The organism is Burkholderia sp. RF2-non_BP3 (assembly GCF_001522185.1).
GTDB lineage: Bacteria > Pseudomonadota > Gammaproteobacteria > Burkholderiales > Burkholderiaceae > Burkholderia > Burkholderia diffusa.
Genome location: NZ_LOSU01000063.1, coordinates 1 through 190394 on the forward strand (window position 1 = coordinate 1; position 190394 = coordinate 190394).

Consider the following 190394-nt stretch of genomic DNA (forward strand, 5'->3'; position numbering starts at 1 on the left):
ACCTCGGGCACTTCCGGTACCTCGGGCACTTCCGGCACCTCGGGCACTTCCGGTACCTCGGGCACTTCCGGTACCTCGGGCACTTCCGGTACCTCGGGTACCTCCGGCACTTCCGGCACGTCGGGCACCTCCGGTACCTCGGGCACTTCCGGCACCTCGGGCACTTCCGGCACCTCCGGCACCTCGGGCACCTCCGGCACCAACGTCACCCCGCTCGGCAACGTCATCCAGCAAACCGGCACGCTCGTCACGGCACTCGGCACGACGGTCGCGAACGGCGGTTCGCAGATCGGCGGCGTGCAAGTTCCGGGCACGAACCCGACGACGGCCACCAGCATCGGCAACGCGGTCACCAGCCTCGGCAACGGCGTGCAGTCGCTCGGCAACGGCGTCGCGGCCGGCCTCGGCTCGATCGGCGTGTCGCCGAACCCGCTCGGCCCGACGCTCACGTCGACCACCGGCCTGCTGACCGGCGCCGGCAGCGCGGTCAACAACCTCGGCAACGCGGTGACGAGCCTCGGTACCGGTCCGCTGTCGCCGCTCGCGCCGGCGACGACCCTGGTCGGCAGTCTGGTCAACACGGTCGGCACCGCGGTCAACTCGACCGCATCGGCGCTGAACACCGCGCTGAACAGCGCGCCGGTCCAGCAACTCGAGACGCAGCTCGGCAGCGTGATCAACCCGATCACGAACACGCTGACCGGCGGCGTCACGACGCCTGGCGCCACGCAGATGCTCGGCGGCGCGACCCTGCTCGGCGCTCCGCTCAGCGGCCTGCTGAACACACTCGGCAGCGGCCTCGGCCTCGCCGGTACGCAGGTCGGCAACGCGACCGGCAACCCGGTCGGCACGAGCGCAGGCAGCAGCGTGTCCCAGCTCGGCAACACGGTGTCGTCGGCTGGCGGCCTGCTGTCCGGCGGCAGCTCCAGCAGCGGCACCAACCCGCTCGCGCCGATCACCGGCCTGCTCGGGACGCTGACGGGCGGGCTCGGCGGCGGCAGCAGCTCGAGCGGCTCCGGCGGCACCAGCGGGACGAGCGGCACCAGCGGCGGCCCGCTCGCGCCGATCACGGGCCTTCTCGGCACGGTGACGGGCGCGCTCGGCGGTCTCGGTTCGAGCGGTACGGGCGGCACCAGCGGCACGAGCGGTACCAGCGGCTCGGGCATCGGCGGCCTGCTTGCACCGGTCACCGGCCTCGTCAACTCGCTGACGCCGCTTGGCGCAAGCCTCACCGGCACGGTCACGACACCGGGCGGCAACCTGACCGGCAACCTCGGCGGTGCGCTGACGAGCGGCCCGGTCGGCACGCTGACGGGCTCGCTGACCTCGCCGGCCGGCGCGCTCGGTGCGCTCGGCACGGCCAGCCCGGGCGGCGCGGCCGGCACGGTGACGACGCCGTCCGGCAGCGGCGCCGTCACGGCCGGCCTCACCGGCAGTTCGAACGGCACCACCACGGCTGGCGCGACCAACCTGCTGGCACCGGTGACGAACCTGCTCGGCGGTCTGCTCGGCGCCGTCCCGAAGAAGTAACGCTTCACCTATCAGAACCACAGGCCAGTGGCCGGGCACATACCAATCCAAAGCCCGGCCGACGGCCGGCGCCACCCGCCAGGCGGGGGCGCCGGCCCTCATCCCGACGAGGATCCGATCATGAACTCCACGCTCGACGGCATCGCCGCGGTCCAGGACCGCCCGCCCCGTTCCGCCACGCCATTCCGCGCGGGCCTGCTCGGCATCGCGGCCGGCCTCTTCGCGCTGTGGATCACGCGCGACCAGCCGAACCTCGACGCGGCCACGCGCGCGGTCATCGCGAGCCTCGCGATCATCGGCACGATCGCGCTGCACGAAATCTTCATCTCGCGCGTCTACCTGCGCCCGAGCGCGGGACTGTCGCGGCAGGCCGTGCGCCCGCTCGGGCTCGCTCGCGTCGCGACGCGGCTCGGCGCGCTGACGTCGATCTACGCCGGCATCGGCATGATCTACTGGCTGCTGCCCGAATATCACGGCGCGTTCTACCTGCCGTTCTGGTCGCTGCTGCGCTCGCTCGCGCCGTACGTGATCGTCGCCGCGCCGTTCTACTTCGCGTGGATGGATCGCCACCAGCGCGAAACCGACGACGCGTACCTGCTGTGGGGCCGCTACCTGTTTCGCCGCGAGAAGCCCGCGAGCTGGCAGCCCGTGCGCGAGATGCTCGCCGGCTGGGGCGTGAAGGCGTTCTTCCTGCCGCTGATGACCGTCTACCTGTCGAAGGATGCCGATCACCTGAGTGCGTCGCTTGCGAACGCGCTGCACGCGCCGATGACGCTCGCGACGTTCGTATTCCTGTACGACCTGTCGTTCACGATGGACCTGATGTTCGGCACCGTCGGCTATCTGTGCACGTTCCGCATCCTCGACAGCCACGTGCGCACCGTCGAGCCGACCACGCTCGGCTGGGTCGCCGCGCTGATGTGCTACCAGCCGTTCTGGTCGCTGATCTCGAACAACTACATCCGCTACGAAGGCTCGCTGTTCTGGGACAACTGGCTGCTGTCCGCGCCGACGCTGCGCGTGATCTGGGGTGCGGCGATCATCCTGCTGCTGATGACCTACGCGCTGTCGACGATCTCGTTCGGGCTGCGTTTCTCGAACCTCACGAACCGCGGCATCATCACGTCGGGCCCGTATCGTTTCACGAAGCATCCGGCGTACATCACGAAGAACCTGTCGTACTGGATGGTGTCGGTGCCGTTCGTCGAACCGCTCGGCTGGCAGGTCGGGCTCATGCACTGCGCGGGGCTCGTCGCGGTCAATCTGATTTACTACACGCGGGCGAAGACGGAGGAGCGTCATTTGATGCGTGATCCTGACTATCGCGCGTATGCCGAGTGGATCGCGCAGCATGGGTTGTTCGCGCGAATCAGGCAGGCGTTCGGGGTGCGGCAGGCGGTGTGAGGCGGCGACGGGCAGCCGGGCAGTATGTGATTTCGAGACAACCGCCGGCAAACGGCATCGACACGCGCGCCCCCTTGCGACCAATTGTCGCGAAACACCCCGATTCGCCGCGTTTCGTCGCTTTTCTCCCGCAGTCCGATTGCCCGCCCCGTGCTCGTCGCGTATGGTGCTGACCGTCCGCGCGCCTGCCGCCCGGACCTCCGACCGTCGTCCCGCACGACGGCCGCGCGGGCCGTGCCCGCCATCACCGTCTCCGCGGCGCCGCATTCGGCGCCGCGCGTTCATGAGGAGAGAGGCGTGATCCACAAAGTCCTGATCCTGTTCGCACTCTGCATCGCAGGCCTCGCCGCGATCGCCGCCGGTTTCCAGCACATCCCCAGCTGATTCGCGGCCCCGGCTCGCTCGCCGAGCCCGGGGGCCGCTGCCATTTCCTTTTCCCGTTTGCGATGAACCCCTTTCTCGATGCGCCCGGGACGGGCGCCTTTTGCCATGCGTATCGACGTACAGCATTCCCAGCACGACATCGACGATGAACTCGACACGCTCTACGCGCGTCTGCACCAGCCGGGCCATCGCCTGCACGGCCTGCCGGCCGTCGCGCTCGGCGACTCGGGCCTGATCGTCCGCCACCGCGAGGCCGACGGCGAATACTTCCTTTACGTCGAGGATCCGTCGGCCCGGCAGCTCGCCGGCTACACGATCTTCAACCGGCTCCCCGAACTGCCGCGCCGCGCGGACCGCTACCTGCGCGCGCCGCACACGCGGCTGCGCGGGTCCGCGCAACGCAAGGGGCTCGCGACGACGCTGTATCGATGGGGCCTCGACGCGGGCCTGTGCCTGATCAGCGGCGCACGTCAGTCGATCGGCGCGGCGCAGCTCTGGACCGCGCTCGCGCACGACTACCGGCACGGCTTCGTCGACGTCGAAGGCCGCGCGCTGCGCTATCTCGGCGAGGCCGTCGCGGACGACGTGTACGGTGCGCTGCATACGCGCCGGCTGTTGCTCGGCAACGGATGGACACTCGGCGACCTGACGCGCGTAACCGGGATGATCGATACGCTCGCCGCGGAGCGTCAGGACGTGAAGTTTTCGCGGGAAGGACGCGACTGGCATCGCCTGCACCGCATCGCGAACGCGCGCCACGTCGCTCACGCACCGATGAGATAATCCGTCGGATTCGCGCGGCGTCGCCGCGCAAGCCACCCTCCCCGACGCTCCTTGATGGCTACCGAACTCCGAACCGATTCCGAACGCCGCATCGACATCGTCGCGCTGTGCGGCAGCCTTCGTGCGCAGTCGTACAACGCGGCGCTGCTGGACGCAGCCGCACGCGTCGCGCCGCGCGGGATGCGCATTACGCGTTTCGATCGTCTCGGCGAGTTTCCGCTGTTCAATCCCGATACCGAATATCCGTCGCCGGCCGCGGTGCGCGACCTGATCGAGCGGCTGAACGCGGCGGACGGCGTGCTGATCGCGAGCCCGGAATACGCGCACGGCGTGACGGGCGTGATGAAGAATGCGCTGGACTGGGTCGTGGGATGCGAGGCCGTGGTGTACAAGCCGGTCGCGGTATTGAACGCGTCGCCGCGCGCGACGCATGCGGACGCGGCGCTGCGCGAAACGCTGTCGGTGATGTCGGCGTGCATCGTCGAGCGCGCGTCGATCACGTTGCCGATCCTCGGCAGCCGGCTCGACGCGGCGGGCATCGCCGCGCATCCGCCGTTCGCGTCGGCGCTGACCGACGCGCTGCACGCGCTGCGCGCGGCGATCGACGCACAGGCGCCGGGTCGCTAGACGACAACCCGCGCGGCGGCCGGCCGAAGGCGTGCGTTATCGCGCCTTGGCGCGCGTGGTCTTCCTCGCGGGTTTCGTCGGCTTCGCGACCTTCGCGCGCGGCGCTTCCTTCTCGGGCTGAGCGCCGCCGCCGGCGAGATCCTCGAGCCACGCCAGCGCATCGATGTACGACATGAATTGCTGCAGGTATTCCGGCGACAATTCGCGCATCGTCGCGAGCGACCGATGCACGAGACTGTTCGAATTGAGCGGCCCCGCGTTGCGCGGCACCTGGTCGAGCGACTGGCGATACTGCTGTTCGGTGCGGACCTTCGACCACGTCGTGCGGAAGTAGTCGATCAGTTCGGGATCGATCCCGCTTCGATCGGCCTGCGCATCGCGCGCGAGCTGCTCGACGAGCCCGCCGAGCAGGCCGCGCGCGGGCGCCCGGGCGGCGGCTTGCGCCGTCTCGCTCGCGGCTGCCGTCTCACCGGCTCGCGAGACGATCTCCGCAAACCCTTCCAGCAGCGTCGCGAGCCGCGCATCGAGCAACGCGCGCGCGTCGCCGTCGAGCACGGCCGCGCGCTTTTCGAGCGCGTCGAGCCGATGGAAGCGCACCTGATCCAGCCGGTCGGCGCCCTGCTCGCGCCACGCGTCGAGCGTCGCGCGCACATGCGTCGCGTCGTCCGTCACTTCGCCTTCCCTCCGCTCGATGCGGTCTTGCGCGGCACCGGCGCGATCTCCACGCGGCGGTTCTTCGCGCGGCCTTCATCGTCCGCATTCGAGCTGACCGGCTGCTCGGAGCCGAACGCGGCCGCGAACACCGACGGCGCCGGCACGCCGGCGTCGATCAGCGCACGCGTGACCGTCAGCGCGCGCTTGGCCGACAGTTCCCAGTTGTCCGCGAACTGGCGGTTGCCGGCGCGCACCTGCTGGTCGTCGGCGAAGCCGCTGATCATCAGGATCTCGTCGCGCGTCTTCAGGTACGCGGCCAGCGGCGCGGCGAGCGTCTTCAGCAGATCGCGGCCCTCGGGCTGCAGCTGGTCGGAGTTCAGCGCGAACAGCACGTTGCCGCTGATGCCGATGCGTCCGTTTACGAGCGTCACGCGGCCGGCCGCGAGCGGCCCGGCGAGCGCCTCTTCGAGCGACTTGCGCTGCTGCGCCTCCTGCTGGCGCGCGCGCACGGCTTCCTCGAGCTTCGACGTGAGCTGCAGCTGCATGCCGATCACGCCGACGAGGATCAGCACGAATGCACCGAGCAACACCGACATCAGGTCGGCGAACGCGGGCCATACCGGCGCGGAAGGCGCGCCGTCGTCGATTTCGTCGTGCATGCGTTACGCTCCGACCGATGCCCGCCGACCGGCGATCTGCTGCAGGTCCTCGACGATCTGCTTCTGCGACATCATGCTCAGATCGATCACCTCGCGCGCCTGCGCGACGTAGTACTCGAGCTGCTCGTCGCTGCGCGCGAGCGATTTCTCGAGCGCGGCCTCGATACGCTGCAGGTGGTTCAGCAGCTTGTCGTTCGATTCGCCGAACACCTGCACGGCCGCACCGAATGCATCGCCGAGGCTCGCGACCTCGACCGCCCCCGCCGTGACCTGCGCGGCCACCGAATCGAGCTTGCGCGTTTCGGCGTCGACGGTGTCGTTGAAGCGCGCGCCGACGCGGTCGAGCAGGTCGGCCGACGTGCTGACGAGCGCGTCGATCGCGGTGCGCTGCTCGGTCGACGCGTGGTTGACCGCGCCGAGCAGCGTCTCGAGCGTCGCGAGCAGGCGGCTGCGCTCCTCGAGCATCGCGGTGTCGCGCACCATGCTGTCGGACAGACGCTGGCGCAGCTCGGCGACGACGTCGGCCGCGGCCTTCGGCGCTTCGGATGCGGCCTGCACGAGGCGCGAGATTTCGTTGATCGTGTCGCTCGCGTGCACCTGCGCCTGGGCCGTGATGTCGTTCGCGGTGCGGGTCAGCGTGTCGCAGATGTCCTGCTGGCGCGTCGCGGCCTGCGCGCTCGTCCGCGCCCATTCGTCGCGCAGCGCGGCGGCCATGGCAGCGAGCGAGTCGTTCCATGCGGACAGGCGTGCTTCGTCGCGTTCGGCCAATTGCGTTTGCAGGCTTGCGTGCGATTCGCGAATCGTCGACAGCAGGTCGTTCGAACGTTGTTCGAACGTGGACGCCTGTGCCGTGAGATCGCGTGTCGTTTGCGCGAGCGCGTCGCAGATTTCCTGCTGACGGCCCGCGCTATGCACGCCTGCGCGCTGCCATTCGTCGCCGAGCTTCGTCGCCATCGCGGCCAGCGACGCATTCCACGCCGCCAGACGTTCTTCGTCACGCGCGGCCAGTTGCGTTTGCAGGCCCGCGTGCGATTCGCGAATCGTCGACAACAGGTCGTTCGAACGTTGTTCGAACGTGGACGCCTGTACGGTGAGATCGCGCGTCGTTTGCGCCAGCGCATCGCAGATTTCCTGCTGTCGGCCCGCGCTGTGCACGCCCGCACGTTGCCACTCGTCGCTGAGCTTCGTCGCCATCGCGGCCAGCGACGCATTCCACGCCGCCAGACGTTCTTCGTCGCGCGCGGCCAGTTGCGTTTGCAGGCCCGTGTGCGATTCGCGAATCGTCGACAGCAGATCGTTCGAGCGTTGTTCGAACGTGGACGCTTGCGCGGTCAGATCGCGCGTCGTCTGCGCGAGCGCGTCGCAGATTTCCTGCTGACGGCCCGCGCTGTGCGCGCCCGCGCGCTGCCATTCGTCGCCGAGCTTCGTCGCCATCGCCGCCAGTGAAGCATTCCACGTCGCCAGACGTTCTTCGTCACGCGCGGCCAGTTGCGTTTGCAGGCCCGTGTGCGATTCGCGAATCGTCGACAACAGGTCGTTCGAACGTTGTTCGAACGTGGACGCTTGCGCGGTCAGATCGCGCGTCGTCTGCGCCAGCGCATCGCAGATTTCCTGCTGACGGCCCGCGCTGTGCGCGCCCGCGCGCTGCCATTCGTCGCCGAGCTTCGCGGCCATCGCGGTCAGCGACGCATTCCACGCCGTCAGGCGTTCCTCGTCGCGCGCGGCCAATTGCGTTTGCAGCGCCGCATGCGACTCGCGCATCGCGGCAAGCGCCGCGCCCGAATGCCGCTCGAACGTCGCGGCGGCTTCGCCGAGCGCCTGCGCATGCTGGCCGGCCAGCGTCTCGCCGACCTGCTCCTGGCGCGCGAGCGCATCGCGCCACGCATCGGACAACCGGCTTTCGGTCGATTCGAGGCGCGTCGCGACGCCGTCGAGCAGGTCCGTCGAACGCTGCGCGAAGGTGTCGGTGAACTGGCCGAGCGTCGTTTGCAGTTGCTGCGCGACGGCATCGCCCGCGCGGCGCTGCTCGTCGAGCGCGCGATTCCAGACGGCCGTCACGTTCCCGGTGGTCTTCTCGAAACCGTCGGTCAGCCCGTCGAGCTGACGCTGCACGGCGCCCGTCACGGTGTCGCGCAGCGCGGCCATCTCCTGCGCGAGCCCCGCCATCGTCGCCGCGACGACCGGCTGCAACGCGGCACCGGCCACGCGCGCGCTCTCGGCGGCGCTTTCCTTCAGCGCGTCGCCGACGTTCGATGCCAGGCCCGCATACGCGCGCTCGGTCCGATCGAAGAACGCCTGCTGGCTTTCGATCTGGCGATCGTGCAGCGCGACGCTGCGCGCCTCGAGCGTCGTCATCATCGTCTGGAGCCGGTCGACCAGCGCCGGCATCACGTCGGCCTGGCGCTGCAGCAGCCGGAACGATTCGTCGCGCTGGTGCGCGGACGAATGCACGCGCAGCGTCGTCGCGATCTTCGCGTCGAGCTGCTGGCCCGCGTCGAGCCGTTCGCGGCGCACGAGCGCGGACAGAAGGCCGAGCATCGCGGACGTCGCGACACCCGCGATCGACGTGCCGAACGCAAAACCGAGCCCCTTCACCGGCGCGATCAGCGACGCGCGGATCGCGTCGAGGTCGGTCGCGCTTTCGAGCGCGGCGCCCGTACCCTTCAGCGTCACGACCATCCCGAGCAGCGTGCCGAGCATGCCGAGCAGCACGAGCAGGCCGACCAGATACGGCGTGAGCGACGGCCCCGGCAGCGCGACGCGCGCGCCTTCGACGCGTGCCCGCACGGCCCCGCGCAGGCCCGGCGGCAGCGTATCGAGCCACGTGTCGAGCTTCGCCGGCGGTTCGGTCAGGCCGGCCACCGCGCGCGACAGCGCGGCGGTGGCCTGCCGGTAGCGCCGCAGTTCCCACGCACCGGCGACGTAGCACGCGCCGATCAGCAGCGTGACGGCCGTCGCGAGCGGGTTCGACGCGATATAGCCGACGCCGATCCAGCACACTGCGAGCAGACCGGCGATGAAGACAACGAGATCAAGACGAATTCTGGACATAGCGTAGGGATTAGCAGGTACGAAGGGCCGCGAGCAGCCCGTCTACCGTTTGAAACCGGACTTCGAGTTCGGCGAGCAGGATGCTTTGCATCTCGTTGCGGAACGTGTCGAGCCACGTGCCGGGCACGATCGCCGCGACGGACGGTGCGTCGCCGTCGGCATCGGCGTCGGCCGCCGCTTGCGCGTCGGCGAGCGCCTGCCGTTCCGCGTCGCGCAGCCGCTCGAAGCGCGTGCCGAGCAGCGCGGGCACGGCGGACAGCAGGCTGCGCTCGCGCGCGCCGAGCACGCGCTCCATGATCGCGTCGAGCGTCGCGAGCCGCGCCATCCCGGACGAGCGCGCGGCGACCGCGACCCGCAGGCGGCCGCGCAACTGGCCGATCGCGGTCTCCATTTCCTGCTGGAGCGACAGACAGCTCTGGCGGAAATCGGCGAAGTCGGCCGTCTCGGCGGGCGGCGGCGGCAACTCGCCGGGGCGCCGCCGCGTGCGCGGGCGGTGGGCGGCCGTGATCGCCTGCGCGAGGTCGTGGCGCACGCGCGCGCAGTCACGCTCCGCGTCGTAACCACGCACGCCGGCCGCGACGCCGGGCGGGCTCGCATTCAGCGCGGACGACAGCGTGATCGCGTCGGTCCAGCCGAGCCACTGGCTCAGGCGGTCCGACAGCGTCTGCCGGGATTCCGCGACGTCGGCATCGGTCAGGCGCGCGAGCAGCCGGACGAGCGTCGGGCCGCTCAGTGCCGGGCGCGGGGGTGCTTGCACCATGCTGCAAACCGTCAAAAAAGGCAGCAGTTTACACGTCGTCGGGAGGTCGACCGCCAGAATCGGGGAAGCGGCCCGCCCCGGCATGCCGCCCAACCGGCCCGAACGCCCGCAGCACAAGGCTCGCGGGCCGATCGCCTGGGATTCCCGGTGCGCCGGCGCGGCGCCGGCCACGCATCCGGACGGTCTCCGAAGCCGCCCCGGCGGGCGCCGGTTCACGCCGGACCATAATGTTCGCGCGCATGCGTTTCCGTCACTGACGTGCGGTACCATCGCGACACCCGCCGCGCGATTCGCGCCCGATGCGGGCCCGCGTCGATTTGCAGCCGGCGCGCGGGCCGCCGGACGCACATGGATATCCGGCCGATATCCGCGGGACGCAGGCGGCGCCCCGGGAGACGGGCGCCGCCGCCCATGACAACGACTGATAACAGACGGGCCTGCCCGACCGCTCACGATGCTTTCCGACTTCGTCGCGCGCCTGCGCGAGCGCTTCAGCAAACCGCCAACCCGGCAGGATTTCGCCGCCCGCCTGATCGCCGCGCTGCGCGCGACCGGCGACACGCGCGAGTGGCTTCACGAGGACGACAAGGGCCGTCTCGTGCAAGCGGATGTCCCGTCGAACATCATCAACCTGCACAACCTGTTCCGCGACTACGCGGACGCGAAGCCGGCCGAGCGCGAAGCGACGCTGCAGCGCCAGGCGAGCGCGATGATGCAGCACGAGATTCCGGCGAACTTCGCGGACGTCCGCGCGCGGCTGCGCCCCGTGATCCGCAGCGCGACCGAGCGCGGCACGGTCGCGCTGCAGCTCGCCGGGCAGCCCGCCGCGTCGGAAGTCGCGTTCCGGACGCTGTGCGAGAACCTCGAGATCGGCATCGCGTACGACGGCGAATTCAGCGTCGCGCGGCTGACGAGCGCACGGCTCGCCGAATGGGGCGTCAGCTTCGACGACGCATGCGACATCGCGATCGACAACCTGCGCGGTGCGTCGTCGACGCCGTGGGCCGCGTTGCGCGACGGCGTGTTCCTGTCGCAGTTCGGCGACTACTACGACGCGGCGCGGCTATTGCTGACCGACCTGCTGCACCGCCAGCCGATCTCCGGCGCGCCGGTGGTGATGGCGCCGAACCGGGCCGTGCTGCTGCTCACCGGCGACCGCAACGCGGCCGGGCTCGCGACGATGGTCGAACTCGCGGAACAGGCGCGCGCGCAGCCGCGTCCGCTGCCGCCGCTGATGCTGCGCTGGGACGGCGCCGCGTGGCGGAATTTCGTTCCGGCAGGGCTGGAAGCGAAGCTGCACGCTTTGCGCGTGGACGAGCTCGCGGGCGACTACCAGGATCAGCGGACGCTGCTTGACGACCTCCACAAGCGGGACGGCATCGACGTCTTCGTGGCGTCGTACACCGTGTACCGGCGGCAGAACGGCGAGCTGTTCAGCGTCGGCGTGTGGAGCGACGGCGTGCCGACGCTGCTGCCCGAGACGGACATCGTCGTGCTCTATCGGGAAGCGACGCGGCAGTCGGCCCACGTGCCGATGGCCGCGCTGCGGGACGCCTGCGGCGACCTGATGACGGCCACCGCGCACCGGCCGGTGCGGTATGAAGTGACGGCGTTTCCGGATGACGCGCGGTTCGCGGCCCTGCTCGAACGGTTTCCGGCGGCGTGACGCGCGCATGCGCGTCCGGGGTGGCGGTGATTCGAAGCCGTGGCTCCATCCGCGACGCCACGTGCCGGAATGACCGGCCGTGGCGGCATGCCGGTCGGGAATGCAACGGCGAGACCGCCTGACGTCAGATCCCCGCCTTCGGCGCGTTCAGGATCAGCCGCAGGCCGAGCAGCGTGATCGCGCCGGCCGCGACGCGATCGACCCACTTCTTCGCGCGCAGGTAGAGTTCGCGCGGCCGGCGGGTCGAAAAGCACAGCGCGACGAGCGTGTACCAGCCGAATTCGACGCCGAACACGAGCGGCGGCAGCGCCAGGTAGCACCAGAGCGGCGGATGCTGCGGCAACAGCGCCGCGAAGATGCTGCCGTACCAGATTGCCGTCTTCGGGTTGCTGAGCTGGGTCGTGAGGCCGGTCCAGAACGACTTGCGCGCGCTGCCGGCGACGACGGCCTGCGAATCGTCCATCGCGATCGGCCGGTCGGCGCCGCGCCAGATATTCGACGCCATGTAGATCAGGTATGCGCCGCCCGCGAGCTTGAGGCCCACGTACAGCCATTCGACCGCCTGCAGCAGCGTGTAGAGCCCGGCCAGCGCGACGCCGCCGAACGCGATCCCGCCGACGCCCATGCCGAGCGCGGTCGCGAGCCCGTCGCGGCGCGACAAGCCGATCGAATTGCGGGCGACCAGCACGAAACTCGGGCCCGGAATCATCGCGCCAAGCCACAGCGCGGCCAGAATGGCGAGTACGGCAGCCGATGCAGTCATCGAAGTCTCCTTGATCAGCGACGCCGAAGCGCCGGCGCCTGCGTGTCGATTCCCGACGGTGAAGTCGACGATTCTGGCACGCTTCGCGGGCCGCCGGAAGCACCCGCGCGCTGCTATGCTGGGTGCCGTTTCCGCCATCGCGCCACGCCCCCATGATCGAGATCCGCGCCGCCCGCTATCCCGACGATGCCGCCGTCGTCGAAGCGATTTTCCGCGAGTACATCGCGAGCCCCGCGGTCAGCCTCGCGTTCCAGGACTATGAGCCCGAGCTCGCCGCGCTGCCGGGAAAATACGCGGCGCCGCGCGGGCAATTGCTGCTCGCATGGCGCGGCGAGCGCGCGGTCGGCTGCGCGGCGTTTCGCGAAATCGACGCGACGACGTGCGAGATGAAGCGGGTGTACGTGCGCCCCGAAGCGCGCGGGCTGAACGTCGGCCGCCAGCTCGTCGAACGGCTGCTGCGCGACGCGCAGGCGGCCGGTTATGCGCGGATGTGTCTCGACGTGCTGCCCGAATTCGCCGCTGCAAGGCAACTGTATGATTCGCTCGGCTTCACGCCCGCGCCGCCGGTGGCGTTCAATCCGGTGCCCGGCACCGCGTTTCTCGGGCGGGATCTGTGATGGGCACGACCGCGCGCCGCGCGCTCCTCGCGCTCCTCGCCGCGCTGTCGCCCGGCGCATGGGCCGACGGCCTGCCGCAATCCATCGCGACGCAACTGCCGTCCGGCTTCCAGCCGCTCGTCGCGCAAGCGGGGCCGGACCTCGGCGAAGGACGGCGCAGCTTTCTCGTCGTCGTGCATCGCGCGGCCGATTCGCGCGGGCAGCCGTCGCCCCGTCCGCTGCTGATCTTCGAGGAGCGGCGCGATCACGCGTACCGGCTCGCCGCGCGCAACGACCACGTGGTCCTGCGCGCGAACGAAGGCGGCCAGTGCGATCCGTTCGATCCGGAAGACGCCGCCGACAGCGGCCTCTCGGTGAAAGGCCGCTATTTCACCGTGCAGAACTTCGTCGCGTGCGGCCAGCACTGGAGCGACTACGTGACGTTCCGCTACGACCCGCGCACGCACGGCTGGCTGTTCGCCAGCGAGATCTACACCGAGTCGTTTCCGCTCGACGACAAGCCCGACGAAGTCACCGTCACGCGCGCCGATGCGCACCGGCCGGTGACGTTCGACCAATGGCGGCGCAAGGACTGAGAAACCGTCGGCGGACCATGTTCCGCCGCTTGCATCGGCGTAACTCGCCTCCCCCCCGCCAACCGGTCTACCATAGGCGCTCGTCGCCGTTCGGACGCGCGCCGACGCGGCATGCGTCTTGCGCGCCCACCTTCCCACGTTGAACCAGCGCAGGAGGACGTCATGACGCAACACTTCGACGCGATCGTCATCGGCACGGGCCAGGCCGGTCCGCCGCTCGCCGCGCGGCTCGCGGGCGCCGGCATGAAAGTGGCGATCGTCGAGCGCGGCCGCTTCGGCGGCACCTGCGTGAACACCGGCTGCATTCCGACCAAGACGCTGATCGCGAGCGCGTACGCGGCGCAGCTTGCACGTCGCGCGGCCGAATACGGCGTGTCGGTCGGCCCCGTCAGCGTCGACATGAAGGCCGTGAAGGCGCGCAAGGACCGGATTTCCGGGCGCTCGAACCACGGCGTCGAACAATGGGTGCGCGGGCTCGAGAACACGACCGTGTTTCAGGGTCATGCCCGATTCGAGCGGGCGAATGCGGTACGCGTCGGCGACGACATGCTCGAAGCCGACCGCATCTTCATCAACGTCGGCGGCCGCGCGCAAATTCCGCCGATGCCGGGCCTCGACTCGGTCCCGTACCTGACCAACTCGACGATGATGGACGTCGACTTCCTGCCCGAGCATCTCGTGATCGTCGGCGGCAGCTACGTGGGGCTCGAATTCGGTCAGATGTACCGCCGCTTCGGCTCGCAGGTGACGATCGTCGAGAAAGGATCGCGTCTGATCCGGCGCGAGGACGAGGACGTCTCGCAGGCCGTGCACGAGATTCTCGCGAACGAAGGCATCGACGTGCAGCTCGATGCGAATTGCCTGACCGCGCGACGCGACGGCGACGGCGTCGCGGTCGGCCTGGACTGCACCGGCGGCCGCCGCGAGGTCGCGGGCTCGCACCTGCTGCTCGCGGTCGGCCGCGTGCCGAACACCGACGATCTCGGGCTCGAGCAGGCCGGCGTCGCGGTCGACGCGCGCGGCTACATCACCGTCGACGATCAACTGCGCACCAACGTCCCCGGCATCTGGGCGCTCGGCGACTGCAACGGACGCGGCGCATTCACGCACACCGCGTACAACGACTACGAGATCGTCGCGGCCAACCTGCTCGACGACGATCCGCGCAAGGTGACCGACCGCATCGCCGCGTACGCGATGTACATCGATCCGCCGCTCGGCCGCGTCGGCATGACGCTCGCGGAAGCGAGGCAGACCGGCCGCCGGTTGCTGGTCGGCACGCGGCCGATGACGCGGGTCGGCCGCGCGGTCGAAAAAGGCGAGAGCCAGGGTTTCATGAAGGTGATCGTCGACGCGGACAACCATGCGATCCTCGGCGCGTCGATCCTCGGCGTGACGGGCGACGAGGTCGTGCACGGGTTGCTCGACGTGATGGCCGCCGGCGCGCCGTACACGACGATCAGCCGCGCGATGCACATCCACCCGACCGTGTCGGAGCTCGTGCCGACGCTGCTGCAGGACCTGCATCCGGTCGAATGACGCGCGACGGGCGTGCCGGCCGAAAACGACGGCACGCCCCGCGCATTCGCGCATTCGCGCATCAGGTCTCGAAGTACCGCGGCCGGTCGATGTCGGCCAGCAGTCCCGGCTGCACCGGTGCCCAGTCGAGCAGCGCGCGCGTGCGCTCGCTCGTTGCGGGCGCATCCATTCCCGCGAACATCGCGAACCAGCCGAAGTGCTCGCCCGCTTGCGCGGCCGATTTCGACACGACCGGCACGTTCAGCCGGCGACCGATCACGTCCGCGATCGCGCGAAACGGCACGCCCGTATCGTCGACCGCGTGATAGCGTGCGCCGGACGCGCCGCGTTCGACCGCGAGCCGGTACACGCGCGCCGCATCGAGCCGGTGCACGGCCGGCCAGCGGTTGCCGCCGTCGCCGAGATACGCCGACGCGCCCTTCTCCCTCGCGAGCGCGATCAGGCGCGGCACGAAGGCGTGATCGCCGTCGCCGTGCACGGACGGCGGCAGGCGCACGACCGACGCGCACACGCCGCGCGCGGCCAGCGCGGCCGCCGTCGCTTCCGACGCGCGCGGATAGGTCGCCGACACCGGCACGTGCGGATCGTCCTCCGTCGCCGCGCGGCCGGGCGCGACGAGCGCGAGGCCCGACGTGACGATCAGTGGCCGCGCCGACCCCGCGAGCGCCGCACCGATCGTCTCGATCGCGCGGCGGTCGAGCTCGCAGTTTTCCGCGAAGCGCGAGAAGTCGTGATTGAACCCCGTGTGGATCACCGCGTCGACGGCCTCGGCGCCGCGCGTCAGGCTGTCGAGATCCTCCAGCGACCCGCGATGCACCTCGGCGCCCGCTGCCGCGACCGCCTCGGCGGCCGCGTCGGAACGCGCGAGACCGAGCACCGCATGCCCGGCGGCCACGAGTTCCGCAACGACCGTGGAGCCGACGAAACCCGACGCTCCCGTTACAAAGACACGCATTTCGACACCTCCGAATGAATGAGAGGCTTACTATCTGTCGACCGTCGCGCGCGGTGAAGACGTGACGGTTTACCGGTAAACGAACTAACAGGCTATGGCTGACGCATCCGACAACCTGCTCGGCGCGTACCTTCGGGACCGCCGCGAGAAACTCGATCCGGCCGCGCTCGGGCTGCCCGTCGTGCGCCGCCGCACGCCGGGCCTGCGGCGCGAGGAAGTGGCGCAGCGCGCGCACGTGAGCGCCGCGTGGTACACGTGGCTCGAACAGGGGCGCGGCGGCGCGCCGTCGGCCGACGTGCTCGACCGGCTCGCGCGCGCGCTGCTGCTCAACGACGCCGAACGCGAGCATCTGTTCCTGATCGGCCTCGGCCATCCGCCCGAGGTGCGCTATCACGCGAGCAGCGACGTCACGCCGCGCCTGCAGCACGTGCTCGATTCGCTCGACGCCAGCCCCGCGATCGTGCGCACGGCGACGTGGGACGTCGTCGCGTGGAACGACGCGGCCGCCGCGACGCTGACCGACTATGCAACGCTGCCGCCGCCCGCGCGCAACATCCTGCGGCTGATCTTCGTCGATGCCGGGGTGCGCTACGCGCAGCAGAACTGGGAACGCGTCGCGCGGTTCGCGGTGGGCGCGTTTCGCGCCGACATCGCGCGCGGCGGGGCGACGCAGGCCGTGCAGACGTTCATCGACGAGATGCGCGCGACGAGCGCCGAGTTCGATGCGATGTGGCGCGACCACGACATCCATTCGCATGACGAAGGAACGAAGGAGATTCGTCATCCGCAGGCCGGCAGGATCGCGCTCGAATACTCCGCGTTCTCGGTAACCGGCCGCCCGGACCTGAGCCTCGTGATCTTCACGCCGGCGACGCCGGCCGATCGTGCACGCATCCGGACGCTCGTCGCCGCGCGTGAAAAGGCCCGCGAACGGGCCGGCGAACCGCACCTGCCGGCTGCGTAGCGCGTCGAAGTTGCGCGCGGCGCCGCGCCATCGCAATCCGCACTGACACCCAGTCGAATATTTAATTTTCACCTGGGCAAGCGCGCCTTTACCCTTTCGGCATCGCATCACAGGGCCACCGGCCCGCCTGGAGCATTCCGATGACCGACCCCGGCACCGCGCAAGCCGTCCCCCGCCCGCACGCGGCTTCCGTATCCTGCGGCGCACTCGCGTTGCTGGTGCTCGCCGGCCTCAACCTGCGTCCGTTCCTGACCGCGTTCGGCCCCGTGCTCGACATCGTGCGTGCCGACACGGGCCTCGGCTTCCGCGCGGCCGCGCTGCTGACCACGCTGCCGTTCGTGCTGATGGGCGTCGTCGCCGGCGTCGGCGTCGGGCTCGCACGACGCGTCGGCGAGCAGCGCGCGCTCGCCACCGCGCTGGCGCTGATCGCCGCGGGCTGCGCCGCGCGGCTGTGGACCGGCAGCAGCATCGGGCTGGTCGTCACGGCGATCGTCGCGGGCGCGGGCGTCGCGGTGGTCCAGTCGCTCGCGCCGGGCCTCGCCAAGCGCTGGTTCGTCGATCGGCTGCCGCTCGCGATGGGCCTCTATTCGGCCGCGCTGGTCGGCGGCGGTGCATTCGGCGCGGTCGCGAGCCCGTGGCTCGCCGCGCACGGCGGCTGGCATCTGTCGCTCGCCGTCTGGGCCGTGCCCGCGCTCGTCACGCTCGCGCTGTGGCGCGCGAAGGCGCCGCGCGACGCGGTGCATGCCGCGACGGTTTCGGCGCCCGTCGCCGCGTTCGTCCGGATTCCGCGCGCATGGCAACTCGCGCTGTTCTTCGGCCTCAGCAACAGCGGCTACGCGAGCGTCGTCGCATGGCTGCCCGCGTTCTATCGCAGCGTCGGCCTGAGCGCGCAAGCGAGCGGCAACCTGCTTGCGTGGATGGCGCTGTTCCAGGCGGCCGGCGCGCTCGCGATGCCGCTGCTCGCGAAACGCTCGTATGATCGCCGCCCCGTGCTGTGGCTCACGCTCGCGTTGCAGACGATCGGCTTCGTCGGCTTCGCGACGATGCCCGCGCTCGCGCCGGGGCTGTGGGTCGCGAGCGTCGGCGTCGGGCTCGGCGGCTTCTTCTCGATGAGTCTGATCGTCACGCTCGACCACGTGCCCGATGCGCGGCTCGCGGGCGCGCTCGCCGCGTTCGTGCAGGGCATCGGCTTCCTCATCGTCGCCGCGAGCCCCTGGCTGATCGGCTGGCTGCGCGACGCGGGCGGCAGCTTCGCGATCGCGTGGTGGCTGCATGTCGGCGTGATCGCGTCGATGGCCGCGTTGAATGCCGCGTTCTCGCCCGCCGGCTACCGCCGCAACATGGCGCGCATCGCCGGCGCCGCGCGCTGACACCGAACCACCGGATTCCCTGATCCGGACGAACGCCGGCATCTTCCGGCGCTCGTCCAGCCGCCCGCGCATGGCCGGGCGCGGGCCATCACGCCCACCGGCCGCATTCGCTTCACCGCACACGACATCAATCGATCTTGGAGACAATCATGAAAAAACTCGTCATCGCCGTCGCGCTTGCGCTGACGGCAGGCGCCGCCGCCGCGAAAGACCCGGCCGTCCTGCGCCTCGGCGTCGATCCCAGCTACGCGCCGTTCGAATCGCTCGCGCCGGACGGCAAGCTCGTCGGCTTCGACATCGATCTCGGCAATGCGATCTGCGAACGCATGAAGGTGCGCTGCGTGTGGGTCGAGAACGCCTTCGACGGGATGATCCCCGCGCTGAAGGCGCGCAAGTTCGACGGCGTGCTGTCGTCGATGAGCGTGACCGAGAAGCGCCTCGCGCAGATCGCGTTCACCGACAAGATCAACAACGTGCCGCCGCGCCTCGTCGCGCGACGCGGCTCGAACCTGCAGCCGACGGCCGGGTCGCTCGCGGGCAAGAGCGTCGGCGTCGAGCAGGGGTCGACGCAGGAAACCTATGCGCGCACGTACTGGGAACCGAAGGGCGTGATCGTGCGCACGTACCAGACGCAGGATCTCGTCTATCAGGATTTGATTGCGGGGCGCCTCGACGCGTCGCTGCAATCGTCGGTGCAGGCCGATCTCGGCTTCCTGAAGACGGCGAAGGGCGCGAACTTCGAATTCGCGGGGCCGCCGCTGCACGATCCGAAGACGCTCGGCGTCGGCTCCGCGATCGGCGTGCGCAAGGATGACGACGCGCTGCGCACGCAGATCAACCAGGCGCTCGCGAGCCTGATTCAGGACGGCACGTATCAGCGGATCGCGAAGAAGTATTTCTCGTTCGATATCTACAACTGACGGATGCGAGCGGCTACGGCCGCCGGCCGATGCGAAGGGGCGTCGCGCGCGAGCGCGATGCCCCTTTCCTGCTTTCGGCATCCGGTTCGCCGAGTTCCTTTTGACCAACGGCCTGTGCAATTGCGCCGCGCAATCGTCTGACGACAGCCGCGGGATCGACAGGTGACCGAACGATGCGCCGCGATGAACATCTCGGTCGACGGCGAACGCGCGACGGCCGTGCGCAGCGCGTGGCGGCCGCGCGCGCACGAAGCGGGCGCCCCGACAGCGTGCACGACACGCCGAGCCTTCCGCAACGGGCATGAAGCTTGCGCCTTGCGCCCGCTCGCGATCTCCAACGGCGAGTGCGCGTCGCTTCGCGGCGGCGATGCGTGACCGGCCGGTCAACGCCGCATCCCATCACGAAGGAGACGTCGTCATGGACGAGACGAATGCATATCGGCGCTACAATCGCCGGCGCTTTCTCGCCGGTGTTGCAGCAATGGCCGGCAGCGTTGCGCTGCCGGGTTGCGGCGGAGACGGCAATGGACCCAGTTCGGACGGCAACGCGCCCGCGCCTTCGATCGGCGACACGCCGTCGCCGAACGGACGCGATCGCTACAACCTTCCACGGCCGGCGTTGCCCGATCCCGCGAGTTCCGGCATCGATCACATCGTGCTGGTCACGATGGAAAATCGTTCATTCGACCACTACCTGAGCTGGGTGCCCGGCGCCGAGGGCATGCCCGCCAATCAGCAATTCAAGGATGCGTTCGGCGGGATCGACGCGCCGTTCCCGCTGTCGGCCAATCCCGCTTACGGCTATCAGGCATGCGCATACCACGACCCGAATCACAGCTACGAGGGCGCGCGCACGCAACTGGCTTCGGGCGCGATGAACGGGTGGCTCCTGACGCCGGGAACGAGCCTGACGCGCGGCGACCTGCTGCCGATCGGCTTTTACACGTCGGCCGACCTGCCGTTCTTCAGCGCCGTGGCGAGCAGCTACACGATCGGCGACTTCTACTTCACCGGCATCCTGACCAACACGTTTCCGAATCGCCTCTACCTGCACAGCGGCGCCACCGACCGCCTCACCGACACCCCCGACAACTCGTCGCTGCGCACGATCTGGGATAACCTGAGCGATGCCAACGTGGGTTGCAGCTACTACTATCACGACGTGCCGTTCACCGCGCTGTACGGCACGCGCTATATCGGCATCTCGCATACGTTTTCGGATTTCCTGTCGAATGCGGCGGCGGGAACGCTGCCGCCGTTCTGCATGGTCGACCCGGCTTTCACGGGCGAGCAGCAAGGCGCTTCCGCGGATGATCATCCGCATGCGGATATTCGCGACGGGCAGGCGTTTCTCAACCAGGTTTACGACGCGTTGCGTACGAGCCCCAGCTGGAGCCGCACGCTGATGATCGTGGTGTACGACGAGTGGGGCGGTTTTCTCGAGCACGTGGTGCCGCCGATCCGGCCGATCAGCAACAGCGAGCACGCAATCGGCAACGACGGCAAGCTCGGCTTTCGCGTGCCGCTTGCGCTGCTCGGTCCGCGCGTTCGCGCGGGCACGGTGACGCGCTATCCGTTCGACCCGAGCTCGATTCATGCGCTGCTGCAATGGCGTTTCGGATTGAAGCCGCTCGGCGTACGCGGCAGCGATCCGGCGACGTTCAATCTCGCTTACGCGCTCGATTTCACCGACGCGCCGCGCACGGATGCACCGGCGTTCACGGTCGCGCAAGGGCCGTTCGGCGGAACGTGTCCCGGGGAAACCGCACCTGCGCCGTCCGGCTCGGTGTCCGGCATCGATCCGTCGCAAATGGCGGCCAGTCCGTCATCCAGTCCGGCGGTCGATCGTTTCGCCGAATTGCGCGCGAAGGCAGCGACGCTCGGGTTCCGGACGGGCGCCTGACGATGGCGCGGAGGCGGCGGCACCGATCGGAATCGGCGCCGCCGCCCCTTTGCGCGCACGCCGCGCCCGGAGGACAATGCGCGGTGAATCCCTCCCGAGGTTGCTCGACATGGCCCGATTCCAGCCCGACGGATGGCATACCGTCACGCCTCGCATCGTCGTTCCCGATCCCGAGCACCTGATCGCGTTCATCAAGGCAGTTTTTCACGCGCGGGGCGAATTCCGTTCAGGACTGCCAGCCGAAATCAGGATCGGCGATTCCGTCGTGATGGTGAGCGGCGGGGACGGCCTGCGCGATCCGACGCCGGCGTTTCTCTACGTCTACGTCGAGAACACCGACTCGACCTATCGCCGGGCGATGGCCGCAAACGCGACTTCGCTCGAAATGCCGGCCGACATGCCGTACGGCGACCGGCGCGCGATGGTCAGGGACCCGTGGGGAAACACCTGGCAGATCGCCACGCATCAGCGCGATCTGTCGGTCGACGAGATCCGGTCTCGGCTGGCGGACGGCGAATAATCGACAGCCGGGACCATCCGCGATCCGGGCGCATCGCACCCCGTGCATGCGAAGCGCGCCTCGGCCGTCGGCACGCCGTTCACCTCGGCAACGTATCCGCCTTCCACCACCGCCCTTCTGTCGCATTCGTTCAGATTCGCGTCGCGTGCGGATAAAACCGCCGCGCCACACCTGCCGTTAACCCGTTCGCAACCCCGGCGCCCCGCATTTCGACGCGGCGCCCCGTCGTCGTTCGTGATCCGGAATCCACATCCGCCGTTGGCCGCCCGTCGGGCCGCCGGCAAGGGAACGTCATGCGAAAACTCACCATCCGCGGCGGACTCGTCGCGACCATCGCCGGCTATACGGCGCTGCTCGTGCTGGTCGTCGGCGCGTGCATCGCCGCCCTCTACGCGGGCAACGGCTCGCTCGAAGCGATGTACCGCGACGACACCGCGTCGCTGCTGCACCTGAAAACCAGCTCGGAGCGCATGCTCGTGCTGCGCGAACGCGTGAGCGACGTCGCGCAGATCATCAGCGCCGGCCAGCCCGCGAAGGCGGAAATCGCGCAACTCCACATGCTCCTCAAGCAGAGCGACGACGAACTGGACGCATACACGCGCCTGCACACGCGCGACGCCGACGAGCAAACGCTGTTCGACACGCTGCGCAATCGCCGTCGCACGCTGCTCGACCAGGTGTTCCTGAAGGCGATGTCGCAACTCGATCACGACAACGCATTCGACTTCCTCGACACGCACCGCACCGCGCCGCCGGCACTCTTCACCGCCTACCAGGAAGCGATCGACGCGCTCGAATCGTTCCAGGTCGCCCGCCAGAAGGCGCGCTACGACGCGGCCGGCGAGCGCTTCCACCGGATCGTATGGGGCATGGTGGCGGTCGCGCTGTTCGCGCTGATCGTCGGCTTCCTGGCGCAGCGCGTGCTCGCGAAGGCGATCATCGCGCCGATCCACCTCGCCGTCGCGCATTTCGACAGGATTTCGAAAGGCGACCTGACCGGCACGGTCGTCATTCCCGGCGAAAACGAAATGGCGTATCTGCTGAATGCGTTGAAGCGGATGCAGGACGGCCTCGTCGAAACCGTGAACCAGGTGCGCTCGAGCACGGAGACAATCGTCGGCGACGTCCGCACGATCGCGAGCGGCAACGTCGACCTGTCCGCGCGCACGGAGCAGCAGGCCGTGTCGCTGCAGCAGGCGGCGGCGAGCGTGGAGCAGCTGACGGCGACCGTGCGCCAGAACGCGGACAACGCGCGCGATGCGCGCACTTACGCGGAAGGCGCGGCCGGGATCGCGTCGAAAGGCGGCGACGCGATGCAACGCGTCATCGAAACGATGTCGGCGATCTCGCACAGCTCCACGCGGATCTCCGGCATCGTCGGCGTGATCGAAAGCATCGCATTCCAGACGAACATCCTCGCGTTGAATGCCGCGGTCGAAGCGGCGCGCGCGGGCGAACAGGGGCGTGGCTTCGCCGTGGTGGCGACCGAGGTGCGCGGGCTCGCGCAGCGCTGCGCGTCGGCGGCGAAGGAGATTCGCGAACTCATCGGCCATTCGGCGCAGCGCGTCGAAGACGGCAGCGGCCTCGTCGCGCTCGCCGGCTCGGCGATGACCGAACTCGTCGCCGCGGTCGGGCGCGTGAACGCGATCATGGGCGAGACGAGCATCGCATTCGACGAGCAGTCGGCCGGCATCGAGCAGGTGAATGCCGCGGTCATCCAGATGGAGCAGACGATGCAGCGCAATGCGGCGCTGGTGGAAGAGGCGGCCGCCGCGGCGCTGTCGCTCGAGGATCAGAGCACGCGGCTGAGCGATGCCGTCGCGCAGTTCCGTCTTCGAGAGGCGGCGGCGGCGTGATGTGATCGGCCCGACCGGCGTCGGGCCGCCCGGCACGGTACGACACCCGAGCCGCGGCCCGGTGTCGTTGCCGGTAAAAATGTGGATCGTGTCGCGGGGCGCTCGCGCCTAGGCCGCCCGTGCCAGCAGGTCCATCGCGAAGGACCTCGCGTGCGCGACGGCCTCCTGCGCGTCAGGGAATACGCCGAGCTGCTCCCAGCGCTCTTCGGCCGCGTAGGTTCCTTTCACGGCGAGCGCCCGCTGCACGCGCAACTGCGCGGCGAACCCGCCGTCCTCCAATGCGCGCGCCGTCGCGACGACCTTGTGCGGGGGGCTGGCTCGCTCCGGCTGATTCAACTCGACCGGACCGCCCGGCACGCCGGCGCTCGTCAACTCGTTCCTGGCCTTGCAGTCCGGGCAGTAGAAACACCACCCCGCATCCTCGTGCTCGGGCTTGACCTGACCACGAGCCAGCACGGCGCGGCATTCAACGTTTTCGCAGATGAACGGCATAGCAGTCTCCGGAGTTGTTTGACGGAAATCCTAGCATGTCCGTCGGCGGCGAAACCAGAAAAAAACCCGGCCCGAACCGGCCCCGCCTCGCCGTCCTTGCACCGCGCAAACCGCTGCGGCAATTGCGTCGTTCAGTAGCGACTGCGCCCCCACAGCGTCGTCGGCTCGTCGAGCAGGTGCCGCAACCCGCTGCGCGCGATCATCGTCTCCGCGACCGTCGTCACGCGCTCGAGAATCTCGTGCTCGTCGACCGACAACACGCGACGATCCTCCATCAGCACGCGGCCGCCGACCATCGTCATGCACACGTCGGCCGCATTCGCGAAACACGTCACGCGATACACGGGCATGTTCATCGGCATCATGTGCGGGCGGAACAGGTCGACGAGGATGACATCGGCGAGCTTGCCGGCTTCGAGCGAACCGATCTCGCGATCGAGCGACAGCGCCTTCGCCGCGTCGATCGTCACCATCTCCAGCACCTTGCCGTGCGGCAGCACGTCCGGGTCGCGGAAGTGGCGGCGATGGTAGTGCATGCACTGCCACATGTGACGGAACATGTCGTAGCCGCGATCGGGCGCCGCGCCGTCCGACGCGATTGCGACGGTCACGCCCGCATCGATCAGCTCGGGCACCGGGCAGCGGCCGACGATCGACATGATCGCGCTCGGGTTGTGGACGATCGCGGTGCCGGTTTCCACGCACGCGGCGATGTCGTCGTCGGTCAGGTCGATGCTGTGCGACATGAACGACGTCGGGCCGAGCAGCCCGAGTTCGCGATGCGCGAACGCGAGCGTGCCGGCGCGATGCCCATCCTGCGTGAACGTCAGGCCGCGTTCGCGCGCCAATGCGCCGTAGCGCGCCGCCTGGTCGCGGAAGTCGCGCTCGTACCGCGCGAGTTCCGGGTCGTGCTCGGGACCGTACACCGGCAGCGTCAGCGCGATCCGGATCCGGCCGTCGGCATCGCCGTGGCATGCATCGACGATGCGCTCGCACACGTCGTACATCGTGTCGAAGTCGACGTCGCGCGTCTCGCTGCCGTCCGGTGTATGGCGCGTGTATGCGCGCGGCGCGGGCGGGCGCGACGGGCCGACGGCCACGATCGAGCGCGTGCCGGTGCGCACGACCGCATCGCAGTGGCGCCGCGCGTAGACGGGATCGTCGACGCGCATGATCGAGTTGCCGCCGCCGAGCAGCGACACGCCCGTCGTCACGCCGGCCTTCAGCCGCTCGAGCGCCGCGAGGTGCGATTCGGTTTCCCAGAACGCCTCGTCCGACGCGCGCGTGTAGATCGTCTCGGCCGCGGCCGACCACGCATCGCCGTCCGCGCCGCCGATCGTGCGCAGCATCGCGTGGCCGGCGTGCGCATGCGAATCGATCAGGCCCGGCAGCACGGCCTTGCGGCGCGCGTCGATCGTGCGCGCGGCACGGAACCGCGCCTGCAACTCGGCGGTGTCACCGACGGCGACGATGCGATCGCCCTTCACGGCAACCGCGCCGTTCTCGATCACGCGCCGCTGCGGGTCCATCGTGATCACGCAGCCGTTCGCGATCAGCGTATCGATTGCTTCGCGCCGGTCGTCGGCCTTGTCCTCGGTCTTCATCGCCTGGTGTCCTGTTGGAATGCGAAATAGTTAGGGGGCCGCCGAGCGGAACAACCGCCGGGCGGCTGCCCGGCGGCTCGACGGCGGCATGTCGGTCGTGACGTCACGCGGAGCGGACCGGCGCCGCCACGCGCGCCTTCAGCTTGCGCTGCGCCGCGCTGATCGCGATGAACACGACGGCGTTCACGGCGAGCGCGACCAGCCCGGGGTTGATCGACGTCAGCGTGCTCGATGCGCCGGGGAACAGCGACGCGAGCGTCACGCCGTAGTAATTCGTCATCGCGATCACGATCGCGCCGGCGACGATGCCCGCGAACGCGCCTTCCCGCGTGCCGAACGGCCGCTTCAGGAAGCTCGATGCAAGCATCGGCACGAGCTGGGTGAGCAGGCTCGACGAGAAGATCGCGAGCGTGACGAAAGTGGCGCCGCCGCGCAGCACGAAGTAGACGACGACCAGCGTGAAGATCGGCAATGCGATCCGCGCGACGCGCGTCACCTCGCGATCGGTCGCATTCGGCGCGAAGCCTTCGCGATAAATGTTGCGCGCGATCGTCGTCGATGCGTTCAGCATGATCAGCGAGCCCGGCACCAGCGCGGTCAGCAGGCCCGTGCCGCCGACGATGCCGACGAACCACGCGGGGAACGTCTGCTTCACGAGGCGCAGCAGCGCGAGGTCGGTCTGCGCGCCTTCGAGCCCGTGCACGGTCATCACGGCCGCGAAGCCGACGAGGAACAGGAACGCGATCAGCACCTGGTACAGCGGCATCAGGATCACGTTGCGGCGCAGCGCGCGTTCGTCCTTCGCGACGTAGATCGCGGTGAAGCCATGCGGATACAGGTAATAGCCGAGCGACGTGAGCAGGATCGTCGAGTTGTACCAGCTCAGGTTGAAGCCGTGCTCGGGCATGCGCAGCAGTTCGGGATGCGCGGCGTCGATCTTCGCGAACATCTCGCCGAGGCCGCCGTAATAGTGCATCGGCAGGTACAGGCCGAGGAAGATCGCGATCGCGAGGATCAGCACGTCCTTGAAGATCGCGATGCTCGCGGAGCCGTGAATGCCCGACACGACCATGTAGACCGCCATCAGCGACGCGGCGATCCAGATCGCGGCCGATTGCGGAATCAGTCCGTACGACATCTCCGACACGATCACGCCGAGGCCGCGCAGCTGGATCATCAGCAGCGACACCATCGCGAACACGGCCACCACCGACACCAGCACGCCGATCGCGCGGCTGTCGTACTTCGCCGCGAAGTAATCGGCGAACGACACGAGCCCGCGCTCCTTTGCGTAGCGCCACACCGCGGGCAGCATCCAGTAGCCGATCACGAACGCGAGGCAGCCGTACGACAGGATGTAGAACGCGGGCACGCCCTTGCTGTAGGTCCAGCCGCTCGCGCCGAGAAACGAGAAAGTCGAGAACGCCTCGCCCGCCATCAGCAGGAACGTGAGCAGCGAGCCGAAGCCGCGCCCGCCGACCGCCCACTGCTCGAGCGTGAGCTTGCGGCCGCGCCGTGCCATCACGCCGATCGCGAGCGCGAACACGGCGAACGCCGCGATGATGAGGATCGATGCGTTCATCGCGCGTCTCCCGTGCGGCCGTCGCGGGCCGAGTCGCGCTCGTCGAGGTGGAACAGGATCGCGAGGATCGCGGCGGTCGCGGCCATCCAGATCAGGTTCCATACGAGCAGGAACGGCAGGCCGAACAGCAGCGGCCGTACCTCGGCGATCGCGCCGCCGGTGTACATTCCGACGAACGGCAACGCCGCCAGCAACAGTTTGAATTTCATTGATGTCTCCTCCGGAAGACGCGCGAACGCGTCAGGACGTCAGAACTTCTGGCGAATGCCGACCACCGCCGCCACCTGCGACGTCGTCGACGACGGGCCGTCGGTGCCGTCGATCCACGCGTGTCCGACACCCGACGACGCCTTCTGGTAGAAGCCGTTCACGTATACGTCGGTGCGCTTCGACAGCAGGTACTGAACGCCGGCCGACACCTGCTGGTAGTGACCGCCGTCGCCGCCGCGCGCGACCTTCGTATACGTGTAGCCGGCGGCGGCCATCAACGCGGGCGTGATCAGGTAGCGCACGCTGCCTTCGTAATTGCTGAAACGCAGCGCGCCGCCCGTTGCCTGGCCGAAGTTCGAGCCCGTGTACAGCAGCCCGAGCGTCGCCTGCCCGATCGCATAGCTGCCGCCCGCGCCCCAGATCTGCTGGCGCACCGCGTTCCCGAGGCTCGCACCGAACACGGATGCCGACGACGAATAGTAGTTATCCGAAGCAACTGCGCCGCTCGTGCTGACCGCCGGATGGTTCACGCGCGCATACGCGGCGCCCGCGTTCAGCGGCCCGTTCGCATACGTGACGCCCGCGCTCCACGTGTTGTCGTTCGAGAAGCCGGTCGAGTTCGAGAAGCCGTACACGAGGTTCGCCTGCAGGCCCGCGATCGTCGGCGACACGTACTTGACCGCGTTGTTGGTGCGGAACGTGTTGTTGATGTCGTCGTTGTCGAACGGATGTGTCGAGTATTGCGCGAGGAAACTGCTCATCTGCAGCGAGCCGAGGATGTCCTGCGTCGAGTTGTACTGGCGGCCGAGCGTCACCGCACCCCAGCTCGCGCCGCTCAGGCCGACCCATGCCGAGCGGCCGAACATCCGGCCGCCCTGCCCGAGCGCGCCGTTCGCGACGTTGAAGCCGTTCTCGAGCCGGAAGTTCGCCTTCAGGCCACCGCCGAGATCCTCGGTGCCGATCAAGCCCCAGCGCGGGCCCGATTCGTTGCCGCCCGTGAACTGCCACAGCGCATGGCCCTTCGCGTTGTTCGTATAGGTCACGCCCGCGTCGACGATCCCGTACAGCGTCACCGTCGACTGCGCATGCGCGGCGCCGGCGAACATCATCGCAATGGCCGCGCTCATGCACGCGACGCCCCTGTTACTGCCCATCGTTCGCACCATCTCCGTCATCTCCTCTCCAAACCGTCTTGTCGATGTTGTGTTGTGTTTTCTCGATGCTGGCCATACGCGCCGGTCGGCTTGTATAGACAGTGGCTGGATGGTATCCAGCCGCAATCGCATCAAGAAATGAAATGTTCAACTGGCCGGCAGTTGAAAATCGAATGGAGACGAATGAAGCGGGGACGGGCAAGGAAAGCGGCCATCCGCAAGCAAACGGAAAGCCTCGAGGCCCGCGCGACGCGGCGCGTTTTGCTCAGACGTGAATGGCGCGCGTAAGCAAGCTGACGAAATGGCGACGCGCGATGCGGCTATGCGGTTTTCCCGGATAGCCCGTGCATCGGCCGCCGCAGTGCGGCATCGAACGGGTTCGTGCGCGGGCCGATGGCGTCGGCCTGGCGCCTGAGCAGTTCGACGACCATCGGCATCCGGTCGTCGCCGAGACGCGACGCCAGCGTGCCGACGCTCAGCGCGCCGACCGGATAACCGGTGCGGTCGAGGATCGGCACCGCGACGCCGGCCATCCCGTCGAGCACGCCGCTGTTGCGGCCCGCGTAGCCGAGCTGGCGCACGCGTTCGATCTCGGTGCGCAGATACACCTCGTCGAGCACGCCGTAGCCGCGAATGCGCGGCACGTTGAAGCGGATCACCTCTTCGCGCTCTGCTTCCGGCAGGAACGCGAGGATCGCGAGGCTGCCCTGCCCGACGCCGAGCGCGATGCGCCCGCCGATGTCGCCGGTAAACGAGCGGATCGGGAATGGCCCTTCGCACAGATCGAGGCACACCGCGTCGAAGCCGCTCTTCACGAGCAGGAAGATCGTCTCGCCGAGACTCGCGCACAGGCGCAGCAGCGCGGGCCGGCACAGCGTACGCATGCTGCTCGGGTTGCCGGCCAGCGCCGCGAGCGCGAAGAAGTCGACGCTCAGCCGGTACAGCTTCGACTGCTCGTCCTGCTCGACCATCCCTTCGACGATCAGCGATTGCAGGATCCGGTGCGCGGTGCCCTGCGTCAGGCCGACGGCCTTCGCGAGGTGCGTGACGCGCACGCCGTCCTGCTGCATGCCGGCCAGTGCGCGCAGGATCGCGAACGCGCGCTGCAGCATGCCGGTGCCCGGCGCGCCGGCCGCATCGGCGGCGGCGTCCTCGTCCGGGGCCGGCACGCTTGCGGCACGCGACGTTCCGCGCGAATGAGGTTCCTGCATGCGAGTTCTCCTCGATGATTTCAGTGAACGGAATACGCCAGCCGCCATTGTCGTGCCGCCGAAATGCGTCGGGCATCCGGGTGTGCACGGGATTGACGTGCGCTTTTCATCGCCTCGCCCGCCTTCACTCAACGGAACGATCTTCCGACGATGCCTCAAACCATTCCGATCAATGGAATTTTTCAGAAATTCATCCCGCTGAGCAGAATTCGAAATTGACGCTTCCAAATATGGCTGGCTAGAGTCCGCGTCAATGACGCACCGGCCATCCGGTGTGCGAACCCGGAGTTCCCCATGTCGTTTCTCACGCTTACGGATCTGACGAAATCGTTCGGCGAGCTCACGGCCGTCGCCGACGTCAACCTGTCGGTCGAACAAGGCGAATTCGTGTCGCTGCTCGGGCCGTCGGGCTGCGGCAAGACCACGACGCTGCAGATGATCGCCGGCTTCGTCGACGTCACGCGCGGCCGCATCGCGCTCGACGGCCAGGACATCACGCACATGAAGCCGAACCGCCGCGGGCTCGGCATCGTGTTCCAGAGCTATGCGCTGTTTCCGCACATGAGCGTCGCGGAGAACGTCGGCTTCGGCCTCGACATGCGCGGCGTCGACAAGGCGGAGCGCGCCGAACGGATCCGCGCGGCGCTCGCGCTCGTGCGTCTCGATGCGCTCGCGCACCGCTTTCCGCGCGAGCTGTCCGGCGGCCAGCGGCAGCGAGTCGCGATCGCGCGTGCGGTCGTGATCGAACCGCCGGTGCTGCTGCTCGACGAGCCGATGTCGAACCTCGACGCGAAGCTGCGCGAGGAGATGCAGTTCGAACTGCGCGCGATCCAGCGCAAGATCGGCACGACGACGATCATGGTCACGCACGATCAATCGGAAGCGCTGTCGATCAGCGATCGCGTGGTCGTGATGGAAGCCGGCCGCATCACGCAGACCGACACGCCGTACCGCGCGTACGAACGCCCGGAGAACCACTTCGTGTCGCAGTTCATCGGCAAGGCGAACCTGCTGCCCGGCACCATCGTCGCGCACGACGGCGACGCGATCCGCATCGACCTCGGCCACGATCTCGCGGAGACGGGCCGCACCGCGCACCTGCCGGCGCGCGAGCGCGACGTGCGCATCGGCGACGCCGTATCGGTGTGCATCCGTCCTGAAAAACTGCGCCTGTGCGCGCCGGGCGCGGGCCGCTTCGCCGCGACCGTCACGAGCCGCTTCTTCCTCGGCAGCCAGTGGCTGTACCGCGTCGACAGCGCGCTCGGCGAAGTGCTCGTCTGCTGTCAGAACGAAGGAGCGGAGCCGCTCGCGGAAGGTGCGCCGGTCGGCGTCGACTGGCACAGCGACGCGGTGCGCGTGATGCGGCGGGAGGCCTGAATGGGACAGCCTGCCCGACCGCTCCCGACCGACGGCGCGCCGGCCGCGCGCGCGCAATCGGCCGTGCCCGCATCCGCCGCCGATGCCATGGCGCCACGCGCCGCCGGCGGCCGCACGTTGCGCGCGTCGTGGCGCGCCCATGCGCCGCTGTGGCTGATGTGCACGCCCGCGTTCCTGCTCTTCGCCACGCTCGTGCTCGTGCCGCTCGCGATGACCTTCGCGCTCACGTTCTACCGCTACGATCCGGCCACGGGCCCGATCGCCGCGTTCCAGTTCGGCAACTACGCGGAAGTGCTCGGCTCGTCGTACTTCCACACGATCTTCGCGCGCACGTTCGGCATCGCCGCGCTGACCACCGCGATCTGCGTCGCGATCGGCACGCCGGAAGCGTACGTGCTGTCGAAAATGCGCGACCCGTGGCGCTCGCTGTTCCTGCTCGTCATCCTTGCGCCGCTGCTCGTGTCGGTCGTCGTGCGCGCGTTCGGCTGGAGCATGCTGCTCAACACGAGCGGGCTCGTGAACCAGGCGCTCGGGCTCGTCGGTCTCGGGCCGTACAAGCTCGAATACACGACGTTCGCGATCGTGATCGCGCTGGTGCACGTGATGCTGCCGTTCATGGTGATCCCCGTGTGGACCGCGCTGCAGCGGCTCGATCCGCAGACCGAGCACGCGGCGCTGTCGCTCGGCGCGTCGCCGTTCACGACGCTGCGCCGCATCGTGGTGCCGCAGCTGATGCCGGGCGTGCTGTCCGGCAGCCTGATGGTGTTCGGGCTGTCGGCGAGCGCGTTCGCGATTCCGGGCCTGCTCGGCGGACGCCGGTTGAAGGTCGCGGCGACCGCCGTCTACGACGAATTCCTCGGCTCGCTGAACTGGCCGCTCGGCGCGACGATCGCGGTGCTGCTGCTGGTCGCGAACCTCGTCGTGATGCTCACCTACTACCGCGTGCTCGAACGCCGCTATGCGCGCAGCCTCGGAGGCGCTTCCCGATGAGAAAGAACGGCCCCTTCGCCCTGGCGTTCCACACGCTCGTGATCCTGTTCGTGCTCGCACCGCTCGCGATCGTCGTGCTCGTCGCGTTCACGCCCGACGAAACGCTGACGCTGCCGACGCATGGCCTGTCGCTGCGCTGGTTCCGCGCGATCCTCGACTATCCGGACTTCGTCACCGCATTCGCCAACAGCGTGAAGCTCGCATTCGCGTCGGCGACGCTGTCGCTCGCGATCGCATTGCCCGCCGGGCTCGCGATCGGCCGTGCGGCGTTTCCCGGCCGCGCGTTCCTGAACGGCCTGCTGCTGTCGCCGCTCGTGATCCCCGGCCTCGTGCTCGGCATCGCGCTGCTGCGGTTCTTCGCGCTGATCGGCGCGACCGGCTCGTTCGCGTGGCTGGTGCTCGCGCACATGATCGTCATCACGCCATTCGTGATGCGGCTCGTGCTCGCATCCGTCGCCGGTCTCGACCGCAGCATCGAACAGGCCGCATGCTCGCTCGGCGCCGATCCGTGGACGACGTTCCGCCGCATCACCCTGCCGATGATCGTGCCCGGCATCACCGGCGGCTGGCTGCTCGCGTTCATCAACAGCTTCGACGAACTGACGATGTCGATCTTCGTCACGTCGCCGCAGACGGTCACGCTGCCGGTGCGCATGTACATGTACGCGACCGAATCGATCGATCCGATGATGGCGTCGGTATCGGCGCTCGTCATCTTCATCACCGCCGGCGCGATGCTGCTGCTCGATCGCGTATACGGCCTGAACCGCATCCTGATCGGCCAACACTGATGACGACTTCCGTTTCCCGTTCCACCGGCATCGCGGACGACGGCGCGCAGTTCGTGCGCGTCGCCGAACGCGAGCGCGCCGCCGTCGCGTTCACGCTCGACGGTCGCCCCGCGCACGCGCTCGCCGGCGACACCGTGCTCACCGCGATCCTCGTCGCGCAGCGCCGCGTGCGCGTGAGCGAATTCAGCGGCAAGCCGCGCGCGGGCTTCTGCCTGATCGGCGCGTGCCAGGACTGCTGGGTGCGCACCGAGGCCGGCGCACGCGTGCGCGCATGCTCGACGCCGATCGTCGACGGCATGCGGATTCTCACCGGCGCGCAGCCCGCCGCAGCCGGAGAGGCATCATGAACGACGCGTTGCGACCGGTGATCGTCGGCGCGGGGCCGGCCGGCGTACGCGCGGCCGAGGCGCTGGTCGACGCGGGGCTGCGCCCCGCCGTGATCGACGAGATCGCGCGCTGGGGCGGGCAGATCTATCGTCAGCCGCCGGCCGACGGCGCGTTCGCGCGCGGCAAGCGCGTGCTGTACGGCTTCGAGGCCGCGAAGGCCGATGCCGTGCACCGGACCATGGCCGCGCTGCTGCCGCACGTCGATTACCGGCCGAACACGCTCGCGTGGGCGTGCGGCGCGGGCCGCGTCGATACGCTGCAGGACGGCCGCGAGACGACCGTGCCGTTCTCGCACCTGATCGTCGCGAGCGGTGCGACCGATCGCATGCTGCCGGTGCCGGGGTGGACGCTCGCCGGCGTCTACACGCTCGGCGGCGCGCAGGTCGCGCTGAAGGCGCAGGGCTGCGCGATCGGCAGCCGCATCGTGTTCGCGGGCACGGGACCCTTGCTGTATCTCGTCGCCTATCAATACGCGAAGGCCGGCGCGCAGGTCGCGGCGGTGCTCGACACGAGTCCGCTGCGCCAGCAGGCCGCCGCGACACCGGCCCTGCTGCGCATGCCGTCCACCTTCGCGAAGGGGCTGTACTACATCGGCTGGCTGCGCGCGCACGGCGTCGCGATCGAAACGGGCGTCACGCTCGAGCGCGTGCTCGGCGAGCAACATGTGACGGGAATCGCATGGCGCGCGGCCGGCGGCGACGCGCCGCCGCGGCGGCTCGACTGCGATGCGCTCGGCCTCGGCTTCGGGCTGCGGTCGGAGACGCAGCTCGCGGATCTCGCCGGCTGCCGGTTCCGTTTCGATCCGCTCAACCGCGCATGGCTGCCCGAACGCGACGCGGCCGGCCGCACATCGGTGCGCGGCATCTACGTCGCGGGCGACGGTGCCGGCATCGCAGGCGCGGACGCGGCCGAGGCGTCCGGGCGACGCGCGGCGCTGGCGCTACTCGACGATGCGGGTATCGAAACGCCGTCGCGCGCGCGTTCCGGCAAACCCGATGCGGCGATGCTGGAGCGCAGGCTCGCCCGGCTCGGCGCGTTCCGCGCGGGCCTCGAAGCCGCATTCGCGCCGCCCGCCGCACTCGTCGCGCGCTGCCCGGACGACACGATCGTATGCCGCTGCGAGGAAGTCGACGCGGGTACGCTGCGACGCTGCATTCGCGGCGGCGAAGCGACCGAGATGAACCGGTTGAAGGCGCTGACACGCGCCGGGATGGGCCGCTGCCAGGGCCGTATGTGCGGCGACGCGACCGCGCTCGTGCTCGCCGCCGAAACCGGCCGCTCGCTCGCGGATGTCGGTCGGTTGCGCGCGCAACCACCTGTGAAGCCGTTTCCGATTTCCGCCGCGCTCGCGGGCGACGGAGTCGCGGCGATTCCCGACGAGGCGCGCGATGAGTGACCTTCGCCACTACGACGTCGCGATCGTCGGCGGCGGCCTCGTCGGGGCATCGGCCGCGCTGGCGCTGACGCGGCGCGGCTTGCGCGTCGCGCTGTTCGAACGCCGCGACTGCGGCGCGCAGGCGAGCGGCGTGAACTACGGCGGCGTGCGCTGCCAGGGCCGCCCGGCCGAACAGCTGCCGCTCGCGCTGCGCGCGCGGCGCGTCTGGGACCGCCTGCCCGAGCTGATCGGCATCGACGGCGAATTCGTCGTGTCGGGCCACTTGCGGCTCGCGCGCAGCGACGCCGATCTCGATGCACTCGATGCTTACGCGACGCTCGCCGACGAGCACGGCCTGCCGCTGCAGGTGATGCGCGGCGACGCGTTCCGTCGCCGCTATCCGTGGCTCGGCCGCGCGGCGGTCGGCGGCTCGCTGTGCGCGACCGACGGACATGCGAACCCGCGCGTCGTGTCGCCCGCGTTCGCGCGCGCAGCCCGCGCGGCAGGCGCCGACGTATTCGAGCACACGCCGGTCGACGCGGTCCGGCACGACGGCACGCGCTTTCACGTTCATGCCGGCGACCGCGCATGCGCCGCGACGTGGCTGATCAACTCGGCCGGCGCATGGGCGAACACGATCGCCGAACGCTTCGGCGAAGCCGTGCCGATGGAGCCGATCTACCCGAACATGTGGGTGACCGAACCGCTGCCGCCGTTCATCACGCACAACCTCGGCGTGTACGGCGGCGGCGTGTACGCGCGGCAGGTCGCGCGCGGCAACTGCGTGATCGGCGGCGGGCGCGGTCGCGGCGACGGCGAATTCGGCCAGCCGTCGGTCGATACGACACGCGCGGTGATGCGCGATGCGTGCGCGCTGCTGCCCGCATTGCGCGACGCGCTGCTGATCCGCACGTGGAGCGGCGTCGAAGGCTGCACGCCCGACCACAACCCGATCATCGGCGCGAGCCGCACCACGCCGAACCTGCTGCATGCGTTCGGTTTTTCCGGCGGCGGTTTCCTGCTCGCGCCGGGCGTCGGCGAGGTGCTCGCCGATCTCGTCACGACGGGCGAAACCGCCACGCCACTCGATGCATTCTCGATCGGCCGCTTCTTCCCCCAAGCCGCGCCGACCGCCCCTTTCCGTCAAGAGGAGACCCAACGATGAAACTGCTCGGAACGATCGCGGCGGCTGCCGCCCTCTGCATCGCCGGTGCCGGCGCGCCCGCGTTCGCGCAAACGAAGACGATCTACGTCGGCATGAACGGCGGCCCGATGGAAAAGGCCTATACGAGCCAGGTGCTGCCCGACTTCGAGAAAGCGAACAACGTGAAGGTCGTCGTCGTGCCGGGCACGTCGTCGGACGTGCTCGCGAAGCTGCTCGCGAACCGCAACAAGCCGCAGATCCACGTCGCGTTTCTCGACGACGGCGTGATGGCGCGCGCGGTGAGTCTCGGCGTATGCCAGAAGCTCGACGATTCGCCGGTGCTGAAGGAGCTGTATCCGTTCGCGCGGATGAAGGACGACGTCGGCGCGGGCGTGCAGCTCGGGATGACCGGCATCGCATACAACAAGAAACTGTTCGCGGAAAAAGGCTGGGCGCCGCCGACGTCGTGGATGGATTTCGCCGATCCGAAATACAAGGGCAAGGTCGTGTTCCAGTCCGCGTCGAGCAGCACGTTCGGGCTGCACGGATTTCTCGCGATCAACCGGCTGCTCGGCGGCAGCGAACAGAACGTCGAGCCCGGCTTCAGCAAGTGGGCGAGCACGGTCGGGCCGAACGTCGTCGAGTACATCCCGAACTCGGCGAAGATCTCCGAGATGGTGCAGACCGGCGAAGCCGGCCTGTTCCCGCTGACGCCGACCGGCGTCGGCGACCTGCAGGACAAGGGCATTCCGGTCGCGTATGCGAACCCGAAGGAAGGCCCGGTGCTGCTGCTCGTCGACCTGTGCGTGGTCGCGAACAACCCGGATCCGCAACTGGCCCAGAAGCTCGCGCAGTTCCTGCTGTCCGCGCCCGCGCAGACGAAGGCGGCCGAGGCCGGCAAGCAGATCCCGACCAACCGCCTCGCGAAGATGCCCGCCGCGATGCAGCAAAGCCTCGGCAGCGTCGACGACCTGGTGCGCAAGGTGACGGTGGTCGACTGGACGGCGATCAACGCGCGCCGCGCGCAGTGGGACACGCGCTGGAACCGGCAGATCGAGCGGTAACGGGCGCCGGCGTGCGGGCAAGACGGCGCGCGCCGCGACCATCATGTGCGGGAGTGACGACACTCCCCTTTCTCTGCGGATTCGACCGGGGCGGCGGTGCGCGTTACGTAGCCCCCCGCAACGCGCGCTGCCCGGCCGCGAGCGCCGCGCCCGCGAACAGCGTCAGCGCCGAATACACGAGCCCGCGCGCGAGCCCGGCGCTGTCGGATACCCAGCCGATCGCGACAGGCCCGGCGATCTGCCCGAACGCGAAGATCGTCGTGAACGCGCTGATGCCCTTCGCCCAGCCTTCCGGCGGCAGGTTGTGGCGCACGAACGCGGTCGTCGACGCGACCGCCGACAGGAACGTCGCGCCGAACAGCACGCCCGACGCGAACGCGGCCGCCGGATGCACGAACAGCGCCGGCATCAGCGTCGCGACACCGAGCAACGCATTGAGCGCGGCCAGCGCCTGGCCGCCGCGCATCCGGTCGAGCAGCCCCGACCACAACCGCGCCGACACGACGGTCGCGACGCCGAGCATCACGTAGAACGCGGACACGACCGCGCCGCTCATCCCCGCGCCGCGCAGCAGCGCGACGATGAACGTCATGTAGCCGATGTAGCCGACGCCGAACAGTCCGTAGCCCGCGAGCGCGAGCGCGAAGCGCGCGGGGCTCGCGGTAGCTGCCGGCGCGGCCCCGTCGCGTCGCACGGCCGGTGCCGCGTGCGCCTGCTCGATGCGACGCGCCGCCGCCACGGCGATCGCCGAGAACAGCACGCACGCGACCGCGAGCGCGAACCACGCCGGTTGCCAGCCGTGCGCGCGATGCGCGAGCGTCGCGGGCACGAGCAGCGACGACGCGACGATGCCCCACCCCGTGCCGCCGTAATAGAGCCCGAGCAGCAGCCCCGCATCGCGCGGCGACGCGGACGCGAGCCGCGCCGCCAGCACGCCGCCGCTGATGAAGATCAGCGCGCTGCCGACGCCCGTTGCGAGCCGCTCGACGAGCAGCGCGTTCATGCCGGACGTGAACCCGCATGCGGCCATCAGCACCGCGGTCAGCGCGCAGCCGGCCGCCAGCAGCGTACCGGCGCGCCAGCGCCGCGACAGCAACGGGAAGATGAGCGCGCCGATCAGGTAGCCGGCCGCGTTCGCCGTGTTCAACGCGCCGGCCTGCGCGAAGCTCCAGCCGAGATCGGATTTCATCGGCGGAAGCAGCAGTGCATACGAGAAGCGCGCGAGGCCGAGCGCGATCGCGCTGCCGAGCGACAGGCAGATCGCGAGCCGCCAGGCGGCCATCCGGTCGGGTTCGGTGGCGCCTGCATCCGGCCGTGCTCGGCCGGCGTGCTCCGGTTGCGGCGCTGCGCGCATCGCGGTGTCTCCATCGTGGTTCGAATCGTGCCGCCGGGATGGCGGTGCGCGCGCGGCGGCGGCCCGCGCGCGAAGTCGTCAGATGGTGCCAGAAAATCGGTGCAACCGCCGGAGCCGGCTCGTCGGCGGCTGGCGGACAGCTCGCATGGACGTTGGCCGTGCGCGCATCGTTCGTGAATGGCGAAAATCGAAACGATCGACGCGATTGCGCTTCAAATTTAAATAAAGCAAAAAAGTCAATTCGACATTAACGGACGCGATATTAAAAAAATAATGGATGGCCTTCACGATCCGATTCATTCGTCTTGATCGCAAGATATGCAGAAAACCCGCTTGTTTAGCACGCCACAGCTAAAAACATCGCAACGCATTGCATTCGCTAAATCGTCAGACTAATATCGACGCCACTCGTCCGGTATTCAAAAAATTCCGGATGAGTGGCGGTCATCCATTTACCGCGCTTTCATGTTGAATCGCTCATGTTCATCACAGGAGAATTGACATGCAGGAAACCCGGCAGATCGAATTGCTTGACTGGATGCAGGAAGACACGCACCCCGAGGCCGTCGACATGATGGTCGAGGATGCCGTGGTGCCGTTCGGCACCGCGCTCTGGCCGGTCTGAGCGGCCAGCCCGTTCCCGCGGAAGGGCCGCGGCCCTTCCGCCGCTTCCGGAGACACGCATGCTGAACCTGCACCGCGCGCTCGGCTGTCACCCGGCGCTGCGCGACAAGCTCGCACGCGGCGAAACGGGCAAACTGCTGGTCGGCTACGACACCCGCAATCGCGACATCGCGCTGCGCGCGTTTTCCGCCCTGCCCGACTCGCTCGACGCGACGACCCTCTGCCTCGAAACCACCCCGCCCGCCGACATCGCCAGCGCGCTCGCGCATGCGGATCTGTTCGTACTGCTGTACGACTCGTCATGCCTGCCGACACCGTCGCCGAGCGGTCCGCCGTTCCTGGCCGCGATCCGTCCCGCGATCGTCGAGCACTGGAGCAAGTCGGTACTGTTCAAGGATTACGGCCCGCATCTCGACGAAGCGTTCGCCGAATCGCTCGATGACATCGCCGCGCGCAACGGCCGGCTGATCGAAGCGGCCGCACGCGCATCGCGGATCCACTTCATCGACGAAGCCGGCAACACGCTGACCGGCTCGCTTTCACCGGACCAGAAATGGACGAGCGTGGACGGGATGGGCAATCTCGACGTCGTGCCCGGCGAGATCGCGACGCACGTCACCGACCTGCGCGGCTCGATCGTATTCAGCGGCACGTTCCTCGGCACCGTGCCGTTCGCGATCAAGTACCGCGTGACGGAGCGGCTCGCGACGCTGCACGTCGAAGACAGCCTGATCGTCGATTTCGACAGCGACGACGCGGGCTTCCGGCGCGACTTCGCGTCGTACCTCGACCGGCATGACAATCACCGGCGCATCGAGGAATTCGGCATCGGCACGAACCTGGGCATCCGCGCGCTGTACGGCCGCAACGCCGGGTTCGAGGAACGCCATCCGGGGCTGCATCTCGGCCTCGGCGGCGGCGCGAACGGCAGCCACCACCTCGACCTGATCTTCGCGCGCGGCACGCTCGCGTTCGACGAGCGGATCGTGTTCGACGGCGCGTTCGCCGTCTGACCGTCGAGAATCAGGCTTCGGCGGCGGCCGTGTCGCCGAGCCACTTGAACATCACCAGGCAGTCGACGAAGCCGAGCCGCGCGTGGTGATACGCGCGCGGCAAGCGGCCGACGATCTCGAAGCCGAGCTTCTGCCACAGCGCGACCGCCACCTCGTTCGTCGCGACCACCGAATTGAACTGCATCGCGAGAAAGCCGCGTTCGCGCGCCACCTGCTGCGAGTGCTCGCACATCAGGCGCGCGACGCCCTTGCCGCGCGCGGCCTCGCTGACCATATACCCGCAGTTGCACACGTGATTGCCGGGCCCGGCCGCGTTCGCCTTCAGGTAGTACGAGCCGAGCAGCACGCCATCCTCCTCGGCGACCCACGTGCAGAGCGGCGCGTCGAGCCATAGCGCGCGGGCGGCCTCCTGCGTCGCAGCCGGATCGAATGCATAGGTCTCCTGCGCGGCGACGATCGCGTGGTACGTGGGCCAGAAGCGGGGGAAATCGTCTTCGGTCATCGGGCGAAGCGTGATCATGCGGGTTCTCTCGTGAAGGGATTTTGGAGTGCGCACGTGCGAACCGGCGCGCGCGGCGCGACACGGCGTCAGTGCGGGCCGCCGTCGCGCAGCAGGCCGCTGCGACAAGTGCCCGACGGCACACCATACCATCGCTCGAACGCCTGCGAGAAACTCGACAGGTCGCTGAAGCCGAGCCGCTCGGCTTCTCCCCGCACGGCGCGTTTCCTGTACGCGCCGGTGAAATCGGCCGTTCGGCCGAATCGCCATCGCACGCCCCGAATGAAAGAATGATCCTCGTTCGGGCGACCGGTCTCACCGCCTGAAACCCGGGGCACGAAGGCACCGCAGGCAATCCCGCGCACCGCCTTCGCGTCGTGCTTCGTCTCGATTCGGCAATCGACCCGTGCGCGTTTCACTTCATCCGCCTCATCGGACAAACAGCGCAATCACCTCGATATCCATACCCATCATGTAGCTTATAAGTTACAATGCTCTCCAAGTTCGAACTGCTTCGCTATCAGCGCGACGACGGTCGCGAGCCTTTCACCGAATGGCTGAACGCCGTGCGCGACAAGGTCGTCCAGGCGCGGATTCGCGAGCGCCTGCGCCGCATACAGACCGGAAATTTCGGCGATTGCGAGCCCGTCGGCGAAGGTGTGATCGAACTGCGCATCCACGTCGGTGCCGGCTATCGCGTGTACTTCGGCCGGTACGGCGGCGCGCTGGTGCTGCTGTTGTGCGGCGGCGACAAGCACAGCCAACCCGACGACATCAGGCATGCGAAGGAACACTGGTTGAACTGGAAACGGAGGCAAGCATGAACAAGCTCAAAGGCTCGGTATCGCACCACGACGCGGAAGTCGCCGAACTCGGTGCCGATCGCGAGCTCGCGGTGGCCTATCTGCGCGTCGCGATGGAATCGCTCGACGATCCCGACAATCGCGCGGCCGCGCTGCTCGCGCTGCGCACCGTCGCGGAAGCCTACGGCGGGCTCGGCGCGGTCGCGGCCGAAGCCGGCATCAGCCGCGAATCGCTGTATCGCACGCTGTCGCCCAACGGCAACCCGACGCTGAAAACCCTGCTCGCGGTGCTCAAGACCGTCGGCCTGCGCCTGTCCGTCGTCCCCGCGCAACCGGCGCACGCCTGACGCGCCGCACGCATTTCAAGGCTGCACCATCCACACGAGCATCACCTCGGCCGGCGCCGTGCTCGTACCCGCCGGCGGCCGCTCGACCGTCGGCTCGACCTGCAACGCCTGCGCGATCGTCGCCGTATCGTCGACGGTCGTCGTGCGCACGATCGTCATCAGTCGCGCGGGCCGATGCAGCGTCTCGCGATACAGCGCGCCGTACCACAGCGGCCGCGTGCCGAGCGCATCCTGCAGCACATACGGATAACGCCACATCCGCAATACGAGGCGGCTGTCCGGACGGGCCGGATCGACACGCACGAACACCCGGCGCGTACTTTCGCCATGCGTGTAGCGCGGCAGCACGGGCAGCGCATCGGCCGGCGCCTGCGGCAGCAGCCAGCGCAGTGCCGTGGCGGGCGACCACGGCGTCGCGCGCTGCCAGCCGGCCAGCGAAAGATGGCGATCGAGCGTGTCCGACGTCGCGCACCATTGCAGCGGCAGATATTCCTCGCGATCGCCGCCGATCTCGGTGCGCCGCGTCGGCACGCGCTGCCACCCGCCGTGCATCCACTGATCGACGGTCATCGCGACGACGTCGCCCACGTGCGGACGCGCCGCGCGATCGAGCTGCCATTGCGCGGGCACGGTCCAGACGCCGGTCGTCGCGAGCACGACGAGCACCGCGACCAGCGCGCCCCGCGGCTGCACATGCTCGCGCACGCGCCAGTACGCATAGGCGCCCGCCAGCATCGCGAACCACGCGAGCCCGAGGCTCCAGCCGCCGAGCAGACCCGACAGCCACGTGTCGCCGACGTACAGCCGCGCGAAGCCACCGAGCACGATCCACAGCACGACCGCCGTCACGACCGGGATGCGCCACAGCGCGGGCCGGTCGCGCGTCAGCACCCAGCCGATGCCGCTGCTCGCGAGCATCGCGAACGCCGCATCGGCGTCGGGCAGCGGCACGTGCAACGCGCCGGGCGGCAGGCTCGCGGGCATCGTGCCGGGCGAGCCGGCGCCGAACGCCGGCACGAGCACGACCGCGATGCCGACCGTCGCGAGCCACCATGCGGACGTCACCCAGCAGCGATGGATCATCAGCCAGACGAGAAACGCGGCCGCGACGATCAGCCCGGTATCGTGTCCGTGCAGCACCGCGAGCGCGCGCATCGCGGCGTCCACGGGCGGCGTGCGCAGGTTCTGCAGGAACGCATACAGCGCGATGTCGGCGTGCATCAGCGGATCGTTCGCGACGACGTCCTGCACGATGCCGGCAAACAGCCACACGCAGCCGACGAACAACAGCGCGAACACGGGCACCGCGCCCGGCAGGCGGCGCACGCGCACGAACGTGTCGTGCACCCGCGCGCCGAACCGCGGCCAGCGGCGGATGCACGCGTACATGACCGCGACGAGCGCGCGGTGCAGCAGCGGCCAGCCGCGCCGCAGCGCGACGCGCACGCCGATCCACACGAGCGCGACCAGCGCGGCGATCACCAGCAGAATCGCGGCGACCCGCACGCTGATCGCGGCGGCCAGCACCGCCGACGCGCCGAACAGGATGCCCGGCGCGACGTGCACCGGCGCCCAAATCAGCGCCGACACGACGTTGACCGGATAGAACGACCGGCGCGGCAGCGTCGCGCACCCCACCACCACCGGCACGACCGCGCGCACCGGCGCGAGGAAGCGCGCGAGCACGATGCTCTTCATGCCGTGGCGCAGCACGAACTGCTCGCCGCGCGCATAGGCATCCGCGTAGCCCAGCCGGACCCATCCATTTCGGATCGCGCCGCGGTAGTGGCGCCCGAGTTCGTAGCTGATCCCGTCGCCGACGATCGCGCCGGCGGCCGCGACGCCGATGGCCGTCCAGCCGTCGAGCGCACCCGCGCCGATCAGCGTGCCGGCCGCGAACATCACGGCGCCGGCCGGCACGACCGTGCCGATCAACGCGATCGCCTCGGCACAGGCGGTGGCGAACACGATCGCCAGCACCAGCGCCGGGTGCGCGCCGATCGCACTGAGCCACGTGTGGATCGTGCCGCTCATCGCGAGCCGCGCGGCGTGGCGGCGCGACGGATCCGCACCGGGCCGGCGATGGCGTGAGGAAGGTTCATCGGAGTGTGTGCGCGTTCGCGTCGGCCGGCGGCGTCAGTCGAATTCGTGCTGCCGCGCGTCGGCCTCGAGCGGCGCGTCGTGGTAGCCGACGGTCGCGATCTCGTGCAGATAGCGCGCGAGAAACGCGCCGATCGACCCGGCTTCCTCATACTGATGCACATGGCGGAATTCGTGCGTGAGCAGGCGTCGCGTATCGTGGCCGCGCAGCACGAACACCGCATGGCCGAGCGTGAGGCCGATCGTCCCCGGCGCCAGCAGGCCGGTGTCGCGCGCGATGGCGCCCAGCGCCGGCGTGTCGGGGAACGGCAGCCGGTCGGCGACCACGACGCGGATCCGCTCCGGTTGCGCGACGCCCACGACACGCGCGTCGTCGGCCTGCGCGGGCGTCAGCGGCACGCCCCGCGCGAGCCCGTGGGCCGCCTGCGCGTCGGCCCACGCGACGGCGTCGGGCAACGCGGACGGCAGGATGTCGGCAAGATCGATCATCGCGGCGGCTCCTCGGGTCTGGACGGTGCAATCAGGCACCAGTTTATCTCTGAATCAGGGTGGTCCGCGAGACACGCCGTCCGCCGGACCGCGACGATTCCTCGGGAATACCCTCCCCGTCTGCCCCTACCGCCCGTCCCATTTCACGACGATTATTTCGCTTCAAGACACATTCGATACCCAGATGTCTCAAAAATGTTCCGGAGGTGCACCATTTCCCGTTTCGGCGGCATATATTGGTCAGAAGAACCGCCGCGGCGACAACCGGCAGAGCAGCCCGCGGCGTCATCCCGAAGAGGACCGCTAGATGATCAGGGTAATTCTGGCTGACGATCACGCAGTCATGCGAGACGGACTGCGTCACATCCTGGAAACGGCCGGCGGTTTCGAGATCGTCGGCGAGGCGAGCGACGGCGCGGCCACGCTCGCGCTGGCCGAGCGTCGCGCCGCCGACGTGCTGCTGCTCGACCTGTCGATGCCCGCGCCGACCGGTATCGAGTTGATCCGGCTGGTCAAGACACAGGCGCCATCGCTGCGCATGCTGGTGCTGACGATGCACGCGGAAACGCAGTACGCGGCGCGCACGTTCAAGGCCGGCGCGACCGGCTACCTGACGAAGGACAGCGCGACCGCCGAGCTCGTCCAGGCCGTCACCAAGGTCGCGGCCGGCGGCGTGTACGTGAGCGCGTCGGCGGCCGAAAGCCTCGCGCGCACGATGCGCGCGCCGTCCGAAATGCTGCCGCACGAGCGGTTGTCCGAGCGCGAACTCGACGTGATGCGCCGCATCGTCGCGGGCCAGACGGTCACGCGGATCGCGGCGGACCTCACGCTGAGCGCGAAAACGGTCAGCACCTACAAGACGCGCATCCTCGAGAAGATGGAGCTGCCGCACGAAGCCGCGCTGGTGCGCTACGCGATGCGCCACGATCTCGACCTCGGCGTCGACGACGCATGATGCCCGCATTCCGCTTCCGCCCGGCCGCGGCCGATGACGACGACGACGCGTCGGAGCCGTCGCGCCTGTTCATGTCGTCGCTGCCGCCCGAGCGGCGCGAGCGGCGGCTCGCGATCGCGACGGTCGTCGTGTCGGCCCTGATCTTCGTCGCCCTCGCGCCGTTCGCGGGCATGCCGCTTGCCCGCGTGTGGGGCTTCATCCCCGTGTACCAGTCGGCGATCGTCGTCAACGACATGGTGACGGCCGGCCTGCTGCTCGGCCAGTACGCGATCCTGCGCGAGAAATCGCTGCTCGCGCTCGCCGTCGGCTACCTGTTCACGGGCTTCATGGCCGGCACGCACATGCTGACCTTTCCGGGGCTGTTCACGCCGACGGGCCTGCTCGGCGCGGGCGAACAGACCACCGCATGGCTTTATCTGTTCTGGCACGGCGGCTTTCCGCTGGCGGTCGTCGCGTACGCGCTGCTGCGCGCGGCGCCGCGCGCGCATCCGCCGTCGCTCGAGCAGCGTCGCGCCACGATTCCGCTCCTGCTCTGCATCGTCCTGACGGCCGGCGCGACCGCCGCGCTCGCGCTGCTCGCGACCGCGGGCCACGACCTGCTGCCGCGCATCATGCACGGCAACCGGATGGCCTCGACGATGACGAACGCGATCGCGGTCGTCTGGGCGCTGAACCTTGCCGCGCTCGTGCTGATGTGGCGGCAGCGGCGCCGTCATTCCGTGCTGGACCTGTGGGTGATGATCGTGCTCGTCGCGTGGCTGTTCGACATCGCGCTGTCGTCGATGCTGAACCACGGACGCTTCGACCTCGGCTTCTACGCGGGGCGAACCTACGGCCTCGTCGCGTCGGGCGTCGTGTTGTTCGCGCTGCTGTTCGAGAACGGCCGGCTGCATGCGCAGACGGTGCGCGCGCTGGCCGGCGCGCGCTACCAGCACCTGCTCGTCGTGCAGAAGAGCGCGCAGCTCAACGAGGCGAACGAACGGCTCGAGCAGCGCGTCGCGGCGCGCACCGCGCAGTTGAGCGCGTCGAACCGCGACCTGCGGCGCGAAGTCGAGGAGCGCGTGCGTGCGGAGCGCGCGCTGCAGGCATCGCGCGAGGAACTGCGCGAGATCGCGGCGATCAGCGCGAGCGCACGCGAGGCCGAACAGCGCCGCATCGCGCGCGAACTGCACGACGAACTCGCGCAGACGCTCGCGACGCTGAAGAACGATCTCGAATGGCTGCTCGATCACGTGCCGCAGGACGATGCGCCGCTGGCGCGCAAGATCGCGGCAATGCATGCGCTCGCGCGCGGCGCGGTGACGGCCACGCGGCGCATCGCGTCGGACCTGCGCCCGCTGATGCTCGACGACCTCGGGTTCGCGGCCGCGATGCAATGGCTCGTGGAGGATTTCCGGCACCGTCACGGCATGGCGTGCGCGCTGCACGTCGAGCCGGGCGAATTGCAGCTCGACGAACCGTATGCGACGGCCGTGTTCCGCATCGCGCAGGAAGCGCTCGCGAACGTCGCGCGGCACGCGGCCGCGTCGAGCGCGACCGTCGCGCTCGTTTATCGTGACGAGACGATCGCGCTGACGATTCGCGACGACGGTGCGGGATTCGATCCCGGTGCGCCGCGCAAGTCGGGATCGTTCGGGCTGGTCGGTTTGCGCGAGCGTGCGTATCTCGTCGGCGGCACGCTGCGGATCGATACGACGCTCGGTGAAGGGACCACGGTGGAGGTCGACATTCCGGTCGCGGCTGCGCATGTGGCGATCGCGCATGACGAACGGGGGGCGTCGCCGACGGAGGGGTAAGGGTGAAGCAGCAACGGCGGAATACCGCTGCGGGGATCGGAACGGAAGCCGGGACCGCGCGGAACCGCGGCCCCGATGCTTCCCGCGCCGCTCACGCCCGCACCACCACCATCCCCCGCTCCGAACGCGTCCACGCGACCAGCGCGCCGATCCCGAGCAGCGCGAGGCATACGATCGGCACGATCATCGGACCGAACGCAGTGCCCGTCACCTTGCCCGCGAACGGCATCAGGTTCTGGCTGAAAAAGCCGCCGAGGTTGCCGATCGAATTGATCGCCGCGACGCTCGCCGCCGCACGCGCGCCGGTGAAGTAGCGCGGCGGCATCGACCAGAAGCACGGATACAGCAGCGGAATGCACGCGCCGCCGAGCACGAGCGCGACGAAGCGCAGCGGCGTCGACGGCAGCACGAGACTCAGCAGGAAGCCGAGCGCACCGAGCGCCGCGACGATCGCGATCGTGCGCAGGATGCTCTTCGCGCGGCGCAGCTTCGACGGCAGCCACAGCAGCAGCACGACCGCGAGCGCCCACGGCAGCATGCTCAGCAAACCGTTCGTACTGCTCGATACGCCGAACGATTTCACGAGCGTCGGCAGCCAGTACGTGACGCCGTACAACGACGTCGACATCAGCATGTAGGTCGCCGCGAACAGCATCACGCGCGGATCGAGCAGCGCCTTCCACGGCTGCGCATGCTCGGCCTTCGCCGGCTTCTCGCGCTCCAGCGCGGCCGCGACGATCTGCTTCTCGCGTTCGTCGAGGAACGGCGCATCGCGGAACGACGCCGGCAGCACGCGGAACACGACGATCGCGACGATCACGGCCGGGATGCCCGTCGCCACGAACACCCACTGCCAGCCCGCGAGGCCCCACACGCCGTTCAGGCTCAGCAGCACGCCGCCGACCAGCGAGCCGAGCATGTTCGCGAGCGCGCTGCCGAGCGTGAAGATGCCGAGCACCTTCGCGCGGTAGCTTTGCGGAAACCACAGCGTCAGGTAATAGATCACGCCCGGATAGAAGCCGGCCTCCGCGATCCCGAGCAGGAAGCGCAGCGAACAGAACGCGGGCATCGACGTCGTGAAGCCCATCAGCACGGTGATGAGGCCCCACGTCAGCATGATCCGCGCGAGCCACACGCGTGCGCCGTAGCGATGCAGCGCGAGCGTGCTCGGCACCTCGAACAGCAGGTAGCCGATGAAGAACAGCGACGACGCGAGACCGAACGCGGCCTCCGTCATCCCGAGGCTGTGCACCATCTGCAGTTTCGCGAAGCCGACGTTCTGCCGGTCGATGAACGCGATCAGGAACATCACGACGAGGATGGGCATCAGGCGCCGCGCCATCTTCGACATGACGCGCTGCTCTTCGGCGGACGCGGGGTCCAGGGGTTCGGTGGTATTCACTGCGGGCTCCTCCGTGAATCGGTTGCTTGTCGGTTGAATCGGCGCCGCGCGCGATGCACGCGCGGGCGCAGGGGTGTTCGATGAAATCGGGGTTCGGCGGTGGACGGCGACGGTCAGCCGGTCCGGAAGTCGTCGAGCATCGGCGCGAACATCTCGTGCCACGCACGCGGCTTCGCCTTGATCGTGCCGGCGAGATACAGGAATTCGACGTAGTCCATCAGCTGGTTCGGCCGCACCGAGAAACGCGTGTCCGGCGCGGCGAGCATCTGCATCACGTCGTCGTGCGACACGCCGACGCCCGATGAGGCCGCATACAGCGCGGCCGCCGCGCGCGGGTCCTGCGCGATCAGGCGGTTCGCTTCGTCGAGTGCACCGAGAAATGCCGAGGCCAGCGCGGGCTCCGTGTCGACGAGCCGCTTCGGCGCGAACACGACGTCGAGCGTCAGCGGGCCGAGCACGTCGACCGAATTCACGACGCGATGAATGCCCGGCTGGCGCAGCTCGAGCGTCGAGAACGGCGGTGACGTGAAGTGCGCGGTGACGCCGTTCTCGCGGCGGATCAGCGCCTGCATCGCCTGCGGATGCGGCAGGTTCACGGTGATCGAATCGAGCTGCGCGAAATGCCTCGCTCCGAGCTGCCGGCTCGCGACCATCTGCAGCACGACCGCCGACAGCGACGTGCGGATGCCCGGTACGGCGATCCGGTCCGACGGCGTGAAGTCGCGCAGCGACGCGAGGCCCGGCCGATTCGCATTGAGCGACAGCGACGTCGTGGACAAGCCGCTGATGCCGATCACCTCGACGTTCGGAATCCCCCGCGCCCGCGCCCATAGCTCGATGAAGCCCGGCGCGCCGGCGCCCGCGAAATCGAGCGTGCCGGCCATCATCGCGTCGTTGACGGAATTGCCGCCGTCGAGCAGCACCCAGTCGACCGCGACCTCGCGCAGGCCGTGCCGCGCCGCGTGACGCTCGAACAGGCGCTGCTTCTCCATCACGAGCAGCGGCAGGTACAGCACGCCATAGCCTTTCGAGATCCGCACCGTGCGCGGCTTCGCGCGCACCAGCGACGGTGCGGCAAGCATGCCGAGGCCGGCGGCGAGCAACGCGCGGCGGCGTGGCGACGCGATCATGCGCATGCCTGCGTACGGTGGGCGGCAAGCGACGACGCGGCAGCCCGCGTCAGGCTTCGCCGTGCATTCGGCCGCGCCTTCGTCGTGCCCGTGACATGCTGCATGTTGCCGTCTCCTCTGGTATTAATGCCGTCATCGCTCGTTCCGGCTGAACACAGGTTATCGAGCGAGTCTGAGAAAATGCTGACATCCCGGCCTCGGGAAAACCCCTAACCCATCTACCTGCAAACGGCACCATGCGCATTCTCGTCGTGGAGGACGATGCCGAAATCGGCGCGGCGATCCGCAGCCGCCTCACGCGGCTCGGCCATGCCGTCGATCTCGAAACCGACGGCTCGACCGCGAACGGCTTGCTGCGCGTCGAGCGCTTCGACCTCGTCGTGCTCGATGCGAACCTGCCCGGCCTCGACGGTTTCGCGGTGCTGCGCAACCTGCGCGCGTCGGGCAGCACGACGCCGGTGCTGCTCGTTACCGCGCGCTCCGCGATCGACGACCGCGTGAGCGGCCTCGGCCTCGGCGCCGACGACTATCTCGTGAAGCCGTTCGACTACCGCGAGCTCGATGCGCGCGTGCAGGCGCTGCTGCGTCGCAACAGCGGCCATGCGAACGACGTGCTGACGCTCGGCGGCCTCGTGATCGACCGCAGCAGCCGGCTTGCCGAACTCGACGGCCAGCCGCTGTCGCTGTCGCGCCAGGAGTTCGCGCTGCTCGAGATTCTCGCGAGCCGCCCGCAGCGGATCTTCTCCAAGGACGAACTGCTGAACCAGTTGTTCAGCTTCGGCAACGAGCCGACCGCGAACGCGGTCGAGCAGTACGTGACACGCGTGCGCAGGAAGCTGCAGGGCAGCTCGGTCGAAATTCGCACCGCGCGCGGGATGGGGTATCAGATTGCCGCGCATTGACTGGTTCCCGAAGACGCTGTTCGGGCGCACGCTGCTGTTCATCGCGCTCGTCGTCGCGACCGGCGCGCTCGCGCTTGCCGCGATCGCGCGCTACTACGCGGGCGTCGCGGCCGAACGCGCGTACGACCAGTTGCTCGCCGGCGCGTCGATCCAGGTCGCGGAGAACCTGTACGTGCAAGGCGGCGTGCTCGCGCTGAACCCGCCCGTCGCCGCGCTGTCGACGCTGTCGCGCTACGACCTCGTCTACTACAAGGTCGTCGATTCGCGCGGGGTCGTCGTGGCCGGCTACAACGACCTCGCGAGCCCCGCGACGCTCGCCGCCGCGAAGCAGGGCCCGGCGTTCGCGAACGCCGTCTACCAGGGGCACCGGATCCGCACCGCGACCATCGCACGCTACATGCCCGAGGAAAGCACGCCGGGCTGGGCGCTCGTCACCGTTGCGCAGACAACCAACGCGCGGCAGCAGCTGACGAACGACATGAGCATCAAGGTGTGGACGCTGATCCTGCTGATGAGCGTGCTCGCGATCGGCGCGAGCGGCCTCGCGATCCGGCGCGGGCTGCGCCCGCTCGCGCAGATCGGCACGATCATCGCCGCGCGCGACCCGGCCGATCTGCGGCCGGTGGCCGTCGATACGCCGAGCGAGATCGACGCGATCATCGGGTCGATCAACGGACTGATGCACCGCCTCGCCGAGCGGATCAACGCGATGCAGCGCTTCATCGCCGACGCGGCGCACCAGATGCGCACGCCGCTCGCGCGCCTCGACGCACAGATCGAATTGCTCGACGGGGAAGTCGATCCCGCGCGCCATGCGGCGCGGCTCGATGCGCTGCGCGCGACCTGCTCGGACGTCGGCCGCCTGACGGGGCAGTTGCTCAATCATGCGATGGTGATTCATCGCACCGAGGTCGTGCCGCTGCAACCCGTCGACCTCGTCGCGCTCGCGAAGGACGTGCTCGGCCGCACGATTCCGCTCGCGGACGCGCGCGACGTGGCCGTCGCGTTCGCGAGCGACACGCCGCATGCGTGGATCGACGGCGATGCGATCAGTCTGCAGGAAGCGTTGTCGAACGTGCTGCACAATGCGCTGCTGCATGGGCATGCGGACGACATCGTCGTGTCGGTCGCCAGCGAGGGCAATGCGGATCGAGCGGTGACGCTGACCGTCACCGACAACGGGCGGGGGATTCCGCGCGAGCATTGGGACGCGGCGTTGCAGCCGTTCGTCCGGATCGCGCCGGACGGCAGCGAGCGTCGAACCGGGTCGGGGCTCGGGCTCGCGATCGTGCAGGAAGTGATGAAGGCGCACGGCGGGCGTGTCGGGTTCGCGTTTCCCGATGCGGGCGGGTTCGCGGTGGTGCTGACGTTTCCGCGGGCGGTGACGGCGCACGCCGGCGAAACCTGACCCGGTCGAACGTGACCGACGGCGGACAAACGTCTACGCCGCCTCCCCGCCCAGATACGCATCGCGCACCCGCTCGTCATCGAGCAGCGTTTTCGCGGGCCCTTGAAGCACGACGCGCCCCGTCTGCAGCACGTAGCCGTAGTGCGCGATCTCCAGCGCAAGGCTCGCGTTCTGCTCGACCATGAACACCGTCACGCCCTGCCGGTTGATCACGTCGATCAGCTCGAGCACCTTGTCGACGTAAAGCGGCGACAATCCCATCGTCGGCTCGTCCATGCAGATCAGTTTCGGCCGCGCCATCAACGCGCGCGCCATCGCGAGCATCTGCTGCTCGCCGCCGGACAGCGTGCCCGCACGTTGCACGAGCCGCTCGCGTATGCGCGGAAACAATTCGAGCACGCGCTCGTAATCGTCGGCCACCGCCGTGCGATCGCCGCGCGTATAGGCTCCCATCAGCAGGTTCTCGCGCACGCTCATGTCGCCGAACAACCGCCGCCCCTCGGGCACGGCCGCGATCCCGCGCCGCACGCGCTGCGGTGTCGCGAGCGCGGTCACGTCGTCGCCATCGAAGTGCACGACGCCGCGACGCGGCCGCATCAGCCCGAGAATCAGCTTCATCGTCGTCGACTTGCCGCTGGCGTTGCCGCCGAGCAGGCTGACGATCTGCCCGCGGCCGACTTCGACATTCACGTCGAAATGCACCTGCACAGGCCCGTAAAAGGTGTCGAGGTGTTCCAGTTTCAGCAGCGCATCGGTCATGGTCGTGTCGAGTCCGGAAGAAGGTGCGCTCATGCAGCCGCCTGCACGGTGCGCCCGGCGGCCGCGCCACCCGCATGGCGACGTCCGAGATAGGCTTCGATCACGCGTGAATCGCGGCGTACGTCGCGCGGCGCGCCTTCGGCGATCTTCGCGCCGTTGTCGAGCACGATCACGCGGTCGGACACGCGCATTACGAGTTCGAGCTTGTGCTCGATCAGCAGGATCGTCAGGCCGCGCGCCTTCAGCGACTGGATCAGTTGCAGCATCTCGGCGGTCTCGGTCTCGTTCATCCCCGCGGTCGGCTCGTCGAGCAGCAGCAAGCGCGGATGCAGCGCGAGCGCGCGGGCGATTTCCACGCGTCGCCGGTTCGCATACGACAGGCTGTGCGCCGGATGATCGATGCGCGGCGTGAGGCGCTCGCCGAACCCGGCGATGATGTCACGCGCCTCGTCGCGCAGCGCCGCTTCCTCGCGCCGCACCGACGCGGGCCGCACGAGCGCGCGCCACACCTCGGCCGCCGCGCCGAGCCCCGGCCAGCCGGGCCGCGCCGCGCGCAACCGCCCGTGCGCGCCGATCAGCACGTTGTCGAGCACGCTCAGGTTGCCGAACACGCGGCCGTGCTGGAACGTGCGTGCGATTCCGAGCGCGGCGAGCCGTTCCGGCGCCGTGCCCGTGATGTCTCGGCCGTCGAACGTCACATGGCCGGCATCGGGCCGGTCGGCGCCCGCGATCAGGTTGAACAGCGTCGACTTGCCCGCGCCGTTCGGGCCGATCACGCTCAGCAACTCGCCGTCGGCGAGCGTCAGGCTCGCGGCGTCGAGCGCGGTCACGCCGTCGAAGCGGCGCGTCAGGCCCTGCACGTCGAGCAAGGGTCGGTTGGTGGTCATCGCATTGTTCCTCATACCGTGCCGAGCAGGCCTTGCGACCGAAACCGGACGAGCAGCAGCAGCACGAGGCCATAGATCAGCATCCGGTAGTCCGCCGCCCAGCGGAACAGTTCCGGCAGCCCGATCAGCGCGATCGCGCCGACGACAGCGCCGAGCACGTTGCCGAGCCCGCCGAGGATCACCATCGTCAGCGCGAGAATCGACACCTGCGAATCGAAGGTCTGGTGATTGATATAGCTGTACAGGTGCGCGGCGATGCCACCGCTCACGCCGGCCGCGACGCCGCCAACCGCGAACGCGATCGCCTTGTAGCGATTCGGCGCGATGCCGTGCGCGCGTGCGGCGACGTCGTCCTCGCGTACCGCGCGCAACGTGCGGCCGAGATGCGAGCGAAGCAGCCGCACCTGCACGAGCGCGAACACGACCAGCACCGCGAGGGTGAACCAGTACGCGGCGCGCGCGGTGCCCGCCCATGGCAGCGGCGCGATGCCGGTGATGCCGAGCGGGCCGCGCGTGAGGCCGTCCCAGTTCAGGATCACGAGGCTCACCACTTCGCCGATGCCCAGCGTCGCGATGGACACATAGTGCCCGCGCAGCCGGAATGCCGGGTAGACGAGCAGCGTACCGAGCACGGCGGTGATCGCGCCCGCGCACGGTATCGTCACAGCCGGCGACCAGCCGAGATCCGACGACAGCAGTGCCGACGCATACGCGCCGATCACGAGCAGCGCCGCATGCCCGAGCGAGATCTGCCCGACCGTGCCCGCGACGAGCGTGAGGCTCAGCGCGAGCAAGCCATACAGCCAGGCATTGGTCAACGTCTGCAGCACGTATGGCGACGCGCCGAGCCACGGCAGCACGGCCGCCAGCGCGATCAGCACGACGACGAGCGGACGCGGCACACGCGCAGCCTGCGCGGCCGCGAGGAAGGTGCCGGTCATCGGTTCCGGCGGCAGCGCGCGATTCCTGCTGAACAAGCCGTTCGGCCGCCATACGAGAAACAGGATCAGCAGCCCGAACGCGAACAGGTCGCGATAGCTCGTGCCGAACAGCGCGACGCCGTAACTTTCGACGAGACCGAGCAGCAGGCTGCCCGCGATCGCGCCCGGCACGTTGCCGAGCCCGCCGATCAGCAGCGCGACCACGCCCTTCAGCGTCGCCTGGAAGCCCATCGCCGGATCGATGCTGTTGTAGTACATGCCGACCAGCAGGCCGCTGACGCCGCCGAGCGCACACGCGATCGCGAACACCGCCTGGTTCACGCGGTCGACATCGACGCCCATCTGCAGCGCGGCGTCACGATCCTGCGCGGTCGCGCGCACGGCCCAGCCGAGGCGCGTGAAGCGCAGGAAGCCGTATAGCAGCGCAGCCGCCGCGATGCCGATGCCGGCGATCAGCAGGTCGAGCGAGCCGAGCGTCGCGCCGGCGATTCTCAGGTGCCAGTCGGGCAGCGGCGTCGGCACCGCGCGCGGGTCCGCGCCGAACGCGAGTTGCGCGAGCTGGTCGAGAATGAAGCTGATGCCGATCGTCGCGAGCAGCGGCGCGATGCGCGCCACGTGGCGCAACGGCCGCAACCCGATCCGCTCGATCCCGATGCCGAGCGCGCCGCAGCCCAGGACCACCGCCGCGAGCGCGACCGGCAGCGGCAATCCGAAGCGCGTCAGGCACAGCCAGCCGATGAAAGCGCCGACCATATAGACCGAGCCGTGCGCGAAGTTGATCAGATGCGACACGCCGAAGATCAGCGCGAGCCCGACCGCGAGCAGCGCGTAGATATTGCCGACGATGAGGCCGTTGAGCGTGTAGTCGAGCCAGGAAGCCATCACGATGCGTCCGTCATTAGCATGCGGTTCGGGGGCGGGCTCAGCGCGCCGCGAGCTGCGGCTTCGCGCCGTCCCACAGCGCCCACTGCCCCTGCTTCACGACGAGATACACGGTGCGTGCGCCCGCGACACGGCGCGTCTGCGAATCGAAGCGCACCTTGCCGAAGATCACGCTCGGCACGTCGCTCACTTTCGCGAAACCGTCGTGCGCGGCCTGCCGCGTCGCGCCGTAGCGGCGCAGCACCTCGGCCGACAGGATCAGCGCATCGTATGCGCGCGCAACGAACGAATCGGGATCGGCATGAAATTTCGCGCGATAGCGCTGCACGAACGCCTGCACCTCCGGGCGCGGCTCGGCCGGGAAGAAGTTCGATTCCGTATAGACGCCGTCGACGGCCGTGCCACCGAGTTCCAGGAACTTCGGCGAATACACGGAGCCAACCGCTGCGATCGGCAGCGTGACGCCCGACGTGCGGGCCTGCCGCACGATCTGCGCGCCGTCCGCGTAGTAGGAGATCAGCACGATCGAATCGGGCTTCGACGCGCCGATCCGTACGAGCGTCGAGCGGAAATCCTTTTCCGTCGGCTGGTAGCCTTCGGCCGCGACGACCTGTGCGCCGAGCCCCGTCACCGCCTTCGCGAAGATGTCCTTGCTGGTGCGGCCCCAGTCGGTGTTCAGGTACAGCACCGCGACCCGCTTGAAGCCGAGTTCCTTCACCGCGTAGCGCGCGAGCAGCGGCTGCTCCTCGGCCTGGCTCAGTGCGGTGCTCCACAGATAGTCGCCGCCCTTGGTGAAATCCGGATGCGAGTTCGTGAAGCCGAATTGAATCAGTTGTCCGCGCTGGTAGATCGGCGACGCGGCCATCGACGTCGCGCTGGAGAAGTCGCCGAGCTCGATCACGATGCGCGGATCCGCGACGAATTTCTGCGCGATCGCCACCGCCTGACGCGGGTCGCTGCGGCTGTCCTGGAAGTCGACCGCGAGCGGCCGGCCGTGGATACCGCCGCTGCCGTTGATCTCGTCGAGCGCGAGGTCGAAGCCGCGCTTCCACTGCTCGCCGTATTGCGCGTCCTGCCCGGTGAGCGGCCCACTCACGCCGATCACCACCGGCTCGCCCGATACGCCCGCCGCGAGCGCGCCGCCCGTCGACAAGCCCCATGCCGCAGCCAGTGCCGCCACCGTGCCCAGCACGCGCCGCCATGCGCCGCGTGCCTCGTTCCCCGAAACGTTCATGCGTCCCCCACCATCGGTCAGTCGAAAAGAGTGAGGGCATGTAACCATCCGGTTCAGGGCGCTCAAACGAAGTTTTGCGCATATCGATATCGCGTGCGGCGCGAAGCAACATGCACTTGCCGTGGTCTCCCGCATATCGCGTGTCGCGCGACGCATCGACGTGCACCGCAGCGCATTGATTCGATTGATGTTTGCCGCGCGGCGCCGCTTCCGGTCGATCCGCAGGCCCGCATGGCCTGTCGTCGACACGGGTGCGCGCTTCGCATTTTTCGCGCTGTCGATACGAAAAATCATTATATGAATCTCGCATGATGGCACTCCTACAATGCGCAAATCGCATCATCGGAACGTGTCATGGAGTTGCATCAACTCGAAGCCTTTTCCGCGGTCATGTCGACCGGCAGCGTGACCGGCGCGGGTGAACTGCTCGGCCGTTCGCAGCCGGCCGTCACGCGGCAGATCCAGGAACTCGAAGCCGATCTCGGCTATACGCTGTTCGACCGCCACGGCCCCCGCGTCACGCCGACTGGCCGCGCGTTCCTGCTGTACGAGGAAGTCGAACGCTCGCTTGTCGGCCTGCGTGCAATCGAAGCGCGTGCGCGCGCGCTCGGCGACGACACGGCCGAACCCGTTCGCCTCGCGGCGACGCCTTCGCTCGCGGCCACTCTCGTGCCGGCCGCGCTCGCCGCGTTGCCCGACGACGCGCACGCGCCGCACTACCAGCTGCGCAGCGAGTCGGCCGAGCACGTCGTGCACGAAGTGCTCGCCGGCACGGCCGATATCGGCGTCGTCACGCTGCCGATGGCGCATGCGGGGCTCGACGTGCACTGGATCGCTCAGACGCCCTGCGTCGCCGTGTTGCCGGCCGGCGATCCGCTCGCGGACAAGCCGCGCATCGCGCTGCGCGATCTCGCACGCCGCCGCATCGTGACGGTCGCGAACCGGCACCGGCTGCGCCAGCGGATCGATGCGGCATTCGCGGCCGCACGCGTCGATGCGCGCGTGTTCATCGAAACCAATGCGTCGCTGAATGCGGTGATGGCCGCGCGCGCGCGCGTCGGAATCGGCATCGTCGACCCGGCGATCGGCGTGGCGCTGCCGGTGGACGGCGTCGTCGCACGTCCGCTCGATGTGGACATCCCGTTCGCGTTCGGTGTCGCGACGCCGACCGGCAAGCCGCGCACGGCCGCCGTCGATGCGCTGCTCGACGCGCTGCACCGCACGACGCGCACGCTGCTCGACGACGTGATCTTTCACGACGCATCCGTACATGACGCGTTGTTGCGAGGCGACCGGTTGCGCACCGATCGCCCGCCTCGCGCGACACGCACGGCACGCGCCCCACGCGCACGCCGTACCCGCCCGGAGGCCGCATGACGGCGACGCCCGACACGCACGAGGCACTCGACAGACTCGAAGCCCGCCTCGCCCAGGACCTGCGCTGGCTCGATCTGCCGGCACCATCCTGGGTGCCGCCACGTGACGTCGACGGCACGCGCGTGCTCGACGTCGCGATCGTCGGCGGCGGGATGGCGGGGCTCGCGGCCTCCGCCGAACTGCGCCTGCTCGGCATCGACAACCAGTGCGTGATCGACCGCGCGCCGGCCGGCTACGAAGGCCCGTGGGTCACGTTCGCGCGGATGGAGACGCTGCGCTCGCCGAAACAGCTCACCGGCCCCGCGCTCGGCCTGCCCGCGCTGACGTTCCGCGCGTGGTTCGAAGCGCAATACGGCCGCGACGCGTGGGACGCGCTCTACAAGATTCCGCGCACGCAATGGATGGAATACCTGCGCTGGTATCGCCGCGTGCTCGACCTGCCGGTGCGCAACGACACCGCGCTCGTGGCGCTGCGTCCGCGCGACGACGGCCTGCTCGCGCTCGACCTGCGCGCGAACGGCCAGGCGCAGACCGTGCTCGCACGGCACGTCGTGCTGGCGACCGGCCGCGACGGGCTCGGCGGCCCGTACGTGCCGCCCGTCGCGCAACGCGCGCCGCGCACGCGCTGGGCTCATTCGTCCGAGCCGATCGATTTCAATTCGCTCGCCGGCAAGCGCGTCGGCGTGGTCGGCGCGGGCGCGTCGGCGTTCGACAATGCAGGCACCGCGCTCGAAGCGGGCGCCGCGCGCGTCGACCTGTTCTTCCGTCGCGCGGACATTCCGCGCATCAACAAGCTGACGGGTATCGGCAGCCCCGGCCTCGTGCACGGCTATGCCGATCTCGACGATGCAACGAAGTGGCGCTTCATGCACTACGCGCTGACATCGCAAACGCCCCCGCCGCGCGACAGCGTGCTGCGCGTGTCGCGGCACGCCGGCGCGCATTTCCACGCAGGCAGCCCGATCGACGCGCTGGTCGAACACGCGGACGGCCTCGACGTCGTCACGCCGCGCGTCCGCACCACGGTCGACTTCCTGATCTTCGCGACGGGCTTTCATTCCGACTGGACGACGCGCGCCGAATTCGCGTCGTTCGGGCCGCATGTGCGGCGCTGGAAGGACCGCTATCAACCGGAACCGGGCACGTGGCTCGACGAGCTCGCCGAGTCGCCCGATCTCGGTCCCGCGTTCGCGTTCCAGGAACGCGAGCGCGGTGCCTGCCCGGCCGTCACGCACATCCACTGCTTCAACCATGCGGCAAGCCTGAGCCACGGCAAGCTGTCCGGCGACATCCCCGCGATCAGCGCGGGCGCCGAGCGGCTCGCACGCGGCATCGCGAGCCGGCTGTTCGACGCCGATCGCGACCGCCACTATGACGCGCTCGTCACGTTCGCGACCGCGGAGCTGCAAGGCGACGAATGGCGCGACGCCGACGCATGAACGCCGCCGCGATCCACGACACTCACGACGACTGGAAACCACCACGATGACCGCCCCCCTCCCGCCGGCCGCCGCGCCGGATACGATCGACGCCATCGCCGGCCTGCGCGAAAGCGACGCAGTGGCCATGCTGCGTCGCGCACGCGACAAGGTTCTGCTCCATACGCGGCTCGCCGAAGCCGCGCTGTTCGACGCCGCGCTGCCCGATCTTTCGTTGATCGAACGATTGCATGCGGCACGGTATGTCGCGCAGCGATCGAATGCGCACGCGCTGGCCGCGACCTACCGCGCACGGCTGATCGACGCGGGCGGCACGCCGGACGACATCACCCGTTCGGATGCCGATGCGTTCGACGCGCTGCCTCGACGCCTCGGCGCGCTCCTCGCGCATGCGCGACGCCTGACGCTCTCGCCCGTCGACGCGCGTCCGTCCGATCTCGATGCGCTGAAGTCGGCCGGGTTCACGACGCCCGCGATCGTCGCGCTCTCGCAGCTCGTCGCGTTCGTCGCGTATCAGCTGCGTGTCGCGGCGGCCGCGCGAGCGTTGCAGGCGCGCGCCACCCGGGAGGCAGCATGACTACGGCGACTCACGGTTTCACGTCCGACACGCTCGGCTGGCGTGCATGGCTCGATACGGTGCCGCTCGAGAGCGCAACGGCAGAGCAGCTCGCGGTGCTCGAAACGAGCCATCCTCAAGCGAAGACATCCGACTATTACCTGCTGCTCGTGCACCTGCCCGAGATCCTGCGGCAGCGTTCGGGCGTATTCAACGCGATCATGTACGGCCCCGGCGGACTGTCGCGCGCGGAACGCGAGCTGGCGAGCACTGCCGTGTCACGCGTGAACGGCTGCGTATATTGCGCATCGGTGCATGCGCAGCGCTTCACGCAACTTGCGAAGCGCACCGATGCGATCGACCAGGTGTTCGACGATCCTTCGACAGCCGGCACGACCGCGCGCGAACGCGCGATCATCCGCTACGCGATCGCGCTGACAGAACGGCCCGACACGCTGGATGAAAACGACATCGCCGCGCTCGAGGCGGAAGGGCTTACGCACGAGGAAATTCTCGACCTGTCGCACGCGATCGCGATCTTCGCGTGGGCGAACCGGTTGATGCTGACGCTGGGCGAGCCGGTGTTTCCGGAGCCGGCAACCGGCAGTTGATACGCTGGCGCAGGCAAGCACACGGGCTGACGCGCCGCCGCGCGTCACGCCTTGTGCGTCGACAACAAAATGCTCGTCTCCGTATTCGCGATCCCGTCGATCAACCGGATCGCGCCGAGCACGCGATCGAAATGCTCGAGCGAATCCGCGTGCAGTTCGGCGACCAGATCCCAGCGCCCGTTGGTGCTGTGGATCGACGCGACGTTCGGATGCCCGCGCAGCACCTTCACCACTTCCGCGCCGCGATTGCCCTGCACCGCGATCGACATCAGCGCGCGGATCCGGTGCCGCTCGGCCGCCGGCTTGAGCCGCACCGTGTAGCCGACGATCACGCCATTCTTCTCCAGCCGCGTCAGCCGGTTCTGCACGGTCGCGCGCGCGACGCGCAACGCCTTCGCGAGGGCAACGACGGGCATCCGCGCGTTGTCGCGCAGCAGCGCGATGAGCTGCCGGTCGACGTCGTCGAGCGTGATCATGAACGGACCTTCCTGTTGAACATGAGACGGCCGCCAGCGTGCCGGACGGCGCGCATTTCGACCATCGCGGATTGCACAAACTGCCGGATATGGCCAGCAATCTGCCAAGTCTATCGATAAATCTGCCACTTTTGCCGTCTTTTTGTTGGCTCGACTCACGGAAATAATGACTCCATCGCCCGGCCGCACACGCCGCGACGCCGCTTTTGGTGAAGCCGGGGCCCGCAGGCCGACGCGCCCGCCCCGCTCGACCAGGACGCCTGGACACCCGTACCGGCAAAAATTGGAGACAGACCGATGACCCGCTTCCTCGACGTTCCCGCCACCGCCCGACTGATCGCCAGGACGGGCGTCACGCCGTTCCTGCGCGAACTCGTCGACACGCTGCGCGCCGATTACCTGCACTGGGCCGATTTCGACAAGTCGCCGCGCGTCGCGTGCCACTCGCGCGACGGCGTGATCGAGCTGATGCCCGTCGCGAACGCATCGCTGTTCGCGTTCAAGTACGTGAACGGCCACCCCGTCAACGCCGCGCGCGGCATGCACACGGTGATGGCGTTCGGCGCGCTGGCCGAAGTCGACACCGGCTATCCGCTGCTGCTCGCCGAACTCACGCTGACCACCGCGCTGCGCACGGCCGCGACGTCGGTGCTCGCCGCGCAGGCGCTCGCCCGCCCCGACTCGCGCACGATGGCGCTGATCGGCAACGGCGCGCAAAGCGAATTCCAGGCGATCGCGTTCCATACGCTGCTCGGCATCGAGGAAATCCGCGTGTTCGACGTCGACCCGCTCGCGACCGACAAGCTCGTGAAGAACCTCGCCGCCTACGCCGACTTGCGCGTCGTGCGCGCCGCGTCGACCGCCGACGCCGTGCGCGGCGCCGACATCGTGACAACCGTCACCGCCGACAAGGCGTACGCGACGATCATCACCGCCGACATGATCGAGCCCGGCATGCACCTGAACGCGGTCGGCGGCGATTGCCCGGGCAAGACCGAGCTCGAGGCGGGCGTGCTGACCGCGGGCCGCGTGTTCGTCGAATTCGAGCCGCAGTCGCGCATCGAGGGCGAAATCCAGCAGATGCCGGCCGACTTTCCGGTGACCGAGCTGTGGCGCGTGCTGCAGGGCGAGACGGCCGGCCGCGAACGCGCGGACGAAGTCACGGTGTTCGACTCGGTCGGCTTCGCGCTCGAGGACTACTCGGCGCTGCGCTACCTGTACGCGCTCGCGCAACAGCACAACGCGGGCGTCGAGATCGCGCTGATTCCGCCGGCCGTCGATCCGAAGAACCTGTTCGCGCTGATCGACGATCCGGCCGCGATCGCGCAGGGTCACGCGGCCTTCGTGACCGAAGCCGTCGCCGCATTCGCGCGCTGATCGTCATCCCGGGCGGTGTGCGCGCCGCCCGGCTTCCCGCTTCTCGCCCTCTCCGTTCATGAATCTCGTATCGATCCAGGCGCCGGCCGCCGTCGTGATGATCCGGCCGCACCGCTTCCTGCCGAACCCGCGGACCGCAGCCGACAACGCCTTCCAGCGCACGGCCGCCGCCGGGGCGAACGACGCGCCGTCGGTGTCGGCCGCCGCGCGCGACGAAGTCACGGCCGCGGCGCGGACGCTCGCGGACGCAGGCGTGCGCGTGCACGTGTTCGACGACCACGGCGAGCGCGACACGCCCGACTCCGTGTTCCCGAACAACTGGTTCTCGACGCATCCGGGCGGGCATGTCGCGCTGTTTCCGATGTATAGCCCGAACCGCCGCCGCGAGCGACGCGCGAACATCGTCGAGATGCTGAAGGCGCAATACCGCGTGCAGGACGTGATCGACTACTCGGGGCTCGAATACGACGACGTGTTCCTCGAAGGCACCGGCGCGATGGTGCTCGACCACGTCGCGCGGATCGCATACACCGCGCGTTCGCGCCGCGCCGATCCGGTCGCGCTCGAACGCTTCTGCACGCACTTCAACTTCGAGCCGATCTGCTTCGACACGGCCGACGCGAACGGGAACCCGATCTATCACACCAACGTGATGATGAGCGTCGCAACGGCGTTCGCGATGGTCGGCCTCGACCTGATCGCCGACCGCCGGCGCCGCGACGAAATCGCGCAACGCCTGACCGAAACGGGCCGCACGGTGATCGCGCTCGATCACGCGCAGATCGCGAATTTCGCGGGCAATACGCTGGAATTGTCGGGCAAGGACGGGCGCGTGCTCGCGCTGTCGCGGCGCGCGTTCGACTGCCTCACGCGCGACCAGCGCGCGATGATCGAGCGTTCCGCGCGGCTGCTGCCGCTCGACGTGCCGACGATCGAACTGGCCGGCGGCTCGGTGCGGTGCATGCTCGCGGGCATACACCTCGCGCGGCGGGTAACCGCGCCGGATGCGATCGCCGTGGAATCGGCCGCGTCGCCACGCGAGACGACGCCGCAAACCTGACCGGCAAACTCACGAAGCACGAACGGCTGCCGATGCGATGCAACGGCAGCCGTTTCTTGTTCAAAGCGTATCGAATCGGCGGGCGTCGGCCCGCATCGGCAACACCGCAGAATGCTCCGGTATCCGAACGATACCGGAGCCCGCCGCGCCGCTCACCCCGCCAGCAGCTTCAACCCGGCCGGCAGCGTTTCGCCGAACACGCGCGCCGTGTCGGCTTCGTCGAACGCGATCGCCTCGCGCACCATGTCGATCCACGCGGCCGACGCATTCGCGGCCGACAGACGCCGGATCACGGCCTCACGTGTCTCGTCCGGCAAATCGCGTTCGCGGTCGCCCGTCATCCGCGCGATTTGCGCGACCGCGAATGCCGCGGGTTCGACCTGCTTCCAGTCCAGCGCGAACAGCGCGTCGAGCCAGCGGTTCGCGACGTCGGCCGGCACGACACTGTGCGCGCTGCCGTAGAACGGCCGCCGCGCACCGATCCGCCCGAGCGCCCACGCGCACAGCGTGCGCTCGGCCGGCTTCTGCAATTGCACGATCAAACGCTCGGCCAGTTCCACCTTGCGCTCGACCGGCAATCGTTCGAGCGACGCGGACAAGCGCGTCATGTCGGCCGGGCCGACCTTGGCCGGGTCGAACGGCAGCTTGCGGCGCTTGTCGTCGGACGGTTCGAGAAACGCGATGGCGTCGCGCACCTGCGTCTGCGCGTCGTCGTCGAGGCCGCCGGCCACGCGCCGCCACAGCGTCCACCACTCGGACCACACCTGCGCGTCGTTCACGTACTGAATCCCGTCGTCGAACAGCGGCCACAGCTGTTCGATGCGCCAAGCATCGAGCGGATGGCCGAAGCCGGGCCGCAGGCAATAGCCTGCGAGGTTCAGCCACGCGCGTTCGTGATCGGCCGAGCGCCGGCGGCGACGCGCCCGCGCGAGCAACGCGTCGAACAGTTCGCGCGCGAGTGCGACGTCCCACTCGTCGCGCGGGCCGAGCACCTGTTCAAGTTGCGCACGCAACCGTCGCGTGTCCTTCGGCGTGACGTTCGCGGCCTTGCTGCCGAACGAGCGGTCGATCAGCTCGATCGCATGATCGAGACGCGGATGGCGTGCGAGCGCGGCGTCGTCGCCCTGCGCGGGCGCGTCGCCGCGCAACTGGAATTCGAGTCGCCAGCGCCGCGACGCGTCGTCGGTCGCGATGCAGTGCATTTCGAGCGTGCCGACTTCGGTCAGCGATGCCGTGAGTTTCACCGGCGTTTGGCGTGCGTCGCTGCCGGCTTGCCGGTCGACGACCGTCGCGATCGGCGGCAACCGCACGAAATCGCCGCCGTCCAGTTCGACGAGATCGCCGGGCCGGTATGCCGTCTCGGCCACCGTCGACACGAGGTGGAAACGCACCGGCTGCCCGAGCTGGAGCGCGAACGTGCGCTCCTCGAGCCGGATCTCGCGGCCCTCTTCCGAACCGCGCGGCAGCAGGCAGACGCCACGCGGGGCCGCGTCGCCGTCACCATCGTCGAGCACGAGGAAATAACTGCGCGCGGAGCCGCCGCCGATGCGCGGCGCATGCCCCGCCCGCGCAAGGCCGTAGGCCACCGCGCCGCGCGCGACCGCCACGTCCGGATGCGCGTTGTGCAGCACGTCGAGCGGCGCACCGCGCCACGCGCCGAGCGTTTGCGCGAGACGGCCGGCGAGCGCGCCCGCGCGAAACACGCCGCCGTTGAGCAGCAGCGTGTCGGGCAGCGGACCTTCCGCATGGCGATTCAGGAACGCGGCGACGTGGCGCGTGACGGCCGGGTCGCTCGCATACGGCAAGCCGAATTCGACGATCGCGGCCCGCGCGCGGCGCGGCAGCTCGCCGGCGTCGACCTGCGGAAAGAAGCCGTCGACGACGATCTGCTCGACTTCCTGCCGCGTCAACTCGGCCGAACGCGCGCCGCCGACGAGCTTGCTGCCCGCGCCGAGCAGCGTCACGGTGACGGACGCCGGCGCGTCGTCGCCGAGCAGCCGCTCCTTCGCCGCGCGGCAGCGTTCGACGAGCTGCGACAGGCTCGCGGCGGACAGCCGCGTGCCGGGCTCGGTCAGCCGCGTCTCGACCAGGCGCGCGAGCGCGAGGTCCATGTTGTCGCCGCCGAGCATCAGGTGATTGCCGACGCCGACGCGCGTGAAGGCCGGTTCGCCGTCGTCGCCCGGCGCGACGTCGACGAGCGTGAGATCGGTCGTGCCGCCGCCGACGTCGCAGATCAGCACGCGGCGCGCGGCGGCAAACGTGTCGCGCAACGTCTCGCGCTGGCCGTACAACCAGTCGTAGAACGCGGCCTGCGGCTCTTCCAGCAACCGCAACGCCGGCAGTTTCGCGCGTCTGGCGGCCTCGACCGTCAACGCGCGCGCGCCGTCGTCGAACGATGCCGGGACCGTCAGGATGACGTCCTGCTTCGCGAGCGGCGCGTCGGGAAAACGTGCATCCCACGCGGCACGCACGTGCGCGAGATAGCTCGCGCTCGCGTCGACCGGCGAGACCTTGTCGACGCCTTCGGCCGCGCCCCACGGCAGGATCGCCGCGAGCCGGTCGACCGATGCGTGCGACAGCCAGCTTTTCGCGCTGGTGACGAGCCGCCCCGGCACCTGCGCGCCGAGCGTGCGCGCATAGCGGCCGATCACGGCCGGCGGTGCACCGACCGCGGCCGCGCCGGCCGTCGCATCGGACGCCCAGGGCAAGCGCAGCGCGTCCGGCGGGAGTTCGCCCGCCGCCGGGTGATAGCGCACCGACGGCAGTAGCGGCTGCGCGGCCACCGCGCCGGGGCCGACCAGTTGCTCGACGTCGAACACACGGATCGCGTCGGAGCCGGCCTCGACGTATGCGACGACCGTGTTGCTCGTGCCGAGGTCGATGCCGACCGTATAGCGCTTCATCGCGCTCAGGCGGCGCCGCGCACGTCGAACTCGACCTTCCAGCGCTCGTTCGTGCCGCTCGGGATCGCCTCGAGTTCGAGCGTGCCGGCTTCGGTCACGCGCGCGTGCAGCTTCACCGGCACGACCTCGCCGACCGTGCGCCCTTCGGCAGGCAGCGTCGCCTGGATTTCCTCGAGCTCCTGGAGCTCTTCGGGCGACCAGTAGTCGAGCAACGTGCCGACCTGGTCCTGGCGGCGCACCGACGATCCGAAGAAGCGGAACTGCACCGGTTCGCCGACGACGAGGCCGAACTCCTGCGGCGGCAGCGCCGCATCCGAGCCTTCCTCCATCCCGAACGGCGCGACGCACAACGCTTGCACCGGCGGCTCCAGCCCCGGCACGGCAGGCATCGCCGATTCGATCGCGACGTAGTACGCACGCGCCGTGCCGCCGCGAATACGCACACCGCGGCCGCGCTTCACGTAACCGTAATAAGCCGCGCCGCGCGCGACCGCCAGATCGAGATCCGCGCCTTCGAGCAGGCGCGCGGACGGCGCGCCTTCGGCGGCCAGCCAGCCGTTGAGCGTGTCGAGCACGCGCTGCGTGAGCAGCGTCGACTTGAACACGCCGCCGTTGAACAGCACCGCGGTCGGATGCAGGAACGTCGCGCCTTGCGGCAGCGTGCGCTGCACGCCGTCGAGCGCGTCGAGCGCCGCGACCTGGCGGCCGAGGAACGCCGCGAGATGGCGCGTGATGCCCGCGTCCTGCGCATACGGCAGGCCGAGTTGCGTCAGGCCGACGCGCGCGCGGCTCACCGGACGCGCCGCCGCATCGACTTGCGGGAAGAAGCCTTCGAGGATCGTCTGCGTGAGTTCCGCGCGCGTCAGCTCCGTGCGGATCGAGCCGCCGATCAGCTTCGAGCCGCGGCTCGGCACGACGAGCGGCACCGCGTCGGTCGTCGGGTCGGACAGCAGCGTTTCCTTCGCGGCGCGGCACGCGTAGGTCAGCGCGCGCAGTTGCCACGGATCGGCCTGCGTGCCCTGCTGCGCGAGCTTGCGCGCGACCACGTGCGCGAGCGCGAGGTCCATGTTGTCGCCGCCGAGCAGGATGTGCTCGCCGACCGCCACGCGATGCAGTTCCAGGTTGCCTTCGCGCTCGACCACCGCGATCAGCGACAGGTCGGTGGTGCCGCCGCCGACGTCCACGCACAGGATCAGGTCGCCGACCCGCACCTGCTTGCGCCAGCCGCCTTCGCTCTTCTGGATCCAGCTGTAGAGCGCCGCCTGCGGCTCCTCGAGCAGCGTCATCCGCGAATAGCCGGCGGCACGCGCGGCTTCCGCCGTCAGTTCGCGCGCGGCCGGGTCGAACGACGCGGGGATCGTGACCGTCACGTCCTGGTCGGCGAACGGCGCGTCGGGATGCGCGTGGTCCCACGCTTCGCGCAGGTGGGTCAGGTAGCGAATCGAGCTTTCCAGCGGCGACACGCGCGACACTTCGGGCGGCGCATCGCTCGGCAGGATCGCCGCGCGGCGATCGACGCCCGGGTGGCACAGCCAGCTCTTCGCGCTCGACACGAGGCGGATCGGCGTGCCCGCGCCGCGGGTGCGCGCCATTTCGCCGACCGCGAAGGCGCGCGAGGCCGTCCACGGCAGCGTCAGGTCGCCCTGCGTCAGCTCGCTTTCATGCGGAAGATAGAGGAACGACGGCAGCAGGTCGCGCGACTCCAGCGCGCCCGGCGCGGTCAGCTGCGCGATCGGCAGCACCTGCTGCGTGATCTTTTCGCCGTCGCTCGCGGCGCTGTCGACGTACGACAGCGCGCAATGGGTCGTCCCGAGGTCGATACCGATCGAATAGCGCGGATCGCTCACAGTTCCACCTCCGCCGGTGCGACCACCGATGCGTCGTGGCTGCCCGTCAGCTTCGGCAGGCGCACGTCGGCCACGCGCCAGCCGCGATGGCTGACCGTACCCGTGAACGGCGCGGAGCCGACGACGTTGCCCGTCACGCGCACGGCCGTCGCGTCGAAGCCGGCCGGCAGCGTCACGCGGCTGCCTTCGGCTTCGTCGCGCACCGGCACGATCGTGAAATGCTCGCGCAGCGCGGCGCGGCAGCCGTCGTGCACGAGGCGTGCGGCGGCGCCGATGTCGGCGTCCGCATAGCCGGCGATGTCTTCCTCGACGAAATCGATGAAGCGCGCATCGCGCTGCAGCAGGCCCAACAGTTGCAGCGCGGCTTGCGGGCTCGCTTCGCGCAGCTCGGGGGCCGGGGCCTTCGCGGGCGCCGGAGCCGCGGCGGGGGCCGGCGCAACCGGCGCCGGGGCGACCGGTGCCGGCGCGCCGTCGCGCACGCGCAGCACGCCGGCCGCGAACTCGCGGTTGCCGATCACGGAAAAGAACGTGCCGACGGCCAGCGACAGCCGGCCGAAGAAGGACAGGTTGGATTCGGGCATGGGGTCTGGACTCCTGTGGGCTCGCGACACGGCGAGCATCTTGCCTGGGCGCCGGGCGGCGGCGTGCGATGGCGCACTGCCGCCGCCCGGCGCGTGATTCGGGCGCGCCCTCTCGGGTGCGGAAAACCCGTATTTTGCCCTGTGGCGGGCGAACCGGGCAGAAGTTGGGGGACAGAACACGGCGGCGCGCGGGTTTCGCGCGGCGCCGGATTGCATCGGACTGCCGGTTATCGGGTGATGGTTGCGATGTTGCGGCGCGTCAGCGCGGCTTGCGGGGGCGCGCCGCCTTCGCCTCGAAATCGCGCGACAGCATGCCGGGCGTGACCTCGCCGAAACGCGCAAGCAGCACCGCTTCGGCCTCCTTCAGCGTGGCCGACAGATTCAAGAGACACGCCCGATCCGCCGCGCGCTGAAATCGGCGACGTGCTTGCCGGCACCGTGTTCGTTGATCGATCGCCGGGCGAGATCGCCGTGTTCGACATGACGGGACTCGCGCTGCAGGACCTGACCGGACGTTCGATCCGGTGGCCGTGTTGAACGGCACCGGCGTGGTATCTTCCATCGTCATGCGTCTATCCAGAATCTCCGCCATCTCGTTCGATCTCGACGACACGCTGTGGCCGTTCGGCCCCGCCGTCGAACGGGCCGAGGCGTCGCTGCATGCGTGGCTGATCGCGCACGCGCCCGATACCGCGAGCGTCGTGCCCACGTCGCAGGCACTGGGCCAGTTGCGCAACGAATACGAACGCTCGCGGCCGGACCTCGTCAGCGACTTCCGTGCGCTGCGCATCGGCTCGATCCGGCTTGCGCTCGAACGCGCGAACGAAGACGTCACGCTGACCGACCGCGCATACGACGTGTTCTATTCCGCGCGAAACCGGGTCGAGTTCTTCGACGATGCGTTGCCGGCGCTCGCGTGGTTGAGCGCGCGATTTCCGCTGATCGCGGTAACGAACGGCAATGCGGACCTTCAACTGACCGGCGGCGGCGAGTTCTTCCGCGACACGCTCAGCGCGCGCGCGTTCGGATTCGCGAAACCCGAGCCGGAAATCTTCCATGCGGCCGCCGCGAAGCTCGGCGTGCCCGCGGCGGAGCTGCTCCACGTCGGCGACGACTTTCACCTCGATGTCGTCGGCGCGTTGAATGCGGGGCTTCAAGCGGCCTGGGTGGTGCGTCACGAAGGGCCGGAAGCGGAGCACGCCGCGCCGCGTGCCCCGTCCCCCCATCTGACCGTTCGCGACTTGTCGGCGCTGTGTCGTGCGCTCGGCGGCCCCGTCGAAGCGTCGTAACCGCGAGCCCGCAACGCCGCGCGATTGCGCGGTCGAGGTCGATCGCCGCCATCGGCACGACCGACCGCCGCTTCACGCCGCCTTGCGCGCGTCCGCGATCCGTTGCGGCGCCTTCGGTCGCGCATAAAGCCGCTCGAGATACGCGCGCAATTGCGGGAACGGTTCGATCAGGTGACATTCGCTCGCCCAGTCGATCAGGTAGACCGTCACGCAATCGGCCACCGTCAACGAGTCGCCGACGATGAATTCGCGCCCTTCGAGATGCTTTTCGAGGATCGCGGCCATCGTCGCGAAATCCTCGCGAGCCAGCTCGATATCGGCCGGCGAGCGCTTTTCCGGCGGATAGATGAACGAATGGCGCGTAATCCGCCACAGCGGCTGTTCAAGCTCCGTCACCGCGAACATCACCCACCGATACGCCTGCGCGCGCAGCGCCAGATCGACCGGCAACAGCGCCTTCTCCGGGTACTTGTCCGCGAGATACAGCACGATCGCTGCCGACTCGGGAATCACGAGGTCGCCGTCCACGAGCACGGGCACCTTGCCGGCCGGATTGAGGCGCAGGAATTCGGGCCGCTTGTGCTCGCCCTCGAGCAGGTTGACCGACACGAACTCGAAATCCGCGTCCAGTTCCTTGAGCCCCCAGAGCGCGCGTTGCGAGCGCGTGCCGGCGAATCCGTAAAGCTTCATCGCAATGTCTCCTTCGATAATGTCGGGGAAAAATCGCCGCGCGCAGGCGACGGCCCATCGGCCGCGACGACCGCGCGCGCAGCGCCTGTCGCCGCTCACATGCCCGGCACCGCGAGCACCGGCATCACGTCGATCGCTTCACCCGGAAACAGCGTGAAATGCGGATGACCTTCGAACAGCGCGGCGGCCGCGTCGTGCGATGCGGCGCGCACGACCGTGAAGCCGTTCATCGCATTGGCGGTGTCCGTCACGCCGCCCTTGCCGATGGTCTTGGTCTTGCCGAGCGGCCCGCCGAGCTCGACGATCGCGTCGCGATGCCGGTCGACCCACGCGTGCCATGCGGCGATCCCCTCGCGCTCCCGCGCACGCCGCTCGTCCTCGGGCAGCGCCATCCACGCCTTCATGGCCGGGCTCTCCTTGCTGCCGAGGAATACCGCGAGATACAACTGCTGTTGCGCACCCATGCTTCCTCCGTCCGATGGCGGGAACGACGGGCTGCCGCTCCTCGTCCTTGACACAATAGGTTGATATCAACACAATTGCAACATGGCACGCAAAGAAGAGCTCCCTTTCGAAACGACGCTGATGGTGCGCGATTGCTGTCTGTGCCTGCACATGCAGCGCGCGGCGCGCAATCTCGCGCGCATCTTCGACGATGTGCTGCGTCCGCTGGATCTCACCAACGGCCAGTTTTCACTGTTGATGTCGCTGAACCGGCCGCAGCCGGCCGCGATGAAATCGGTCGCGTCATTGCTCGCGATGGACCGCACCACGCTGACCGCCGCGCTCAAGCCGCTCGAGCGGCGCGGGCTGCTCACGATCACGCAGGATCCGGACGACAAGCGCAGCCGCCTGCTCCAACTCACGCCGGCCGGCCATCGGTTGCTGGCCGAAGCGTTCCCGCTGTGGCAGCAAACGCACGCCGACATCGAACGGCCGTTCGCGGCAGGCGAAGTCGATGTGTTGCGCGGGCAGTTGCGCGCGCTGTCGGAGGATCCGGCTACGCGCGACTGACGCGGCGCGCCATGCGCGTCACTTCCGCGCCTTCTTCGGCATCAGCAGTTGCGCGAACTCCTGCAGGAAGCGCACGGGCCCGTGCGCGTGCAGCGCCTGCCCGCTGCTGAGCGCGCCGTCGATGACGGTCGCGAGCCGCAGCGCGTAGGTTTCCGGTTCGTCGATCCGCATCGCGCTGGCCAGCTCCGTCAGCCGGCGCCGCAATTCCTGCTTGTGCGCGACGGCGACCTTGCGGGCCGGATGATTGCCGTCCGCGTACTCGGCGGCGATGTTGATCTGCGGACAGCCGCGATAACCGGGGCGCTCGATGCGCTCGCCGATCCACTGCAGCTGCGCATCCAGTTCCTCGCGCGGCGTGCGCCGGTACTGCGCGGCCACCGCGTCCCAGTGCGCCCAGAAGTCCGCATCCTCGCGCAGCAGGAACGCCTCGATCAGGTCGTCCTTCGTCGCGAAGTGCCGATACAGGCTCGTCTTCGCGACGCCCGCCCGCGCGACGATCAGGTCCACGCCGACCGCCCGCGTCCCTTCCTGGTAGAACAGCGCGCTCGCCGTTTGCAGAATGCGTTCGCGCGTATCGGGCGCGCTACCGTTCGTGTCCGTTCCCTTTTTCATCCAAGCCCGGCCGCCTAGGCCGCCTGTCCCGCGAAAGTGCGTCCGATGATAGCACCCGGAAGTTGACGACGCTACAGGTCTGTACTACAAAACAGACTGATCTGTATCGGAGCTGATCATGGACGATCGAATGATGGTTGCGGTGTATGGCGCCACGGGTCACACGGGGCGGTTCGTCGTGGCCGAGCTGGAACGGCGCGGCCTCGGCGCGATCCGCATCGGGCGCGATGCCGCGCGCCTCGCGCAAGGCGGCCCCGACGCGCCGCCGTGGCGCGTCGCCTCGGTCGATGATCCGGCCGCGCTCGACGCCGCATTGCGCGGCGCGCACGCGGTGATCAACTGCGCGGGCCCGTACCTCGATACCGCGCTGCCGCTCGCCGATGCGGCGTTGCGGGCAGGCGTCCCGTATCTCGACCTGACGGCCGAGCAACCGTCGGTCCAGGCGCTGACCGACCAGCGCGACGCCCGCGCACGCGCCGCCGGCGTGACGCTCGTGCCGGCCGCCGCGTTCTACGGCGGCCTGGCCGATCTGCTCGTCACGGCGATCGTCGAACCACGCGAGCCGATCGAGCGCGTCGACGTCGCGACCGGCCTCGACAGCTGGCATCCGACGCGCGGCACGCGCGTGACCGGCGAGCGCAATCATGCGATCCGGCTGATCCGGAAGGACGGCAAGCCGACCGCGGTGCCGTCGACGCCACGCGAACGCAGGTGGCCGTTCCCGTCGCCGCTCGGCGACGTCGACGTCACGCTGCTGCCGTTTTCGGAAGTGATGACACTCGCGCGTCATCTGCGCATCGATACGATCGAGTCCTGGCTCGCGACGCGCGCGCTGCGCGACGTGCGCGATGCCGGCACGCCGCCGCCGCGGCCGGTCGACACGCTTGGCCGCTCCGCGCAGCAATTCGCGATGGACGTGGTCGTCGTGCAGAACGGCAGCACGCATCGCGCGACCGCGTCGGGACGCGACATCTATGCGGTCAGCGCACCGATCATCGTCGAGGCGACGGTCCGCTTGCTGAGCGGCAACGCGTTGACGTCGGGCGGCGTGCGCAGCCTCGGCGAACTGTTCGATGCGCGCGATTTCCTCGCGGCGCTCGACACGGTCGCCGTATCGTTCGATAAGAACACCGATCGGAATTTCAACCGGAGGAACGAGCATGAGCCGCAATAACAAGGAGAAAGCCGCGTATTTCCGTTCGCTTCATCGCGCGGGCCAGCCGCTCGCGTTGTTCAACGTGTGGGACGCCGGCAGCGCACGCACGGTGGCCGACGCGGGCGGCGTCGCGCTGGCAACCGGCAGCTGGTCGGTCGCGGCGGCCAACGGTTTCGTCGACGGCGAGCAGATGCCGAAAGCGCTCGTGATGGAAGTGCTCGCGCGGATCGCGCAGGCGACCGACCTGCCCGTCACCGTCGATCTCGAAAGCGGGTATGGCGAGCGGCTGGAGGATGTCGCGGACACGATCGCGCGCAGCATCGAGGCCGGCGCGATCGGCTGCAATCTCGAGGACAGTTTTCCGGCGACGGGCGAGCTGCGCACCGTCGACGCTGCGGCGGCGCGTCTCGCGGCGGCGCGGCAGGCGGCCGACCGCGCGGAGATCGGCTACTTCATCAACGCGCGCACCGACGTGTTCTTCAAGGCCGCGGCCGACACGCACGACGAGCGTTTGCTCGACGACGTGCTGACGCGCGCGCGTGCGTACGCGGAGGCCGGCGCCGACGGCCTGTTCGTGCCGGGGCTGCAGTCGCCGGCGCTGATTCGCGCGCTGACGGCCGCGTCGCCGCTGCCCGTGAACATCATGCGCGTCGCGCAAACGCCGACGCTGGCCGAACTCGCGTCATACGGCGTCGCGCGCATCAGCCACGGGCCGTACCCTTACCTGCAGGCGATGAAGGCGCTTGCGGCGGTGGTCAGGCAGGGCGGCTGAACGCTGAACATCGCATGAAGCAAACAGCGGGCGCGCCGCAACAAGCAGCGTGCCCGCGCCGGTCACATCATCGGGACACGCCGGTTTCTCGACGGCCCGAACGGCAGGCCGATCCACGCTCGCGTCGATCGGCCCGCATGCACCTCACTCGGCCAGCGCCGGCGCCACGCCCACCCGCTTCGGCACGCCGGTCACGATCGTCGCGACCGCCACGGCCAGCACCGCGGCCGCGCCCAGGAACACGCCGCCCGCACCGTTCGCGTCGAACACGACGCCGCCTGCCGCCGCGCCCGTCGCGATCGCGAGCTGGATCGCCGCGACGATCAGCCCGCCCGCGCTTTCGGCCTCGTCGGGCACGGTGCGCGTGACCCACGTCGACCATGCGACCGGCACGCCGCCGAACGCCATCCCCCACAACGCGACGAGCACCGCGTCGATCATCGGCGCGCGGCCGAGCGCGACGAGCGCGACGCCGAGCACGACCATCAGCGCGGGCATCCCGATCAGCATCGGCCGCAGTCGATGCTCGAGCACACGGCCCGCGAGCGACGTGCCGACGAAGTTCGCGATCCCGTAGCCGAGCAGGATCGCCGACAGCCCGTTCACGCCGACGCCCGCGACCTGTTCGAGGAACGGCCGCAAATACGTGAAGAACGCGAAATGCCCGGTGAACACGAGGATCGTCGCGAACATCCCGAGGCCGACGGTCGGCCGGCGCAGCACGTCGACGAGCGTGCGCAGCCGCGTCGTGCCGCTCGGCGGCATCGACGGCAGCGTCATCACCTGCGACGCGAATGCGAGACCGCCGAGCCCGGCCGCGACCAGGAACACGTTGCGCCAGCCGATCAGGTGCCCGAAATAACTGCCCATCGGCGCGGACGCGATCGTCGCGACCGCGACGCCGCTGAAGATGATCGACAGCGCGCGCGGCACCATCGCGGTCGGCACGAGCCGCATCGCGGTGGCGGTCGCCATCGTCCAGAAGCCGCCGAGCGCGACGCCGAGCACGACGCGGCCGATCAGCAGCGTAGTCAGGTCGGGCGCGAACGCGACCGCGAGATTGGACGCGACGAGCAGCACCGAAAACGCGAGCAGCACGCGCCGGCGGTCGATCGTGCGCGTCAGCGCCGAGATCAGCAGGCTCGTGACGAGCGCCACCGTCGCGGTGGCCGTGACGGCCTGGCCGGCCACGCCTTCGGTCACGCCGAGGCTGTCGGCCATCGGCGTGAGCAGGCTCGCGGGCAGGAATTCGGCGGTGACGAGACCGAACACGCCCAGCGTCATCGCGAAGACGGCGCCCCAGGCCGGCTCGCGGGGGGCCGCCGTGGTGGCGGCAGAGGAGATTCCTGGATTCATGCGTCGTTCCGGGTCGTATAGGGAAAATACTGATGACGACGTATCGTAAGGAACGGCGGCAGGACGGTCTATGACATACAATCCGTTCTTGTTGATCGATCGTCCGAATTTCGCGATGTCCGAGCCCCTGCTTCCTCCCGTCCCCGACGTGCACGACCTCGTCAGCGAGCTGCTGCTGGGGATGCGCCTGAGCGGCGTGCAGTATCGCCGCATCCAGGTGCCGCGGCCGTTCGGGCTGAGTTTCGGCCATGCGCCGGGCCGCGCGCAGTTCCATTTCGTCGGGCGCGGGCCCGTGCTGCTGCGCGACGCGGACGGCACGACGATGCGCCTCGAGGCGGGCGACGCGATCCTGCTGCCGCACGGCCGCACGCACGCGCTGGTGTCCGATCCGGATGCGCCGTGCCGCGAGATCGGCGGGTTCGAGGTCGCGAAGATCTGCGACACGGTCGCGTCGGTGGGCGCGACGTCGTGCGCCGCGACGGAGCCGGCCGCCGGCGACGCGCTGATCTTCAGCGCGTGCATGGAACTCGATCTCGGCGGCATGCAGCCGCTCGTCGGGACGATGCCGGAATTCATGCACGTCGGCACGCTGCTCGCGCGCTACCCGGAAATCCGTCCGATGCTCGACGCGATGGAACGCGAATCGTGCTCCGAGCGCGCGGGCTTCGCGGGCATCCTCGCGCGGCTCGCGGACGTGGTCGCCGCGTTCATCGTGCGCGGCTGGGTCGAATGCGGATGCGGCGACGCGACGGGCTGGGTGCAGGCGCTGCGCGAGCCGAAGCTCGGTCGCGCGATCGTCGCGCTGCATCGCGATCCGGGGCGCAACTGGAGCGTCGCGGAACTCGCCGCCGAAGCGGGCGTCTCGCGGTCGGTATTCGCCGAACGCTTTCTCGCGGCCACCGGGATGACGCCGGTGCGTTACCTGACCGAGCTGCGGATGCGGCTCGCCGCGCAGTGGATCGCCCGCGAGGGCGAAACGATCGAAGCGGTGGCATACCGGCTCGGCTACGGGTCGCTCGCGGCGTTCAGCCGCGCGTTCAAGCGCGTGGTCGGCAGGCCGCCGGGTGCGGTGCGTGCCGAAGGCGACACGCACGCCGACGTGTGACGTGTAACGCTTCGCGTGCAGCGCGGGGCCAGGCGAACACCTGCCGAGTCATGCCGGCATCGCTCGATCCGCCGTCGCCCGTGACGCTTGCGCTCAATCGCTGTGCGCGTCGAGCTTGTCCACCAGCGCCGTCGCGCACTCCACGGCCAGTGCCGCGCACTGTTGCGCATCCACCGGCGCGCCGTTCGTCATCGCGCCCTGCACGATCCGGCCCAGCAATTCCTTCGCCAGGTCGGCGATCTCGTGTTCCCGTTCCGTCATGATGTTCCTCCCGTGCGTCGGCCGATGGCGGCGACGCGCTCAATCCCCCTCCCCGCTCAATGCCCTTTCGCCCGCACGACGATCTGCGCCTGCGTGTCGCGTTCGATGCGTTCGAGCGACGCGCGCAGCGCCGTGAACTCGTCGGGCGTGCAGACCTGGCGGCCGAATTCGGCCTCCATCCGCCGCGTGACCTGCACGACCCGCGTGGCCGCATCGAATACGTAATGCGACGCGAAGTCGACGAAGCGGTCGTGCACGGCCGCATCGGCCGGCAGGTCGGTCACCGCGACGTCGGCCGGCAGCGTGATCTGGCCGGTCTCCTCGAAACTGCCGCCGATGCACGTCCACGGCTGCGCGCGCGCGGGTTCGGCCAGCCAGCCTTCAACCTGTGTCGCGATGCCGCCCGTGACGCTCGACAGCACGGGCACGGCGGTCGTGCCGTCGGGCCACACGACGTGATCGAGCGTGCCGGCATACGTCACGTCGAACGGGCCGCCGGTCGCGCGGCGATCGCTCGTCGTGATCCGCGCGTGGCCGCGCAGTCCGCTTTGCCGCAGGCGTTCGTTCGCGAGCTGCCGGATGCGGTCGGGCGCCGCGCGGCGAAACAGCGTGCGTTCGAGCTCGGCGGTCCAGCCGTCGTCCTCGACGAGCGCGTGAAACCCGGCAGCGCCCGGTTGCGCGGCATCGATCGACACGCGCGCGGTGCGACGCTTCGGCTGCATGGCGGGCGTGCGCGACAGCACGGCGGTGTCGACGAGCAAAGCCGGCCGATCCATCACGATCGGCGGCAGGTAGCCGAACGCAATGCCGGCCGTCGTGGTGTCGGCGTAGAGGTCGAGATCGGGCAGCCACGTGATCGCGTGATTGATCGCGCCGCCGCCGTAACCGGGCACCGACGGCAGCGTGTACACGGAGCCGAGATTGATCAGCACCGGTTCGCTGCGGATGCCGACCGCCGCGAGCAACGCGCCGAACAGCGCGACGTGGTCCTTGCAGTCGCCGTAGCGGTTGCGCAGGATGTCGGTCACGCGATGCGGTGCGGCGGCCGTCTCGCCGAGAAAGAGCGCGACGTAGCGCACGTTCGCCTGCATCCAGTCGTACAGGATGCGCGCCTTGTCGCGCGGATCGGCGGCGTCGGCGGTGAGCGCGCGTGCGAGCTGCACGACGGCCGGGTCGTTCGCGCCCGGGTCGACGGCCGCGTTGCGGTAGCGCGCGGCGAACGCCGCATAGTCGGGCAGCGTGGACACCACGAGCCGGTCGCCGTAGGTCGGGTAACCGACCGCGCCGCTCTCGATGCGCTCGTACGGGCCGTGCCGGTAGTCGAATTCGTAGCGCGTGCGGCCGTTCGCGGTCACCGGCGGCAGCACGACGTAGCCGCGCGCGTCCGCGTGCAGCGTCATGTCGGCCGGCACGTCGAAGATCAGCCGCTGGTGCTCCACCGGCTCGCGCGACGGCTCGACGTAGTAGCCGAAGTAACCCGCGTTGACCGGCCTCGTGCGCGACTTGCGGAACGCGATGCGCGTGCCCGAGCCGGCCTCGACGCCCGGAAACACGACGGTGCGCAGCAACCCGTCCTGAAACGTCGGCGCACCGGCCGAGCGCGGCTCCTGGACGTCGCGGATGCCGTCGGGGCCGACCGGATGCGCGACGCCGTCGCGATCGATCGTCTCGGCCGCGAGCAGGTCGACCTTCTCCAGATTCTTGTCGAACCACACGTAGCGCTGCGCGATCTCGTCGATGCCGTTCGCGTTGTTCGCGCGCAATGTCGAATCGTCGTGCTCGTCGAGCGAACCGTCGTGCTGGATCACGAATTCGTGGACATCGCTGACGAGCGTGACGGGCGCTTCGTCGGCCACGTCGTTCGCTCCGTCCACGGTTGGCCCCGCGCCCGGCGTCGCACCGCCGGCGTTCGATGCGCCGAACGCGGCGGCACATGCCAGCATCCAGCCGGCCAGGCCGGCAGAAAAGCGCACCACATCGCACCTCGTCGCGGTTCACGGACAGCACGGTCGCGCAGCGCATACGCGCGACCGCGCCACGCTCGTGTCGGCCAGTGTGGGCGTCGCATCCGTACGCGTCAAGCCGGTGCGCGCCGACCTACAATGAGACATGGAAGCGTCATCGCGTGCGGCCGCCGGCACCCGCCCGATCGCCGAACGACGGCGATGGATCGCCCGCTCGCGACGAGGAGGCACCATGGAAACCGGGATCGTGGAAGTCGTCGTGCTGCTGGCGTTCGTCGCGCTCGCCGTGCTGTTCTTCATCAAGCGTCCGGGGCGCGACCGGCTGAGGGCCAAATTCCATCATCCGCCGCTGCGGCGGCCCAACCGCCCGCATCGGCATCATCAACCGTGACGGCTGCCGCCGGCGGCAACGCCATCCACGATCAGCCCGAAATACAGCACGACGAAGCATACGAGGATCGGTAGCAACACGACCCCGTCGAACGCCGCGCGCAGCGGCTTCATCCTCCAAAGCTAGCCGACGGCACAGCGTCGCTTTCAACACGTAAGCGACCGGCACGCCACGCCGCTCCGCGCGACTACGCGCCGACCGCCGCGTGGTTGCACGAACGGGCAACGCGTCGTCGCACTGACCGGCCTCATCAGTTCCTCCTTCCGCCTTCCCCATCGCCGTCCTCCCGCCGAGCGATCACCTCGATCGCGTCATTCGCATCGTTCGCATGGTCAGCCCGATCCGCACCGAACGCGCTGCCCGCTCGCGTCCCGTTCATGCGTTGTTCCGCGCAATTCGGCTTCTATGCGCGCGCAACAATGGCGGTGCCTCGCGGCCGGCGCCGTCCGGGGGCAGGTTTCCACGACGCCGGCCGCGGCGGTTCTTGAAAACCACATCTCACGAGGACATACCATGCAACTCCAATCCCATCCGGCGTGCCGTCCGTTTTACGAAGCAGGCGAACTCACGCAACTGACCGCGTTCTACGAAGAAGGCCGCAACGTCATGTGGATGATGCTGCGATCGGAGCCGCGGCCGTGCTTCAACCAGCAACTCGTCACCGACATCATCCATCTCGCGCGCGTCGCACGCGACTCGGGCCTGCCGTTCGACTTCTGGGTGACGGGCTCGCTCGTCCCCGAGCTGTTCAACGTCGGCGGCGACCTGAGCTTCTTCGTCGACGCGATCCGAAGCGGCCGCCGCGACCAGCTGATGGCCTACGCGCGCTCGTGCATCGACGGCGTGTTCGAGATCTACACCGGCTTCGGCACCGGGGCGATCTCGATCGCGATGGTCGAGGGCAGCGCGCTGGGCGGCGGCTTCGAGGCCGCCCTCGCGCACCACTACATGCTCGCGCAGAAGGGCGTGAAACTCGGCTTTCCCGAGATCGCGTTCAACCTGTTTCCGGGCATGGGCGGCTATTCGCTGGTCGCGCGCAAGGCGGACCGAGGGCTCGCGGAATCGCTGATCTCGTCCGGCGAGCCGCATGCGGCCGAGTGGTACGAGGATCGCGGGCTGGTCGACCAGACGTTCGACGCGGGCGACGCGTATCTCGCGACGCGCACCTTCATCGACGTGATGAAGCCGAAGCTGAACGGCATCCGCGCGATGCTGCGCGCACGCGAACGCGTGTTCCATCTCACGCGTTCCGAACTGATGGACATCACCGAGCAATGGGTTCACGCGGCGTTCACGATCGAGCCGAAGGATCTCGCGTACATGGAACGTCTGGTGATGCTGCAGAACCGGCGCGTGTCGAAGCTGCGCACGGTGTGATGTGAGCGAAGCGCCGCCGCGAAACCGGCGGCGCCCGTCATGCGGTGGGGCTCAGGCGATCAGCCTGAGCTTTCTCGTTTCCGCGAGCCAGGCCTCGAACGCCTGGGCCGGCATCGGCCGCGCGAAGTAGAACCCTTGCGCGTGATCGACGTTGATCTGCTTCAGGAATTCGGCTTCCGCGTGCGTCTCGACGCCTTCGGCGACCACCGAGAAACTCAGCGCCTTCGCGAGCGACACGACCGAGCGCACCAGCGCCTGCGAGCGCGGGTTGCGGTCGATGCCCGTGATGAACGTGCGATCGAGCTTGATCGAATCGAGCGGCAGCCGCGACAGTTGCGACAGCGACGAATAGCCGGTGCCGAAATCGTCGAGGTGAATCTCCGCGCCGAGCTGGCGGAACTGCTTCATCAGCTCGTGCGCCGATTCCTCGTCCTCGATGAAGCTGCTTTCGGTGAGCTCGATGTCGACGAGGCTCGGCTTCAGCCCCGCGCCGTCGAGAATCGTCGCGAACTGGTCGACGATGTTCATGTCCTGCAACTGCCGCGCCGACACGTTCACCGCGATCCGCACGCCGAGCCCCTTCGCCTTCCACGCGGCGGCCTGCGCGGCCGCGGTGCGCATCACCCAGCGACCGAGCGGCGCGATCAGCCCCGACTCCTCCGCGAAACGGATGAACTCGATCGGCGCGACGATTCCGCGATCCGGCGACTGCCAGCGGATCAGCGCCTCGACGCTGTGCACGTCGCCGGTCGCGATGTCGATGACCGGCTGGTAATGCAGCACGAACTGCTCGTCCTCGAGCGCCTTGCGCAGGTTCGTGTCGAGCCACATGTACTTCGCGACCTTCTGGTTCATCTCCAGCGAGAACACGCGGTACGTATGCTTGCCCTCTTCCTTCGCGACGTACATCGCGGTGTCGGCGCTGCGGATCAGCGTTTCGAGCGAATCGCCATGCTGCGGATACATCGCGATGCCGATCGAGCAACTCGTGTAGACCTCCACCAGCCCGAGGTGGATCGGCGTACGCAGCCGCTCGAGGATGATCTGCGCGGTCGCCTCGAGCAGCGGCCGCGTGCCGTGCTCGAACAGCACCAGGAATTCGTCGCCGCCGAGCCGCGCGAGCGTCGCGCCGGACGGCAGGCAGCCGCCGATGACCGCGGACACGTCCTGCAGCAGACGGTCGCCGGTGATGTGCCCGTAGTGGTCGTTGACGCGCTTGAAGTTGTCGAGATCGAGGAACAGGATGCCGACCTGGCCGCGCACGTCGGTGCGGTCCGCGGCCAGCGCGACACGGATGCGCTCGCTGATGGCGTGACGGTTCGGCAAGCCGGTCAGCACGTCGGTATTCGCGAGCTCGGTGAGCCGCTGCTGCGCGTTGCGCTCCTCGGTGACGTCGATGCCCGAGCAGATCAGGAACTGCTCGTCGACGCCGCTGCCGCTCTGCACGAACTTGTTGCGGAACTGGAACAGGCGCGGGCCGTTGACCGTGTTGATGTAGCGCTCGACCGCGAACGAACGGTTGCTCGCGAAAAAGCCGGTGATGTTGGTGCGCGACTGCGCGCCCTGCTCGGGGCTCATGAACAGCTCGAACGCGCTGCGGCCGATCACGTCGACCTCGCGCTTGCCCGTCACTTCCTCGCACAGACGGTTGAAGCGCTGCACCATGCCGTTGCGGTCGAGGATCACGACGAGCGAATTCACTTCGGACACGACCTGCTCGGCGAATGCGAGCCCGTGCGCGAGGTCGCTCGCGACGGAGGCGGTATCGGAATAGGCGGAGGCCGTGCCGGCCCAATTGGCGGTATCGACCTTCCTGCCGACCAGATGGAGGCTGACCGGATCGCCGAACAGCGCGAGTTCGAGCACGAGGTGCGACGTGACGCCGGTGAGCACGCGGATCCGCGCGGCCTGCTCGCTGGTCAGTGCCACCGCGACATTGGTCAGGCCGCGAACGGCGGCCAGTTCGAGTGCATTGCTGTCGCTGCCGAGACGCCAGCATGGGCTACGCGTACCGAGATGCGCTTCGAGCACGGCGCTATCGTTTTCGTCATCCATGGACACGCCCCGATCCAGAAAAAACGCACAGTGTAGACGGAGCCGAGCGGGCCGCCGCCGATCCCCGGGCGCGCTGCGCGCGTACCCGGCGGGGCAGTCGCGATGACTGTGCCAGCGGCCCTCGTTCCGTACTTGTTTCCAACCAATGCGAACCGGCGTTCGCGCATGTCGCGCGCAGGTTTCCAAGCGAATGATGGAAGCCATCTTATCAAATGACGAAGCGGATTGGCACTCACATTTAGAACGGAGTGTCAAGGAATCGCAACTCGATTGGCACGGAGGATTTTTCGTGATTGGCGGCGCGCACGCGGGCGCGCGCAGCGGCCCTGAGCGGAGCCGGCGGATTCGACGGTGCGCCTTGCCAGGCGGGCGTTTGCGGGAATCGACGGCACCCGGCAGCGATCTGCCCCCGTCGAATTTATGGCGGGGTCGGATCGTATTGGGCAACACACGGAATGGGGAATTTCCATTTCCATTCACGCCGGAATGCACGACTTTATTCCCATACTCGCCGCAATATCGGGCTAATTAGTGCACGCGAATATATCGCTGCGTCGCGCAGGCATTGCGGCGGCATCTGATGGAACCGGTGCGACGATCCGGCCGCGACGCGCGAAAACCGTCCGGCGGGCACGCCGCCGCACCGCTTCCGCGCATTGCATTGCGTAGCGTCGCGCCGCTCAGCCCGCCGCGCCGTAACCGCCGCCGCCCGGCGTTTCGACGACGAACACGTCGCCCGGCGCCATCTGCGCGCGGCCGACGTGCTCGAGCGTCTCGACCGTGCCGTCCGCCCGCTCGATCGTGTTGCGGCCGAGCGCGCCGGCCTCGCCGCCCGCCGCGCCGAACGGCGCATGGATCCGATTGTTCGACAGGATCGACGCGGTCATCGGCTCCAGGAAGCGGATCCGCCGCACCGCGCCGTCGCCGCCGCGCCAGCGCCCGCCGCCGCCTGAACCCGCGCGCAGCCGATGCGAGTCGAGCCGCACCGGGTAGCGCCATTCGAGCACCTCCGGATCGGTCAGCCGCGAGTTCGTCATGTGCGTCTGCACCGCGCCGACGCCCGCGAAACCGTCGCCCGCGCCGCTGCCGCCGGCGATGGTCTCGTAGTACTGGTAGCGATCGTTGCCGAACGTGAAGTTGTTCATCGTTCCCTGGCTCGATGCGACGCAGCCGAGCGCGCCGTACAGCGCGTTGGTGATCGCCGACGACGTCTCGACGTTGCCCGACACGACCGCCGCCGGATACTCGGGGTTCAGCATCGAGCGCGCCGGCACGATCACCGTCAGCGGCTTCAGGCAGCCGGCGTTCAACGGGATGTCGTCGCCGACCAGCGTACGGAACACGTACAGCACGGCAGCCATGCAGACGGCCTTCGGCGCATTGAAATTGTTGTCGAGCTGCGCGGACGTGCCGGTGAAGTCGATCTCCGCACGGCGCGCCGCGCGGTCGACACGGATCGCGACGCGAATCTGCGCGCCGTTGTCGAGCGGATAGCGGTACGCGCCGTCCTGCAGCGCGCCGATCACGCGCCGCACCGCCTCTTCCGCGTTGTCCTGCACGTGTCGCATGAACGCGAGCACGACGTCGCGGCCGAACTGCTCGACCATCCGCCGCAGTTCGTCGACGCCCTTCTGGTTCGCCGCGATCTGCGCGCGCAGGTCGGCCATGTTCTGCTCGACGTTGCGCGCCGGATAGCGGCCCGATGCGAGCAGCGCGCGCGTGTCGGCATCGCGCAGCACGCCCGCCGACACGAGCTGCCAGTTGTCGATCAGCACGCCCTCCTCGTCGATGTGCGTCGAATCGGGCGGCATCGAGCCCGGCGTGGTGCCGCCGATGTCCGCGTGGTGGCCGCGCGAGCCGACGTAGAACAGCGGTGTGTCCGAGCCGTCCGCGAACACCGGCGTGATGACGGTCACGTCCGGCAGGTGCGTGCCGCCGTGATACGGATCGTTCAGCATGAACACGTCGCCGTCGCGCATGCGGCCGCGGTTGCGCTCGATCACCGTGCGGATGCTCTCGCCCATCGAGCCCAGGTGCACGGGCATGTGCGGCGCGTTCGCGATCAGGTTGCCGTCGCCGTCGAAGATCGCGCACGAGAAGTCGAGCCGCTCCTTGATGTTGACCGAATACGCGGTGTTCTGCAGCCGCAGCCCCATCTGCTCGGCGATCGACATGAACAGGTTGTTGAAGATCTCGAGCCGTACCGGGTCGGCGTCGGTGCCGAGCGAGCGGCGCGTCGGCAGCGGCGTGGTGCGCGTCAGCACGAGGTTGCCCTGCGCGGTCATCCGCGCGCGCCAGCCGGGTTCGACGACGCTCGTGCCGTTCTTCTCCGCGACGATCGCGGGGCCGTCGATCGCGTCGCCGGCGAGCAGCGTGTCGCGCACGTACAGCGCCGCGTCGTGCCACTCGCCACCGGAATAGAAACGCACGGCGCTGTGCGCGTGCGGCGCCGCGCCCTCGTCGCGCGGCTCGAGCGGTGCGATCTCGACCGGTGCATCGGAGCGGCCGATCGCCTCGACCGATGCGAGTTCGGCGACCAGCGGCGTGCCGGGCATCAGGAACGCGTAGCGTTGCCGGTACGCGGTTTCGAACGCCTGCTGCATCGCCGCGACGCTGCCGGCCGGCACGTCGAGCGCGGAATCCGTGCCCTGGTAGCGCAGGTGCACGCGGCGCTCGGTCGCGATGCGCGCCGGCGGCACGCCCTGTTCGAGCAGCGCGCCGACCGCCTCGTCGGTCAGCCGGTCGAGCGCGGCATTCAGCGCCGGCAACGATTCATCGGACAACACGGCCTCCACCGCGCGCTCGCGCATCGCGGTCTGGTCGGCAAGCCCCATCCCGTAGGCGGACAGCACGCCCGCGAGCGGATGCGCGAACACCTGCGTCATCCCGAGCGCGTCGGCCACGCCGCACGCGTGCTGGCCGCCCGCGCCGCCGAACGTCGTCAGCACGTAGCGCGACACGTCGTGGCCGCGCTGCACCGAGATCTTCTTGATCGCGTTCGCCATGCTGCCGATCGCGATTTCCAGGAACCCTTCGGCCAGCGCCTCGGGCGTGTCGCGCCGCCCGGTCGCCGCGTGGATCTCGTCGGCGAGCGCCGCGAACTTCGCGGCCACGCCGTCGCGGTCGAGCGGTTCGTCCGCGTGCGGGCCGAACACGCGCGGGAAGTGATCGGGCTGGATCTTGCCGAGCATCACGTTGCAGTCGGTCACCGTCAGCGGGCCGCCGCGCCGATATGCGGCCGGCCCGGGGTTCGCGCCGGCCGATTCGGGCCCGACGCGCAGCCGCGCGCCGTCGAAGCCGAGCACCGAGCCGCCGCCGGCCGCGACCGTGTGGATGCTCATCATCGGCGCGCGCATCCGCACGCCGGCCACCTGCGTCTCGAACACGCGCTCGAATTCGCCGTTGTAGTGCGATACGTCGGTCGACGTGCCGCCCATGTCGAAGCCGATCACGCGCTCGAAGCCGGCCGCGCGCGCGGCGCGCACCATTCCGACGATGCCGCCGGCCGGGCCGGACAGGATCGCGTCCTTGCCCTGGAACGCATCGGCGCGCGTCAGGCCGCCGCTGCTCTGCATGAACTGCAGGTTCACGCCGGGCATCTCGTGCGCGACCTGCTCGACATAACGACGCAGGATCGGCGACAGGTACGCGTCGACCACGGTCGTGTCGCCGCGCGACACCATCTTCATCAGCGGCGACACCTCGTGCGACACCGACACCTGCGTGAAGCCGATCCGGCGTGCGAGGTCCGCCAGCGCGCGTTCGTGCGCGGTGTAGCGATAGCCGTGGATCAGCACGATGGCCAGCGCCTGCACACCCGAGTCGAATACGCGGCGCAACGCTGCTTCCGCGCGTTGCACGTCGAGCGGCACGACGACGTCGCCGTGCGCGCCGACCCGCTCGTCGATTTCGACGACGGTCTCGTACAGCGCATCGGGCAGCACGATGTCGAGATCGAACAAGCGTGGGCGGTTCTGGTATGCGATGCGCAGCACGTCGCGAAAGCCGCGCGTCGTCGCGAGCGCGGTGCGTTCGCCCTTGCGTTCGAGCAGCGCGTTGGTCGCGACCGTCGTGCCCATCTTCACCATGTCGACGCGTTCGGGCGTGATCGGCTCGCCGTCGGCGAGGCCGAGCAGGTGGCGGATGCCGGCCACGGCCGCATCGCGATACTGCTCTGGGTTCTCCGACAGCAGCTTGTGCGTGACGAGCGAGCCGTCGGGCCGGCGCGCGACGATGTCGGTGAAGGTGCCGCCGCGGTCGATCCAGAATTGCCAGCGCGCGGCGTCGGAGGAAACGGGGGAAGGTTGTCGGTCAGTCATGGCGATGAACTCGATGCGTCGTTGAAGCGAAGGACGAGCGCCGCCGCACGGCGCGCGTCGCGCGCCGCGTGAGGGCTTCGATGAAAGGGGAGCGGTAAAAAGGCGGCGGGCGGATGCCCGCTCAGGCGGCGTCGAGTTCGCGGCCGCGCGTTTCGGGCAGCGTCAGCGCGGCGACGATCACCACGCCGTACGCGGCGACCGCGAAGATGCCGATGCTCATGCCGAGCCCGTACTGCTTCGACAGCGCGCCGATCAGGAACGGAAACAGTGCGCCGATCGCGCGGCCGACGTTGTAGCAGAAGCCTTGGCCCGAGCCGCGCACGCGGGTCGGGAACAGTTCGGTGAGGAACGCGCCCATCCCGGAGAAGATGCCCGACGCGAAGAAACCGAGCGGGAAGCCGAGCCACAACATCGACGCGTTGGTCAGGTTCAGCGACGTGTACGAAAACGCGATCACCATCGAGCCGAGCGCGAACAGGATGAAGTTCGGCTTGCGGCCGAGGCGGTCGGTCAGGTATGCGCTGGTCAAATAGCCGACCCACGAGCCGAGGATGATCATCGCGAGATAGCCGCCGGTGCCCATCACGGTCAGGTGCCGCTCGGTCTTCAGGAACGTCGGCAGCCAGGTCGTGATCGCGTAGTAGCCGCCTTGCGCGCCGGTCGTCAGCAGCGCCGCGCGCAGCGTCGTCGACAGCAGCTTCGGCGCGAAGATTTCGGTGAGACGCGGCGCGTCGGCCACCTTCGCCTGCGAGGCCTTCTCCTTCTCGTAGACGTCGGGCTCCTTCACGTAGCGGCGGATCACGACCACCAGCAGCGCGGGCGCGAGGCCGACGAGGAACAGCGCGCGCCATGCCTGCTCGGCCGGCAGCAGCGAGAACAGCAGCGCATACAGCAGCGCCGACAGCCCCCAGCCGATCGCCCAGCCCGACTGCACGAGGCCGACCGCCTTGCCGCGATCGCGCGCGCGGATCACTTCGCCGATCAGCACCGCGCCGGCCGTCCATTCGCCGCCGAAGCCGAAGCCCATCAGCGCGCGCGCCGCGAGCAGCTGGTGATAGTTCTGCGCGAGCCCGCACAGCGCGGTGAACACCGCGAACCACAGCACCGTCAGCTGCAGCGTGCGCACGCGGCCGATCCGGTCGGACAGGATCCCGGCGATCCAGCCGCCGAGCGCCGACGCGAGCAGCGTCATCGTGCCGATGAAGCCGGCGTCCGCGAGCGAGATGCCCCAGGTCGCGACGAGCGTCGGGATCACGAACGACAACATCTGCGTGTCCATCCCGTCGAGCATGTAGCCGACCTTGCAGCTCCAGAACGCGCGGCGCTCGCGCGGTTGCGCGTCCGCATACCATCCGAACAGGCCGTTGCGCGCGGGGCCCGCGGGGTCGGCGGCGGGCGCCGCGAGGGTCTTGCTTTCCATGGTGAAGCTCCTGTCGAAATGTGCGGTCGAAACCGTGCGTGTGGTGTGTGGTGCTCGCGATCGTCGGGCCGCGGCTGCGCGCCGCCCTCCGGGCGGGCGGATCGTCTGCGGCGGCGGCGCGCCGCCGCGTCGGGGCCGGATCAGCGACCGCGCGGGCCGCCGCTCCGGCCGGGTCAGAACACGGCCAGCGACGCGTTCGTGATGTCGGTCATCAGCATGTAGCCGGGCGTATGCGCGATCGCGAGTGGCAGCTTCGCTTCCATCAGCGCGGTTTGCGGCGTCACGCCGCACGCCCAGAACACCGGCAGCTCGTCGTCGCGCACCGTCACGGCGTCGCCGAAATCGGGGGCGCCGAGATCGGCGATGCCGAGTTCACGCGGATGGCCGATATGGACCGGCGCGCCATGCACGCCCGGAAACCGGCTCGTGATCTGCACCGCGCGGATCGCGTCGGCGCCGCGCAGCGGCCGCATCGACACGACCAGTTGCCCGCCGAAGATCCCCGCGCGGCGATTCGGAATCGACGTGCGATACATCGGCACGTTGCGACCCTCCTCGATGTGGCGCAGCCCGATCCCTTCACGCGCCAGCATGTCCTCGAACGAGAACGAGCAGCCGATCGCGAATACGACGAAATCGTCGCGCCACAGCGCCTCGAGCGATTCGACCCGCTCGGTCAGGCGGCCGTCGCGGTATACGTTGTAGCTCGGCACGTCGGTGCGGATGTCGAGATCCTCGCCGAGCACGTCGAGCCGGAACGCGCCCGGTTCGCCGACGCCCAGCAGCGGGCACGCCTTCGGATTCGCCTGGCAGAAGCGCAGGAAATCGTGCGCGTACGCGTTCGGCAGGATCGCGAGGTTCGCTTGCGCGAACGGGCCGCACTGGCCGGCCGTCGGGCTGCGGAACGCGCCGTTGCGTACGGACTGGCGGAATTCGGAAGGTGTCATGATGGTCGTTGGCGGATCGGTCTGTCGTTGGATGACGGTTGCGTCAGCGGATACGGCGAAGAATAGAAAAGAAAAAATTTTGTCGCCAACGAGTTTTTTTGCGCCGCGTGTATAGAATTCCTTAACGGATCTCGGGGTTTTCCCCGGTCCCGTTCATTTTTTCAGCGGGGCAAGCTGCGCGCCCAACGACTTGCCGACCGCCATGAACACGCGTTTCCTCGAAACCTTCGTCACGCTCGCGAAGCTGCGCAACTTCCGCACGACGGCCGCCGCGCTGCACGCGACGCCGGCCGCGATCTCGCAGCGCCTGAAGGCGCTCGAGGATGAATTGCAGACCGTGCTCGTCGATCGCGACAGCCGCGAGTTCCGGCTCACGCCGAACGGCGAATATCTGCTCGGCTATGCGAAGGCCGTCGTCGAGGCCACGCACGAGCTGCAGGCCGCCGCGGCCGGCGAAAGCGCGCTGCGCGGCAAGCTGCGGCTCGGCGTGATCGAGACGGTCGTGCACAGCTGGCTGCCGCATTACCTGCGCCGCCTCGCCGCCGACTATCCGCAACTGGAGATCGACCTGACCGTCGACGTCAGCGTCGTGCTGCAGCGCCGGCTGATGGCCGGCGAGCTCGATCTGATCATTCGCGTGGAGGGGAGCGACGAGGCATCGGTCGTCTGCGACGCGCTCGCGAACTATCCGGTGCGCTGGATCGCGCGTGCCGGGCTGCTCCCGACCGCGCGCACGGGGCTGGCGCGGCAGGTGCTGCGCCAGCCGATCCTGACTTACGGGCGCGGCACCGCGCCCCACCGTGCGCTCGAGGACATCGTGCGCACGCTCGCGCACGCGCATGGCGTGCCGCTGTCGGAGACGCGCATCACCGGCTCGCCGTCGATCTCGGTGATCGTGCAGCTCGTGCGCGACGGCTTCGGCGTGGCGGCGATTCCGGTGCTGTTCGTCGATGCGTTGATCGCCAGCGGCGAGGTCGTCGAACTGCCGCTGCAGCCGTCGCCGCCGTCGATCGTCGTGTCGATGTCGCGGCGGGCGGATGCGCCGAAGTTCGTGCACGGCGCGTCGATCGCGGCGCGGGCTGCGTGTCACGAGTATTGCGAGAAGAGCAACCGGTTGCTGGTCGAGGCGCTTTGAGGTGGTGTGGGGATGCCGTGCGGATCACGCACGGCGCCTGAAGTGCCCGTTCGGCGATCGGCTTACGCCGGCTGCCCCGCACGCGGCTGCGCGAGCTTGCCGTCGCCATACTCGCGCAACACCTGCGAGATCACCACGCGATAGCCGTCCAGCCAGCGCGCCTGCTTCGCCTTCGCTTCCAGATGCGCGGGATGCCGAATCAACTGCTGCAGCGCCGCCTCCGATTCCCAGTAGTAAACGTTCTGGATCAGCCCCGCCTCGGTGTTCTCCCACGTCTCCTCGCCGAGGTAGCCGTGCGTCGCGCGCGCCATGTCGGCGATCTGGCGGTCGAGCCGGTGAAACTCGTCGTCGTATTGCCCTGCGCGGAAAATGAAGGTCGAGGCGTACATGCGCGCTCCATCGGAGACGGTTGAAAGAGCGGCAAGTGTAAGGCACGCGGCACGCGCCGTTGCAGCAGCGTCCGCACGCATTGCACGCGAGACGATAGTCGTCTACCACGGCCGTCGCACCGAGTCCTGGTAGCGCGTCAGGATGAAATGTGCGACGTCGTCCGAGTGATACGCGGCGACGAGTTGCGCGACCCACGGCTTCGCGCGGTCGGCGTCGCGCACGGTCAGCACGTTCGCATACGGCGAGCGTGCATCCTCGAGATTGATGCTGTCGCGCGCAGGCTGCAGCCCCGCGCGCGCCGCGTCCTCGCTGTCCATCGCGACGAACGCGGCCGAGTCGAGCGCCGCATGCAGCCGGTCACGGCGCAGGGCCACGAATTTCAGCGCAAGCCGGTTGCCCGTCACGTCGCGCAGCGTCGCATGCAGGCCGGCCTTTTCGCGCAGCGTCACGAGCGTGTCGTTCTGCAGCAGCACGAGCGCACGTGTCATTCCGCGCGGATCGGCCGGGATCGCAACCGTCGCACCTGGCTGCAAATCGTTCAGACTCCTTAGCTTGCGCGAATAGAGCGCCATCGGCAACGTGACGGTCGGCGCGACAGCGGTCAGTGCATAGCCTTTCGCCGTGCGCGTCGAGGCAAGGCGCTGCGCGTCCTCGAAGCTCGCCGCGTCGATCTCGCCGTCCGCGAGCGCGGCATCGATGCGCGACGGGTCGTCGAATTCGACGACGTCGACACCCAGCCCGCGCGTGGCCGCGACGCGTTTCACCTCGTCTAGGATGTCCGCGTGCACGCCGCGCGTCACGCCGACGCGGATCGTCGACGTGACGGTTTCGGCCGCAACGATCCAGCCCGAATGGGCGACACCGCATGCAACGATCAGCGACGCGGCAACGCGATACATCACTCGCTTCATGACGCATCCCTCAGAATCGTGCGGAACCCGATATGCGATGCACCGAGATCCGCTTCCTGCTGTTCACGCGACGACGCGCGATAGCGCACGCAGTAATCGCGCGAGCACAGGAACGAACCGCCCTTGATCACCATCGGCGTGTCGTGCCGGCGCGTCGGCGGTGCGACAGCCGCCGTGTCGCCGTTCGTATGCGACTGATGCGGACCCGTGTATGCGTCCTTGGTCCATTCCCATGCGTTGCCGATCATGTCGTACAGGCGGAAGCCGTTCGCCGCGTAGCAGCCGACTGGCGCCAGCCCCGCGTGGCCGTCCTCGGCCGTATCGAGCACCGGGAACGCGCCCTGCCAGTAGTTCGCGGCCGGCTTGCCCTGCGCGTCGCGCGGCGCCGCATCGAGCGATGCGTCGTCGCGACCGGCCTTGCCCGCGTATTCCCATTCGGCTTCGGTCGGCAGGTCGCGCCCGAGCCAGTGCGCATACGCGAGCGCGTCGCGCTGCGTGACGAGCGTGACGGGCAGGTTGCCGAGCCCGTCGACGTTGCTGCTGGGGCCGCGTGGCTGCCGCCACGATGCGCCCTTCACCCACGTCCACCACGCAAGGTCACGCGCGCTCAACTCGTCGCGCGTCGGCACATGAAACACCGCCGCGCCGCCTTGCTGCTCGGCCTCGGTCACGTAGCCGGTTGCCTGCACGAACGCTGCGAACTGCGCGATCGTCACGTCGGTCTGGTCGATCCAGAAGCCGCCGACACGCGTCTTGCCGTCGCCCGCCGGACGCTCGTCCGCATAGCCGCGTGTGCTGCCGAACACGAACGCGCCGCCGCTCAGGTGCACCATCCCGGCTTTCGGGTCGTCGCGCCACTTCGCCGGCAACCCCGAGTAGCGCTCGCACTGCCGTTCCGAGCCGAGCGGCGCGAGCGTGCGGCCGCGATTCGCGTCGTCGAAGGCGCCGCCGGGTAACGCCGACGGGCTCGCATAGCCGACGGCGAACGCAGCCGCGAACAGCGTGGCCGCGAACGCCGCGGCGAGTGTCCGGAAGCGGAACCGCATCGTGCCGTCCTCAGTAGTAGCCGCGCGGACGCAGCGGTTCCACCCCGCCGACGTTGCTCATGTAGGTCTTCCATTGGTCGACGAGCGTGCCGATCACCGACGGGTTTTGCGCGGACACGTCGGTCGTCTCGCCGCGGTCCGCCGCGAGGTCGTACAGCTGCCAGTGACCATCGAGCGGCCCGAGCGGCGGCTCGGTCCACAACGCCTTCCAGCGGCCGTCGGCGCTGCGCAGGTACGCTCGGCCGTACGCTTCGTCGCCGAACGGCGTCGTATGCACTTCGCCCGTCGCCGAGCCGGTGAGCACCGGCAGCAGCGACTGCCCCGTCACCGGATAGACGTAGCGGTTGTTGTAGACGACCTTGCCCTTGTTCTGATCGACGCCCGTCAACGTGTTCACGAGCGGCGGCGCCGGCTGCGACGGCGGCGTGACGCCCGCGACCGCGAGGAACGTCGCCGTGTTGTCGGTCACGTGCGTGAACGCACGCAGCGTCGGCAACTGCCGCGTCTGCCCCGGCAGCCGCACGATCGTCGGCGTCGACACGCCGCCTTCGGCCGAATAGCCCTTCGTGAGCCGGAACGGCGTCGCGCTCACTTCGGCCCAGCGCAGCCCGTATTGCAGCCGTTGCGCGTTCTGCTTGCCGTTGTCGGTGCCGAGCGTCGAATAGACCGGGTCCTGCCCGTTCGCGGTGTCGGTCGCCGTCGGGTCCGCGCCGGAGTCGATCGGCCAGCCTTCCGCGCCGTTGTCCGACTGGAACATGATGAACGTGTTGTCGTATTCGCCGATGTCCTTCAAATGCTGGATCAAGAGGCCGATGTTGTAGTCGAGGTTCTCGACCATTCCCGCATAGATCTCCATGTAGCGCGCCTGCGCGCGGCGCTCGGCCGGGCTCAGGCTCGACCAAAGCTTGTCGACCTTGCCGGTGCCGTAGTCGCTGTAGCCATCGGCTGCCGAATGCACGGCGCTGATGTACTTCGCGTTCGCGGTGCCGTTGTTCGCCGTGGCAGGCGATGCCGACGTCGTTTCCGGAAGGCCGTCAAATGGCTTGAAATCGGTGGGGATCAGGCCGAGTGCCTTCTGTCGCGCGATCCGCGCGTTGCGGATCGCGTCGTAGCCGGCGTCGTACACGCCCGCATATTTGTGCAGCCACGGGTCCGGCACCTGCAGCGGCCAGTGCGGCGACGTGTAGGCCGCGTACGCGAAGAACGGCTTCCCGTCCTGCTTGTTCGAATCGATGTACGAGATCAGCTTCTGCGTATAGAAGTCGGTCGAATAGAACACGGCCGGACTGCCGCCCGCGCCGCCCGGTTGTCCGGGCTGGCCCGGCTGCACGTAGCTGCCGTCCTCCGTGTAGTTCGACGAGCCGGCCGGTTCGTGCGCGAAGTGGTTCGTCGCCGCGCCGGCGAGCAGCACGTAGCTGCGCTCGAAGCCCCACTGGTCCGGCGTCTGTCCGCTGCCCGTCGCACTGCCGACGATCCCGGAACCGATGTGCCACTTGCCCGCGATATAAGTGTGATAGCCGGCGTCCTTCAGCAGTTGTGCGAACGATAGCGCGCGATCGTTCAGGTAGCCCTCGTATCCCGGCAACCCGCGCCGCTCGTCGGTCGGCACGCCCATCGTGCCTTCGCCGACGAGGTGGTGATCGGTTCCGGAAATCAGCATCGCGCGCGTGATCGCGCATACGGTGCCCGTGTGGTGGTTCGACAGGATGCGGCCCGACGCGACGAGCGCGTCGAGGTTCGGTGTACTGATCTCGCCGCCGAATGCGTGAATGTCGGAATAGCCGAGATCGTCGGCCATGATGTACAGGATGTTCGGGCGTTTCGCGGCCTGCGGTGGTGTCGCGGCGGACTGCGACGGCGCATCGCTGTCGACGCCCCCGCACGACGCGAGCGACAACGTGCCGGCAATGGCGGCGCAGACGACACGGAAACGGAAGGCATGCAACGGCGACGCGGACTTTTTCATTTTGTCGAACGCTCGATTACGGATCGGCGATCTTAGCGGCGCCCGCGCGGCGCCCAAAGTCGGATTCGTCACATGCTAACGGGAACGGGGAATATGCACGCCGGTCCTTGTTTTACGGCTCGCCGTCATGCACGCGTTGCGTCAGCCGCGTCCGCCGAGGCCGCCGCCGCCGTCCACCGCGAGCACCTGCCCCGTGACGATCGCCGCATCGTCGGACAGCAGGAACGCGATGGCGGCGGCCACGTCGTGCGGCGTGGCTACGTAGCGTGAACGCTGCGCGGCAGCACGCGCTCGCCGTCGGCGTCGTCCGACGCCAGCATGCGCGGAATCTCGTCGACAAACGCATCGATGACGACGCGCACCTTCATCGGCACATTGCGCGACGCCGGCCGCACCGCGAACACTTCGGCGCCCGACACGCTGTCGCTGTCCATCACGAGCGCGAGACGCCCGTCGCGCACGTACGGCGCCATCAGCCAGCACGGCAGCCACGCGAGGCCCGCGCCGGCTGCAGCCGCGTCCGCGATCGCCTGCAGGTCGTCGAATCGCAGGCGGCCGGCCGGGCGATGGTCGTGCACCGCGCCGTCCGCGCCGATGATCCGCCACGGCGTCGGCTGCCCGCCGCGCGAATACGCGATGCCGACGTGCGACGCGAGCTCGTCGGATCCCGTCGGCCGGCCATGACGTTCGAGATACGCCGGCGATGCGCAAATGCCCATCCTCTGTACGCCAAGCCGCCGCCCGACGAGCGTGCTCGTATCCGCAAGCTCGCCGATGCGCACCGCGATGTCGAAGCCGTCGTTGACCAGGTCGGCCAGGCGATCGCTGAACGACACGTCGATTTCAAGCCGCGGATGACGCTCGACGAGGCGCCGCACGACGGGCGCCACGCATTGCCGGCCGAACAGCACGGGCACGCTGATCCGCACGCGCCCGGTCGGCTCGCGCCGGCCCGCGTCGAGCGCGGCCTCCGTCTCGCCGAGTTCGGCCAGCAACCGCCGGCACTGCTCGTAATAGACGAGTCCTTCGTCGGTCAGGCCGAGCTGGCGCGTCGTGCGCTGCAAGAGCCGCGCACCGAGCCGCTGTTCGAGACGCGCGACGATCTTCGCCACGGCCGAGCGCGTCATGCCGAGGCGCAGCGCCGCCGCCGCGAAGCTGCCCGACTCCACGACGTCGACGAATTCGACGATGCCTCTCAATCGCTCGTCCATGCAGTTCCGCTCCGATGGAATGACTGGTCTGTGTCCGTGCCGGCGACAATCGTTGGCCGAATTCTCGCCAATGTGTCCCGTTGCGCAACACTATGATAGTCCGGTCCATCTCGAAAAAGGAGCCGACATGCACGCATGGCAAATCAAACCGGGGGACGGCATTGCCGGGCTCCGGCGCATCGACGCGACGCTTCGCCCGGTCGGGCCGACCGACGTCGTCGTGAAAATCCACTCGGCAGGACTGAACTACCGCGACCTGATGTTCGCGCGCGGCGACTATCTCGGCATCGGCACCGACGCGCTGATACCCGTCGCCGACGGCGCCGGCGAAGTCGTCGAAACCGGCCGCGACGTCACGCGGTTCAAGCCGGGCGATCGCGTGATCAACACGTATTTCCCGCACTGGATCGACGGGCCGCCCACGCCGCAGAAAGTCTCGGGTTCGCCCGGCGCGCAATTCGACGGCGTGCTGGCCGAGCACTTCGTGTCCGACGAAACCGCACTCGTCGGGATTCCTGCGCATCTCGACTACGACGAAGCGGCGACGCTGTCGTGCGCGGGCATTACCGCGTGGAATGCGCTGTTCGTCGACGGCGGGCTGAGACCGGGCGCGACGGTCGTGCTGCTCGGCACGGGCGGTGTATCGATCATTGCGCTGCAGCTTGCGCATGCGGCCGGACTGCGCACGATCGTGACCTCGTCGAGCGATGCCAAGCTCGAACGCGCCCGCGCACTCGGTGCGGACGCAACGATCAACTACCGCACGACGCCCGAATGGCAGCATGAAGTGCTGCGGCTCACCGACGGTGCGGGCGCGGACCTCGTCATCGAAGTCGGCGGACGCGATACGCTCGCGCGCTCGGTCGCCGCGACGAAGCTGGGCGGCATCGTATCGGTCATCGGCGGCCTCAGCAGCTTCGGCGGCCCCGAACTCGGGCTGCTGTCGCTGATCGGCGGCATTCGGAAACTGCATGGCCTCATGGTCGGCAGCCGCGCGATGCTCGACGACGTCGTGCGGCTCGTCGATGCGAAACGGATCAAGCCGGTGGTCGATCGCGTGTTCGGTTTCGACGAGGCGCCGCAAGCGTATGCGTACCTGCAGTCGGGCCAGCATTTCGGCAAGGTCGTGATTCGCGTCGCGTCGTAACGGATGAAGGCGGCGCACGCCGCCTTCTCCTCGCTGCCGTCTCTACATCGCACTCTCCCGTGCCGGTACCCGGCATCCGCGTACCGCGCTGCGCCGCGTCGTCGACGCTCCCATAGCGCATCCACGCAAATGCAATTCGGAATCCGTTATTGGATCGCGCCGTCCCGCGTTTTTATACTCGTCAGCACTCTCCATCAAAGAGTGCCAGCCAATTTCGACGCAACAGAACAGGACGGACAGATGAGCCTACGCCCCTTGCACGACCGGGTCATCGTGAAGCGACTCGACCAGGAAACCACCACCGCCTCGGGCATCGTGATCCCCGACAGCGCCGCGGAAAAGCCCGACCAGGGCGAAGTGATCGCCGTCGGCCCCGGCCGCAAGGACGCGGACGGCCAGCGCATCGTGCCCGACCTGCAGGTCGGCGAACGCGTGCTGTTCGGCAAGTACGCAGGCCAGGCCGTCAAGGTGGACGGCAACGAATTCCTCGTACTGCGCGAGGAAGACATCGTCGCGGTCGTCAGTCAATAACGGAGTGCAATCATGGCAGCGAAGGAAATCATTTTCAGCGACGTCGCCCGTGCGAAGCTGACCGAAGGCGTCAACATCCTCGCCAATGCGGTGAAGGTCACGCTCGGGCCGAAAGGCCGCAACGTCGTGCTCGAACGCAGCTTCGGCGCACCCGTCGTCACCAAGGACGGCGTGTCGGTCGCGAAGGAAATCGAACTCGCGGACAAGCTGCAGAACGCCGGCGCGCAGCTCGTGAAGGAAGTCGCGTCGCGCACCAGCGACGCGGCCGGCGACGGCACGACGACGGCCACCGTGCTCGCGCAGGCGATCGTGCGCGAAGGCCAGAAATACGTCGCGGCCGGGCTCAATCCGCTCGACCTGAAGCGTGGGATCGACAAGGCGGTGGCATCGGCCGTCGACGAGCTGAAGAAGATCAGCAAGCCGACCACCACCAGCAAGGAAATCGCGCAGGTCGCGACGATCTCCGCGAACGGCGAGGAATCGATCGGCCAGCGCATCGCCGAGGCGATCGACCGCGTCGGCAAGGAAGGCGTGATCACCGTGGAGGACGGCAAGTCGCTCGCCGACGAGCTCGACGTCGTCGAAGGGCTGCAGTTCGATCGCGGCTACCTGTCGCCGTATTTCATCAACAACGCCGACAAGCAGATCGCCGAAATCGAGAACCCGTACATCCTGCTGCACGACAAGAAGATCTCGAACATCCGCGACCTGCTGCCGGTGCTCGAACAGGTCGCGAAGTCGGGCCGGCCGCTGCTGATCATCGCGGAAGACGTCGAAGGCGAAGCGCTCGCGACGCTGGTCGTGAACAACATCCGCGGCATCCTGAAGACGGTCGCGGTCAAGGCGCCGGGCTTCGGCGATCGTCGCAAGGCGCTGCTGGAAGACATCGCGATCCTGACCGGCGGCCAGGTCGTCGCCGAGGAGACGGGCCTCACGCTCGAGAAGGCGACGCTCGCCGAGCTCGGCCAGGCGAAGCGCATCGAGGTCGGCAAGGAAAACACGACCGTGATCGACGGCGCGGGCGATGCGAAGAACATCGAGGCGCGCGTGAGGCAGATCCGCGTGCAGATCGAGGAAGCGACCTCCGACTACGACCGTGAAAAGCTGCAGGAACGCGTGGCCAAGCTCGCGGGCGGCGTCGCGGTGATCAAGGTCGGCGGCGCGACCGAGATCGAGGTGAAGGAGAAGAAGGATCGCGTCGACGATGCGCTGCACGCGACGCGTGCGGCCGTCGAGGAAGGCATCGTGCCGGGCGGCGGCGTCGCGCTGATTCGCGTGCGGCAGGCGATCCGCGCACTCAAGGGCGCGAACGCCGACCAGGACGCGGGCATCAAGATCGTGCTGCGCGCGCTCGAGGAACCGCTGCGCCAGATCGTCACGAACGCGGGCGAGGAAGCGAGCGTGGTCGTCGCGAAAGTCGCGGAGGGCTCGGGCAACTTCGGCTACAACGCGCAGACCGGTGAATACGGCGACCTCGTCGAATCGGGCGTGCTCGATCCGACCAAGGTCACGCGCACCGCGCTGCAGAACGCGGCGTCGGTCGCGGGGCTGCTGCTGACGACCGATGCGACGGTGTTCGAAGCGCCGAAGGATGCGGCGCCGGCTGCGGTGCCGGGCGGTCCGGGCGCAGGCGGTCCGGGGTTCGATTTCTGACGCCGGCAAGCGCGCACGCCCGAGCCGGGCGACCGCGCGCTTCGATCCACGACGCGTGGCGGCAGCGGTCGCCACGCGTTTTTTCGTACGCGCCCGCCCCGCGCGCCGTCGTCAGAACATCTGGCGCAGGCCGATCGCGGCCCCGACGTTGTTGGTCCTGCCGATCTGGTCGACCTTGCCGGTGAGCCGGTTGGTGGCGCCTGGGTAGTCGGCCGCGAACGCGCCGTTGCCGCGTGCGAAATCGACCGTGCCGTATACCTCCGTGTGCTTCGACAGCGCATACTCGGCCAGCATGGTCGCCGAGTAATTGATCCCGGAGCCGAGCGTGCCGTCGAGCCGCTCCGCGTTGCGCGCGTGGCCGTAATAGCCGGCCACCGTGATCAGCAGCGGCGCGGTGGCCTGCCAGTTCGCACCGACGTAGAACGTATCGTCGATACGATTCGGGCTGCCGCCGGCGAGCGTGGGCGCGCCGGCCTGCTGCATGTTGAAGTCCGTCGTGCCCGTCTTGTCCTGACCGTGCAGCCAGCCGGCCAGCAGGCGCACGGACGGCGTGACCTGATACGCGCCGCTCACGTGCAGGAAGTTCACCTTCGCGCCGTTGACCGCACTGCCGTTCACGGACGACACCGAGGTCTGCTGGTAGCCGGCGTTGATCGACGCGGGTCCTTGCGCATAGGTCAGCTCGACACCGTACGTGCTGTCGAGGCCCATCGCGCCGGCATGATTGCCGAGCCCGTAGATCGCATCGATGCTGAAGCCGTTGTACGAGAACTTGTACTTCACCGAGTTCGGCACGGTCAGGTAATTGCCGATGCCGTTGTACGCCCAGCTGTCCTGCCAGTAGTCGCCGACGGTCATCGGATCGAACACGTCGCCCATCGTGTCGTACAGCGGGGCGTACTGGTTGCCGAAGGTCAGCGAGCCGTACCGGTCGCTCGACAGGCCGACGTATGCCTGCCGGCTGAACAGCGTGTTCGCGACGTGCAGCTTGCCGTCGCCGAGCTCGAAGCCGTTCTCGAGACGAAAGATCGCCGACAGACCGCCGCCGAGATCCTCGCTGCCGCGCAAGCCCCAACGGCTGTGCGTTTCGGGGCCGACGGTCATTCCGATCAGGTCCTTGCCGTCGGGGCCGGCGTTCGTCTGATAACGGATCGCCGTATCGACGAGGCCATACAACGTGACGGAACTCTGCGCAAATGCGGACGACGCCGCTGTCAAGACGAATACCGCGCCGACACCACCGGATACGACGATGCGTTTCATGAAAGGCCTCCCTGAGCGATCGATTTTGTAAGCAGTCCGACAGCATTCGTGTCGGACTGCCGGTATAGCGCTCGGGAGAATAATCGGTCATATTCGCGGCACCTATTGCTGCTTCCGGATTGGACCTTTCCAATACGCTCAACAATCGTGGAAGCAGCCGTGCGGCGACCGGTGAGTCGCGCCCGGGGTAAGATGAACGCCCCTTCCGTCGCTTTGCCGCCCAAGCCATGTCGACCACCCTCGCCACCCTTTTGCCGCTCGCCGGCGTCCTGTTCCTGAGCGTGGCCAGCCCGGGCCCGAACTTCGTGATCGTCACGTCGACCGCCGTCGCGCAACGCCGCGCCGGCGTGATGACCGGGCTCGGCCTCGCCGCCGCATCGGGCACCTGGGCGGCGATCGCGATCGCCGGCCTCAGCCTGCTCGTGACCCACGTCGCCTGGGTGCACACCGCGCTGCGGCTCGCGGGCGCCACATACCTGATCTGGCTCGGCCTGAAAATGGTGCTGACCGCGCGCACGCCGCCCGCGGTTTCCGCGCCGGCCGCGTCCTCCGACTGGCATGCCGCGAAGAAGGGCTACGTGGTCAGCATGACGAACCCGAAATCCGTCGCGTTCTACGGCAGTATCTTCGCGTTGATGGTGCCGGCCCATGCGCCGGCGTGGCTCGATCTCGCGGTCGTCGTGTTGTCGATCGGAATTTCGGGCGCGTGGTACTGCACCATGGCGCTGCTCGCGTCGCACCCGTCGGTGCGCCGGCTGCTGATCCGGCGCAAGGCCGTGCTCGACACGACGGCCGGGCTGCTGCTGATGGGGCTCGGCGGGCGGATGCTGGCCGGGCGCTGAGCGCCGTCACGCGCCGGCCTCGCCACAAAAAAAGGCCGCTTGCGACACCCCGTTGCCGGGAGTCGCAAGCGGCCTTTTCGCGTGCCGCGTGTCTCAGCGTCGCGCCGCCAGCCTTCTCACGACGCTCACGAGCGCGTCGACTTCATCGCACGTGTTGTAGAACGCGAGCGACGGCCGCACCGTCGCCTCGAGCCCGAAGCGTCGCAGGATCGGCTGCGCGCAATGATGGCCGGAGCGCACCGCAATGCCCTCTTCGTTCAGCGCCTGCCCGACCTCCTCGGTCTCATAGCCCTTCAGCACGAACGACAGCACGCTCGCCTTGTCGCGCGCGGTGCCCACGAGCCGCACGCCCGGCACCGGCGCGAGCACGCTCGTCGCATACGCGAGCAGGTCGTGCTCGTAGCGCGCGATGTTCTCGATGCCCACGCGGCTCACGTAGTCGAGCGCGGCCCCCAGCCCCACCGCGTCCGCGATGTTGCCGGTGCCGGCTTCGAACCGGTTCGGCGGCGGCTGGAATACCGTGCGCTCGAACGTCACGTCCGCGATCATGTTGCCGCCGCCCTGCCACGGCGGCATGTCGTCGAGGATCGCGCGCTTGCCGTACACGACGCCGATGCCGGTCGGACCGTAGATCTTGTGCCCGGAGAACACGAAGAAATCCGCATCCAGCGCCTGCATGTCGACGCGCATGTGCGAGATCGACTGCGCGCCGTCGACGAGCGCCTTCGCGCCCGCGCGATGCGCGAGCTCGACGATCTCCTTCACCGGCACGACCGTGCCGAGCGCATTCGACACCTGCGTGACGGACACGATCTTCGTGCGGTCGTTGAGCAGCTTCCGGTATTCGTCGAGCAGCACCTGCCCCGAATCGTCGACCGGAATCACGCGCAGCTTCGCGCCCTTGAGCGCTGCGAGCTGCTGCCACGGCACGATGTTCGCGTGATGCTCGAGATGCGACACGACGATCTCGTCGCCTTCGCCGACGTTCTGCACGCCCCATGTCTTCGCGATCAGGTTGATCGCCTCGGTGGTGCCGCGCACGAACACGATCTCGTCCGGCGAAGCGGCGCCGATGAAGCGCCGCACGGTGTCCCGCGCATGCTCGTACGCATCCGTCGCGCGGCCGGCCAGTGCATGCGCGGCGCGGTGGATGTTCGAGTTTTCGTGCGCATAGAAATAGGCAAGACGATCGATCACGGCCTGCGGCTTGTGCGTCGTCGCGGCATTGTCGAACCAGACCAGCTGCTTGCCGTTCACGCGTTCCTGCAGGATCGGGAAATCGCGGCGGATCGCGTTCACGTCGAACGGCGGGTGCGCGCCGCGATGCAGGTTGCCCTGCGGCTCGGCGGCATGCGCATCGTCGATGAAGTAACGCGGCACGTCCGCGCCCGATGCACGCGACACCGGCACGTCGCGCTGCACGGCGAGCAGGTCGCGCAGCGCATCGTCGCCCGGCAGCCCGAACGCTTCCGGCGAGGCGAGGCCGTTCGACGGCACGACGATGTCCTGCGGCGTCGCCTGCCAGCCCTGCAGCGAGCCGTCGGTGAAGTAATACGGCGACGCGGCCGGCGCAGCCTTCACCGCGCCCTCCGATACCGCCGCATTCGCCTGCGGCACGCCGAGCGCCGCGCCGCCGACGCGCGGTTCGAACGCGGGCGCGATCGACACCGCGTTGTCGGGCAGCCCGTTCTGCGCGGCCGCATGCGGCGCGAGCGCGGGCACGCGATTGCCAAGCGACAGCACGTGCGTCGGCGCGGACGGCGCGAGGTTCGCGCCGGGCGCCTTGCCTTGCGGCAGCGCGAAGCCCGGCACGCCGGTGCCCGTGCCGCCCGGGCCCGCGAGCGGCGAGCCGCCCGGCGCGGGATTGCTCGCCGACGCGAGGATCGGCGCGGCCGCCGGCAACGCCGACGGCACGCCGCCGACCGCCCCGCTGCCCGCCGACAGCCCGGGCGCGGTGGCCTGCCCGGGCGGCGTCGCGAAGAACTCGGACGCGAGCCGCGCGAGCGCCGCCGGGTCGGGCAGGCCGGCCGGCAGCGGCGCGTGCGGCAACGCGAGCGCGTCGCTGCCGGCCGAGCCGGGATTAACGGTAGGTGTCGGGATAGTCATGGTACTTGGCGATTTCGACGTCATCGAGGACAGCCAGCGCATCCGGCGAATGGACCGCGAGCGAGCAGTACAGCGAGATCAGGTACGACGCGATCGCCTGGTTGTTGATCCCCATGAAGCGCACCGACAGGCCCGGCCCCTGCTCGCCTGCGACGCCCGGCTGATAGAGGCCGACGACACCCTGGCGCTTGTCGCCGACGCGCAGCAGCAGGATCTTGGTCTTGCCGTCCGCGACGGGCACCTTGTCCGACGGGATCAGCGGAATGCCGCGCCACGTGAGGAACTGCGAGCCGAACAGGCTGACCGTCGGCGGCGGCACGCCTCGCCGCGTGCATTCGCGGCCGAACGCGGCGATCGCGAGCGGGTGCGTGAGGAAGAACGCGGGTTCCTTCCACACCTTGGTCAGCAGTTCGTCGAGGTCGTCCGGCGTCGGTGCGCCCGTCAGCGGGAAAATCCGCTGTTCGTCGGTCACGTTCGCGAGCAGCCCGTAGTCCGGGTTGTTGATCAGCTGGCTTTCCTGCAGCTCCTTGATCGTCTCGATCGTCAGGCGCAGCTGTTCCTTGATCTGGTCATGAGGACTGCTGTAGAGATCGGAGATCCGCGTATGCACGTCGAGCACCGTGCTCACCGCGTTCAGGAAATACTCGCGCGGCTGTTCCTCGTATGGCACGAATGTCTGCGGCAGCACGCTTTCGTCCTCGAGCTGCGTGCACGCGGCGCGCACGGCTTCCGGATTCTTCACCTGGTTCAGGCGATAGATGCCGGCCTCGACCGGCACCCACTGCAGCAGATGGGTCAGCCAGCGCGGCGTAATCGTGGAAAGCTGCGGGACGGTCTTGGTAGCGTTCGCTAGTTGGCGGGCGGCGTGATCGCTCAGCGCGGCCGTGCCGCTTGCAACGGTCGACATGTGTGGCTCCGGGTTCTTAAGATGAAAAACGGGATTGCTTATGACGCTTGGTGATTATCGGAAGCACGCACCTGCCGGCTCAACATGCTATAGCCGTCACACGGCACAACCGAACGGGAAGGGAAGCGGGATGCGTCAGGTGACGTACACGCCGGGCAGCAGCGTCGAGATCGACACGTCGAACGCGCGCGCGATCTTGTCGGCGGTGACGATCGACGCAATGGCCTCGCCGCGCTCGATCTCGCCGACGTACGAACGGTTCAGCCCCGCGTGTTCGGCGAGCTGCTCCTGCGACCACGTACGCGCTTCGCGCAGCTTGCGCACGTTGGCCCCGAAGTGCTGGATCAGGTCGCTCATGTCGTCACCTGGGCGTCGGATACCGGCTCGGCCGGCTCGATTCGCGCGTGCGGCGCGGCATTCGCCTCGCTGCGCAGCACGGCCTGCGTGATGTTCGCGCCCGCCGGCACGTCCTGCGTGAGCCATACGTTGCCGCCTATGACCGCGCCGCGGCCGATCGTCACGCGGCCGAGGATCGTTGCGCCCGCATAGATCACGACGTCGTCCTCGACGATCGGGTGGCGCGCGAGCCCTTTCTCCAGATGGCCGGCCGCATCGCGCGGGAAGCGCTTCGCGCCGAGCGTGACGGCCTGATACACGCGCACGCGCTCGCCGATGATCGCGGTCTCGCCGATCACGACGCCCGTGCCGTGGTCGATGAAGAAGCCGGCGCCGATCCGGGCGCCCGGATGAATGTCGATGCCGGTTTCCGCATGCGCCTGCTCGGCGATGATGCGCGCGAGCAGCGGCAGCCCGAGCCGGTACAGCTCGTGCGCGAGCCGGTGGTGGATCATCGCGAGGATGCCGGGATAGCACAGCAGCACTTCGTCGACACTGCCCGCCGCCGGATCGCCATGAAATGCGGCCAGCACGTCGCTGTCGAGCAGCCGGCGGATGTCGGGCAGCCGTGCCGCGAAGGCCTGAACGGCCGTGGCGGCCGCCTCGTCGATCTGCGCGTCGGCGTTGCGTTGCCGCGCCGCGTAGCGCAGCTCGAGCGTCACCTGCGCGAGCAGCGCATTCAGCGCCGCGTCGAGCGCGTGGGCCACATGGAGGTTTTCGCTCTCCTGCCGCAGGTCGGGCGGCCCGAGCCGCATCGGGAACAGCACGCCTTTCAGCGCGCCGATGATCTGCGCAAGCGCCTCGCGCGCCGGCAGGTCGCGCCCGCCCGGTTCGAGCGAGCGCCGCTGCTTCTCGCGCCACGCGCGGCGCACGGTCTGGAGCGACTGGACGATGCCGTCGATATCGAATGCGGCCATGCTGACTTCTCCCCGTATCGGCCGTGACTCAGTCCTGCGCCCACGGCAGGCCGCGATGGCGCCAGCCGTTGCGGCCGCCGCGATGCTGCTGTTCGTCGAGGTCGCCCTCGAACCCCTCGAGCACGTTGAATACCTGCGTGAAGCCGCCCTTGGCCGCCGCTTCGGCCGCCTGCGCGGATCGGTTGCCGCTGCGGCAGAGCAACAGCACCACCGCATCCTTGCCGGTCTTCGCTTCGAGTTCGCGCACGAAGCGCGGGTTGCGCGTCAGGCTCGTGCCGGTCGCCCACGGCACGTGCAGCGACTCCGGCACGTGGCCGACGAATTTCCGTTCTTCCGCGGTGCGCACGTCGACCAGCAACGCGTCGCCGACGGAAAACAGCGCCCACGCGACTTCCGGCGCCACGCCACCGGCGTACGGCGTGCCCGCCGATGCGGCCGCCGCGCGGGCGTCTTCGAGCGCCTGCTGGGCGGCGGTTCGTTCTTCCAATGCAAACGTCATCACGCTTCCTTGTTCTCGCAGATTCGTATGATCAAAAACGCCGGGAATGCGGCCGGTGCAGCTTGCCTGCTGTCTATAGCCGTCAGCCCCACTATGCGAGCGCGGTCGGGGAAGCAGAACCAATAAAAATTCATTTCCTAATCAGCGGCGCGTGAAATGCAATAGCAGACGCGCGCTATCGGCGAGGGTTCGTGCGGCTTCGTGCGGAGGATGTGGAGCGATGGCCGTTCGATGTCGTGCATCGAAGGTTCTTGAAAGGATCGGCGACTGCGAGGTCGGGAACGATGCAGCACGCGACGCGCGCTGCGCGTTGTCGTTGTGACGGAATCCGAAATGGAATCGCGCGCCGGGTCGAATGGCGCGCTTCGATGGAACGATGGATCGATGAACGACAGCCGACGGGCGTGGCGCATCGTCGATGCACGCCACCCGTCGCCGCATCAACGTACCGGATCGACCGGCACGATCGGCGCGCCGCGCGCCTCGATGTCGCGCCCCGCGAGCAAGCACAGATCCTCGCGATGATGCGTGGCGACCACTTGCACGCCCACCGGCACGTCGTTGACGATCCCGGTCGTCACCGCGAGCCCCGGCAGCCCCATCGCCGGCAGCGCCCGCAGCGTGAGCTGCGCTTCCCAGACGCGCTCGAACCCTTCCGGCCCTTGCCGATCGAGATCGTCGGGAAACGGCAGCTCGGACGACACCGGCAACAACAACACCGCATATTCGTCGAGAAAGAGCCGCCATTGCCGCGTCAGCGTCGTACGCCGCACGAGCGCGCGGCTGATCACGTCGGCCGGCAGATCGCGCACCTTGGCGCGCACGGCGGCGATCACCGCGGCCGCGCCCGGATCGCCGTCGCTCGCCACCGCGTTCGCCAGCGCATCGAATCCGTCGCCGAGCCAGAGCTGCTCCTGCAACAGCGCGGCCTCGCGCATCGGCGGCGTATCGTCGATTTCGTCGACGGTCCAGCCCGCGTCGACGAGCCGTCGCGCGGCATCGCGCAGCGCGGCCTCGACCTCGGGCACGACCTCCAGACCGCGCGGACGCACGCATAGCGCCGCGCGCTTCGGCACCGCGCGGCCGTCGATCGGCACCGGCACGTACCACGGGTCGCGCGGGTCCGGCGCGGCGAATGCACGCAGCGCCAACGCGAGATCGTCGATCGTGCGTGCGATCGGCCCCGTCGTCGACATCAGTTGCGCGCCGATCGCACGCTCCGGCCCTGACGCATTGAATGCCGGCACGCGCCCGAGCGACGGCCGGATGCCATGCACGCCGCACGCATAGGCCGGATAGCGCACCGAGCCGCCGATGTCGGTGCCGAGCGCGATCGGGCCAATCCCGGCGGCCACGGCAGCCGCCGCGCCGCCGCTCGAACCACCTGGCGTCAGCGAACGGTTGCGCGGATTGTACGTATGGCCGTGCACGAGGTTCGACGTGAACCAGCGCAGCGCGAACGTCGGCGAATTGGTGCGGCCGAGCAGCACGGCGCCGGCCTTTCTCAGGTTCGACACCGACGGGCTGTCGGCGCTCGCGATCAGGTTTTCCTGCAACCGCGTGCCGTTGGTCGTCGCGAACGTCGCGACGTCGACGTTGATCTTCACCGTCACGGGCACGCCGGCGAGCGGGCCCGGATCGTCGCCGCGGGCGATCGCGCGATCGACGTCGTCGGCCTGCCGCCGCACCTCGTCGGGACGATGCTCGACCACCGCATTGATCGCCGGGTTCACCGCTTCGAGGCGCGCCAGTGTGGCATCCGCCACTTCCCGCGCGGACACTTCACGTTGCCGCACACGCTTCGCAATTTCAGTCGCCGACAGTTGCCAGAGTTGCTGCGTCATGACTTCTCCTCGTGAAAGGACATCACAATCACCGACGGCGCCACGTCATCCGCCACGCGGCGCCGCATTCACTCACTGCGCATCCTGCTTCGCACGTTCCGCGGCCGCGATGATCGCGTCGGCCACGGCCTTCGGCTGGCTCAGCATCGCGACATGGCTGCCGTTCACGCGCGTGACCGTCGCGCCGATCCGCTTCGCCATCGCCTCCTGCAGCTTCGGATCGATCATCCGGTCCTGCGTCGCGACGACGAACGACGACGGCTTCGCATGCCACGCGGCCTGCGCGACCTTCTCCGAAATGCAGCCACCGTACCACGGCCCTTGCGTCGCCGCGACGACGCGTTGCTGCGCGGGCGGCAGATCCGGCGCAAAATCCTGCGCGATCGCCTTGTCCGACAGCGTCGCGAAGCCGCCGCCGTCCTTGCGCAGCTCGCCGGCCCACGACGGTGCCGGCAACCCCTGCGTGACATCGGCGATCGACTGGCCGTTGTCCGGCGCGAATGCGGCGACGTAGACGAGCGACTTCACCTTGTCGTCGTTGCCGGCGTCGCTGATCACGACACCGGCCCACGAATGGCCGACCAGCACGACGGGGCCCTTCTGTTCGTCGATCGCGCGCTTCGTCGCGGCCGCGTCGTCGGCGAGCGAGCTCAGCGGGTTCTGCACCGACACCACGTGCAGGCCGCGCGCTTCGAGCAGCGGAATCACGCGGTTCCAGCTCGACCCGTCGGCGAATGCGCCGTGCACCAGCACGACGTTCGTGCCTTTCAGGTCTTCCTTCGGCGCGGCCTGCGCCGCGACCGCACCGAACAGCCCGCCGAGCACCGCCGCGGACACCAGAACCCGTTTCGTCAAACCGATCATCTTCATGCTCCTTTCCGTCGTGTCGTTCATCTGAAGTGTTGCCGATGCGGCCGCGCCCGCGTGCGGCAGGCGCGGCAATGCATCACGAATGTGCGTACAGGTCGTCGGCGTCCGTCCGCGCATTGCGCGCGGCGCGATGGTCGGCCGCGGCGTAGCGCGCGGCGGCAGGCGCGGACGCGGCAGCCACATTGTCGTCCTGCGACTTCGACGGGCCGTTCTGGTCGGAGCGCGCGACCCGCTGCGCGGCGGCGACGGCGTTCTGCGCGGCGGCGATATCGTCCGGGTAACGCGCGTCACTGCCGGCCGGGTTGTAGCCGGCCTTCTCGAGCCGGATGAGGTCGGCGCGCACGTCGGCACGCGTGAGGCCGTGGCCGGTATCGGCGAACGACAATGCGGGGATCGAAGCGAGCACGGCGACTGCGAGGATTCGAGCGGCTTTCATGAGATTTCTCCTTGGCGGAAGTTGGGGGTATCGATCACTCGGCGTCCGTTGCGACCGTCTCGCACCGAACGTTTGCTGCATGTCGACAGTAGAACCCGCTCACGTATCCGGCATGTTTCCGAAACAGGGGCATTCTGCAATCCGATGTTTCCGCAGCGGCTCCCGATACAGTGCGATACAAATCCGGTACCCCGCACACCGCGCGTCCGCGCCCGCATCCAAACATGAAAAAAGGCGTGCCTCGCGCGGCACGCCTTTCCGTCAAACCGGTCTGGTCAGCTCACATCAGGGCGCAAGCCGCGTGAACACGAAATCGTGATTCTTCACGCGCGCCTGATGACACGCGAAGCAAGTCTGGTGCTGACCGATATCGGCGGGCACGCCGTTGATGAAGCGCCCGAAACCCCAGCCGCCCGTCGACGCATAACGGCGCGAATCCTTGACCATCACCTGCACGGTCGTCGCCTGGCCGGGCACCGTCGCCGGCGCGAATTCGTCGGACTGCTTGCGTTTGTACGCGAGCTTCACGAGGATCGTGCCGTCCGGAAACGGCAGCGTCGACTGTTCGAGCGCGCGGATCGCGACGGGATTGCCGAGGACCACGCGCAATTCGTCGAGCGGCGCAGCCTCCTCGGCCGGCGCGACCATTTCCCACTTCCGGTAGCCGGGCGGGATCGTCACGCCGTAGATCGGCGACGCCGCCGGCTTCGGCTGCTCCGCGAACGCGGCCGGACCGCTCGCCGACCACGCGCCCGCCAGCAGCGCGCCCGCGACGAGCGCACGGCGCGCGCCGCGGCGCGATACGATCGTGCCGGCCCGCATCACAGGTGCTCCACTTGCAGGATCGCATCGGCGAATGCCTGCGGCGCTTCCTGCGGCAGGTTGTGGCCGATGCCGCCCGTGATGGTCCGGTGCTGATACTTGCCCGTGAACTTCTTCGCATACGCGGCAGGCTCCGGATGCGGCGCGCCGTTCGCGTCGCCCTCCATCGTGATCGTCGGCACGGTGATGGCCGGGCCGGCGGCGAGCCGCCGCTCGATGTCGTCGTATTGGGCTTCGCCCTGCGCGAGCCCGAGGCGCCAGCGATAGTTGTGGATCACGACGGCCACGTGGTCGGGGTTCTGGAACGATGCGGCGCTGCGCGCGTAGGTCTCTTCGGAGAACTGCCACTTCGGCGACGCGAGCCGCCAGATCAGCTTGTTGAACGCGTCGCGATTCGCCGCGTAGCCGAGCGCGCCGCGCTCGGTCGTGAAGTAGAACTGATACCACCACTGGAATTCCGCCTGCGGCGGCAGCGGCTTGCGGTTCGCCTCCTGGCTGCCGATCAGGTAGCCGCTCACCGACACCAGCGCCTTCACGCGCTGCGGCCACAGTGCCGCGATGATGTCGGCCGTGCGCGCGCCCCAGTCGTAGCCGCCGAACACCGCGCGATCGATCTTCAGCGCATCCATCAGCGCGACGATGTCGACGGCCGTCACCGCCTGCTGGCCGTTCCGCACGGTATCGGCCGAGCGGAACGTCGTCGACCCGTAGCCGCGCAGGTACGGCACGATCACGCGATAGCCGGCCGCCGTGAGCAGCGGCGCGACTTCCGCGTAGCTGTAGATGTCGTACGGCCAGCCGTGCAGCAGGAACACGACGGGGCCGTTCTTCGGTCCGAGATCCGCATACCCGACGTTCAGCACACCGGCGTCGATCTGGTGGATCTTGCCGAGCGAGGCCGCGCCGGCCGTGCGCTTCGGCGTCGACGCATCGGGCGCCGACTGCGCGCGTGCCAGCGAACCGAACCCGAGGTCGGCGAGGCTCAGGCTTGCGAGTGTCGTGCCCAGAATCAGGCGGCGGCGGGTGTTCACGGTATCAGGCATGACGCGTTCTCCATTGTCGATCGCTAACGAAGTGGCCCGCGGCACGTGCGGGCGCTCTGGAATCGCCGTTCACGGCGGCGGCGCCTGGCATCGCGTCGCCCGTGTGAATCGCTTCACCGGTTTTATATCCGAACCATCCGGATGCTTTGTATCCCAACGTATCCAGGTTCGGGCACGACATACAGCGATTCAAAATTGGCGGCGTAAACGGGCGTTCGCGGTCGGCCGTGCGCAACGCATCACGCGGGCCGGCATCGCGACCGGCCCGCGTTTTCCCGTCAAACCCCGCTTACGCGCGACGCAACGGCCGGAACCCGGCACGCACTTCGCGAGCGAACAGTTCCGGCTCCTCCCATGCCGCGAAATGCCCGCCCTTGTCGACTTCGTTGAAGTAGATCAGGTTGTGATAGCTGCGCTCGGCCCAGCTGCGCGGCGCCTGGTAGATCTCGCCGGGGAACACCGTGATCGCCGCCGGCAGCGAGATGTCCACCGCGTTGAAGTTGTTCGAGTGATCCTCCCAGTAGATCTGCGCGGCGGACGTCGCCGTGTCGGTCAGCCAGTACAACGAAATATCGTCGAGAATCTCGTCGCGCGGGATCGAGCGTTCGGGCACGCCGCCGCTGTAGGTCCACTGCGAGATCTTGTCGTACATCCACGCGGCCTGACCCGACGGCGAATCGGCGAGCGCATAGCCGACCGTCTGCGGGCGCGTGACCATCATCGCCGAGTAGCCGCAGTTGTCGCGATAGAACGTCGCGAGCTTCTCGTACGCGGCCTTCTCCTTCGGCGACAGCGACGCCGGTGCCGGCGCGTCGGTCTGGAGCAGCGTCGCGATGTCCGGCGGCACCGTCGCCGGCATGTTCACGTGAATCCCGGCCAGGCCCTGCACGCGCTGCATCGCCATCCGGTGCGAGATCACCGAGCCGCAGTCGCCGCCCTGCGACACGAAGCGCGTATAGCCGAGGCGCGCCATCAGCTCGCCCCATGCGCGCGCGATGTGGTCGGAGCCCCAGCCCGTCTTCGTCGGACGGCCCGAAAAACCGAAACCCGGCAGCGACGGCACGACGACGTGGAACGCATCGTCGGCACTCGCACCGTGTGCGGTCGGATCCGTCAGCGGGCCGATCGCCTTCAGCAGCTCGAAGATCGAACCCGGCCAGCCGTGCGTCATGATCATCGGCATCGCGTTCGCGTGCCGCGAGCGCACGTGGATGAAGTGAATGTCGAGCCCGTCGATTTCGGTGATGAACATCGGGAAACCGTTCAGGCGCGCCTCGCCCTTGCGCCAGTCGTAGTCGGTGCCCCAGTAGCGCAGCAGCGCCTGCATGCGCGCGAGCCGCACGCCCTGCGATTCGTCGGCGACGGTCTCGCGGCCCGGCCAGCGCGTCGCGGCAATGCGGCGGCGCAGATCGGCCAGTGCTTCATCGGGGATATGGGCGGTGAACGGACGTATACCGTCGCCGCCGGTTGCCGCATGCAGCGCGGTGGGCAGCATCGCGGATACGCCGGCGGCCACGGAAGTGGCCAGCAGGTGGCGACGCATCGGGGAAAACTGTGTGGAAGACATCGTTCGGCATCTCCTTTCGTGAAATGGAAAGTGAACATGCCGCGCGGCGGAGCGCGCCTTCGCTTTCATCCGGGCGTGCGCCGGTTGCGCGGCGTTGCCCATTTGAAAGGTCTGACGTATCCCGGATGTGTCTGGTTTGTACGCGTTTGTAGCGGGGGCGCGACCGACGCCGTCAGGGTGCGATCCAGCGTCCTTCGTAGCCGTCGTCGTTCACGTCGAACACCGCGCGACGATGGCCGTCGCGAGCGAGGTCGAGCCAGTCGATGCGCGTCACCGAGACGTGGAGCAGGCAGAAGTTCCGGTAACCGTCGTCGGTGGTCGCCGTGCCCGTGTCCGTATCCGGGCTTGCGGTGACATGCGCGTCTTTCGGCGATTCGATCGGCGTGCCGGGGCGCAGCGGTGCGCGATACAGCAGCAGCGTATGCGGACGGTTCGATTGCCAGACCGCGCGACGTTGCGCTTCGTCCTCGCAAATCGTCGCAACGCCTTCCGCGCGAATCTGCACGAGCGAATCGAGATCGCTCGCGACGATCGCGATACGCGGATCGCGGCGCAGTTCCACGACCTTCTCCGAGCGCGCATCGGTGTGGAACGACAGCCGACGATCTGCGCGGCTCGCCTGCCGCAGCACGATCGTGCGCACCTTGGGCGCGCCGTCGAGGCCGAGCGTCGCGGCCTGCACCATGGTGAACGGCGAGCGCTGTGCGCCGACGCCGGATTCGAGGCACGACCAGAGGCGGTCGTACGTTTGCGTGAGCGATGCGATGTCGGACATGATGACCCGGCGATCCTGCGTGGTTCGATCCCGCCAGCTTAACCGTTTCGGCGGCGGGATCCCGTTGCAGGCCCCCGCCGTGCGGTTCAGTTGTAGCCGAGGACGACCGCCGCGGCGTCGCGCGTGTCGGTCGAATCCGCGCCGAAGCGGCCGAGCACGTCGGCGACGTATTGCGGGCCCGCGCTGATCTGCGACGACTTGTGTTCGACGGGACGGATACCGGCCATGCGCGGCGCTTCGTCCATCCATGCGGTGTCGTTGACGACGATGCTCATGTATCTCTCCTCCTCACGCGGCCAGCGCCGCACCATACGCGCGCACGAGGCGCGCCACGCCTTCCCGGATCGCGTCGACGTCGGGCGCGGCGAACGACAGCCGCAGCGACGCGGCGTCGACGTTGTCCGCGAAGAACGCCTTGCCCGGCACGAAGACGACCTTGTTCGCGATCGCCTGTTGCAGCAGCACGTCCGACGACACCGTGCCGATCCGCGCCCACACGAACATCCCGCCTTCGGGACGATGGAACGCGATCGCATCGCCGAAGCCGTCGCGCAGCGCGTCGCACATCGCATCGCACTTGCGCTGGTAGGCCGCCGTGATGCGCGGCAGATGACGCTCGAGCGCGCCGTCGGCGAGATACTCGGCGGCGGTGGCTTGCGTCCACGGCGCGCTGCACAGGTCGACCGTCTGCTTCGCGATCACGCAGCGCCGCGCGATTTCGGCCGGCGCGATCGTCCAGCCCACGCGCAGCCCCGGCGCGACGATTTTCGACAGGCTCGCGAAGTGCACGATCCAGTCGCGTGCGCCTTCGATTTCGTTCGCGAGCGCGAGCATCGACGGCACCGGTTCGCCCGCGAAACGCAGATCGCCGTAGGGATCGTCCTCGACGATCAGGAAACGGTATTGCACCGCGAGACGCAGCAGCTTCAGACGGCGTTCGCGCGCAAGCGTCGCACCGGTCGGATTCGCGAAGGTCGGCACCGTATAGAGCAGCTTCGGCTGCACGATCGCGCCGGATGCGAGTTGCGAGGCGAGGCGGTCGACGTCGAGGCCATTGCCGTCGACGGGAATCGTCACGATGCGCGCCTGTTGCAGACGCATCGCCGACAGCGTCGCCGGATACGCCGGTTGTTCGGTCAGCACGACGTCGCCCGGGGCGACCATCACGCGCAGCAGCAGATCGAGGCCCTGTTGCGAGCCGGTCGTGACGAGCAGTTCGGCCGGCGTGCACGTCACGTTGCGGCGCGCCATCAACGCGATCAGTTGCTGCTTCAGTTCGGCCAGGCCGTCGGTCGGGCCGTATTGCAGGCAGCGGACCGGCTGCGCGTACGCGCGTTCGGCAGCCGTGTTCAGGCCGTCGACGTCGAACAGGTCGCTAGCCGGGTAGCCGCCGGCGAACGAAATCATCCCCGGTTCGGAGAGGTACTTGAACAGCTCGCGGATCGGCGAACCGGCGGGATTCTGGAATGAGGGCGTGAACGCGTACATGTCGTCGTGAGCTGGGTGGCGGCGACGGCCGGGATAGCCGACAGGGCCGCCCGCCAAGGCGCTTCTGGCGCAACGGCGGGAATTCGAGCCACGATTGTCGATAGTCATTAACGCCGCGGCAAACGATATCTATGCACTAGGTCTTGCGGTTTGGTCATCAATTGGGAGAGGCAGATGCCGACTGTCCCGGGCGAATGCATGCGGCCGCATCGAACGCGCGGGGGATACCTGGACTGTTCTCGATCCGTTCCGGAGGACGCGTCGGGCACGTGACGCCGACCGCAGCCCTGATGGCGCCCGGCGAGTTGCCGCGACGTTTCAGATCTGCAACCTGATGTGCGTTCCGGATGCCCGGGTCGCACCCGACGCGCACACGGTTCGACAAGACCGCCGATTCCCGCCACGGGCGTCGCCGGCGCCGCGCGGCGAGCTGTCCGGCACGCATGCGCCCCTTGCGCAGCAACGATCCCGCCATCCACTCGCCTGCCGCTGCTTCACGGCTGAAACCGATCATCCGGTCTTCGCGACCGGTGGTCAGTCGCGCCGCGATGGACGATCGACCCGATCCGACGGTTCCCGACCGTTTCAAGACCGACACATTTCCCGCGACGACCGCTATCCCGGCCTGCATCGATGTCGCCTCATCGGTCCGAACGCGCGCGCCGGCGGGCGTGGCACGCTCCGTGCGTTCACGCCGAAGGCGCCGGACAGCCGTCCCGGCGCTCAATCAAATATTTCGAAAAGTCCGCGTCCGGCACACCGGTAAGACGCTTTTTCGGTGCAGGACGCATCGGGGGACACAATGAAAACAAGCACCACGATCTCGATCGCGGCGTCGCCGGGGATGAACAGCGACGCGGCAACGATCGCACCGCGGCCGATCCGCTGCGCAAGCCGGGCATTCCCGCAAGCATCCGCGCCCGCTCGGAACCAGCGGACGCCTGCACACGCACGACCGCCCCATACCGCCTCTCTCTTCACCGGCATGCGCGTCTGCGTACCGCCGACGATGGGCGGCATGGCAAAACGCGCGCCCTGAGCGGCCCCCTGCATCTCGCCTGAAGGCTCTCGGGCCTTCAGGGTGCACCGCGCCGCCGCCCGGGAAGCCGGGACCTCATGGTCCGTTTCGTCGCATGCGAAGCGCCGGCTCACGAAATGTCGTCGATAAAAGTCTTCCACTCGATCATGAATCGGACTGAGAAAAGCCCTTGTTCGGTCATCGCACTTGCGCTTTCGTTGGCCGTTCTGTTCCTGATAACGCATCCTTATACAGGCATTCGGCACGACGCGATCCTGTACACCGCGCAGGCGCTGTATAACGCGCATCCCGAGCATTTCTCGCACGATCTGTTCTTTGAATTCGGTTCTCAGGATCACTGGACGATTTACGGTCGGATCTTCGCGAAGCTGATCTCGGCATTCGGGCTCCGCGCCAGCAATCTCGCGTGCCTGATCGCGATTCAGGCGCTCTGGTGGAGCGGCATGTGGCGCCTGGCGAAGAAACTGCTGCCCGCCCCGTGGCACTGGCTTGCGATGTTCCTGGTCGCCTGCATGCCGTCCGATTACGGCGCCGGCCTGGTCTTTTCGTATGACGAAGGATTTCTCACCGCCCGGCTTCCCGCCGAAGCACTCGGCCTGTGGGCGATTGCGTCGATGCTCGAAGGCCGTCATCGCATTGCCATCGTGCTGACGATCGTCGCAACCGCCGTTCACCCGCTGATCGGCGGCGCGTCGCTGGTCTTCGTCGTCCTCGGCCGGACGCCACGCGTGAAGTGGTGGCGGCTATTGCCGCTCGCGCTCATGATTTTCGCCGTCGTCGAGATGCCGCCGCTCAAGGTGTTCCACCTCTATCCGTTCGATCCGGAATGGCGGTCGATCGCGCGATACAACGTGCCATTCCTGTTCCCGACGTTGTGGTCGCTCACTGAATGGAACAAGGTGTGCTGGGCTATCGCACTTCCCGCGGCACTCTGTGCGAACGAGGCGCAGGATCACCGTGCGCTGTGGTCGAATCTCACGCTGATCGGCATTGCCGGCATCGCGCTGACCACGATCGCGGACCTGGCCGGACAGGACGCGATCTGGATACAGATGCAGCCGTGGCGCACGCTGTGGCTGCTGACGTTGATGCAATGGCCCGCGGCCATTTTGCTCGTGCGACGCGAACGCCACACACGGCCGACCCTGATCTGGCTGCTCGCGATCTGCTGGCTCCTGCTCGACGTCGGCGGCGGTTTCATCGCACTGGCGGTTGCCGCGACGCTCCACGCGGCAGCCCGTCGCCGGGCGCCCGCCGCTCCCGGCGCGCGGCTTGCCGACCTCACTCCTGCGCTTCGCCGGATGTGGATCGGGACGACCCTCGCTGCCGCGACGATCTGGGTCATATACCAGTGCGCGTATCAGGTCGGTCGCGTCGCGTATCCGACCGGCAGCGTGATGTTCGACATTCCGTGGCTCGAAACGCTGATTCACACACACCTGGTCATCACGCTGGCCGCGGTGCTCGCCGTGCTCAATCTGTCGCGCAAACGAATCGCGGCCATCGGCTTGCCGATGATATTGGCCGCATTCGCCGCATACGGCCTCGTCAATATCGACCAGCGCTCGGAAGCAGCCAGGATCCTGGAAGCCGGCGCCGATCGCGCCGACTTCACGCCGTTCGAAGGTACGGTCGCGCGCGGCGCCATCGTCTATTGGGACGGACCGGCGGACGAAGTCGTCTATCCGTGGCTGATGATGAAGACGTCGAGCTACTACTCGTCGACGCAGGCCGCGGGTCTGATCTTCCATCGCCGGACTACCTTCGAGGCGGTGCGACGGGTCGAACTGATCAAGCAGGACCCGCGCGCCGCACGACCGCGCGACGGGCACGACACCGACAGAAAGTCGACCGTGTTCGTGTCCAGGTACGAATACGTACCGCTCGACCGAGCGGGCATCCGGCACATCTGTGCGGACCCCATGCTGGATTTCATCGTGTCGCATCGGCACTACCCGGAGTTGGCAACAGGCTACGCGTGGTCGCCCGAACCCGAAAACACGGTCTGGCTGTACGACTGCCGCAGCATCAGGACGACTGCCGCAGCTCAGGATGCATCGTCCGTGCGCATTCAACCGCTCGACCGGACGAACGCGATACCGGCACGACCGACCGCCCGAGGCGGCGCTTCCCCGCCGCGCCACGCGCAAGTGCGCGACGTCTGAACGGGACATCCGGATCATCGATTCGACATGGCAGTTTGCCGCCCGGCTGGAGCGGCCGATACGACAGTCAATGGACCAGCGACTTGAAACTCGGGGTGACGACATGGATCAATCAGTCGACGTACTCATCATCGGCGCCGGACCCGGCGGCCTCACCGCCGCCTATCTGCTGACCAGGCAGACCGACCTGTCGGTCGCGGTCATCGAGAAAGATCCTCGGTATGTCGGCGGCATCAGTCGCACCGAACAGTTCGACGGCCACTGCTTCGACATCGGAGGACACCGCTTCTTCTCCAAGTCGGCGGACGTTGTCGCGCTGTGGCACGAACTGCTCCCGGACGACTTCATCGAGCGACCGCGCAGCTCGCGCATCTTCTACCGGAACAAATTCTATCGATACCCGCTCGACGGCATCGAGGCCTTGCTGAATCTCGGCATCATCGAAAGCACGCGCTGCGTGCTTTCGTACCTCGCAGCCCGCGTCAAGCCCTGTCCAAACCCGAAGTCCTTTCATCAATGGGTCGCCAATCAATTCGGAGAACGACTGTTTTCCATCTTCTTCAAGACGTACACCGAAAAGGTCTGGGGCATGTCGTGCGACGAGATATCGGCCGACTGGGCCGCGCAGCGCATCAAGGGCCTGAGCCTGTCCACCGCCATCGTGAGCGCGGTAAAGCGCTCGCTCGGCATCCGCTCGGGCAAGTCCAGCGTCAAGACGCTGATCGAATCCTTCCATTACCCGCGCCGCGGCCCCGGCATGTTGTGGGAAGCCGCCGCCCGGAAATTCCAGGATCAGGGCGGACAACTGATGATGGGGCAGGCGGCCGGGGCAATGCAGTACGACAGCCTCACGCGGCGCTGGCTCGTCGAAACCGTCGGCCAGGACGGACAGACGAATCGCATCAGCGCTCGCGATGTGGTGTGCACCGCGCCGCTGCGCGAAACGCTTCGCGCGATTTCGCCCCGTCCGTCATCCGCGGCTGCCGCGTCGAGACTGCAGTACCGGGACTTCATCACGGTCGCGCTGATACTCGACCGGCCTGCCACCTTCACGGACAACTGGATCTACATCCACGACCCGTCCGTCAAGGTCGGGCGAATCCAGAATTTCGCATCGTGGTCGCCCGAGATGGTGCCCGACGCGGCGACGGGTGGCTGCCTGGGGCTCGAATACTTCTGCTTCGACGGCGATTCGATGTGGGAAAGCAGCGATGCCGACATGACCGAACTCGCGATCGGTGAACTCGAGAAAATCGGCCTGGCGACGCGCGACCAGATTCGCGGTTCACGCGTCGTTCGTCAACCGAAGGCGTACCCCGTGTACGACGACGATTACCGCGACATCGTCGACGAGATCCGTTCGGATCTGGCCGAGCACTATCCGAACCTGCATCTCGTCGGTCGCAACGGCATGCACAAGTACAACAATCAGGACCATGCAATGATGACCGCCATGCTGACCGTCGAGAACATCGTCGCCGGGCACAAGCTTCGCGACGTTTGGGCCGTCAACGAGGACGCGGAGTATCACGAGAGCGGCACCGAACCGCAAGCCGGCGCATCGGGGTTGCGCGCGGTCCCCACCCGCACCGTTCAGTGGGGGCGGACATGATGTTTTCCGGCTACTTCGTCGTGAGCGCCGTGTCGCTCGTCGTCGACTGGGCACTGTTCCTCACGCTGGCCTCGGCCATGCAGATCGATGCCGGGATATCGGCGTCGGTCGCGTACCTGGTCGGGGGTGGCGTGAATTACGTGCTTTCGCGCCGCTTCGTGTTCCGCTCGACCACGATCGGCCGCCGGCGGGTCCGCGAAGCGCTGCTGTTCGCGGCGAGTTGCGGATTCGGCTCGCTGCTGACCGCGGGCATCGTGCATCTGGCGGCGGGACTGGTCGGCAATATTGCCGCGAAATGGCTCGCGGTGATGGTCAGCTTCGTCACGCTGTACCTAGTCCGCAGGGTCGCCGTATTCAGGGTGCCGGGGGGGCGCGCGCCGGCCGCGATTCCGGCGACCGGGCGCCGGGAAGCCGGCGGAGACGCTTGTGTCGAGGCGACGGTTCGTTGAATGAGAGGGGATGGTACCGAAGCCAGTTCCGGGGCGGACCGATTGTCCGGCTGGCGTCAGGTCGATCGCGCTCGTGTGCCTGAACGACGGCGTCACCGCTTGGCCGAGCGTCGACGTGTTGCCGGAAAGGCGAGCCGCTTCCTCGGCGGCTCCGAATCGCGCTCTATTCATTCGGAGGCGATACGCCCTTCCCGACATAACCCGCGATCGCCTCCAGCACGCCGAGGTCCAGGTCTTGCACGCGCTCGGCGCCGAAATGGGACAGCCACTTGCGCCAAAGCGCAGTCTCGGCCGCCGTATATCCGGTCGCCGCACGAGGGTTCGTATCTTCCAGTGCTGAACGCTGGTCCATTTCTTCTCCTTGATTGACGCGAGCCGGGACGGTTGCCGCCGCCCCGGCATCAGAACGCCGTTAGACGGATTCCAGGGCGAGGGCGATACCCTGGCCGCCGCCGATGCACAACGTCACCATCCCGCGTTTCACGCCATCGCGGCGCATCGAGTGCGCAAGGCGGGTCGTCAAAACGGCACCGGTTGCGCCGATCGCATGACCGTGCGCAATCGCGCCGCCTTCGACATTCACCAGCTCCTCGTCGATGCCAAGTTCCCGCATGACCGCGATCGGCACGGCGGCAAACGCCTCATTGATCTCGAAACGCTCGACGTCCTTCAACGACCACCCGGCGCGGGCGAGCGCCATCTTGACGGCCGGTACCGGCCCGAGTCCGAACATGCCCGGCTCCACCGCCCCCACCCCATAGGAAACGAGCGTTGCGAGCGGCTCGATTCCACGCGCGTCGGCATACTGCCGATCCGCCACGATCATTGCCGCCGCACCGCTGTTCAATCCGGGCGCGTTGCCCGCAGTGATGGTGCCGTCGGAGCGAAACGCGGGCTTCAGTCTGGAGAGCGACTCGACCGTCGTGTCAGGCCGCGGCTGCTCGTCGCGCTCGAATTTGACAGTCTGTTTCCGCCCCTCGATTTCGACCGCGACAAGCTCCGGGTCGAATGCCCCGCGTCCTTGCGCCTGCGCGAAGCGCTGCTGCGAACGCTCCGCCCACCGGTCCTGCTGCGCGCGCGTGATCCCCATCGCCGCAACGAGGTCCTCCGTGTGCCATCCGGAATGCTGGTTGGAAAACGCGTCGACGAGGCCGTCCCCGAGCATGCTGTCGACGATCCCGGCATTCCCCATCCGGTGGCCCCATCGCCCGCTTTCCAGCAGATACGGGGCGCGGTCCATGTTTTCCATTCCGCCCGCCACCGCGACCGAGCCGAATCCAAGCCAGATCTCCTGCGCCGCATTCACGATGGCCTGGGCGCCTGACCCACACACGCGATTCACCGTAAGCGCAGGCACGGCCACCGGTACGCCGCCCCCGATGGCCGCTTGACGCGCGGGGTTCATCCTGTTTCCTGCCTGAATGACGTTGCCCATCACGACCGCCGCCAATTCCGCCGGATCGACGTTGCTGCGACGTACCGCCTCGCGGACCGCGACTGCGCCGAGCGCCGTCGCAGCAACGTCCTTCAACGTGCCGCCGAACGCGCCGATGGGCGTTCTGACGGGACTGCAGATCACTACCTGTCGTGCAACCATTTCCACACTCCATTCAAAGGTGGGTTCCGGCGGAACGGATGGCACCGCCGCCGCACGAGTCGCCTGCCGGGAAGGGATGCCGCTTCGCCTGCCCGGCACGCGTAACCACTGCGATTGTGCCGTCGAACACGAGGAAAGGCGGCGCGCGCCTCTCCATCACGTCAGATCGACACCATTTCGAAATCTTCCTTGCCGACGCCGCACTCCGGACATTTCCATTTGGCCGGAATGTCTTCCCAGCGCGTTCCCGGCGCGATGCCGTCGTCCGGCGCCCCCCGTTCTTCCGAATAGATCCAGCCGCACACCAGACACATCAACGTGCGCATCTCCACCGCAGTCGTGCTCATCTCGCCAACTCTCCCAAATTCGACGTCTGTCGCATCACAAACTCGCGCACCTGCTCGCGCACCCTCGCGTCCGACAGGATTCGCCCGTGCCCCGCGCCCGGGGCCGGCCACAGCGTCGCATCCTGCAGGCCGGCCACTACCCGCTGCGCCTCGCAGTACGGCACCACCGAATCGGCCGGATCGTGCACGACCAGCACCGGAACGTCGAGCGACGCGCCGCGCGCGAGAATGTCCCAGTGGCTGACCGGTACGCCGTTGCGTCGATGCAGCTCCGCAAAAATGCGCTCGACCACCGGGCGCTGGAACGCCATGTCGCGACTCGCCCAGCGCTCCAGCACCTCGGTCAACCCGCACGTCGGGGCGATCAGCACGATGCAGCGCAACGATGCGCGGCGCGAGCGTTCCGCCAGTGCGGAAACCGCCGCGATCGAACCGAGCGAATGCGCGATCACCACGTGCGCGCCTTCGATCGCGTCGAGCACCGCGCCGGTCGCGCGGGTGAACTGCGTCATCGTCGTATGCTTGCCCGGCGAACGACCGTGAGCAGGCGCGTCGAATGACGCCACCGAGAAGCCCAGGTTCTGCATCGGCTTCACGAAGCTCAGCATGCTGCTGCTGTCGGTGCCCCAGCCGTGCACGAGCAGCACGCGCGACGCCCCGCCCTCCCAGTAATAGGCCCGGTCGATATCCGCATTGCCCTCGATCGGCGTCTCCGTGGCGCCGAGCGGCACCCGATCGCTGACAGGGAGCCCGTAGCCGCGCGTGAAGCCGAACGCGTCGGCCGCCCGCCTTCCGGCGAGGCGCGGCGCGACGGCATTCAGCATCCCGAACGCGCGACGGCGGAGCCGCACGCGCAACGATGGCGCATTCGCCTTGCGCCGGGCGATCGGCGAGACTTCCGTATGGTTCACGGACACCATCACCGGCCCTCCGCCGCCGTACGCGCGCCGACGGGCACGGCTTCCCGGGACAGGCTCCGGTAGTAGCCCGACTCGGTGTCGTAGAAATGGCAATGACGAATGACGTGCCAAAGATCGCCGAACGTGAAATCCTTTTCGCGGATCATGCCGGGGAACGCCTCCTTGAGCGCCGCCTGGGCCTTCGGCAAGTTGTAGAACGGTACGATCGGCGCGACGTGGTGCGCCGTATGCACCGAAATGTTGTGCGTCATGAAATGCAGCCACTTCGGATACCGGTAGTCGGTCGTCACGAGCAGGCGACTGGCGTTCGGCGTCCAGTGCTGCGACGGCAGGAACGGGATGTCGTCCGACGTGTGGTGCATCAGCGTCGTCGCGCTGAACCACGCGTGAATCATGAGCCACGGCACGACGAAGTACAGGAACAGGCCCGTGATGCCCGTGAAGTAGATCAGCGCCGGGAAGTAAAGCGCCGATGCGATCAGCACGAACGCAATCGAGCGTTTCACGTCGCGCCGCATCTCGCGCTTCGGATAGAAGCCCGGACGGAATCCCGACTCCTTCCAGTAGCTGACCGTGCCCGCCCAGAACAGCCACTTGCGCGTACCGGCGTACTCGAGACGCTTCAGGAACGACATGCGATCGTAAAGCGGCGCGGGAATGGGCCGCCAGTCCGTGTCGAGTTCGAGGTTGTTGGTGTTCGCGTGATGCAGGTTGTGCGTATGGCGCCACGCGTGGAACGGATACAGCAGCGGCAGAAGCGACAAATGACCGATCGCCAGGTTGAACCATCGAGAGCGGGAGAACGAGTTGTGCCCGCAATCGTGCGCGATGCAGTGCAGCCCCCAGCCGCCCAGACCTGCGAGCAGCCACAGCGGAACGTAGAACAGCCAATGCGGTGCGTACGCGATGCCGACCAGCGCGCCGATGTACGCGGCATAGCTCACCACGAAACCGAGAACGCCGCGCCACGCACGCGGCTCGTACAACGACTTTGGAATCGCGTCGGTGAGCCGCACGCCCTCGAGCGCTTTCGACTTCTGCAGGAATTCGTCGAAACGCGCGGGCGGCGCGCTCGGGAAGGTGAATTTGCTTGTCATGTCGATCTCCCGCTTATGCAGCCTGCAAGCCGAGCTCGGTCGACAGGTGGCGCGCCAGTTCGTCGATGCTGTTGTGTTCGAACAGCAGCGCCGGCGACAGCCGCTGCTCGACGACCTTCTCCAGATCGCCCGACACCTGCACCGCGACGATCGAATCGAGGCCGTATTCGTCGAAGCGCTTCGCGGGGTCGATGGCAGCCCGGTCCGCCTTCAACTGCCTGGCGAGGCGGTCGATCAGCCAGCTACGAATCGACGCTTCGGTGAGGGGGCCGATATCGGCGGCCACCGCCTTCTTGCGGCCGAACAGACCACCCAGAATTCCAGCTTGAGACATGATGAAAAATCCTTCTATACGAGGGAAATGAACGAAATGACGACGGCAATCTTCTTCAATACGGCTGCTTGGCGAGCTTGCGGATTGCGGCCGGCCCGGGTTGGCGCAGGTCCCACACGACGCCCAGCTTGCCGAGCGTCCACAACACCCACGCGCTGAGATCCGGCTCGTACCACTTCACCGAGTGGCGATACGACGCGGGGAACGCGTGGTGGTTGTTCTGCAGGCCTTCGCCGAACGTGAACACGGCGACCGTCCAGTTGTTCGCGCTGTTGTCGTCTGTCCTGAACGGCCGTCCACCGAACATGTGGCACACCGAACCCACGCACCAGGCAGCCTGGTTGGCCAGGAAAATCCGCGCGAACCCGCCGAACAGCAGGCCGTTCCACGCGCCGTGCCAGGAGCCGGCAATGGCGCCGCCGATCCCGGCCGGCAGCACGAGACCAAGTACGATCCACCAGACGTAGGTACGGTGATAGAAAAACAGACGGCGATCGCGCAACACATCGGGGGCGAAGAACGTCCAGCCCGATACGTCCGCGGCCAGCATCCACGGCATGTGCGCATACCAGAGGCCGCGCAGCTTGGCGAACAGCCCCTGTCCGACCAGGTTCGGCGAATGCGGATCGCCTTGCTGGTCGCTGTACAGATGATGACGACGATGCGTCGTCACCCAGAACATGATCGGGCCTTGGGCGGCCATCGACCCGCAGATCAGCAGCAATCCCTCGAACCACTTCGAAGTCCGGAACGTCTTGTGAGCGAGGTACCGATGGAAGCCCATCGTGATCCCGCCCATGTGCAGAAAATAGAACACCCCGAACAGCACCAGATCGGTGACGGTGAAGTCTCCCAGCACGAGTTGGCGTGCCGCCAGCGCAAAGCCGGCGAGCGGCACCAGCATCACGGCCAGGGCGGTATAGCGCTTGATGCGCGCCCCACTGCCCTTTAGCGGCGAAACACCGGGGATCTGACCGTCGGCGGCCGAGAGCCCGCCGGCGGCAGTCACGCCGGGTGCAACCTGAATCGACGAATTCATAGGATTCTCCAAACGCTAACAGGATTACGGCGAAGTTGAGTGAGCCGCCGCGCGGCGCTTCGGGGCATAGCGCACCTCCGTGACGAGCCCCAGCGCGTCGAGCAGGCGGATGATCCAGGCGGAGGGATCGAGTTGCCAGAACGCGTGATCGTTGTTGGCGAAGGCCGGCTGCGCGTGATGATTGTTGTGCCACGCGCCGCCCACCGAAACGATGGCGAGCAGGCCCAGATTGCGACTGTGGTCGCGCGTCGCGTGCGGACGGGTGCCGATGGTGTGGCACAGGGAATTGACCGCCCACGTCGACTGATCGAGCAGGAAGATCCGCGCGAGACCGCCCCACAGAAAGCCGCCGACGGCCGCGGACAAGGCCTGCCCGGCCGGCGCGAGCAGCGCACCCGCGAGCGCGGGGATGGCGAGGCCGAGCATCACCCACCACGCGTATCGAAGATTGAGATTGACGATCAGGCGGTCGCGCAGCAGGTCCGCGGCATACGCACTCCAGTTCTCGCGCCGCACGGTGAACAGCCAGCCCACGTGACCGTGCCAAAGGCCCGCGAGCCGGCTCGGCTTGCCGTGCCGGTTCGCGCGCGGGCGCGGCGAATGCGGATCGCCGTCCTGATCGGTGAACGCGTGATGCATCCGGTGCGTGGCGGCCCAGAACAGGATCGGCCCCTGGGCGGCCATGCTGCCGAGTACGCCGAGCATCACGGTGACGATCGGTCGTCCCTTGAACGAGCGGTGCGAAAAATATCGATGCATGCCGGTTTCGACGCCGATCGCGGTCGAGAAATACATCACCGCCAGCAGCACGAAGTCTGTTGCGCGCATGCCGTATATCCACGTGTAGGCGATCGCCAGCGCGAAACCGAGCGCGGGAATGCCCACGGTCAGATAAGCAAGCCGGCGTGCGCGCACGTCGGTGTCGGCTTCCGCGACAGCGGCGGCTGCCGGTGTGCGCGAAGCCAGGGAATCCGCTTCAGCCATGACTGGCTCCGAAGAAATGGAATGTGAAAATGAAGTGTTGTCGGGCGGCTTACGTGCGTGCCTCGAGCACGCTCAAGCGACCTTGCTGGAACGCCTGCTTGCACGCTTGCCGGCGCACCTTGCCGCTGGTCGTGAGCGGAATCGAGCCGGTCGGTCCCAGGTGCACCACCGCCGGTGACACCCCGTGGTCTCGCGTGACCGCCAACGTGATCGCCGCGCGCACCTCGCGCATTTGCTCGGTATTCAGCCGGCGCGAGCGCTTGAGTTCCGCAACGATGACGAGCGACTCGGAAGGACCGCCGTCGATCGAGAACGCCACCACGCCGTTCGTGCGAATCGCGTCGTGCGCCGATTGCACCGATCCCTCGATGTCGTTCGGATAGAGATTGCGCCCGGCGACAATCACGATGTCCTTGATCCGCCCGGTCACGAACAGCTCGCCGTCGTTCAGAAAGCCGAGATCGCCCGTGCGGAGGTAGCGCACGGATCCGCCCTCGCCATCTCCGTCAGCGGGCGTGGCCGCGAAAACGTCGGCGCTTTCGCCGCGGTTCAGATAGCCCGCGGCGACGTTCGGGCCACTGAACCAGATTTCACCGATGGTCCGGTCCGGCTGTACGCGCTTCGTCTCAGGGTCGACGATCAGCAGCCGATGCCCGACTGCCACCGGTCCGCACCCGACCAGCGTGGTACGCCCGCGCACATCGGATTCCGGCGCGTGCAGCTCGCACCTGCCGTGAGCAAGTGCCTCCTTGTCGACGTCGATCAGGGTGATCGGCGAACGCCCCACCTTGCCGGATACATAGAGCGTCGCCTCGGCCATGCCATAGCAGGGCACCACGGCGCGGCACTCGAAGCCATACCGGCCGAAGCGCGCGAAAAAACGTTCGAGCGTCGCGTGACTCACCGGCTCCGCGCCGCAGAATACGTGCTGCAGCGAGCCGAGATCGAGCGTGTCCGCCTCTTCCTCGCTGATGTTGTCGACGCACAAGTCGAACGCGAAATTCGGCGCGACGCTGGTGGTCACGCGATAGTCGCTGATTGCCTTGAGCCAGCGATACGGCCGCTGGACGAAATGCTGCGGCGACAGAATCACGAGCGGAAACCCGCTGAACACCGCGAGCAGCAGCGCGCCCATCAGTCCCATGTCGTGATACGGCGGCAGCCACGTGCATCCGACACGGTCGCGATCGGGCCCGATCCGTTCGGCGATCACCGCGCAATTGCTGACGAGATTCTCGTGCGTGACGACTACGCCCTTGGGCTCGCCCGTCGATCCGGACGTGTACTGAAGCAGCGCCGGCCGGTCCAGGTCGACACGCCACTCCAGCGAGCCCCCAACGCCATATGCCGATGCTTCGATTTCGTGGAACGCGCTTTCGTCGAGCGTCAGCAACGCCGGCGCGGCACGCTGACCGCCGTAGAGCTCGTCGAGCTGTGGCTGCAGTGAGCGATGAAGCTTGCCGGCGATGACCACGTCCGGGTGAGCGTCGCGACAGATCGATGCGAAGCGGGCCACCGCGCGCGCGCCGGCCGGTGGAAACGAGGGTACCGCGGTGGCACCCGCCAGCAGAATCCCGAACAGCGCCGCGACGTAACCCAGACCGGGTTCGAGCAGAAGCAATACGCGCCGGTCGTGCAGCGGGTGCTGCAGAACCATGTCCCGCACATGGACGGCAGCGGCAGCGAACTGCCCGTACGACCAGCTCACGACATCGTCCTCGCCGTCGCGAAGAAAATGAAATGCGATCCGCTCCGGCGTTTGCTCGGCACGCTCTCGAAGAATGTCGAGCAGGGACGAGCGCTCCGCTGTCGCAGCGGAGGGGAAAATACTACCGGTCATCATGAGGCCCTCGGATAATCGATGTTGTTTTTGTGAAAGCTATGTACGCGAACCGTTGCCGGCCGATCCGCGCCCCTCAGCGCGCCACCGCGGATGCAAGCGCTCGAGGTCGCGTATCCACCGGCGCGCACAGGATCGCGGTAGCCAGGCCGAGCGCGATCTGCAGATAACAGAGCGTGTGGAATTCGGCGAGGCGCGTTATCGCGTTACCGGTGATGGCGACCGTCAGCGCCACGCCGAACACGGATCCCACCTGGCGTATCGCCTGGTTGACGGCCGAGCCGACACCGAATCGCGCCGGCGGCAGATGCGCGACGGCCGCCGCGGACAGCGAAGGCATGACCATGCCGACCCCCAGCCCCGTGAGGAGCGCGCCCGGCAGCCACGCATGCACATAATCCGGATTGCCCCCAGGCACCAGCGCGAACCATATGCTCGCTGCCGTCGAGATCAGGCTGCCCGTCACCAGCAGAACCCGGTGCCCCGCGCGCGCTGCGAACCGTCCGCACACGATCGCCGTCGGAACGACGAGCAGCGGCCCGGGGCTGCCGGCCAGTCCCGCACGCGTCAGCGAATACGACCAGACTCCCGTGGTGAACAGGAACGTCTGAAAGAACATCATCGCAAAGCCGATCGCGAAACACAGCGAAGCCAGATTGATGTAGCAGTAAGTCCGATCCCGAAACAGCGAGAGATCGATTGCCGGCGACCGTACCGTGCGAGCCCACGCAACGAATGCCGCCAGCATGCCCATCCCGCCTGCGATCGCGAATGCGACTTCCGGCGAAGTCCAGCCGACCGCCTCGGATCGCACCAGACCGACCGCGATGGAACCGACGCCGAGGATCAGCAGGACGACGCCAACCAGATCGAGCGGTGCACCGCGCTCGGGATCACGCGACTCGTCGAGCATGCGCCATCCCTGCCATAGCGCGATTGCGCCAAACGGCAGGTTGAGAAAGAACGCCCAGGGCCAGCCGAAGCGATCCACCATGAACGAGCCGACGCTTGGACCCAATGCCCCGGCCACCCCGCTGACCGCGCCCCACAAGCTCACGGCCACGGACCGCTTGCCGACCGGAAACGCCGCGAGCAGGATCGACAGCGATGCGGGCAACAACAGCGCCGCCCCCGCGCCTTGCACCGCACGCATGGCCCAGAGCATCTCGACCTGCGTGGCGATGCCGCAGCCGAAAGATCCTCCCAGGAACATGGCGAGTCCAAGCAGGAACGTGCGCTTGCGTCCGCGCAGGTCGGCGAGGCGGCCCGCGGGCACGAGCAACGCGGCGAACACGAGCGTGTACGCGTTCAGAACCCACGACAGGCCGGCAGAGTCGGTATCGGGAAACGCCCGTCGCAAAGCGGGAAATGCCGCATACAGCACGGTCACGTCGATCGAGACGAGAAACACCGCGACACTGGCGATCCAGAACACCGGCCACGGCGAAATCGAGCTCGGCTGCGCCTGCGCGGCGGACACGCTGGGTCCGTTCATGGACTTAACCCTCGCGAAGCTGAACGGGCGTCACGTCGTCATTCGATTCGGATTCCGATTCGAAATACGACCGATCGAGAAACGGGAGCGTTCGCGCCCGCATCCGCGCCTGAAACAGCGCGACGACCGGCCACGGGCGCATCGCCATTGCCATGCCCTTGACCGTGCGCTCGTCTTCCCAGTAGATGACGTTCGCCACTTCCAGCGGCAGCCCGCCGACCTCGCCCGTCCAGAGGCTCAGCGTCGTGGCGTTTGCCGACAGACGCGGCCCGCTCGCACGTCCGCCGTAGACCGCCATCGAATGGCCGCACACGCGCTCGACGTCGTCACGGCCGCGAATCGGTTTGCAGGCCACCGGGCTGGTCAGAAACATCTCGTCGACGATGGGGAACGGCAACTTGGCGTCCAGCACTTCGTCGGCGGGTATCGGCGGCAACGCGGTTTCGATTCCCGGCGGCAGCACCCACGCGTCTGCGTCGACGAGATCCCGGCTCGCGTCGTACAGCGCCCGGCGCACCGGTGCGGGAAACGAGCCAAGGAAGATGTCGACCTGGATGCGTGTACCCGACCGGCGCGTCACCGTCACGCCGCGAATCCGGCGGCCCTGGAAGAGGCCGAGCCATTCGCGCCCGCCGATGTCCGCACCGCTCCAGGCGTTTTTCGACTCGACTTCGGAAAAGATGCCGGCGGCGGCCATCGCAAGACGCTCGACGCGGTCGCGACCGACGATCTCTCCGAACGTCATGGGATGCAGCAAGCCGACTTCGTCCTGCGCCGACATTCCGAGTTCGCCGAGCAACTCGCCGACATAAAGGCTGGACTGTCCTTGGTGACGCATCGTCGCTTCCTTCTCGATCATCGTCGTTTCCTCTTCCGCGTGCGGCACGCGCTCCGTCCCGACGTGCGTCATACGGCCGCTCGAATGGATGCGTTCGCACCCATTCGCTCCAATATCCGCCGCGCGGCGAACGCCGGGCGATCGAGCTGGATGTCGATCATCGGCGCCGTGGGGCTCCAGTTCGCCTGCAGGCTCTCCGCGACATCCTTGTCCTCCATCACGGTGGCGAACACTTCCTTCGCGGTGAACTCGGTGAACCGCTCGTTGTCGACGTCGAAATCGCGATGCATGCCGACGAACACATGAGTCGTGGTATCCGTGGCGGGCGTGAAGATCGTCGTCGTATAGACGTGGAAGACCTGGCCGCTCGAATCGTCGCAGGCGTGAGCCCTCGTCTCGACCCGCGTGTTGCCGATGGGCCAGTAGAGCACCTCCTGGAAGCGGTCGATGTAGTCGAGCTTCAGGATATGGGTGTAGAGCGGCGGCGTCTTCTCGCGGCGCAGGTAGCGGCGCACGCGGACTTCATCGTCGTTGATCACGATTTCGGGCGGCGTCTCGACGATGTCGAGCGAGCCGAGCGTCTTCGCATGCACGAAGGCGGCGTGCGAGATGTCGAGGATGTTGTCGATGCCGAACAGGTAGCTGCACGCGATCGTGCAATAGCTCATCTTCCCGGCAAGCTCGGGCGCCGAACAGACCCAATGGTCGGGGATCGCCGCCTCGTCGGCCTTGTCGGGCTCGCCGGTCCACAGCCAGATGAAGCCGTATTTCTCGACGGCGGGAAACGACCGCACGCGTGCGCCCTTCGGGATCACGGTCTGGCTCGGAATGCTGACGCACGCGCCGGAGCAGTCGTACCGGAGCCCGTGATACCAGCACTGGAGTTCGTCGCCGACCACGCGCCCCCGCGATAGCGGAACCTGCCGGTGCGGGCACCGATCCTCGAGCGCGACGATCTGATTCGCCTGCGTACGGTACATGACGATCTTCTGGTTCAGAATCGTCCGGGCAAAGGGCTCCCGCTGGACTTCCGCTGAAAGTGCTGCTGCGTACCACGCATTCTGGATAAACATTGATTCCTCACTTTGCTACATGGGCGGCGGTGGCACACCGACGCGAGCTCGAGTCGCCGTGTGCGTTCGTGATCGGTTCTATCTGCGCGCGACGGCGACCATCCGGTCGTCGTCCCGGGCGTCGGCTCCGGCCGCTTCGCGATCGAGACGGCCGTCCGCCATCTGCTCGAGAAATTCGTCGGACGCGGACTGCAAATTCACGCAGGGATACTGAAAGCGGCCGGTCGTATAACGAAGCGCGCCCAGGAAGGACGGCTCCACCGGCGCACCTTCCGCCTCGAACAGCCCGTGCGACGCCAGGTACGTGTGAAGCGCGGGCAACCGATAGCACGGGACGGCCGGATACTGGTGGTGTTCAAGGTGGAAGTTGCTGCCGAAGAACAGCGCCGTATAGATCGGCGACGTGTAGCTGCGACTGTCGCGATATCGCCCCGGCACGGTATCCGTGTGTTCGATGTATGCGCGAATGGTGCTGAATACGTACACCCCGATATACGGAATCAGCATGACCGTGAAACCGAGCCACAGCGAGCGATGCCAGATGAATCCGTAGGCCGTTATCGCGCACAGGCTCAGCGCGATGTTGATCCGCGAGATCCAGCGCATTTCGCGCTGGCTGAACGGCAACCGCGTGTTCTCCGGCCACGGCAAACCTGCCGCCATGCGCGCGGCGTTTCGCGTGTAGATCCGCACGCCCTTGGAACGCGCGAGAAAGAAGCGCGACCAGAAGGTTCTGTACTGCGAATAGATCTGCACATCCGGATCGATGTCCTGACCGGTGAAGCGATGGTGCTTCCAGTGCGTCATGCTGAAGCCCACGATCAGGAAACCCGGCACCAGCGACGAGCAGATGAGCGCCAGCGCGGCGCTCACGTACTTGTTGCGATGCAGGTTCGTGTGCATCCCCTCGTGTCCGACGAAAGTCAGCAAATGCATGCCATGTCCGCCGATCACACCCAGGACGATGGCCAGCGCAATTCGGACCGGCGTCGACATCGGGATATCGACGACGGCGAACGCCACTGCGGCCGGAATCAGGAAGAACGCGAGCGCGTGCGCGAGATAAAGGATCGTGGCGACGGCGCTGATCCGGTGGAAGTGCCGTGGCAGCTTGAGCCGCGACAATGCGACGTCACTGTCCAACGTGGCTGCGATGGTCATGGCCTCTCTCCTCGATTGATGCGATGCAGGGCCGGCGATTGGCGAACGTGCCGCGCCGTGGCTTGAAATCGCGTGGCCGCAACGACCACGCACCGCTGTTGCGCGCGTTCAAATGGATTCCCCGACTGACGCGACGCGCTCGACGCCGGCGGCAAACGATTCCAGCTCGTCCGACTCGCGCACGCGGGAGCGCCGGGCGCGCGCCTCCTCCGCGAGCTGCACGCGCCGCGCCATCTCGGCGCGAATCGCCTCGCCTCGCCGGGACATGTCGATCAACGGCTGGATCACGCCCGTTTCGCCGGCGGCCATTGCCTCGTCCGCCCACTTCTTGATATCGCTCGGATCGAATACGGCAAACGGCGAGCACTGGCGATTCTGCGAAGCGAGCAAACGCGCCTGCAGTTCCGGATCGTTCGCAAGCTTGCGGTAAAGGATCCGGCTGAGCGGATTGTTGTGGCCGAGTGCGCCGCGGCCGCGCGAGTATTCGAACAGGTCGATCGAGGTCGCGTCGCGCTGGCGCCAGTAGCACTCCAGCGCATGCTCGTCGCCCTCGACGATGGCCTGGGCGAGCGAGCGCGCATCGCGAAGTGCGTCGGTAATGCCGAATCCCGGCGACGGGTCCATGAAGAGACCCGCATCGCCCACGAGGGCCCAGCCGGGCCCTGCGGCCTGACGGAAGAAAAAGCGCAGCTTCAATGCGCCGAGCACCTTGCTGGCGGGCGCGTCGGCAACAAGCGGCGCCGTGTGAGGGTTGCCCTTCAGCGTCTGCGTGAGCTTCTCGAGCACACGGCCCTTCCATTCCGGCAACTCCATTTTCGGGAACGCCACCCCGATCAGCAGCAGGTCCCGGTTGGTCGGAAAAACGAAGACGATGTCGTCGCCGAAGGTGCAGTTCATCGCCCCGCCGCGATAGCGCGGATCGGTATCGAACCAGTCCGGCCGCGGCCAGTACGCCCAATACATTGCACGCGGGCCGTCGTAGCCGTGGTACTCCTCGGAACCGACGAGGTCCGCCATCGTCGAGTGTTGGCCATCCGCGCCCACCACGACCCGCGCCCGGATCTCTTCACGCACGCCGTCATGTTCCACCACGGCGCCCGTCACCCGTTCGCCGTCGCGCAACAGACCGACCAGCCGGGTCCGCGTGCGGACCTGAGCCCCCGCCGCCCGCGCCTCCTCCAGCAACAGCGCATCGAGATCCATCCGACGCGGACAGGAGCAGCCTCCGCCGACGGGATACTCGATGCAGCCGAGCACGTCGTCGCCCCCATACATCATGCTGGGCACCGGCGGCGCGAAACGGCGAACCTTGTCGCCAAGCGCCAGTTCGTCGAGGAGCGCCATGCCGTAAGGCGAAATCCAGTGCGTGGACAATGGCTGGTCGCTCGGGAGATTGCTCGCATCGATTGCCAGAACGCGCTTGCCGGCGCGCGCCAGATGAATCGCGAGCGTGGCGCCCGCGCAGCGAGCGCCAACGATGAGGGTGTCTAACACGGAGAATGTCCTTCGGATAACGATCGGAACCGGAATGGCACGTGACGCGACCTCGCCGTCGCCGTCACCATCGAGTCGATGAAGAAGCGGCGAACCATGGCACAGCGCCGGACACGGACGACACGACGTACTTGCGAAATCGGACGCGCACGCGAAGCCGGTGCGCGTTGCTCAATGCGCGCCCGCGGCGCGATCCGACGGATATCGCTTGAACAGCACCGACGCGTTCACGCCACCGAACCCGAAACCGTTGGACAGCGCGATTTCGACGGGAACGTGCCGAGCCGAGGGGCCGATCAGATCGAGTCCGGCGGCAGCCTCGTCGGGGTGCTCGAGATTCAGCGTTCCGGGCAGCACGCCATCCCGCAGCGCGAGAATGGAGAACGCCGCCTCGATCGCGCCGGCCGCCCCGAGCAAATGCCCGGTCGCCGACTTGGTCGATGAAATCGCCGGGCCGGCGCCCACGCCGAAGACCGTCTTCAGCGCCTCGATTTCTCCGGAGTCGCCGACCGGCGTCGATGTCGCATGCGCGTTGACGTAGTCGACCTGCTCCGGGGCGATGTCGCCCATCGCGAGGGCCAGTTTCATCGCGCGCATGGCGCCGGATCCGTCGTCGGGCCCGGCGGTCATGTGGTAGGCGTCCGCCGTGGTTCCGTACCCGATGATCTCCGCGATCGGGCGGGCGCCACGCGCGATGGCGTGGTCGAGAGACTCGACCACCAGCATGGCGGCCCCCTCACCCATGACGAATCCGTCCCGCTCACGGTCGAACGGCCGCGACGCGCGAGTCGGCTGATCGCCGAAGCCGGTCGACAGCGCTCGCGCCGCAGCGAATCCGCCCAGGCTCACCTTGTCGAATGCCGCTTCCGCGCCGCCGGCCAGCACGACATCGGCCTCGCCGTTCCGGATCAGGCGCAGTGCATCGCCGATTGCCTGCACGCTCGCCGCGCAGGCGGTCACGGGACAGCCAATCGGCCCGCGAAACTGATGCTTGATCGAAATCTGGCCGGCTGCGAGATTCGACAGAAAGAACGGAATGGTGAACGGCGACAACCGGCGCACGCCGCGCGTCTCGCCGATTCTCACCGCCTCGGCCAGGCCCGGAAATCCGCCGATGCCCGACGCGACGACGGTGGCCGTCCGCTCGCGCTGACTTTCCGCCTGCGGCGCCCATCCCGCTTCCGCGAGCGCCTCGTCCGCGGCAACCATCGCCATCTGGATGAAGCGGTCCATCTTCCTCAGCTCCTTGTTCGGCACCGAGCTCTCCGGATCGAAACCGCCGTCGGGGTCGTCGGCCTTCGACGGTACGGTCCCGCCGACCTTGGCGGGCAGATCGCCGACGATCTCGTCACCGAGCCGGCGAAGCCCCGACGATCCGCCGATCAGGCGCTGCCACACCAGTTCCTTGCCGCAACCCAGCGGAGACACAATGCCGATACCGGTTACCACCACTCGAAGCGTCATTTCACATTCCTCTCGCGGACCGGGACTTGCCGAGCCACATCGTTAAAGCTGTTCATCTTCATGCGCACCTTTTGAAACACTGCATGCACGCCCAATCACACGGCTTGCTCGAACGCATGCGACGCACGCAGACCGCGCGGCATGTCGAGCGGCAGGCCGTACTCCGATCCGTCGAGGTCCAGCGCGGAACGCGTCTGTTCATCGATCTCGATCCAGAACGGCAGAGTCGGCTTGCCTTCGATCATTTGGGGCGGCGCGGCGCGATGCACATTGACGCCCATGCGCTTCAGCAGCCGTTCGTTACCGATCACGGAAAATGCAATGAGACGGTTCGCGCCATGTGCGTGCGCGACGCGGACGATTTCGGACATGAGCGCGCGCGTGTTTTGCCACGACGCTTCGGCACTCAACGACTCGCCGCGCGGCATGCTCATCGCGAAGCGGGACAACTCCCAAACATCGCGCGCACGGGGGAGAGAAGCGTCGCCCATCAAATCCGAAAAAACATTACCGAGAAGATAGGGCTCGTCGGTCGGCAGCAATCGACCGCAACCGACAATTTCACTATTGCGATCGCAAGCGATAACGTAAAGCGTGTCCGCGTGATCGAAATCGTCAAATTCGATGCCATTGTCCGTCGGCAATGACCATCCGAGTTCCTGTATGAAGACCTTATGCCGAAACTTCGCGAGTCGATACATCATCTCGCGACTCAAATCAGCGCTTCGCCCCGACAATAAAGTCAACATCTGAAAGCCCTCTCTCTCATCTCAGAATTGTTAGCGCGATTGAACCCGAAATTGCCGTGGCAACATAGCTGCCCGAATGGGCAGGTCACGCGCTTTGGACGAGACTCATCGCGCCGAGTGGGCTGAAGCACGCCGGCGGGAAAGCGGATTCCGGATTTAACTGGCGACGGGTAGCGGGGCGTTCGCGAACGAACATCGTGAGCACGCCTGCCATGAACGGCTCGAAGCACGGCTCGCGTGGTGCCGTGTCACGGCATGGATAATCGTGCCGCCATCGAAACTTCGCCGAAGCCGATGAGGACGATCGGCAGAAACTGGCGGTTGCGCGGCACGAGACATTAACGGCGAATCATTATTTACTCGCCGAGAAATAATGAAGCACCTTGAACACGAAATCAGTGATCGGCAACAATGGCCGACTCAAGTTCGCGTTGACGCATTCCCGAGCACAGCCAGTTCTGGATCAACGCCCGGCTGTATCGCGCGCCATAATCGCCGCCGTCCGTGTCGAGGAGCATGACGTTGCTGCTGACGTCGTCCGTCCCGACTTTCACGTCGGACCGCCCCGCTGCCACATACCATACGCAGCCGACGCTCGCGGTGGGTTGCGTCTCGGTGCAGACCAGCTCGTAGTAGCCGGCATTGACGGCGCTGATCCCCTCACCCCATAAGTCATGTAGCAAATCCGGGGCTTGCTGACACATATGTTGGCGGAAACGCAGCGCGTAGAACGCGGGCAGGGTCAATCGCACATATCCGTCATTCAGCTTTTTTGGCATGTTCGTTCTCACAACGTGGCACCTGTTAAAATTCGCACGGCATAGTCTGACAAGATTAGCAGCGGAAGCCGGCCACAAGGTCTTTCAACGCTCGTAGCGCTCCGGTTACGACTTGAATATCCGCTGCGATCACGTACGGGTTATTTACAATTATTACAGACCATCCGGGGAATGCCATTGCATCACGCACGGTCACCGCGAGCGGAAATTGCCCGATGACGCATCGATCATGAAGCAATTCCAGGATTTTCGAATTTGCGACTCCCGAAATTGAAACACTCTGTGCGATCCAGATATATACCTACCCACATGCAAGATCCCGAAATTCGATCAACGGAAAGTCCCTACGCCATCTCGAAATCGATTCGATAAGAATTTGCATTCGACGTCATGTTTGCCGCTCGATACGTCGAAGCGTGAGACCAGCCCCCGAACGACTTTTGAAGGACCGGCCAACGCCCCCAGCGACACGATTCCTTGGGGCACGATTGACCGCAAAGGTAACGATATGCATGCATGGAAAGAAAAGTATCTGAATGGATACGCCGCGGCAAAATCCGAGGCCGACGTGTTTTTGGAGTTTTCGGCGGACGTGCGCGCCCTTGGATTCGAGTACTGTTCGTTCGGCCTGCGCATTCCGTTCCCGGTGACCAATCCGCAGTTCATGCTGCAGTCCAATTATCCGGAGACGTGGGTCACGCGCTATGTGAGTCAGAACTACTTTGCCGTCGACCCGACCGTCCGACACGGGCTCAGCCAGTTGATGCCATTGATCTGGCGTGCCGACACCCAGACTCAAAGCATCGAATTCTGGAAGGAGGCGGATCATTTCGGCTTGCGCCACGGCTGGTGCATGCCGTCCGTCAGCCGAACCGGCGCGATTGGACTCGTGACCATGGTGCGGTCGAGCGAGCCGATCGACGAGTGTGAGCTCGAGCAAAAGGGATACCAGATGTCATGGCTCGCGAACACGGCCAACTGTGCGATGAGCATGCATCTGCTCGCGCAGCGCGCGCCCGAATACGCCGTCGAGTTGACCGCTCGCGAGCGGGAGTCGCTGCAATGGTCTGCCGCCGGGAAAACCTACGTCGAGATCGGCAAGATCATGCATGTCGACGAGCGCACCGTGAAGTTTCACCTCGTCAATGCGATGCGCAAGCTGAATGCGACCAACAAGACCGAGGCCGCGGTCAAGGCGACGATTCTGGGACTCCTGTTCTGACGCCATTCTCTTCATCGGCCGCGCGGCGCCATGCTCGCGGGGCGGAAACACCGTCAAAACGGCCACGCCGGTTGCCCGTTCCAATGCCCGGCGGCCCCGCCCCCCGCCCCCGATTACCTAGGTAATTGACACGTATGGACCTAGGTAATTGGCGTCCCTACCATGGTTTTCGGCGCGAATCCAAGCGCCCACATGAAGAGGACACGACCATGACCACCCAGGACGTCGATACCCGCACGCTACGACGCGTGATCGCCGCAGCGTCGATCGGCAATTTCGTCGAATGGTTCGATTTCGCCGCATACGGCTTTCTCGCCACCATCCTGACGCGCGAATTCTTCCCCAGCGGCGACCCCACGATCGGGCTCCTGAAGACGTTCGCGGTGTTCGCGGTGGCCTTCGCGTTCCGCCCGCTGGGCGGCCTCGTCTTCGGCGTGATCGGCGACCGGATCGGACGCAAGCGCACCCTTGCGCTGACGATCCTGATGATGGCCGGCTCGACGACGTTGATCGGCCTGCTGCCGACCTACGCGAGCATCGGCTACTGGGCGCCGTTGCTGCTCACGATCATTCGCTGCGTCCAGGGGTTCTCGGCCGGCGGCGAATATGCCGGCGCATGCGCGTACGTGATGGAACATGCACCGCGCCGCCGCCGCGCCTTCTTCGGCAGCTTCGTGCCGGTATCGACCTTCTCGTCGTTCGCTTGCGCGGCAGTGGTGGCCTATCTGCTCGAATCGTCGCTGTCGTCGCAGGCAATGGTCGAATGGGGCTGGCGCGTGCCGTTCCTGATCGCGGCGCCGGTCGGCCTCATCGGCGTCTACCTGCGTGTCAGCCTGAATGAAACGCCCGCGTTCCAGGCGCTCGAAGGCAAGCACGACATCGCGCATGCGCCGCTGATGGAAACGCTGCATTCGCAGTCGAGGAATATCCTGAAGCTCGGCGCGTTCGTGTCCGTGACGGCGCTGTCGTTCTACACGTTCACGACGTATTTCGCGACCTACCTTCAAGTCGCCGGGCACCTGTCTCGCGGCACGTCGCTTCTCGTGACGGTGCTCGCGCTCTTCTTCGCCGCGGCCCTGTGCCCGGTCGCCGGCTTCTTCTCCGACCTCGTCGGCCGCCGCGCGACGATCGCCACGACCGGCATCTTCATCATCGTGTCGGTTTATCCGGCGTTCTCGCTCGGCGGCTCGGGCGTGCTGTCGCAATCGTTGCTCGGCGTCGCGCTGCTTGCGATCGGCGCGGTGTTCTCGGGCGTGGTGACGGCGCCGCTGATGTCGGAAGTGTTCGCGACGAAAACGCGCTACACGGCATCGGCGATCACGTACAACCTCGCCTACACGATCTTCGGCGGTACCGCGCCGCTCGTCGCCACGTGGCTGATCGCCGCGACGGGGACCAACCTGTCGCCCGCGTACTACCTGATCGCCGTGTCGATCTTCGCGATGATCGGCGGCCTGGCGCTGCCGGAAACGTCGAAGACGGCACTCGAGGAAGCCGGTCCGGCGACCGCGAGCGCCGCGCGGGCCGCGAAGCGCGGCGTCGAAGGCGCCGTTTGAGCACGGGCCACGGATGAGTTGCCCGCAGGCGCTACCGCTACAATCAGGCAGGAGCAAACCCGCCCGATAGCCTTGGTCCGAATACGGTTCGGACCCGTCGACACGATGCCGACCATGACCGACACGATGCCAAGCCTCGACTACGAAGATCTCTTCAGGCATCTGCCCGTCGCGGCCATCGTCGCCAGAGAACGCATCATGGTCGATTGCAACGAGAAGGCGCTGCAACTGTTCCGGGCCACCCGCGACGACATCGTCGACCAGTCGTTCGCGAAGCTGTATCCGCAGCGGAAGGACTTCGCGACGACGGGCCGCCGCCTCGCGCCGCTGCTCGCGAAACATGCGGGGTTCAGCGACGACCGCATCATGCGTCGCGTCGACGGCAGTCATTTCTGGGTCACCGTATGCGGCTTCGGCTACAACTCGAAGCGGCCCTTCGAGCTGGCCATCTGGACCTTCACCGACCTGTCGGAGAACGCGAAGCATCCCGACGTCGCCGGCACGTTGACCGATCGCGAGCGCGACGTCGCGGCATTCCTGGTTCACGGCCTGACCAGCAAGGAAATCGGCAAGGAACTGAGCATCAGCCCGCGCACGGTCGATATTCATCGTGCGAGCTTGTTGAGGAAGTACGAGGTACGCACGACCCACGAACTGATCACGTGCCTGCTCGCGTGAGTTGCGTGCGCAGGAACGGCGCATCCGGCATCCCGCTCCGAAAAAAAAGCCCGGCAAAGCCGGGCCAATCAGATCGAGACACAAGGAGAATCCCGCCCACCCCACACCGGGCGGTCACGCCGCGCTACACGACGTTCTTTTCGACGATCGGCCGGTTTTCGAGCACACGCTCCCAGCCGAGCGACGACAGGTCGAGCGATTCATACCGCCCGCCCAGGATCAGTTCGCTCACGCCACGCCCCGTCGCGGGCCCTTGCTGCAGCCCGTGTCCGCTATACCCGTTCGCGAACACGACGTTGTCGAGTTCGGGGTGATATCCGATGATCGCGTTGTGATCGAACACGTTGTACTCGTAGTACCCGGACCAGCAGTTCTCCACGCGCAGCGCTTCGAACTCCGGCACGCGATTCGCGAGCGTCGGCCAGATCACCTCGTCGAACAGGTCGTGATCGACCTCGTCGAGCGGCAGGTCGTCGGGATCGCGATCCGGGCTCGGCGACGTCCCGCAGATGTACGTGCGCCCTTCCGGCCGGAAATACACGCCCGTCGGATCGATCAGCAGCGGGCAATCGGCCAGCTTCGCCGGCGACGACACGTTGAAGATGCTGCGACGCCGCGCATACACGGGAATGTCGATGCCCATCATCGACGACAGCGTGCGCGTCCATGCGCCGGCCGCATTGACGAGCGTGTCGCATGCGTGGCGCTCGCCGCCGTTCGTCACCACGTGCGTGATCTTGCGGCCGTCGCGAACGACGCCGGTCACGTCGGCCGGCACATACCGCGCGCCCAGTGCCTGCGCCTTCTTGCGCAGCGCCTGCACGAGCCCGTAACCGTCGAACCACCCTTCGCCGCTCACGCCATACGCGCCCGACACGAGATCGTCGACGTTCAGCCAGGTAAACTTCGCGCGCAGCGCATCGCGATCCATCAGCCGGATATCGGCGCCGAGCTTCGTCTGCAGTGCATGGTTCTCGCGCAGCGTCGCATCGCCCGCCGGCGTCGCGAGAAACAGGTAACCGCCCTCGTGCAGATCGATCGACGGCCGCGTGCCGTCGACCTCGAGCCGTTCGCCGATCGTGCGCAGGAAGTCGATCCCGAACAGCGACATCTCGATCGACAGCGGCGTCGAGAACTGCTGGCGAATCGACGCGGCCGACAGCGCCGACGACGACTTCGCATAGGTGGGATCGCGTTCGATGACGGTCACGGACACCGTCGGATCGGTAGCGCGCAGGAAATAGGCGATCGAGCTGCCGATCACACCACCGCCGACGATGACGACTTGAGAACTCACGACTGACTCCAGTTACACGTATGAGGCGCCGCCGGCCGGCCGCGCCCGAAGGTTGTTCGTGCCGCGTCGCGCGCGGCGTCGTGCGAGCAGGCCACCCGGCGAATCGCCCCGGCGTGCGCCGCGACCGCATCCGATCGCTTCGGCTATTTCAGCACGTCCTGCATCGCCGCGAAAGCCCGCGCGCGTTCGGGTATTCAGTCCGCCGTTTGCGTGGTGACGGGCTGCCACGCGGCATTCTTCACTTCATACAGCGTCGAGCTCGGGTTCTTCAGATCGCCCGTGCTCGTGAACGCGATCGTGCCGGTGATGCCGTCGTAGCGCGTGCCCTTCAGCGCGCCGTTGAAATCGGCCGGCTTCGTCGAGTTCGCCTTCTGCATCGCGTTGATCGCGATCCACGTCGCGTCGTACGCGAACGGCGCATATGCGAGCATGTCGACGCCGTACTTCTGCTTGAATTTCGTTTCGAACTGCTTGCCTTTCGCGAGACGCGCGAGCGGCTGCCCGTATTCCCACACGGCCGCGCCTTCGGCCGCGTTGCCGGCGAGCTTGATGAAGTTCGCGTTCATCACGCCGCCGCCGGCCAGGAACTGCGCGCGGATGCCGAGCTGACGCATGCGCTTGACCAGCATCGCGGACTGCGCGTCGAGGCCGCCGAAGAACACCAGGTCGGCATTCGTGCTCTTGATCTTGGTGAGCTGCGCGCTGAAGTCGACGGCCTTGTCGTTCGTGAATTCGCGCGCGACGATCGTGCCGCCGTTCGCCTTCGCGGCCTTTTCGAATTCGTCGGCTTCGCCCTGGCCGAACGCTGTGCGGTCGTCGATGATCGCGATGCGCTTCGCCTTGGTCACGCTCGCCGCATACGCACCGGCGTTGCCGGCGTTCTGCGCGTCGGTCGCGATCACGCGATACACGGTGCCGAGGCCGGCGCGCGTGATGTCGGGATTGGTCGCCGACGGCGTGATCATCGGAATGCCGGCCTTCGCGTAGAGCTTCGACGCGGGTAGCGTCGTGCCGGAATTGAAGTGGCCGATCACGACGGCCACCTGCGCGTCGGTCAACTGCTGCGCGGCCTGCACGCCGATGCGCGGATCGCTCTGGTCGTCCTGCGACGCGACGACGAACTTCACCGGCTTGCCGCCGATCGTCGTGTGCGCGGCGTTCGCCTCGTCGACGGCCATGCGCACGCCGTTCTCGATGTCCTTGCCGTATGCGGCGCCGCCGCCGGTCAGCGGCACGGCCACGCCGACCTTGACGACCGTCTCCTGCGCGTGGGCCGCGCCGGTCTGGAACGCGAGGATCGCGGCGGTCAGTGCAACGCCGGAAAGCGAACGAATGCGGAACGTCATCGGCCAATCCTTCTTCTGTGGGTCGGGATGCGACGCGCGATCGTCGCGCGCCGGCGACCTCCCGCGTGCCGGTGATTTTTCCGTCGCCGGCGTGCCGCCGATGGCGCGTCACGTGCCGGTCGATCACCGCGGTTCCGTCTCCGGGAAACCTGTCGGCGCGCAAGAGGTGAACCGATTGTGGGTAGCCAATACGCGTGCAGCAAACGAAATATCGGAACTATGTTGTGAGGAATTGTCATCAAGTGACGACGCGGCCCGCGCGACGGCGGGCCGGGAAGAGGAAATGTCAGCGGGATGCGCGCATGCCGCGTTGCAGCGGGCCTGCGCCGGGTAATGCCGATGGAGCATCACCGCCGTATCGGGCAGCGGCAACGCACCGCACATTGCGCGATTCGGTCGACGGCGCCGGGCCGGTCAATGCCTGTCGGTGCCCGTCTGCTTGCGCACCGCATCGGCCGCCTCGCCGGCCTTCTCCTGAATCTTGCCGGCCTGCTGTTCCGCCACGCCTTCCGCTTCCGTCTCGCGGTCGCCCGTCACCTTGCCGAGCGCTTCCTTGACCGAACCCTTCACCTGTTTGAGTTTGCCTTCGATGCGATTCCTGTCCATGGTCGTCTCCTGCGATGAGTTGGGGAGAGAGCCGACGGCACGGCAGCCTGCGCCGCACCGCCGAGTGGACAGGATCGCAGCCGCGCGCCGTGCGCGGCAGATGCGGATGCACCAGCCTGCATGGTGCATTCGCACCGATGGCCCGACGCCCGGCGTCAGTCCTTGCCGTTCGCGCCGCCCTTGTCGGCGCCCTTCTCGCCTCGCGCGCCGTTCGCGTCGGATGCGCCGACGATCCCGCGCTCGCGCGCCCATACGATCGCCTCGCCGCGGCTATGCACGTCGAGCTTCGCGTAGATCGTCGCGACGTGATTGCGGACCGTGTTCGGCGCGAGCCCGAGGCGGGCGGCGATCTCCTTGTCGGCGAGGCCGTGACACAGCAGGTCGAACACGTCGCGCTCGCGCGCGGTGAGGTCCGACAGCTGCGCGCCCGCGTCCGGCGCATTCGCGCGGCGCACGTTCGCCAGTTTTTCGATCAACGTGCGGCTGAACCACGACGCGTCCTGCATTGCGGTCTCGATCGCATAGACGAGTTCCATCTCGGTGCGCTTGCGATCGCTGATGTCGAGCAGCGCGATCAGCAGGCAATCCTGCCCGTGAATCGCGACCGGTTCGGCCGACACGACGCAATCGCGCACGTCGCCGTCGCGCGTGCGGATCTGCACGTCCGCGTTGCGCACGTTGCCGTCGCGCGCGAGCTGGCCGTCGATGCACTGCCGGGCGCCGCGTTCGGCCCACAGCCCGATCTCGTCCGCGGACTTGCCGAGCAGATCGTCGCGCGCATGGCCGGCCATCGCGACGAAGGCATCGTTCACGTCGAGCAGCTCGAAGCGGTCTGCCGTGACGATCGCGGTCGCGACCGGCGCCATCCGGAACGCCTTCGCGAAACGCTCTTCGCTCTGCCGCAGCGCGAGCTCGGCCTGCTTGCGCGGCTCGAGATCCATGAACGTGAACAGCATGCACGCCTCGCCGTTCATGTCGATCGGCTGCCCGGCAACCACCACCGCTTTCGTGCCGCCGTCCGCACGCTTGAGCACGGCTTCCATCTGCGGGATCGTCGCGCCCTCGCCCAGCCGCTCGATCGCGAGTTCGCGCCGCTCGGCGTGTTCGAGCACGTCGAGTTCGTAGACGGAGCGGCCGAGCACGTCGTCGCGCGCATGCCCCGTCATCTCGAGGAAGCCTTGATTGACCTTCACGTAGCGCAGGTCGTCGAGCCGGCAGATCACGGCCGGCGCCGGATTCGCGTTGAACGTGCGCTCGAAGCGGTCCTCGGCGCTCGCCCATTCGGTCGCATCGTGCAGCACGAGCGCGAGGCAGTCGGGCTCGCCGGCCGCGTTCGTCAGCACGAGGCTGCGGATGCGGTGAACCCAGCTCACGTTCTCGTCGGCGGCCGATTCGACTTCGACGGTCACGTCGCTGAATTCCTCGCCCGCGATCACGCGATCCATCGGATAGTGGCCGTCGCGCACCGGATGGTTGTTCCGGTAGCGCAGGCGGAAGCGCTCGCGATACTCGGTGACGTCCGCGCCGAGCGCGTCGAGCTCGGTGACGCCGTGCATCGCGAGCGCGGCCTCGTTCGCCCACACGATGCGCTGGTCGGGTTCGATGAGGATCACGCCCTCGGTGAGCCCCGCGATGATCTGGTGCAGCTGGCGCCGGTCGGTATGCGACTTGAGCACCTGTTCGTTGACTCGTTCGTCCATGGGTCGGTGGTCCACGTGGTCGACAGGGTTGCCGGGTCGGTCGCGTCCGCGCCGGCGCGTGCACGCGATGATCGCGTGCGCGCCGATGCCGGCGACAGGCGCGGATGCACCCTGCGCAATAGTACATTCGCATGCCGCGCCGCCTGCGTGCGCCATCCCGCCGAGCCGCGCGCGGCGCGGGTGGCGCGCCGGCATCCCGCCTCGCGCGCATCACGGCGCACACGACGCACTTCCCGTTCCCGCTCCTTCGTTCCGTCCCCGTGCAAACGCACTAGCCGATCCGGTGAATTTGCGCGATGTCCGCGTGCATTCGCGCCGGTACGCTGGTACTGCATCGGCGCCCACGCGCCGCCCTTTCATACCGCAGAGGAGGATCACCTGATGAAGCTCCATCAGACACCCGATCCGACGCGCCCCGAGCCGGCCCCGGACAATCCGCCCGAACCGTCGCCCGGCACCGATCCGCCGGTGCCGCTGCCGCCCGACGTGCCGCGCCCCGACATGCCGCCGCGCGAGCCCGGCTACGACACGCCGATCGCGCGGTAACGCGCGGCGCGCCTGCGCAGATTCCCCATCCACCACGCCAATCGAAGGAGCACATCCATGAACAAGACCTCGAACCTGTCGGCGCTGCTCGCCGTCAGCGCGGCGTTCCTGCTTTGCGCCGCTCCGCTCACGAACGCACAGGCGGCATCGTCGACCGACGACGGCATGAAGACCGAATCGAACCAGCCCGTCACCGATACATGGATCACGACCAAGGTGAAGAGCGAACTCGCGACCACGGATGGCGTGAAAAGCGTCCACGTCGGCGTGAAGACGGTCGACGGCGTCGTCACGCTGACGGGCGTGCTGCCGTCGAAGGTCGCGGTGAAGAAGGCCGTCGCCGTGACGCGCTCGATCAAGGGCGTGAAGCACGTCGACGCATCCGGCCTGAAGGCGAAGGCCTGAGCTGTCGCGCGGCCGAGCGTCGCGCTTTTCTCCCCTTACTCCAGGAGCACACCATGAACGAAGACAAGATCAAGGGTCAATGGAAGCAGCTGACCGGCAAGCTGAAGGCCAAGTGGGGCAAGCTGACCGACGACGACCTCGCGGTCGCCGAAGGCAATCGCGAGTATCTGACCGGCCGGATCCAGGAACGTTACGGGATCGCGCGCGACGAAGCCGAGAAGCAGTTGAAGGAATTCGATCGCGAGCTTTGACGCGCCGGTCGTCTCACCCCGCCGCGATGCGTCCTGCGTCGCGGCCACGCGGAGGATCACGACATGGGCAAATATCTGATCGCATGGCTGCTCGGCGTACCGCTCGGCGTGCTGGTGCTGTTCTATCTGGTCACGCACCTGTTCTGACGATCGCGACGCCCATCCAATGCAAACGGGCCGGCGGCTGTCATCAGCCGCCGGCCCGTTCGTCTGCGTGCGTCGCGCTTACTTCGCCGCGTTCGCCGTCATCTTGAAGATGCCTTGCGCGTTGCCCGCGTCGAAACGCAGGTCCGTCACCCAGCGGCGCGCCGCCTGGTCGAACGTGCGGCGGCGCGTGATGAATTCGTAGAACGAGCCCGGCACGTTGCGCTTCACGGTCCCGCCGTCGCGCGTGCGGAATTCGCGCTCGACGATGTCCGCGCGATACGCGGTCTGGAACACGCGGCCCGAACGCGAGCGCTCGACTTCCGGCTTCATCGGCCGGCCCTTCGCCTTCTCGTCGTCGGACAGCTTGAACACGTCGGTCACGCGATCGGTCGCGTGGTTGAACGCGTTGCCTTCGGTCGCGATCCACGCCATCTCGGCCGATTCGAGCAGCAGCGTCTCGTAATCGAGTTCGCTCGGCAGGTCGTGCTGGCGCGCGAACGCGCCGACGATCTCCGGCAGCAGCGCATGCGCGGCGTCGAGCGGCAGCCAGCCTTCGCGCTCGATCTCCCACAGCAACGCGACGGCCGCCGGCGACAGCGGATCGCGCGACGAGCTCACGACGTTCGTCACGGCCTGCTGGAATTCCCGGGAGAAGCGCTCCGGATGCAGTTCGCTGACGAAGAACTGCGCGATCTCGTCCGGCGCGTCCTCATGCGCATATGCGCGGCCGGTCATGCCGAGCTTGTCGAGCGGATAACGGCCGTTCAGGCGGAAGCCGAGCGGACGCAGGATGCGCGTGAACGCGGCTTCGCCCGGCGGCAGCGCGCCCGTGTGCGGCCAGCGCACCGTGCGCAGCGCGCCGTGGTCGAAGTAGACCGAGCCGCCGTTTTCGATCGCGTCGGCCGTGTAAGCGCGGCCGTTCGCCGAACGTTCGAGCAGCCCTTCGAACAGCGCCATGTTCATCGCCTGCGCGATTTCCGCGCGCGTGACGACGTCGGTTTCCCATTCGTCGAGGATGGCCGGCATGTTCAGGGTCGCGAACAGGGCGTCGGTCTTCGCCTGTCCCAGCAGCTTCGTCAGCAGGCTCTCGATATTCGGATTGCGCATCAGGATTCTCGTGTTCGGGGGACCGCCGGCAAGCGTGCCGGCAACTCGAATGGCCGGCCGCCCAGCGGGCGCCTGGCCTTGCGTGGGATGCATTATTCAAAGGGTTGCAGCGGGGCGTAAAGCGAGATTAAATTGACACGTGATGAGTTTTTGGAATTATCGGCCGTCACCGCATTCGTCCTCCGGCCCGCCGCGGGCGGGTCCGTTCGTCAGACAAAACGAGCATCATGCGCAAATTCAAGATCCCCAACATGGGTGCGCTCGTGGCTTTCGAAGCCGCGGCGCGCCACGAAAGCTTCACGCACGCGGCCAAGGAGCTGTTCCTGACCGAAAGCGCGGTATCGCGGCAGATTGCGACACTCGAGGCGAGCCTCGGCGTGCGGCTGTTCGCGCGCGTGAAGCAGCGCGTCGTGCTGACGCGCGCCGGCAAGCTGTACGGCACGCAGGTGCGGCGCGCGCTGGAGGCGCTCGATCGCGACACGCTGTCGATCATCGCGCACGGCAGCGGCGGCGGCTATCTGGAGCTCGCGGTGCTGCCGACCTTCGCGTCGCACTGGCTGATCCCGCGCATCAAGAGTTTCTACGACCGCACGCCGGACGTGCGCGTGAACATGGGCAGCCGCACCGACCTGTTCTCGTTCGAGGACACGCACTTCGAGGCCGCGATCCACTACGGCAAGCCGACCTGGCCCGGCACGTCGTCCGACTACCTGTTCGGCGAGGAAGTCGTGCCGATCTGCTCGCCGGCGCTGCTCGACGGGCCGGTCGAACGCGTGGAGGATCTGCTCGCGTATCCGCTGCTGCACTCGACGACGCGTCCCGGCGCTTGGGCGCAGTGGTTCGAGACGCATGGCGTCGAGGACATCCGCACGATGCAGGGCGTGCGCTACGAGCTGCACACGATGCTGATCAGCGCGGCCGCGGCCGGGCTCGGGATCGCGCTGGTGCCGAAGTTCTTCGTCGAGGAACAGTTGCAGCAGCTCGGCCTCGTCGTGCCGTGCGACGCGGCGACGGTCGGCGATTCGGCGTACTACCTCGTGTATCCGACGGAGTTCAGTCACAGCAAGCCGCTGGAATCGTTCCGTGCGTGGTTGCTGGAGCAGGCGAGCGCGTATGCGGCGCCGGGACGGGAGGGGGAGGAGAACGGCGACGCGGAGGATGACGAGGACGTCGAATAACGGCGCTTCCGGCTATTCACGGCGCGGCGGCATTGCATGCGTGCCGCACCGGCACACCGGCCGCGACGACCCTCGCCAGCCGCGCACCGTCAGGCGTTTCCAGCCCCGGGCACGCCGTGTTCAGATCCGGAGGGCGGGCCATCACGACGATGACCCGCATTGTCGCGCACCACATGCGTGACGTGCGTCACATGTGCCACTTCACCGTGGCGGTCAGCGTACGCGGATCGCCGGGCATGTTGTACAGGTCCGCGTTGCCGTGCGCGGCGATGAAGTAGCGGCGATTGAACAGATTGTCGAGCGTGAGCGTCACGTCGACCTTCTTGCTGCGATAGCCGGCCCCCAGGTTGAATACGGTAAACGACGGCAGCGTGACCAGATCGCTCGCCGACGTATAGCGCGCCGACTGGAACTGCATGCCGGCCGCCGCATAGAAGCCGTACGGCAGCTCGCGCTTGAGCCACAGGTTCGCGCTGTGGCGGGGCATCAGCCCCGGCGTGTTGCTCGACACCGTGAGGCCGGCCGCCGTCGATTGCGGGGAGCCGTCGACCGTGCCGTTCATATACGCGTAACCCGCATACACCGACCACTTCGGCGCAATCTCGCCGGTGAAGCCGAGCTCCATCCCGCGCACGTGCTGCGTGCCGATCGGCAGCGCATAGCCCGGGTTCGCCGGGTCGCCGATCTGCTGATTGGTCTGGCGCATGTCGAACAGCGCAACGCTGGCCGTCGCCTTGCCGCCAAGGTCGAAGCGCGAGCCGACTTCATACGCGGTGGTCTTCTGCGGTGCGAGCGCGGCGCCGTTCGCGAACGCGCCGGAACTGATCAGCGTATCGGCCAGCGGCGAGAACGACTGGCTGAACGAGCCGTACACCGTCAGCCATTCGAGCGGTTCATAGATCAGGCCGACGCGCGGGCTCCACGCGTGATCGGTCCGGTCGAGATTGACGTTCGACGACGTGTAGTCATGCCGGATCTGGCTCAGGTAGTCGAAGCGCAGCCCCGCGAGCACCTTCCAGTGTTCGGTCAGCGAGATCAGGTCCTGCGCGTAGACGCCCGTGAGCCCGACCACGGTCGATGCGTTCGTCTTCGCCCGCGCGCCGGTCGGCACGCCGGGCAGGACCACCTGCTGCGGATTGAAGAGATCGTAGGTCGCGACCTTCGTCACGCTGTAGACCGTGTCGAATTTCTGCTGCTGCGAGAGTTCGAGCCCGTACAGCAGCTCGTGGCGCATGCCGAACAGCGATGTCTTCTGCGTGAGCTCGAACAGCCCGTCGATGCCGTGGTCGGTGCGCTGGCGCGTCGACTGGTCGAGCGTGACGACCGGATGCGCGGACGTCCTGATCGGCTCGAACGTCACGTAGTTCTTGCGTTCGAGCGAGAAGTCGTACGCACGGATCGCGCCGTGAAACGACAACGAATCGCTGATGCGACGATCGAGCGACACCGTCGCGCTCTTCGCGGAGATGTCGTTGTATGAGCTGTTCCCCCCATCGGCCGAACCGAAATACGTGTTGATCGGCACATCGACGGGCCGGCCGCGGTACGCTGGCAGCCCCTGGTCCGACGTACGGCGATCGTGCAGATAGTCGAATTCGACGTTCAGCACCGTGTCGCTGTCGAGCTTGAACTGCGCGGACGGCGCGATCGCCTGCCGGTTGAGCTGAAACTGGTCGCGGAAGCTGTTCGAGTTTTCGGCCGCGCCGGTAAGGCGAAAGCGTGCGGCGTCGTTCGCATTCCAGCCGAGGTCGAATTCGCCGCGCCGCTCGCCGCGCGTGCCGAGCGTCACGCCCACGTCGTTCACCGGGTTCGCCTGCGGCCGCTTCAGCACGCGGTTCACGATACCGCCCGCCGAGCCGCGCCCGTACAGCACGGCGGCCGGCCCTTTCAGCACCTCGACGCGATCGACGTTCGACAGGTCGCGGTAGTACAGCGCATCGTCGCGAATGCCGTCGACGTACTGGTCCGTAATGCTGTTGAAGCCGCGGATCGTGATCTGGTCGCGCTGGCCGTCGCCCACCGAGAAGCCGACGCCCGGCACGTTGCGCAGCGCATCCTGCATCGACGTGGCGTTCTGGTCCTCGATCACCGCGTGCGGGACGACGTTCACCGTCTGCGGCACGTCCATCAGCGACATGTCGGTCTTGGTCGCGGCGCGCGAGCGGCCACCGTCGTACGACGCGTGGTCGGCGGCCGCGTTGACGGAGATCGCGGGCAGGGTCGCGGCGGCATCGCTCGCCTGGGCAAACGAAGTGCGGGCGCCAGCCAGCGCCGTGGCGATCAGAAGCGCATGACGGGCGCTCTTGTTGAGTTTCATCGTGAACGTAGAGGTGTGGAATAAAAACGGCAAACGGAACGTGTCCGGCCAGCGCGCGACTCGCGTGGCGCATCGACCGGCGAAGCCCTTTCCGTCAGGAAGACGACGCGCGCGGAGGACCGCCCCGTCGTGCCTGCCGGGCGGCACGACCGGCACGAAAAAAGCCGTAACGTGTCGTCACGGCTCGTAATGGGGCGAAATAATAAACGAGAATGATTCGTGTTTTTAGTTAATTTTCGGCGTGTCGCCTGCCCGCAACGCGAGCGCGCATTCGCGCCGCGCATTCCTGACGAATGCCTTTCGGTTTTGCGCTATCGAGCCGCCTGGCTCGTGTAAAAGAAAGGATCCAACCGGCCGCCGTATGCGGCTGCCGCAATGGAAAAAGGTGGATTCGGGGAAACTGCGACGGGGAACGCTGAAGAGGATTGCGAAAGATCGGGGTAAGGCAGGCGGGACGCATTCAAAGTCCGGTGCGCGCCGAGCCGGGCAACCCCGACCCGGCGCTCCGGGCAGCCGACCTCGCTTCGGCAGCGCGGCGGACCTTCTCTCTTTTCTTCACTGCGTATATTTTCTCTCAGGTTCCGGGGCAATTTTTTCTTCGCCGCGTCGGGCCATTATCCGCCCAATCCGGCCGAAGTGAAACGTTTGCGCACGCTCTACGCCGCTTATACCCGCCATTCGGACACATTCCTTCAAATCGCTTACGCGTCGCGCGATCGCATTCGGCAAATCTTGCAATCGGTTCGGCGTTCCTTTTAAATGGAACTGGTTCCATTCCGCGTTTCGGCCACGCCGTCGCGTGACGCCACGTGACGTCGCTTCGTCCGCGCGTCATGATGCCGATTCAGGATCGAGGATCGTTCAGCTCAGGATTCCGCATCGCCCGTCCTTCCCGGACACCCCGTCAAACGAGACCGTCATGCCCGATTCCGCCTCCTTGCAGCAGCTGTTTCCCGCCTATCAAGACATCCCCGCCGAGTTTCGGCTCGCCGCGCCGATCCACCAGCGCGTGTCGCTGGTCGACGGCGCGTTGCGCCCGTGGGACGGCGCGACCAAGACCGTGCTGTCGCCCGTGTGCGTGCGCCAGCCGGACGGCAGCGTCGCGCAGATGGAGATCGGCAGCTATCCGGTGATGGGCGAGACGGAAAGCGATGCGGCGCTCGACGCCGCGGTGCGCGCGTACGACTCGGGCCGCGGCGAGTGGCCGACGATGAAGGTCGAGCAGCGCATCGCGTGCATGCAGGACTTCATCAAGCGGATGGTCGCGCAGCGCGAGCTGGTCGTGAACCTGATCATGTGGGAGATCGGCAAGAGCCTCGCCGATTCGCAGAAGGAGTTCGACCGCACCGTCACGTACATGACGCAGACGATCGACGCGCTGAAGGAGCTCGACAACGCGAACTCGCGCTTCGTGATCGCGGAAGGCACGATCGGCCAGATCCGCCGCACGCCGCTCGGCGTCGTGCTGTGCATGGGGCCGTACAACTATCCGCTGAACGAGACCTTCGCGACGCTGATCCCCGCGCTGCTGATGGGCAACACCGTGGTGTTCAAGCCGCCGCAATACGGCACGCTGCTGTTCGAGCCGCTGCTCGAGGCGTTCCGCGACGCGTTCCCGAAAGGCGTGATCAACACGATCTACGCGCCGGGCGCGGTGGTCGTGCCGCACATGCTCGCGTCGGGCAAGATCAACGTGCTCGCGCTGATCGGCTCGAGCAAGGTCGCCGATCACCTGAAGAAGCAGCATCCGAAGTCGCACCGCCTGCGCGCGATCCTCGGCCTCGATGCGAAGAACGCGGCGATCGTGCTGCCCGACGCCGATCTCGATCTCACCGTGAAGGAATGCCTGCTCGGCGCGCTGTCGTTCAACGGCCAGCGCTGTACCGCGCTGAAGATGCTGCTCGTGCATCGCTCGATCGTCGACGAATTCCTGAAGCGCTTCACCGCCGCGCTCGAACAGCTGAAGATCGGCATGCCGTGGGAGAAAGGCGTCAGCATCACGCCGCTGCCGGGCATGCATCGCACCGCGTACATGACCGACGCGATCGACGACGCGAAGGCCAGGGGCGCGCAGGTCGTCAACCATTCGGGCGGCGAATTCAGCAAGACGCTGTTCTACCCGGCCGTCGTGTATCCAGTGTCCGAAGGGATGAAGCTGTATCGCGAGGAACAGTTCGGGCCGATCATTCCGGTCGCGCCGTTCGACGACGTGGAAACCGCGCTCGACTACGTGACGACGTCGGAGCACGGCCAGCAGGTCAGCATCTTCGGTTCCGATCCGGCGCAGATCGGCGCGCTCGTCGATCCGCTCGTGAACCAGGTGTGCCGCGTGAACATCAACTGCCAATGCCAGCGCGGGCCGGACGTGTTCCCGTTCGCGGGGCGCAAGGATTCGGCGGAAGGCACGCTGTCGGTGACCGACGCGCTGCGCGCGTTCTCGATCCGCTCGATGGTCGCGGCGAAGCAGACCGACGGCAGCAAGCAACTGCTCGATTCGATCGTGTCGGATCACTACTCGAAGTTCGTCAACACCGGCTTCATTTTCTGAAGCGCCGAAGCCGATCCGCCGCGTGTTCGCGCGGCGGATCGTTCGTCTGGTTGCACGCGTGCGGGCTGTCCGCTCACACGTTTCACACGTTTCAAACGTTCGACGCCAGCAACCGGATCCCCGCCACGCCGAACACCACGGCGAGACACGCTTCCATCGCGCGGCGGCCGCGCACGTACAGCCGGCGTGCGCCGTCCGTCGAGAACACCAGCGCATAGCCGCCGAACACCAGGCATCCGATCGCGATGCAGCCCGGCACGACCGCGCCGTGCGACGCGCCCGCGCCGTTCGACGACAACGCGACGATCGACACCCACACCAGGATCGCTTTCGGATTCGTCAGATGCAGCATCGCGCCGCGCACGTAGAAGCGCGACAGCTTCCGGTCTGCCGTCGCCTTCGGCGTGGCCGCCGCCTTGGCCGACCACGCGGTGCGACCCGACTTGAACGCGAGCCACAGCAGGTACACGCCGCCGAACAGCTTGATCGCGACCAGCAGCTGCGACCATGCGAGCAGCGCGGCCGACACGCCCAGCGCGGCCACCGTCGCCCAGAACATCGAGCCCGAGATGACGCCGAGCGCGAACGCGAGCGCCGCCTTGCGGCCGTGGTTCGCGGCGACCGACATGATCGCGAGATTGCTCGGGCCGGGGCTGGCCGTACCGACGAAATAGGCCGTGTAGGCCAGCAGCAGATTGGCCGAGAAGAAGGCGTGGACGCTCATGTCGAACCTCGCGGAGATGATGCGGTGATTGTTCGCAAACACGGCGCGGATGCCCATGGACAGTTCTCCGGTTATTCGCTGGGCCAGTTGGGCGGCGCGCGCGACACAGGTTGCGCACGCATCCGGCATGCGGCGAACGAGACGTCTCGGATATGAAACATCCGGCGCATGCGTCGCGAGCGTTCGTCGTGAAGCGGGTGACGCCGCGGCTCGCCGCGCGAGACCGTCCCGACCTCGGGCCGACGCCCGGAGCGGCACCGGCACACGCGCGACACGACGTTCCCCCGATTCGTCGACGAAACACACGGCCCGTTTCAGCCCGGCGTTACGTTACATCGATGAAGCATTTCATTCGTCCGGCCCCTGCCGCGCTGCCCCTCGCGATCGCGCACGGCGTATGGACGCCCTTCTCGATTTTTCGTGAAAGCCAGTATCGGCGGGACGCGATGACCGCTGCCGCACCCCGCGTCAACATTGCTCAACACTTCGATCGCGCGGCTGGTACGGAACCTGCATTCCCATCGGATGACAATCGCGCCGCCGATCGGCGCGGACATGAACCCGGATCGGGGCCTCCATCGGACACGCCCGAACGATCCACGCAAGTGATGAGGCTCTTCATGGATGCGCTGCCCAACTCATCCGATACGTCGTTCCAGATCTTTCTCGCGAAACTGCTCGAACAGCCGCAGCCCGAATGGACGGAAAAACAGCAGATGGAACTCGAGATGGCACGCACGCTGTCGACCCAGATGGTCAACTACGCGGAAGGCATGCGCGGCGGCAACGCGGATCTCGCGCGCTGCCTCGTGCTGTTGCGCTACGCGAAGGTCCTCGACTTCATGCTGACGTCGCTCGCCGCGCACCGCGACATTCATCCGCAGACGCTGCGCACGCTGTTCCGGCTCGCGAACCTGAAGGTCGACGACGCGTATCCGGTGTGAGCGGGCATCGGGCAGCCCGACGCCGCGCCTTCGCGGCTAGCGCGCCGCCCGCCCCGCCATCCACTTGCGGTAACGCCGCGTCTGGCACTGCGCGGCGAGTTGCTGCGACACCAGCGCGCGCAGCGGCGACACGCCCGGGTGCGTGCGCCGCCCGACACTCAACCGCGCGAGCTGGAACTTCACGACGGCCATGTTCGCCAGCGCACCCAGCGCCTTGTTCTTCCAGCGGATCGGCTGCAGCGCCGGCGCGCTGTCCTTGCCGGCCTGCCAGTCGCGCGGCAGGTTCGGCTCGATCGACAGCGCGGTCGCGATGCCGACCATCGCCACGCCGCTGGCGACCACCTGCTCGGCCACCGCGCGGCGCCGGATCCCGCCCGTGACCATCAGCGGCATGGCCGCGACGGCCGCGATGTCCCGCGCGAATTCGAGGAAATACGCTTCGCGGGCCAGCGTGCGCCCGTCGCGCGCCTCGCCCTGCATCGCCGGCACTTCGTAGCTGCCGCCCGACAACTCGACGAGGTCGACGCCGAGCGGATTCAGCAGCTCGACGACGCGCTTCGCATCGTCCGCGCTGAAGCCGCCGCGCTGGAAGTCGGCCGAATTCAGCTTGACCGACACGACGAACGCCGGCGACACCGTCGCGCGCACCTCGCGCACGATGTCGAGCAGCAGCCGCGCGCGATGCTCGATGCTGCCGCCCCACGCGTCCTGCCGGCGGTTCGTCAGCGGCGACAGGAACTGGCTCAGCAGATAGCCGTGCGCCGCGTGGATCTGCACGCCGGTGAAGCCGCTCTGCTCGGCGAGCTGCGCGGTGCGCACGAAGCGCCGCCGCACGTCGACGATGTCGGCTTCCGTCATCTCCTTCGGCACCGGGAACTGCTTCGACAGCGCGCCGAGCGCGAGCGGCACGGCCGACGGCGCGAGCGTCGTCTGGCCGAGCGCCGCCTGCATCTGGCGCCCCGGGTGGTTGATCTGCATCCACGCGTGCGCGCCGCCGGAGCGCGCGACCTGCGCCCAGCGCCGGAAGCGGTCGAGATGCGCATCGCTGTCGAGCACGACACCGTTCGGCCCCGTCATCGCGCGGCCGTCCACCATCACGTTGCCGGTCAGGATCAGGCCCGCCCGGCCGTCCGCCCACGCCTGGTACAGGCGCAGCAACGCGTCGGACGGCGCGTGGTCCGCATCGGCCATGTTCTCTTCCATCGCGGCCTTGGCGAGCCGGTTCGGGATCACCGCGCCATTGGGCAGCGTGAGGGGCGCAAACAGGTTCATGGTGGACATCCTCGATTGACGATGCCCAACCATAACTTTAAAGTCAGCTTCAAGGTCAAGCCCCCTCCGGAGCACAACGATGAAGATCGGCGAGCTGGCGCGAACCAGCGGCATCGCGGCGTCGCGCATCCGCTTCTACGAAGCGAGCGGCCTGCTCGAGCCGGCGCGCCGGCAGGCGAACGGTTATCGGGAATACGGGCCGGAAGCGCTGACGCGGCTCGCGATCATCGACCGCGCGCAGCGCGCGGGCTTCGCGCTCGACGAGATCCGCGCGGTGCTGCCGCCCGATCTCGGCGCGTGGCCGCGCGACGAACTGCTGCAGGCGTTGCGGCACAAGGTCGACGAAATCGCGCTGCTCGAACAGCGGCTCGCGCAGAACCGGCGCAACCTGCAGGCGCTGATCGACGAGATCGAGAACAAGCCCGCCGGCGAGGATTGCGCGGGCGCCGCGCAACGCATGCTCGACAAGCTGTGCAAGGAAGCGGCGGAGTCGGAATCGGCGCCGGCCGCTGTGCCGCGCCCGCGGCCGATCCGCAAGCGCGCGTGAGTCGGTCGCGCGCGCGATGTCCGTGACGTGCGGCGCGCGGTATGTGTGGCCCGCGCGCGGCCGGCATCGCGCACGGCCACATGGAAATGCTTACGTCGCAGGTAATCGACGCGCGCCGCCGGCGCTCCGATCATGGCTTCACCGATCGACGCCACGGAGCCTGCCATGACCGCCTACGCCATCGCCCACCTGCACGACGTTGAAATGTGCGACGACATCGTCGAATACCTCGAACGCATCGACGGCACGCTCGCGCCGTTCGACGGTCATTTCGTGATTCACGGCGCGCGGCCCGACGTGCGCGAAGGCGTGTGGCGCGGCGACCTGATCGCGATTGCGTTTCCCGATCTTGATACGGCGCGCACGTGGTACGAATCGGACGCGTACCGGCGGATCCAGCCGCTGCGCGCGCGGCATGCGAGCGGCCCGTTGATCCTGATCGACGGCGTGGACGAACGGCACAAGGCGACGGACATCCTGCGCTGACCGGCAATGCCGGCAACGCCCACGATGCCTACTTCGCGTTGCGCTCCATCGGCTCGCCAACGACGAAACCACCGCCCTGGTAGCGCTGCGCGGGATCGTCGTACTCGGCGGTCGGCGCCGTCACCGGGAACAGCCCGGCGAACTGCTCGGAGCTGTCCTGCGGCCGGTAGCCGAGGAAGCCGGCCTTCGTGTTGTCCCACCATTTCACCGGGTTGTCCGACACGCCGTAGACGATCGCGTGCCCGACGCGGTTCGTCAGCAGCGAGCAGCGCACGAGCTCGATGAAGTCGCGATAGCTGAGGAACGTCACCAGCATGCGCGGATTCTTCGGCGCCTCGAACGACGAGCCGATCCGCAGGCACACCGTCTCGATCCCGAAGCGGTCGAAGTAGTAGCGCGACAGCGACTCGCCGAAGCACTTCGTCACGCCATACAGGCTGTCCGGACGCTGCGGCGAATCGGCGTCGAGCACTTCCGTGACCGGATGAAAACCGATCGCATGGTTCGAGCTCGCGAACACGACGCGCTTCACGCCGTGCTTGCGCGCGGCTTCGTACAGGTTGTACGTGCCGGTGATGTTCGCATCGACGAGATCGTCGAACGGCGCGTCGACCGAAATGCCGCCGAGGTGGACGATCGCGTCGACGCCGTCGACGAGCGCCATCACCGCCGGCCGGTCCGCGAGATCGACGACCCGGATTTCTTCATGCGGGGCCGCGTCGTCCAGCGCGGCGATGTCGCTCACGCGCACGACGTCGGCCCAGTTCGCCAGCGCGCCGCGCACCTGACGGCCAAGGTTGCCGGCCGCGCCGGTCAGCAGCAGGCGCCCGAACGGCTTGCGTGCGCCGGTGGATGTGGCGTTCATCGAATCTCCTTGAATCTGTTCTGAAGTGTCCTGGACGTCGCCCGAAACCGGGCTGAACCGGAAAACGTTTTCCAACTATACGCGGGACGAAAGCCGACCGTCAATGGTCGAATCCGCTCGCAGCCATCCGCACTTTCCCGATACCGGTCGGCGGCCGGACGCCGGCTTTTTCTGCCACAATCCGGTGCAATCGAACGAAAACGTTACCCTTCCGATGAAAAAAGTTTCCCCGACGATCCGCGACGTGGCGGCGGAAGCCGGTGTGTCGGTCGCGACGGTATCCAAGTACGTGAACGGCACGCAGCGCTTTTCGCCGACCGTCGAAGCGCGGCTCAAGGAAGCGATCGAGCGGCTCGGCTACCGTTCGAACCCGCTCGCGCGCTCGATGATCACCGGGCGCACGCGCACCATCGGCCTCGTGATCCTCGACATCAGCAACCCGCACTTCACGAACGTCGTCAAGGGCGCGAACCGCGTCGCGCTCCAGCACGACTACACGCTGCTGCTCGTCGATACCGAAGAGAACCAGGCGCGCGAACGCTCGCTGATCGAGGCGCTCGCGCAACGCGTCGACGGGCTGATCGTCAGCACGCGGATGCCCGACGACCAGGCCGGCTGGATGCTCGACCTGCACAAGCCGCTCGTGCTGCTGCGTCGCAGCCCCGGCCTGCCGATCCCGAGCGTCGGCATCGACAACCGGCTCGCCACCTACATGCTCGCGCGTCACCTGCTCAATCTCGGCCATACGCGCATCGCGTACCTCGGTTTCGGCACCGCGCGCGTGAACGACGAACGGATCCAGGGCGCGCGCGACTGTCTCGCCGAAGCGGGGCTCACGCTCGACGTGCACGACGCGCATGCGCCGACCGCCGAAGCCGGCGAGCGCGCATGCTCGCGCGTGATGCTCGGGCCGCACCGCCCGCAGGCCGTGATCTGCTACAACGACCTGATCGCGCTCGGCTTCATGAAGGAAGCCGCGTCGCTCGGGTTCCGGCTGCCGCAGGACGTGTCCGTCGCCGGCGTCGACAACGTGCCGTACGGCGCATACGCGGCGCCCGCGTTGACCACCATCGACATCCAGAGCGAGAACATGGGCGAACTCGCGATGCAGAAGCTGATCGACGCGCTCGCCGGGCGCACCGACGCGAGCTATTCGACGTTCGAGCCGCGGCTGATCATGCGTGCGTCGACGGCCGCGGCCGGTTGAAGCGCGCGGTCGCGTCCGCCGCCTGCCGCCTCTTCGTCGTCACGCCGCCTCCGTCCATCGCACATGAAAACGCGCCGCCTCCGGGGCGGCGCGTTCGTTTTCCGGCACGCGATCAAGCGTCGAGCTTCGCGGGCTTCATCTTCGGTGTGAGCATGTGCATGACCGCCAGCGCGAGCAGATAGGCCAGCGCGCCGATCGCGAACAGCACCCAGTAATGGCCCGTGCGTTGCAGCACCTGGCCGATCACTTCCGAGAACAGCACGCCGCCGATCGAACCGGCCATCCCGCCGATGCCGACCACCGACGCGACCGCGCGGCGCGGGAACAGGTCGGACGCCGTCGTGAACAGGTTCGCCGACCAGCCCTGGTGCGCGGCCGCCGCCAAGCCGACGATCAGCACCGCGATCCACAGGCTCTGCACCTGCGACACGAACGCGATCGGCAGCACGCAGCAGGCGCAGATCAGCATCGCCGTCTTGCGCGCGCCGTTCACGCTCCAGCCCGCGCGCAACAGCATCGACGACAGCCAGCCGCCGCCGATGCTGCCGACCGTCGTCAGCGCATAGATGCACACGAGCGGCAGGCCGATATGCTGCATGTCCATCCCGCGCGACTCGTTGAGCCACTTCGGCAGCCAGAACAGGTAGAACCACCACACCGGGTCGGTCAGGAACTTGCCGATCAGGAACGCCCACGTTTCGCGCTTGCGGATCAGTTCGCCCCAGCGCGGCGCACCGGCATCCGCGTTCGCCGCGTCGAGCGCTTCGGCTTCGTCGCGCGGCTCGTCGTATTCGGCGGCGAGCGCGCGCGTGTCGGCCGTGCGATACATCACCAGCCAGACCGCGAGCCACACGATGCCGATCGCGCCGACGATCACGAATGCAGCGCGCCATCCGTAGGCCACCGCGATCGCCGGGATGATCGCCGGCGCGAACACCGCGCCGATGTTCGCGCCCGAGTTGAAGATGCCGGTGGCGAGCGCGCGCTCGCGACGCGGAAACCATTCGGCCGTCGTCTTGATCGCGGCCGGGAAGTTGCCGCCCTCGCCGATCCCGAGCAGCGCGCGCACGGCCGCGAAGCCCATCACGGAGCCGACCGCCGCGTGCAGCATCGCCGCGATGCTCCACACCAGCATCGCGACCGCATACGAGATGCGCGTGCCGAGCCAGTCGACGATGCGCCCGAAGCCGAGCAGGCCGATCGCGTAGAACGCGGAAAACGCCATCACGATGCGGCCGTACTGCACCTGGCTCCAGCCGATGTCGTGCTGGAGCATCGGCGCGAGCAGGCCGAGGATCTGTCGATCCATGTAGTTGATGACGGTCGCGAAGAACAGCAGCGCACAGACGGTCCAGCGGTAGCGGCTGGCGGCCGCGCGCACCGCGCCGACGACGGCAGATTGCATGAGTGTCTCCGATGCGCGGCCGCGCCCGTCGCGCCGCTGGATGGTGTCTGTCCGTGACCGGCGACGGGCGCCGGGGCGGACGGCGGCCCGCCTTTTGCGTGGCCCGGCTGCTCGTCCGTCGAGTTCTGGAAAACGTTTTTCAAAGAATAGGGCTTGGCCCGGTGCCGTGTCAGTCGGGGATTTCGATGAGTCATCTCAAATCCGGCCGCGCAAAAAGAGATGACTGTTCCGCAGAGTGGCATTAACCGTTTTTTCGGGACACAACCTGAGATTGGATGTCCTCCTACGCTCAGATGATCGCTTCCCTTCGCCACGAACCATGACCACGCAAGTTCCACACGCCGGGATCAGAACGCAGATCAATTCGAATAAATTCCAGTCGTCGCCTCGCCAATCGAGGCATGCTTACGTGCAATGCAAGAGTTCGACGAGCGACGCATCATGTGCGTGGTCAATGGAATGGCAAGGGCAAGGGCAAGGGCAAGGGCAAGGGCAAAGGCAAAGGCAAAGGCAAAGGCAAAGGCAAAGGCAAAGGCAAAGGCAAAGGCAAAGGCAAAGGCAAAGGCAAAGCAGATTAACGGCAACCTCCGCCCCGACCTGGAAACACACGCACCGAACAATTGCGATTCGTAAATCTCAAAGGCTCCGCCTTACAACGCAGATGCTCACGCATCGCATGCGAGCTATTTAGCGCAATTCGGTGGCTCTGTGCAGGGAACAACTGATGCTCCATCACGAAGTACATCTTTACAAAAAGATCATCCAATCAAGTACACCCGCATAAAGCCAAGCTCTAAAAATTCCACAGCAAAAAAAGACCATCGCCATGCTCAAGATTTTTTTCGCCAGCCTTCAAATTCTCATCGGCTTCTATTGGGCTGGCGACATGGCGCGCCAGAACCCAAAGATCAATGATTTCGTAGCATATCTTGAAGATGGTTACGGAAGCTTTAATGATCGACTGAGGGACATCAAGGTAATCGAAGGATTAAATTCCCTGAAGAAATTCTATCGATATATATCAATAGTATCGATTGCCGCATTTTTTATTATTCCAAAAATTGCCGGACCAAATCGCTTCCTAGCTGGCTACCTATCGAGCATCGGGATGGTAAGCCTTTTCGGGTGGTTTTCAATAAAATGGTGCATGGATCACAAAAATGCAATCACGGGAATGAGACCTCAGGTGGGACTCATGATTTTTGGCCCGGTGATTCTTGGGGTTTTCGATGTAATCCTCGGAACTTCATTCATGGCAACGCTTTCCCAACCACTCTATAAAATCGCCACGCTCGTCGGAATCAACGTTCCGCACCTAACCAACCCTGTTGTGATTGGCGGATGCCTTTCTCTTGTCTTCGCGATATTCTTTCTCATCTATTACATGCTGACGTGGTTGGTTGCCGCACCGGCTGCATTTCTCTCCGCTGCACTGGTCTTGCTGCCTGTAGCCGCAGCAAGATTGATTCACACGGTCGCACCACGAAAGGCCTTTGTCGGTCTGACCTTTATACTTTTCGCGACTGCAAGCTTTGGCCTGCTCTGGCTCTAGGGGTAGAAACGGATGCAGCACGTGTGGCACCTTCATGGAGACGCTTCGCGATGACTCCCGCTCATCTGATTCCGAGCCCGCTGGGCGACATCGCCATCCGTATCGAGGACGATGCCCTGACGGGCCTCTTCTTCGTCGGCCAGAAATACTATCCGTCGCTGGCAATCGCACCGGATGCGGATGCACGCAACGCGTCGCCGCTCGCGCGCAAGGTTGCCGACGAAGTCGCGGAATATTTCACCGGCACGCGCGAAACCTTCTCGGTGCCGATTCATCTGCGCGGCACCGCGTTTCAGCGCAGCGTGTGGAAGGAATTGCTCGCGATTCCGTTCGGCGAACTCGTGTCGTACGGCGACATCACCGAACGCGTCGGGCTGCCGATGAGTGCCGCGCGCGCCGTCGGCGGCGCGGTCGGCCGCAATCCCGTGTCGATCATGGTGCCGTGCCATCGCGTGATCGGCGCTTCCGGCAGCCTGACCGGGTATGCAGGCGGCATCGAACGGAAGCGCGCGTTGCTGTCGCTCGAAGGCGCCGGGTTCGCGCGCGGCGAACGCCATCCGAGGCAGCAGACGTTCGCGTTCTGACATCGCGCGTACACCGTTCGACGCGTGTCGTGCGGTCTAGTCGTCGCCGCGCTTGCGCATCGCATGCGTGACCCGCGCGTTCGCCTCGAACTTCGCGCGATGCGTCGAGAAGAACGTCCGCACGTTGCGGACGTTCGATGCGCCGGTGAACAGCCGCCGCGCGAACGCGTCGTATTCGGCGACGTCGGCCAGATCGGCCACCACCACGAAATCCGGCCCCGGCGACACGCGATAGCACTGCGTAACCGCCGGCTCCGCGCACACGTAAGCCTCGAACGCGTCGTAGTCTTCCGCCGTCTGCCGGTCGAGGCTGATCTCGATCAAGGCCGTGACGGCCGTGCCGATCGCGACCGGGTCGAGCACCGCAACCTGGCGACGGATCACGCCCGCTTCCGTCAGCCGCCGCACGCGGCGCATGCACGTCGGCGGCGACGACAGCGCGCGCTCGGCGAGTTGCAGGTTCGACACCGATGCGTCGTCCTGCAGGATCGCGAGAATGCGTAGGTCGAGATCGTCGAGCGTGATGCCGGCCATCGGCGGCTCCTTCCGGTCAAGGTTGTGAAATTTAATTTCAACACGATATCAGATCCATTGTCTGTTTCATTTTCTGTCGTATTTTGAAATTTAATTCCACTCAACCACTTCTACCATTGCTGTCACGGGTCCAGACAGGACATTTACGGAGCGCGATATGTGTGGAATTGTCGGGGCGGTTGCCCAGCGGGACATCCTGCCGAACCTCGTCGACGGGCTGAAGCGGCTCGAATACCGCGGCTACGACTCGTGCGGCGTCGTGGTCTATCGCGACCGTGCGCTGGCGCGCGCGCGCAGCGTCGACCGCGTCGCCAACCTGCAGCGCGAGATCGCCGCGCACGCGCTGTCCGGCTACACCGGCATCGCGCATACGCGCTGGGCAACGCATGGCGCGCCCGTCACGCTCAACGCGCACCCGCACTTCTCGCCGAGCGACGACAACGCGCGCATCGCGCTGTCGCACAACGGGATCATCGAGAACTGCGATCAACTGCGCGCGCAATTGCAGGCGCACGGTTACGTGTTCGCGAGCCAGACCGACAGCGAAGCGATCGCGCATCTGATCGACCACCTGTATGACGGCGACCTGTTCGACGCGGTGCGCCGCGCGGTCGCGCGGCTGCGCGGCAGCTATGCGATCGCGGTGATGTGCCGCGACGAACCGCACCGGATCGTCGGCGCGCGCGACGGGATGCCGCTCGTCGTCGGTGTCGGCGATGGCGAGAATTTCCTGGCGTCGGATGCGATCGCGTTGTCGGGCATCACCGATCGCATCGCCTACCTCGAGAATGGCGACGTCGCCGATATTCAGCTGCATCGCTACTGGATCGTCGATGCGGCCGGACAGCGCGTCGAGCGCGCGGTGCAGCGCGTGGCCGCGCACAGCGGCGCGGCGGACCTCGGCGCGTATCGCTACTACATGCAGAAGGAAATCTTCGAGCAGCCGCAGGCGGTGGCCGATACGTTGCTCGATGTCGGATCGATCATGCCCGAGCTGTTCGGCGACGGCGCGTGGCGCGTGTTCAACGACGTCGATTCGGTGTTGCTGCTCGCGTGCGGCGGCAGCTATCACGCGGCGCTGACCGCGAAATACTGGATCGAGAGCATCGCGAAGCTGCCGGCGAGCGTCGAGATCGCGAGCGAGTTTCGCTATCGCGACAGCGTCCCGAATCCGCGCACGCTGGTCGTCGCGGTGTCGCAGAGCGGCGAGACGGCCGACGTGCTCGGCGCCGTGCATGTCGCGAAGCAGCGCGGGATGATGCATACGCTCGCGATCTGCAACGTCGCGACGAGCGCGCTGATGCGCGAATGCGCGCTGCAGTTCGTCACGCGTGCGGGAATCGAGATCGGCGTGGCTTCGACGAAGGCTTTCACGACGCAGCTCGTGGCGCTGTTCTTGCTGACTTTGTCACTGGCGCAGGTGCGCGGGCGGTTGAGCGATGACGACGAGAAGGCGCATCTGCGTGCGCTGCGGCATCTGCCCGATGCGATGTCGAAGGTGCTCGCGCTGGAGCCGCAGATCATGGGCTGGTCGGAGCTGCTCGCGCGACGCGACAACATGCTGTTTCTCGGACGCGGGATGCATTATCCGATCGCGCTCGAAGGCGCGCTGAAGATGAAGGAGATTTCGTATATCCACGCGGAGGCTTATCCCGCCGGAGAGTTGAAGCATGGGCCGCTGGCGTTGGTCAGTAATGAAATGCCGGTGATTGCGGTGGCGCCGAATGACGTGCTGCTCGAAAAGCTCCGGTCGAACATGCACGAGGTCAGTGCGCGGAACGGCAGGCTTTTCGTGTTCGCCGATGTGGACTGCGGGTTGGTGCCGAGTGAAGGGATCGAGGTGATTCGGCTCAACGAGTACTACGGGCCGCTTTCGCCGATTCTGCATACGGTGCCGATGCAGTTGCTGGCTTATCACGCTGCGTTGGCAAGGGGAACGGATATCGATAAGCCGAGGAATCTTGCTAAATCGGTGACGGTGGAGTGAGGGGGTTCACCGGGAGGTATCCGGTGCTGATTTCGAATAGTCTCGTTTACGGAATCTTGAGATGTTCCGTTTACGGCCTCCCCTGACCGACCGGACACCGTTACTGGCAAGGCGTAAAGGAAAGTGTTCAGCAACGCCACCGAGGAACGAATGAAGTTCTGTTTGGTTTGCAAACAGTACCCCGACTGAGCACGGACACTCCTTGCTGGCCGAGGCGTAGCTTGTTGGCGAGCAGTTCTACCGCCTTTCCCGCTCCACACGCTCGCCCGCATGGCATCGCCTAACCGCCGAGGTTGCCCGCGCCCAAATATTTGAATATGACATCTGCTTTCAATGCGGCTGTGGACGAGAGGGGTTCCATGTAACAGCCAAAGCCGACATAAGGTAGGCCACCGTCTATCGAACCGTGTAGGCGGCGCGTTTGAGTCATGTTTCGGGTTACGATAGCTTTCAGTAAATAAATCACACGCCACCCGTCCATGTTGACTGAGAGCACCGGAATTCAGCCTCCGAACACCGCGCAAGGGTTCGAGGATTTTTGCCACAATGTCTACGGCACAATATTCAATGACCCCACGGCAACCAAGAATGGGCGTTCTGGGCAAAAGCAATATGGAGTGGACGTTTTTGTAAGAGATGGTGAGCGTCGCTTTGGGATTCAATGCAAACAGAAATCATTTGCGAAGCTGACCCAAGCAATCATCGACGAGGAAGTGGCTGCCGCCGACAGGGGCCTCGTTGAGAAACGTCTCCCTGCTATAAGCGAACTCATCATCGCGACGACCGCCGCGAACGATGCAAAGCTGATTGCGTACGCCGCCAAACTTACGGACGAACGTAAGCAAGAAGGTAAATTCGCAGTCAATCTAGCGTTCTGGGATACGCTCCAGGTACTCGTCAAGAGCAATCCATCTCTGCAATGGCAGTACGCCCCGCACATGGCCGGCGGCGCCTTTTTCGAGTTCTCCCGCAAGCAGGACGAAATATCGCGGAAGCTAGATGACCACCGGGAAGCGCTCCAGGTTGTGGCGGCAGCCACAACCTCCGCCGCCTCAAATGGACGGGTATCAACCAATTCGATTCCAGATGCGCGCCTCGATTCGCTTGATAAGCTCGTAGACAGCCAGCTCGACGGCGTCAAGAAGATGCTAATGGAGGGGCGTTTTGCTGCTGCGCTAGAGTCACTTACATCTCTTGGGCAGAACCTTGGTGCCTTCGATATATACCAGCGGTCCCGGTGGTTTGCCCAACGTGCTCATTGCTATTGGCAGCAAGAATCCCTTGAGTTTGCCGCCAAGGATTTTGATAGTGCCTATGGCCTAACTCCTGCCGATGACAAGACCGCGAGCAACCACATTCGAGGTGCTCTGCTGCGTCAACAGTATGACCGTGCCCTGGAGTTGGCCAGTAAGCACGCCTCGTCTTTCCCGCCTCGGCCAACGTTTTTAGCGTCTGGGCCGAAGCGGCGGAACGCTGTGGCAAACGCCCAGTCTGGGAGCACGACGTTCCGCCTGAATTCCGCGACGATGCGGACGTCCTGCATGTCTTCGGTTGGCAAGCACTTCTCGCCGGCGAACTATCTGCAGCTGCGGAATTTTCAAAGAAAATCACTAACAACGGTACGCCAACGTTTGAACAAGCTGGTCTGCGCCTGCTTGCATTGGTAAACATGGCAACAGCCAATGGCGTCTTTGCTGGCGCTGGGATTGTTTCCGAGCAAATACTGCATGAACTGGCCGAGACCTTGCAGTTGTTCGAACCCGTCGACAAGCATATCTGGAATCGTCAGGGTGGACTATCGACAGCAATGACTATCGCCTGCGTTGGGTACGCATACCTTATGACAGGCAAGCCGGAAGACGCGAAGGACTTTCTACTGAAAGGTGTGCAACGCTTTCCCGCTGAAGGCCAACTCGCGCGCATCTGTCTGGAGGCCATAGTCAAAGCCGACGGCAATATCACCGCTGGCTATAAGTTCGGCTGCGAACATGTCGAGGTCCTCGACGAACAGGGACAAATGATGGTCGCTGAAATGGCGGCCGAGATTGGCGACCTCACGACGTTGACGCGTATCAATACGATTCTTCGTGAGCGCAATCCAAATGACCGGGAACGCGACGAAGAACTGCGGGCATTCGAATGGCTTGCTCTCGCAGCCAGCGGAAGCGACGAGCAGCTTGACGCAGTTTTATCGTTCGATGCTTTTAGCAGCATGACATCGAAGGTAGCGAAAATCATCGTCGCAAATATTGCATTTCGACGGAAGGCAACTTGGGCAATCGACGCAGTGCGGTCACTCGAAAAAGCCTTGCATGACGAAAGTTCGACGCGCGAAGTCATCATGGTATCCCGCGCCTGTGTGGCAGTAGGCCTCTATAGTGAAGCTGCCAAGCGGCTCGGCAAGATACTCCCTCGAGGCATCGTAAGCGAGCCTCACAAACTATTGTTCGAAGCGTTGGTCAAAGGTGGCTTTCGGCGGAAGGCGCTGCGAATGCTTGAGGAGTTCCCCCCAACCGCTATCGATGATGCCGATATTCGCGCACTAGCGCTGGAGCTGGCAGAAGGCGCCAACGATTGGACGGAACTATCGCGGCTCAGTGACCTTCAATTGAAGGCGCACCCCGGACGTGCTGAGGCCTGGACTTTCCGGGCCGCAGTACTGCTACGCCAGCGCCAACCCCAAGCGGTACAGCGCCTCATCCGAGAGCAAATTCCGTTGGACCTACAGGGCTCAACGAAGAGCCGCGCGCAATTAGCCAGATTTGAAATCGAGTTCGGCAATGCGGAACGAGGCTTCAAGCGCCTATATCAAGTATTTCGCTGTTCACTTGCCGACGTGGACGTGGCAAGCATCTATCTTGGCAACGTGCTTACCATGCAGCCGGAACGGCGCCCGACCAAACCTCTCCGCATTGGTCCCGCCACAGCAGTCACGCTATCAGTCGGCAATACAACGCGTCAGCTCATCATCGACCCATCCGACCTGACTGATTTACCCAAGGCGGCTCATTTCATATCGGTTTCGGACCCGACCTACGCCGCACTCGAAGGCAAAATGTTGGGCGACGTAATTCAACTCGCGGATGGACTAGGTATCGCCCACGACTATACAGTTGTCGACATCAATTCCGGGTATATGGCCCTCGCGGCGCACGCCGAGAAACTTGTTCGCGAGTCGGTCATCCCCGGCGGACCAATAACGTCCATCGAAATGCAGACGCGCGAGGACGGTCAACTCGACCTTAGCCTAATGCAATCGATGCTTCGAGCACGCACCGAGCGAACAAAGCTAGCGCTCGACGGATACGCCCAAGGCCAGGTCACCATCGGAGTCGTCGCCAAGCTCCTCGGTGTTTCCTCTCTCGTCATGGTTGCTGACTGGCCTGCAGAGCCCGGACCAAAGCTCTACGCCTGTAGCGGAACCTTCGAGGACCAGGCTGCTTCTGAGGGATTACTCAAGTCATGGGAGGGACCGCTCGTCGTGGATTTGACTGCCATAAACGAACTGGTCGTAAATGGCATGGAGTCAGCGCTCTCGCTAGTTAAGCCGGTGTACATATCGACCTCCTCGGTAGAAGTGCTTGATAGGCTCATCGAGCTCGCGGCCACCGATAGAGCGGTAGGCCATATGACCGAGACGAACGGGCAGATTGCGATGGTTCACTATGGGGAGGGTTATCACGAAGGGCGTAGAGCCTATCTCGAGAGGCTCCGCAAGTGCGTCGACGAGTATTGCGAAATCGCTCCGTCCTGGGGAGCCGAGGAGTTGCCTGAAGACCTTCCCCGCTTCGCGGAGGCGCTGGATAGCGAGTCTTACGACACGCTACTTCTCTGCCTGGAAAAGCATGCACTGCTGTTGACGCTCGATGGTCGTCTGCGCGAGCTTGGCAAAGTCGTGGCCAACATTCGCGGAGTATGGCCGCAACTGTTTTGCAGCGTCGCAACTCAGCGTGGACACTGTGCTCGGGAGTCGTATCATCGGTTCGTAATGTCAGGAATCGCTAGACGAAGGACGCATACAGCAATCACGGCTGGCGACGTGGTATGGACTGCCCATGCCCCATTTGGACCCACGAATGGCACATTCGGCATGCTTCTGCGCTACATTTCAGAACGCTCCGTTGAGGCTGTGAGTACTGCTCGCGTCATTGCCGATGCAGCAATATATATCCTCGCTCATGGGGCAACCGCGCAAGCCCTATTTCAGTTCATCGAAACGGCATTCGCCCCCTTGTTTGCAAGGGATGATGTAGACGCGGATTCTCTTGAGAAACTGCTGGTGATTCGCCTAGTCGAGGCCGTCCAAACGCTGTTTAATTCCGATACTCCTAACATCTACCTTCAGTCCGTACTAGCTTCACAAAGCGAGCGGCTGCAAGGCTTCATTGAGGAAACAGTCCGAAAGGCTCGCGTGCTAGCGACCGAGACTCCGGTAGGCGCACTGTACGACAAATCGGTCCCGGTCATGGCGATGTATGTCACGAGGTATCCGTGTTACATCGCCGCACGGTCAGCACAGAGTTCCACGACATGAGCCATGAAGTGACGTACTTCTATGCAGCTGTCGGTGAGCCAAGCCCCCGGAGCCATCCTCGACAGCGACATAGTCGTCCCATCGCCCAGCGAATATCGCCACTCAGATTTTAGTGTTACTCAGCCTCAGCGCGTTCGAGATGACAGACGCGGGACTCAAACTCATTGCAAGCGCCGCTATCATGGGCGAGAGCAGCAAACCGGTGAACGGATAGGCCTGATGCTCGAAGCCGAGTCGTCCGCGCGCGTCGCATGCGCAGGCGAGCAGCACGGCGTCCAGCCGCTCCGGTCGGCGCAACGCCCCCATGCGGGACAGCAGCCTGACAATGGTGGCCGCCTGCAGGCGGGCGACGCCATGCACGAGCGTGTGCTCCTGGCAGACGGTGAGCGCCAGGTCTCGGCACGCGGCCGGCACGCGCCAGCGCGCGCAAATGGCTTTCACCAGCGGTACGCAGAGTCGTTCATGGTCGTGGTGCTTCGGCCAGTGCGCCGCCGGCGTCACGCCCTTGCCGAGGTCGTGCGCGAGCGCCGCGAAACGGACCTCGAGCGTCGCGTCAGCTGCTGCGGCCGCATCCAGCACCGCTACGGACACCCCGCATCCGATCGACATCACCTCCCCGCCCAAGAAAATCGCTACTTCGACAAACTCAGCTTCTTCGACAGCACGACCCCGCTCGACGGGCTCACCAGCGAGATGGATTGGAGATCCATGTGCAACCTGGAGATCCGGGTCGTAATGTCCGTCGGCTCCTCGATGCTCGGATCGGCATGCTCGGTCTGTTCGGTGAGGTAAGGCCTAACCAGGCGCCCCGACAAAACGAGCGCGAAGTCGCCATGCGCCTGGGCGTACACGGCAGGCGAAATCCGCATGCGGCTGCGAACCGTGCTCTTTTTCCCTTGCCCGGACTCGAGCTCGATGATGTCGACCTGCTGGATATATCCTTTTGCCTTCGCTTCGGGTGCGATCACGAGCCCTCGCCCTCGTGGCCCCGTCGTGACCTTTCTGAGCAGGATGCGCGTCCGGTCGTCGCGCTCCGCGTCGAACAGGTCGACGTCCAGCGTCAACAGGTGCCGCTGCGACTGATACCTCAGCCCATACCGCACCGGCACCACGAATGTCACGTCACGATCGAGATTGATGGGCGTCAGGTCGGGATTCGGGCCGTGCCGGTCGGTCGCGTTGGAGACGAGGCCGCGAACCCGTGCAGTCAAGGAAGGTGCGGCGGCGCTGAAATGCTGCTTCTTCAGCGCATCCCGGATGGCAACCGGATCGTCGCCGACAATCGGCCGTACGCGCGACGTGTCTTGACCGACAGCGGGCGCGTTGCGCGTCGAGCCGTCGACAGACGCCGCCTGTGCATGCGCCGCCACTGGCGCCAGCATCACCGCCAAGGCAACGGCCCACGCGAATTTCGAGCGACCCAACTTGGATTTCCTGTGCGGCACGACGAACTCCTGATTTTCTGGCAGATCGGTCAACGACGAGCACTATAGGGCGGAATGACCGGCAACGCATCCACGGTGTGAAATGACCCATGGTGCGGTCGCCGATCGGGAGCCGGCACCCTCATCCCCGACCATCCTCCCGCCGATATTCCGCCGGCGCCTTCCCCACCAGCTTCCGAAAATCGCGCGTGAAATGCGCCTGGTCGAAATACCCCAACGAATGAGCCAGTTCCGCGAGATCGACCGGCTCGCCGCCGGCGAGCTTGTCCGCGGCCTCATGCAGGCGATAACGGCAGATCACCCACTTCGGCGTCACGCCCACATGGTTGGAAAAGAGCTGCTGCAGCGTGCGCTCGCTCAACCCTGCGCGCTCGGCCAGATCGCGCACCTGCGTGAGCCCGAGGTCCTGCTGCAGCATCTGCAAGATGCCATGAATGCGCTCGACCTGCGGATCGGCCGGCGGCAGCACCCGCAACAGCAACGCCTCCGCGGCAGCCACCATCCCGGCATCATCCTCGGCACCGAGCACGGCGTCCTCGGCTTCCGCATCGCCGCAATCGAGCAGCGTCGACACCGGCAGCACCTTGTCGGTCGACAAATGCACCGGCTTGCCGAAGAACGCCCGGAACGCCCCCGGCCGAAACCGCAAGCCGATCACCCTGCCGGCGCCGGCCAGCGTCGTCTCGAACGCCCCCGACACCACACCGAAGATCCCCGTCCGGCGTCGATCGAACACCAGATTCACGCACGGATACGGCAGCGTGCGCTGCACGTACGGCGGCTGGTCGCGCAGATCCCATTCGACGATCCAGTGATGATCCAGCACCCCGGCCAGTTCGGCACAGGGGTAATAGCGATTCAGGCGGAAGCGCTGATTGAAGGCTTTCGGGCCGACGACGCCTTTGGGCGTCTCGGTCACGTTACGCAAGTCGGCCATGGTGACGAACCGTTGAGATGACCGCATGATGATGCACCGCCGCAGCGGATTTTTCCAAGACGAAGCCGCGCGGCCGTCCTACATTTCCATATTTGTCCCGAACGCATACCGGAGCCCGCGATGCCGCAAGACCGTCACCTGACCCTGTACCACTCCCCGCGCAGCCGATCGGCCGGCGCGCGGATGCTGCTCGAGGAACTGAGCGCCGACTACGAACTGCACGCGTTCGACCTCTCCGCGGGCAAACATCACGACGCCGAATACCTCCGTCTCAACCCGATGGGCAAGGTGCCCGCGCTGCGTCACGGCGACGTGATCGTGACCGAGCAGCCCGCCGTCTACATGTACGCGGCGGAACTGTATCCGGAAGCTGGCCTGTCGCCGGCGCCCGGCGATTCACTGCGCGGCCCGTACCTGCGCTGGATGACGTTCTATGGCTCGTGCTTCGAGCCGGCCATCGTCGACCGCTCGATGAATCGTCCGCCCGCGGCCTATTCGACGTCGCCGTACGGCGACTTCGATGCCGTCATCAACGCGATCGATGCGCAACTGGCAACGGGGCCCTGGCTGCTGGGCGAGCGCTTCACGGCCGCAGATGTGCTGTGGGGCTCCGCACTGAACTGGACCACGATGTTCAAGCTCGTGCCCGAGACGCCGCGCATTCGCGCCTATATCGATCGCGTGCTGGCGCGCCCGGCCATCCAGCGCGCGCAGGCGGCAGACGCGGCACTCGCGGCGGAGCAGGACAAGGCCAAGGAGGCTGCGTCCGCCGCGAGGTAGTCCGGTGCGGAGGCGGACCTTGACGCAAGTTCCGCCCGGCGCCCCGTCAAAACATCGTATGCACCCCGACGCGCGCGACGGCCTGACTCGCCGAGCTCGACGCCCCGTTCGGATCGAGCACGCCGTTGATCTGCGCGTTCGCGCCGCTGTTCGCGCGTTGATAATCCGCGGACACGTAAACCATCGTCCGTTTCGACAACAGGTACTGAAACGCGACGCTGACCTGATGCGCATGGTTGTCGTTCACGGCTTCGTTGCCCTTCATGTACATGTACTTCGCGCCGAGAAAGACGTCCGGCCTGATGCGCCACACGCCGCCTGCTTCGGCCATCCACACGCCTGCGTCGTTGAACGAATTGCGTACGGTCGTCAGCAGCGCCTTCGCGGTGACCGCGCCGAAGTCGTAGTGCATCCCGACGCCCCAGTTGCGCACACTGGTCGACGGCGTACCCGGCGCCGGACCATACTTCTCGTTCGTATAGGCCGCACCGATACCGAACGCCCCGACTTCGTAGTTCAGCCCGGCGCTCACGGTATTGTCCGCGCCGACGGAACCGGCCACGCCGCCGAACGCATACATCACGCCTCCGGAAAACCCGGCAATCGTCGGCGAGCTGTATTTGACCGAATTCGCGACCGGCTTGCTGCCTGCCGTGCGGTCCCAGTCGAATGCGCCGGTCGGATTGCCCGGCAGCGCGAGACGCTGGAACGGGCCATTCCTGAATCCGTACAGCCCCGTGAGATCCATCGAGATCGCGTTCCCCTTCGCAAACAGGGAATCCACCATGAAGTCGTACTGATTTCCCAGCCTGATGCCGCCGAACCGGTCGCTCTCGATGCCCACGTATGCGTTGCGCCCGAAGATTCCGGTCCCGATGATGCTGCCGTTCGCCATCGAGAACTGGTTCACGAGCGCGAACGTCGCGTGATATCCGCCGCCGAGATCTTCCGTGCCGCGCAAGCCGAACAGGTTCGGCGTGAAGATGCCGTCGTCGAACTTGACGTTCTTTCCACCACCTTCGTTGCTGACATACGAGATGCCGCTGTCGATCAAACCGAACAGCGTCACGCTGCTCTGCGCGTGCGCACCCTGCGCGATGACAAGCATCGCGACTGCTCCAAACCTCAGTTTCATTGTGTCTCCGTCTTTTTTCTGTCAATGCGAACCGGCCGCCCGCTGTCTCGCGGGTCTCGCCCGATGCTTCGTGAAACAACGACTCCCCCGGCCCGGCTTCGCATACATCCGGGTCGGAAAAACTCGTATTTGATTAGCTTTACTGATTTAACAGAACGAATGAAATCCCGCTCATTCCCGATTTCATCCCGCGCAATGCGATTACCGCGCGTCCCGACTGCCGTTGGGCAATCCGACCTTCCGAATCAAGCGCCCCGACAAATCACCCAGGCCGCCGAATCGACCTCGACAGCCACGGCTTCCAGCCCGGCACCCGAACACGGGCCGTCGATGCACACGCCATCGTCGAACCTGAACAGCGCGCTGTGATGCGCACACATCAGCACCTGGGACCGGTAGCAGGAAACGTTGCCCGGCACGAAATCGAGCGGAACCGAGAAATGCGGGCAACGATTCACATACGCCCACACCTGCTCCCCACGTCGCACGACGATGACGGGACGCCCGATACGCGCTTCGTCGACGACCCGCGCCCCACCGTCCGGCACATCGGAGAAGCGGCAGAGTTGCGCGGCACCCATGACTCACGCTCTCCGCTCGGGATTGCCGAGGCTCCAATCCCACGGTCGAACCTCCACCCGCGAAAACAGCCCCTCCTTCACGTACGGATCGTTGCCGACGAACTGCATCACCGCATCGATGTCGTCCGCCTCGACGACGAGCAGCGTGCCGTTCATCGCATCGCCCTGCGGATCGAGCGTCGGGCCGCCGAGCCGAACATACACACCGTGCTGCGCGGCGGAGCGCAGGTACGTCCGATGCGTGGACCGCACGCGGTCGCGCACGTCGCGCATCCCGGGCTGGTCCGTCGCAAACACTGCAAAGAATCGCGCCATGTCGGTCAACTCCGGTCGAGCACGAAGTCGTACGTCGCTTCGCGATATGCGCCCGTCAAACCGACGCGGCGCGCGAGTTCATCGCCCGCCGCACGCGGACGATAGGCAACCATCAGCGACGGTTTCACGCCGAAGACGGCATCCGACTTCAGATACGCATCCTCCTCGTCGAACAGATGCGTGACGAGCTTGCGATAACCGGGCGCGTCGATCATGAAGTGCAGATGCGCGGGCCGCCACGGATGACGGCCGGTCGCGTCGAGCATCTTCCCGACCGGGCCGTCGGTCGGAATCGGGTAGCTGACCGGCAGGATCGTCGTGATCGCATAACGGCCTTCAGCGTCAGTCCGGTAGCGGCCGCGCAGATTGCCGTGCGGCTGCGCCTTGTCCTGCCCGGAATACATGCCGTTTTCCGCGGTCTGCCACACGTCGAGCACGGCGTCGCGCACCGGCGCGCCATCGGTGGCGAGCACGCGACCGTGCACGACGACGGGCGTGCCGGGCGTGAAGGCCATGTTCTCGCCATACGCGCGCTCGGGCATGCCTTCGATATAAAACGGGCCGAATACGGTCGTTTCCGTCGCGCCGGTGGCGAAGCGATGGTTGATCGCGTCGACCAGCATCGACACGCCCAGCGTGTCCGACAGCAGGATGAATTCCTGGCGCACGACGTCGTCGCACATCTGCCCGGTTTCGGTCAGGAAGCGAATTGCGGCCATCCACTCGGCCTCGGTCAGCTCCGTCTCGCGGACGAACGCATGCAGATGCCGCACGAGGCTCTGCATCAGCACGCGCAAGCGCGGGTTCGGCGTATCGTCGAAGCTGGCGACGACCTGCTCGGTCAGCCGCGTGTCGCCGTCGTCATGAAGATCGTTCGTCACGTTCGTCTCCTGTGATGCGGCCGGCCGCTCAATGCGGCTCGCGCCCTTCCCACGCATGCTGAAGCAATTCGCGAATCGGCGCACGTTCGATCGGCCGCGGATTCGCATACGGATTCCGGCAGGCGAGGTCGGCGGCTTCGTCGAGGCCCGCTTCCGGCATCCCGATATCGGCAAGCGCCGGCGACAGGCCCAGTTGCCGATTCAGCCGGAACAACAGCGGGCCGGCGTCGGCCGCCTCGGCGCCGCCCAGCGCACGCGCGACACGGCGCAGCGCGTCGGGCGCCGCGGCATGGTTGTAGTGCGCGGTATGCGGCAACATCGCGGCGTGCGTCTGCGCATGCGGCAGGTTGAAGGTGCCGCCGAGCGTATGACACAGCTTGTGGTGCAACGCCATGCCGACCGCGCCGAGGCACGTGCCGGCGAGCCATGCGCCATACAACGCGCGGCTGCGCATTTCGCGGTCGTCGGGTGTGCGAACGATCGCCGGCAGCGCCTCGCCGAGCGCACGAATCGACTCCTCGGCCATCAGGCTGATCACCGGGTTCGCATCTTCCGCGTAGAGCGCTTCGACCGCGTGCGCCATCGCATTGACGCCCGACGCCGCCGAAATCCCCGGCGGCAGCGACAGCGTCAGGGACGGGTCGTAGAGCACGGTTCGCGGCAGCACGCGCGCGTCGCGCCCGGTGCGCTTCAGCCGGCCTTCCGTGAGCCCGAAGATCGGCGTCATTTCCGAGCCCGCGTAGGTCGTCGGCACGGCGAGGATCGGCAGCGACGACTCGAGCGCGATCGCCTTGCCGAGCCCGATCGTCGAGCCGCCGCCGATCGCGATGCAGCAGTCGGCGCCCAGCTCGGCCGCCATCTCGCGCGCGGCACGCGCGACTTCGATCGGCACGTGCATCACGGCCTGCGCGCATACGCCGGCCGCGCGCGCACCGAGCACGCGCCTGACCCGTTCGGCGAGCGGCTGCTGTTCCGGCGTCGACAGAATCAGCGCCCGCTGCGCGCCGAGCGCGGACAGCTCGTCCGGCAGCCGTTCGAGCGCGCCCCATTCGAACACGACGCGCGACGGCGTTCCCTGATAGACGAAGCGCTCCATTTCAGCCTCAACGCTTGAAGTGCGGCGGCACCTTGCCGTCGACGTTGACCCACACCGAGCGCGCTTCCGTGTAGTCGTGCATCGCCTCGAAGCCCATCTCGCGGCCGTAGCCCGACTTGCCGATGCCGCCGAACGGGCTGCCCGGATTCACGCGCTTGTAGCAGTTGATCCAGCACATGCCCGCGTCGATCCGCGACGCCATCTTGTGCGCGCGGGACAGATCGTTGGTCCACAGGCCGCTGCCGAGCCCGTATTCGGTCGCGTTGGCAATCGACAGCGCTTCCTCGTCGCTGCCGAAGCGCAGCACGGTGACGAACGGGCCGAACACTTCCTCCTGCGCGACGCGATCGGCGGCGCTCTTCGCTTCGATGACGGTCGGGCGCACGTAGTAGCCGTCGGCGAGCGCGGCATCCTGCGGCGCGCTGCCGCCCGCAAGCACGCGGCCGCCCTGCTCGCGCGCGACATCGACGAACGACAGCACGCGATCGAGGTGCTGCTTCGACGTCAGCGGGCCCATTTCGGTGTCCGGGTCCAGCGGGTTGCCGACGCGGATCGACGAAGCCAGCGACACGAAGCGCTCGAGGAATGCGTCGGCGATGCGTTCATGCAGCACGAGACGCGAACCCGCGATGCACGCCTGCCCCTGGTTGTGAAAGATCGCCCACGCGGCGCCGTTGATGGCGGCATCGAGGTTCGCATCGTCGAACACGATGTTCGCGCCCTTGCCGCCCAGCTCCAGCTGCACGCGCTTCAGGTTGCCCTGCGAGGCCGCGACGATCCGGCGGCCCGTCGCCGTCGAACCGGTGAACGCGATCTTCCCGACGCCGGGATGTTCGGCGAGCCGCTGGCCTGCCGTGTGACCGTAGCCGGGGACGATATTGACGACGCCCGCGGGGAACCCGACCTCGGCCATCAGCTCGACGATGCGCAGCGTCGACAGCGGCGTGATCTCCGACGGCTTGAGCACGACCGTGTTGCCGGCCGCCAGCGCCGGGCCCATCTTCCAGCTCGTGAACATCAGCGGGAAATTCCACGGCACGATCTGGCCGACGACGCCGATCGGCGCGCGCTGCACATAGTTCAGGAAGCCGGTTTCGACGGGAATCACCGAGCCCTGCAGCTTGTCGGCCATGCCGCCGAAGTAGCGGAAGCATGCTGCCGTGCGCGGCACGTCGAGCGCGCGCGAATCGCGAATCGGATGACCGGTGTCCAGCGATTCCAGTTGCGCGAGTTCCTCGGCGTTGGCTTCGATCGCGTCGGCAAGGCGCAGCAGCAACCGGCCGCGTTCCGCCGCCGCCATTGCCGACCACTTCGGGAACGCGCGGGTGGCGGCTTCGACCGCCAGGTCCACGTCCGCCGACGTGGCCGCGGCGATCTTCGCGATCAGCGAGCCGTCGTGCGGATTGAGCACGTCGATGGTGCCGCGCTCGACGGCATCGACGAAGCGCCCGTCGATGAAGAGTTGGGTTTGCATGAATCGTCCTCGATTTATTGCTGAAGTGCTGCTCAGAACGCGATCGGATACGGCGCCAGCTCGCCGCTCTCGTATCGCTGCGGCAGGTCCGGCGTCGCGTTTTCCCAGACCAGCAGCATCGAGCGCTTGGTCGAGTAGCCCTGGTGCCGGATGTCGGCGGGCATCGCGCAGATGTCGCCGGCCCGCATCGTGATGCGCGCGCGCGGCGCGCCGGTGTTCTTGTCGCCGATGTCCCACACGATTTCGTCGGACAGTTGCAGGAACCATTCGACGCGGTCGTTGCCGTGGAACACCGGCAGGATGAATTCCTCGGTCGTCGGGCAGAACAGGCTGCGCCCGCACACGGACGTGACCGACGGATTCCACGTCACGTCCGAACGCGACAGGTACTTGAACAGGTTGAACGCGTGCAGTTCGCCTTCGAAGCCCGGCTTCACGTGCACTTCCGGCTCGTCCTGGCCGACGTCGAGGAACGCGCGGTTGACCGGCAGCGCGTCGCGCAGCGGCGAGTCGCCTTCGAGGCCCGGCATGCGGCGCGTCGCGATGCGCGTGCGGTCGATCGCCGCGCCGTTCTCGCCGTGCTTGCGCCCGAACGCCGTGCCGGTTTCCTCGGGCGCGGCGAACGGATCGAAGCCTTCGTTGGTCCAGTCGTGCAGCATGGCCTTGAAGGTCGCCATGATCGTCGGCGTTTCGAACGTCTCGGTGTAGTCGACGCCGGCTTCCTTCAGGATTCCGTTGAACGTGCCCGCGTAGACGTCGACCTTGCCGTAGTGATTGCGCGTGCCGAACACGTGATCGAAGTTCACCCAGCCGTAGAAGAAGCCCCATGCGACGTCGCGCATCATCGCGCGCAGGAACGCGTCCGCGGGCATCGCATGCGTGCGCGTCCGGCCTTTCGCCGGCCAGCTGATCTTCACGAAGTATTCGTCGCGCTGGAACGCGAACTCGCCGAGCTGGAAGCGGCGGTAGCCGGTGACGGCATCGGCTTCCGTGGCCTGCACCAGATCGGCGGCGAAGCCGGCGGAAAGATCGAGGGTCTCGAGGGTGGCCATAACGTGTCTCCTGGAATATTTGAACGGGGCAGTCGGATGTGTCAGTGCAGGCAGATGTCGGCCCACTTCTCGACGGACAGCTCGCCGAGCACGGTCTGCACGAGCGCGACGCCCGGCGTGCCGGCTGCGAAGCGATACGCGCAGCCGGCCGGCAGCAGTGCCTGATGCCCCTTGCGCAGGACGACGTAGCCCATCTCGCGGCCCGCCGGCTGCGTGCCGGCGCTCACGGTGCCGCGACCGGTGGTCGGCGGGTTGTCGAGCTTGATGAATTCGATGCGGACTTCGCCATCCATCTGGATCGCGAATTCGTCGTGCGCGCACGCGAACCAAGGCGACTGGCCTTCGGTCCGCAGCACTTCGATCACGTATTCGAGGTTCTTGCCGGCGACGACCTTTTCGTAAGGCGCCGACTTCGATGCGATCTCGAAGACGTTCGAGAAGGCGTAGTGTTTTGCGCTGCCGCTGGTGATTTCGATCTCGCCCTTGGCGTGGCTGTCGAGCGAGCCAAAGACGGTGTGGAATGCCGTGTCGGTCATTGCTGTCTCCTGAGTTGAACCGCTTGTTGGATTCAACTCTAGGGGCAAGGGCGCCCCTCAACAAGGCAACGGACCGCGACTACGGCATTTGCGATTCGCGAATAATCGCTTCGTTCAGCGAACCCAGCCGCGCTCGAGCAGCGGACGGTCCCACGGCGACTCGTCGCCGATGTATTCGACGAGGAATTCGACCAGCGCCTTCACCTTCAACGCCTGTCGCTGCGTTGCGGGATAAACGGCGGCGAAGCTCAGCGGCGCGATCTGGAAATCGGTGAGGATGGGCACCAGCCGGCCCGCGACCAGCGCGTCGCTCGCAACCAGCGTGGGCAGGCACACGACACCGCCGCCGGTCAGCGCATATTCGCGCAGCAGGTGCACGGAGTTCGAGCGGATCATGCCGGGCAACTCCATTTCGACGACCTCGTCGCCGCGCGTCAGGGTCCAGCGGTTGCGCGACGGATAGCCGGAATACAGCGCCGTGGTGTGCTGCAGCAATTCGCGGGGATGTTGTGGCGCACCATGCGCTTCGAGGTAGGCCGGCGCCGCGCAGAAGAGGCGTCGGACCACGAACAGTCGCCGCTCGATCAGCGACTCGGATATCGGCGGGAAGATCTGGAACGCGATGTCGAACCCTTCTTCGACAGGGTCCACGACACGGTCATTGACGATGATGTCGAGCTGAATTCCCGGGTAGCGGCGATTGAACTCGGCGAGAGGCACGCCGAAGTGGTCGAGCGCGAAACCGGGCAGCATCTGGATACGCAGCCGTCCGGTCGGCGTCGCGCGCAGTTCGCGCATCTGGTCGGTCAGCTCGTTGACGCGCCCGACCACCTCGGCGCATTCGCGGTAGAACGTCTCGCCCACTTCGGACAGGCGCACGTGGCGCGTGCTGCGATGGAACAGCGGCGCGTTGACGAACTTCTCCAGCTGCTGGATGCGGTTCGTCACGACCGAACTGGTGACCCCAAGCTGTCGCGCCGCTTCCGCGAAACTGCTCGCCTCCGCGACCCTGACGAACGCCTCGATGCTCAGAAACCGGTCCATGCTGCGCCCTTTCCGAAAGCGAAACCGGCAGTCTAACCGCACCGGCCGGCCGGGTGGGTCAAGCCGAACGCGTCACACTGTCACCGGGCGGGTGTCAATCCCGCCGGCGCCCCAGGCGCGGGTAACGCCGCGCGATACATTACGGCTGCTTGCCCGCCGACAGCTCCGGCTGCAAGCCCACGCGACGCTGCAGCACGGCCGGCGCGGTTTCCCGCAGCAGCAGGCTGACCACGATGCCGAGCAGCACTGCGCCCATCGGCAACCACAGAATGTTCTGGATCCCGAAGTGTGCGGCGACGTAGCCGCCCATCGCCGGTGCGATGCCGCCGCCGAAGATCTCGCCGCAACCGACCACCACGCCGATCGACGTCGACACGAGGCCGACGGGCGCGGCTTCGGTCGCCACCGGGCCCGAGAGCAGCGACACCAGCCCGAGCGTGAAGAACGACGCGACGAACAGCACCGCGAACAGCACGAGCGGCTGCGGACCCAGCCCGCGGAAAACGTAGAGCATCACCGCCGTGCCTGCGAAACCGACGATGCTCGCGAGGCGCCGGCCCACCAGGTCGGACAGGCCCGGCAGCCCGAACTGCCCGAGAAAGCCGCCGAAGCCGATCGCCGACACCACGAGGCCCATCTTCTGCGTGCCGAGCGCAAGGTAATCCGTCAGGTACAGCGGCAACAGCGCGCCGAGCACGAACACGCCGGTCATCGCGCAGCACAGCGCGGCCATCGCGACGAGGATGTTGCGGCTCTTCAGCACGTGGCCGAGCGACGCCGGCGCGTGTTCCGTCACCACCTCCTTCGCGCGCGTCGGTTCGCGGATCACGAAGAACATGATCGCGCCGAGGATCAGCCCGGGAATCGCCACGAGCGCGAACACCCAGCGCCACGACACGACGTTGAGCAGCTGCGTCGCGATGATCGGCGACAGCGCGAGCCCGAACAGCGCGAAACCGCTTTGCTGCAGCCCGAGGTTCAGGCCGCGCCGCCGCGGATGCGACGCGTCGGCGGTGGCCGCGAAGCTGGTCGGGCAGAACGAGCCTTCGGCGACGCCCATCAGGCCGCGGATCGCGATCAGGCCGAGCAGCCCGCCCGCGAGCCCCGAGAAGCCGGACAGCAGCGAGAACGCGATGATCGCCGGGATCAGGACCTTGCGGCGGCCGATCTTGTCGGAAATGCCGCCCATCAGCGCCGCGAAGATGCCCCACGACAGGCCGAGCACGCCGATGCAGTTGCCGACATCCTGCGCGGTCAGGTGCAGATCCTTCATGATCGAAGGGAACAGCGGCGCGATGAGCCAGCGGTCGAGGCCGACCAGCCCGAAACCGAGCGCCAGCAGCGTCACCGCCTTCCACTCATAGGAGGTATCCCACTCGTTTGCTTTCATGTCCGTCTCCGTGGACCGGTCCGCCTGCACGCGCCGGGGGCGTCCGTGCATGAGCCGGGTCCGTTGTCTTGTGTGTGCGATGCGACGTGAGTCGCGAGGAAGTGGCGGCCGCCTGTCCGGTTGCAGGCGTCGAATTCAATCAGCCGACGCCCGAACGATAGGTGCGCGCACGCAGATCGGGTATGGAACAACCGGCGAACGCGCCATTCGCGAAACGCAAATAATCGGCGGATCGCTGCGGGAGACGTCAGCGGACAGCGCGGAACGCGCGGCGCGCACCGGCGAAACGGCGCGGATGCGTGCGTCACCGGGGGAATCCCTCATGGACATCGACGGATCGTTGCCGGGTGCCCCCAGGCGGCGACAGGATCCGATTCCATCCAGATCGGCTTCGATGGAATATTTTTCTTCAAATTGGCGAACATCCAACCGTTTTTGGATCCTTTTTCCCCGCTCCTCCTCGTATCATTTCTCCCGTTACGAAAAGAACGAGCCAGAGAAGGACATGAGCGATACCACCCCGCTGCACTACCTCGACTACGCGGCCACCACCCCCGCGGATCCCCGCGTGATCGAAGCGATGACGGCCTGCCTCGGTGCCGACGGCATCTTCGGCAATCCCGCGTCGAGCTCGCACGCCGCCGGCCGGCTGGCGAAGGAAAAAGTCGAGCATGCGCGCGCGCAGGTCGCCGCGCTGATCGGCGCGGATGCCGACGAGATCGTCTGGACGTCGGGCGCCACCGAATCGAACAACCTCGCGCTGAAAGGCTATGCGGAGACCGCGACCGACAAGCGCCACCTGATCACGAGCCGCATCGAACACAAGGCCATCCTCGACACGATGGCGAACCTGTCGAAGCGCGGCATGACCGCGACCTGCCTGTCGCCCACCGCCGACGGCGAAATCACCGTCGACGCCGTGGCCGCGGCGATCGGCCCCGACACGGGCCTCGTGTCGCTGATGCTCGTCAACAATGAACTCGGCACGCTGACCGACATCGGCGCGATCTCGCGCATCGTGCACGCGGCCGGCGCGCTGCTGCACGTCGACGCCGCGCAAGCGCTCGGCAAGACGCCGATCGACGTGCGCGCGCTCGGCATCGATCTGCTGTCGATGTCCGCGCACAAGGTGTATGGCCCCAAGGGCATCGGCGCGCTGTTCGTCCGCCGCGAGATCGCCGACCGCATCGCGCCGCAGATCCACGGCGGCGGACACGAGCGCGGCCTGCGCTCGGGCACGCTCGCGACGCACCAGATCGTCGGAATGGGCACCGCCTGCGAGCTGGCCGCCGAAAAACTCGAGCGCGAAGCCGTGCGGATCGCGGCGCTCAGCGCACGCCTGAAGGACGCGCTGCTCGCGCTCGGCGGCATCACGCACAACGCGGCGGCGGCACGCCGCATCCCGCACACGTTGAGCCTCACGGTGAATGTGCCGGGCTTCTTCCCGTTCATGCTCGGCGATGCGCTCGCCGTGTCGTCGACCTCCGCGTGCAATTCGATGAGCGGCGCGCCGTCCCACGTGTTGACCGCGATCGGCCTCGACGCCGAAGCGGCGAGCCGCACGGTGCGCGTCAGCTTCGGCCGCTTCACGACGGAGCAGGACGTCGATTTCGCGATCGCGTGTTTCGCGCGCGCGCTCGAGCAATGCCGTGCCGCGACGGCGACCGGGTTCGCCGCATCGCGACAGATCACGCCGGCGGACCTGAAGGCGATCCGCAACGCGGGCTTTCGCGCGGTGATCTGCAACCGGCCGGACGGCGAAAGCGCCGATCAGCCGGCCTTCGAGGAAATCGCCGCCGCCGCGCGCGAACTCGGCCTCGACGCGCGCTATCTGCCGGTCGAACGCGACCGGATCGGCGACGCGGAAGTCGATGCGTTCGGCGCGCTCGTCGATGCGCTGCCGAAGCCCGTGCTCGCGTATTGCGGAAGCGGGAGCCGCGCCGGAATGCTGTGGGATCGGCTGACGGAGCGGCGAACGGCAACGGTCTGAATGCAATTCGTTCGTCACGACGCATCGCCCGCGTTCGCGCTCAACGCCGAATGCAAGTCGGTGGAAGGCGCGCGCGATGGGCTGCGCGCATTTCCGCTGGCACACGCCGGGCTCGTCGAGCGGAACATCATTCCGCTCGGGCGTTGTTTGCTTCGGAGGGTCCATCAGCGCCGCAGCCGCTACCGCGCATACTCGAGTTGCAGGGCCACCCAGTCCGACGTCGCGTCGCCGTAGCGCGCCGCGACGTCTCCGAGCACACCGGGCAGCACACCGTCACCCCGCCGTCCCGCGGGAATCGTGACGCGCGGGTGGCCGGTATCGGCCGGCTGCGTCAGGAGGCGCAGCCCGTGCTTCGATTCGATCACGCGCGCGTCCGCCGTTGCGACGACGTCGCTGCGCCACGTCCGCGCCCATGCGTCGGCGCTGAGCGCAACCGAGAGTTCATCGAATCCGCTCGCGACCGGCAGGTCGAACGTCCGATGCCGCCAGAACGCGACGCGATTCGTCAGCGCGGTCGCCACGGCACGCGCGGTCAAACCGAACCGGCTGCCGTCGTGAACGTCGCTCCATCCCTCGGCGCCGATGTTGCGTGCCGCTTCGCGCGCCACCGCCGGCCCCGCCAGTGCATTCACCAACGCAAGCGACGCGGGAATCGACGCCGACACGCCGGCCGTCGTCATCACGTTGCCATCCATCACGTAGCGTCGATCGTCGAGCCACGCGGTATCGGCAAAACGGCGACGCAGCCCGGCACGCGAGTACCAGTGCGCGGTCGCCATACGGTCCCGCAACAACCCGGCGTTCGCGAGCACCGCCGCGCCATCGCAGATCGCCACCATCGTGGCGCCGGCAGCGGCTTGCTTGCGCAGCCATGCCAGCACGGCCGGCCGGTCGGCTCGATGCAGCGCAGGCACGATCACGATGTCGGCCCCCGAAGGCACGGCCGCGTCGAATCGGTCGAGCGTCGTATCGGCCAGCATCCGCAGGGCGGGCATCAGTTCGACCGCGCTGGCGTCGACCGACACAGCCACGACATCGGCAGCGCCCGACGTCTTCAGAACCGCGTACGGGACCATGAAATCGGTCGTCTCCGTTCCTGCGTTGTCCGCGACGATCGCAACGAGCGGCCGCGTGCGACCCGCTTTCGGTGCGTTCACGGTCAGCGTTTGCGTGACCGTTCGGGCGCCGTGCGCGACCGACGGCCCGGGCTGCCCCGACATGCACGCGCCCAGCACCGCGCACACGATCAGCACCATTGCCACGCGTGCCGCCCCGTTTCTGTTCCGTTCCCGCATCGCCCACCCGAGTCAATCGATTGCATGTCCGGAAAATTACAAGGATCATGCTCGCGGTCACAAGGACAACTCCACCGCACTTTCCGCCATGTCCCAGTCAACCGGTTCGGCGCGCGACATCGTCGTCGTCGGCTTCGAAGGCGTCCAGTCACTCGACATCACGGGCCCGATGGAAGTGTTCGCCGTCGCGAACCGTCACCTTCCCGGCCATGTCCCGTGCTATCGGCTCACGCTCGCGTCACAGCATGGTCGCGACATCGTCACGCATGCGGGCCTGCGTCTTGCCGGCCCGACCGCGCTTGCGGCCTTGCCCGAACGCATCGACACGATCGTCGTCGCGGGCGGCAGCGAAGCGGCGCTGCGACACGCGGCGTCGAACGCCGGTGTGCTGCCGTGGCTGCGCACCCGGATGGCGAACACGCGGCGCATCGCGAGCATCTGCACGGGCGCGTTCGTGCTCGCCGCGGGCGGATGGCTGGACGGCAGGCGCGCAACCACGCACTGGAATCAGTGTGCGACGCTGCAGGCGCTATGCCCTGACGTGCGGGTCGAGCCGGATGCGATCTACGTGAGCGATCCGCCGTTTCATACGTCGGCCGGCGTGACGGCAGGCATCGACCTGTGTCTCGCGCTCGTCGAAGCCGACTGCGGCGCGCCGACCGCGCTCGCGGTCGCACGCGAGCTCGTGCTCTTCATGCACCGCCCCGGCGGACAGGCGCAATTCAGCGTCGGCCTCGACATCCAGGCAAACGCGACACCGCCGATGCGCGCGCTGCTCACGTCGATCGCCGACGACCCGACCGGCGACCTCGGCGTCGCCGCGCTGGCCGCGCGCCTGCACATGAGCGAGCGGACGTTTGCGCGCAATTTCCTCAAGGAGACGGGGCTTCCGCCCGCGCAATTCGTGCTGGCCGCGCGCGTCGAGCGCGCGAAGGTGCTGCTGGAGCGGGCAGACTGGCCGCTCGAACGGGTCGCGCAACGTTCGGGGTTCGGCAGCGTGGATGCACTGCAACGTGCGTTCGCGAAGCGGGTCGGGATAACGCCGCGCGACTACCGCGCGCGCTTCGGACCGAAACACGGCCGGCAGCAAATCGAGTAGGCCGTCCCGGGTATTCCCCGGCCGACTCACGCCCCGGTCCGTACGGATTTCTTACAAAACTTCACCCCGCCATGTGATGCCCCCGAACGGTGCACGCATCCTGAGTTTCACCGCATTGCCGAAATCCGATATCGCCGCGAGATTTGGCTTCATACCGTTCCCGTATCGGACCGGCACGCGACCGTCGTCACCGCATGACATCGCGCGCCGCCGACGAATTCCAGGAGCGGGCCGCCGTGCCGGGCCCGGGCAGCGATGACGGTCCTGCCTCGCAGGACATTCGTGACGGAGCGAACATGGACGCGAAAATCCAGCCTGATACAGGCACCGACAGTGACGTAAGCCTTCTCCACAAGATGGGATACGCGCAGGAGCTGTCGAGACGCATGAACGGCTTCTCGAACTTCGCCGTGTCGTTTTCGGTGATCTGCATTCTGTCGGGCGGCATCACGGCGTTTCAGCTCGCGTTTTCCGCGGCCGGCGGCGCATCGATCGGCCTCGGCTGGCCGCTCGGCTCGCTGTTCGCGCTGATCGTCGCGGTGTCGATGTCGCAGATCGCGTCCGCGTTTCCGACCGCCGGCGGCCTCTATCACTGGGGCGCGATCCTCGGCGGGAAGAAATGGGGGTGGATGACGGCATGGCTGAACCTGATCGGCCTGATCTTCGTGATCGCGGCAATCAACTTCGGCACCTACGATCCGTTCTTCAAGACGCTGATCGCACCGATGTTCGGCGTCAGCCCAGACAGCCTGACATGGTGGCATCAGACCGCGTTCATCGCGGTCATCACCCTTTCGCAGGCAGTCCTGAACGCACGCGGCATCAGGATCGCGAGCAAGATCACCGACCTGTCCGGCTATCTGATCTTCGTCGTGACGATCGCGCTGGTCGTGTCGCTGCTGGCCTACTCGCCGGTCGCGTTCGACCTGCATCGGCTCGTCACCTTCACCAACTACACGGGCGTCGACGGCGGCGCCTGGCCGAAACAGGCCACGCCGCTCGCGTTCCTGTCCGGCCTGCTGCTGGTGACCTACACGATCACGGGCTTCGACGCATCCGCGCACACGTCTGAAGAAACGCACGACGCGGCGAAGAACGTGCCGCGCGGCATCATCGGCTCGGTGTTCTGGTCCGCGGCGTTCGGCTACGTGATGGTGTGCGCGTTCGTGCTCGTCATGCCGGACCTGACCGCCGCGATGAAACAGGGCACCGGCTTCTTCGAAGCCATCCTCGCGCCGATTCCGAAGACGTTGCGCGTGTGCCTCGAACTCGCGATGTTCTTCATCAACTACGTGTGCGGGCTCGCGGCGATCATGTCGACGTCGCGCATGATGTACGCGTTCGCGCGCGACGGCGGGCTGCCGGCGTCGAAGCTGCTGCGCAGCGTGAATCACAACCACCGGACGCCCGGGCCCGCGATCTGGACGTGCGCGGTGCTTGCCATCGTCGTCACGCTGTACGGCGACGCGTTCTCGGTGTTGAGCGCGGGCAGCGCCGTGTTCCTGTTCATCTCGTATGCGATGCCGCTCGGCTCGGGGATGCTCGCCGAAGGCCGCACGTGGACCGAAAAGGGGCCGTTCCAGCTGGGCATCTGGTCGAAGCCGTGCGCGCTGCTCGCACTGGTGGGCGCCTGCGTGCTCGCATACGTCGGCATCCAGCCGCCGAACGAGAAAGTGCTCTACGTGCTCGTCGCATTCGTGGCGGCGCTGATGGTCATCTGGTACGGCTTCGGTGTGCGCAAGACCTTCGCCGGGCCGCCGATGCTCAAGGACACGCGCAATGACGAGCGCATTCGCGAACTCGAGGCGAACGTCGATCCGACGGTGTGACGCGACACCAGTTCGCGCACAGCGCAAAAATCCGGCTCGCGATTTGCGAGCCGGATTTTTTTACGTCGTTTCGGTGCGGACGAGGTTCAACCGCGCTGGCGGTTGAACCCGATTGCCGCGACTTAGCCGTAGACCGGGAAACGCTTGGTCAGCTCCGCGACCACACCGCGCACACGCTCGATCGTCGCCGCATCTTCCGGCGCTTCCAGGACGTCGGCGATCAGGTTACCGACCGTCTCTGCTTCCGCCGCGCCGAAGCCGCGCGTCGTCATCGCCGGCGAGCCCAGACGAATCCCGCTCGTCACGAACGGCTTTTCCGGATCGTTCGGGATCGCGTTCTTGTTCACCGTGATGTGTGCCGCGCCCAG

Annotated in this window: 176 protein-coding genes and 6 pseudogenes; 74 read left to right on the forward strand and 108 right to left on the reverse strand. The window is 67.2% G+C overall.

Annotation, left to right across the window (positions count from 1 at the left end; all coding sequences use genetic code 11):
• Positions 1 to 353: pseudogene (locus WS45_RS36470) on the reverse strand (highly repetitive protein); the annotation flags it as partial.
• Here WS45_RS36470 and WS45_RS28455 point away from each other — a divergent pair.
• From WS45_RS28455 to WS45_RS28475, 5 genes are all read left to right on the forward strand, one after another.
• Complete coding sequence (locus tag WS45_RS28455; protein ID WP_059690298.1) at positions 298 to 1530, forward strand: collagen-like triple helix repeat-containing protein; 1233 nt, start codon at positions 298 to 300, stop codon at positions 1528 to 1530. The pseudogene WS45_RS36470 and the gene WS45_RS28455 overlap by 56 nt on opposite strands.
• A 120-nt stretch (positions 1531 to 1650) precedes the next feature.
• The gene (locus WS45_RS28460) at positions 1651 to 2934 is read left to right on the forward strand and encodes an isoprenylcysteine carboxylmethyltransferase family protein (RefSeq protein ID WP_059531926.1); all 1284 of its coding nucleotides are present in this window, start codon (positions 1651 to 1653) and stop codon (positions 2932 to 2934) included.
• Positions 2935 to 3168: 234 nt separating this feature from the next.
• Positions 3169 to 3318, forward strand: coding sequence for a hypothetical protein (locus WS45_RS35450; protein WP_156437332.1), 150 nt, complete (start codon positions 3169 to 3171; stop codon positions 3316 to 3318).
• Between the two features lie 105 nt (positions 3319 to 3423).
• Complete coding sequence (locus WS45_RS28470; protein WP_179950405.1) at positions 3424 to 4101, forward strand: histone acetyltransferase; 678 nt, start codon at positions 3424 to 3426, stop codon at positions 4099 to 4101.
• 54 nt (positions 4102 to 4155) lie between these two features.
• Positions 4156 to 4728: an NADPH-dependent FMN reductase gene (locus WS45_RS28475; protein ID WP_059702742.1), complete on the forward strand. Its 573-nt coding sequence runs from the start codon at positions 4156 to 4158 to the stop codon at positions 4726 to 4728.
• Positions 4729 to 4764: 36 nt separating this feature from the next.
• Here the strand turns inward: WS45_RS28475 and WS45_RS28480 are convergent, their stop codons facing one another.
• The 4 genes from WS45_RS28480 to WS45_RS28495 are packed head-to-tail and all read right to left on the reverse strand — an operon-like array spanning position 4765 to position 9852.
• Complete coding sequence (locus WS45_RS28480) at positions 4765 to 5400, reverse strand: DUF2894 domain-containing protein (RefSeq protein WP_059702744.1); 636 nt, start codon at positions 5398 to 5400, stop codon at positions 4765 to 4767.
• Positions 5397 to 6041 (reverse strand): OmpA family protein, encoded by a 645-nt coding sequence (locus tag WS45_RS28485; RefSeq protein ID WP_059531940.1) that lies wholly within the window; start codon positions 6039 to 6041, stop codon positions 5397 to 5399. Before WS45_RS28485 ends, WS45_RS28480 begins: the two co-directional genes overlap by 4 nt.
• 3 nt (positions 6042 to 6044) lie before the next feature.
• On the reverse strand, positions 6045 to 9092 hold the full coding sequence (locus WS45_RS28490; protein WP_059702747.1) for a DUF802 domain-containing protein: 3048 nt from the start codon (positions 9090 to 9092) through the stop codon (positions 6045 to 6047).
• A gap of 10 nt (positions 9093 to 9102) precedes the next feature.
• Positions 9103 to 9852: a DUF3348 domain-containing protein gene (locus tag WS45_RS28495; RefSeq protein ID WP_059702749.1), complete on the reverse strand. Its 750-nt coding sequence runs from the start codon at positions 9850 to 9852 to the stop codon at positions 9103 to 9105.
• Between the two features lie 454 nt (positions 9853 to 10306).
• Between WS45_RS28495 and WS45_RS28500 the strand changes: the two genes are divergently transcribed.
• Positions 10307 to 11518 carry a hypothetical protein gene (locus tag WS45_RS28500; RefSeq protein WP_059531953.1) on the forward strand — a complete coding sequence of 404 codons (1212 nt, stop codon included), beginning with the start codon at positions 10307 to 10309 and terminating at the stop codon, positions 11516 to 11518.
• A gap of 124 nt (positions 11519 to 11642) precedes the next feature.
• Here WS45_RS28500 and WS45_RS28505 read toward each other — a convergent pair whose 3' ends face one another.
• Complete coding sequence (locus WS45_RS28505) at positions 11643 to 12281, reverse strand: LysE family translocator (protein ID WP_059702751.1); 639 nt, start codon at positions 12279 to 12281, stop codon at positions 11643 to 11645.
• A gap of 152 nt (positions 12282 to 12433) precedes the next feature.
• Here WS45_RS28505 and WS45_RS28510 point away from each other — a divergent pair, with 152 nt between their 5' ends.
• From WS45_RS28510 to WS45_RS28520, 3 genes are all read left to right on the forward strand, one after another.
• Positions 12434 to 12898 (forward strand): GNAT family N-acetyltransferase, encoded by a 465-nt coding sequence (locus WS45_RS28510; protein WP_059702753.1) that lies wholly within the window; start codon positions 12434 to 12436, stop codon positions 12896 to 12898.
• Complete coding sequence (locus WS45_RS28515) at positions 12898 to 13473, forward strand: hypothetical protein (RefSeq protein ID WP_059690307.1); 576 nt, start codon at positions 12898 to 12900, stop codon at positions 13471 to 13473. Before WS45_RS28510 ends, WS45_RS28515 begins: the two co-directional genes overlap by 1 nt.
• 162 nt (positions 13474 to 13635) lie before the next feature.
• Entirely contained in the window at positions 13636 to 15012 is a 1377-nt protein-coding gene (locus WS45_RS28520; RefSeq protein WP_059702755.1) for an FAD-containing oxidoreductase, read from the forward strand.
• A 61-nt stretch (positions 15013 to 15073) separates the two neighbouring features.
• Here WS45_RS28520 and WS45_RS28525 read toward each other — a convergent pair whose 3' ends face one another.
• Positions 15074 to 15967, reverse strand: coding sequence for an SDR family oxidoreductase (locus tag WS45_RS28525; protein WP_059702756.1), 894 nt, complete (start codon positions 15965 to 15967; stop codon positions 15074 to 15076).
• A gap of 94 nt (positions 15968 to 16061) precedes the next feature.
• Between WS45_RS28525 and WS45_RS28530 the strand changes: the two genes are divergently transcribed.
• The 6 genes from WS45_RS28530 (at position 16062) to WS45_RS28560 (ending at position 23500) form a co-directional block, all read left to right on the forward strand.
• Positions 16062 to 16931: a helix-turn-helix transcriptional regulator gene (locus WS45_RS28530; protein ID WP_059702758.1), complete on the forward strand. Its 870-nt coding sequence runs from the start codon at positions 16062 to 16064 to the stop codon at positions 16929 to 16931.
• Between the two features lie 140 nt (positions 16932 to 17071).
• On the forward strand, positions 17072 to 18301 hold the full coding sequence (locus WS45_RS28535; protein ID WP_059702759.1) for a cyanate transporter: 1230 nt from the start codon (positions 17072 to 17074) through the stop codon (positions 18299 to 18301).
• A gap of 149 nt (positions 18302 to 18450) precedes the next feature.
• Positions 18451 to 19221 (forward strand): ABC transporter substrate-binding protein, encoded by a 771-nt coding sequence (locus WS45_RS28540; protein ID WP_059601335.1) that lies wholly within the window; start codon positions 18451 to 18453, stop codon positions 19219 to 19221.
• A 418-nt stretch (positions 19222 to 19639) separates the two neighbouring features.
• The gene (locus tag WS45_RS28550; RefSeq protein WP_059702761.1) at positions 19640 to 21124 is read left to right on the forward strand and encodes an alkaline phosphatase family protein; all 1485 of its coding nucleotides are present in this window, start codon (positions 19640 to 19642) and stop codon (positions 21122 to 21124) included.
• A 49-nt stretch (positions 21125 to 21173) separates the two neighbouring features.
• On the forward strand, positions 21174 to 21644 hold the full coding sequence (locus tag WS45_RS28555; RefSeq protein WP_257140662.1) for a VOC family protein: 471 nt from the start codon (positions 21174 to 21176) through the stop codon (positions 21642 to 21644).
• A gap of 293 nt (positions 21645 to 21937) precedes the next feature.
• Positions 21938 to 23500 carry a methyl-accepting chemotaxis protein gene (locus tag WS45_RS28560; RefSeq protein ID WP_059702763.1) on the forward strand — a complete coding sequence of 521 codons (1563 nt, stop codon included), beginning with the start codon at positions 21938 to 21940 and terminating at the stop codon, positions 23498 to 23500.
• Positions 23501 to 23608: 108 nt separating this feature from the next.
• Here WS45_RS28560 and WS45_RS28565 read toward each other — a convergent pair whose 3' ends face one another.
• The 6 genes from WS45_RS28565 to WS45_RS28590 all read right to left on the reverse strand — a co-directional run bounded on the left by WS45_RS28565 (position 23609) and on the right by WS45_RS28590 (position 29753).
• Positions 23609 to 23992 carry a hypothetical protein gene (locus tag WS45_RS28565; RefSeq protein WP_059531991.1) on the reverse strand — a complete coding sequence of 128 codons (384 nt, stop codon included), beginning with the start codon at positions 23990 to 23992 and terminating at the stop codon, positions 23609 to 23611.
• 131 nt (positions 23993 to 24123) lie between these two features.
• Complete coding sequence (locus WS45_RS28570; RefSeq protein ID WP_059702765.1) at positions 24124 to 25596, reverse strand: amidohydrolase family protein; 1473 nt, start codon at positions 25594 to 25596, stop codon at positions 24124 to 24126.
• Between the two features lie 103 nt (positions 25597 to 25699).
• Positions 25700 to 27178: a sodium:solute symporter family protein gene (locus tag WS45_RS28575; RefSeq protein WP_059702767.1), complete on the reverse strand. Its 1479-nt coding sequence runs from the start codon at positions 27176 to 27178 to the stop codon at positions 25700 to 25702.
• Positions 27175 to 27387, reverse strand: a complete 213-nt coding sequence (locus WS45_RS28580) for a DUF3311 domain-containing protein (protein WP_059702769.1) — start codon at positions 27385 to 27387, stop codon at positions 27175 to 27177. Before WS45_RS28580 ends, WS45_RS28575 begins: the two co-directional genes overlap by 4 nt.
• A 39-nt stretch (positions 27388 to 27426) precedes the next feature.
• Positions 27427 to 28542 carry a porin gene (locus WS45_RS28585; protein ID WP_373559445.1) on the reverse strand — a complete coding sequence of 372 codons (1116 nt, stop codon included), beginning with the start codon at positions 28540 to 28542 and terminating at the stop codon, positions 27427 to 27429.
• Positions 28543 to 28862: 320 nt separating this feature from the next.
• Positions 28863 to 29753, reverse strand: a complete 891-nt coding sequence (locus WS45_RS28590) for an IclR family transcriptional regulator (protein WP_059702771.1) — start codon at positions 29751 to 29753, stop codon at positions 28863 to 28865.
• A 294-nt stretch (positions 29754 to 30047) separates the two neighbouring features.
• Here WS45_RS28590 and WS45_RS28595 point away from each other — a divergent pair, with 294 nt between their 5' ends.
• Genes WS45_RS28595 through WS45_RS28625 form a run of 7 tightly spaced genes read left to right on the forward strand, consistent with a single transcriptional unit; the run spans position 30048 to position 36881 of the window.
• Positions 30048 to 31130: an ABC transporter ATP-binding protein gene (locus WS45_RS28595; RefSeq protein WP_059532006.1), complete on the forward strand. Its 1083-nt coding sequence runs from the start codon at positions 30048 to 30050 to the stop codon at positions 31128 to 31130.
• Positions 31131 to 32120 carry an ABC transporter permease gene (locus WS45_RS28600; protein ID WP_059702773.1) on the forward strand — a complete coding sequence of 330 codons (990 nt, stop codon included), beginning with the start codon at positions 31131 to 31133 and terminating at the stop codon, positions 32118 to 32120.
• Positions 32117 to 32911, forward strand: coding sequence for an ABC transporter permease (locus WS45_RS28605; RefSeq protein ID WP_059702774.1), 795 nt, complete (start codon positions 32117 to 32119; stop codon positions 32909 to 32911). The genes WS45_RS28600 and WS45_RS28605 overlap by 4 nt, the downstream gene beginning before the upstream one ends.
• Positions 32911 to 33258 (forward strand): (2Fe-2S)-binding protein, encoded by a 348-nt coding sequence (locus tag WS45_RS28610; RefSeq protein ID WP_059702776.1) that lies wholly within the window; start codon positions 32911 to 32913, stop codon positions 33256 to 33258. Before WS45_RS28605 ends, WS45_RS28610 begins: the two co-directional genes overlap by 1 nt.
• A complete protein-coding gene (locus WS45_RS28615) occupies positions 33255 to 34694 on the forward strand; it encodes an FAD/NAD(P)-dependent oxidoreductase (protein WP_059702778.1) in 1440 nt (479 codons plus the stop codon). The genes WS45_RS28610 and WS45_RS28615 overlap by 4 nt, the downstream gene beginning before the upstream one ends.
• On the forward strand, positions 34687 to 35838 hold the full coding sequence (locus WS45_RS28620) for an NAD(P)/FAD-dependent oxidoreductase (protein ID WP_059702780.1): 1152 nt from the start codon (positions 34687 to 34689) through the stop codon (positions 35836 to 35838). The genes WS45_RS28615 and WS45_RS28620 overlap by 8 nt, the downstream gene beginning before the upstream one ends.
• Positions 35835 to 36881 (forward strand): ABC transporter substrate-binding protein, encoded by a 1047-nt coding sequence (locus tag WS45_RS28625; protein WP_059532023.1) that lies wholly within the window; start codon positions 35835 to 35837, stop codon positions 36879 to 36881. The genes WS45_RS28620 and WS45_RS28625 overlap by 4 nt, the downstream gene beginning before the upstream one ends.
• A gap of 103 nt (positions 36882 to 36984) precedes the next feature.
• Here WS45_RS28625 and WS45_RS28630 read toward each other — a convergent pair whose 3' ends face one another.
• A complete protein-coding gene (locus WS45_RS28630; RefSeq protein WP_059702782.1) occupies positions 36985 to 38235 on the reverse strand; it encodes a YbfB/YjiJ family MFS transporter in 1251 nt (416 codons plus the stop codon).
• 502 nt (positions 38236 to 38737) lie between these two features.
• Between WS45_RS28630 and WS45_RS36310 the strand changes: the two genes are divergently transcribed.
• Positions 38738 to 38860 carry a hypothetical protein gene (locus tag WS45_RS36310; RefSeq protein WP_006752127.1) on the forward strand — a complete coding sequence of 41 codons (123 nt, stop codon included), beginning with the start codon at positions 38738 to 38740 and terminating at the stop codon, positions 38858 to 38860.
• Between the two features lie 58 nt (positions 38861 to 38918).
• The gene (locus WS45_RS28640) at positions 38919 to 39872 is read left to right on the forward strand and encodes a hypothetical protein (protein ID WP_059702784.1); all 954 of its coding nucleotides are present in this window, start codon (positions 38919 to 38921) and stop codon (positions 39870 to 39872) included.
• A gap of 10 nt (positions 39873 to 39882) precedes the next feature.
• Here the strand turns inward: WS45_RS28640 and WS45_RS28645 are convergent, their stop codons facing one another.
• Both WS45_RS28645 and WS45_RS35455 read right to left on the reverse strand, forming a co-directional pair.
• The gene (locus WS45_RS28645; protein WP_059702786.1) at positions 39883 to 40392 is read right to left on the reverse strand and encodes a GNAT family N-acetyltransferase; all 510 of its coding nucleotides are present in this window, start codon (positions 40390 to 40392) and stop codon (positions 39883 to 39885) included.
• 68 nt (positions 40393 to 40460) lie between these two features.
• Positions 40461 to 40577 (reverse strand): annotated as a pseudogene (locus WS45_RS35455) (AraC family transcriptional regulator); the annotation flags it as partial.
• Positions 40578 to 40862: 285 nt separating this feature from the next.
• Between WS45_RS35455 and WS45_RS28655 the strand changes: the two are divergent.
• Together WS45_RS28655 and WS45_RS28660 are read left to right on the forward strand one after the other, a co-directional pair.
• Entirely contained in the window at positions 40863 to 41195 is a 333-nt protein-coding gene (locus tag WS45_RS28655) for a type II toxin-antitoxin system RelE/ParE family toxin (protein ID WP_059702790.1), read from the forward strand.
• Positions 41192 to 41521, forward strand: coding sequence for an addiction module antidote protein (locus WS45_RS28660; protein ID WP_059532042.1), 330 nt, complete (start codon positions 41192 to 41194; stop codon positions 41519 to 41521). Before WS45_RS28655 ends, WS45_RS28660 begins: the two co-directional genes overlap by 4 nt.
• A 15-nt stretch (positions 41522 to 41536) precedes the next feature.
• On the opposite strand, the gene WS45_RS28665 is transcribed toward WS45_RS28660, so the two are convergent.
• Together WS45_RS28665 and WS45_RS28670 are read right to left on the reverse strand one after the other, a co-directional pair.
• The gene (locus tag WS45_RS28665; protein WP_059702792.1) at positions 41537 to 43555 is read right to left on the reverse strand and encodes an LssY C-terminal domain-containing protein; all 2019 of its coding nucleotides are present in this window, start codon (positions 43553 to 43555) and stop codon (positions 41537 to 41539) included.
• A gap of 102 nt (positions 43556 to 43657) precedes the next feature.
• Positions 43658 to 44110, reverse strand: a complete 453-nt coding sequence (locus WS45_RS28670) for a hypothetical protein (RefSeq protein WP_059532049.1) — start codon at positions 44108 to 44110, stop codon at positions 43658 to 43660.
• Positions 44111 to 44417: 307 nt separating this feature from the next.
• Here WS45_RS28670 and WS45_RS28675 point away from each other — a divergent pair, with 307 nt between their 5' ends.
• Together WS45_RS28675 and WS45_RS28680 are read left to right on the forward strand one after the other, a co-directional pair.
• A complete protein-coding gene (locus WS45_RS28675; RefSeq protein WP_059532052.1) occupies positions 44418 to 45065 on the forward strand; it encodes a response regulator in 648 nt (215 codons plus the stop codon).
• Positions 45062 to 46861: a sensor histidine kinase gene (locus tag WS45_RS28680; protein WP_059702795.1), complete on the forward strand. Its 1800-nt coding sequence runs from the start codon at positions 45062 to 45064 to the stop codon at positions 46859 to 46861. The genes WS45_RS28675 and WS45_RS28680 overlap by 4 nt, the downstream gene beginning before the upstream one ends.
• 91 nt (positions 46862 to 46952) lie before the next feature.
• Here the strand turns inward: WS45_RS28680 and WS45_RS28685 are convergent, their stop codons facing one another.
• Together WS45_RS28685 and WS45_RS28690 are read right to left on the reverse strand one after the other, a co-directional pair.
• Complete coding sequence (locus tag WS45_RS28685; protein WP_059702797.1) at positions 46953 to 48263, reverse strand: MFS transporter; 1311 nt, start codon at positions 48261 to 48263, stop codon at positions 46953 to 46955.
• Between the two features lie 113 nt (positions 48264 to 48376).
• The gene (locus WS45_RS28690) at positions 48377 to 49393 is read right to left on the reverse strand and encodes an ABC transporter substrate-binding protein (protein WP_059702947.1); all 1017 of its coding nucleotides are present in this window, start codon (positions 49391 to 49393) and stop codon (positions 48377 to 48379) included.
• A gap of 236 nt (positions 49394 to 49629) precedes the next feature.
• Between WS45_RS28690 and WS45_RS28695 the strand changes: the two genes are divergently transcribed.
• Together WS45_RS28695 and WS45_RS28700 are read left to right on the forward strand one after the other, a co-directional pair.
• Positions 49630 to 50295 carry a response regulator transcription factor gene (locus WS45_RS28695; RefSeq protein WP_059532061.1) on the forward strand — a complete coding sequence of 222 codons (666 nt, stop codon included), beginning with the start codon at positions 49630 to 49632 and terminating at the stop codon, positions 50293 to 50295.
• A complete protein-coding gene (locus tag WS45_RS28700) occupies positions 50282 to 51703 on the forward strand; it encodes a sensor histidine kinase (protein WP_059532064.1) in 1422 nt (473 codons plus the stop codon). The genes WS45_RS28695 and WS45_RS28700 overlap by 14 nt, the downstream gene beginning before the upstream one ends.
• A 33-nt stretch (positions 51704 to 51736) precedes the next feature.
• On the opposite strand, the gene WS45_RS28705 is transcribed toward WS45_RS28700, so the two are convergent.
• From WS45_RS28705 to WS45_RS28720, 4 genes are read right to left on the reverse strand one after another with little or no spacing between them, the layout of a single operon-like run.
• Positions 51737 to 52495, reverse strand: a complete 759-nt coding sequence (locus tag WS45_RS28705; protein WP_059702798.1) for an ABC transporter ATP-binding protein — start codon at positions 52493 to 52495, stop codon at positions 51737 to 51739.
• A complete protein-coding gene (locus tag WS45_RS28710; RefSeq protein ID WP_059690409.1) occupies positions 52492 to 53349 on the reverse strand; it encodes an ABC transporter ATP-binding protein in 858 nt (285 codons plus the stop codon). Before WS45_RS28710 ends, WS45_RS28705 begins: the two co-directional genes overlap by 4 nt.
• Positions 53350 to 53360: 11 nt before the next feature.
• Entirely contained in the window at positions 53361 to 55172 is a 1812-nt protein-coding gene (locus WS45_RS28715; RefSeq protein WP_059702802.1) for an ABC transporter permease, read from the reverse strand.
• Between the two features lie 40 nt (positions 55173 to 55212).
• Positions 55213 to 56406 (reverse strand): ABC transporter substrate-binding protein, encoded by a 1194-nt coding sequence (locus WS45_RS28720; protein WP_059702804.1) that lies wholly within the window; start codon positions 56404 to 56406, stop codon positions 55213 to 55215.
• 354 nt (positions 56407 to 56760) lie between these two features.
• On the opposite strand from WS45_RS28720, the gene WS45_RS28725 reads away from it, so the two are divergent.
• From WS45_RS28725 to WS45_RS28740, 4 genes are read left to right on the forward strand one after another with little or no spacing between them, the layout of a single operon-like run.
• The gene (locus WS45_RS28725) at positions 56761 to 57783 is read left to right on the forward strand and encodes a LysR family transcriptional regulator (protein ID WP_059702806.1); all 1023 of its coding nucleotides are present in this window, start codon (positions 56761 to 56763) and stop codon (positions 57781 to 57783) included.
• On the forward strand, positions 57780 to 59222 hold the full coding sequence (locus WS45_RS28730; protein ID WP_059702807.1) for an NAD(P)-binding domain-containing protein: 1443 nt from the start codon (positions 57780 to 57782) through the stop codon (positions 59220 to 59222). Before WS45_RS28725 ends, WS45_RS28730 begins: the two co-directional genes overlap by 4 nt.
• A 46-nt stretch (positions 59223 to 59268) precedes the next feature.
• A complete protein-coding gene (locus WS45_RS28735; protein WP_059702809.1) occupies positions 59269 to 59799 on the forward strand; it encodes a CMD domain-containing protein in 531 nt (176 codons plus the stop codon).
• Complete coding sequence (locus WS45_RS28740) at positions 59796 to 60389, forward strand: peroxidase-related enzyme (RefSeq protein WP_059690336.1); 594 nt, start codon at positions 59796 to 59798, stop codon at positions 60387 to 60389. Before WS45_RS28735 ends, WS45_RS28740 begins: the two co-directional genes overlap by 4 nt.
• A gap of 44 nt (positions 60390 to 60433) precedes the next feature.
• Here the strand turns inward: WS45_RS28740 and WS45_RS28745 are convergent, their stop codons facing one another.
• A complete protein-coding gene (locus WS45_RS28745; RefSeq protein ID WP_044845386.1) occupies positions 60434 to 60865 on the reverse strand; it encodes an Lrp/AsnC family transcriptional regulator in 432 nt (143 codons plus the stop codon).
• 297 nt (positions 60866 to 61162) lie between these two features.
• Here WS45_RS28745 and WS45_RS28750 point away from each other — a divergent pair, with 297 nt between their 5' ends.
• Together WS45_RS28750 and ctlX are read left to right on the forward strand one after the other, a co-directional pair.
• On the forward strand, positions 61163 to 62242 hold the full coding sequence (locus tag WS45_RS28750) for an ornithine cyclodeaminase (protein WP_059702811.1): 1080 nt from the start codon (positions 61163 to 61165) through the stop codon (positions 62240 to 62242).
• 58 nt (positions 62243 to 62300) lie between these two features.
• On the forward strand, positions 62301 to 63302 hold the full coding sequence (gene ctlX / locus WS45_RS28755; protein WP_059702813.1) for a citrulline utilization hydrolase CtlX: 1002 nt from the start codon (positions 62301 to 62303) through the stop codon (positions 63300 to 63302).
• A 152-nt stretch (positions 63303 to 63454) separates the two neighbouring features.
• On the opposite strand, the gene WS45_RS28760 is transcribed toward ctlX, so the two are convergent.
• The 4 genes and pseudogenes from WS45_RS28760 to WS45_RS34335 form a co-directional block, all read right to left on the reverse strand.
• Complete coding sequence (locus tag WS45_RS28760; RefSeq protein WP_059702815.1) at positions 63455 to 66205, reverse strand: Hsp70 family protein; 2751 nt, start codon at positions 66203 to 66205, stop codon at positions 63455 to 63457.
• 5 nt (positions 66206 to 66210) lie between these two features.
• The gene (locus WS45_RS28765) at positions 66211 to 68052 is read right to left on the reverse strand and encodes an Hsp70 family protein (protein WP_059702817.1); all 1842 of its coding nucleotides are present in this window, start codon (positions 68050 to 68052) and stop codon (positions 66211 to 66213) included.
• A complete protein-coding gene (locus WS45_RS28770; protein ID WP_059532098.1) occupies positions 68049 to 68633 on the reverse strand; it encodes a DUF2760 domain-containing protein in 585 nt (194 codons plus the stop codon). The genes WS45_RS28765 and WS45_RS28770 overlap by 4 nt, the downstream gene beginning before the upstream one ends.
• Positions 68634 to 68892: 259 nt before the next feature.
• Positions 68893 to 69018: pseudogene (locus WS45_RS34335) on the reverse strand (transcriptional regulator); the annotation flags it as partial.
• A gap of 8 nt (positions 69019 to 69026) precedes the next feature.
• On the opposite strand from WS45_RS34335, the pseudogene WS45_RS36315 reads away from it, so the two are divergent.
• Both WS45_RS36315 and WS45_RS28775 read left to right on the forward strand, forming a co-directional pair.
• A pseudogene (locus tag WS45_RS36315) lies at positions 69027 to 69170 on the forward strand (ornithine cyclodeaminase family protein); the annotation flags it as partial.
• A 29-nt stretch (positions 69171 to 69199) separates the two neighbouring features.
• Positions 69200 to 69922 carry an HAD family hydrolase gene (locus tag WS45_RS28775; protein ID WP_059690410.1) on the forward strand — a complete coding sequence of 241 codons (723 nt, stop codon included), beginning with the start codon at positions 69200 to 69202 and terminating at the stop codon, positions 69920 to 69922.
• Between the two features lie 72 nt (positions 69923 to 69994).
• On the opposite strand, the gene WS45_RS28780 is transcribed toward WS45_RS28775, so the two are convergent.
• Both WS45_RS28780 and WS45_RS28785 read right to left on the reverse strand, forming a co-directional pair.
• Positions 69995 to 70612: a glutathione S-transferase family protein gene (locus tag WS45_RS28780; protein WP_059690341.1), complete on the reverse strand. Its 618-nt coding sequence runs from the start codon at positions 70610 to 70612 to the stop codon at positions 69995 to 69997.
• 95 nt (positions 70613 to 70707) lie between these two features.
• Positions 70708 to 71076, reverse strand: coding sequence for a hypothetical protein (locus WS45_RS28785; protein WP_059702820.1), 369 nt, complete (start codon positions 71074 to 71076; stop codon positions 70708 to 70710).
• Positions 71077 to 71158: 82 nt separating this feature from the next.
• Between WS45_RS28785 and WS45_RS28790 the strand changes: the two genes are divergently transcribed.
• On the forward strand, positions 71159 to 71626 hold the full coding sequence (locus WS45_RS28790; RefSeq protein WP_059702823.1) for a MarR family winged helix-turn-helix transcriptional regulator: 468 nt from the start codon (positions 71159 to 71161) through the stop codon (positions 71624 to 71626).
• A gap of 18 nt (positions 71627 to 71644) precedes the next feature.
• Here the strand turns inward: WS45_RS28790 and WS45_RS28795 are convergent, their stop codons facing one another.
• The gene (locus WS45_RS28795; protein ID WP_059702824.1) at positions 71645 to 72238 is read right to left on the reverse strand and encodes a TetR/AcrR family transcriptional regulator; all 594 of its coding nucleotides are present in this window, start codon (positions 72236 to 72238) and stop codon (positions 71645 to 71647) included.
• Positions 72239 to 72356: 118 nt separating this feature from the next.
• Here WS45_RS28795 and WS45_RS28800 point away from each other — a divergent pair, with 118 nt between their 5' ends.
• Both WS45_RS28800 and WS45_RS28805 read left to right on the forward strand, forming a co-directional pair.
• Entirely contained in the window at positions 72357 to 73412 is a 1056-nt protein-coding gene (locus tag WS45_RS28800; protein WP_059702826.1) for a saccharopine dehydrogenase family protein, read from the forward strand.
• Positions 73399 to 74166, forward strand: a complete 768-nt coding sequence (locus WS45_RS28805) for an isocitrate lyase/PEP mutase family protein (protein ID WP_059532118.1) — start codon at positions 73399 to 73401, stop codon at positions 74164 to 74166. The genes WS45_RS28800 and WS45_RS28805 overlap by 14 nt, the downstream gene beginning before the upstream one ends.
• A gap of 144 nt (positions 74167 to 74310) precedes the next feature.
• Here the strand turns inward: WS45_RS28805 and WS45_RS28810 are convergent, their stop codons facing one another.
• Complete coding sequence (locus tag WS45_RS28810; protein ID WP_059702827.1) at positions 74311 to 75522, reverse strand: MFS transporter; 1212 nt, start codon at positions 75520 to 75522, stop codon at positions 74311 to 74313.
• Positions 75523 to 75592: 70 nt separating this feature from the next.
• Between WS45_RS28810 and WS45_RS28815 the strand changes: the two genes are divergently transcribed.
• A complete protein-coding gene (locus WS45_RS28815; protein WP_059690345.1) occupies positions 75593 to 76627 on the forward strand; it encodes an AraC family transcriptional regulator in 1035 nt (344 codons plus the stop codon).
• Between the two features lie 93 nt (positions 76628 to 76720).
• Here WS45_RS28815 and WS45_RS35810 read toward each other — a convergent pair whose 3' ends face one another.
• Together WS45_RS35810 and WS45_RS28820 are read right to left on the reverse strand one after the other, a co-directional pair.
• Entirely contained in the window at positions 76721 to 76888 is a 168-nt protein-coding gene (locus WS45_RS35810) for a hypothetical protein (protein ID WP_179950406.1), read from the reverse strand.
• 56 nt (positions 76889 to 76944) lie between these two features.
• Entirely contained in the window at positions 76945 to 78831 is a 1887-nt protein-coding gene (locus WS45_RS28820; protein ID WP_082722067.1) for a DUF3857 domain-containing transglutaminase family protein, read from the reverse strand.
• Positions 78832 to 78997: 166 nt separating this feature from the next.
• On the opposite strand from WS45_RS28820, the gene WS45_RS35465 reads away from it, so the two are divergent.
• Entirely contained in the window at positions 78998 to 79243 is a 246-nt protein-coding gene (locus WS45_RS35465) for a hypothetical protein (protein ID WP_156437333.1), read from the forward strand.
• Here the strand turns inward: WS45_RS35465 and WS45_RS36320 are convergent.
• On the reverse strand, positions 79234 to 79356 hold the full coding sequence (locus tag WS45_RS36320; protein WP_257140668.1) for a hypothetical protein: 123 nt from the start codon (positions 79354 to 79356) through the stop codon (positions 79234 to 79236). The genes WS45_RS35465 and WS45_RS36320 overlap by 10 nt on opposite strands.
• Before the next feature lie 400 nt (positions 79357 to 79756).
• Between WS45_RS36320 and WS45_RS28825 the strand changes: the two genes are divergently transcribed.
• Entirely contained in the window at positions 79757 to 80620 is an 864-nt protein-coding gene (locus WS45_RS28825; RefSeq protein ID WP_059532133.1) for a crotonase/enoyl-CoA hydratase family protein, read from the forward strand.
• A gap of 51 nt (positions 80621 to 80671) precedes the next feature.
• Here WS45_RS28825 and pdeR read toward each other — a convergent pair whose 3' ends face one another.
• The 4 genes from pdeR to WS45_RS28845 all read right to left on the reverse strand — a co-directional run bounded on the left by pdeR (position 80672) and on the right by WS45_RS28845 (position 89361).
• Positions 80672 to 82675, reverse strand: coding sequence for a cyclic di-GMP phosphodiesterase (pdeR, locus tag WS45_RS28830; protein ID WP_059702831.1), 2004 nt, complete (start codon positions 82673 to 82675; stop codon positions 80672 to 80674).
• A 680-nt stretch (positions 82676 to 83355) separates the two neighbouring features.
• Positions 83356 to 86994, reverse strand: a complete 3639-nt coding sequence (locus WS45_RS28835) for a hydantoinase B/oxoprolinase family protein (protein WP_059702834.1) — start codon at positions 86992 to 86994, stop codon at positions 83356 to 83358.
• Between the two features lie 121 nt (positions 86995 to 87115).
• Positions 87116 to 88414 carry an MFS transporter gene (locus WS45_RS28840; RefSeq protein WP_059702837.1) on the reverse strand — a complete coding sequence of 433 codons (1299 nt, stop codon included), beginning with the start codon at positions 88412 to 88414 and terminating at the stop codon, positions 87116 to 87118.
• 173 nt (positions 88415 to 88587) lie between these two features.
• Positions 88588 to 89361, reverse strand: coding sequence for a putative hydro-lyase (locus tag WS45_RS28845; RefSeq protein ID WP_059466092.1), 774 nt, complete (start codon positions 89359 to 89361; stop codon positions 88588 to 88590).
• Between the two features lie 202 nt (positions 89362 to 89563).
• Here WS45_RS28845 and WS45_RS28850 point away from each other — a divergent pair, with 202 nt between their 5' ends.
• A complete protein-coding gene (locus WS45_RS28850) occupies positions 89564 to 90496 on the forward strand; it encodes a LysR family transcriptional regulator (RefSeq protein WP_044847290.1) in 933 nt (310 codons plus the stop codon).
• Positions 90497 to 90558: 62 nt separating this feature from the next.
• Here WS45_RS28850 and WS45_RS28855 read toward each other — a convergent pair whose 3' ends face one another.
• The 6 genes and pseudogenes from WS45_RS28855 to WS45_RS28875 all read right to left on the reverse strand — a co-directional run bounded on the left by WS45_RS28855 (position 90559) and on the right by WS45_RS28875 (position 96020).
• The gene (locus tag WS45_RS28855; protein ID WP_059702839.1) at positions 90559 to 90885 is read right to left on the reverse strand and encodes an antibiotic biosynthesis monooxygenase family protein; all 327 of its coding nucleotides are present in this window, start codon (positions 90883 to 90885) and stop codon (positions 90559 to 90561) included.
• 102 nt (positions 90886 to 90987) lie between these two features.
• A complete protein-coding gene (locus WS45_RS28860; protein WP_059702841.1) occupies positions 90988 to 91797 on the reverse strand; it encodes a MetQ/NlpA family lipoprotein in 810 nt (269 codons plus the stop codon).
• Positions 91794 to 92843 carry a formylglycine-generating enzyme family protein gene (locus WS45_RS28865; RefSeq protein WP_059702843.1) on the reverse strand — a complete coding sequence of 350 codons (1050 nt, stop codon included), beginning with the start codon at positions 92841 to 92843 and terminating at the stop codon, positions 91794 to 91796. Before WS45_RS28865 ends, WS45_RS28860 begins: the two co-directional genes overlap by 4 nt.
• 10 nt (positions 92844 to 92853) lie before the next feature.
• On the reverse strand, positions 92854 to 94809 hold the full coding sequence (locus WS45_RS28870; RefSeq protein ID WP_059702845.1) for an arylsulfatase: 1956 nt from the start codon (positions 94807 to 94809) through the stop codon (positions 92854 to 92856).
• Between the two features lie 141 nt (positions 94810 to 94950).
• Positions 94951 to 95064, reverse strand: a pseudogene (locus tag WS45_RS34340) (SDR family oxidoreductase); the annotation flags it as partial.
• Between the two features lie 2 nt (positions 95065 to 95066).
• Positions 95067 to 96020, reverse strand: coding sequence for a LysR family transcriptional regulator (locus WS45_RS28875; protein WP_059702848.1), 954 nt, complete (start codon positions 96018 to 96020; stop codon positions 95067 to 95069).
• 127 nt (positions 96021 to 96147) lie between these two features.
• On the opposite strand from WS45_RS28875, the gene WS45_RS28880 reads away from it, so the two are divergent.
• The 3 genes from WS45_RS28880 (at position 96148) to groL (ending at position 99351) form a co-directional block, all read left to right on the forward strand.
• Positions 96148 to 97167: a zinc-dependent alcohol dehydrogenase family protein gene (locus tag WS45_RS28880; RefSeq protein ID WP_059702850.1), complete on the forward strand. Its 1020-nt coding sequence runs from the start codon at positions 96148 to 96150 to the stop codon at positions 97165 to 97167.
• A gap of 240 nt (positions 97168 to 97407) precedes the next feature.
• On the forward strand, positions 97408 to 97698 hold the full coding sequence (locus tag WS45_RS28885) for a co-chaperone GroES (RefSeq protein ID WP_059532162.1): 291 nt from the start codon (positions 97408 to 97410) through the stop codon (positions 97696 to 97698).
• 12 nt (positions 97699 to 97710) lie between these two features.
• Positions 97711 to 99351: a chaperonin GroEL gene (groL, locus tag WS45_RS28890; RefSeq protein ID WP_059702851.1), complete on the forward strand. Its 1641-nt coding sequence runs from the start codon at positions 97711 to 97713 to the stop codon at positions 99349 to 99351.
• Positions 99352 to 99462: 111 nt separating this feature from the next.
• On the opposite strand, the gene WS45_RS28895 is transcribed toward groL, so the two are convergent.
• Positions 99463 to 100614, reverse strand: coding sequence for a porin (locus WS45_RS28895; RefSeq protein WP_059702853.1), 1152 nt, complete (start codon positions 100612 to 100614; stop codon positions 99463 to 99465).
• Positions 100615 to 100841: 227 nt separating this feature from the next.
• Here WS45_RS28895 and WS45_RS28900 point away from each other — a divergent pair, with 227 nt between their 5' ends.
• The gene (locus tag WS45_RS28900) at positions 100842 to 101456 is read left to right on the forward strand and encodes a LysE family translocator (RefSeq protein ID WP_059702857.1); all 615 of its coding nucleotides are present in this window, start codon (positions 100842 to 100844) and stop codon (positions 101454 to 101456) included.
• Positions 101457 to 101549: 93 nt separating this feature from the next.
• Here WS45_RS28900 and WS45_RS28905 read toward each other — a convergent pair whose 3' ends face one another.
• From WS45_RS28905 to WS45_RS35815, 16 genes are all read right to left on the reverse strand, one after another.
• Positions 101550 to 103562 (reverse strand): family 2A encapsulin nanocompartment cargo protein cysteine desulfurase, encoded by a 2013-nt coding sequence (locus tag WS45_RS28905; RefSeq protein WP_059702859.1) that lies wholly within the window; start codon positions 103560 to 103562, stop codon positions 101550 to 101552.
• A complete protein-coding gene (locus tag WS45_RS28910) occupies positions 103537 to 104469 on the reverse strand; it encodes a family 2A encapsulin nanocompartment shell protein (protein ID WP_034205507.1) in 933 nt (310 codons plus the stop codon). The genes WS45_RS28905 and WS45_RS28910 overlap by 26 nt, the downstream gene beginning before the upstream one ends.
• A gap of 135 nt (positions 104470 to 104604) precedes the next feature.
• Positions 104605 to 104826, reverse strand: coding sequence for a helix-turn-helix domain-containing protein (locus tag WS45_RS28915; RefSeq protein ID WP_006749621.1), 222 nt, complete (start codon positions 104824 to 104826; stop codon positions 104605 to 104607).
• Positions 104823 to 105782: a serine O-acetyltransferase EpsC gene (gene epsC / locus WS45_RS28920; protein ID WP_059449205.1), complete on the reverse strand. Its 960-nt coding sequence runs from the start codon at positions 105780 to 105782 to the stop codon at positions 104823 to 104825. Before epsC ends, WS45_RS28915 begins: the two co-directional genes overlap by 4 nt.
• A 28-nt stretch (positions 105783 to 105810) precedes the next feature.
• A complete protein-coding gene (locus WS45_RS28925; RefSeq protein ID WP_059532174.1) occupies positions 105811 to 106281 on the reverse strand; it encodes a rhodanese-like domain-containing protein in 471 nt (156 codons plus the stop codon).
• Positions 106282 to 106721: 440 nt separating this feature from the next.
• Complete coding sequence (locus WS45_RS28930) at positions 106722 to 108125, reverse strand: amidase family protein (protein ID WP_059702861.1); 1404 nt, start codon at positions 108123 to 108125, stop codon at positions 106722 to 106724.
• A 72-nt stretch (positions 108126 to 108197) separates the two neighbouring features.
• The gene (locus tag WS45_RS28935; protein WP_059702948.1) at positions 108198 to 108989 is read right to left on the reverse strand and encodes an alpha/beta fold hydrolase; all 792 of its coding nucleotides are present in this window, start codon (positions 108987 to 108989) and stop codon (positions 108198 to 108200) included.
• A gap of 82 nt (positions 108990 to 109071) precedes the next feature.
• Entirely contained in the window at positions 109072 to 109431 is a 360-nt protein-coding gene (locus WS45_RS28940) for a DUF4148 domain-containing protein (RefSeq protein WP_059702863.1), read from the reverse strand.
• 285 nt (positions 109432 to 109716) lie between these two features.
• Positions 109717 to 110253 (reverse strand): cytochrome P460 family protein, encoded by a 537-nt coding sequence (locus tag WS45_RS28945; RefSeq protein ID WP_059702865.1) that lies wholly within the window; start codon positions 110251 to 110253, stop codon positions 109717 to 109719.
• Positions 110253 to 111296: an alpha/beta fold hydrolase gene (locus tag WS45_RS28950; protein WP_059702866.1), complete on the reverse strand. Its 1044-nt coding sequence runs from the start codon at positions 111294 to 111296 to the stop codon at positions 110253 to 110255. The genes WS45_RS28945 and WS45_RS28950 overlap by 1 nt, the downstream gene beginning before the upstream one ends.
• A gap of 289 nt (positions 111297 to 111585) precedes the next feature.
• Positions 111586 to 112863 (reverse strand): epoxide hydrolase family protein, encoded by a 1278-nt coding sequence (locus WS45_RS28955; protein ID WP_059532189.1) that lies wholly within the window; start codon positions 112861 to 112863, stop codon positions 111586 to 111588.
• 172 nt (positions 112864 to 113035) lie between these two features.
• Complete coding sequence (locus WS45_RS28960; RefSeq protein WP_059702868.1) at positions 113036 to 113638, reverse strand: pyridoxamine 5'-phosphate oxidase family protein; 603 nt, start codon at positions 113636 to 113638, stop codon at positions 113036 to 113038.
• 86 nt (positions 113639 to 113724) lie between these two features.
• On the reverse strand, positions 113725 to 113913 hold the full coding sequence (locus WS45_RS28965) for a hypothetical protein (protein WP_059702950.1): 189 nt from the start codon (positions 113911 to 113913) through the stop codon (positions 113725 to 113727).
• A 13-nt stretch (positions 113914 to 113926) separates the two neighbouring features.
• Entirely contained in the window at positions 113927 to 115126 is a 1200-nt protein-coding gene (locus WS45_RS28970; protein ID WP_059702870.1) for an aminotransferase-like domain-containing protein, read from the reverse strand.
• A 157-nt stretch (positions 115127 to 115283) separates the two neighbouring features.
• Entirely contained in the window at positions 115284 to 115757 is a 474-nt protein-coding gene (locus WS45_RS35470; protein ID WP_156437334.1) for a hypothetical protein, read from the reverse strand.
• A 92-nt stretch (positions 115758 to 115849) separates the two neighbouring features.
• The gene (locus WS45_RS35815) at positions 115850 to 116389 is read right to left on the reverse strand and encodes a hypothetical protein (RefSeq protein ID WP_179950407.1); all 540 of its coding nucleotides are present in this window, start codon (positions 116387 to 116389) and stop codon (positions 115850 to 115852) included.
• Here WS45_RS35815 and WS45_RS28980 point away from each other — a divergent pair.
• From WS45_RS28980 to WS45_RS28990, 3 genes are all read left to right on the forward strand, one after another.
• The gene (locus WS45_RS28980; protein ID WP_179950408.1) at positions 116363 to 118330 is read left to right on the forward strand and encodes a hypothetical protein; all 1968 of its coding nucleotides are present in this window, start codon (positions 116363 to 116365) and stop codon (positions 118328 to 118330) included. The genes WS45_RS35815 and WS45_RS28980 overlap by 27 nt on opposite strands.
• A gap of 70 nt (positions 118331 to 118400) precedes the next feature.
• Positions 118401 to 119942, forward strand: coding sequence for an NAD(P)/FAD-dependent oxidoreductase (locus WS45_RS28985; RefSeq protein WP_257140671.1), 1542 nt, complete (start codon positions 118401 to 118403; stop codon positions 119940 to 119942).
• Positions 119939 to 120391 (forward strand): GtrA family protein, encoded by a 453-nt coding sequence (locus WS45_RS28990; protein ID WP_059702876.1) that lies wholly within the window; start codon positions 119939 to 119941, stop codon positions 120389 to 120391. Before WS45_RS28985 ends, WS45_RS28990 begins: the two co-directional genes overlap by 4 nt.
• A gap of 163 nt (positions 120392 to 120554) precedes the next feature.
• On the opposite strand, the gene WS45_RS28995 is transcribed toward WS45_RS28990, so the two are convergent.
• From WS45_RS28995 to WS45_RS29075, 17 genes are all read right to left on the reverse strand, one after another.
• The gene (locus tag WS45_RS28995) at positions 120555 to 120743 is read right to left on the reverse strand and encodes a hypothetical protein (protein WP_059532213.1); all 189 of its coding nucleotides are present in this window, start codon (positions 120741 to 120743) and stop codon (positions 120555 to 120557) included.
• Between the two features lie 60 nt (positions 120744 to 120803).
• Positions 120804 to 121988 carry a thiolase family protein gene (locus tag WS45_RS29000; protein WP_059702878.1) on the reverse strand — a complete coding sequence of 395 codons (1185 nt, stop codon included), beginning with the start codon at positions 121986 to 121988 and terminating at the stop codon, positions 120804 to 120806.
• A gap of 161 nt (positions 121989 to 122149) precedes the next feature.
• Entirely contained in the window at positions 122150 to 122335 is a 186-nt protein-coding gene (locus WS45_RS29005; RefSeq protein WP_059532220.1) for a rubredoxin, read from the reverse strand.
• On the reverse strand, positions 122332 to 123255 hold the full coding sequence (locus tag WS45_RS29010; protein ID WP_059702881.1) for an alpha/beta fold hydrolase: 924 nt from the start codon (positions 123253 to 123255) through the stop codon (positions 122332 to 122334). Before WS45_RS29010 ends, WS45_RS29005 begins: the two co-directional genes overlap by 4 nt.
• Positions 123255 to 124352 carry a fatty acid desaturase gene (locus WS45_RS29015; protein WP_059702883.1) on the reverse strand — a complete coding sequence of 366 codons (1098 nt, stop codon included), beginning with the start codon at positions 124350 to 124352 and terminating at the stop codon, positions 123255 to 123257. Before WS45_RS29015 ends, WS45_RS29010 begins: the two co-directional genes overlap by 1 nt.
• A gap of 13 nt (positions 124353 to 124365) precedes the next feature.
• Entirely contained in the window at positions 124366 to 124686 is a 321-nt protein-coding gene (locus WS45_RS29020) for an acyl carrier protein (RefSeq protein WP_059702885.1), read from the reverse strand.
• A gap of 55 nt (positions 124687 to 124741) precedes the next feature.
• A complete protein-coding gene (locus tag WS45_RS29025; RefSeq protein ID WP_059702887.1) occupies positions 124742 to 125725 on the reverse strand; it encodes an acyl-CoA desaturase in 984 nt (327 codons plus the stop codon).
• 24 nt (positions 125726 to 125749) lie between these two features.
• Complete coding sequence (locus WS45_RS29030; RefSeq protein ID WP_059702889.1) at positions 125750 to 126709, reverse strand: acyl-CoA desaturase; 960 nt, start codon at positions 126707 to 126709, stop codon at positions 125750 to 125752.
• 49 nt (positions 126710 to 126758) lie between these two features.
• A complete protein-coding gene (locus WS45_RS29035; protein WP_257140673.1) occupies positions 126759 to 128552 on the reverse strand; it encodes a fatty acyl-AMP ligase in 1794 nt (597 codons plus the stop codon).
• 73 nt (positions 128553 to 128625) lie between these two features.
• The gene (locus WS45_RS29040) at positions 128626 to 130044 is read right to left on the reverse strand and encodes an MFS transporter (RefSeq protein WP_059702891.1); all 1419 of its coding nucleotides are present in this window, start codon (positions 130042 to 130044) and stop codon (positions 128626 to 128628) included.
• A gap of 4 nt (positions 130045 to 130048) precedes the next feature.
• The gene (locus tag WS45_RS29045; protein WP_257140674.1) at positions 130049 to 130741 is read right to left on the reverse strand and encodes a hypothetical protein; all 693 of its coding nucleotides are present in this window, start codon (positions 130739 to 130741) and stop codon (positions 130049 to 130051) included.
• Between the two features lie 209 nt (positions 130742 to 130950).
• Positions 130951 to 131955, reverse strand: coding sequence for an aromatic ring-hydroxylating dioxygenase subunit alpha (locus WS45_RS29050; protein ID WP_059690377.1), 1005 nt, complete (start codon positions 131953 to 131955; stop codon positions 130951 to 130953).
• A gap of 78 nt (positions 131956 to 132033) precedes the next feature.
• Positions 132034 to 133116: a fatty acid desaturase family protein gene (locus WS45_RS29055; RefSeq protein ID WP_059532245.1), complete on the reverse strand. Its 1083-nt coding sequence runs from the start codon at positions 133114 to 133116 to the stop codon at positions 132034 to 132036.
• A gap of 108 nt (positions 133117 to 133224) precedes the next feature.
• Positions 133225 to 134610 (reverse strand): NAD(P)/FAD-dependent oxidoreductase, encoded by a 1386-nt coding sequence (locus WS45_RS29060; protein ID WP_059702895.1) that lies wholly within the window; start codon positions 134608 to 134610, stop codon positions 133225 to 133227.
• 171 nt (positions 134611 to 134781) lie between these two features.
• Entirely contained in the window at positions 134782 to 136074 is a 1293-nt protein-coding gene (fabF, locus tag WS45_RS29065) for a beta-ketoacyl-ACP synthase II (RefSeq protein ID WP_082722068.1), read from the reverse strand.
• A gap of 95 nt (positions 136075 to 136169) precedes the next feature.
• Positions 136170 to 136778, reverse strand: a complete 609-nt coding sequence (locus WS45_RS29070) for an acyl-homoserine-lactone synthase (RefSeq protein WP_257140677.1) — start codon at positions 136776 to 136778, stop codon at positions 136170 to 136172.
• A gap of 440 nt (positions 136779 to 137218) precedes the next feature.
• Entirely contained in the window at positions 137219 to 137602 is a 384-nt protein-coding gene (locus WS45_RS29075; RefSeq protein WP_059702899.1) for a DUF4902 domain-containing protein, read from the reverse strand.
• 394 nt (positions 137603 to 137996) lie between these two features.
• Here WS45_RS29075 and WS45_RS29080 point away from each other — a divergent pair, with 394 nt between their 5' ends.
• From WS45_RS29080 to WS45_RS29090, 3 genes are all read left to right on the forward strand, one after another.
• Positions 137997 to 138824, forward strand: coding sequence for an autoinducer binding domain-containing protein (locus WS45_RS29080; RefSeq protein WP_257140678.1), 828 nt, complete (start codon positions 137997 to 137999; stop codon positions 138822 to 138824).
• 209 nt (positions 138825 to 139033) lie between these two features.
• Complete coding sequence (locus WS45_RS29085; RefSeq protein WP_059532261.1) at positions 139034 to 140380, forward strand: MFS transporter; 1347 nt, start codon at positions 139034 to 139036, stop codon at positions 140378 to 140380.
• A gap of 105 nt (positions 140381 to 140485) precedes the next feature.
• On the forward strand, positions 140486 to 141058 hold the full coding sequence (locus tag WS45_RS29090; RefSeq protein ID WP_059532262.1) for a PAS and helix-turn-helix domain-containing protein: 573 nt from the start codon (positions 140486 to 140488) through the stop codon (positions 141056 to 141058).
• A gap of 124 nt (positions 141059 to 141182) precedes the next feature.
• Here the strand turns inward: WS45_RS29090 and WS45_RS29095 are convergent, their stop codons facing one another.
• Together WS45_RS29095 and WS45_RS29100 are read right to left on the reverse strand one after the other, a co-directional pair.
• Positions 141183 to 142355 carry an NAD(P)/FAD-dependent oxidoreductase gene (locus tag WS45_RS29095; protein WP_059702901.1) on the reverse strand — a complete coding sequence of 391 codons (1173 nt, stop codon included), beginning with the start codon at positions 142353 to 142355 and terminating at the stop codon, positions 141183 to 141185.
• A gap of 194 nt (positions 142356 to 142549) precedes the next feature.
• A complete protein-coding gene (locus WS45_RS29100) occupies positions 142550 to 143701 on the reverse strand; it encodes a branched-chain amino acid ABC transporter substrate-binding protein (RefSeq protein WP_059532266.1) in 1152 nt (383 codons plus the stop codon).
• Between WS45_RS29100 and WS45_RS35475 the strand changes: the two genes are divergently transcribed.
• The gene (locus WS45_RS35475; protein WP_156437336.1) at positions 143688 to 144035 is read left to right on the forward strand and encodes a hypothetical protein; all 348 of its coding nucleotides are present in this window, start codon (positions 143688 to 143690) and stop codon (positions 144033 to 144035) included. The two genes, WS45_RS29100 and WS45_RS35475, sit on opposite strands and share 14 nt — an antisense overlap.
• Positions 144036 to 144115: 80 nt before the next feature.
• Here the strand turns inward: WS45_RS35475 and WS45_RS29105 are convergent, their stop codons facing one another.
• A complete protein-coding gene (locus WS45_RS29105) occupies positions 144116 to 144307 on the reverse strand; it encodes a CsbD family protein (protein WP_059532268.1) in 192 nt (63 codons plus the stop codon).
• Between the two features lie 155 nt (positions 144308 to 144462).
• Positions 144463 to 146007, reverse strand: coding sequence for a helix-turn-helix transcriptional regulator (locus WS45_RS29110; RefSeq protein WP_059532437.1), 1545 nt, complete (start codon positions 146005 to 146007; stop codon positions 144463 to 144465).
• Between the two features lie 381 nt (positions 146008 to 146388).
• Here WS45_RS29110 and WS45_RS35820 point away from each other — a divergent pair, with 381 nt between their 5' ends.
• The 3 genes from WS45_RS35820 to WS45_RS29120 are packed head-to-tail and all read left to right on the forward strand — an operon-like array spanning position 146389 to position 147209.
• A complete protein-coding gene (locus tag WS45_RS35820; RefSeq protein ID WP_167357956.1) occupies positions 146389 to 146553 on the forward strand; it encodes a hypothetical protein in 165 nt (54 codons plus the stop codon).
• A 57-nt stretch (positions 146554 to 146610) separates the two neighbouring features.
• A complete protein-coding gene (locus WS45_RS29115; protein ID WP_059702903.1) occupies positions 146611 to 146958 on the forward strand; it encodes a BON domain-containing protein in 348 nt (115 codons plus the stop codon).
• A 53-nt stretch (positions 146959 to 147011) separates the two neighbouring features.
• The gene (locus tag WS45_RS29120; protein WP_059532275.1) at positions 147012 to 147209 is read left to right on the forward strand and encodes a CsbD family protein; all 198 of its coding nucleotides are present in this window, start codon (positions 147012 to 147014) and stop codon (positions 147207 to 147209) included.
• Positions 147210 to 147434: 225 nt separating this feature from the next.
• Here the strand turns inward: WS45_RS29120 and WS45_RS29125 are convergent, their stop codons facing one another.
• Positions 147435 to 148463 (reverse strand): DUF1338 domain-containing protein, encoded by a 1029-nt coding sequence (locus WS45_RS29125; RefSeq protein WP_059690385.1) that lies wholly within the window; start codon positions 148461 to 148463, stop codon positions 147435 to 147437.
• Positions 148464 to 148690: 227 nt separating this feature from the next.
• Here WS45_RS29125 and WS45_RS29130 point away from each other — a divergent pair, with 227 nt between their 5' ends.
• On the forward strand, positions 148691 to 149641 hold the full coding sequence (locus WS45_RS29130; RefSeq protein ID WP_059702905.1) for a LysR family transcriptional regulator: 951 nt from the start codon (positions 148691 to 148693) through the stop codon (positions 149639 to 149641).
• A gap of 187 nt (positions 149642 to 149828) precedes the next feature.
• On the opposite strand, the gene WS45_RS29135 is transcribed toward WS45_RS29130, so the two are convergent.
• The gene (locus WS45_RS29135) at positions 149829 to 151958 is read right to left on the reverse strand and encodes a TonB-dependent receptor (protein ID WP_059702907.1); all 2130 of its coding nucleotides are present in this window, start codon (positions 151956 to 151958) and stop codon (positions 149829 to 149831) included.
• Positions 151959 to 152877: 919 nt separating this feature from the next.
• On the opposite strand from WS45_RS29135, the gene WS45_RS29140 reads away from it, so the two are divergent.
• Positions 152878 to 154506, forward strand: a complete 1629-nt coding sequence (locus WS45_RS29140) for an NADP-dependent glyceraldehyde-3-phosphate dehydrogenase (RefSeq protein ID WP_059690390.1) — start codon at positions 152878 to 152880, stop codon at positions 154504 to 154506.
• A 91-nt stretch (positions 154507 to 154597) separates the two neighbouring features.
• Here the strand turns inward: WS45_RS29140 and WS45_RS29145 are convergent, their stop codons facing one another.
• Positions 154598 to 155230, reverse strand: coding sequence for a LysE family translocator (locus WS45_RS29145; RefSeq protein ID WP_059532440.1), 633 nt, complete (start codon positions 155228 to 155230; stop codon positions 154598 to 154600).
• A gap of 620 nt (positions 155231 to 155850) precedes the next feature.
• On the opposite strand from WS45_RS29145, the gene WS45_RS29150 reads away from it, so the two are divergent.
• Positions 155851 to 156174 carry a hypothetical protein gene (locus tag WS45_RS29150; protein ID WP_059466123.1) on the forward strand — a complete coding sequence of 108 codons (324 nt, stop codon included), beginning with the start codon at positions 155851 to 155853 and terminating at the stop codon, positions 156172 to 156174.
• 36 nt (positions 156175 to 156210) lie between these two features.
• Here WS45_RS29150 and WS45_RS29155 read toward each other — a convergent pair whose 3' ends face one another.
• Entirely contained in the window at positions 156211 to 157446 is a 1236-nt protein-coding gene (locus WS45_RS29155; RefSeq protein ID WP_059532301.1) for an NADH:flavin oxidoreductase/NADH oxidase family protein, read from the reverse strand.
• 79 nt (positions 157447 to 157525) lie between these two features.
• Here WS45_RS29155 and WS45_RS29160 point away from each other — a divergent pair, with 79 nt between their 5' ends.
• Positions 157526 to 157993 carry a MerR family transcriptional regulator gene (locus WS45_RS29160; RefSeq protein WP_059690392.1) on the forward strand — a complete coding sequence of 156 codons (468 nt, stop codon included), beginning with the start codon at positions 157526 to 157528 and terminating at the stop codon, positions 157991 to 157993.
• A gap of 165 nt (positions 157994 to 158158) precedes the next feature.
• The gene (locus WS45_RS29165) at positions 158159 to 158479 is read left to right on the forward strand and encodes a DUF1330 domain-containing protein (RefSeq protein WP_059532307.1); all 321 of its coding nucleotides are present in this window, start codon (positions 158159 to 158161) and stop codon (positions 158477 to 158479) included.
• A gap of 28 nt (positions 158480 to 158507) precedes the next feature.
• Here the strand turns inward: WS45_RS29165 and WS45_RS29170 are convergent, their stop codons facing one another.
• Positions 158508 to 159344: an NAD-dependent epimerase/dehydratase family protein gene (locus WS45_RS29170; protein WP_059702908.1), complete on the reverse strand. Its 837-nt coding sequence runs from the start codon at positions 159342 to 159344 to the stop codon at positions 158508 to 158510.
• 103 nt (positions 159345 to 159447) lie between these two features.
• Between WS45_RS29170 and WS45_RS29175 the strand changes: the two genes are divergently transcribed.
• Complete coding sequence (locus WS45_RS29175; protein ID WP_059532313.1) at positions 159448 to 160551, forward strand: LacI family DNA-binding transcriptional regulator; 1104 nt, start codon at positions 159448 to 159450, stop codon at positions 160549 to 160551.
• A 112-nt stretch (positions 160552 to 160663) separates the two neighbouring features.
• Here WS45_RS29175 and WS45_RS29180 read toward each other — a convergent pair whose 3' ends face one another.
• Together WS45_RS29180 and WS45_RS35825 are read right to left on the reverse strand one after the other, a co-directional pair.
• Positions 160664 to 161956, reverse strand: coding sequence for an MFS transporter (locus WS45_RS29180; protein ID WP_059532316.1), 1293 nt, complete (start codon positions 161954 to 161956; stop codon positions 160664 to 160666).
• 359 nt (positions 161957 to 162315) lie between these two features.
• Complete coding sequence (locus WS45_RS35825; RefSeq protein WP_179950409.1) at positions 162316 to 162540, reverse strand: hypothetical protein; 225 nt, start codon at positions 162538 to 162540, stop codon at positions 162316 to 162318.
• Positions 162541 to 162782: 242 nt separating this feature from the next.
• Between WS45_RS35825 and WS45_RS29190 the strand changes: the two genes are divergently transcribed.
• Together WS45_RS29190 and WS45_RS29195 are read left to right on the forward strand one after the other, a co-directional pair.
• Positions 162783 to 163508, forward strand: coding sequence for a hypothetical protein (locus WS45_RS29190; RefSeq protein WP_059702913.1), 726 nt, complete (start codon positions 162783 to 162785; stop codon positions 163506 to 163508).
• Positions 163509 to 163558: 50 nt separating this feature from the next.
• Positions 163559 to 164092: a methylated-DNA--[protein]-cysteine S-methyltransferase gene (locus tag WS45_RS29195; protein WP_059702915.1), complete on the forward strand. Its 534-nt coding sequence runs from the start codon at positions 163559 to 163561 to the stop codon at positions 164090 to 164092.
• A 36-nt stretch (positions 164093 to 164128) separates the two neighbouring features.
• Here the strand turns inward: WS45_RS29195 and WS45_RS29200 are convergent, their stop codons facing one another.
• Complete coding sequence (locus WS45_RS29200; protein WP_059532325.1) at positions 164129 to 164626, reverse strand: Lrp/AsnC family transcriptional regulator; 498 nt, start codon at positions 164624 to 164626, stop codon at positions 164129 to 164131.
• Between the two features lie 157 nt (positions 164627 to 164783).
• Between WS45_RS29200 and glmS the strand changes: the two genes are divergently transcribed.
• The 3 genes from glmS to WS45_RS29215 all read left to right on the forward strand — a co-directional run bounded on the left by glmS (position 164784) and on the right by WS45_RS29215 (position 171147).
• Positions 164784 to 166613, forward strand: a complete 1830-nt coding sequence (gene glmS, locus WS45_RS29205) for a glutamine--fructose-6-phosphate transaminase (isomerizing) (RefSeq protein ID WP_059702917.1) — start codon at positions 164784 to 164786, stop codon at positions 166611 to 166613.
• Between the two features lie 479 nt (positions 166614 to 167092).
• Positions 167093 to 168280, forward strand: a complete 1188-nt coding sequence (locus WS45_RS34345; RefSeq protein WP_059702919.1) for a hypothetical protein — start codon at positions 167093 to 167095, stop codon at positions 168278 to 168280.
• A gap of 2 nt (positions 168281 to 168282) precedes the next feature.
• On the forward strand, positions 168283 to 171147 hold the full coding sequence (locus WS45_RS29215; protein ID WP_059702921.1) for a tetratricopeptide repeat protein: 2865 nt from the start codon (positions 168283 to 168285) through the stop codon (positions 171145 to 171147).
• Between the two features lie 102 nt (positions 171148 to 171249).
• Here the strand turns inward: WS45_RS29215 and WS45_RS29220 are convergent, their stop codons facing one another.
• The 3 genes from WS45_RS29220 to WS45_RS29230 form a co-directional block, all read right to left on the reverse strand.
• The gene (locus tag WS45_RS29220) at positions 171250 to 171756 is read right to left on the reverse strand and encodes an HD domain-containing protein (protein ID WP_156437337.1); all 507 of its coding nucleotides are present in this window, start codon (positions 171754 to 171756) and stop codon (positions 171250 to 171252) included.
• Between the two features lie 23 nt (positions 171757 to 171779).
• Positions 171780 to 172592, reverse strand: coding sequence for a hypothetical protein (locus WS45_RS29225; protein WP_059702956.1), 813 nt, complete (start codon positions 172590 to 172592; stop codon positions 171780 to 171782).
• A gap of 121 nt (positions 172593 to 172713) precedes the next feature.
• Positions 172714 to 173529 carry a helix-turn-helix domain-containing protein gene (locus WS45_RS29230; protein WP_059690398.1) on the reverse strand — a complete coding sequence of 272 codons (816 nt, stop codon included), beginning with the start codon at positions 173527 to 173529 and terminating at the stop codon, positions 172714 to 172716.
• Positions 173530 to 173649: 120 nt separating this feature from the next.
• Between WS45_RS29230 and WS45_RS29235 the strand changes: the two genes are divergently transcribed.
• Positions 173650 to 174309, forward strand: a complete 660-nt coding sequence (locus tag WS45_RS29235) for a glutathione S-transferase family protein (RefSeq protein ID WP_059702924.1) — start codon at positions 173650 to 173652, stop codon at positions 174307 to 174309.
• A 46-nt stretch (positions 174310 to 174355) separates the two neighbouring features.
• Here the strand turns inward: WS45_RS29235 and WS45_RS29240 are convergent, their stop codons facing one another.
• The 11 genes from WS45_RS29240 to WS45_RS35485 all read right to left on the reverse strand — a co-directional run bounded on the left by WS45_RS29240 (position 174356) and on the right by WS45_RS35485 (position 184242).
• Complete coding sequence (locus WS45_RS29240) at positions 174356 to 175444, reverse strand: porin (protein WP_059702926.1); 1089 nt, start codon at positions 175442 to 175444, stop codon at positions 174356 to 174358.
• Positions 175445 to 175689: 245 nt separating this feature from the next.
• Positions 175690 to 176025: a Rieske (2Fe-2S) protein gene (locus tag WS45_RS29245; protein ID WP_059532341.1), complete on the reverse strand. Its 336-nt coding sequence runs from the start codon at positions 176023 to 176025 to the stop codon at positions 175690 to 175692.
• Positions 176026 to 176028: 3 nt separating this feature from the next.
• Positions 176029 to 176340, reverse strand: a complete 312-nt coding sequence (locus tag WS45_RS29250) for a YciI family protein (RefSeq protein WP_059532344.1) — start codon at positions 176338 to 176340, stop codon at positions 176029 to 176031.
• Positions 176341 to 176345: 5 nt separating this feature from the next.
• Complete coding sequence (locus WS45_RS29255; RefSeq protein WP_059702958.1) at positions 176346 to 177221, reverse strand: intradiol ring-cleavage dioxygenase; 876 nt, start codon at positions 177219 to 177221, stop codon at positions 176346 to 176348.
• A gap of 28 nt (positions 177222 to 177249) precedes the next feature.
• On the reverse strand, positions 177250 to 178317 hold the full coding sequence (locus WS45_RS29260; protein ID WP_059702928.1) for a maleylacetate reductase: 1068 nt from the start codon (positions 178315 to 178317) through the stop codon (positions 177250 to 177252).
• Positions 178318 to 178324: 7 nt separating this feature from the next.
• The gene (locus tag WS45_RS29265) at positions 178325 to 179791 is read right to left on the reverse strand and encodes an aldehyde dehydrogenase family protein (RefSeq protein WP_059702930.1); all 1467 of its coding nucleotides are present in this window, start codon (positions 179789 to 179791) and stop codon (positions 178325 to 178327) included.
• A 32-nt stretch (positions 179792 to 179823) separates the two neighbouring features.
• Positions 179824 to 180843, reverse strand: coding sequence for a hypothetical protein (locus WS45_RS29270; protein WP_059702933.1), 1020 nt, complete (start codon positions 180841 to 180843; stop codon positions 179824 to 179826).
• 41 nt (positions 180844 to 180884) lie between these two features.
• Complete coding sequence (locus WS45_RS29275) at positions 180885 to 181379, reverse strand: hypothetical protein (RefSeq protein ID WP_059702935.1); 495 nt, start codon at positions 181377 to 181379, stop codon at positions 180885 to 180887.
• 114 nt (positions 181380 to 181493) lie between these two features.
• Positions 181494 to 182423, reverse strand: coding sequence for a LysR family transcriptional regulator (locus tag WS45_RS29280; RefSeq protein ID WP_059532357.1), 930 nt, complete (start codon positions 182421 to 182423; stop codon positions 181494 to 181496).
• 139 nt (positions 182424 to 182562) lie between these two features.
• On the reverse strand, positions 182563 to 183813 hold the full coding sequence (locus tag WS45_RS29285; protein ID WP_059702960.1) for an MFS transporter: 1251 nt from the start codon (positions 183811 to 183813) through the stop codon (positions 182563 to 182565).
• Between the two features lie 135 nt (positions 183814 to 183948).
• The gene (locus tag WS45_RS35485) at positions 183949 to 184242 is read right to left on the reverse strand and encodes a hypothetical protein (protein WP_156437338.1); all 294 of its coding nucleotides are present in this window, start codon (positions 184240 to 184242) and stop codon (positions 183949 to 183951) included.
• Between the two features lie 76 nt (positions 184243 to 184318).
• Here WS45_RS35485 and WS45_RS29290 point away from each other — a divergent pair, with 76 nt between their 5' ends.
• Positions 184319 to 185803: an aminotransferase class V-fold PLP-dependent enzyme gene (locus tag WS45_RS29290; RefSeq protein ID WP_059702937.1), complete on the forward strand. Its 1485-nt coding sequence runs from the start codon at positions 184319 to 184321 to the stop codon at positions 185801 to 185803.
• Positions 185804 to 185982: 179 nt separating this feature from the next.
• Here the strand turns inward: WS45_RS29290 and WS45_RS29300 are convergent, their stop codons facing one another.
• The gene (locus WS45_RS29300) at positions 185983 to 187098 is read right to left on the reverse strand and encodes a DJ-1/PfpI family protein (protein WP_059702941.1); all 1116 of its coding nucleotides are present in this window, start codon (positions 187096 to 187098) and stop codon (positions 185983 to 185985) included.
• Between the two features lie 88 nt (positions 187099 to 187186).
• On the opposite strand from WS45_RS29300, the gene WS45_RS29305 reads away from it, so the two are divergent.
• Together WS45_RS29305 and WS45_RS29310 are read left to right on the forward strand one after the other, a co-directional pair.
• Positions 187187 to 188197, forward strand: a complete 1011-nt coding sequence (locus tag WS45_RS29305; protein WP_059702943.1) for a GlxA family transcriptional regulator — start codon at positions 187187 to 187189, stop codon at positions 188195 to 188197.
• A gap of 296 nt (positions 188198 to 188493) precedes the next feature.
• Positions 188494 to 190026, forward strand: coding sequence for an amino acid permease (locus WS45_RS29310; RefSeq protein ID WP_059702962.1), 1533 nt, complete (start codon positions 188494 to 188496; stop codon positions 190024 to 190026).
• A 122-nt stretch (positions 190027 to 190148) separates the two neighbouring features.
• On the opposite strand, the pseudogene glyA reads toward WS45_RS29310, so the two are convergent.
• Positions 190149 to 190394 (reverse strand): annotated as a pseudogene (gene glyA / locus WS45_RS29315) (serine hydroxymethyltransferase); the annotation flags it as partial.

Bases quoted from the DNA above. Each gene is read 5' to 3' on its own strand.
- WS45_RS29245 (WP_059532341.1), bottom strand. From the start codon at position 176,025: ATGGGTGCCGCGCAACTCTGCCGCTTCTCCGATGTGCCGGACGGTGGG.
- WS45_RS29160 (WP_059690392.1), top strand. From the start codon at position 157,526: ATGAAGATCGGCGAGCTGGCGCGAACCAGCGGCATCGCGGCGTCGCGC.
- WS45_RS28840 (WP_059702837.1), bottom strand. From the start codon at position 88,414: ATGGAAAGCAAGACCCTCGCGGCGCCCGCCGCCGACCCCGCGGGCCCC.
- WS45_RS35470 (WP_156437334.1), bottom strand. From the start codon at position 115,757: ATGCAGGCCGGGATAGCGGTCGTCGCGGGAAATGTGTCGGTCTTGAAA.
- WS45_RS29030 (WP_059702889.1), bottom strand. From the start codon at position 126,709: ATGGCTGAAGCGGATTCCCTGGCTTCGCGCACACCGGCAGCCGCCGCT.
- WS45_RS29050 (WP_059690377.1), bottom strand. From the start codon at position 131,955: ATGTTTATCCAGAATGCGTGGTACGCAGCAGCACTTTCAGCGGAAGTC.
- WS45_RS28835 (WP_059702834.1), bottom strand. From the start codon at position 86,994: ATGACTGACCGACAACCTTCCCCCGTTTCCTCCGACGCCGCGCGCTGG.
- WS45_RS28705 (WP_059702798.1), bottom strand. From the start codon at position 52,495: ATGAGCGCACCTTCTTCCGGACTCGACACGACCATGACCGATGCGCTG.
- WS45_RS28470 (WP_179950405.1), top strand. From the start codon at position 3,424: ATGCGTATCGACGTACAGCATTCCCAGCACGACATCGACGATGAACTC.
- WS45_RS28670 (WP_059532049.1), bottom strand. From the start codon at position 44,110: ATGATCGATCTTGCCGACATCCTGCCGTCCGCGTTGCCCGACGCCGTC.
- WS45_RS28970 (WP_059702870.1), bottom strand. From the start codon at position 115,126: ATGTACGCGTTCACGCCCTCATTCCAGAATCCCGCCGGTTCGCCGATC.
- WS45_RS28620 (WP_059702780.1), top strand. From the start codon at position 34,687: ATGAGTGACCTTCGCCACTACGACGTCGCGATCGTCGGCGGCGGCCTC.
- WS45_RS29125 (WP_059690385.1), bottom strand. From the start codon at position 148,463: ATGCGCAATCCGAATATCGAGAGCCTGCTGACGAAGCTGCTGGGACAG.
- WS45_RS28940 (WP_059702863.1), bottom strand. From the start codon at position 109,431: ATGAAAGCCGCTCGAATCCTCGCAGTCGCCGTGCTCGCTTCGATCCCC.
- WS45_RS29025 (WP_059702887.1), bottom strand. From the start codon at position 125,725: ATGAATTCGTCGATTCAGGTTGCACCCGGCGTGACTGCCGCCGGCGGG.
- WS45_RS28485 (WP_059531940.1), bottom strand. From the start codon at position 6,041: ATGCACGACGAAATCGACGACGGCGCGCCTTCCGCGCCGGTATGGCCC.
- WS45_RS28785 (WP_059702820.1), bottom strand. From the start codon at position 71,076: ATGGGTGCGCAACAGCAGTTGTATCTCGCGGTATTCCTCGGCAGCAAG.
- WS45_RS29015 (WP_059702883.1), bottom strand. From the start codon at position 124,352: ATGACAAGCAAATTCACCTTCCCGAGCGCGCCGCCCGCGCGTTTCGAC.
- WS45_RS28590 (WP_059702771.1), bottom strand. From the start codon at position 29,753: ATGCAGGAACCTCATTCGCGCGGAACGTCGCGTGCCGCAAGCGTGCCG.
- WS45_RS29140 (WP_059690390.1), top strand. From the start codon at position 152,878: ATGCCCGATTCCGCCTCCTTGCAGCAGCTGTTTCCCGCCTATCAAGAC.
- WS45_RS28530 (WP_059702758.1), top strand. From the start codon at position 16,062: ATGGCTGACGCATCCGACAACCTGCTCGGCGCGTACCTTCGGGACCGC.
- fabF (WP_082722068.1), bottom strand. From the start codon at position 136,074: ATGACGCTTCGAGTGGTGGTAACCGGTATCGGCATTGTGTCTCCGCTG.
- WS45_RS28850 (WP_044847290.1), top strand. From the start codon at position 89,564: ATGAACACGCGTTTCCTCGAAACCTTCGTCACGCTCGCGAAGCTGCGC.
- WS45_RS29115 (WP_059702903.1), top strand. From the start codon at position 146,611: ATGAACAAGACCTCGAACCTGTCGGCGCTGCTCGCCGTCAGCGCGGCG.
- WS45_RS28945 (WP_059702865.1), bottom strand. From the start codon at position 110,253: ATGCGGGCCGGCACGATCGTATCGCGCCGCGGCGCGCGCCGTGCGCTC.
- WS45_RS28535 (WP_059702759.1), top strand. From the start codon at position 17,072: ATGACCGACCCCGGCACCGCGCAAGCCGTCCCCCGCCCGCACGCGGCT.
- WS45_RS28885 (WP_059532162.1), top strand. From the start codon at position 97,408: ATGAGCCTACGCCCCTTGCACGACCGGGTCATCGTGAAGCGACTCGAC.
- WS45_RS29235 (WP_059702924.1), top strand. From the start codon at position 173,650: ATGCCGCAAGACCGTCACCTGACCCTGTACCACTCCCCGCGCAGCCGA.
- WS45_RS28845 (WP_059466092.1), bottom strand. From the start codon at position 89,361: ATGACACCTTCCGAATTCCGCCAGTCCGTACGCAACGGCGCGTTCCGC.
- WS45_RS29040 (WP_059702891.1), bottom strand. From the start codon at position 130,044: ATGAACGGACCCAGCGTGTCCGCCGCGCAGGCGCAGCCGAGCTCGATT.
- WS45_RS29145 (WP_059532440.1), bottom strand. From the start codon at position 155,230: ATGAGCGTCCACGCCTTCTTCTCGGCCAATCTGCTGCTGGCCTACACG.
- WS45_RS28575 (WP_059702767.1), bottom strand. From the start codon at position 27,178: ATGAACGCATCGATCCTCATCATCGCGGCGTTCGCCGTGTTCGCGCTC.
- WS45_RS28585 (WP_373559445.1), bottom strand. From the start codon at position 28,542: ATGGGCAGTAACAGGGGCGTCGCGTGCATGAGCGCGGCCATTGCGATG.
- WS45_RS28760 (WP_059702815.1), bottom strand. From the start codon at position 66,205: ATGAAGCGCTATACGGTCGGCATCGACCTCGGCACGAGCAACACGGTC.
- WS45_RS36320 (WP_257140668.1), bottom strand. From the start codon at position 79,356: ATGAAGCCGCTGCGCGCGGCGTTCGACGGGGTCGTGTTGCTACCGATC.
- WS45_RS35475 (WP_156437336.1), top strand. From the start codon at position 143,688: ATGCGGAACGTCATCGGCCAATCCTTCTTCTGTGGGTCGGGATGCGAC.
- WS45_RS29290 (WP_059702937.1), top strand. From the start codon at position 184,319: ATGAGCGATACCACCCCGCTGCACTACCTCGACTACGCGGCCACCACC.
- WS45_RS28625 (WP_059532023.1), top strand. From the start codon at position 35,835: ATGAAACTGCTCGGAACGATCGCGGCGGCTGCCGCCCTCTGCATCGCC.
- WS45_RS29305 (WP_059702943.1), top strand. From the start codon at position 187,187: ATGTCCCAGTCAACCGGTTCGGCGCGCGACATCGTCGTCGTCGGCTTC.
- WS45_RS29110 (WP_059532437.1), bottom strand. From the start codon at position 146,007: ATGGACGAACGAGTCAACGAACAGGTGCTCAAGTCGCATACCGACCGG.
- WS45_RS28570 (WP_059702765.1), bottom strand. From the start codon at position 25,596: ATGAAGACCGAGGACAAGGCCGACGACCGGCGCGAAGCAATCGATACG.
- WS45_RS35465 (WP_156437333.1), top strand. From the start codon at position 78,998: ATGGAAGCGTCATCGCGTGCGGCCGCCGGCACCCGCCCGATCGCCGAA.
- WS45_RS28985 (WP_257140671.1), top strand. From the start codon at position 118,401: ATGGACCAGCGACTTGAAACTCGGGGTGACGACATGGATCAATCAGTC.
- WS45_RS29175 (WP_059532313.1), top strand. From the start codon at position 159,448: ATGGTCGAATCCGCTCGCAGCCATCCGCACTTTCCCGATACCGGTCGG.
- WS45_RS28995 (WP_059532213.1), bottom strand. From the start codon at position 120,743: ATGGACCAGCGTTCAGCACTGGAAGATACGAACCCTCGTGCGGCGACC.
- WS45_RS28735 (WP_059702809.1), top strand. From the start codon at position 59,269: ATGACCGCCCCCCTCCCGCCGGCCGCCGCGCCGGATACGATCGACGCC.
- WS45_RS28490 (WP_059702747.1), bottom strand. From the start codon at position 9,092: ATGTCCAGAATTCGTCTTGATCTCGTTGTCTTCATCGCCGGTCTGCTC.
- WS45_RS29190 (WP_059702913.1), top strand. From the start codon at position 162,783: ATGCTCAAGATTTTTTTCGCCAGCCTTCAAATTCTCATCGGCTTCTAT.
- WS45_RS29045 (WP_257140674.1), bottom strand. From the start codon at position 130,741: ATGGCCGCCGCCGGCATCTTTTCCGAAGTCGAGTCGAAAAACGCCTGG.
- WS45_RS28870 (WP_059702845.1), bottom strand. From the start codon at position 94,809: ATGAAAAAGTCCGCGTCGCCGTTGCATGCCTTCCGTTTCCGTGTCGTC.
- WS45_RS28520 (WP_059702755.1), top strand. From the start codon at position 13,636: ATGACGCAACACTTCGACGCGATCGTCATCGGCACGGGCCAGGCCGGT.
- WS45_RS28875 (WP_059702848.1), bottom strand. From the start codon at position 96,020: ATGGACGAGCGATTGAGAGGCATCGTCGAATTCGTCGACGTCGTGGAG.
- WS45_RS28955 (WP_059532189.1), bottom strand. From the start codon at position 112,863: ATGTCTTCCACACAGTTTTCCCCGATGCGTCGCCACCTGCTGGCCACT.
- WS45_RS28510 (WP_059702753.1), top strand. From the start codon at position 12,434: ATGATCGAGATCCGCGCCGCCCGCTATCCCGACGATGCCGCCGTCGTC.
- WS45_RS29055 (WP_059532245.1), bottom strand. From the start codon at position 133,116: ATGACCATCGCAGCCACGTTGGACAGTGACGTCGCATTGTCGCGGCTC.
- WS45_RS29220 (WP_156437337.1), bottom strand. From the start codon at position 171,756: ATGTCGATCGGATGCGGGGTGTCCGTAGCGGTGCTGGATGCGGCCGCA.
- WS45_RS29005 (WP_059532220.1), bottom strand. From the start codon at position 122,335: ATGAGCACGACTGCGGTGGAGATGCGCACGTTGATGTGTCTGGTGTGC.
- WS45_RS28615 (WP_059702778.1), top strand. From the start codon at position 33,255: ATGAACGACGCGTTGCGACCGGTGATCGTCGGCGCGGGGCCGGCCGGC.
- WS45_RS35815 (WP_179950407.1), bottom strand. From the start codon at position 116,389: ATGCGTTATCAGGAACAGAACGGCCAACGAAAGCGCAAGTGCGATGAC.
- WS45_RS29120 (WP_059532275.1), top strand. From the start codon at position 147,012: ATGAACGAAGACAAGATCAAGGGTCAATGGAAGCAGCTGACCGGCAAG.
- WS45_RS28895 (WP_059702853.1), bottom strand. From the start codon at position 100,614: ATGAAACGCATCGTCGTATCCGGTGGTGTCGGCGCGGTATTCGTCTTG.
- WS45_RS28965 (WP_059702950.1), bottom strand. From the start codon at position 113,913: ATGAGCATCGTCGTCAACGACACCGCATGGATGGACGAAGCGCCGCGC.
- WS45_RS28565 (WP_059531991.1), bottom strand. From the start codon at position 23,992: ATGCCGTTCATCTGCGAAAACGTTGAATGCCGCGCCGTGCTGGCTCGT.
- WS45_RS28745 (WP_044845386.1), bottom strand. From the start codon at position 60,865: ATGATCACGCTCGACGACGTCGACCGGCAGCTCATCGCGCTGCTGCGC.
- WS45_RS28500 (WP_059531953.1), top strand. From the start codon at position 10,307: ATGCTTTCCGACTTCGTCGCGCGCCTGCGCGAGCGCTTCAGCAAACCG.
- WS45_RS29010 (WP_059702881.1), bottom strand. From the start codon at position 123,255: ATGGTGTCCGTGAACCATACGGAAGTCTCGCCGATCGCCCGGCGCAAG.
- WS45_RS28525 (WP_059702756.1), bottom strand. From the start codon at position 15,967: ATGCGTGTCTTTGTAACGGGAGCGTCGGGTTTCGTCGGCTCCACGGTC.
- WS45_RS28810 (WP_059702827.1), bottom strand. From the start codon at position 75,522: ATGAATCCAGGAATCTCCTCTGCCGCCACCACGGCGGCCCCCCGCGAG.
- WS45_RS36310 (WP_006752127.1), top strand. From the start codon at position 38,738: ATGCAGGAAACCCGGCAGATCGAATTGCTTGACTGGATGCAGGAAGAC.
- WS45_RS28580 (WP_059702769.1), bottom strand. From the start codon at position 27,387: ATGAAATTCAAACTGTTGCTGGCGGCGTTGCCGTTCGTCGGAATGTAC.
- WS45_RS35820 (WP_167357956.1), top strand. From the start codon at position 146,389: ATGAAGCTCCATCAGACACCCGATCCGACGCGCCCCGAGCCGGCCCCG.
- WS45_RS28600 (WP_059702773.1), top strand. From the start codon at position 31,131: ATGGGACAGCCTGCCCGACCGCTCCCGACCGACGGCGCGCCGGCCGCG.
- epsC (WP_059449205.1), bottom strand. From the start codon at position 105,782: ATGGCCGCATTCGATATCGACGGCATCGTCCAGTCGCTCCAGACCGTG.
- WS45_RS28495 (WP_059702749.1), bottom strand. From the start codon at position 9,852: ATGGTGCAAGCACCCCCGCGCCCGGCACTGAGCGGCCCGACGCTCGTC.
- WS45_RS28630 (WP_059702782.1), bottom strand. From the start codon at position 38,235: ATGCGCGCAGCGCCGCAACCGGAGCACGCCGGCCGAGCACGGCCGGAT.
- WS45_RS29135 (WP_059702907.1), bottom strand. From the start codon at position 151,958: ATGAAACTCAACAAGAGCGCCCGTCATGCGCTTCTGATCGCCACGGCG.
- WS45_RS29000 (WP_059702878.1), bottom strand. From the start codon at position 121,988: ATGGTTGCACGACAGGTAGTGATCTGCAGTCCCGTCAGAACGCCCATC.
- WS45_RS28915 (WP_006749621.1), bottom strand. From the start codon at position 104,826: ATGAGCGACCTGATCCAGCACTTCGGGGCCAACGTGCGCAAGCTGCGC.
- WS45_RS28930 (WP_059702861.1), bottom strand. From the start codon at position 108,125: ATGACGCAGCAACTCTGGCAACTGTCGGCGACTGAAATTGCGAAGCGT.
- WS45_RS28505 (WP_059702751.1), bottom strand. From the start codon at position 12,281: ATGACTGCATCGGCTGCCGTACTCGCCATTCTGGCCGCGCTGTGGCTT.
- WS45_RS29300 (WP_059702941.1), bottom strand. From the start codon at position 187,098: ATGCGGGAACGGAACAGAAACGGGGCGGCACGCGTGGCAATGGTGCTG.
- WS45_RS29020 (WP_059702885.1), bottom strand. From the start codon at position 124,686: ATGTCTCAAGCTGGAATTCTGGGTGGTCTGTTCGGCCGCAAGAAGGCG.
- WS45_RS28475 (WP_059702742.1), top strand. From the start codon at position 4,156: ATGGCTACCGAACTCCGAACCGATTCCGAACGCCGCATCGACATCGTC.
- WS45_RS28725 (WP_059702806.1), top strand. From the start codon at position 56,761: ATGGAGTTGCATCAACTCGAAGCCTTTTCCGCGGTCATGTCGACCGGC.
- WS45_RS28775 (WP_059690410.1), top strand. From the start codon at position 69,200: ATGCGTCTATCCAGAATCTCCGCCATCTCGTTCGATCTCGACGACACG.
- WS45_RS29090 (WP_059532262.1), top strand. From the start codon at position 140,486: ATGCCGACCATGACCGACACGATGCCAAGCCTCGACTACGAAGATCTC.
- WS45_RS28880 (WP_059702850.1), top strand. From the start codon at position 96,148: ATGCACGCATGGCAAATCAAACCGGGGGACGGCATTGCCGGGCTCCGG.
- WS45_RS28730 (WP_059702807.1), top strand. From the start codon at position 57,780: ATGACGGCGACGCCCGACACGCACGAGGCACTCGACAGACTCGAAGCC.
- WS45_RS28605 (WP_059702774.1), top strand. From the start codon at position 32,117: ATGAGAAAGAACGGCCCCTTCGCCCTGGCGTTCCACACGCTCGTGATC.
- WS45_RS29085 (WP_059532261.1), top strand. From the start codon at position 139,034: ATGACCACCCAGGACGTCGATACCCGCACGCTACGACGCGTGATCGCC.
- WS45_RS29070 (WP_257140677.1), bottom strand. From the start codon at position 136,778: ATGATGTATCGACTCGCGAAGTTTCGGCATAAGGTCTTCATACAGGAA.
- glmS (WP_059702917.1), top strand. From the start codon at position 164,784: ATGTGTGGAATTGTCGGGGCGGTTGCCCAGCGGGACATCCTGCCGAAC.
- WS45_RS28855 (WP_059702839.1), bottom strand. From the start codon at position 90,885: ATGTACGCCTCGACCTTCATTTTCCGCGCAGGGCAATACGACGACGAG.
- WS45_RS28715 (WP_059702802.1), bottom strand. From the start codon at position 55,172: ATGGCTTCCTGGCTCGACTACACGCTCAACGGCCTCATCGTCGGCAAT.
- WS45_RS29215 (WP_059702921.1), top strand. From the start codon at position 168,283: ATGGCAACAGCCAATGGCGTCTTTGCTGGCGCTGGGATTGTTTCCGAG.
- WS45_RS29150 (WP_059466123.1), top strand. From the start codon at position 155,851: ATGGATGCGCTGCCCAACTCATCCGATACGTCGTTCCAGATCTTTCTC.
- WS45_RS29155 (WP_059532301.1), bottom strand. From the start codon at position 157,446: ATGAACCTGTTTGCGCCCCTCACGCTGCCCAATGGCGCGGTGATCCCG.
- WS45_RS28800 (WP_059702826.1), top strand. From the start codon at position 72,357: ATGGACGATCGAATGATGGTTGCGGTGTATGGCGCCACGGGTCACACG.
- WS45_RS29240 (WP_059702926.1), bottom strand. From the start codon at position 175,444: ATGAAACTGAGGTTTGGAGCAGTCGCGATGCTTGTCATCGCGCAGGGT.
- WS45_RS29230 (WP_059690398.1), bottom strand. From the start codon at position 173,529: ATGGCCGACTTGCGTAACGTGACCGAGACGCCCAAAGGCGTCGTCGGC.
- WS45_RS28925 (WP_059532174.1), bottom strand. From the start codon at position 106,281: ATGACGTTTGCATTGGAAGAACGAACCGCCGCCCAGCAGGCGCTCGAA.
- WS45_RS28665 (WP_059702792.1), bottom strand. From the start codon at position 43,555: ATGAGCGGCACGATCCACACGTGGCTCAGTGCGATCGGCGCGCACCCG.
- WS45_RS29250 (WP_059532344.1), bottom strand. From the start codon at position 176,340: ATGGCGCGATTCTTTGCAGTGTTTGCGACGGACCAGCCCGGGATGCGC.
- WS45_RS29275 (WP_059702935.1), bottom strand. From the start codon at position 181,379: ATGACCGACACGGCATTCCACACCGTCTTTGGCTCGCTCGACAGCCAC.
- WS45_RS29285 (WP_059702960.1), bottom strand. From the start codon at position 183,813: ATGAAAGCAAACGAGTGGGATACCTCCTATGAGTGGAAGGCGGTGACG.
- WS45_RS28740 (WP_059690336.1), top strand. From the start codon at position 59,796: ATGACTACGGCGACTCACGGTTTCACGTCCGACACGCTCGGCTGGCGT.
- WS45_RS29195 (WP_059702915.1), top strand. From the start codon at position 163,559: ATGACTCCCGCTCATCTGATTCCGAGCCCGCTGGGCGACATCGCCATC.
- WS45_RS29200 (WP_059532325.1), bottom strand. From the start codon at position 164,626: ATGGCCGGCATCACGCTCGACGATCTCGACCTACGCATTCTCGCGATC.
- WS45_RS28550 (WP_059702761.1), top strand. From the start codon at position 19,640: ATGGACGAGACGAATGCATATCGGCGCTACAATCGCCGGCGCTTTCTC.
- WS45_RS28595 (WP_059532006.1), top strand. From the start codon at position 30,048: ATGTCGTTTCTCACGCTTACGGATCTGACGAAATCGTTCGGCGAGCTC.
- WS45_RS34345 (WP_059702919.1), top strand. From the start codon at position 167,093: ATGTTGACTGAGAGCACCGGAATTCAGCCTCCGAACACCGCGCAAGGG.
- WS45_RS28805 (WP_059532118.1), top strand. From the start codon at position 73,399: ATGAGCCGCAATAACAAGGAGAAAGCCGCGTATTTCCGTTCGCTTCAT.
- WS45_RS29100 (WP_059532266.1), bottom strand. From the start codon at position 143,701: ATGACGTTCCGCATTCGTTCGCTTTCCGGCGTTGCACTGACCGCCGCG.
- WS45_RS28815 (WP_059690345.1), top strand. From the start codon at position 75,593: ATGACATACAATCCGTTCTTGTTGATCGATCGTCCGAATTTCGCGATG.
- WS45_RS28990 (WP_059702876.1), top strand. From the start codon at position 119,939: ATGATGTTTTCCGGCTACTTCGTCGTGAGCGCCGTGTCGCTCGTCGTC.
- ctlX (WP_059702813.1), top strand. From the start codon at position 62,301: ATGAATCTCGTATCGATCCAGGCGCCGGCCGCCGTCGTGATGATCCGG.
- WS45_RS29035 (WP_257140673.1), bottom strand. From the start codon at position 128,552: ATGATGACCGGTAGTATTTTCCCCTCCGCTGCGACAGCGGAGCGCTCG.
- WS45_RS28865 (WP_059702843.1), bottom strand. From the start codon at position 92,843: ATGCGGTTCCGCTTCCGGACACTCGCCGCGGCGTTCGCGGCCACGCTG.
- WS45_RS29260 (WP_059702928.1), bottom strand. From the start codon at position 178,317: ATGGAGCGCTTCGTCTATCAGGGAACGCCGTCGCGCGTCGTGTTCGAA.
- WS45_RS28750 (WP_059702811.1), top strand. From the start codon at position 61,163: ATGACCCGCTTCCTCGACGTTCCCGCCACCGCCCGACTGATCGCCAGG.
- WS45_RS28460 (WP_059531926.1), top strand. From the start codon at position 1,651: ATGAACTCCACGCTCGACGGCATCGCCGCGGTCCAGGACCGCCCGCCC.
- WS45_RS28640 (WP_059702784.1), top strand. From the start codon at position 38,919: ATGCTGAACCTGCACCGCGCGCTCGGCTGTCACCCGGCGCTGCGCGAC.
- WS45_RS29075 (WP_059702899.1), bottom strand. From the start codon at position 137,602: ATGCCAAAAAAGCTGAATGACGGATATGTGCGATTGACCCTGCCCGCG.
- WS45_RS28900 (WP_059702857.1), top strand. From the start codon at position 100,842: ATGTCGACCACCCTCGCCACCCTTTTGCCGCTCGCCGGCGTCCTGTTC.
- WS45_RS28960 (WP_059702868.1), bottom strand. From the start codon at position 113,638: ATGTCCGACATCGCATCGCTCACGCAAACGTACGACCGCCTCTGGTCG.
- WS45_RS29130 (WP_059702905.1), top strand. From the start codon at position 148,691: ATGCGCAAATTCAAGATCCCCAACATGGGTGCGCTCGTGGCTTTCGAA.
- WS45_RS28860 (WP_059702841.1), bottom strand. From the start codon at position 91,797: ATGAAGCGAGTGATGTATCGCGTTGCCGCGTCGCTGATCGTTGCATGC.
- groL (WP_059702851.1), top strand. From the start codon at position 97,711: ATGGCAGCGAAGGAAATCATTTTCAGCGACGTCGCCCGTGCGAAGCTG.
- WS45_RS28710 (WP_059690409.1), bottom strand. From the start codon at position 53,349: ATGACCACCAACCGACCCTTGCTCGACGTGCAGGGCCTGACGCGCCGC.
- WS45_RS28720 (WP_059702804.1), bottom strand. From the start codon at position 56,406: ATGAACGTTTCGGGGAACGAGGCACGCGGCGCATGGCGGCGCGTGCTG.
- WS45_RS28795 (WP_059702824.1), bottom strand. From the start codon at position 72,238: ATGAAAAAGGGAACGGACACGAACGGTAGCGCGCCCGATACGCGCGAA.
- WS45_RS28655 (WP_059702790.1), top strand. From the start codon at position 40,863: ATGCTCTCCAAGTTCGAACTGCTTCGCTATCAGCGCGACGACGGTCGC.
- WS45_RS28690 (WP_059702947.1), bottom strand. From the start codon at position 49,393: ATGATCGCGTCGCCACGCCGCCGCGCGTTGCTCGCCGCCGGCCTCGGC.
- WS45_RS28610 (WP_059702776.1), top strand. From the start codon at position 32,911: ATGACGACTTCCGTTTCCCGTTCCACCGGCATCGCGGACGACGGCGCG.
- WS45_RS28825 (WP_059532133.1), top strand. From the start codon at position 79,757: ATGCAACTCCAATCCCATCCGGCGTGCCGTCCGTTTTACGAAGCAGGC.
- WS45_RS35810 (WP_179950406.1), bottom strand. From the start codon at position 76,888: ATGACGGAACGGGAACACGAGATCGCCGACCTGGCGAAGGAATTGCTG.
- WS45_RS28935 (WP_059702948.1), bottom strand. From the start codon at position 108,989: ATGATCGGTTTGACGAAACGGGTTCTGGTGTCCGCGGCGGTGCTCGGC.
- WS45_RS28540 (WP_059601335.1), top strand. From the start codon at position 18,451: ATGAAAAAACTCGTCATCGCCGTCGCGCTTGCGCTGACGGCAGGCGCC.
- WS45_RS28770 (WP_059532098.1), bottom strand. From the start codon at position 68,633: ATGCCCGAATCCAACCTGTCCTTCTTCGGCCGGCTGTCGCTGGCCGTC.
- WS45_RS29180 (WP_059532316.1), bottom strand. From the start codon at position 161,956: ATGCAATCTGCCGTCGTCGGCGCGGTGCGCGCGGCCGCCAGCCGCTAC.
- WS45_RS28905 (WP_059702859.1), bottom strand. From the start codon at position 103,562: ATGACTATCCCGACACCTACCGTTAATCCCGGCTCGGCCGGCAGCGAC.
- WS45_RS29270 (WP_059702933.1), bottom strand. From the start codon at position 180,843: ATGGCCACCCTCGAGACCCTCGATCTTTCCGCCGGCTTCGCCGCCGAT.
- WS45_RS29105 (WP_059532268.1), bottom strand. From the start codon at position 144,307: ATGGACAGGAATCGCATCGAAGGCAAACTCAAACAGGTGAAGGGTTCG.
- WS45_RS29265 (WP_059702930.1), bottom strand. From the start codon at position 179,791: ATGCAAACCCAACTCTTCATCGACGGGCGCTTCGTCGATGCCGTCGAG.
- WS45_RS28695 (WP_059532061.1), top strand. From the start codon at position 49,630: ATGCGCATTCTCGTCGTGGAGGACGATGCCGAAATCGGCGCGGCGATC.
- WS45_RS28675 (WP_059532052.1), top strand. From the start codon at position 44,418: ATGATCAGGGTAATTCTGGCTGACGATCACGCAGTCATGCGAGACGGA.
- WS45_RS28790 (WP_059702823.1), top strand. From the start codon at position 71,159: ATGGCACGCAAAGAAGAGCTCCCTTTCGAAACGACGCTGATGGTGCGC.
- WS45_RS28645 (WP_059702786.1), bottom strand. From the start codon at position 40,392: ATGATCACGCTTCGCCCGATGACCGAAGACGATTTCCCCCGCTTCTGG.
- WS45_RS29170 (WP_059702908.1), bottom strand. From the start codon at position 159,344: ATGAACGCCACATCCACCGGCGCACGCAAGCCGTTCGGGCGCCTGCTG.
- WS45_RS29165 (WP_059532307.1), top strand. From the start codon at position 158,159: ATGACCGCCTACGCCATCGCCCACCTGCACGACGTTGAAATGTGCGAC.
- WS45_RS28515 (WP_059690307.1), top strand. From the start codon at position 12,898: ATGGGCACGACCGCGCGCCGCGCGCTCCTCGCGCTCCTCGCCGCGCTG.
- WS45_RS28780 (WP_059690341.1), bottom strand. From the start codon at position 70,612: ATGAAGCTTTACGGATTCGCCGGCACGCGCTCGCAACGCGCGCTCTGG.
- WS45_RS28910 (WP_034205507.1), bottom strand. From the start codon at position 104,469: ATGTCGACCGTTGCAAGCGGCACGGCCGCGCTGAGCGATCACGCCGCC.
- WS45_RS29280 (WP_059532357.1), bottom strand. From the start codon at position 182,423: ATGGACCGGTTTCTGAGCATCGAGGCGTTCGTCAGGGTCGCGGAGGCG.
- WS45_RS28820 (WP_082722067.1), bottom strand. From the start codon at position 78,831: ATGCTGGCATGTGCCGCCGCGTTCGGCGCATCGAACGCCGGCGGTGCG.
- WS45_RS28660 (WP_059532042.1), top strand. From the start codon at position 41,192: ATGAACAAGCTCAAAGGCTCGGTATCGCACCACGACGCGGAAGTCGCC.
- WS45_RS28950 (WP_059702866.1), bottom strand. From the start codon at position 111,296: ATGCCTGATACCGTGAACACCCGCCGCCGCCTGATTCTGGGCACGACA.
- WS45_RS29310 (WP_059702962.1), top strand. From the start codon at position 188,494: ATGGACGCGAAAATCCAGCCTGATACAGGCACCGACAGTGACGTAAGC.
- pdeR (WP_059702831.1), bottom strand. From the start codon at position 82,675: ATGGATGACGAAAACGATAGCGCCGTGCTCGAAGCGCATCTCGGTACG.
- WS45_RS28680 (WP_059702795.1), top strand. From the start codon at position 45,062: ATGATGCCCGCATTCCGCTTCCGCCCGGCCGCGGCCGATGACGACGAC.
- WS45_RS28560 (WP_059702763.1), top strand. From the start codon at position 21,938: ATGCGAAAACTCACCATCCGCGGCGGACTCGTCGCGACCATCGCCGGC.